Raw genomic sequence first — 226855 nt, 5'->3', positions numbered from 1 at the left:
CGCGGACAGGACGGCTCGCAGGCGCCGGGTACGCACCCCGAGCAGCCCGAGGGCCATCAGGTCGAGCGGGTTGAGTCTCACCGATCGGCCACCAGGCGGCCGTCGCGGATCTCGACCCGGCGCGGCAGGGCGGCGGCGATGTCGCGATCGTGGGTGATGACGGCGATCGAGGCGCCCTCGGCGTTCAACTTCCGCAACAGATCAAGAACGGCCTGGCCCGTACGGGTGTCGAGCGCGCCGGTCGGCTCGTCCGCCAGCACCAGGGCCGGGTCGTTGACCACGGCGCGGGCGATGGCCACCCGCTGCCGCTCGCCGCCCGACAGCTGGTGCGGACGGTGATCGACGCGGTGGGCCAGGCCGACCCGGTCCAGCGCCTCCAACGCCATCGGGCGCCGGCGCCGCCGCGGCACCCCGGCGTAGAGCAGCCCGGTGGCCACGTTCTCGGCCGCGGTGAGCGCGCTGCTGAGGTGGAACTGCTGGAACACGAAGCCGAGCCGCCGGCCCCGCAGTTCGGACAGCCGGCGGTCGGACAGCCCGGCCACGTCGGCCCCGCCGACCAGCACGGTGCCCGAGGTCGGGCGGTCCAGGGTGCCCATGACGTTGAGCAAAGTGGACTTTCCCGATCCGGACGGGCCGACGATGCCCAGCAGGTCACCCTCCCCGATGGTCAGCGAGACGTGGTCGAGGGCGGTGACCCCGCCGGGATAGACCATGCTGACGTCGCGTACGGCAAGGACCGGCGTCATGACGTCGTCACCACCCGGGTGCCCTCGGCGACGCCGGCCCCGCTGACCTCGACCAGCCCGCCGGCGAAGAGGCCGGTCTTCACCGCGACCAGGCCGCCGCCGGCCACCTGGACGGCGTAGCCTCCCTCGGCCAAGGCGACCAGCGCGCCGACGGGTGCGGCGAGGACGTCACCGCGGGTACGACCGGGAAACACCACCTCGACCGGCGCCGCGTCGAGCCGGGCGGCCGCAGCCGGATCGTCGAGCGTGATGGTCACCGTGAGCTTGGCCGGGCCCTCCGGGTCGTCGGTCACCGCGGTCGAGACCAGGCTGACCTTCCCGGGCAGGGTCCGGTCGTCAGGTAGGCGTACCCGGACCTTGACGCCCCGCTTCAGGGCGGTGGCCGCGGCGACTTCGGCCTCGACGGTGACCACCTTGCCGGTCGTGGTGACCATCATCAGCAACCCCTCGGCCTCGTCCCCAACCTGGGCCGTGGTGCTGGCCACGCGTACCGCTCCGCGCAGCACCGCGACGTCGCCGATGCCCAGAACGTTCGAGGCGGGCAGCCCGGCGTCCACCCGCCAGCGCCCGATGGCCCGGACGAGCGCGGCGGTGAGCACGTCCTCGCCCGTCCGGACCTCGACGTACGTGGCCGGTGGAGCCGAGGCGCCCGGGGGCGTCGGCGGCGTCTGCCGGACCCGCTGGCCGGCTCGGTAACGCCGCCCCACCTCGTACCCCAGGGCTTCGAGGTTCTCGGCCACCACCCGCACGTCGCGTCCGACGATGTGGAGCCGGTCGAGGGGGCGGAACAGCGGGGTGCTCCCGTAGAAGACAGGCACTGGCTGGTCGTCGACGCGGTAGAGCGTCGCGCCCCGCTTCAGCGTCGCGCCCGAGGCGGGCAACCAGGTGACAATGCCGGGCCGGCCGCCCTTGACCGGGCGGGTGAGGCCGTGCCCGAGGACCCCGGACAGGGCGACGTCGGTGGACATGTCCTGCCGCACTATCTCGGCCGTGGCCAGCGACGGCGGTGGTGGTGGCGCGGGGTCGCCGGGGCCGGGGCGGCCCCAGGCCCACCAGCCGGCGACCGCAGTCGCGCTCATTGTCAGGACCACCGCGAGGACGAGCGGCAGTCGTCGGCTCTTGCTCATGACGGCCGATGATGGGTCCTCGAGATCAGGAAGTTGTTAGGTGTCACCACGATTCGTCAGCGTGGCCGTGAACGTCGCGCCTTCGCCCGGGGTGCTCTCGGCCGTGAGGCCGCCGCCGTGCGCCTCGGCTATCTTGCGGGCGATCGGCAGGCCCAGCCCGCTGCCGCCGGTGGAGCGGGTGCGGGACTCGTCGGCCCGCCAGAACCGGTCGAACACCCGGGGCAGGTCCTCGGCCGCGATCCCGGCGCCGGTGTCGGCCACCGCGATCGTCATCCGGCCCGCGCCGGCCGAGGCCCGCACCGTGACCGTGCCGCCCGGACCGCTGTGCCGGATCGCGTTCGACAGCAGGTTGCCGACGAGCTGGCGCAGCCGCAGCGGGTCGGCCACCACCTCGGGGTCACCGGTGAACGAGGTCGTCAGCGACACTCCGGCCGCGGCGGCGCTCGGCTGGTGCACGTCGGCGACCTGCTCGATCGCGTCGTCCAGGTACATCGGCTCGGGGTGCATGCGCAGGCTGCCGGCGTCCGCGGCGGCCAGGTCGCGCAGGTCGTCGACGATGTGCTGCAGGTGCACGGTCTCGTCGTGCAGCCGCGTCAGCAGCGGGCCGTCGACCGTGGCCAGGCCGTCCTGCACCGCCTCGAGCCAGCTCCGGATGTTGGTCAGCGGGTTGCGCAGTTCGTGGGCGACATCGTTGACCATGGCCTTGCGCTGCTCCTCGGACCGCTCCCGGCGCTCGGCCAGCTCGTTGAGCGCGGTGGCCAGATAGCCGATCTCGTCCTTGCCGGTCACCGGCACCCGCTTGTAGCCGGACGGCTGGCGGGCAGCCTCGGTCAGGGCCCGCAGCGGCCGGACCAGCCGCCCGCCGACCACGACGGTGACGAGCACGGCGAGGACCAGCACGATCGCGGTCGTGGTGCCCGTACGGACGAGGTTCTGGCGGGAGAACGGCGACGCGGCCGGTGCGACCGGATTCCCGGGGTCGGTCACGAAGAGCAGTGCGGTCGGGGCGACGTACGGCTTGAGCTGGGTGTACCGGGCCCCGTCGAGGCATTGGGCGGCCCGCTCGGTCCGATCCGGGACCGGTACGCCCTTGACCGGGTCGACAACCGTGACGATCAGATCAGGTGTGAGCGTCACGTCGGGCTCGTCGGCACAGGCGGCGACGAGCTTGCGCAGGCTCTCGAACGGGCCCCGCTCGCTCCGGGTCAGCTCGGGGACGAGCTGGCACAGGTACGGCTCTTTGGTCATCCGGGTGATGGCGAGTTTCGGGCGCCCGTGCGGACCGGTGGTGACGATCGCCTCGCTGCCGAAGCTGCGGACGCACTCGAGCGACTCGTCGAGCTGCCGTCGCAACTCTTTCTGTTCCGCCGCCGTCGGCCGGTACGGGCCGACCACCCGGGGATCGATGCGCTCGGTCCGCCCGGTGAGCGCCAGATCCACCCCCAGCGGGTCGACACCGGCCGAGGGCCGGGCCAGGTCCAGCGACGGACCGGTCGTCGAGTCGACGATGACCTGGCGGTTCTCGGTCATCAGCGTGATCCGCCGGCCCAGCTTGTGCGCCCGGTCGGCGACCAGCGGCCGGACGCCGGACCAGTCCTTGTGGGTGGCGGCGTAGGTGAGCAGTTCGTCGTACACGCTCTTGTCGTCGCTCAGCGACTGCCCGATCTCCTGCCGGATCGTCTGCGAGGTCGACCGCGCGGCCAGCCACGACGTGGCCACGACGGCGGCGATGGCGATCGTCACCGAGGTCACGAGCAGGCGGAGGATCAGACTCCGGTGCGGCGGGACGCGGCTCACGCCGGGCCCGCGGTCAGCTTGTAGCCGATGCCGTACACCGTGACCAGCCGGGCCGGTCGCTTCGGGTTCGGTTCGATCTTGCGGCGCAGGTTGAGCACATGCACGTCGATGCTGCGCTCGACCGAGTCCCGTTCCACGCCCCGGGTCCGCTCCAGCAGTTGGGCCCGGGTGAACACACGGTCGGGCTGCTCGGCCATCGCGGCCAGGATCGCGAACTCGCCGGGCGTACAGCTCACCGGGTTGCCGTCGGCCTCGACCTGGTGCCGGGCCACGTCGACCACGAGCCGGCCCACGGTCAGAACCAGTTCTTCCGTACGCCCACGGGTGCGCCGCAGCAGCGCGCGGGCCCGCGCGGTCAACTCGCGCGGGCTGTACGGCTTGGTCAGGTAGTCGTCGGCGCCGCCGTCCAGGCCGGCCAGCAGGTCGTCCTCGCCGGCCCGGGCGGTCAGCATCAGGATGGGGACCGTCGACTCCGCCCGCAGCACCCGGGCCACGGTCAGGCCGTCCAGGCCCGGCATCATGACGTCCAGCACGAGCAGGTCGGGCCGGCGCCGCCGCACCTGGTCCAGCGCCGCCCGCCCGTCGTGCACGACCACAGTGTCGTAGCCCTCGGCGCTCAGGTAGCGCCGGAGCACCTCGGCCTGTCCGCGGTCATCCTCCGCCACCAGCAGATACGCACTCACGGCGACGACCCTAACCGGGGCCCGCCAGGGGTCAGTCCGCGAACGCCTGGCGACGGCACTCCTGCATCTTCTCCGATCCGAAGTCGCCGTTCGGGCCGACCTCGGTGATGCCGAACTGGCCGGTGACCGGGTCGGGGGCGGTCAGCTTGTACCCCGCGGCCTGGGCACACCGGTACCACTCGCGCTGGTTGTCCTTGAACTCGGTCGGGCTGGTGCGCAGCTGATGCTGCTCGAACGACTCCGGCTGCTTGGCCTCGCAGGCCTTCCAGGCGTCGGCGTCACCCTGACTGCCGATCAGCTTCAGATCCTCGGCGGTGCCGCCCTTCTGCAGCAGCCCCAGGGCCTCGCCCGGCTTCTTGACGCCCTTCTTCCTCAGACAGTCGGCCCAGGGCTTGGCCATGGCCTCGACCTGGTCGGGAGTGGCATCCATCGGATACACCGGGCGCTCACCACCCGCCGGTTGACCGGAGGCGGGAGCGGCGGCGCTCCGCAGGGTGGCCACCGGCGGCGCCTCCTTCTCGCCGGCGCCGCCGGCACAGCCGGCCAGCGCGAGCACGAGGGCGACGGTCAACAGGGCGGAACGCGTTCTGTGCGACATGCCGGGCACTCTCACAGAGCAATGTTTGGATCTTCTTAGCTTGACCATGTTCCGGCAACACGGTGTCGCATCGATACGCACGCTGACGATGAACCGGAGGCTGGACATGTATCGAAGGCGTAGTGCCGTCCTGGCGGGGGTGATCGGCCTGCTCGGCGCGTTTGTCGCGGTGGGGCCGGCCGCGATGGCCAGGGAGGCCGCACCCGAGGTGAAGTGGGAAGCGTGTCCCGCGGAGGTGGTCATGCCGGCGCCGGTCGCCGTGCAGTGCGCGAAGATCCCGGTGCCGCTGGACTACCGGGAGCCGGGCGGTGAGCAGATCGACATCATGATCTCGAAGGTCGCCAGCACGAATCCGGCCCAGCGGCGCGGCATCCTGCTGCTCAATCCGGGCGGGCCGGGCGGCATCGGTATCGATCAGGGCGCCTTCCTGATCAGCCGAGGGCTGCCGACCACCGTCACCGACGCGTACGACCTGATCGGCATGGACACCCGAGGCGTCGGCGGCTCGGCGCGGGTGAGCTGCGGCTTCACGCTCGAAAACCCGTACTGGGCCAACATCCCGCCCTACGCCGTCGACGACGCCGCCGTGACGAAGCAGGCCGCGATCGCCAAGCAGGTGGCCGACAAGTGCGCCGCCAACGACAAGGACGGCCGGCTGCGGCACATCTCCACGGCCAACACGGCTCGCGACCTGGATCGGGTCCGCGCCGCGCTCGGGGAGAAGAAGGCCAACTTCTACGGCGGGTCCTACGGCTCGGCGCTCGGGGCGGCGTTCGTCTCGCTGTTCCCGAAGACCACGGACCGGATCGTGCTCGACAGCATCGTCGGCGACACCCATCTCGACCGGGCCGGCATGCGGCGGTACGGGCTCGGCTTCGAGCAGACGTTCCCCCACTTCGCCCGGTGGCTGGCCGACCGGCACGACGCGTACGGCCTGGGCCGGACCCCGCAGCAGGTCCGGCAGAACTTCCTGCGGACCGCCGGACGACTCGACCGGACGCCCGCGCCCGACGGGGCGGACGGCGCCGTCTTCCGCTACCTCGTCTTCGCGGGCCTGTTCAGCGAGATGTCGTACGGGCGGACCGCGCGCCTCTGGCAGACGTACGCCAACCCCGCCCCCGGCCCGGCCCCGAAGGCCGCGGCCACGCCGAACCCCCAGGACACGGCGTTCACGGCCTTCCTGGCCACCACCTGCAACGACGTCAATTGGCCGGAGGACGTGGCGACCTATCGCCGGGGCGTGGCCGAGGACCGTGAGCGCTACCCGCTGTACGGCGCCGCGACCGCCAACATCACACCGTGCGCCTTCTGGAAGTACGAGCCGTACGAGCCGCCGGTGCGGGCCGACGCCACCGGCCCGGCCAACATCCTGATCCTGCAGAACCGCCTCGACCCGGTCACCCCGTGGGCCGGCGCGAAGCTGCTGCGCGAGAAGTTCGGCGCGCGGGCCAAGCTGGTGACGGCCGAGGAGAGCGGGCACGGCGTGTTCATGATCCACACCAACGCCTGCGCGCTCGATATCGCCACAGACTGGTTGGTCGAGGGCCGGATGCCGACCCGGGACACCTCGTGCCGGGCCGGTTAACCCTCGGGCCGTAGTTGTTCGTGGGCGAGCAGGCTGGCCCGGGTGAGCACGTCGATCTGCGCGGCGTTGTAGAGCGAGACCACCGCGTCGACGAACGTCTGCATGGAGGCCTGCTCGCCCCGGATCAGCCGGGCGGCCGGATCGTTCAGCCACGGGTAGTCGGTGAGATTGCCCGCGATGACGGGGGCGAGGCGCTCGGCGAGGTCCTGCCGGGTCGCCTCGTCGGCGTCGGCCGGCAGGGCGTCCAGCTCGGCGTTGACCGGGTCGGTGTCGGTCTCGACCATGCGCCGCAGGTCTTTGAGGGCGTCGTCGTCGTAGAGCCGGGTGTAGACGTGGATGAGCGATGTGTCGGCCTCGGACAGGCGGGGCGCTACGGCCCCGAAGCCGGCGGGGGAGTCGGCCGGCCCGCCGTCGCGCAGGATGGCCGCGATGTCGGAGCGGGCCCGTTGCAGCCGCTCGATCTCGGCCGCGAGCTGACCGTCGACCTGGCGCAGCACCTCGGGCGGCACGTCGCCGCTGGTCCGGGCCACGCCGACCTCGGACAGGGGCACCCCGAGCTCGACGAGGCGGCGGATCCGAAGCAGGCAGACGAGGTGCTCGACGCCGTACTCCTTGTAGCCGTTGTTCTTGCGCACCGGCTCGTCGAGCAGGCCGAGCCGGTGGTAGTGCCGCACGGTGTTCACGGTGGTGCCGGCGAGGTCCGCGAGTTCCCGGGTGCTCCAAGCCACGCCTCATCATATGGTCCCGGCCAACGGCCCCGGCTTGACCTGGTGGCGGGAACATGGTTTTGGGTGGGGGACAGCGAAAGGAGCTGTCTTGAAACCGACCATCGTTCTGGTCCACGGCGCGTTCGCCGAATCGGCCAGCTGGAGCGGGGTGATCCGGCGGCTGCTCGACAAGCGCTTCCCGGTGATCGCCGCGCCCGACCCGTTGCGCAGCCTGTCCGGTGACGCCGCCGTCGGCCACGACCACGTGAAGTCGCTGTGAGCGCCGCCTGGCCGCGGCTGCGGGTCGCCGACTGGACCGAGACCCGCGACACCCTGCACATGTGGACCCAGATCGTCGGGAAGATCCGGATGGCGTACGCACCACCGGTCAACCACTGGTGGCACGTCACGCTCTATCCGACGGCGCGTGGCCTGAGCACGTCGAGCGTTCCGTACGCGGACGGCGTCCTCGACATGGAGTTCGACTTCGTCCAGCACCGGCTGCACATCCGCACCAGCAACGGCGGCGCCCGCGAGGTGGCCCTCGAGCCGAAGACGGTGGCGACGTTCTATCGCGAGACGCTCGCGGCGCTGGCCGAGCTGGGCCTGAACCCGGACATCCACCCGGTGCCGAACGAGGTCGAGGTGGCCATCCCGTTCGCCGAGGACGACCGGAACTGCTCGTACGACGGGGCCGCGGCCCAGCTGTTCTGGCGTCAGCTGCTGCAGGCCGAGCGCGTGCTGGGCCGGTTCCGGTCCGAGTTCGTGGGCAAGGCGAGCCCGGTCCACTTCTTCTGGGGCGCGATGGATCTGGCCTACACCCGCTTCTCCGGCGAGGTCGCCCCGCAGCACCCGGGTGGCGCGCCCAACTGCCCGCCGTGGGTGATGCACGAGGGTTACTCGCACGAGCTCGCCAGCTTCGGCTTCTGGCCGGGCGGCGGCGCGGAGGGCGCCTTCTACGCGTACGCCTATCCGGAGCCGGCCGGTTATCCGGAGCGCACGGCCGAGTTCTACGACAAGAACCTGCAGGAATGCGTGCTCCCGTACGAGACGGTGGCCGAGTCGGCCGACCCCGACGCGACCCTCCTCGCCTTCCTGCGGGAGACCTACACGGCGGCCGCGGACCTGGCCGACTGGGACCACAGCCGTTGATTCGCCACAGCACACTGCCGCATCAGTTGTTCCTGCTGAGCCATGACCCGGCCAAGGGCCGCCTCGATGACGACAGCCATGCCGTACGGGGTTCGCTGCTCTGTGGGGCGGCCGTCGCCGACCTGTGCCTGTCCGGGTGGCTGCGCGACCGCGACGGCCGGGCCGAGCGGACGGACCAGCCCGCGACGGCGCCGCCGGACCCGTTCCTGGCCCGGGTGCTGGGTGACGTCGACCGGCCCCGGCGCTGGTTCGACCTGCTGGAGCGGCAGTGGCTGTCGGCCGAGGAGGCCGTGGAGGAGCAGCTGGTCGCGGCCGGGGTGATCACCGTCGAGCGGCGCCGGGTGCTGGGCCTGATCCCGGTGAAGCAGATCGGGGTGGCCGATCCCGGCTCGGTGCGGGCTCTGCGGGAACGCGTACGCGACGCGGCGAAGCAGGAGGCCCCGATCGGCCCGTCCGTGCTGGCCGCGCTGGCCGTCGACGGCAATGTGAGCACGGTCTTCGGGTGGCGTGATCTGCGGGGACACAAATCAGGGGTGCGTGCGCTGAACGACCGGGTCGACGGCGCGCTGCCGGGGCTGCGCTCGGCCCTGATCCAGTCGATCGCGCTGCGTCGCGCGGCTTGACTGTGTCCCAGGGACACACTTTTCAATAGCGGGATGTTCGACGAATGGCGGAGGCAGCGCGCGGTCCAGCGCATCAAGCCCGGGGACGGCCGCGCGCTGAAGAGGTTCCGCTGGTGGCAGCCGCTGTCGCGCTCCCTGTTCTGGCTGCCCGCGGATGCCGCCGCGGGCCGCCCGGCCGTTTATGCCGTCGACGTCAGCCACGTCAAGAGCGACGACAACGGCGACACCGAGGCCCACCTGTACCGGGACGGGCTGCGCTACGCCCGGGTCCGGCTCCCCGCCTTCTTCCCGATCGAGGGCGGCACGATCGAGGTGGCGGCGTCGGCCTTCGGCATCAAGCGCTGCCACTTCGTCGCCGACGACGGGACCGAACAGCAACTCGTGCCCGACCCCCGCTCGGCCGAGGGGCGCCGGGCCCGCCTCGAGCGCGAGCGCCCCGCGCTCAGCCGCTGGATCGGCGTCGTCGCCCTCGTGCTGATCGTGGTTCCGCTGCTGCTCGGCCTGCCGCAGACCATCGAGTCGATCTCCCGCATCCCGCCGCTGGCCGAGCGGTTCGGGGTGTTCGACTCGCCGTTCGACGCGTCGGTCTGGTTCAACATCGCGCTCGGGGTCAGCGCCACGATCGGCAGCACCGAGCGGGCGCTGCGCCTGCGTTACAACCGCTGGCTGGACACGGTAGCGGGCTGACCTCAGGCCGGGAGATGGAACAAATCGGTCAGACCGCAGATCGTCAGGACCTCGCGGACGTGCTCGTGGGCCCGGCTGATCTCGAGCCGGCCCCCGCGACTGGCCGCGAGGTCATGGCAGTCGATCAGCGCGCGGATGCCGGCCGAGCCGAGAAAGGTCAGCTCGCCGAGATCGAGCGCCACCGTGCGGGCCGCCTGGTCGGACACCAACTCGGCGATCTGCCGCCGGAGGTCGTCGCTGTTGGCCGAGTCGACCTCGCCGGTCACCGTGATGACCATCGAACCAGCATGAAAATGCTCAAGCCGGACAAGCAGGAGGGCCTTCTCGTCGAGGTCGTCGGTCGACATGAGACTCCTGCCCTGATCGCTTGGCTTGACCCGCCCGCATGCGCGGAGCGAGTGCCGAGAGAGCGACCTGGCGCTGCGCCTCGTCAGAGTACTCCGGTCTCAGAGCGGCGACGCGAAATTCTGCGTCCAGTACTGGGTGCCCTTGGACGACTTGGCCAGGCCGACCCCGATGTGCTTGTAACCGCAGTTCAGGATGTTGGCCTTGTGGCCGGGGCTGTTCATCCAGCCGTCCATGACGTCGGCCGGGGTGCGGTAGCCGGCCGCGACGTTCTCGGCCACGCCACCCCACTTGTAACCCTCGGCGGCGACCCGGTCACCCATCGAAGCCTCACCCGGCAGCTGGTGCGACATGGTGTCCTTGTCGGCCTGCAGCTCCGAGTGCTTCTGGGCCGCCCGGTGCAGGCGCGACTCGCCGGCCAGGCTGCCGCAGCCGGCCGCCTTGCGCTCCACGTTGACCAGGCGGATCACCTCGGTCACGGTGTCCGAGCTGCCCCCACCGGACGGGGCCTCGGTCGACTGGGCCGGGGGCCGGGTCGTGGTCTTCGTCCGGGTCGGCGACTTGGTCGGGCGCTTGGTGGCGGTGCTGGTGGGCCGGGCCGAGGTGCTCTTCTTGGCCGTGGGCGACGGCGTGGGCGTGGCGCTGGTGGGGGACGGGCTCGGGGTGCCGGAGGAGGTCGGTGACGCGGCGACGAGTTCCTCGTCGGGGCCCGTCTCGGTCGCGGCCGGGGCGGTCGCGGCCACGGGGGTCTCACTCTTGCCCTTGTCGGACGTGGACTGGGCCACGGCCACACCGGCGTAGCTGGCGCCGATCACTCCGACCGCGACGGCGGCCAGCAGGAGAGGGCGGAAGCGACTGGCAGCAGCGTGGGCGGGCACAGAGAATCTCCTCGGACGTGGGGTGGCTGGTCCACCTATTCACATCCGGGCCCGGCCTGGGCCAGTCCTAATGAACCCTTAAAGATCCGCTCAGCGGACCTTAACGCGACCGCCGAGGTGTTTCGATGATCAACTAAACTGCCCGTGACGATCCCTGGGGAGGGCATGTGGCGAGCATCGAGACATCGCTGAAGGAAGCAATGAACATCGACGGCGCCGTCGGCGTCGCCCTGGTCGACGGCGCGAGTGGACTGACCCTGGGCGTGATGGGCGGCTCCCGCGAGCTGGACATGAACGTGGCCGCCGCGGGTAACACCGACGTCGTCCGGGCCAAGCTCCGCACGCTCGAGATGCTCGGCCTGCCCGACCGGATCGAGGACTTCCTGATCACGATGGACACCCAGTACCACCTGATCCGCCCGCTGCAGGACCGCTCCGGCCGGGTGCCGTCGCTGTTCCTCTACCTGGCTCTGAACAAGGAGCGGGCCAACCTGGGCCTGGCCCGGCTGCGGCTGAGCCGGATCGAGGCCGACCTCGAGGTCTGATCGAACCGGATCGCTGCGCCCGGGCAACAGGATTCTGACAACCGGTCGTGACCATGTGTCGCCATGAGACGACGACACATGGCCGGGCTGTCGGCCGCAGCGGCGGCGGTGCTGCTGGCCGGGGTGCCGATGGTGGCCCACGCGGGCTCGGCGCCGGTGGCCGAGCTGCGGGCGTCCGGGCCCGACCCGGTCTTCCTGGCCAACCTCGACGACGACGCGGGCGCGTGCCGGGCCCGGTCCCGGACCATCGCCGCGGCTGCCGTGGACCGGGAGGCGGCCGCCGACGAACGTTTCCAGGCGGCCAAGGAGGAGCTCGAACAAGAACCGGACAAGGACCAGGCCGAGCGGGCGTACCTGGCCTTGAGGCGGTCGCATCGGGTCGAGCTGAACCAGGCCGACCGTGAGCTGGCCGCCTGCCACGACGCCGCCGACACCACGGTCAACGGGCCGGCCGACGAACTCGACCTGACGCGCCTGCGGATCGGGGCCTGGCCGGACGCGCCCGCGGACGCCACGGCGACGCTGGTGACCACCGGGCGGGTGCGGCTGTTCGTCAAGCGTTCGGGCTGGCAGGTCGCCTCGACGGTCAGCGCGGCCGAGCTGCGCCGCGGGGCCGAACTGGGCCTCGAGGGGACCGACGTGGTGCGTGACCGGGCGGTGTGGGACGGCCGCGCGACGGTCACGTTGCGGGTCACGGCCGGGGGGAGGACGACCAGTTCGGTCGTACGCCTGAGGGAAGCGCCTGTCATCACCCAGCTCAACACGCAGAAGCTGCAGCGGGTGCTGACCTCGGACGCCACCGACGACAGCGGGCGCCAGTGGCGGGCCGCGACCGCCGCCGTACTGCCGGAAGGGGTTCCGCTCGACCGGATCGACACCGGGGGCGACGACTGGATGCAGGACCTGTTCGAACCGGCCTACCAGGTGATGCCCGGCCCGAACGGGAAGCCGCACGGGCTGCGCGTGCTCGTGCCGACCGTGAACGACCTGCACCGGCAGGCCGCGCGGATCACCTATACCCGGCTGCGCGGGCCGGGCGTGGCCGTCGTGCACGTGCCCGGGGTGCCGGCCGAGGGCCTCGACGACATGAACACGTACGACTCGATGGGCAACGTCGAGACCATGCCGCCGACACCGGGCCACCCGCACGGCACGATCGTGGTCGGCAACACGCCGTCGCGCGAGCTCCTCACGTTCTTCCGTTCCCAGGGCGCGCAGGACGTGGTCACCGTGGACACCGGCTGGCTCACCATCGGTCACGTCGACGAGTTCATCCAGTTCCTGCCGTCGGCCCGGGGCTGGCGGGCGATCGTGGCCGACCCGGCGGCCGGCCTGCGCCTGCTGGACAAGGCGTCCGGCGCCCAGAAGCTGCACGGCGGCCTGCCCACCCTGGAATGGCCGTACGACGAACGGATCGACCAGCGCACGGTGGCCGAGTTCCGCGCCGACGAGCAGTTCGTCGACACCAACCGGACCGCCGCCGCCCGGATCGCCGCCAACGTGGCCGAGCTCGGCCTGACAGAAGACCGGATCGTGCGCGTGCCGATGCTGTTCACCGCCCGCTCGCTGGACTGGGCGATCGAGAAGACCGCGGCCGAGCAGCTACCCGCCGGCCCGGACCGCGACCAGGCGCTGGCCGACCTCAACGCCATGCGTCAGGCCGTCGCCGAAACCCCCAACGTCATCAACGGCCTGGTCGTGAACGCCGGCCGCTACGTAGCCCCCAAACCGTACGGCCCCCGGGTGAACGGCCGAGACGTGTTCGCCGACGCCACCACGGCGGCCCTGACCCGAATCGGCCACCAGGTCAGGTTCGTCGACGACCTGATCTCGGCCCACGTCTCCGAGGGCGAGATCCACTGCTCGACGAACACCTTCCGTGCCTATCCCTAGTCCGCGCACTCCTTCGACGGCCCGGCCGGACTCCGCCCCCGGCGTCGGCCGGGCCGGCCAGAGGCCGACACCGCCGATCGCGATGGTGGTGGGCACGGCCACCACGGAGAGGACCTTCTCGGCCCGGTCGAGGCCCTGGGCGGTCAGCAGCCCGACGATCCAGATCAGGCCGTTCACCCCGGTGGCCAGCAGCAGGGCAGCGACGACCCACCTCAGCGCACGTTGCATCCGCACATCGTGGCGACCGGCTCCACCGAGGTCCATTCGATCTTCACTCCGGCGCGGGTCACTCTTTCCCGCCCGGCCTCAGCTTCGAGGCCCGCGCCTTCGGCGATGGCTGATCATGCCGCCGATCAAGGCGATTGACGCTGGTCGGCGGCGCGGATAGCGTCCGGGGCGATGTCCACGAGCCCACCGTTCCGTGATCGGCACAACGAGCGCGACGCCCTGGACCAGCTGCTGACCAGCGTGCGGGCGACGCGGAGCCAAGTGCTGGTCGTCCGGGGTGAGGCCGGGGTCGGCAAGTCGGCGTTGCTGGACCATCTCGAGCGCAGCGCCACCGGCTTCCGCGTGGCCCGGGCGGCCGGCCACGAGTATGAGATGGAGCTCACGTACGCCGGGCTGCATCAGCTCTGTGCCCCGCTGCTCGAGCGGCGCGAGCGGCTGCCCGCACCCCAGCGGGACGCGCTCGCGGCCGCGTTCGGGCTGAGCGCGGCGCCGGCGCCGGACCGGTTCGTCGTGGGGCTCGGTGCGCTCGGCCTGCTCTCGGCCGTCACCGCGGAGAAGCCCCTGCTCTGGGTGGTCGACGACGCGCAATGGCTCGACCGGGCCTCGGCGCTGACCCTCGCCTTCGTCGCCCACCGCGTGCTGGCCGAGCCGGTCGCTCTGGTCTTCGCGGTCCGCGAGCCGAGTCATGTTCCCGAATTGACCGGGCTGCCCGAGCTGCTGGTCGAGGGGCTCGGCGACAGCGACTCCCGGGCCCTGCTCGACGCGGTGCTGCCGGGCCGGCTCGACGAACTGGTGCGGGACCGCATCGTCGCCGAGTCGCGCGGCAACCCGCTGGCCCTGCTCGAACTGCCGCAGAGCCTGACCCCGACCGAACTGGCGGGCGGGTTCGGCGTGCTGGACGCGTCCCCGCTGGCCAACCGGATCGAGCAGAGCTTCCTGCGGCGGCTCGACTCGCTCCCGGCCGGGACCCGGCAGTTGCTGCTGACCGCGGCCGCCGACCCGGTCGGGGACGCGGCCCTGCTCTGGCGCGCGGCCGGCCGGCTCGGCCTGGGCGCCGATGCGCTGGCGCCCGCGCAGGCCGCGGGTCTGATCGACGTTCGCGGCCGGGTGCGCTTCCGTCATCCGCTGGTGCGGTCGGCGGTCTACGGCACCGCGACCCTGCCCGAACGGGAACAGGCCCATCGAGCCCTGGCCGAGGCGACCGACCCGGACGTCGACCCCGACCGCCGGGCCTGGCACCGCGCCCACGCGACCACCACGCCGGACGAGAGCATCGCGGCCGAACTGGAGGCGTCGGCCGGCCGGGCCGCGCAGCGCGGCGGCATCGCTGCGACCGCCGCCTTCCTGGAACGGGCGGCCGAGCTGACCCCCGACCCGGTGCGCCGGGGCCGGCGGGCGCTCACCGCGGCCAGGGCCACCTTCGAGGCGGGCGCGCCCGACGCCGCCGACAAGCTGCTGGCCGTGGCCGGATTGTGTCCCCTCGACGACCTGCAGCGGGCCCTGCTCGTCCGGTTGCGGGCCCAGATCGCCTTCGCCCTGCGGCGGGGCAGCGACGCTCCGCCGTTGCTGCTCGACGCGGCCGAGCGGCTGGCCCCGCTCGACGGCGGACTGGCCCGCGAGGCGTATCTGGAAGCACTCGGCGCCGCGATCTTCGCCGGGCGGCTCAACGAGCGGGCCGGTCCGCGCGAGGTGGCCGCGGCGGCGCGGCGGGGCCCGGCCGCGGTCGAGCCGCCGCGCCCGATCGACCTGCTGCTGGACGGGCTGGCCACCCGGTACGCGGACGGCTATGTGGCCGGGGTGGCTCCGTTGCGGCGGGCGCTGCACGCCTTCGGGCCGGACGCGGGCGGCGACCCGGGCGAGATGATGCGGTGGTTCTGGCTGCCGTGGCTGGTGGCCGGCGACCTGTGGGACGACACAATGTGGCACGACGTGGCCACCCGCGCGACCCAGCTCGGCCGCGACGCCGGCGCGCTCAACCTGCTGCCCCTGGCCCTGGGCAACCGGGCCGCCGTGCACCTGCACGCGGGGGAGTTCGCGGCGGCCGAGTCGCTGGCCGAGGAGGCGATCGCGATCACCGACGCCACCGGCAACGCCCCGGTGCGGTTCTCGTCGCTGCTGCTGTCCGCGTGGCGCGGCTCCGAGGACGAGGCCCTGAAGTACGCCAACTGGGGCCTCGAGCACGTGCTCGCCCGGGGTGAGGGCCGGGGGATCGGCGGGCACGGCTACGCGACCGCGGTGCTGTTCAACGGTCTCGGCCGCTACGAGGACGCGCTGGTCAGCGCCCGGACCGCCGCCGGTTACGACGACCTGGGCCTGTGCGGGTTCGCCCTCGTCGAGCTGGTCGAGGCGGCCGTCCGCTGCGGCGCACTCGACGAGGCGTCGGCCGCCCTGCGGCGGCTCGAGGAAAGAACAACTGCCGCCGGTACGGACTGGGCCCGCGGCGTCCAGGCCTGGTGCACCGCCCTGGTGAGCGAGGGCGCGGCGGCCGAGTCGTGCTACCGCGAGGCGATCGCCCGGCTCACCAGCCGCCATGTCGCCATTCATCGGGCGCGCGCCCACCTTTTGTACGGCGAGTGGTTGCGCCGCGAGAACCGCCGGGCCGACGCTCGTGAGCAACTGCGGACCGCCCACGACAGGTTCAGCCGGACCGGGGCCGAGGCGTTCGCCGAGCGGGCCCGCCGCGAGTTGCTGGCCACCGGCGGCGCCGCGGGGCGGCGTACGGTGGACGCCCGCAACCTGCTCACCCCGCAGGAGGGGCAGATCGCGCGGCTGGCCCGCGAGGGCCTGTCGAACCCCGAGATCGGGGCGCAGTTGTTCATCAGCCCGCGGACGGTGCAGTACCACCTGGGCAAGGTCTTCACCAAGCTCGAGATCACGTCGCGCGGCCAGCTCGGCCGGCTGCCGGAGAGCCGGCTCCGCGCGGTCTAGGAATCCCGCAGGGCGCGCAGCTGATCGGTGAAACGGGCCAGGCCGGCCCCGTGCAGCAGATGTCCCCAGCTGACCCGGGCGACGCCGAGGGCCGCCAGCTCGCGGATCGGCGGCGCCTGGGGCAGGCGGAGGACGTTCACCGGCCCGTCGACCTGCTCGGTGAAGCGGCGCAGCGCCACGGCCTCCGACAGCAGGATCGGGAAGACGCAGTCGGCCCCGGCCTCGAAGTAGGCGTTCGCCCGGCGTACCGCTTCGGCCACCAGCTCGTGCTGCGTCTCGGGGCCCGCCCCGGCGTGGAACGGGCCGATGAAGACGTCGATCCGCGCGTTGATGACGAGCCGGTAACCGTCCTGAGTGGCGGCCCGGCGTACGGCGGCCAGCCAGTCGGCGTGCCGGTCGGCGTCGCGGAGGCGGCCGGTCGCGTGGTCGGTGTCCTCCAGATTGCAGCCGGCGGCGCCGGCCGACCGTAACGCCGCCACGAGGGCGGCCGGTTCCAGGCCGTAGCCCGCCTCGGCGTCGACCGTCGTCGGCACGTCGACACCCCGGGCGATCCGGGCCGCCGCGGCGAACATCTCACCGGCCGGCGCCTTCTCGTGATCCTCGAACCCCAGCGTCGCCGCGACACCGCCGCTGGTGGTCGCGACGACCGGGAAGCCGGCCGCGGCCACGGCCCGCGCGGAGGCGACGTCCCAGGCGTTCGGCAGCAGCAGCGGGGCGCCCGGGCGGTGCAGCGCCCGCAACTGCTCGCAGCGGGCCTGAAGTTCGGCGGTCGGCGAGGCGCTCATGGGCTTACACGATAGCGCCGCCGGTGACTGGCCACCCCGACTGGCGAGTCAGCAGATTCGCCGTCCGTCCCGTCCGCGCGACGCTGCTCGCATCGACAGACAACGAGTGGGGGAGATCGTCATGTCGTACCCGTCGGCCGATCTGCTGGAGCCCGAGGCGGTGGCGGATTTCGAGAGCGTCCGGTCCCGGCTGTTCGGGATCGCCTACCAGCGGCTGGGCCGCGCCGCCGACGCCGAGGACGTGGTGCAGAACGTCTGGGTCCGCTGGCAGGGCGCGGACCGCGCGCAGGTGCGGAGCCGGGTCGCCTTTCTCAGCACCATCACGACCCGGATCGCGCTCAACGCGGCGACCTCGGCCTGGTCCCGTCACGAAACCACGATGGACGGCTGGCTGCCGGACCCGCCGGTCGAATCCGCGGACCCGGCGGTCGAGGTGGAACGCGACGACGCCCTCCGCGGCGCGGTGCGGCTGCTGGTGGACCGGCTGACCCGCGCCGAGCGGGCCGTCTACGTGCTGCGTGAGGCCTTCGGCTATCCGTTCGGCGAGATCGCGCGGCTGCTCGGGCTCACCGAGAGCTCGGCCCGGCAGACGGCGGTCCGGGCCCGGCGGAATCTGACCGAACGCCGCCCCGCGGCCGGTGATCCGGCCGAGGGCGACGGGTTGTTCGAGGCGTTCCGCGTCGCGGCCCGGGGCGGCGGCATGGCCGGCCTGATCGAGGTGCTCACCGGAGACTCCGCCCCGGGCCGCTTTGCCGGGAAGGGTCAGGCTCGGACGCAGCGGTAGTTCGCGGCCGAGGTGGTGGGGCCGTGGCCGGTCCAGCGCGCGACCTTCGGGTAGCTGCAGACCGGGTGGTCGACGGTCACGCCGGTCGGCGACAGGCCGGCGGCGGGCAGGGTGCTCGGGGCCTGGCCGTGCTCGACCCACTTGATCAGCGCGGCCAGGGCGTCGTCGTCCGTGACGGTCGGGCCGGTGGCGCCGCAGTGGTCGGCCCCGGGCACCAGGAACAGCCGGTAGAAGTCGTCGACCTTGCGGTTGCCGCCGAGGGCGGCGTTGACCCGCTCGCGGTACCGGACCGTGGCCTGGGTCGGGATGAGCTGGTCGGACTGGCCGTGCCAGGTGATCAGCTTGCCACCGGCCCGGGCGAACTTCGACAGGTCGGCGTCGTTGGTGCCGATGACGCTGTCGTACTGCTTCTGCGAGGAGGCGTACAGCTGGTGGAAGCTCTTGTAGTTGATCTTTGACAGGTCGTAGGCCGGGTTCTTCGCGACGAAGAACTTGACCCAGGCGTCGGCCACGAAGAACGGCGTGCCCGGCGTGGCCAGGAAGGCGAAGGTCACGCCCTTGTTCGGTCCCGGGTAGCCCTTCGGCCCGGCCCAGATCTCGTTCACGGCGTCGGCCAGGGCCCGGGTGACGGTGACTGTCCTACCGTCACACACCACCGAGGTTCCGGACAGCTTGCGGGCGTCCCAGTGGCAGTCCTGCGGGTTGTCGATGATGCCGTCCGCGACCCCGTCGAGGGTGTCGCACGCTTTCACGGCGGCCGTGTTGAAGGCCTCGAGCTCGCACGGGCCCGGCTTGACCTTGCGCTCGTTGAAGACGGCCTGCGACCAGGCGGTGCCGACGGCGAACCGGGCCCAGTCGATCGCGGGCGCCTTGGCCAGGATGCCGTCGAAGTCGACCGGGTGGTTCTGGGCCTCGGCGTAGCCCTGGCGACCGCCGGTCGAGCAGCCGTTCCAGTACGCGTAGCTCGCCGCGCGCTGGTAGAAGTTCTTCGTCACCGACCGGCCGACGACGGCCAGGTCGTGCAGCGAGCGCGAGGCGAAGTTCTGCACGAGCGCGGCGTTGCCGGCCCAGGGGCTGGGGTCCAGCGGGTCGGCACCGACCCCGGCGTCGGTGGCCGCGGTGGCGTAACCGCCCTTGACCCCGACGACCAGCGGATGCAGCAGCTCGCCGGCCAGATAGGCGCTGCCGCCGGTGGCCTGGAACCGGCCGTTCCACTGCTTCTTGTCCCGCGGCAGCGAGACTTTGATGGCCACCGTGTCCTGCGCGCCCGGGTGGGTCACGGTGACGGTGATGTCGCACCAGGCCGGGACGGCGGTGATCGGCGGATAGTCGGGCAGGGGTGGGTTCGAGGGAAATGTGACGGTGCCGCCGGCGTTGGCGACAGCGGTCACCTTCACCACCTTTGTGCCCGTCGGCGCCGAGACCGGAACGGCAGCGCAGGCGGCCGCGGTGGGGGCGACGGCATTGGCGGCCATCGGCACCAGCACGGTGGCGGCGGGCAGGGCCGCCGCCGCGAACAGGACGATCAAGCGTCGTTTCATGTCGACCACCGTGGACCGGCCGGCACCCGCATCGCCCCAGGGACCTTCCCTGGGCACCCCCGGGGATCACCCGGGGCTAGGATCCGCCGGTGACTCTCACTGTGGCCGATCTGGCCGGGTACATCGATCGCGATCTCGATGCTGATCTTGCTCGCTGGTTTGCCGACAGCGAACCGATTGTTCTGGAAGAGGACGTGCGGCCGGTCGAGCCGTTCCTGGCCCGGCTGGCGCCGGCCGACGCGGCGGCGCTGGCGGCTTTCGACCGGCGGGTGCGGTCGGGCACGATGCCGCAGTTCCTCGATGTGTACGACTGGGTCTACGGGTTCGACTTCGCCGGGAACGGGTGCGGGATTCTCGACTCCGACTACGAGACCGAGCTGACCGACGACGACCTGTACGCGGTGGCGGCCGACGGCGGCGGCAACTACTTCGCCGTACTCACCAACGGGCAGGTGGCCGTCTGGTTCCACGAGGAAGAGGTGATCGAGGCGAACACCCGCTTCGACAATCTCGACGTGTTCGTCTGGTCGATGGTGCGCTACAAGGCCGTACGCGACGGGAAGCTCAGCCGGGCCGATGTGGAGGCCGACTTCCTCGCGCTCGGTCAGGACGGGATGCTCAACGAGGGCACCGGGCTCCTGCACTCGTTGAAGTGATCGGCCGGCGGCCCGCCGGTTGCCGGCGGGCCGCCTTCCCCGTCAGTCGGTGCAGGTGTAGGGGCGCGAGTAGGCGATCGGGCCCCAGTCGCCGTTGTTCTGCTTGACCTGGACGATGGCGGTGATCGACTCACCTCTCCCGCAGGACAACCCGGCCGTCTTGACCTGGACGAAGCCGGGGGCGGCGCGCAGGGTCTTGGCACTGCCGCCGCCGACCCAGTGCTTGTTGCCCTCGACGCTCCAGCCGACCCGGGAGAAGACGCTGACCGCCGAGCCGTGGTTGTTGCTGAAGAGGAACTGGCCGGTGTAGTCACGCTCCCCGACCTTGATGACGCAGGCCTTGTAGTGAATGCTCACCCGGGCCGTCTTCTGGGCGCCGCACGGGCCGGGCACGGCCGCCGCGGCGGGACCGGTCGCGGCGAGGGCGCCGGCCGCGACGATCCCGAGGCCGGCGGCGATCGTCGACGCGCGCCGGGCGAAAGACGAGAGGGGCATGGGGTGACACCTTTCGATCGGTTGACCGGAGCGTCACCGCTCCGGCGCCGATGAACCTAGGTCGCGCCCGTATATCCGCCGTACATCGACGTGTCCGAGCCGGCCTCGACGCCCGTACGCCGGGACTTGGCCCGGTACATGGCCGTGTCGGCTTCGCGGACCAGGGCGTCCGCGTCGGCGAACGGCGTGCGGGAGGCCAGGGCGACGCCGATGCTGGCCGAGACCGGCAGCTGCCGCCCGTCCACCCGGTGCGGGCGGTTGAGCGCTGACAGCAGCCGCCGGGCCGTCGCCTCCGGGGTGTCGTCGTCGAGCGCGTCCAGCAGCACCAGGAACTCGTCACCGCCGAAGCGGGCTGCGGTGCCGCAGGCGCCGAGCTCGGCCCGCAGTCTGCAGGCGACCTCGACCAGGATCTGGTCGCCGACGGCGTGGCCGTACGTGTCGTTGATCTGTTTGAAGCCGTTCAGGTCGACGAAGAGCACCGCCACGTCCGGGCCGCGCTCGATCGCCGCCGCCAGCAGCTGCAGAAAGTAGGTGCGGTTGGGCAGGGCGGTGAGGTGGTCGTGGAGCGCGCTCGCCCGCAGCTGTTCCTCCTGCTCGCGCAGGGTGTGCAGGGCGGCCTGGTAGTCCAGCGCCATCGTCAGCAGGGCGGCCCACTGGTTGATCGGCTCGCGCCCGGTGGCGCCCTGCAGGTCGACCCGGTCGACCGTGGCCAGCAGGCCCCAGTCCCGATCGCCGACCCGGACCGGCACGACGAAGGTCAGCAGACCGGGCTCGGCCCGGGCTTCCTCCAGCAGCTCGGCCGGCGGGAACGAGCCGGCCGTGACCGGGGGCAGGGCCGCCGCCCGGTCGAAGTGGCCGGCTATCTCGAGCCGCGGTTCGCCGGGCAGCCACAGCCCGAGGCAGCCGGCCCGGACCGAGGTGCGGCGCAACCAGCCCAGCTGCCGGGGGTCCTGCTCGTGGCTGCGCAACAGATCGAGGCTGATGTCGTACTGGCTGCTGAGGGAGCGCTGCAACCGGGTGCGCTCGAAGTACTGGGTGCGGCCCTCGTCGCGCAGCGCCGTCTCGCCGACCGAACCGGGACAGCCGCAGGATTCCCGCACCACCAGTTCGGTCGCGACCTCGTGGCGGGCCGGTGGGCCGCCGGTGCCGTCGATCGCCGCCAGCAGGGCGCGGGCCGCGGTCGCGCCGACCTCGAACAACGGCTGCCGCACGGTGGTCAGCCGGGGCTGGGTGAACGAGGCGTCCGACAGGTCGTCGAAGCCGACGACGGCCTGGTCCTCGGGCAGCCGGCAGCCGGCCTCGGCCAGCACCCGCACGATGCCGATCGCGTTCAGGTCGGTGCCGGCGATGACCGCGGTCGACGGCAGCCCGGCCGCGAGCATCGCGTGGGCCGCCCCGACGCCGCCGGCCTGCTGGTTGTCGACCGCCTCGAAGACCAGGCCGGGATCCGGCTCGATGCCGTGGGCCCGCAGGGTGCGGTGGTAGGTGTCGTACCGCTCCTGCTGGTCGAGCGCGCCCAGGAAACCGGCGAAGGCGATCCGGCGGTGCCCGTGCCCGATCAGATGCTCGACCGCGGCCCGTACGCCGACCCGGTTGTCGGGGTAAACGGTCGCGCTGTCGAGTTCGGGGAACTCGTGGCTGACCACCACGACCGGGCGGCCCGAGGCCTGGATCTCCTGCAGGTACTTGGCGCTGGCCGCGTTCACGATGACGACGAAGCCGGCGGCGTGGTCCCAGGCCAGCGGGTACGGCGGGTGCGGGGCCTCGGTCAGCTCCTGCTGGTCGGTGCCCGCGTCCAGCGTCTGCACAGCAACCACTGTGGCATCAGCGTCGGCCGCGGCCCGAGCGATCCCCTCGAGCAGGCCGCCGAAGTACCACCCGCCCAGGAACGGGGATAAAACACCCAGGACGGCCATCGTGCCCCCTCCGCGCCATTGCGTAGACAGGGACGATACCCGCATCCGGCCCGTACGGGGATCGAAGCGGGGCAGCGCCGCCGGGCTCTCGGCACGACAATGGGCACGGACACCCGACCGAGAGAGTCTGATGAGTTTGCTTCGCGGGGGAACAGTACGCACGGTCGGCGCGGCCACAGCCGTGCTAGCAGCGCTGGCCGCGGTCGCGATGGCCAGCTGGCCCAACCTGAACGGGGATGTGCGCTACGCCCTCGGCACCTACGAGACGGCGGGCCGGGGCGGCGTCAGCATCTGGGACATGTTCGTGTCCCGGCCGCTCGCCTACAAGCTGTTCATGGCCGCGATCGACGAGGGGCGCATCCTGCTCGTCGGCGACATCGCGTCGAACCGGGCCAACCTGGTCATCCGGATCGAGACGTACGTTCTGATTCTGGCGGTTGTCGCCCTGTTGTTCCTGGGCGTCCGGCGGATCGCCGGTAGACCCGCCGCAGCCGGCATAGCGGCCGCAACCGGTCTGGCCCTGATGGTGTCGCCGCCCTGGCACTTCCTCGAGCCGGACTGGGTGGCCGCCCTGCTCGCCGTGCTCGCGGTCGCGGTGGCGTGCACGCCGCGGCGGGCGTGGCTGGGCGCGCTGCTGGCCGGCCCGGTCGCGATGCTGGTGGTGGCTGTGAAGCTGTCCACCTTTCCGGTCGCGCTGATCGCCCTGCTGGTCATCGGCGTGTTCGACCGGCGGCGCGCGCTGTGGACAACTCTGTCCACATTGGTGTGGGTCGGTATCTGGTACCTGCTGATCACGGAGTACCAGCCATGGGAATGGACCTGGATGGGCGATCTCGCCCATCTGGTGCACGAGGAACCGCAGCGGATCTACTGGGACGAAGTGGTCAAGCTGCGCACCGCGATCGGCGACGTCATGGTGCTCAACCCGGTCGTGGCGCTGGCGCCGGCCGCGGCCGCCGTGCTCATCCGGCGCGAGTCGGGCGGCCGGCGGTGGGCGGGTCTGGCGGTCGCGGTGGTCGGGTTCGCGATCTCGCTGGCCCCGGCGTACGGGCAGGGCGAGTTCTTCATGTACCACTTCGCCTCGACCGTGGTGCTGTCGGCGGGGGTGTGCGGTGCGGCCTACGCGCTGTGCCCCGGGTTCCGGTGGCCGGTCGTTGTCGCCGGGCTGCTCGCCACCGGGGTGAGCCTGGTGCTGCTGCGTCAGCCGGCCGACTGGCGGCTGGCCGAGTCGCTGCCGGTGACCTGGGCCTACGAGATCTTCGCGTTCGTCTTCGCGGTCATCGCGTGGTTCGTGGCCGGCCGGCTGAAGGTCTCGTTGCCCTGGTTCGTCGGGGTGGTGGCGCTCTGCGTCGCGCAGCTGCCGCCCGTGCTGCCGGGCAACCCGTATTCGTTCAGCACCTACAACTACACGATCCCGGTCGGCCGGTCCTCCGACGCGCCCCTGGTCGAGCTCGGCCGGCGGCTCGGCGCCGACACCCCCGTGCTCTATCTGTCCTACGGCACGGTCAATCACGCCATGGGCAACCCGACGAGCTGCCGCTACCCGTCGCCGATCTGGTTGCAGCGCGGGGCCCTGCTGATGCGGATGCGCGAAGTGCCCAGCTACGACGACAACCTGCGCTGCCTTACTGAGCCGAGCGACGCCCGCTATCTGATCGTGCAGAACAACTGGTACATCATGCCCAGGACGGCCCCCGACGTGAAGGCGCTCATCAACGAGCGGTTCGACTGCTCCCCGGCGGCCCAGATCCCGGCCCCGGAACCACTCACCGTCTGCCCGGCCCGAAACTGAACTGCTACCAAAACTCAAGTGCTCGCACCGGCCGCCGATCAGGTTCCTTGCCCGGATCCCCCTGCGCGAGGTGTTTGATGATTGCTGCTGTCACCGCCGTAACTGACCTGCCCGCCGTCGGCACGCCGATGTTCCTCGTCCTCGGCGAGGGCGTGAACGTCCGGTCGCGCCTCGACTCGGTCGACGACGACGGCACGTTCACGGTGACCGCGCCGCTCGAGACGGCCGGCCCCGGCGGCATCGAACCGGGCGGGTCGCTCGACGTGTTCTGGGTGCCGCCGCGCACCCGCGTCGTGCTCTCCACCCACCTGGTCGCCGCGTCCGACGAGGCCCCGTTCCGGTGGCGGCTCGCCCCGGCCGGACCGCCCCGCCAGAGCAACCGCCGCGAGTACGTCCGGGGCGGGGGCGGCGCCGCCGTCCGCCTCGCCACCGAGGACAGCGAGGTCGAGGGCGCCCTGCTCGACATCAGCGAGGGCGGCCTGCGCTGCTGGATCGACGAGCCGGCCACGCTCGCCCCCGGGGACAAGCTGCGGGCCACCGTCGCCCTCGGCGCCGAGGGCGAGATCGAGGCGAGCGGCACCATCCTGACCGTCCGCGAGGCCCCGCACGGCGACCCGGGGCAGCACGTCATCGCCACCCTGGACACGGCCGAGAGTGTGGCCCGGATGATCCGGCTCTACGTCATGAACTGGGAGATCAGCGAGCGCCGCCTTCGTCAGGACACCGGTGTGCTTTGATGTGCCGTGCGGTTGAGCGAGTTCATCCTCCGGATCGGTAACCGGCGCTGGTTCGCCGCCGGCGGCCGGCTCCTGATGCCGCTCGACCGGCGCCTGATCCGTCTTACCAAGGGTCGTCTCTCCGTCACCGGCTGGCGCACGGCCCCGCCGACCCTGCTGCTGACGACGCGCGGGCGCAAGAGCGGGCTGCCGCGGGAACGCCCGGTGCTCTATGTCCGCGATGGCGACGCGTACGTCGTGATGGGTTCGAACTGGGGCCAGGCCGAGCACCCGGCGTGGTCGGGCAACCTGCTGGCCGACCCGGCGGCCACGATCGTGATCGACGGCGAGAGCTTCGCCGTGCGCGCCGCCCTGGTCGAGGGTCCGGAGCGGGAGAGGCTGTGGCCTTTGCTGCTGCAGGTGTGGCCGGGCTATCGCGACTACGACGCCCGCACCGACCGCACGCTGCGGATCTTCCGGCTCGAACCGGCCCGGCCGCCCGTTATCGAACCGTAGTCGGGGAGGACCTCACGGGGCAGCGGCGGCATCGACCCATCCCTGACCTGGTGGTGAATCCACGGGGGTGGGGGTGTCCGCATGGCGGCCACGAGGCGGCTACTCGGCGCGTTCCTGGCCGTTCCGGCACAACCGGTCGCGGCTGATCCCGCGCGGGATGAAACCTGGACCATCGGGGTCGAGGCTCTACCTCTACCTGCTCCGGGTGGTCGACAACAAGAACATGCAACGGCTGCGGGATCTGATGCGGGAGACCGTGGAGCAGAACGCCGGACGTGCGAGCGGCGACAAGCTGCCGGTCATTCTTCCGCAGATCGTGGCGATGCGGCCGGTTCCGGTGGATCTGCGACTGAAGCCGAAGGGCGTTCCTTTCGAGCAGATGCCCGAGCCCCCGCCGGAGGCGATCACGAGGACGCGGGCCGGCCGGCGGGGATCACTGGCCGCGGCCGGCCAGGTCGCGGCGGCCGGCGCCGCGGACGATTTGCTGGCCGCGTCCCCGGAATCGGCCGAGGAGGCGAAGCTGCTCGCCGCGGTCGACGCGGAGGAGGCCGCCGCCGAGGGCTACGCCGACGCCGACGAGGCCGGCATGACCCCGGACCAGCTCGGCGGGGTCGACTTCTCCACCCTGGAACTGCGCTACGTCGCCGACACCTACGACGGCGGGGTCGGGGCCGGGCTGCAGTACGCCTACCAGGTCGATCCCGATCCGAAGGCCGAGGTGTCGTTCGGCGGGCAGCGATCGTCCCGGCTGGCCGCCGACTCGTTCTTCACCTGGCTGGCCCTGCCCCCGTCGAGCTTCACGGTCAACCTCAACCCGGACGACCCGGCCGACATCATGGACGCGAAGCTGGGCCGCACCGAGGCCGGCCGGGCCCTGCTCGACGCCGATCTCCAGATGAAGAAGACGGTCTCGAAGCTGATCCACCCGGACACCACGAACGGCAAACGGTTCTGGGACCAGCTGCGGGGCAAAACGCCGTGCCTGTCGATGCGGCAGTGGATCGTGCCGCGGCCCGCGGTGGTCCGCGAGCAGGGCCACGAGCTGTTCATCCTCGACGCGCCGCTCGAGGTCAAGATGGAGACGGAGTACTACCGGACGAAGACCTCGGCCGACTGCCCCGGCCATGCGACAGCGGACGCCGAGAACAACGAGAACGTCTACCGGCTCACCGTGCTGCCCGACCTGCAGAAGGCCGTCAACCAGGCCCCCGAGTACGCCGATCTGCGCCGGGTCTATGCCAGCCGGGTCGCCGCCGAGTGGTACCGCGACCGCAGCGCGACCAAGCCGACCGCGTACCGCCACCTGATCGACTCCGGTGACGTCAGCGCGTGGCCCCTGCACGAGCCCTGGACGCCCGAGGACACCTGGAACCGGTTCGCCGTGGTGGTGCTGGTGACCGGCGTCCCGGCCGGGGTGGCGTGGCACGCGAGGTTCATGACCGGCACGGCCATCGGCACGCTCGGGCTGATCGCGGCAGCGGTCGCGGCCGGTGCGGCGCGCCCTCGATGCCCCGGCCAAGGGCACCGGCCGGTGGCAGTCGGTCCGGCGGCGCGACGATCCCCGCTGGGCGGTCGGGCTGGCCGCGGTGACGGCGCTGGTCTTCGCGGTGACCGCGGGCCTACTCGGCATACGCCCGAGGGACCCGGCCCCGGCCGCGCCGGCCGCTCCCGTCGCGGCCGCCTCCTCGACCCCGCCGCGGGACGTCATCTACACGGTCAGCGCGCCGAGCACGGTCACCTGGATGGAGATCGTCCACGTCGACGCGCAGGGCAAAGCGCAACGCACCATGTCCGCGCCGACCGGCCTGCCCTGGGTCCAGCCGGTTCGCACCGGGCCCGGCACCGATTTGCGCGGAGTTCGGTCACAAGCGGCTGCTCGATTTCGAGTCCGGCACGAACATCGAGGCCACCAGCAACGGCGTCACCTGCAGCTCGCCGCCGTCCGACCTGCTGGTCATCAACCTGCAACCCACGGCCGAGTCGGCCCGGGTGTCGCATAGCGGCTCGCTCGACGACTTCAAGTCCACGGCGCTCGCCAACAAGTGGCCGACGATCCTGGTCGAGGACGTGGTGAGCGGCGCCGACGAGAGCTGGCTCGACTACTTCCTGGGCAGCGGCCGCAACCAGAACAAGGAGTATCAGCTGCGGCTCCGGCGCGGCGCGCTGATCGTCACGCTGGTGCTGAGCAACATCGACGAGGAGACGCAGAAGGATCCGCAGGGCACGCTGGTCGCCCTGGCCGACCGGGTGCTGCAACGGGTCGGTGACCTCGGCCGCACCGACACCGGGGTCACCCCGATGCTGCGGCTCGAGGTCGGCGGCAAGGGCAAGGCGCAGCAGATCCTGTACTCGGTGCCGGACCACAAGTTCGCGACCTTGAAGAACGTCAAGCTGCCGTGGAAGATCGATCTGCCGCTGGCCGACCGGGGCGACAGCCTCCGGAACTTCATGCTCTCGGGTCAGACCCCGATCGCTCGCAACGGCTATCCGTCCGCGGTGTCCTGCCGGGTCGTCGCCGACGGCACGGTCCTTGAGCAGGCGCAGAACATCGGCTTCGCCAGCTGCGGGGGTCACCTGCCGGCCAGCTGAGATCGCGTAGGGCAGAATAGCCAGGTCATGTCGTTGTCCTGGTGGGTCTGGCTGGTCGGTGGAGTGCTGTTGTTCGTCGCCGGCGTCGGCTCGGTTCTGGTGCCCCGGCGGCGGGCCGCGACTCTGGAGCGGCGGGTTGCCTGGTCGGCCGCGCGGGCCGCGGTCGATCGGGCGACGGTGAGCCGGGACGCGGTTTCCGCCCGCGTGCCCGAGGCGGATCGGCTGCTGGCCGAGGCCGAACTGGTGGTGGCCGGGGGCGGCGGGGCCGGTGCCGCGCGCACCGCCGCCGAGTACGCCCGGCAGGCCGACTCGATGTGGCGGGCGGCCGCGCGGTGAGGGGCTGGCTGCGCTGGATCGCCCTGGGTGCGGCGGCCGTGGTGTTCGTCGTGTTCCTGGTCGCGCAGCGGCAGAGCGTGACGGTGAGCTACGGGCAGTCGCCCAGTTCGGGCAACACCGTCACCGAGGGGTCGGCCGGCGAGCTCGGTACGGCCACCGTGCCCTCGACCGCCGAGATGACCGCGCTGGTCAGCGCCCAGCCGGTGGTGCGGCTGCCGGGCGCGGTGGCGCACTGGGACGAGCAACGCGTGCGGGCCGCCATCGGGAACGCCCCCGACATCCGGATCATCGTCGCCCCGCCGGGGCTGGACGAGGCCGAGCGCACCCGGGTCCGCGAGGTCAAGGCGGCCACCGTACGGGTGATCGGCACCCAGGTCACCGGCGGTCTCTACCAGTCGACGGCGGATCAGCTGGGGGAGTGGCGGGCCCAGTTCGCCACCGGTGACGTGACCGCCGCCCTGGTCGCCCTGATCTCCGCCATCCGGAAGGTGGACGCCCCGGCCGCGCCGCCCGTCGACCCGGGATGGCGCGAACCGACCGCGGCCGAGCTGGCCCCGGTGTTGGCTGACTTGCGTAAGAGCGGGCCGTACACCGGGCCCGGCGCCGTGTCCGCCTTCCCGGGCCGGTCACCGCTGGTGGTGACTCTGGCCCGTCAGCCGTACGGTAAACCGCTCCCGCACTACGGCCGCGCGCTCGAAAAGGTCTTTCCGGACACCCCGATCCTGGTGATGTACGGCGACTGGATCGAGTACACCGGCCCCCAGGCAGCCGACTTCGCCGAGCTGGTCGCGGTCACCTTCTACGCGCAGAGCGGCGACCGGATCAGCCGCTACGCCTATCCGCAGCGCAACATCCTCAACGCCTACCTCAACCGGGTCACCGACGTCCGGTACGCCGGCCTGTTCGACCGCCCGCTGCCGTACGTCCCGTTCGATCCGTTGCGGGTCGGCCTGCCCGCCCTGCCCTGGCTGTTCGCCGTCTGCGTGCTGGTGTTCCTGCTGCTGTCGGTGCGTCCCGCGGCCCGGCCCACCAGCCGTCGCCGGCCGACCGCGGCGCCGGCCCGGCTGGCCGCGCTGGCCGCGCTGGCGGTCGAGCAGTCGGCCCTGACCGGCCGCGCCACCGATCCGGCCCTCACCCGCGGCATCACCCAGCTGACCGCCGCCCGCAGCGCGATCGAGGAGAAGCTGCCCGACCGGCACGTGCAGAGCCTGTTGAACGCCGCGGAGGCCGAACTGGACGAGGTCGGCCGCGGCCTGCCCTACCCGGGCTATCGGCCCGGCGAGTACCTGCGGGGCGGACCGTCGTGAGGCGATTGTTCGGCCTGGCCGTGCTCGGCTGCCTGGTGCTCGCGGGCTGGGCTCTGTGGGCCGGCGGCCTCTTCGACGACCCGGTTTCCCGTACGGTCCGCAGCTCCTCGGTCTATGCCGCGCCCGGCTACGACCTGGACCGGGCGGCGGCCGAGCGGATCCTCGGCAACCGCCGGGTCGTGGTGCTGCTGCTCGAACCCGGCGCCGACCTGCGCGACAGCTGCCGCAGCACCGAACGGGCGGCCGAGGGCACGGTCGTGCTGGCCGTCAAGCCCGACGGCGAGGGCGGGTTCGACCGGTACGGCTGCGCCTGGCTGCCGGACCGCGACGACGAGAACTTCGGGCGCGCGGCCGTGGCCGAGACGACCATCGGCGGCGGCATCGACGCGGTGGCCGACCGCCCGCTGGAGGCCCTCAAGGTCATCGCCATCAACTACGACCGGCTCGTGCGGGCGGGCACGGTGCCCGACGGCGGCCGCACCATCAGCCCCTCGCTGCCCCGCTACCTGCTGGCGGCGGCCGCCTTCACCGGCGTGATCGGCGGGGCGGCCGCGGTGTGGATCGGCGGCCGGCGCGCCGCGCGCACGGCCGAGGCCCGGCGAACCCGCCGGCAGGAGGCCGCCGACCGCCGCAGCACCCTGAGCGCGGCCTCGGCCACCCTCGCGCAGCAGATCATCGACCTCGACCGGCGGCCCCGCAAACGGCGGTCGAAGGCCGACCGCAAGATCCGGCAGTACGCGGCCGACTACGCCGGCCTGCTGGCCGAGATCACCGCGGCCGACAGCGCGGGCGGCTCCGACGAGCAGTGGACCGTGCTGACCGACCGGTGCCGCCGGTTGAGCCGCCTTATTTCACAGCTTTGAGCAGCTCGGCCGCGGTCGCCGCCGACGAGGCCGGGTTCTGGCCGGTGATCAGCGGGCCGTCGACGACGACGTTCGGCTTGAACGCCTCGCCCGCGCTGTAATCGGCGCCGAGCGCGACCAGCCTGTCCTCGAGCAGCCAGGGCGCCTTGGGGGCCAGCCCGGCCAGGCCCTCCTCCTCGTTGCTGAACCCGGTGACGCGACGGCCGGCGACCAGCTCGCGGTCGACCGGCAGCAACGCGGCCACGCCGTGGCAGACCAGGGCGACGGGCTTGCCGGCCGCCAGCGCCTTCCCGAGCAGAGCGGCCGAGGCGGCGTCCCGGGCCAGGTCTTCCATGGGCGCGTGCCCACCTGGGTAGAAGACCGCGGCGTACGAGTCCAGGTCGACGTCCTCGAGCCGGAGCGCGGCCGGAACAGCCGGGGCCGCGGCGCCGTCGAGGCTGCCCTGGTCGACGACCGGGGTCACCCCGCCCGGAGTGGCGACGTCGACGGTGTGCCCGGCCTCGGTCAGCGCGCGGAACGGCTCGGCGAACTCCTCGGCCCAGAAGCCGGTGGGGTGCCGGGTGCCGTCGTTCAGGGTCCAGTGGTCGCTGGCGCTCATCACGAACAAAATGCCGGCCATGGTTGATCTCCCGTGCTGGTCGTGGTTGACAACGGCAACCGTAGGCCGGGGGAGCATCGGGTTCCCAATAGAATTGTCGGTATGGCCGATCGCATTTCCGATGGCAGCCTCGACCAGCTCCGCACCTTCCTGGCTGTCTACCGGGCCGGCTCGATAACGGCAGGCGCTCGCGCCGTGGGTCTGTCACAGTCCACGGTCACCAGTCAGATCCAGGCGCTGGAGCAGCAGTCCGGGCGTCAGTTGTTCGACCGGGTGGCGCGCGGTGTCCGCCCGACTACGGTCGCCGACGACCTGGCCGCCCGGGTCGCGGCGCCGCTCGACGACCTGGCGCTGGCTCTGGCCGGTTCGACCCCGTCAGCACCGCCGGAACCCGTGCACCTGGCCGGGCCGGCCGAGCTGATGGCCGTACGGGTGCTGCCCGGTCTGGCCTCATTGGTGGCCCGCGGCGTCCGCCTGCGGATCACCACCGGGCTGGCCGACGACCTGCTCGAGGGTTTGCGGCAGGGCCGTTTCGACCTGCTCGTTTCCCCGGTACGACCCCGGGGCCGCACGCTGTCGGCCACGCCGCTCACCGACGAGGAGTTCGTGCTGGTCGCGGCCGGGCCGCTCGATGTCGAGACAGCGCCCCTGATCGCGTACGCCGAGGATGTGCCGATCGTCCGCCGCTACTGGCGCCACGTGTTCGGCCGCCGCCTGACCCTGCGCCCGGCCGTGGTGATCCCCGACCTGCGCGGGGTGCTGGCCGCCGTGGTCGCCGGGGCCGGATGGTCGGTGCTGCCGCGCTACCTGTGCGAGGCCGAGCTGGCGTCGGGCACGCTGATCCTGTTGCGCGACCCCGACGACCCGCCGATCAACACCGGCTTCCTGGTGCAGCGGTCGCCCGTACTCGCCGGAACCCATCCGGCCCTGGTCCGCGAGTCTCTGCTGCGGTCCGGTCCGACGTGGTGAGGCCCGGATCCAGAAACCGTCAAGTGCGCGGTCAGGTCCGGCGCCCAGCCTGACCCGGAAATGGTGAAGGGAGGTCCCATGACGACCCGCGTCAATCGGCAGGCCGTCGATCTGTCGTTCTATCCCGACCTGACCGTCGTCTACCCGGGGATGCGTGTGAACCGGCTCTACGGGCTGCGCACCCTGCTGGGGTACGGCCCGCAGATCGGGAGGTCGGCCGACGACCGGCCCGACGGGCTGCTGCGGCACGAGTCGTTGCTCTGGTCGCTGTTCCCGATGCACGTGGGGATCCGCCAGACTGGCGGGATCTGCCCTCGTTGCCGGCCTGGGCCCGGTCGGAGCCGCATCGCCTGTGGTGGCGGGACTTCCTGCGGGACAGCGGCGGCACCGGCTTCTGGCACGAGACCTACCTGCTCCGGGGCGGGATGGAAGCGGTCTACGACGACATTCCCGAGCCGAAGGGGTTCGCCGCCTTCGCCTCCGTGCAACCGGCCCGCGGCGCGATGTTCGGGTCGGCGGCCCGGGTCGGCCGCCCGCACGAGGACACCGCGCCGGTTCTCAGCGAGGACGAGCTGTACTGGTCGCTTCGTCCCGTGAGGTAGAACGTTCGGTCTTGACGCTGTTCTACCGACCGGCTAGCGTCGCCTCAGACAGAACGTTCGTTCTGTATTACGCGGAGGAGGCCACCATGCCCACCAAGATCACGCTGGTCATCGACAACCCCGGGAACCCGGACGAGTTCGAGAAGGTCTACGCCGGGGTGAAGTCGGCCGCGGGAACGTTCCCCAGGGTCCGGCGGATCGAGTCGGCCAAGGTGTGGCCGAAGGAGGACGGCACGGCGACCCCGGCCTACCGCACGCTCGACCTGTACTTCGACAGCTACGAGGACGCCTCGGCCGCGGTCGCCACGCCGGTCGCCGGCGCTGTCTTCGGCGGCCTCATCGGGACTGAGGTGCCGTTCAAGGGTCTGTTCTCGGAGATCGAGGGGTAGCCGGTCACCGTGGATCGTCGGTGGAGCGGGACAGCTCCGCCCAACCGTCGATGTCGCGGTCGACGGCGGCGCGGGCGGCCCGGACGACCCGCAGCACGTCCGAGCCGAGAACGAGGTGGCCGGGCGGCTGCGGGCTGTCGATGATCCGCAGGACGGCGGCGGCCGCGCGGGCCGGGTCGAGATCCCCAAGCCTGGTCGGAACGAGTTCGGCAGAGCTCCACGTGGCGAGTTGGGCCGACTCCCGTGTGACAAATTTGACGGATAGAACGTTCGGTCTTGACTTCGCCCGAGTGGGGCGGTCATGGTGAGTGGCGACAGAACGTTCGTTCTTCCAAAGGATTGCTATGACTACTTTCGCCGCCACCGGCATCTCGACTACGGCGGCCGCCTTGCGGCGGCTGTACTTCGCGCGGGCCGCCTTCGCCGTCGTCTGGGCCGGCATCACGTTCGCGGTTGCCGACGAGCTGACCGCGGTCACCACCGCGCTCCTGGTGATCTACCCGCTGGTCGACGTGGCGGCCGCGATCATCGACGCCCGCGCCTCGCGGTCCTCCGGGTCGCCGGTGCTGCTTTACGTGAACGTCGTGGTCAGCCTGCTCGCCGCGGCCGGGCTGGCCGTCGCCGGTTCCTCCGGCATCCCGGCCGTGCTGCGGGTGTGGGGCGCCTGGGCCGTCGTGGCCGGTCTGGTCCAGCTGTTTGTCGGAGTGACCCGCCGCAAGATGGGCGGCCAGTGGCCGATGATCTTCAGCGGTGGCCTCTCCGTGCTGGCCGGCGGGTCGTTCATCGCCGGTGCCTCCGCGGCCGACCCCGCGATCACTAATGCGGTCGGCTACGCCATCCCCGGCGCCATCTTCTTCCTCATCGCCGCCATCCGCCTCGGCCGCGCCGCGAAGGCCAACTGACACGAGCGGCACCGCGGATGGCTCGGTCGCGCCGCGAAGGCTGACATGAGCGACGCCGTGGACAGCTCGGCCGCGCTGCGTAGGGCGGCTGACCTGAGCGCTGTTGGCGATGGCTCGGCCGCGCTGCGAAGGGCAATCGAGGTGGGTGCTGCCGGCGACGGCTCGGCCCCCGGAGGCCGGGCCGCGAAGGGCAACTGACATTAGTGACGCCGCGGACGGTGCGGCTGCGGCGCTGGAGACAATGCGAGAGGGCACTGACATGCGCGAAACCACGTACGACGTTGTTGTGATCGGGGCCGGGCCGGTGGGGGAGAACATCGCCGATCGGCTGGTGCATGGTGGCCTCACGGCGGCCATTGTCGAGCGGGAGCTGGTCGGGGGTGAGTGTTCCTACTGGGCCTGCATGCCGACCAAAGCGTTGCTGCGCAGCGCCGGGGCTCTGCGAGCGGCCCGGAACGTCGCCGGGGCCCGCGAGGCGGTCACGGGAAATCTTGATGCGGCGGCTGTGCTCGCCCGCCGGGATTCGTTCGCCTCGAACTGGAAGGATGACGGTCAGGTCGCCTGGCTGGAATCGGCTGGGATCAAGCTGTACCGGGGTCAGGGCCGGATCGTCTCGGAGCGCGTCGTCGAGGTGGCCGGGACAACCCTGACCGCGCGGCACGCGGTGGTCGTCGCGACCGGCTCCGGCGCGCTCGTCCCCGACATCGAGGGTCTGCGTGAGGCTGAGCCGTGGACGAGCCGGGAGGCGGCCGCGGCGAGCGCGGTTCCCCGCCGGCTGGCTGTCATCGGCGGTGGCGTCGTCGCTTCGGAGATGGCTACCGCCTATTCGAGCCTCGGCGCCGAAGTCACCATGCTGGCCCGCGACGGCGTCCTGCACCAGGCCGAGCCTTTCGCCGGTGAGCGGGTGACCCAGGCCCTGCGGGAGTCCGGTGTGGACGTACGGGTCGGGGCCGAGGCCGTGTCGGTGACGCGCGACGAGTCCGGGACCGTGCACCTCACGCTGGCCGACGGCGACACCGTCGAGGCCGACGAACTTCTGGTCGCCATCGGGCGTACGCCCAACACGCAGGACATCGGCCTCGACGCCATCGGCCTGAAGCCGGGCTCCTGGCTCACGGTCGACGACGCGCTGCGGGTCGAGGGCGCCGGCGACTGGCTGTACGCCGCGGGCGACGTGAACCGGCGGGTGCTGCTGACCCACCAGGGCAAGTACCAGGCCCGCGCGCTGGGCGACGCGATCGTGGCCCGGGCCCAGGGGGAGAAGACCGAGACCGGTCCGTGGGGGCGGCACGCGGTGACGGCCGACGAGCGGGCGGTGCCGCAGGTCGTGTTCACCGACCCCGAGGTGGCGTCGGTCGGGCTGACCGCGGCCGCGGCCGAGCAGGCGGGGTTGCGTACGCGGGTGATCGATTTTGATCTGGGCGCGGTCGCCGGTTCGGTGCTGCACGCCGAGGGCTACCAGGGTCAGGCCCGGATGGTGGTCGACGAGGACCGTCGCGTGATCGTCGGTTTCACCCTGGTCGGGCCGGACGTGGCCGAGCTGATCCACGCGGCCACGATCGCCGTCGTCGGCGAGGTGCCGATGGAGCGGCTGTGGCACGCCGTCCCCGCCTTCCCCACGGTCAACGAGGTCTGGCTGCGGCTGCTCGAGGCGTACGGTCGCTGACGTCCTCGCTCGGGGGCACGCCGAACAGGCGGCGGTACTCGCGGCTGAACTGCGACATGCCGCCGTAGCCGACCGCGTGACCGACCCCGGCCACGTCACCGGGGGCGGCCGCGAGCCGGATCCGGGCCTCCTGCAGGCGCAACTGCTTCTGGTACTGCACCGGGCTCATCATGGTGGCCGCCCGGAAGTGCCGGTTGAGCGTGGCCACGCTGACCCCCACGTGCCGGGCCAGGTCGTCGGCCCGGACGGCCCGATCATAGTGGTCCTCGAGCCAGCGCGCGGCCCGGCGGGCGATCGTGAAGCGCTCGTCGGCCCGCCCCACCTGCCGCACCAGCCCACCCGGCGGCCCGGTGAGCAGCCGCCAGTGGATCTCGCGCTCGAGACCGGGGGAGAGGACGGCGAAGTCGCGCGGCCGCTCGACCAGACGCAACAGCCACAGGATCGCGCCGAGCAGGTCGTCGTCGGCGGTGGCCACCCCACCGTCGGCAAGGTCCTCGGCGTCCGCCGCACAATCGACGACGCCACATTCCTGGCCGGCATCCGCGACCAGTTCAGCCTCAACGCCCGCGCCGTCACGCTGTGACCGGGGCCGGCCTCAAGCCTGGATGATCTGGCCGTTCTGCGGGAAGGTGGGCAGCGCGGTGGGCTTCGGCTTGCCGGTGCTCCAGCGTGGATCCTTCTGCTCGTCGGTGGCCGCGTCCGGCCAGTGCATCGGGAGGCCGGCGGCCGCAGTCACGCGGGCGCGGTCCATGAGTTGGACGTGCAGGTGTGGTTCGGAGGTGTTGCCGGTGTTGCCGACATCGCCCAGGTGATCCCCGGTCGCCACCCGGTCGCCGGGGCGGACCCGGGTGGACCGGTGGCGTAGGTGGGCGTAGGCCGCGAAGGTGCCGTCGTCGTGCTCGACGATCACGTGGTTGCCGAGGATGAAGGGCGCTCCGCCCAGTTCGCGGGCGAAGGCTTCCACCGTCATCATGCTGATCAGGGTCGGCCAGGTGTCGCGGCTGCGGTGGTCACGCTGCCGGTCCGTCGACCGGACGACCGTGCCGGCGGCCATGGCCCGGACGGGCTCGCCGAAGCACGGGTACGTCTCGGGGCGGCGGGTGCGCCAGGACCAGCCGATCGAGGTCGCGGCGTCCGGCGACGGGCGGAGGATGTCCACCGCGTACGTCTGCCCGTAGGCCTTGACCCCGTGGCTGGGGACGGCCGTGCCGGGGCTGTTGAGCACGACCCAGCGGCCGCGCACCGGCGGGGCCAGATCGGTGGGCGGCCGATCGGCGCGGGGTGGCCGCACCAGGCCGAGTGCGAACAGCGCGGCGATCAGCCCCAGCTCGAGCAGCCGGGGAGCGGGCACGACGGTCGAGGCGACGACGGCCAGCACGAACAGCCGGATCCACCAGGTCTGCGCGGAAGCAACGGCCCGTTTCATCGGCGGCCCGCCAGCAGCGTGGTGAGCAGCGGCACGACCCGGCCGACGGGAACCTCGTAGCGCCCGCCGCCGACGGTGTGCAGCCAGCCGGCCGCGACCAGCTGGCGCAGGTGGTGATAGACCTGACCGCTGGTTCCCATGCCCTCGACGGCCATCAGGTCGTGGGCCGTGACGGCGCCGGCCAGCACCCGGGTGAGCAGGCGGATGCGGGCCGGGTGGCCGAGGGCAGCGAGCGCGGCGACGTGCTGCGACCAGTCAGTGTCGAGCAGCTCGGCCGTGCCGGCGCCCTCCTGCCACCGCGCCACCCGTCCATCGGGAAGCGTCACACCACCGGTGATCAGAACAGCGCCCGGTTCGTCGACCCGCGCCAGAAGCCCTTCGAGCGCCCAGAACACGTCGGCGTCAGGGCTCGCCGGACCCCCGCCGGCGGTCACCGGGCCCCGGAGTTTCTCTTCGAGATCGGCCACGCGTCGTTCGAGCGCGGCCAGCCGGGCCTCATCCATGAGCCAAGGATAACGTAATTACGTATAGCCGTACGGGTGGGTCTGGAATGATGTATGGATATGGCTGAGGATGAACTGACTGCCGTCCGGCGGCGGCTCCCGCGAGGGACGCGGGTCAAAGGCCGGGTGGCCGGCTACCCGGTCGGGCTGGGAAGGGCGGGCCTGGCCGTCGACCTCGGCGATCCGGTTCCGGGCTGGGTGGATGTGCTGCAGTTGCCCCGGGAGCCCTCGCTTTGGCCGCCCGTTGGGCGCAGCGGCTTCTTCGAGGTGCTCCAGCACCGCGGGCACGAGGTGCGGTTGTTTCCGCTCGATGCCGGTATGCGCGATCGGGACAACCGCGGCCGGCGGTGTACCGGTCCGGAATGGGCGGAGCTCACCCGCCGCCGGCCCGTGGGCGCCCGTATCGACGCGACAGTCGAGTACGTCTATACCAGCAACCGGGAGTACCACGTCAGGTTCGGCGACTGGCATGAGACGGTCGAGTACGAGGGCTCTCCGCCGGACGTGGGAACCCGGGTGACGCTCACGGTCGAGAGACAGTCGGAATGGACTCGCACGCTGATTCTTCGGCCCTGCGACTCACGTAGCTAGCGCTGGCCGTGGATGCGGACCAGGCCCTCGATGCCGCGGAGGAAGGTTTCGGTCACCAGGGCGGGGTCGAAGAGGCAGCCGGCGGCCATGGCGCCGTCGCGGAGCATGGCGAAGTGGCGGGCGGCGGCGTCGGAGGAGTCCTCGGCGACCTGGGCCATCAAGGTGGTCAGCGTGTCCAGGAACCACTGGCGGTGGGCGATGATCTGCTGGTGTACCGGGTGGGTGGGGTCGGGGAACTCGGCGGCGGCGTTGAGGAAGGCGCAGCCGCGGAAGCCGGGGCGGCGGATCATGCCGGCGATGGTGTTCGCCACGGCCAGCAGTGAGTCGGCGGCGGTGGTGTTGGCGGCGATGGCCGCGGTGATGGCGGACCGCTCCATCTGGTGCACCTCTTGCAGGTAGGTGACCACCAGGTCGTCCTTGCTGGGGAAGTGGCGGTAGAACGTGGCCCGGGTCACCTTGGCCTCGGCGACGATGCGGTCGACGCCGACCGAGTGGATGCCGTCGGCGTAGAAGATCTGGGTCGCCGTGCCCAGGAGCCGCTGCCTGGCCTCGGAGGGTGCACCGCGCATCATGCTCGCCATCCTAACGGATAGAACGTTCGGTCTGCATATTGAACGATAGCGTGCAGCAGATTCCGGGAGGATCGCGTTCTAACCCTAGGAGCGCCCACCGACGGGGAGGACGGATGAGCTTCGAGGAGTTCGCGGCGGCGCGGTTGAACGCGCTGTTGCGATATGCGGTGCTGCTCAGCGGCGACCGCGAGGAGGCCCGGGACATCGTCCAGGAGGTGCTGGCCCGGGCGCTCGTGAAGTGGGGGCGGATCGGGTCGGTGCAGGATCCGTACGGCTACGTGCGGCGGATGGTGACCAACGAGTTCCTGTCGTTGCGGCGGCGCCGGCGGGTGTGGACGGTGCCGCTGGGCCAGGAGACGGTCGACGGGGCGTCGGCGCCGCGGACGCCAGAGCCGCCCGAGCCTGACGACGACCTGTGGCGCCTGTTGATGGGACTGCCGCGGCAGCAGCGGGCGGTGATCGTGCTGCGGTACTACGAGAGCCTGAGCGACCTCGAGATCGCCGAGGTGCTCGGCTGTCGCACCGGGACCGTTCGGAGTAACGCCAGCCGGGCCCTGGCCACGTTACGGGTCGAACTCGACGAACCCACGACCAGCGAAAGGATTTCCTCGTGACGAGCCTCGACGAGCTCAAGAGCACTCTCGAGCAGCGCGCCGGGCTCGCTCCGGACCCGAGCGGCCTGGTCGAGCAGGCCCGGGCCGGGGCCGTACGCCTGCGCCGCCGCAACCGGATCCGCGCGGTCGCCGCGGCCGTGGTCGCCGTGGGCCTGGTGGTGGGCGTGCCGTCGGTGGTGCGGTCGTTCGCGTCCGAGCCGCCGCCGAACCCGGCCGGGCCGATGACCTATTACCGCGAGCCGTCCCAGCTCACGTTGGAGCTGGCGCCCGACGACATCCACTTCACCATGCTCCACGGCACGCTGGGCAAGACGCAGTTCCTCCTCGCGCGGGGGCTCAAGAACGGCGGGGGCGGCGCCGGGGGCACGGTCGCGGCGCACGACCCGGGCACGTTCGACCCGACCCGGCTGCGTCGCGGCGAGCCGGTCACGGTGCAGGGCCGGCCGGGCTTCTATGTGGATCGGCTGGACCCGCCCGCGCCGGCGTCGTCCGGCCCGGACGGCGGACCCGGTGCGGCGTGGCGGGTCGGCGCGGCCGTGGGCTGGCAGGACCCGTCCGGGGTCTGGGTGACCGTCTACGAGGCCAACAGTCGCGCGTCCATCTTGCGGCTGGCCGAGGCCGTGCGGCTGACGTCCCCCCGTACCGCGCGCACCCCACTGCATTTCGGCTGGGTGCCGCGTGATCTGCCGGTCAGCTACGTCAGCAGCCGGGACGTGGCCGAGTACGGGGTGGAGGCGCATGTCGGGTTCGGCGGCCCGGCTCAACTGCCCGGTCCGCAGTCCGATCCGTTCTTCGACCTGCCTTACGAGACCCCGCTGACCATCACCGCGCTGTCGATGGAAGGCATCATGACGGCCTGGGGCGAGGACTACGCCCAGCGCCCGATGCGCCCCATCAACGGGCACAAGACCTGGTACGCCGAGGGTCAGGCCGGTCCGATGAACGTCGGCGACGGCAGCGTGATGATGATCGACGCCGGCTCGTGCGCGATCACCGTCGTGGTCAAGGACCGCCAGGCCATACCCGAGGCCGACGTCGTGCGGATGGTCGAGAACATGACGATCGGCACCTGCGAGGACATCACGGACTGGACCCCGGTAGTAGGGCCCTAGCCGGCCAGCGCTTCGATCTCCCCTGTCACGGGGCGGGGGAGATCGGCCGGTCGCATCCGCTCGGCCAGCACGGCCAGGTGGGTCGCGCGGGCCTCGCCGTGCCGCTGCCGGCCGGCCTCGGTGAGCTCGACCACGACGCCGCGGCGGTCGGCCACGCAGTGGATGCGCTCGACCAGGCCGCCCTTCTCGAGGCGGGCCACGGTGCGGGACAGCGCGGACTGGCTCAGATACATCGCCGCGGCCAGCTCTTGCATGCGGGGCCGCTCCATGGCCTCGGAGAGGCGGTCGAGCGTCTCGAAATCACTGAGCGTGAGCCCGTGCGCCTCTTGCAGCGCGCGTTCGAGGTGCGACGCGACCTCGTTGTAGCTGGACAACAGGGTCCGCCACCGGTCGACCAGGCAAGTCTCAGCCTCCATGCCCAGCATCCTACCCAGCTCGCCGACTCCATGCCCACGAAAATGTTGCGTGCGACTCATATGCGTGTGCATTCAATGCGTACGCATGTAACTTCCTCGGCATGTCAATGACTGAAACCGGTACGCCGGTCCCGCTCCGCTGGTCGTCGCGCTTATGGGGAGTCCTCGCGGTGCTGTGCATCGTCGTCTTCCTCGACGGGCTCGACATCTCCAACATCGGCGTGGCCCTGCCGTCCATCGGCGCCGAGCTGGGCCTGTCCACGACCTCGCTGCAGTGGGTGGTCAACGGCTATGTGCTCGGCTTCGGCGGCCTGCTGCTGCTCGGCGGCCGCACCGCCGACCTGCTCGGCCGGCGCCGGGTCTTCCTGGTCGCGGTGGCCGTCTTCACCGTCGCGTCGCTGATCGGCGGCCTGGTCGACGACGGTGGCCTGCTGATCGCCACCCGCTTCATCATGGGCCTGGCCGCCGCGTTCACCGCGCCGACCGCCCTGTCGATCCTGACCACCACGTTCCCCGAGGGCCCGGCCCGCAACAAGGCGCTGGCCATCTTCACCGCGTTCAGCGCCAGCGGCTTCTCGTCCGGCCTGATCCTGGGTGGGGTGCTGACCAACCTCGGCTGGCGCTGGAACTTCCTGGTGCCGGTGCCGCTTGCCCTGGCCGCGCTGATCGGTGGCATGCTGCTGATCGCCCGCGACCGGCCCCCGAGCTCGGGCGGTCAGGACCTGGGCGGCGCCGTCACGCTCACCGCGGGCATGCTGCTCACCGTGTACGCGGTGGTCACGACCACCTGGGGGCTGCTGATCCCGGCCGCGGCGCTGCTGGCCGCGTTCGTGGTCATCGAGAATCGCGTCCGGCACCCGCTGGTGCGTCTCGGCATTCTGCGTACGGGATCGATCGTGCGGGCCAACGTCAGTCTCGTCGTGCTGATGGGCTCGTACGTCAGTTTCCAGTTCATCATGACGCTCTACCTGCAGGACGTTCTGGGCTGGTCGCCACTCAAGGTCGCCCTGGCCATCCTGCCGCTCGGCCTGGTCGTCGTGTTCGGATCCCCGTACGTGGGAAAGCTCGTGAGTTCGTGGGGCACCGGCCGGCTGATCGCGATCTCGATGGCGCTGCTGACCCTCAGCTACCTGTGGATCCTGGTCACGGCGGGCAGCGACCCCCACTACCTGGTCCAGATGCTGCCGACGATGCTGCTCAACGGGGCCGCGTTCGCCTTCGGTTACGGCACCATCATCACCCAGGCCACCGACGGCGTCGCCGACCACGAGCAAGGGCTCGCCTCGGGGCTCGTGCAGACCAGCGGCCAGGTCGGGACGGCCATGGTGCTGGCCGTGGTCAGCACGCTGGTCGCCACGGCCACCGCGACCGGCAGCTTCACCAGCTTCCGGCCCGGGCTGATCACGGTCACCGCGGTCGCGGCGGCCGGGCTGGTGCTGAACCTGGTCCCGCTGCTCACGCCCGGCCGCCGGATCGGCGCCTGATCGTCATGTCAGTTCAAGACCTGTTCGAACCGCTGACCCTGTTGCACGGCCCGGCGATGAGGAATCGCTTCATGCTGGCCCCGCTGGTCAATCAGCAGAGTGATCACGACGGCTCCGCGTCGGAATACGATCTGGACTGGATGAGCCAGGTCGCCCGCGGTGGCTACGCGCTGGTGCAGACCGGCGCCACCACCGTCGAGGCCGGCGGCATCGCGTACGAGCGGCAACTGGGCATCCACAGCGACGCCCACGAGCCCGGGCGGGCGTACGCGTGGTGGTGGGAAAATCACGAGCGCGCGGCGGGCCGGGCAGATGATCGACGAGGGCTGTGACTTCGTCCTGATCGGGCGGGCCGGCATCCTGCGGCGGAACTTTCCCGAGCGGGTGCGGGCCGACCCGGCCTACGAAAGCCCGAAGTTGCCGGTGACGGCGCAGTTCCTGCGCAGTGGCGGGCTGAGTGAGCGCCTCATCAACCACCTGCGGCGGTGGCCGTACTTCCTGCTCGAGGAGAGAGGGTTCCACTATGACTGACATCAACTTCTACTTCGATCCGATCTGCCCGTTCGCCTGGATGACCAGCAAATGGATCCGGATCGTCCAGCGGCAGCGCGACTACAGCGTCGACTGGCGGTTCATCTCGCTGCGCCTGATCAACGCGCACATCGACTACGACAGCCACTTCCCGCCGGAGTACGAGGCTCAGCACACGGCAGGGCTGCGGCTGCTGCGCATGGCCTCGGCCGTCCGTGAGCAGCACGGTCGCGAGGCGATCGGACCGTTGTACGCCGCATTCGGGGCCCGGATTCTCGAATCCGGGCCCGACGCGGGCCGCGAGCCGGGCTGGCAGGGTACGCCGGAGCTGGCGGCAAGTTCGCTGGCCGAGGCCGGGCTGCCGGCGACGTTGGTCGAGCATCTCGACGACACGTCGCGGGACGCCGAGATCCAGGCCGAGTCGGACGAGGCGCTGGCGTTGACCGGCAAGGACGTGGGCACGCCGATCGTGCACTTCGAGCCGCCGCACGGGGTCGCGTTCTTCGGCCCGGTGATCAGCCGGCTGCCGGACGAGGAGCAGGCCGCGGAGTTGTGGGACCACGTCGTCGGGCTGGCCCGGTTCCCGGGGTTCGCCGAGCTCAAGCGCAGCCTGCGCGAGCAGCCCCAGCTGCCGTCGTTCGGCGTCACGACCGACGGGACCGGCAAGGTCGAGGACTGGCACGCCGGAAGCCGCCGCCTCAAGAAGTAGGCCCGTACGGGGTGGGGTCCCACGGGTCGGGGATGCCGTCGGCATCGCTGTCGCGTTCCTCCTCCTCACGGATCCGCTTGTAGTGGCGGTTGCGGGCCCGCAGCACCACCATGGCCAGCAGCGCCGAGATCAGCGACCCGATGAGGATGCCGAGGCGGGCGTGCTCGTCCTTCTCACTGCCGGCCCCGAAGGCGAGCTCACCGATCAGCAGCGACACGGTGAACCCGATCCCGGCCAGCAGGGCCACGCCGAGGACGTCCCACCAGCTGACGTTGCCGAGGGTGGCCCGGGTGAACCGCTGCACCAGCCAGGTCGTGCCGAGCACGCCGACACATTTGCCGACGACCAGGCCGAGCACGATGCCGATGGTGACCGGGTCCCGCAGTGTCTCGCCGAGCCCGCCCGCCCCGGCCACCGACACCCCGGCGGCGAAGAAGGCGAAGACCGGCACGGCGAACCCGGCCGAAATGGGGCGCCACCGGTGCTCGAAATGCTCGGCGAGGCCCGGGCCGGCCTCGCCGTCGCGGCGGAGCACCGGCACCATGAAGCCGAGCAGGACCCCGGCCACGGTGGCGTGGACGCCGGACGCGTGCACCAGCGTCCACGTCGCCGCGGCCAGGGGCAGCAGCACCCACCACGAGTGGACCCGCCGCTGCACCAGCACCGCGAACAACCCGAGCGGTACGAGTGCCGCCACCAGCGGCAACACCTGCAGGGAGCTGGTGTAGAAGATCGCGATGATCAGGATGGCCAGCAGGTCGTCGACCACGGCCAGGGTGAGCAGGAACGTCCGCAGGGCCGAGGGCAGGTGGGTCGAGATCACGGCCAGGACGGCCAGCGCGAACGCGATGTCGGTGGCGGTCGGCACGGCCCAGCCGGCCAGGGCCCCGCCCGCGGCCGTGGCGTTGACGGCGGTGTAGATCAGCGCGGGTGCGGCCATGCCACCGACCGCGGCGGCCACCGGTAGCGCGGCCCGGCGCGGATCCCGTAGGTCGCCCGCGACGAACTCGCGCTTGAGCTCCAGGCCGGCCACGAAGAAGAAGATCGCCAGCAGCCCGTCGGCCGCCCACTGGGCCAGCGTCAGGTCGAGATGCCAGGCGGCCGGGCCGACCTCGATCGCGAGCAGGTCCTGATAACCCGACGACCACGGCGAGTTGGCCCAGATCAGCGCGAGGACGGCCGCACCCAGCAGGAGCGCGCCCCCGACGGTCTCGGCTCGCAGGATGTTGGCGATGCGGCTGACCTCGGGCCAGCTGCCGCGGCCGAACAGGTGGTGGCGGGGTGTTCCGGTCACGGGGCTCCTTCAGCGAGGCACGACAAAGCCATCGCCGACCAGACTTCCCGGCACACCGCGATCTAACTTACCGGATCCGCTGTTTCCACAGGTCGGCGCCGTGGCTGGAGGCCTCGGGCGGGGCCTCGCGCAGCTGGAAGGAGCGGTCGCGGTCGGCCCGCAGGAACACGGCGGGAAAGCGGTCACGGTCGGCGAAACAGCCGTCCGCGAGCGCGTGCAGGTGGGTGACGAACACGACGGTCACCCCCGCCCCGGTCATGGCGTCGAGGATGTGGCGGGCGATGTCCGACCCCTCGCGCTCGTTGGTCGACTGGAACGACTCGTTGAGCAGCAGCAGCGCGTGCGGCGCCACAGCGTCGGCGATCCTCGACATGCGGCGCAGTTCCTCGTCGAACTTGCCGCTGGTCCGCGTGGTGTCCTCGTCCTGGGCGAAGTGGGTGAAGACGCCACTGCGGGCCGGAGCGGTGAAGGTTGTGGCGGCCACGAACATCCCGGCCGCGGCCATCAGCTGGGCCAGGCCGAGACTGCGCAGAAAGGTCGACTTCCCGCCGCGGTTGGCCCCGGTGACCATGATCAGGGTGGCGCTGCCGGCGTCGAGGTCGTTGGCGGCGGCCGGGTGGTCGAGGCGCAACTGCAGACCCGGGTCGTACAGGCCGCGCGCGTTGAATTCCCCCGAAGTTCCTTCCCGTACGACCGGAAGCACGACCGTCGCGCCGCGCTCGCGGAGAGCCCGGCGCAGGTTGAGGCAGCCGCGATAGAAGGCGCTCTCGGCCCGCAGCGCGGTGAAGAACGCCAGCACCTGCCGCGCGGCCAGGATCGTGTCCTCGGCCAGCCCGGCCAGGGCCTGATCGCGCAACGAACCGAGCGCCCGGTGACCACCCTCGTCCCCGGCCGGCACCTTGTACGTGGCGCTCGGCTGGTTGGTCCGCCCGCCGCGCCGGAACAGCGAGCGCGCCTGCCGGTGCGGTTCGCGCATCACGAACGCCGCACCGAGCCGGGCCGACACCAACAGGTCACCCCGGACGACGAGCCGGTCGAGGCAGGCCGTGGCCGATTCCAGATACGCCTCGTCGAACTGCTCGCCGACCAAGGTGCAGAACTGCGTCACCCCGGCCGACGAGACGCGGGGCCGATACCGCTCGGTCACCCGGCGCAGCTCCCGCAGCAGCTGCACGAACGCCGTCAGCGCCGTGACCGACTTCTTGAGCAGCGCCTCCGGAGTGTCGACGAAGACGGTCCGGCCCGCGTCACGCTCGGCCTGGTGAGCCCGCTCGGCGACGTCGTACAGCTCCCGGGCGAAATCGGGTTCGTTCAGGAAGTCGGTGAGCACACCCTGCCGGCGGGCGACCTGTTCGGGTGACGGCGGAACCGACAGCAGCACGGCCCGGGCCGTCTCGGCGATCAGCTCCTCGCCGTCGGCCATCGCGTCGATCACAGCCGGCAGCCCGAGATCCGCGGCCACCTGCTCGGCGTGCGGGGCCGGCGCCGGCGGCTCGGCGAACAGCAGTCCCGGCCTCACGCGTGCGCCTCGATCCGAGTGCGGAGCTGGCCGCGGGTCAGGCCGTACCGCGCGGCGAGCGCGACCGCATGAGCCTCGCCGTCGGCCCGGGCCCGCACGACCCGGAAGTCCCGGTCGGCGACCAGCGAGACGATCCGCGGATCGAGCCGGGACAGCTCGTCGATGAACGTGACACACACGGCCGTCGCGTCCGCGTCCAGAACGGCCCGCAGCACGTCGGTGTTCATCGTGCGGGCGTCGACCCAGGTGGTCGAGCTGAACATCTCGTTCAGGACCACCACCGAGCGCGGGCCGACCCGGGTCAGCAGTCCGGCCACCCTCTCCACCTCGTCCTCGAGCCGGCTGGTCAGGTCGCCGGCCCGGTCGCCGCGCTCGAAGTGGGTCAGGATCGCGTCCGGCGCGTGCAGGGTCACCGCGCGGCCGGGGACGGGCAGGCCGAGCGCGGCCAGATGGTAGAGCTGACCGACCGTACGGGCGAAGGTGGTCTTGCCGCCCTGGTTGGGGCCGGTGATGACCAGCATCCGCTCGCCGTCACCCAGGACGGCGTCGTTCGTGGCCGGCTGCTGCCCGGCCGCGACCAGGCTGTGCGCGAGCAGGACGTCGAACGTGCCGAGGGCCTCGAGCCGGCCGTCCTGGCCCAGCTCGGGGCGGGTGAACGGCAGGCCCGCCGCTTGCAGCGGCGCGATGAAGTCGAGCCAGGCCAGGACGAACTGCAGCTCGCGCTCGACCTCGGCGATCACCGCGGGCTCGACCGTGGGGTGGGCGTCCAGGAAGCGGCCGACCCGGTCGAACACGTCGGGCGCCAGCTGCACGACCAGGTCGAGCACGGCGTCGTCCATCTGCTCCATCTCGATCCCGGCCCGCAGCTCGAACCGGTACGGCTCGACGTCATCGGCGCGGAACCGGTCGAAGGTGGCCCGGACGGCGGCGCTCAGGTCGTCCTGCCCGGCGAAGGGGGCGGCGGTGACCTCGGCGCCCGAGATGGCCAGGGTGTAGTGGATCTCGTCGAGCTCGGCCCGCAGCGCGGTCGCCTCCCGGGCCAGCTCGGCGAAGTCCGGTCCGGCCCGGTACGCCTCGAGCCAGGTCAGCCAGTCCCGCAGCCCGGTCGAGGCCGGCGCCGCGTTCGCGAGCGCATCAGTGACGTCGTTGATGACTTGGACGTACGACACCACGGCGGCCAGCCGGGTCCGCCGGGCTCGCGGCCGGTGCCGGGTGCGGTCGGCCCGCTCGAACTGCCGGGTGCAGCGGGCGCGGTCGTCACAGAACGTGCGCAGCGCGGCCCGCAGGCGCGGGTCGGCCAGATCGGCGACGACCTCCTGCCGTTGTCTGATTGTCGGACCGTCGGTCAGTCGGACACGGAAGGCCGGTACGAGGTCCGGTCGCTCCCGGCCGGCCACGACGGCGTCGACGAGCTGATCGAGCTGCAGGTCGGCGAAGTAGTCCGGCTCCGGGGCCGTGCGGGCCGGCGGTGCGAACAGGCCGGAATCACTCATCGTTGGTCTTCCTGCCGTGGGGTCGCCCGACCGGGTGAGCAGAGCGCCCGGCGCGCGTTCGTTCGCGACGTTACTTCGTACGGTGATCTTCCGTCCTGTCCTGAGGAGTTGCTGTGAGAAGTCGTTTCCTGGCGGTCGCCGCGACCGCGGGCCTGGTATTCGTGTCGAGCCCGGCCGCCGCGACGACTCCCGACACCTGGGGGCAGGAGGCGGGCCATGCGACCGGCGACTACTACAACCCGGGCGAGACCCGGCTCACCCCGGCCAACGCGGCCAGGCTCAAGCCGCGCTGGACCGTTCCGGCGGCGAGCGTGAAGTGCGCCGAACCGGCCGTGCCCCTGGTCGCCGGCCAACGGCTGATCACCGCGGCGTCGTACCAGATCAGGGGTTACGACGCGAGCACCGGGGCGCGGGTGTGGCAGACCCCGGTCACCGGCAAGAAGACGAGCATCAGCCTGGCCGCGATCGTGGGGAAGCGGCTGATCGCCCAGTACCGGGACTGCCGCTCCAACAAGGCGTTCCTCACCGCGCACGACGTCGCCACCGGCAAAGTGGTCTATCAGAAGCGGATTCCCGAGACCATGTACGACCTGGTCGTCGACAAAGGGATCGTGCTCGGCAGCGTTTGGGACGAGCCGATCAGCAAGTACGGGATCCGGGCCTACCGCATCGCCGACGGCGCTCGGGTGTGGGCGCGCGTGGGGTCGATCGGCGGCCAGCGCATCGTCGCCGACGGGAAGGTCCTGGTGGTGGGGGACGACAACAAGTCCACCGCGATCGACGTCACGACGGGCCGGGCGGTGTGGAAGGCCGGCGCGGGCTGTTTCACCCCGATCGGAGCGTCCCCGGACGGCGCCGCGTTCTACATGCGGTGCGACCCCGACGGCTTGATCCGGCGGGTCAGCTCGGCCACCGGAGCGGTGCTCGGGACCTTCCCGAGCCACGGCTCCACGATGGGGTTCGCCACCGACGGCGAACGGGTCTACCTGCACACGCTGGCCTCGACGATGATCGCCGTCGACGCCCGGGACGGCCGCCGGGTCTGGACGGCCACGTTCGCCGACGACACCCCCTACGGCTTCGCGATCGGCGGCGGCGTGGTCTACGGCTGGCGCAGCGACGGCCACCCGCTGGCCGCGTTCGAGGCGCGCACCGGCCGGGCCATCACGCTCGACGCGGGGACGTCGGCGTTGCGGGGCGCGCCGATCGTGGCCAACGGGCGGCTCTACGGCCGGATCGGTTCCACCGTCACGGCGTACGCACCCTGACCTTGGGTTGGTATGACCTTTGCCCTGCTCCTCACGTCGGTGCCGCCGTCCGCCGAACTTCCCAGTGGGGAGAGACAGGGGACGGTAATGGGCTGGAACAGCCGGCGCGGACCGCGGGTGGACACCGACGGGCAGGTGGCGGCCGAGGCGCGGGCCAACACCGACGCGGTGATCACCGTGGTGCGCGCGCTGCAGGACGCCAAGACGCCGGGGCGGGCCGCGCAGGCCGCCCTCGACGCGGTCCGCGAGGTGTTCGGCTGGGTGTACGGCTCGTACTGGCGGATCGACCCCGAAGGCAAGGTGCTGCGGTTCGCCGTCGAGTCCGGTGACGCCGGCCCCGAGTTCCGCCAGGTGACCCTGGAAGCCTCGTTCGCCGAGGGGACCGGCCTCTCCGGACGGGCCTGGCGAAACCGCGACCTGGTCTTCGTCCCCGACCTGGGGCAGGTGCGCGACTGTGTGCGGGCCCCCGTGGCCCAGCGGGTCGGGGTCAAGAGCGGCGTCTGCTTCCCGCTGATGGAGAACGGCCAAGTCGTCGGGACCATGGACTTCTTCGCCACCACCACCCTCGACCCGTCCGAACAGCGGCTGGAAACCCTGCGCAGCATCGGCCTGCTCGTCTCGCAGGCGCTGGAACGGGTCGCCGAAGCCGAACGGCAGCAACGGGCGGCCGCCGACATGGCCGCCGTCAACGCGGTGTTGCGGCAGGTGACGGCGGCCCGCGACGAGGCCACCGCGATCAGGGAGGCGCTCGACACGATCCGGCGCGAGTTCGGCTGGGCCTACGGAAGCTTCTGGGAGGTCGACCCGGAACGCAACGCCCTGGTCTTCCGGCAGGAGTCGGGCGACGCCGGCGAGGAGTTCCGCACCGTGACCCGGGCCGCCAGCTTCGCACCCGGAGTCGGCCTGGCCGGGCGGGCCTGGCGGGCCAAGGACATGGTGTTCGTGCCCGACCTGGCCGAGGTGAACGATTGCGTACGGGCCCCGGCCGCCCGGCGCGCCGGGGTGAAGGCCGGCGTGTGCCTGCCGCTGGTCGTACAGGGCCAGGTGATCGGCACCCTGGACTTCTTCGCCACCGAACGGATGTCGCTCTCCGACGGCCGGGCCGGCGCGCTGCGCAACACGGCGTTCCTGGTTTCCCAGGCCCTGCAAAGGATCCGCGAGGCGGCCCGCCTGGTCGGGGCGGGCACCGAACTGGTCGGCTCGATCGAACGGGTGGAACACAACGTGGGCCAGGCGGCCTTGGTCGCCGGTCAGGCCAGCACGGTCACCGGCGAGGCGAACGCGTTGGTGGCCCGACTGTCCGCCTCCAGCGCGAAAATCAGCGACGTGGTCCGGGTGATCACGACCATCGCCGAGCAGACGAACCTGCTGGCCCTGAACGCGACCATCGAGGCCGCCCGCGCCGGCGAGGCGGGCCGCGGCTTCGCCGTGGTCGCAACCGAAGTGAAGGATCTGGCCCAGAGCACAGCCCGAGCCACCCAGGACGTGACCGCCCTCATCAACGAGATCCAGACCGACGCCGGCAACGTGGTCGACTCGCTGGCCGCCATCCAGTCCATCGTCACCCAGATCAACGACACCCAAACCCTGATCAGCGGCGTCCTGGCCGAACAATCCGCAGTAACCCGCGACATCGTCGACGGCCGCGTCTAAGGCCTTAGAACCAGCTGATCGCGGTCAGCGAGTGGCGGCGGGGCACGAGCAGCCGGAGGCCATCGGCGTCCGGGAGGGCAGAGCCGGACGGGTGAATTGTGATCTGCGGGCCGGTGCTGCGGTGGTGGTCGTTCCAGGCGGTGAGCAGCATGATTATTTCGGCGGCCAAAGTCTCGGCGGCCGGGCCGAAGCCGTGGGCGCCGAACTGCCAGTTCTGCCCGCTGTTCTCGCGCAGCGTGAGGTAGGCGAGGCTGTCGCTGCTCAGCAGGGTGGGGCAGAAGAACCGGTCCTGGGGGTCCAGCAGGCCGGCGGTGCGGTTGCGGTCGACGTTCAGAATTCCGTACGGGCGGGGCTGGCTGGCCAGCCACAGCTGCACCGAGTCGAACGCCTTTCCGTCGCTCATCGCGGCGCTGACTGGTGACCAGAGGTCGACGCGTGGCATGTCGAGGGCCGCTCGCAGCAAGGTCTCGTCGACCTCGGTTGTCCGGTCGTCAAGGAGCAGGACGGCGTCTTCGCCGCGCAGCGGGATCCTGCGGGCAGGGTCACGGCCGAGGCCCTGCATCGGTACGAACCCGCACTGAATTGCCTTCGTGGCCAAGAGGTGGTCGTCACGGCGGCGGAGGGTCAGGCACCGGGTGTGGCCGCGCATCCGCAAGGGGACGACGAGAGCCCCGCTCGGTGGGAGATGCTCCAGCCAGGCCGGCGGGATGTCGCTGGACTCGACGGTCACGATGATCGCGTCGTACGGCCCATCAGCTGGATACCCGTCCGCGCCGTCGGCCTGCAGTACCCGGACCTGGGGGTAGCCGGCTTGGATGAGCGCACTGCGGGCGCCGGCGGTGACGCGGGGATCGATGTCCACGGTGACTGTGGTGCCGGTCGGTCCGACGACCTCGGCCAGCAGGGCGGCGTTGCAGCCGCCGGACCCGACCTCGAGAACCCGTGATCCGGGCCGGAGCCGAGCCTGCTCGATCATGTGCGCCTGAAGCCACTTCCCTATTAGATCTACGTGTTGCGTGACCGTACGTTGCATTTAGAAGGGCTCCCGTGAACAGGCATTGGCAGATACACAGGGTGACAGGTACGCCGCTCGGTGTCCCGTCGCGGCTCACTAAAGTGGAAGGGTTGGAAGGGCTCGCGGGCCGCGAGCAGGCGGTGGGCATCGAAGCGGGATCGTTGTTCTTCACCGATCCGGACTACCGCGTCGATCCACGGCTGACGCGATACCTGACGCGCAGCAGCTTCGCGTGGCTGGCGACGGAGACGCGGAGGAACTACGCGACGGACTGTTGCCTGTTCTTCGACTTCCTCTGGTCGAGGGGCAAGAACTGGGACGAGGCCTACGACGATGACGTGTGGGATTTCCAATACTGGCGTCGATGGTCGCCGCGCAATCCCCGGCTGATCGGCGGTAGCAAGTGGAACCGCGAGTTGGCAGCGTTGACCCGGCTCTACAAGTGGGCGGTCAGCCAGGGGGTCATGGTGAAGAGCCCGGTGACCGAGCGGGTCCGAGTGAGCCGGGCAGGCGAGCCGGTCTCGGTGCCGGTGGGTCGGGCGCATGAGGTGCGCTCCAGCAACGTCAAGTGGCTCACGCCGCGCGCGTACCGGTTGTGGCGCGATGTGGGACTGCGTGGCTACGCGGCCGATTCGCGGCGTGATCCGTCGTGGCGTGGCCGCAACGATGACCGCAACGCCGCGTACGCCGATCTGCTGTTCAGTTCGGAGCTGCGCCGTGGTGAGGGTGCCTCGATGCTGACGATCGAGGTCCCGACGCTAGCCGAGGCGACCCATCGGTACGCCCGCGGCCAGCTGGGCCGAGAGGTCACCAAGTCCAGGAGAGCCAGGACCTTCTACGTCTCCGCCGACGCTATCGAGGCCATCGACGCGTACGTCGGCACGACCCGCCGGGCAGCGGTCCGACGGGCCCAGGCCGCCGGCCGATACCAGGCGATGTCGGATCATCGGGTGGTCATGCGCAGGTCCGGGTGGCGTCGGACGACGCTGCACTGGGTCGACGACGATGGGCAGGCGGTGCAACGCAGCCTGGACATGATCGGTGTCGAGGACCGGCTGCGGCTTTTCGTCCGCGAGGAAGACGGGCTGGAGCCGTTGTGGTTGTGGCTATCCGAGGATGGAACCCCGTTTCGGCCGCACTCCTGGGAGGCGGTCTATCGCGCCGCGTCGCAGCGCTGCCAGGCGGTGCTGGCCGGTCGGGTGGCGCAGCCGCCGTGGTTCACACCGCACATGGCCAGACACAGTTTCGCCCTGCATATGCTGGTGGTGCTGCAGCACGCGCTGGACCGCCGGTTCGGTCTGAGCCCGGAGGAACGCCGGGCGATGCGTGAGCTCTACGGCGACGTCTGGGGCCTGGTCCGGGACATGCTCGGGCACGCGAGCGAGGAGACCACCCGCAACATCTACGCCGCGCCCGTGGCCGACTTGCAGATCAGGTCCCTGCTGCTCGAGGAGCCGGCGGAGGACACCACCGAGGCGCTGGCACAGCTGGCTCGGCTGTCGGGCCGGGTGCTGGATACGGAGGTCGGGCCGTGAGCCGCGGACGGCCGGCAGCGCGGCCAGGCGACTCTGCCCAACGGCCGCACGTCCTTGACCCGGCCAGGCTCGTGGTCACCCATCTCGATGAGAGCGACCAGCGCCGTGTCGAATACGACTTCGCGGTGCTGCCGTTGCGCCCGGCGATGGCACGCAGCCTGGCGGAGCGGTTCGGGCAGTTCGCGGGGCCGGGCGGCACGTGGCGGTCGGTGAACAGCAGCCGCTGGGCGTTCGACATGCTGCGCCCGTTCGCGCAGTTCTTGGCCGAGCGGCGGCCTCCGCCGGAGGACCTGCCCGACGTCACGCCGGGGATGTGGGCGGCGTGGCGGCTGGCCACTGGTGAACGGCAGGGCCGACTGTTGAAGTTCACGGCGGGTTTCCTGCGCGGGCATCCGCGACTTCCACAGAGCACCCGAGACCTGATCATGCGGCGACTCCCGGCGGAGACGGTGACCGAGACCGCGTATACCGCGCAGGAGTTCGACGCGATCAAAGGGCACGCCGCGCGGACGTTCCGCACCGGGCTGCTGCGGATCCGAGCCAACGTCGAGCATCTGCAGCGGTGGCGGGCCGGCGCGTTCGAAGAGTCGACCCCGCAGTGGCGCTTGGCTGCCCTGCTGGATCACATCGCCCGGACCGGCCAGCCACCGACCTATACGGCGCGGAATGGCCAGGAACGGATCCGGCATGCCGACACGGTCGTGCTGGGCGGGGTCTCGGGCTGAGACTACATGGGCCAGGTTGTTCATGACGCCCGCCGAGGCCAGGGCGCTGCTGACGCTGATGCTGTGCACCTACGGCTGGAACGCCGGCTCGATCGCCGAGCTCGACATCCCGCAGATAGTGTCTGCAGAGTCCGACGGCCCGGTGGTCTATCGCGTCGAGCTGCACAAGCGGCGCCGCCGCGCCCCGCATCGGTACGAGAGCCGCAATCTCACCGACTGGGGAGCCGGCTCGCCGGGCCGCCTGATCAGCGAGGCGGTGGAGGCGACCGGCCCCGGGCGGGCGGCGCTGGCGCTGGCCGGCACCCCGAGCAGCAGGCTGATCGTCTGGCACACCCGTGACAACCCGGCCGCGACGGTGAGCATCCAGTTCGCGGGTGCCCTCGAGCAACTCGCCGGCAGCAAGACTCGCGGGGACGACCGGCGGGTGCCGTTGGGCCGGGGCAGCATCAAGGTGAACCTACGGCGGCTGCGTAAGACGTTCGTGCTGGCCAACCAGCCGGACCTGATTCAGCACAGCCGCGACACCCGGGACCGCGTCTACGTGCTGCCCGATCCGCGCACGAAGCATGAGACCCGGGACGCGATCGAGGCTGGCGTCAACGATGCGGTCGCGTTCGCCCGCGCGCAGTTCCGCGCGGCGCTGCGCCGCGCCGAGACGGATCCGGAGGGCGACACCGCGACGGCCACCTGTCGGGACTACCACCACAGCCCGTTCAGCGAGCACGGCACCGGCTGCCGCGCCTCGTTCCTGCTCTGCTTCATCTGCCCCCACGCCGTGATCACTCCACGCCACCTGCCCCGGCTCGCGCTGCTGCACCGATCGCTGGACGATCTACGCGCCGTCCTGCCGGCCGACGAATGGGCACGGGATTGGGACGTGCACCACCAGCGGCTGACCAGCATCAAGCAGGCCCCGGATTCACAGCGGCTGAGTGGGACGACGCCTTGGCCGCAGCGACCGACGACGACCGGCAGATCATCGAAGACCTGCTGACGACGGGGTGGTAGGCGTGAGCACCGCAGCGCACCAGCTCACCCAGGCCTTGCCACACCCCGAAGAGCCGGTGATCGACCCCGAGAGCGTCCCGCTGGCCCAGCGGCACCTGATCCCGCGCTTCGGTGACCCGCGGTGGCCGATCGCGCCGTTGTCGCAGAATCCATCGGCGGCGAGCCAGAACATCATCTGGAATCGCATCCCGCCCCGGTTCCGGGACAGCATGCGCGCCGCCGCCTGGGTCATGTTCCGCTAGGCGCTGCCGGATGCCCTGGTCGCCGGGCACAACAACCTGATGGTGACCAAGCCCAGCATCGCGCTCGCCTTCCACACCATCGCCGCCTGGCGGAACTTCGCGATCTGGGCCGACCAACGCGGCATCAGCACTTTGTCCGACGTGCGGGCCGCCGACATGGCCGACTACATCCGCCAGGAGATCCGTCGCGGGCTGGCCCGCGACACCGCCAAAGGCGCGCTGGTAGCGCTGAGCCGACTCCACTACTACTCCACCCTGCACCTACCAGCCGAGCACCAGCTCGCCGCGCCGCCCTGGCTGACCGACGGCATCGACGACTACCTGCCCGCCGGATCCGCCGGCGGCGAGAACACCACCGACGCCATCAGCCCGGACACCATCGGGCCCCTGCTGATCTGGGCACTGCGGTTCGTCGAGGACTTCGCCGACGATATCCTCACCGCCTTCACCGAACAGCAGCAACTGCGCCACGCCACCAACGCCAGGACCGAAGCCGCCGCCGGCCACGACGCGTTCGCGAGGACCGAGGAGTTCCTCGATGACCTGCAGCAGCGGGGACACCGCATCCCGTCCCGCGGCCGCAACGGCGGGCACGAACAGACTCACCCCGCGCTGTTCCTCGCCAGCGTCACCGGAACCCTGGTACGCCAGGCGAGGATCGTCCTCAAACGCCCACGTTGGGTCGCGGCCGCGGCAGCCAACCCTGGGCCGTGCTGGCTGACCACCCCGGCGACCGCGACGATAGCCGGCACCCCTTGGCAGCCAGGGTTCGACTTCTACGCCATCGACGCACTCCACCGGCACCTGGTCGCGGCATGCTTCGTGGTGATCGCCTACCTGACAGGTATGAGACCGGCCGAGGTCCTCGCCCTGCGCTCCGGATGCTGCCCGGAACCCGACGACACGACATCCGACGCCGGCCCGCGGCGCTACCTGATCAACGGCAGGATGTTCAAAAACGCCCGGGACGACGACGGCGTCCACCAGTCGGCCGGACGGGACCGCGACACCCCATGGGTCGCCATCCCGCCGGTGGTTCGCGCCATCCGAGTCATGGAACGCATCGTCGGCGACGGCGACCTGCTGTTCGAACGCGACACCCCCTACTCGAACCGCACTCCGAATCCCGGACGATCGCTGACCCACACGACCGCCGCCCACCGGATCGAAAAGCTCATCACCTGGGTCAACGAGTACGCGCAGGCGAACGAGCGGCCCGCCGAGGCGATCCCGCCCGACCCCTCCGGCGGCACCGGGATCTCACGGTTCAGGCGCACCCTGGCCTGGCACATCGCTCGACGCCCCGGTGGCCTGGCCGCCCTGGCCGTCCAGTACGGCCACCTGCGGACGATCGTCAGCGAGGGGTACTCCAGCCGCTCCCGCGACGGCATCGACAAGCTGCTCGACATCGAGACCGCCCGCGACATCGCCGAACGCCTCAGCGACCTGGATGAGGCCATTGACCACAATGAAGGGATCTCCGGGCCAGCCGCCCGGCGGCTCGTCGACGCAGCGGCCCGCGCGCACCACCGCTTCGGCGGCATCATCACCACCCACCGCCAAGCCCGAGCCCTGCTCGACGACCCCGGGCTCACCGTCTTCGAGAACCAGCGGTCTTTCCTGCTCTGCAACTACGCCCGCGACAAGTCGCTCTGCCACCCGGGCCGCGCCAGGACCGACACCCCCAGCCTGGACCGCTGCCAACCCCGCTGCGCCAACATCGCCCGCACCGACCACCACGCAGCCCAAATGCTCCAGCACGTCAGCCAGCTGCGAGCCCAAGCGGGCGCCATGCCCACCCCACTGGCCGACCGCCTCCGCGCCGAAGCTGAAGCACTCACCGCCCGAGCCCGTCAGCACCTCGACGACCGGATCAACGACAGGGCGACTCCATGACCAGCGAACACACCGCCGAACGCGACTCGATCAAGGCGGCAGCCTCCAGGCTCCTGACCGGAACCCCACTGCGCTCGAACGGAGCGCTGACGGTCGTCGCCCTCGCCGAGGAAGCCAGCGTCAAGAGGCACGTTCTGACTCATCGCCATACCGACCTCAAAGACCTGTTCTACGCCCAAGTTCGCGCCCAAGGCCAAGTTCCCGACAGCGAGCGCCGACTCCGACAAGAACTCGACACGACCAGACGCCAGCTGGCCGAAGCCAACGAACGCATCAAAACTCTGGAGAACGACAACGACGCGCTCGCCCGCATCGTAAATGTACTTGCCGCCGAGAACGCACTGTTTCGCGACCAGCTCCAGAGCGCCTCATCTGCGGTCGTCCGGCCTCTTCACTAACCACGCCGCCAAATTGATGTGTTGATCGGGAAATTGAGAATCCTGCTTTCGTCCCGTGTCACAGAAAAGGATCAACCGGCGCCCGGCGAAATGACATTCTCAGCATAGGACAACAAGGACCAGGCGGCATGCCCGAAAGCTCAAAATATAGTTCGAATTGCTCAGACCCTAGTCAAGGGAGTCCAGAATGAATACCCTCTGAGGGGAGCCGAGGGAGATAGTTTTCACACCAACAAGGCCGGTGTCAATAATCAATGAGGGGGCCGGATTTCCGAATGTTACTCGCGCGGGCTCATCTATGTACAGGCGCCAGAGTACAACGACACCCCAGCCCGCGCCGTCTTCGGAGAAATCGAGGTCGCCGCCAGTCATTGCCATGCCGACGAATGAGATGAGACCGTAATTGATACGGACACCGGAAAAGTTCTGAATTCCTCCAGCCATGCGCGAGTCAAGAAAATCAACGAAACCCGCAGGCCGGTAGGAGTTGTGGTAGATATGTGGAACTAGCAGCTCGTCCGGATCTGCGGCCTTGAGTTCAGCTAGCCAAGCTTCATCAACCCGCTCGTATTTGTAGGCCCCAAAGACGGCCCCCGTCCAGTTCACCTTTCCGCCATCGATCCGGGAGCCCCTGAAATACAGCGTTCCAATAGTTATGTAGATCTCGCTGAAGTCAACTTCTCCTCCAGTCATCCGAAACCCTGAGAACTGCTCCGTCGCTGCGTGCCACTCCGCCTGAGAATAATCCAGCTTCCCGCCCTCCATGGCAGCGCCGCTCAGGTCCACGAGCGTAGGAAACTTAACCGGGCGCGTCGAAGAAAGCCATTCTTCAGTGGTGATATAGTCCACGGTTAGGTGTTGTGTCCCGGCGAAAGATACCTCACCAGAACGTATCACTGACCTCCGGAGCGTAATGAGCGGCGGCGACGACTCGCTGAGCTCCAATCGCGAGTGATCGAAACTAACCTTCCCGCCCAGATCCGCAGCGTCGATTGATATCGAGCCGCCAAGCAACTGACTGCGGTCGAATTTGATGATTGAGTCACTGTCTACCAATATGCCATCGAGCAAAATCACTGCGCCGGAAAGTTGGATCTCCCTGAATGAGAGCGTCGCGCCATGTAGCTCGGCTCCCGATAGATCGATAATACCGGCGTCCGCCTGCAGCCAGTCGAACGAAAGTCCAGAGCCTTCAAAGTGGGCTCCGACGAATAAAAGCGTGCTTCCTTTGAGTGCGATTCCATCCAGCGACCCACCGTCGAAATGTGTCCCGGAGAAGTTAAAGGTGTGGCCCCACCACGTTGCGGGCGCACCGCTTGTGAGGCGTGTTCGGATCAGCTCAATGATGAGCACCCCTAGACGCCTCTGCGCGTCTGCGTGAGTCGGGCTAGTTGTTCCAGGGCCTCGAACATGGTCGCAAAGGATGTCGATGCACTGCTGCCGCCCGTCCGGCCAGTCGTCAGCGACGGCTGCCAACTCGCGTGCGCCGGCCGCGGCCTTTCCAATATTTGACGCGCTCAGCCGTTCAACTGCCGTGTCATACCGCGCGTGGAGACGTTTCTCGGTCTCCTGTTTTGAGGCAGCGAGCCTAGCTTCGTTGTCGGACCGGAAAGACGCACGTTTTTCGGCGACCGTGACCACCACGAATGCGACGGCGAAGACGGCACAGACCATCCAGGTCCAGCGCGGGTCACCGGTCCATCGCCGCAGCGTTGCAGGAACAGCGCTGGATGCCAGGTTTGTTGCCACGGCCAGCAACGCAGAGATCGCGGCACCGCCACCAGCGAATATCGTAATCGTGCGATTGTGTCTCGATCCATCGCCAGCCATGTCCCGATGATGACAGAGCGTGGTAGCGGCGTGCCTCCCCAGCATGGTGCGGCTTCCCCGCCAGGCTCCGCAAGCCAAGCTCTTCAGAGCGCGCCTGCGAGAGCGTCGACTCCTGCCGCGACGGTGAGCGGCTCTTAGCTGGGCAGCGCTACCTGCGCTCACGCACTTCGCAACACGGCCAGAGTTGACAGGGAAAGCCACGGCGCGGAGATCGAACTGGTGGCTCGGCCGTCGGGGCCACGCTGGGTGACAACGACATCATTGGCGTACGAGGCCTCGACACTGACCCCGTCCGGCGCGAACAAGTGCCGCGGAACCGACGCGAACGCCGAAGTCACCCGCGGGTCGGCGACCCACCCACTGGCGACGAGTTGCTCCACCAGACCGCGACGAGTCTGCTCGACGACGTCGTCGGGCACCTCTTTCGTCACAGAGGATGCCAGATCCTGCATGCCCTCGGGTAGCACCGGAAGCGCCCAATCGTCGGGTACGGGCCAGCCGGTCCAGTCCTCGGCCAGTGGCCCCTGTCCGGCCTCGGCGAAGGCCATCGCTCGTTGCCGGGCGGCCTGCACACGTTCGTCCTCGGCCTCGGAGACCAGGCCGCCCCGGCGGATCTGCTCGTACTCGTCCAGGTCCTTCCACCGCCAGCCTCCGGCCGGGTCGGCGACAAGATCGAGCAGCAGGTCGAAAGTGTCGATGCCGTCCGGGGTGCGTCGCACCGGACGCTCAAAGTTGATCTTCCGCAGTGGCGGGCCACCAGCGACGGGTAGGTAGGCCTGAAGGTTGAAATCCGGATCGATGCCTACCCAGGTCACGACGACGGTGTCGCGCCAGACCCATCGGCCGAGCTCCCATCGGCCGCTGACCAGATCAGCGACCGCATCCTGACGGGCACGCTCGACGCCCTCGGTGAACCACCTGATCCAATGAACAGGAGTGAACCCGGCCGTCCCGGGCCACGTCACCAACACCAGCCGGTCGCCGTCATCGGCCAGCACACGATGCGGGGCCGCGGTCCAGATCCGGCCGCTGAGCACGTCGCGCCGGACCACCGTCGACCCTGGAATGAAAGGTTCGAATCCCATCGCGGACCATCCGTTCCCTGCTCCGCAGGAGATGCGTTCAACCAGGCACCGGTGCCGCCGGGGGAGAGGGACGCCGCCTACTCGACGCCGATCCGGGTGGCCAGGGCGCGGAGTCCGGCCGGGGTCGGGCATGGGGCATAGAGCAGCGTGCTGATCAGCTCGCGGACGGCCGGGCGGTCGACCTCTTCCGGTGCGCTGGCGTCCGCGGCGAGCAAGGCGTGAGCAGCTCGGTCCGGTCGGCCGTGGTGGTTCCAGGCGCGGGCGGTGTCGACGAGGAAACGAGCGTGTCGTTCGGTCGTCGGCAGCTGCGGGGATTCCACCGAGGCGGCGTGTTTCAAGGCGATGCCGGTCTCGCCGAGGGCGGTGTACACGCCGACGCCGTACACAGAGACGGTGCTGGAGTTGAACGGCAAGATCCCGTGTCCCGCGGTTCCGTCGATGCGGGCGGCTGCTCGTGCCGCCTCTTTCATATAGGTGTCAGTTGTGGCTCGGTCGCCCGACTGTGCCGCTGTGTAAGCGGCGGTGCACAGCAGGCTTCCGTAGGCGCCGATGACGTCGGCGGCGGGTTGCGCGTGGTCGGCGTCGAGCTGGTCGGCCGCGGTGGAAAGCAATTGCAGCGCGCCTCCGTGGTGGCCGTCGCGGCGCATGGTGATGGCCAGGATGTGCGTCGCGGCCGTGATCGTGACCGGGTGGCCGGTCTCTTTCGCGGCGGTCAGTCCGCGGTCGGCCAGCGTCAGTGCGACCGCGTCGTCGCCGTACTTGGTGGCCAGAGAGGAACCAAGCCCGTAGGCCCGCGCCAGCATCCGCGCGAGCTTGGTGCGTTGTTCGCCGGTGGCCTGCCGGTGGGCGTTGTGCAGGGCCGACAGCAACGGCGGGAGCTGCTCGGCCACGGCCGCGTATTTCGCGCTGGTGTAGGAGCTGTTGACGGCGTCCATCGCGAGGGCGGTCCGGTCGGCCACCCACGGCGCGGCCGATGTGGAGCTGGCGAGAAGGATCGGATCGAGCTGCCCGGGGGAGCCGGTAGCGGCAGTGAGACCGACGGCTGCGGCGCCGGTCAGGAACACCCGTCGTTTCATGAGATCACCGTCCCCTCCTGCTCGCACAGTAGCGGCCGGAGGACGGGGGTGCCCGGACCTGACACGCTCGTGTCGGCCGTCCGTGCGAGCCAAACCGAGCATGTGGCCCGGGATCCCGAGTGCCTGGGACAACCGGCGCCGCACACTGATGTCGTGCAGTGGCGCCTGGCCGTGCTCGAGCCGGGACACCGCGGACGCGGAGTATCCACACAGGCGGCCGAGCTGTGTCTGTGTGAGTCCAGCGGCCCGCCTGACCAGGAGAACAACGGCGCCCGGATCGTCACCGCGGACAGCCGTGATCAGCGCAACGGACGTCCAGACCGGATGGTCCGGCGGGAGCGGCGCGGCGGCAACCTCCATACCTCTACGGTAACTATTTGTAGTGATCCATGTGCGTCGTGATTTGCCGGGTTCGCAAAGCGTTGCCGGGCCACGCACATTCCCTGTCGCTGCTCCCCTCCTGTGCCGCTTGCTGGAGGCAGCCCACGGGACGGCACGGCGGCACCGAACGCTCGCCGACCCGATCGAGTGAACGACAGGAGGACCACACATGTCTGTCTCGACGATCAACGCCGAGCGCGCCGGACGCTCCCTCATCCCGGCGACCCTGTTCGACCAGGCGCTCGCATCCCTGATTGCCGCCGTCAGTGCGACACAGCCGCTCGTTGAGATCGGCTGGCACACCTGCATCCTCTACCTCGCGGCTGCTTTGACCACGCGGCTAGCGGCGGGCGGGGGTTCGGGGGCGGGCCAGGCGCAGCAGGGCGCGGCGTAGGGCGGCGATGAGGGGGTTCGAGGGCACGAAGAACTGGGCCTTGAGGTGGGCCAGGCGGCGGTGGCGGTGGATGAGGGGGCGCATGTGGCGTTGCCAGGAGCGCAGCGCCTGGGGGTGGGAGTCGGGGTGGCGTTCGAGGGCGTCGCCCAGGGCGACCGCGCCGATCAGGGCCGAGCCCGCGCCCATGCCCGAGAACAGGGTCAGGCACCAGGCGGCGTCGCCGATCAGGACTACGCGGCCCTGGTGCCAGCGGCGCATCACGACCTGGTGGACCGAGTCGAACAGGGCGCCGGGCTGGGCCCGTAGCTCGTCGACGACCTCGGGGACTATGCCGCCGGCCTCCAGGCCCGTGAAACGGGTGGTCAGGACCTCGCGGTGGTTTCGGCGGAAGTCGGCGCCGGGGTCGCGGGTCCGGTACGTGAGCAGAGCCGTCGGCGGGTGGTCGCGGAACGGGAAGACCCACAGGGCTCGGCGGGGCTCGACCACCATGATCTGGTCGTGGGCGTCGTACCCGGTGACCTGGTGGCTCAGGGAGAGCGCGCAGACGATCGTGTGGAACGGGCGCAGGTAGTCCTCGTCCGGGCCGAAGACCAGGCGGCGGACCGTGGAACGCAGGCCGTCGGCGCCGACGACGAGGTCGAAGTATTCGTCGTACGTTGTTGCGGCTTGCTTGTTCTGCAGGGTGACCTTGGCCGCGTTCGGGCCCTGCCAGATGGCCAGGGGGTCGGTGCCGAAGCGCACCTCGACCCGCGGGGCGATGCTCTCCCACAAAGCTTGTTCGATATCGCCGCGCAGCACGCCGTCGGGATGTCCGGGCTGGTCGAGGAAGCCGACCGTGGACCGGCGACGGCCCCGCCGGTCGACCGACCAGCTGCCGTGGACGGACGGGGTGCGCAGGTGCAGCGTGGACAGCACGCCCAAGCGGTCGGCGGCCTGCTCGGCCGGGCGGAACAGGCCGATGAAGTAGCCGCCGGTTCGCCGGCGCAGGGCGCGTTCAACGATGACCACAGTCCAGCCGAGGTCGGCCAGCCGGGCGGCGGTGGCCATGCCCGCGATGCCGAGCCCGACGACGAGAACCTTGCGTTCGCCGGTCATCGGCCGAACCTACGATCGCCCAGTGCCGTACCGGTGACGGCGAGGATCCGGAGCAGGCCGTCGACGTCGCCCGCCGTGGTGGCGCGGTTCAGGGCGCTGACCGCGCTGCGGTGCTGGGCCGCGTCGACCGGGTAGCGGGGCGCGCCCTCGGCCAGGTGGGCCCGGGCCCGGGAGACGAGCTGCCGCACGGCCAGGGGAGTGCGCCCGAGCGTCTCGGCCACTTCCTGATGGGGTACGCGGAACAGCTCGTGCAACGCCCAGGCCGTGCGCTCGGCCGGGGACAGCGTCCCGAGCACCACCCCGACCGCGGAGCTGACCGCCTCATGAAAGGCGGCCTGCTCGGCCGGATCGATGGCGGCGAGTTCGGGCAGCCATGGACCGAGTTGGCTTTCGCGACGGCGGCGGGGCGACTGCAGCACACTGAGCGCCGCGCGGGCGACCGCCACCGTGCCCCACGCGTCGACGTCCCGCACCGTCTCGCGCCGGTCGGCCCCGACCAGCCGCAGGTAGCTCTCCGAGACGACGTCCTCGGCCTCGGCGTGCCGGCCGAGCAGCGCGTACGCGATCCCGACGAGACGCGGACGGCAGCGCGTCCACGCCTCGGCGAGTTCCTGCTCGCGGGTCGGGTCCACGGCGAGCTCAGCCGCGGGCCTGCGCGGGCATCTGCAACGGGACGCCGAACCGGTTGAAGGCGTTCATCAGCGCGACCTGGACGACCAGGGCGCCGAGCTCCTCGTCGGACAGGATCTCGCGGACCCCGGCCCAGATCTCGTCGCTGACGCCGTGCTCGGTCAGTTTCGTGGCCGCCTCGGCGTACTCGAGCGCGGCCCGCTCGGCCGGGGTGAACAGGGCCGACTCGCGCCACGCGGGCAGCTGGAGGAGGCGGTCGAGCTTCTCGCCCATGTCCAGCGCGTCGTGGCTGTGCAGGTCGATGCAGTGCACGCAGTGGTTGAGTTGCGAGACCCGCAGTTTGACCAGCTCGCGGAGGGTTGGGTCGAGTGGTGAGGTGAGGATGGCCTGGTCGGCGGCGTAGAGAGCCTTGGCCGCCTGGGGCGCGGCCGTCCGCAGGTTGAGCCGGGGCGTGTGGTTGGACATGGTCGGGTGCTCCAGTCGTCGTAGCTGATCCGGCCGATCCGGGCCGGGCCTCAATTCGGATAACTTTTGTCCGAGAGTCTATTCGGATAAGCCTTGTCCGAGTCAAGTAGGCTGAGGGCGTGAAGATGTCGGGCGGGGTCGAATGGGGCCTGCACTGCTGCGTCGTGCTCAGCGGGGCGGGCGCGCCGGTGCCCGCGGCCAAGCTGGCCGAACTGCACGATGTGTCGCAGTCTTACCTGGCCAAGCAGCTGCAGCTGCTGTCGCGGGCCGGTCTCGTGCGGTCGTCGCTGGGGCAGGCCGGCGGTTACGTGCTGACCCGCAGTGCGAGCGAGATCACGGTGCTCGACGTGATCGAGGCCATCGACGGGGCCCAGCCCGCGTTCCGGTGCACCGAGGTGCGGCAGCGGGGGCCGCTGGCCACGCCGGCCGAGCGCTGCGACACCCCGTGCCCGATCGCGCGCGTCATGGCTGCGGCCGACCGGGCCTGGCGCGAGTCGCTCCGCGGAATCACCATCGCCGACCTGGTCGCCGACGTCAGCCGCACCACTCCGGCCGAACAACTCGACCGCGCCCGCGCGTGGCTGCGGGCCTGAAAGGCCGAGGGGTCAGCCACCTCAGGCGGGCGAAAAGCCGGCGTGTGCGCCTGAGGGCTCAGGCGGGGGAGAGGCCGGCGTCGGCGAAGACGTGGCGGGCCAGGGCCGAGCTCAGGAAGGCCACGAAGGCGTCGGCGCCCTTGGCGTTGGCGCCGGTGTCCGGGCGGATCGCGGTGTACTGGTCGGCCAGGCCGGTGGCCTGCTCGAAGTCGACCGCGCGGAGGTCGTCGCCCGCGGCCACGACCTCGGTGCGGTAGGCCAGCGCGGCGTCGGCGGCGCCCGAGCGGACCTGGGCCAGCGTGGCCGGGGCATCGGGCTCGACGACGGCCGGCTGAACTTCGACGGCAGCGGCGACCAGGGCGGCGCGGCTGCCGCGGCCGCACGGGGTGGTCTCGGCGCACAGGGCCACCTTGGCGTCGCGCAGGTCGCCGATCGCGGCGATCCGGTCGGCCGTGCGGGGCAGGGCGATGACGATGGGGTTGCGGGCCACGACGGCGGGCGCGCCGCGGTCGTGGGCGGCGACCATCGTGGTGGCGGCCTCGTCGGAGGAGACGAAAACGTCGATGGGCATCCCGTGCAGGACGTGCTGGGCGTGTTCGAGGCCCGCGCCGTAATCGACCGAGACCCGTACGCCGGGGAACGCTTCTTCGAACTTGGGGATCAGCTGGGTCAGCGTGTCGCGCAACGGGTCGGCCGCGTGCACGACGATCTGGCCGCCGGGTGCGCCCGAAGGAACGGGGCCGGCGCTGTGCTGATGGTGGTGCACCGCCGAGGCCGCGGCCGAGGCGGAGGGTGGCGCCGAAACTGGGGTGGCCGCGGGACTCGAGCACGCCGACATGGTCAGCGCAAGAGCGACGACGGTGAGGCGGCGAGGTGACATCGGGCTCCGCTCGGCAGCGAAAGAGACGGCGACAGCGACAGCGACTGATGCCGCCCGGCCCGAACCGGGCCGGACGGCGACGTGCGTACGGGTCAGCAGGTGCCCTTGTCGAGCCAGGCGCCCCATTCGCCGGTGGTGCCCGGCTCCTCGCCCTGTGTCCAGTACCGCGCCTGCCAGGAGCGGCCGCGGTGCGAGACGTTCATGCCGCCGGTGTAGACGGCCGACGCGCTCCAAGCTGCGCCGCAACTTGAAGGCGGAGGGGGTGGCGGGTTGGTGCCGCCGCCCCCTACGTTGACGTCGACGCAGCTGTAGAACGCCATCGGGGTGTCGTAGATGTTCCAGACGGCCAGGATCTTGTGCCGTCCGCTGGGCAGGTTGGTCAGCTGGTGGCTGAGGACCTGCGGCGGCTGGGCGTTGCCGTTCGTGAACGTCTGGTGCAACCGGCCGTCCACGTAGTACTGCCAGTTCTGCGTGCGGTGCATGGCCGTGTTGCGCCAGGTGAACGCCGTCGAGCTGCCGATCGAGGTGACTCGCCAGCCCTTGTTGTCCTCGTTGAGCACTGTGTACGCGCTGCCGCCACTACAGCTCTGCGAACCCTTGGCCGCTTCGACACTCTGGGGTTCGTACTGGATGGCGCCGCAGTTGGCGACGACGCCGGTGGCACATTGGTCCTGACGGCTGGGGGGACTGGTGATCCAGCCATGGGCGCTGGCCGGGCTCGCGGGGAGGATGACGGCGACAAGTGGAGCGGTGACGACGGCGGCCGCAAGCACGGCCAGTCTTCTGCGCAAACTCATGTCGCTCCCTTCGGGGATACGCGGGGGCATCGTCCCATTAGCGAACGTCAATACAGTTAAGTTTGTCAACAGTTAGTTCACATGGCGTTGAAGATTGCCTCTTTCTGAAGAAGCTGCAGCAAGCGGGTGACCTCGGCCCGGACGGCGTCGCGCCCGGGGGTCAGGTACTTACGCGGATCGGTCAGCTTTTCCTGGTCGGCGAGCACGTCGCGGACGGTCTCGGTCAGCACGCGGTTGAGCAGCGTCCCGACGTTGACCTTGGTGATGCCCGCGGCCACGGCCGCGCGCAATCCGGAGTCCGGCACCCCCGACGAGCCGTGCAGCACCAGCGGCACCGGCACCGCGGCCGCCAGCCGGCCGATCAGCTCGACGTCGAGCCGGGCGTCGCGGCTCGCCATGGCGTGCGACGAGCCGACGGCGACGGCCAGCGAGTCCACCCCCGTGGCGGCGACAAAGGCCGCGGCTTCCGCCGGATCCGTGCGTACGCCCGGCGCGTGCGCCCCGTCCTTGCCGCCGATCTCGCCCAACTCGGCCTCGACCAGGCAGCCGACGGCGTGACAGCGTTGCACGACGGTGCGGGTGCGGGCCACGTTCTCGTCGTAGGGCAGGGTCGCCGCGTCGAACATCACCGAGCGGACGCCCAGCGCGACGGCCTGGTCGATCAGCTCCTCGTCCTCGGCGTGGTCGAGGTGGACGGTCACCGGCACCGAGGCGGCCGAGGCCAGGCTCAGGCACGCGGTCGCGAACGGGGCCAGCGAACCGTGATAGCGCACCGCGTTCTGCGAGATCTGCAGGATCACCGGCAGCCCGGCCCGCTCGGCGCCGGTCACGATGGCCTCGGCGTGCTCGAGCAGGATCGCGTTGAAGGCGCCGACCGCCCGGCCGCTGCCTCGAAGGTCGGTCAACAAGCTCACAGTTCCTCCACGGTGACGGCGCCGAGCCAGCGTCGGCGCGCTTCGAGATCGATCTCGCCCGCGACCGGCCGCAGCACGCAGGCGGCCGAGGTCGCCACGGCGTCGGCCAAGGCGGCGGGCCAGGGGGTGCCGGCAGCCAGGCTGAGGGCGAGGGCGGCGGTGGCGGCATCGCCGGCGCCGGTCGGGTTGCCGTCGACCACCTCGGGTGTACGGGCGTGCCAGGCGCCACCGGGGGTGACGGCCACGGCACCGTCCTCGCCGAGGGTCACGACGACTGCGGCCGCGCCCAGGTCGAGCAGCCGCCGCGCGGCGGAGACCGGATCGCCGCCGCTGATCTCCGACAGCTCGGACCGGTTCGGAGCAAGCACCGCGCCGGCGCCGACCGCCATCGGCAAAGCCGGTCCGGACACGTCGATGATCACCGGAAGCGGATGGGCGAGACGGGCCAGGCGGGCCGGCAGGTCGTCGGGCAGGCCCGGCGGGACGCTGCCCGAGACCACCAGGGCGTCAGCGTGGGTCAGCTCTTCCGCCGTAATGAAAGCGATGGCGTCGGCTGTGCCGGCCGGAGCCGGGCTGCCCGGTTCCAGCAGGATGGTCGTCGGGCCGTCCGCGCCGACCACCGCGACGGTCCGCCGGACGGCCGGGAACGAAGGGATCAGGTGATGGGGCAGGCCCAGGGAGTCGAGTCCGGCGCGGAACGGGTCGGGTTCGGTGCGGGCCGCCGGGGCGACGACGATCGCGTCGCCGCCCAGTTGGCGCACCACCGCAGCCACGTTGACGCCCTTGCCGCCGGCCCTCGACCGGACAGTCTGGACCCGTACGCTGGAACCGACGGCCAACGCCGGGACCGCGTAGGTGATGTCCAGCGCCGGATTGAGCGTCACCGTGACGACGCGGGTCATCCGTCGGCCAGTTCGGCCGACTTCTCGGCGGTGTAGACCATCAGCGTCGAACCGACCAGCGCGAGCACGATGCCCGAGGTCTGCCAGCCGGACGGGATCGTCTGATAGATCGCGAGCGACAGCACGATGGTGAGCACCGGGGCCAGCGCGTTGGTGATCGGCGCGACCACCGAGGCCTTGCCGCGGCTCATCGCCATCACCAGGAACAGCGCGCCGATCGCGTTGAGCACCTGGGTCACCGCGGTCAGCGCGGGCGCCTGCCACGGGAAGCCGGTCGGGAAGCCGCCCATCAGCAGCAGCGCGACCGGGATCAGCACCAGACCGCTGATCGTCATCCAGCCGAACGTGGTCGCGTCGTTCACCCCGGCCAGGGCGGCCTTGCGCATGTAATAGGCCTGCACGCCCCAGGCGACACAGATCAGCACGGCCAGGATCAGGTACGGGCCGGCGTCGACGCCCTCGTCGCTGGGCGCGACGGAGAAGAGCACGATCGCGACCAGCGCCAGCACCACACCGATCACGGCCAGCCGGGTCAGGCGTTCCCGCAGGGCGACCAGCGCCATGATCACGGTGATGGCGGGGGAGAGGGCGATGATCGGGAAGATGATGTACGCCGGACCGATGGTCAGCGCCTTGAACAGCAACAACTGACCGCCGGCGCCGGTCAGGCCCACGATCAGCCCGTACATGGCGGCGACCGGACGGCGGTCGAACGTGGCGCCGCGCAGCGCGACCACGGCCGGGATGATCATCGTGATCGACCAGATGATGTAGACCATGCCGTCCGGGTAGCCGTACTTGCTGGTCGGCTGGCTGGAGAACGCGCCCCAGACACCCCAGAAGAGCACGAGCAGAGCGGCGTACGGGATCCAGCCGGTGCGACGTCCGGCGGCGGTGCTCAGAGAGGTCATGTGCGTGGTCCGTTCGATAGGCGTGCGGCGTACAGGGCCGCGCCGTGGTCCGGGGGGAAGAGGGGTTCGCGCAGGTCGTAGCGGCCGTCCAGGGCCTGCCGGAACGCCGCCAGCAGCAGCGGGCTGGTGAACATGCCGCCGGAGTAGGAGACCGGAATCAGTTGCCGGGTATCGAATTTCAGGACGCGGGCCTCGGCGTCGACCATGTCGGCGAGCTCGCGGCCGGCGTCGCGCAGGATCTCGGCGCTCGCGGTGTCACCGGCCTCGGCGGCCTCGCTCACGGCCGTACTCAATGCGGCGATCTGGGCCCGGTCGCCCTGCCAGCGGTTGAGCACGACGTCGACGATCTCGAGGTCGTCGGTCAGGTCGAGCCGGGCCCGCAGGATGTCGGCCAGGGGGCCGCGGGGCAGTCGCCCGTCGCCCATCCGGCTGAACGCGTTGAGGCCTCGGATGGCGACCCAGTGGGCCGAGCCCTCGTCGCCGAACAGCTCGCCCCAGCCGCCGGCCCGCGACGTGAGCTCGCCGTTCTCGCCGTACGCGATGGAACCGGTGCCCGCGACCACGTTGATGCCGTCGGCCGCGCCCAGTGAACCGGCCCAGCCGCAGATCATGTCGTTGCCGCAGCGGTACCGGTCATGGCCGAGCACGTTCCGAGGCAGAGCATCGAGCTTGGGTACGTCGGGCAGGACCTCGCCGTAGCAGGGGATCCCGAAGAATGCGTACGCGATGTCGTTCGCTTCGATGCCGGCGCTCGCGCACACCTCGGCCACGCCCTGCGCCAGCAGCGGCTCGACGATCTCGAGGCCGCTCATCAGGTAGTAGATGCTGGCCGTGCGGGCCGAGGCGACGATCGTGCCGTCCTCGTCGACCAGGCAGAAGGCGGTCTTGGTGCCTCCGCCGTCCACACCCAGGTACATGTCAGGACCGCCTTTCGCCGTACGGGTGGATGACGACGCCCTGCACGACCCGGTTGACCTCGCCGCCCGGGAACGGGTTGTCCGGGGTCAGCCCGGCCGTCAGCGAGCAGGTCAGGGCCGTGAGCTGGGCCGTGATGACCGCGGCCAGGGCCCACAACGCGTCCGGCAGGCCGGGTCCGCGCGGGACGGGCCAGGTGCCGTCCGCGTCGACCAGCACGACCCGCTCCGGACCGAGGTCGCCGGCCAGCTCACGGGCCAGGTCGAGGTCGTACGCCCGGCGGTAGTCGTCGCCCGAGACGAAGACGACGGCCAGCGTGTCCGGGGTGAGGGCGGCCTTGGGGCCGTGCCGGAAGCCCAGCGACGACTCGCCGAGCGCCACGGTCGTGCCCGCGGTCAGCTCGAGCGTCTTGAGCGCGGCCTCGCGAGCCAGGCCCTTGAGGCTGCCCGAGCCCAGATAGACGATGCGCCCCGGCCGCAGCGCGGTCACCTTCCGCTCGATCGCGGCGGCGTCGGCGAGCACGGCGGTGGCCGCCTCGGCCAGCGCGTCGACGTCGGCCTCGCCGGCCAGGCACAGGTAGGCGGCCAGCACCATCGACGTGAACGACGAGGTCATGGCGAACCCGCGGTCGTTGGTCGCGGCGGGCAGCGTCACCACGGCGGCATTACCGGCATCTTCGTACGCGCGGGCCAGGCGTCCGTCGCCGTCGCACGTGATCACGAGGTGGTGGGCGACCGGGGCCAGCTGGTCGATCAGCTCGGTCGCGGCCAGCGACTCCGGGCTGTTGCCGCTGCGGGCGAACGACACCAGCAGCACCGGGCGGTCACCGGCCGTCACCGCCTGCGGGTCGGTGACGATGTCGGTGGTGGCGATCGCCTCGACCGGCCGTTTCAGCACCCGGGCCAGTTCCGGTGCGAGCACCTCGCCGACGTAGGCCGAGGTGCCGGCGCCGGTCAGCACGATCCGGGTCCGCTCTTGAAACGCCGCGCCGAGCAGCCGGTCGACGTCGCCCCGGGCCGCGTCCACGATGCGCCGGGTCGCGCGCCAGACGTCCGGCTGCTGTTCGATCTCGGCCCGGGTATAGCTGCTACTCATCGTGCTCCCTGTTATTCACAACCTGGTCTGGTTCCGGAAAGCTACTGGTATGCAACTGGTATGTCAACGGTTTCGACTGGGCTGCTGGTACCGTCGTGGCGGTGCAGACCAGCCCCCTGATCGGCCCGGACGCCCTGCCGCTGTATCTGCGGCTCGCCGAGCGCATCCACGACGACCTGCGGGCCGCCGACGGCACCGACGGCGCCCGGCTGCCCTCCGAACGCCAGCTGGCCGAGCGCTACGCGGTCTCCCGGGTCACGATCCGGGCCGCCCTGGGCGAACTGCGCGAACGCGGGGTGCTCGTGTCACTGCCCGCGCGCGGCTGGGCCGTGGCCGCCGCCCCGGTGCAGCGCGGCGCGGGCACGGCGGGCCGGGTGATGGGGTTCGCCGACCTGGCCGCCCAGCGCGGCCTGGACAGCCGCAACGTGGTGCTGTCGAGCCGGGTGCGCCCGGCCACCGGCCGCGAGGCCGAGCTGTTGCGCACGGTGGCCGGGGCCGACCTGTTCGAGATGCGGCGGCTGCGCTACCTCAACGACCTGGTCATCGCCGTCGAGCACAACCGCCTGCCGCTGGTCGTCGCGCCCGAGCTGGCCACGACCGACTTCAGCCGGCGCTCGCTGTACGAGGTGCTGCGGGCGGCCGCCCCGCGCCAGCAGCCGCACTACGCGGACTACTCGGTCGAGGCCCGCAACGCCACCGACGACGAACGCGAGCAGCTCGAGATCACCGGCCCGGTCCCGATCCTGTCGGCCACCCAGCTCACCTTCAACCAGGAGGGCGTCCCGATCGAACTGACGGTCCAGGCCTACCGCGGCGACCGCTACACGTTCCGCGCGTCGATCACCGACTGACGGTTCGATCCGGCGGTCCGCCACCGGTTGCTCGCAGACGCGCGTGTGTGCGCCGGTGGACGCCCTCGCCGGGGCACCAGTCCGGGCACTCGCAGGCGCCCTGCCGCAAGAGACGGAGTCGCAGGCCGTCAGGCACGTTCGGATGATGAACAATGAGGCTGTGGTTCACCGGCTCGGTCGCCTTTACGTCGCCGCCCGGGCGTCGTCAGGCCAGCACGCTGCGGTAGGCGTCCTCCAGTTCGGGTCCGGGATCGAGGCCCAGCAGGTCGGACAGATGACGGCGGGCGCTCAGGTAGACGTCGACCGCGGCCGACCGGCAGCCGATCTGCCGGTACACGGCGATGAGCCGGGCCTGCGAGTCCTCGTCCAGCGGGCGCAGCGCCGCCTGCTCGCGGACCAGCCCGACGACCTCGTCGGCCCGGCCGGCGGCGATCCGCAGGTCGGCGTACCAGTCGACGAGTTTGGCCTGTTCGGCCTTGACCCCGAGCACCCGTGGCGAGCCGCTCAGCAGCGGCACGTCCAGCGCGACCGGCTCGTACGCGTGCTCGATCACGTCGGCCAGAGCGGTTTCGTACGCCGGGTCGCGCGCCGCGCGCAGGGCCGCCACATGCGCGAACCGGGCGCGGAAGCGGGAGACGTCCACCCGCTCGCGCGCGATCGTCAGCGCGTACGTGTCACCGCAGGTCCGCAGCACGTGTCCCCGCTGCCGGGGTGGGCACTCGGGCCCGATCGCGGCCCGCAGGCGTTGCACGTACTTCTGCACGGTGGCCCGCGCCGAACGCGGCGGATCGTCCGGCCATAGTGTCGCCACGATCGCCCCGTACGGCGCGGCGGCCGGGGCGTACAGGGCGAGCAGGCCGAACAACGCCCGCTGCGCGGGCGGGCCGAGATCCACGTCGCGGGCACGAACCTGCGCGGACACATGGCCGAACAACATCACGTCCACCAGAACCCCCGTTCACCGGTGTTGCGATCGGCCCAACGATATCCATCGATTCCGAATGGGGTGACCCATGGACCGGCGTTTACCGCTGTTCGGGGATTCTCCTGCGCGGGCGGAACAGGGCCGCCCCACCTGAGTGGGGCGGCCTCAGCGGGGTGAATCAGCTCAGCGGAACGGTGCGGCAGGCGAGCGTGTCGTTGTCCGGCCACTGCATCACGCTGCGCGTCTGCGGCCCCCAGCCGCCGTCGGCCGTGATGCCGTGCCACCTCTGCACCGCCTTGACCGCGGCCTCGGTCTTCGGGCCGAACGTGTCCGGGGAGGCGAGGCTGAGCGGGGCCATGTTCCCGAGCCGGCCCTTCTGGATGTAGCAGATGTTGATCGCGGCCTGCATGGTCCGCAGGCTGCTGGTGTCCGTCTTGCCGTCGCCCCGCTGCATGTAGCAGCGCTGCACGCTGTTGGCCGCGGGTACGGGGACAGGATGCCCGCCCGCGCCGGCCACCACGACGTTGTTGCAGATCGGGCTGGGCAGCGCCGCCAGCGGCGGCAGATCGGCCGCCTGGGCCGCGGCGGCCGGCGCCAGGGCCAGCGCCAGGCCGGCCCCCACGATCGTCAAGGACCCGAGGATCTTGCGCATCTCGCCTCCAGATTCGGACGGCCGACGGTCGGCCGCCACTACCTCCAGAGCGTCACGGATGCTTCCGTACGCGCCGTCCCAGCGCAGCGGGCCCCGGGCGGCCGCCGACCGGTACGCGACCGGTACGCCGGCCGTCAGAAATCCAGGTGCCGGAGCGCCTCCGTCGTATGCCGCGCATCAAGCGGCAATCGCGCGGATCACGGGGTCTGGTTGTCGGGGCGGAGGGTGTGGATCACTCGGGCGCCGTCGGGCCAAGGGCGGATCGGAGCTTCGTCGTCGGTCTTGCCCACGGCCGGCACCGTCGCGCGCCCGCACAGGACGAATCCGGCTTCCGGCTCGGTGGACAGCGTCAGGCTGAGGTATCGATGTTGATGTCGTTCCGGTACTTCGGCGAAAGCCAGGATGTCGTCTCGCACCGGACCGGCGGCTGATGTCAGAATCAGAGGCTGGTACGACGATCGAACTCATGGACCGATCACCCTTCTGGGCCACCGCGAACTCCTCAGGCCTGGTGCTCCGGTGGGAGCCAGTCCTCGGTGTGCCGGTGGCGGCCGAGGCGGAGGGCGTCGAACTCGTCGTCGTGATTCTGGCGTGATGCGCCCAGGTGGCGGAGGGCGTGCGAGATCGGGGACCAGCCTGGGGCCGGGCGGGGCTCGTTCGGCGTCAGGTGGAGCGGGCCCAGAGCGAGCGCTCCGTTCTGCCATACCGCTGCGAACTGGGAGCCGCTGCCGCCGAAGTATTCGGCCTCGACGTAGGCGACCGGGGCGGTGGCTGACCAGGCGGACAGCACGTCCTCGAAGCCGGGTGGGAAGAGGTGAGCCGGTGCGAAGCTGTGGTCGCCGCGGCTCACCTCGTCGTACAGGTCGGGGGTCATGGGCATCAGGCTGAGGCCCTGGTCGAGACCCACGACCACCGCGTTGGTGAACGGTGGCCGCGGGTCGAGAACCCGGGCCGGAGCGATGACGCACTGCAGCACGTAACCCACCCGGCCACCCTACGAGGGCTGTTCGGTCGGTGGGGTGTCAGCTCGGCGTGGCGGATCTGGAAGTCACCGCGGGTCTCGACGACCGGGCCACCCCGGCAGAGTTCTGTCAGCCTTTCCGGTCCATGCGGACGACCTGGTCGGTCAGGCGGGCCTGCTCGGCCGCCCACACCACGCGGTGGGTGGCCAGGCTCTCGACCGGGTCGGACAGCAGCGAGGAGCCCTCGCCGGTCGCGACCGCCTGCAGGAAGGCGTCGACCAGGGCCTCGTCGCCGCCGCCGTGGCCGTCGGCGGCTGATGGGCCGCCGGCTGCGGACGAGTCGAAAACTTCCTTCTGGCCCGTACGGAAGTCGAGGTAGCGCACCGTGCGGCCGTCCCCGTCGAGGTAGCCGTGGGTGCCCTGCAGGCGGGTGCGGCGATGTTCCATCGGGGTGAATGCGCTGACCGTGAACGAGCAGGTCGCCCCGTCCGGGAAGGCCAGGTTGACCACCTGGTGGTCGACCACGTCGTTGTCGCAGGCGTACACGCAGCGGCCGTACGGGCCGTCGCGCAGCGCCGCCGTCACCGACTCCTCGGTCGGGGTCGCGGTGACCGCGCCGAGCGGCCAGAAGTGCTCGTCGGGGTCGGCCAGCGCCTGGGCGTAGCGCCGTTTCGCGGAGTACGGGCAGGTGTTCTCGACCGGGCAGTCCAGGCAGCGGTCGGTGGCGCCGGCCGGGCGTTCGGAGGGCCGGAAGTGGGTCAGGCGGCCGAACGAGCTGACCCGGTCGGGCAGCTGCTCGAACAGGTACATCAGCCAGTCGATGTCGTGGCAGCACTTGGTCAGCAGCAGCGGCCCGGACTCCTCGGTGTTGCGCCAGTGCCCGCGCACGAACGAGTGCGCGAAGTGCCACCAGCCCACCGGCTCCAGGTGCTGCACGCTGACCAGACGCCCGATGCGGCCCTCGGCCAGCAGAGATTTCACCATTCTTGTGTACGCCGTGTAGCGCAGCACATGGCAGACGGCAGTGATCACGTTGTTGCGGCGGGCCGCCTCGACGATGGCGGTGGCGTCCTCGTCGGTCGGGGCCAGCGGTTTCTCGATCAGCAGGTGGTAGCCGAGATCGGCCAGCCGGACGGCCGGGTCGCGGTGCATCCGGTCCTGGGTCGCGACGATGGCCGCGTCGGCGGTGCGGGGCTGGGCGGCGAGGCCGGTCCAGGAGTCGAAAACCCGGTCGGGGGCGATCCCGAACTCGGTTGCGGCGGCGTCGCGCCGGGCCGGGTCCGGTTCGGCCACGGCCACCACCCGGGCTGTGCCGGTGCTGACCGCGTGCCGTGCGTACGCCTGCCCGCGCAGACCCGCTCCGACGAGAGCTAGAGTCACCTTCGACATGGTGTCCCTTCGGCGAGATATCAAGGACTCCATCTAAAGGCGTTCGGCGCCGAAGCTCAAGGGGGCGTGGTGACAGCACACGTGGCCGGCGGGGACCTGTCGCGGCTGCGGCAGCTGAACGCGGACGCGGTGGTCCGGGTGCTGCGCGACGAGGGGCCCCGGACGTTGACCGAGCTGGCCCGGCTGGTCGGGCTGTCCCGGGCCTCGACCGAGGACGTCGTGCAGGAGCTGCTCGAGGTGGGCTGGGTGGCCGAGGTCGGGCCGGCCGCCGGCGGGGTGGGCCGCCCGGCCCGGCGCTACCGGTTCCGGGCCGACGCCGGGCAGTTGCTGGGCGTCGACGTCGGCGGCCACAAGGTGCTGGCGGTCGTCACCGACCTGGACGGCACTGTGCTGCACAGCCGGCAGCTCCCGGTGACCCCGGAGCTGGGCCGCAGCGAACGGCTGGCCGCGGTCGACGCGGTCGTCGACCGGGTGCTGCGGGCGGCCGGGCTGACCGGCGACCGGCTCTGGGGCGCGGGCGTGGCCACCACCGGCCTGGTCGACGGCAGCGGCCGGGTCATGCTGTCCGAGGCGCTGGCCGAGTGGACCGGCGTCGACCTGGCCGGGCACCTGCGGGACCGGGTCGGCGGCCCGGTCCGGGTCGAGAACGACTGCAAGGTGGCCGCGCTGGCCGAGACCTGGCGCGGGGTGGCCCGGCACGCTTCCGACATGGTGTTCATCCTGGCCGGTTGGCGCACCGGGGCGGGCCTGATCGTCGGGGGGCGGTTGCACCGGGGCTTCGGCAACGCGGCCGGCGAGATCGGCGCCCTGCCCGCGGCGGGGTGGCAGCGCGCGCCCGGGCATCTGCGGCACGCCGGCGACGTCTTCGCCGCTGCCCGGACCGGTGACAAGGCCGCCCTGACGGCCGTGCGCCGCTACGTCAAAGACCTGGCCCAGGGCATTTCGGCCCTGGTGCTGACCCTCGACCCGGAACTGGTCGTGATCGGCGGCGGCTTCTCGCGCTCGGCCGACGTCTTCCTCGAGCCGCTGCGGGCCGAGCTCGACCGCTGGTGCCTGCGGACGCCGGAGATCCGCGTGTCGACGCTGGCCGACGAAGGGGTGGCGCTGGGCGCGGCCAAGCTCGCGCTCGACCTGAGCGCCGGGCGGAGCTACACGCGCAGTCGGAACTGACCGTTTGGGTCGGCGCTCTTGTGAGCCGCGGGCGGGCGTGCATTAATTTCCCTGCACCCCAGGATAATTCCCGGCATCGATCTGCAAGAGGACGATGAGATGCGCACCTTCATGCGAATAGGCACGGCCCTGCTGGCCGCCGGATTGACCCTGTCGGCCTGCTCCGGCGGCGACGACAGCGCCGGCGAGTCCGAGAACGTCACGCTCACGTACGCCGTCTGGGACCAGAACCAGAAGGCGGCCATGCAGGACCTGGCCGCCGACTTCACCCGTACCCACCCCGCCATCACGGTCGACGTCCAGCTCACCCCCTGGGAGGGCTACTGGACCAAACTCAAGGCCGCGGCCACCGGTGGCGCGGCCCCCGACGTGTTCTGGATGAACGGCCCCAACTTCCAGCTCTACGCGGCCAACGGTGTCATCGCGCCCAACGCCGAGCCGGTCGACATGTCGGTGTACCCGAAAGCTTTGGTCGACCTCTACACGTACGACGGAAAGAACTTCGGTCTTCCCAAGGACATGGACACCGTCGGCGTCTGGTACAACAAGAAGCTTTTCGACGCCAAGAAGGTGCCGTACCCGGAAGACGACTGGACCTGGGCCGATTTCCAGGACACGGCCGCCGAGCTGACCGATCCCAAGGCCGGCGTGTTCGGCACCGCGGCCTCGCTCAGCAGCTTTCAGGAATACCAGTACGACACCATCGCTCAGGCCGGCGGTTTCGTCATCTCGCCCGACGGCAAACGGTCCGGCTACGACGATCCCAAGACCGTCGCCGGCCTGAAGTTCTGGACCGACCTCATCGCGAACAAACACTCGCCCGACCTCAAGACCATGACCGATACCGTGCCGCTGCAACTGTTCGAGGCCGGCAAGATCGCGATGTACTGGGGCGGGTCGTGGAACGCGGCCGAATTCACCGGCAACGACTACACCAAGGGCAAGGTCGACGTCGCGCCGCTGCCCCGGGGCGAGAAACAGGCGACGGTCATTCACGGTGTGGCCAACGTCGTCGGCGCGAAATCCGAGCACCCGCAACAGGCCTGGGAGTTCGTGAAGTATCTCGGTTCGAAACCGGCCGCCGAGATTCTCGGCAAGAAGGGCCCGATTCCCGCGTACGCGGGCACACAGACCGACTGGGTCAAGGCGCACCCCGACCTGAAACTCCAGACCTTCCTGGACGCGGTCGACTATGCCGTGCCCTATCCCGTCTCGAAGAACACCGCGGCCTGGAACGAGGCCGAACTGGCCCATCTCAGCAAGGCGTGGAGCGGCGAGCAACCGGTCGACCAGGCCGCCACCGAACTCGCCGCGACGATGAACAACCTGCTCGCCAAGGAGTGACGCGGTGACACGGCGGCGGGACCGGATCACCGAGGCGTTGTGGGCGTACGCATTCCTCGCGCCCCTCGCCCTCGGGCTGGGTGTCTTCTATTTGTGGCCGGTGCTGCAGACGGCGTACTTCTCGTTCACCGAATGGGGCGCCTTCGGCGGCCACGAATGGTCGGGAACGGCCAATTACGTACGGCTGCTGCACGATCCCGAGGTCGGCCGGGCGCTGACCAACACGATCTCGTACACCGCGCTCGGCCTGGTCTCGATCCCGCTCGCCATCGTCTTCGCCGCGCTGCTCAACCGGAGGATGCGGGGCGTGGGCGTCTATCGCACCCTGTTCTTCCTGCCCGTGGTCACCATGCCGGTCGCCGTGGCGATGGTGTGGCGGTGGCTCTACAACGGCGACTACGGGCTCATCAACTACCTGTTGTCGCTGGTCGGGATCGGCGGCCCGAACTGGATCGCCGACCCCGGCACGGCCCTGTTCGCGCTCGTGGTCATCGGCGTCTGGAGCAGCCTCGGCTACAACCTGATCATCTTCCTGGCCGGCATGCAGGCCATCCCGGCCGACTACTACGAGGCCGCCGCCCTCGACGGCGCCGGCCCGGTGCGCCAGTTCGCGCGGATCACCCTGCCGCTGCTGTCGCCGACCGCGTTCTTCGTGTCGGTGATCTCGGTGATCGGTTCGCTGCAACTGTTCGACCTGGTCTTCGTGATCGCCGGGTCGGGGGCGTCGGCCCGGGCCAACCCGGCCTACCCGCGGCTGCAGACCGTGGTCGCGCTCTTCTACGACCGGGCCTTCGTGACCAACGAGCGCGGGTACGCGGCGGCCATCGTGATGGTGCTGCTGCTGATCATCGCGGCCCTGACCCTCGTGCAGTTCCGGCTTCAGCGGCGCTGGGTGCATTATGCGTAAGCCGTCGAGATCCCGCGTGCTGCTGCACACCGTGCTGATCGCCGCCTCGCTGGCCATGGTGGCGCCGTTCCTCTGGCAACTCGTCACCTCGCTGAAGACCCTGAGCGAGGCCACCGCCGTGCCGCCCACCCTGCTGCCCAGCGGGCGGTGGCAGAACTACGGCCGGGTCTTCGACCTGCTGCCGTTCGGCGCCCAGTTCGGCAACACCGTGATCGTGGCCCTGGCTCGTACGGCCGGACAGGTTCTGTTGTGCTCGATGGCCGCGTACGCGTTCGCCCGGCTGCGCTTCCCCGGCCGCAAGGTGCTGTTCGGCGTGCTGCTGTCGGTGCTCATGGTGCCGCCGCAGCTGTTCATCATTCCGCAGTACCAGATCATGTCCGCCCTGGGCTGGCTCAACACCCTGCAGGCGCTGATCGTGCCCGGCCTGTTCAGCGCGTTCGGCGTTTTCCTGCTGCGCCAGTTCTTCCTCGGGCTGCCCATGGAGCTCGAGGAGGCGGCCCGCCTCGACGGCGCGGGGCCGGTCCGCATCTACTGGTCGATCATGTTGCCCCTGGCCCGGCCGGGTCTGCTGGCTCTGGCCGTGCTGGTGCTGCTGTGGTCGTGGAACGACCTGTTCTGGCCGCTGGTGGTCAACAGCGACCCGGACACCATGCCGCTCTCGGCCGGGCTGGCCTCGCTGCAGGGCCAGTTCCAGACCGACTATCCCGTGCTCATGGCCGGCTCGCTGCTCGCATCGCTGCCGGTCATCGCCGTCTTCATCGTGTTGCAACGGCAGTTCATCCAAGGCATCGCACAGACCGGAATAAAGGGGTGAGGCAATGTCCGTACGACAGCTCCGCCGATGGTTCTCCGGGATCGCGGCGGTTGTTCTGAGCGCTTCCCTGCTGGCCGCGGCGTCCCCGGGCCGGGTGACCTATCCGGCCAGTTCGGCCGACTTCGCCAACCCGGAGCGCGGCCTGTATCACCACACCAGCAGTTGCGACGCCGGCAGTTTCGACGAGAACGTGCTGCGGGGCTATCGCACGACCGAGAACATCTCGCTGGTCATGTGCATCTTCTATCTGCGCGACTACCGCACCGGGCCGATCAGCGCCACCGCGCTGACCCAACTGCAGAACCAACTCGACACCGTACAGCGGGCCGGGCTGAAAGTGGTGCTGCGGTTCGCCTACACCGACACCGATGACGCGGACGCCGCCCCGGCTCAGGTCGTCGCGCACCTCGATCAGCTCGCGCCGTATCTGCGCCGCAACGCCGATGTCATTTCCGTGGCGCAGGCCGGTCTCATCGGCACGTGGGGCGAATGGTGGGACACCCGCAACTTCGGCGACGAAGGGGTGATCAGCGCGCAGAACTGGGCCGACCGTAAGCGGGTCACCGACAAGCTGCTCAGCGTCCTGCCCACCTCGCGGGCGGTTCAGCTGCGTACGCCGAAATTCAAGCGCACCATGTACGGAACCGGGGCGGTGCCGCGGATCGGGCACCACAACGACTGCTTCCTGGCCAGCCCCGACGATTTCGGCACCTACGAGAACCCGGCCGTCGAATATCCGTATCTGCGACAGGACACCCGCACCAACCCGATGGGCGGCGAGACCTGCGTGGTGAATCCGCCGCGCTCGCAATGCCCGACCGCCGTCGCCGAGCTGTCCGGCTTTCACTGGTCGTACCTGAACGTGAACTACAACCCGGACGTCATCGCCGGCTTCGCCGCGGGCGGCTGCCTGCCCGACATCAAGCGCAAACTCGGCTACCGCCTGGCCTTGACCAATGGCACTTTCCCGGCCACAGCGAATCGGGGCGGCCCGCTGGCGGTCAGTGTCGGACTGCGCAACGATGGCTGGGCCGCGCCCTACAACCCGCGCCACGTCCGGCTCGTGCTGCGCTCGGTCGCCACCGGGGCGGTCACCCGGATCCCGCTCGGCGCCGACCCACGCACCTGGCAGCCCGGCCCGGCCACGCTGGCGCAGACGGTCACCGTGCCCTCGTCGCTGCCGACCGGCTCGTACCGGCTGCTGCTGGAACTGCCCGACCCGCTGCTGCCGGACCGGGCCGAGTACTCGATCCGGCTGGCCAACGAGAACACCTGGGAGCCCGCCACCGGCTTCAACAACCTCAACGCCACGGTCACCGTTCGATAGCTCGGAACAGGTAGTTGTTGGCGTGGGTGCACACCCGCTCGACCGGCTGCCATCCGCGCTGCCAGGCCAGCATGGCGTAGCCGCGGGTGGCCAGCCAGTCGACGACGCCGGCGGGGGAGTAGTCGTAGCGGGCGGTGTGCCGCGCCTCGATCTCGATGAACAGTGTGGGCCGGAAGCGGTCGATCGTGTCGGCCGCGCCGTGCAGCACGTGCAGTTCGGCGCCCTCGACGTCGATCTTGACGAAGTCGAGGCGGGTCAGGCCGGCCGCGCGGACCAGCCGGTCGACGGTGGTGACGTCGACCGGCACATCCGTGTGGTGCGGGTATTCCGCGTTCGAGCCGACGCCGTGGCTCTTCCAGTCGAGAAAGGACCGGCTGGTGGCGAGGCCCTCGGGGCCGGCCGGCACCCGCATCGCGGCCCGGCCGGGCTCGGCGCCGAGGGGATGGCCCGCCGGTGCGGGATCCGGCCGTTGCCGAGCACTAAGACCTCGGGCGGACCAGGCCCATCTCGTACGCGATGATCACCAGGTGGATGCGGTCGCGGGCCTCGAGTTTGGCCAGCAGCCGGGCCACGTGGGCCTTGGCCGTGGCCGGGCTGATGTAGAGATCGGTGGCGATCTCGGCGTTGGACCGGCCCCGGCCGACCAGGGTGAGCACCTCGCGTTCGCGCTCGGTGATGCCCTCGGCCGATCGATGCGTCGCGGGAGCCTGGGACGGTCCCGCGGCGAAGTGCTCGATCAGCCGGCGGGTGACGCTCGGGGCGATCAGCGCGTCGCCGCCGGCGACTACGCGGACGGCGTTCAGGATGTCATCGAGGGCCATGTCCTTGACCAGGAAGCCGCTCGCGCCGGCCCGCAGCGCGGCGTAGACCGACTCGTCGTCGTCGAACGTGCTGAGGATCAGCACCCGGCTCGGTTCCGGCTCGGCCAGCACCTGCCTGGTCGCCTCGATGCCGTCCAGGACCGGCATGCGGATGTCCATCACGATCACGTCGGGCCGGTGCTCGCGGGCCAGCCGCACCGCCTCGGCGCCGGTGCCGGCCTCGGCCACGACCCGGAGGTCGTCGCTCGAGTTGATCAACACGCGCAGTCCACTGCGGATCAGGGGCTGGTCGTCGACCAGCATCACCCGGGTGCTCATGCGGTCAGGGCGGGCAGGGGCAGGCGGGCCCGGATGCGGAAGCCACCGTCCGGTCCCGGACCGGCCTCGAACTGCCCGTCGAGCAGGCTGACCCGCTCGCGCATGCCCGAGAGCCCGTAACCGAAACTCGGCCGCCCGCCCCGCCCGAGGTCGGTGACCTCGACCGTGAGCTCGTCGCCGTGCTGGGTCACGAGCACCTCGCAGTGGTCGACGCCGGCGTGCCGGATCACATTGGTCACCGACTCCTGAATGATCCGGTAGGCCGACAGGTCGATTTCGGGCGGCAGCGGCGTCCGGTCGCCCTCGCGTCGCACCTCGACCCGCACGCCGGCCTGCGCCGACCGGGTCACGAGGGCGTCCAAATCGGCCAGACCGGGCGCGGGATCGCGCAGTTCCGGGCCGGAGCCGGGATCGGTGCGGCGCAGGGTGCCCAGCATCCGGCGCAGCGCGGCCGCGGTGTCCCGGCTGGTCTCCTCGATGTTGGCCAGCGCGGTGCGGGCCTCCTCGGGCTGGGTGTCGATGACCCGGCGACCCATCCCGGCCTGTACGGAGATGACACCGAAGCTGTGCGCGATCATGTCGTGCAGCTCGCGGGCGATCCGCAGCCGTTCCGCCTGCACCGCCCGGGTCTCGGCCTGCTCACGCTGGGCGGCGGCGTACCGGCGGCGCTGCCCCAGGGAAAGGCCGATCACCCACGCGGTCACCAGGGCCAGGCCCTCGATGACCAGCACCACGAGCACGTCCGGCCCCGGCTGCGCCATCGCCCACCCGGCCTGCGCGGCCGCGGTCACCACCAGGGCCGGTCGGGCCCGCCGGGGCGGGTCGAGGGCGGCCACCATCCCGAGGACGACGTCGGAGAAGATGATCAGTGGGATCGCCAGCGCCTGGACGAACTGCGAGTCGGCGCCGACCAGCAGGACCCCGGCCGTGGCCGCCAGGAGCGTGGCCAGGGCGGACAGCCGGTGCCCGCGCCACAAGAGCACCGTCACCACCACCAGCACCAGCAGCGCGAGACCGAGCACGATCTCGTTGCCGGCCGGGGCCAGCACGAACGCGACCAGGCTGAGCACGATCAGCAGCGCGCCCCACCACAACCACGGAAGAAGACGTCGGACGGCGAGCATGCGGACGATCGTATCGGCGCTGCTGACGACCCACATCGGCTTGCGGGCGTAAGCCCACGGGCTACCCGGAGCCGGGTGGTTTGTGATCCGCGGGCCGATGTGAGCGACAAGCCCGGAACGGCAGTTTTGGGCCATGACCAAATACGCCGCCCTGCGCACCGTCGCGGCCGTCACCGCGGTGATCCTGACGCCGTCGACCGGCGCCCTGCTGGCCGCGCCCGCCGCGCCGGCCGTGGCCCTGCCCCAGGGTGTGGCGGCCTGGCGGGCCGACCCCCGGGGACTGCCCGACCCGGTGACGGCGACGCCGGCCGAAGTCCGCTCCCGCCTGGCCGAGCTGGCGGCGGCTGAGCTGGCCGTGACGTATCCCGGGGTGATCGGTGGGCTGGACGGCGCCCCGGTGGCGCTGCGGTATAGGGCCAACGAGCACGCCGCCCGGGGGTATCCGGCCGGCCACTACCTGCTGTTCGATTCCCGGGGCGGGGCCGGGTGGCGCAGGTGTTCGGCGATCTGACCACCGCGCGGCGGATCGCGGTGCTGGTGCCGGGCATGAGCAACCGGCTCGACAACTTCTGGCGCGGCACCGGCAGCGTGCGCCGCCGCTCGCCCGCGGTCCAGGCGGCCGACCTGCACCGAGCGGGCGACGGCGCGGCGGTGATCGCGTGGCTGGGCTACGACGCTCCGCAGACCTGGCGCGAGGCGGCGCGCGAGGACCGGGCCGAGGCCGGGGCCGACTCCCTCGTGCGTTTCGTGACCGGGCTGGTCACGGTCCGGCCCGACGCGACGATCACGCTGCTGGGACACAGCTACGGGTCCACGGTGATCGGCCGGGCCGCCGGCCGGTTGCCGCGCCAGGTCACCGACATCGCCGTGTTCGGCAGCCCCGGCGTGGGTGCGGACACCGCCGCCGGACTCGGGACTTCCGCGCGGGTCTGGGCCGGGCTGAGCACTCGTGACTGGGTGCGCCGGATCCCGGCCGTACGGGCTTTCGGCCTGGGCCACGGTCACCGGCCGACCGACCCGGCCTTCGGCGCCCGCGTGTTCGCCACCCTTGACGTCGCCGGTCACGATCACTACCTGGAGCCGGGCACCGACTCGCTGGCCGCCCTGGCCCGGATCACGGAGGGTGGGGCATGAGCTGGACGACCCGGATCGCGGCGGCCACCCCGGCGCACCGCGACCGCACGATCGACGCGCTGCGGGCGGTGGCCATCGCCGGCGTCATCCTCGGGCACTGGCTCGTGTCGGCGGTGGTCAGCGATCCCGGCCGGCCCGCCGCGTGGCACGGCGCGAGCCCGCTGCAGGACAGCCCGGCCCTGATCCCGGCGACCTGGGTGCTGCAGACGCTGGGCCTGTTCTTCTTCGCCGGCGGCTACTCGGCCGCGCTGAGCATCCGCGGCAAGGCGTACCGGCCCTGGCTGACCACCCGGCTCACCCGGCTGGCCCGGCCGGTCGCGGTGTTCGCGGCGGTGTGGGTGCCCGCGATGCTGCTGCTGCAGGTCACCGGGGCGCCGGACAGCACCCGCCACGTGGTCCGGTCCCTGATCACCCACCCGCTGTGGTTCCTGCTGGTCTACCTGGTGCTGACCGTGGTCACCCCGCTGTTGCGGCGGCGCCTGTGGCTGCTCGCGCCGCTGGTGGCGATCGTGGCCGTCAGCGACCTCTACCGCCTCAACGGCCTGGTCGCGCCCATCGGGTGGGCCGTGCCCTACCTGCTGGGCATGGCCCTGGCCGAGGGGCGGCTGCCGCGGCGGATCGGCGTGATCCTGGCTCCGGCCGGGGTTGTGGCCGGGGTGGTCCTGGTCGTCGGGCTCGGCTATCCGGCCAGCGCGGTCGGGGTGCCCGGCGACGGGTGGTCCAATCTCAACCCGCCCACGCTGTTCGCACTGGCCCTGGCCGCGGCCCAGATCGGACTGTTCCTGCTGCTGCGGCCCCGGCTCGCGCAGTGGCTGCGACGCCCGGTGGTGTGGGCACCGGTGGCGTTGCTCAACCTGGCCGCGATGACCCTGTTCTGCTGGCATCAGAGCGCCCTGCTGCTGGTCACCTTCGGCGGTCTGCTCGTGGGCCCGCTGCCCGGCCTGCTCGACGCGCCGACCGGGGCCTGGCCGCTGTACCGGCTGCTCTGGCTGCCCGTCTTCGCCCTTGTCCTGCTCGGCCTGTGGTCGCTGTTCCACCGCTGGGAGACCGGGCCGACGGTGAAGAGCCGCACGCAGACTGGGCCGGCGTCACCGCGGGTTGGACCGGTCCAGGATGTGGACGCCGGCGGCGAAACGCAGAAGGTCGCTGTCGGTGATGGCGAGCGGTGAGCGGACGGTGATCTGCAGGACGGCGTCCCAGTTGCTGACAGCGATATCGAGCCGCACCCCGTCGGCCTCGCGGGTCAGCCGGGCGTCGTCCCCGGCGACCTGGCCGGTGGTCGACGGCAGGGGATAGGCCCGGCGCAGGACCACGCTGAAGTCGCCGTCGTCGAAGCTCATCGTGGACGCGGTGATCGTGTCGGGGGTCAGACCGGCGGGGGAGTGGTCGAGCTCGAACGGCGGGAGCACGGGGATCGCCGCGCTCGTCAGGGAATCGGCCAGGGCGACAACCTTCTCCCGGGTGTACGTGTCGTCGGTCGCGAGCTGCAGCCAGCGGTCCGGCCCCTCCGGCCAGTACAGGACGTACTGCTTGGCCGGCTCAGCATCGACGGTCCGCAGCCGGCCTGACCGGCCGCGGACCTGCACCGGGGCCTCGGTGGCAGCCGTCGTGAACACCGGTTCGGTGCTCGTGACGGTGACCGTGGTGTCGGCCTGGCGGCGCAGATCGGTGGCCTCGAAGAAGGCGATGCGCTTCCCCGGTTCCAGCGTGGCCACAGGCGCCCGCATCCCGTCGGCCGGCGGAAGCGCGTACGGGAAAACGGGGTTCGGAAAGCCCGGGACCAGCTGGACCGGGGTCGCGGCGGGGCGGGGCGCTGCCGGCACGACGGACCCGGAGCGGTGGACGAGCACGGCCACCGTGGGCAGGCCGACCACGAGCGCCGCCGCCAGGCCGGAGAGCTGAACGGCGAGCCGGCGCCGCCGATACCGCCCGGACCGGCGGTGCACCTGGCTCAGCAGGTTCGCGTCGGGTGGTGCGTCCAGGGCCGCCCCGTGCATGCTGCGGGCGAGCCGTTCCTCCAGGTCATCCATCACCGACCAGCCCCTTCTCGACGATCACGGTGCGCATCTTGGCCAAGGCCCGAGAAGCCTGCGACCGTACGGTCGACTCGCCGCAATCCAGCAGGGCGGCGATCTCGGCGTCGGGCAGGTCGCAGTAGAAGCGCAGCACCAGCACGGCCCGTTGCGCGCGGGGCAGGCCGGCGAGCAGCTGCCACATCTGGTCCCGGGCCACGATCCGGGTCTGCGGCTCGTCGCCCGCCTGCTCGGGCAGCTCGGCCAGCACCGTCTCGGTCGAGGCCCGGCGCCGCCGCCAGGACAGGAACTGCCGCAGGATCGCCTTGCGCACGTACGCCTCGGCGTTGTGCAACTCGGCGACCCGGCCCCAGCGGCGGTGCATTTTCGCCAGGACCTCCTGCACGAGATCCTCGGCCAGATGCGAGTCGCCGGACAGCACGTACGCGAATCGCAGCAGCGCCCATCCGCGGGTCTGCACGAAATCGTCGAAGCTGTCCGGCTCGCTCAACAGGATTTGAACTTGTACGTGCCCGAACCGGGGGCGGAGACGTCGAGGTCGCGCAGCACGATCGAGAGCCGGCGGCCGAATTGCGTGCACGCTTTGGTGAAGCCGCCCTGGGTGTACTCGATCACCACCACATTGTCGCCGTAGGTGCCCGTGTAGGCATCACATTCGTCCCACTCCCCGCATTCCTCGGCCACCGCGAAGTCGAAACCGGCCGTACGGGATTCGGCCCTGCTCAATTCGGCCGTGTTCTTCTGGCCCACCGCGAGGTTCCGGCCATGGGCGTACGCGGAAAGGGAAGCCGCGTAGGCGAGGGCGTCGGCCTTCTTGAGCCGGCCGCCGGACCGCGTCCACGAATCGAGATTGTCGGGTTCGACGGCCTTGAAGCCCTTGGCCGCGCAGGTGCTGATCCAGCCGCCGACGACCTGGGTCAGTTCGGCCCGTTTGGCGGCGGTGGAGAAGTCGAGCAGGTATTCGTCCCAGTCGGGGTCCTCGACGGGCTTGCCCTTGCTGTCACGCAACAGCACGTTCGGGTGCTCGGTCTCCCACCACCGTTTGGCCGCGTCGTCGGGCTGGGTCTGGAACGCGTTGATGTAGCAAATGTTGTAGAGCCCGGCGGCTACGGCGGCGGTGTAGTCGCGGCTGACCACGGTGACCCCTTTGGGTGGCTGATAGGGCCGCCCGATCTGGTAGTCGAAACTCGCGTTGGCCGGGGGTGGCGCCCAGTTCGCGGCCTTTGTCGCCGGCGCCGGTTTGCTGCGGGCCTCCGCGATCCCGAGGCCGGCCGCGACCGTGGCCAGGGCGGCGGCCACCACGACCAGCACCTTGGTGCGACTGCGCTTCTTCGACGCCATGCGTGAACTCCTCGGCTGACGTGCGGGCATCTCCCTCCGAACAACGCGCCGGGCCCAGCCGGCTGCTGCACCGTCCGCCAACTTTCTTTGTGTGACGGTCCGACCGTCGGACTCGCCACGCGCCGCTCGAAACAAACGTGCCGGGCCCAGCCGGCTGTGCACTACTCGCCCAACTTTCTCTGTGTGATGGCCCGACCGTCGGACTCGCCGCGCCGCGCGCCCCGCCCGTGATGGTCCCGGCGGGGCTGGCCCGGAGCCTGCGGCTCATCGGCCGCCGGCGTGATCCGGGGTTCAACTTTCGTCGTACGGCGGAACAGGCTCGGATCTGCCGAAGCCCTGACGACTCGGGCCGCGGAATTCACGAAAATTCTTGGCATCCCCATCGGTTCGACAACGGAGGAAATGCCATGCGGAAGGGCCTCGTCATCACCGCGGTCATCGGATTCGTGCTGTGCGGCGGACTCGGAGTCGTCGTCTGGCAGCTGGTCGACTTGGGGAAGGAAATCGTCGCTTCGGGGGTCACCCGGGAGCAGTTCGACGCGCAGAAGAAGGGGGCCGCCGAGGCCGATGTGCGGGCCGCGCTGCCCCCGCCGCTCACCGACATCAACGAGAAGGACCTCTACCGGAACGAGCCGGCCAAGTACGGCGTACCGGCCGGCGCGTCCTGCAACTACCACACGATCAAACCGATCCCGGACGCCGGCCCGGAGCTGTACCGTTTCTGTTTCGTCAACGGCGCTCTCGCCGAGAAGAACACCGTGACCATTCCTGAGAACGTCGAGCGTTGACAGGTGTCATAGGTGCCCTACCCGCGGTTGTTGCTGGACGACGTCGCGGGCAGGTTCGAGGGCCATGATCGGCCAATGTGGACGAATTGCAGTGACGTTGCGCTAGCAGCGACGGCGTGCTTGCAACGATGGCGCGCTAGCTGCGATGGCGCGTTTGCTGCGATGGCGTGCTTGCTGCGATGGCGTGCTAGCAGTGAGCGCGCCGCAGTGAGGGCGCGCCAGCAGTGACGGGCACGGCAGCAACGAGGGCGCGGCAGCAACGAGGGCGTGCTTGCAGCGACGGGGCGCTGGCAGTGACGGGCTCGAAGACGACCGTGCGGCCGTCTTCGAGCCCGGGTGGTGGGTGGTCAGCAGGCCTGGCGGGACCAGGCTGTCTCGATGCTGGTGCCTACGCCGCCGACGCGGGTGCCGTTGGGCAGGACCACGACGGTGTCGATGGATCGGCCGCGGACGTTGCCGCAGCCGCCGCCGGCGAACGGGCTGTCGTTGACGACCCGGGGCACTGGGCAGGCTGAGTGTCCGAGGGCGGTTCCGCAGGTGCCTTGGACGCCGTACTTGCAGCCGTTCACGGTGTGGCAGACGCCGGGGATCTCCTTGACGCCGAGACACCGCACGGGCGTCCCGCTCGTGGTCTGGCAGAAGATCTCGTTCTCGCCCCAGGAGACGTCGCTGTCGAACTGCCACAGGTTGGCGCAGTGCACCGCCTGGTACGAGCCGACCGTAGCGATCACCTGGCACTTGTGCAGGATGAGGTGCGAGTCCGCAGCCTGCGCGGGCACGGCGTTGCCCACGAGCAGCACCAGGGCCAGGCCGATCAGGGCAGCGATGCGCTTCATCATGTCGATACCTCCGCTCAGATGTCGTAGATGCTGCGGGTGATGTACGAGGCGCACCACGCCTCCCAGTTGCCGCCCGCGCCCACGCAGACCTTGGCCTGGTACCAGGGGTACGAGATGCGGTAGTGCTGGGCGATCCCGTTGGCCGAGCCGTTGTTGTCGCAGTAGTCGATGGCGGCGGCCTCGGACGGCTGGATCCGGACGCAGACGGTCCGGCCGTCGTACCGCTCGTCGGCGACCGCGATGTCCCACGTCGTGCCCGAGATCCACTGGATGTGGGCCGAGCCGTAGCGGGCGACCGCGTCCTGCGCGATCTTGGTCGGGTAGTTCCGGATCGACGGGGCCGCGGCGGCGGGGCCGGCCGCGCCGAGCAGCACGGCGCTCAGGGCGGCCAGGCCCAGCACGGGCCGGAGGAGGCTTTTGATCATGCGTCACGTCCTTCGTGGTCGTGCGGGCTCGGCGCCCGCCGCCTTCAGACGCTAAAGCCGCTGGTGGCGGGCCTCCTAGGCGTCGGGACAGGCGCCGGACAACGCCGGACAACGACCCGCACCGACCTGCGCCGGCGCGGACCCAGTGCTCGACATCTATGGACAACGGGGGACAATCGACGCCGTGCCCCGATCGCAGCAGCGCCTGACCGGAAGTGATCCGGTCACCCGGTTCGCGCAGCGACTGCGGGACGCGCGCGAGGCCGCCGGGCTCACGGTGCGGCAGCTCGCGACCCTCGCCGGGTACGGCCGCAGCACCCTCTCGACCGCCGAGAGCGGCGCCCGGCTGCCCGCGTGGGCGGTCACCGAGGCGTACGTCCAGGCTTGCGGTCAGCGTGACTTGTCGCGCTGGCGCGGCTGGTGGGACTCGGCCTACGAGTACGAGCGGCAAAACAAGCGTGGGCACGAGCCGGAAGGCAAGCGCGAGCACGAGCCGGAAAGCAAGCGCGGGCACGAGCGGGAGACCACGCGTGGGCACGACCGGGGAAGCGGGCGTGGGCACGAGCGGGAGAGCAAGCGCGGGCACGAGCGGGGAAGCGGGCGTGGGCACGAGCCGGTGAGGAGCAGCCCGCAACAGCTGCCGGCCGACATCCGCGGCTTCGTCGGCCGCGCCCGGGAGCTCGGCCTGCTCGAGACCGAGGCGCCGGTGGTGACGATCTCGGGCCCGGCCGGGGTCGGCAAGACGTCGCTGGTCGTGCACTGGGCGCACCGGCAGGCCGAGCGTTTCGGCGCCGGCCGGCTCTATGTGAACCTGCGCGGCTTCTCGGGCGGCGAGCCGATGCCGCCCGACGAAGCCCTGCGCCTGCTGCTCGACGCGCTCGGGGTCGCCCCGGCCGCCCTGCCGGACGGGCTCGACGCGCTGGTCGCCCGTTATCGCAGCCTGGTCGCCGGTCGGCGGCTGCTGGTGGTGCTGGACAACGCGCGCGACGCCGAGCAGGTGCGCCCGTTGCTGCCGGGGGCGCCGAGCGTTCGTACGGTGATCACGAGCCGTCACCGGCTGGCCGGGCTCACCGCGACCGACGGCGCCGAGCCGCTCGCGCTGGCCCCACTGAGCGCCGCCGACGGGCGGGCGATGCTGAACTCCCGCCTGCCCGGCGACGACGTGGGGGCGGTCGATCAGGTCGTACGGCTCTGTTCCGGCCTGCCCTTGGCCCTGAGCGTGGTCGCGGCCCGGGCCCGGCAGACCGGCCACCCCCTGTCCGCGCTGGCCGACGCCCTGGCCGACGACGAACGGGTCCTCGACCCGCTCAGCGCCGGGGACGCGGCGACCGACGTGCGTACGGTGTTCTCGTGGTCGTACGCGGCCCTGGGGGAACCGGCCGCCCGGATGTTCCGGTTGCTGGCCGTCGGCGCCGATCCGGACCTCTCCGACTCCGCGGCGGCCGCGCTGGCCGGGGTGAGCCGCCCGGCCGCCCGGCGCGCACTGTCCGAACTGGTCGACGCGAGCCTGGTCGAATCGCCGGCCCCGAACCGCTTCCTGCTGCACGACCTGCTGCGGGCCTACAGCCGGGACCTGCTCGCCGACCGGGCCGACGAGACCGGGACCGCCGGCGAAAGAGCCCGGGACGCCAACGCCGCGCCGGACGCCAACGCCCGGCCGGACGCCAACGCCCGGCCGGACGCCAACGCCCGGCCGGACGCCAACGCCCGGCCGGACGCCAACGCCGGGCCGGACGGCGACGGCGAGGCCTGGGCCGCCCACCGTCGACTGCTGGATCACTACCTGAGTACGGCGCTGGCCGCCGATCGCCTGCTCCGCCCGAGGCGCGATCCGATGCCGATGACGCCGCTCGTGGCCGAATCCGGCTCGTTCACGGACCGCGACGAGGCCGGCGCCTGGCTCGACATCGAGCGCCGGACCCTGCTCACCGCCGTCCGGCGCGCGGCCGCGGCCGGTTTCGACGCCCACGCGTTCCAGCTGGTGTGGGCGCTCAATTCGTACCTGCGGCAGCGCGGGAACTGGCCGGAGTGGAGCCGCACCTGGCACCTCGCCCGCGACGCGGCCGAGCGCCTGGGCGAGCCGGCTGCGCAGGCCATGGCGGTGCGCGGCCTGGCTCACGCGAGCACCGTCACCGGGCGCCCGCAGGAGGCGCTGACCGCCCTGGACAAGGCGCTAGCCCTTTATCGCCGGGCCGGTGATCTGGCCGGCGAGGCCCAGACTTGCCTGCAGGCGTGCGCGGTGCACAGCGATCACGGCGACCCCGAGATCGCGTTCGACCACGCCCAGCGCGCGCTGACCCTGTTCGACGCGGCCGGGCACCAGCGCGGGTCGGCGTCGGCCCTCAACTACGCCGGGTGGAGCCTGATCCAGCTCGGCCGGCACCGGGAGGCCGCCGAGCTGTGCCGCCGGGCCGTGGAGCAGCATCAGCAACTGGGCGACCAGCGCGCCGAGGCGCTGGCCCTGGACAGCCTCGGGCGGGCCTACAGCCGCCTCGGGGAGCACTCCCAGGCCGTGGCCTGCTGCCGACGAGCCGTGGAACTGCACCAGATGCAGGGCGAGCTGATCCACGAGGCGGGCGCGCTGGACAGCCTGGGCGACGTCGCGGCCGCGGCCGGTGACTCCGCGACCGCCCGGTCGGCCTGGCAGCGGGCCTACGACACGCTCAGCGCGACGGAACATCCCCAGGCGGCGAGCGTCTGGTCCAAGCTGGCCTCGGCCGCCGCCGCACCGATCGGCCCGCTCTAAAGAACCAGGCCGCGGCGGTACGCGTAGACGACGGCCTGGACGCGGTCGCGCAGTTCCAGTTTGGTCAGGATGCGGGAGACGTACGTCTTGACGGTCTCGTGGCTGATGACCAGGGCGGCCGCGATCTCGGAGTTGGACCGGCCGCCGGCCAGCAGGCGCAGCACCTCCAGTTCGCGCGCGGTCAGCGGCACGTCGTCCGGCACGCCGGCGGCCGGGCGGATCCGGGTCGCGTAGCGGCCGACCAGTTGGCGGGTGACCTCGGGCGCGAGCAGGGCCGCGCCCCCGGCCACGGTGCGGATGCCGTGCAGCAGCTGGGCCGGTGGCGCGTCCTTGAGCAGGAAGCCGCTGGCCCCCGCCCGCAGCGCCTGGTACACGTACTCGTCGACGTTGAAGGTGGTCACGACCAGCACCTTGACCGGGTGGTCGACGCCGGCCCCGGCCAGCCGGCGGGTGGCCTCGATGCCGTCGATGCCGGGCATGCGCACGTCCATGACGACCACGTCGGGGCGCAGCCGGGCCGCCTGGTCGACGGCGGCCAGGCCGTCGCCGCACTCGCCGACCACCTCGAGGTCGGGCTGGGCGTCGATGATGGTGGCGAAGCCGGTGCGGATCAGCGCCTGGTCGTCGCAGACCAGCACCCGGATCACGTCGCCGCCCCGGCCGGGATGCGGGCCGTGACCACGAAACCGCCCCGCGGCTGGGGACCGGCGCTGAAGTCCCCGCCTAGCGTGCCGACCCGCTCGCGCAGCCCGGTCAGGCCGCGCCCGCCGCCACCCGGCGCCGCCGTGGCCGACCCCGATCCGTCCGTGCTGATCCGCACATCCACCCCCGACTCGCCGTAGCGCACGGCCACCGTCGTCGGCGCGCCGTGGTCGTACTTCAAAGCGTTGGTCAGGGCCTCCTGCGCCACCCGATAGACGGTCGGGTTCGGCGCCGGCGGGCCCTCCTCGATCAGCTCGACCGGCTGCCCGGCCCGGCGGGTCTGCGTGATCAGCGCCCGCAACTCGCCGCCGTGACCCGGATGCAGCAGGTCGAGCAGGTGCCGCAGCTCGCTGATGGCCTGGCGGCCGGTGTCGCTGACCGCGCTCAGCGTCTGGTCCAGCCGCTCGGGGGCCGCGGTCAGATAGCGCGCGGCCTCGGCCTGCACGACCATCGCGGTCACGTGGTGGGTCACGACGTCGTGCAGCTCGCGGGCGATCCGGCTGCGCTCGGCGGCGCGGGCCCGTTCCTGCTCGGCCACCCGGTGCTGCCGCAGCCAGGAACCGACACCCCACATCGCCGCCAGCACCAGGTAGAACAGCACGAAGTCGGTGAACCCGGCCGGCCCGATCCGGTTGAGCACCACGGCGAAGACGACGTAACCGACGGTGGCCGCGACCATGACCGCTTTCCGGCACGACCGTTGATGTGCCCCCGCGCTGATCAGCGCGATCGCCAGCGCGGTGCCGCCGATCGTGTGGAAGCCGAGGAACTGGTCGAACGCGAAACCACAGGACACCAGGGCCAGGCTGAGGGCAGGCCATTTACGCCGTACGGCTAATGGAAGGCACTCGATCGTGACGACCAGCACGCCGAGCAGGTCGAACGGGCGTTCCGGCACCAGGTCGCTGAGCCGGGTGCCGTGCCGGTGCCAGTCCGGGACCAGGGCCGCGGCGGTCAGCAGCACGGCCAGCGGCAGATCGCGGACCACGAGCCTCGAGGAGCGGATCACGCGACGAGCGTAGAGGGCTCACGGCGGCGCAGCGGCACGATGTGCCCCCGGCGGCGGGCGAGGATCAGGAAGACCGTCGTGACGATCACGCCCGCGATCAGCGTGGACAGGCTGGCCTCGGGCCCGAACGAGCCGCCGCTGATCCACGTGTTGCCGGTCGACTCGGCGTCCAGCAGCCCCTGCTTGAGACCGTTGCCCGACACCTCGGTGCTGAAGATCGCTGCCTGCGCGAAGTTCCAGCCGAAGTGCAGCCCGATCGGCAGCCACAGGCTGCGGGTGGCGATGAACGCCGACGTCAGCATGCCACCGCCGGCGATCGCCACGCAGAGCGCGCCCCACAGCGTGGCGTTCTCATTGAGCAGGTGCACGGCGCCGAAAACGACGGCCGACAGCAGCAGCGCCGGCCAGGTGCCGGTGAACTTCTCGACGTGGCGGAACAGCACGCCGCGGTACATGAGCTCCTCGGTGACGACCGCCCCGGCCATGAAGCCGATCAGACCGACCGCGGCCAGCGGGTCGTCGCTGAGCCCGTGCACCCGGTAGCCGCCGTTGACCGCGATGTTGCCGATGACGGCCGCGAAGACCGCCAGGCCGAGCAGCGTTCCCCGGACCAGGCCGGACGCCGCCGCACCGGGCTCGGCCTCGGTCACCGGCCGTTTCTCGGTCCACCGGACCACCCAGTGGTAGGCGGCCAGCGCGACCACCGAGGCCACCAGGCCCACCACCAACGACAGCCAGACATTGTCCTGAGCCGCGAGGGTCGCCCGGCCCGCCAGAAACGCGACCCCGACCACCACGACGAACTGAATCCCGAAACGCATGCCGCAGAACGTATTGAGGAAGACGGTTCCCGTCGTCACCGTCGAGCGGACATCCCGGGTAGCTCGCGCGAGCTACACAGGAGGCCCAGCAGGGCGCCGATCACGCACAGCCCGGCCGTGGCCAGGAAGATCTCTTGATATTCGGTACGCAGGGCGTCCTGAACGGCTCGCTCGTAGACCTCGAACCGGGCCTGATACTCGGCCGGTTCGACGCCGAACGGCAGCGGGGTGTCGAGGGTCGCGGTCAGCTCCTGGAAGCGGTGCAGGCCCCACGCGGTGAGCGCGGCCACGCCGACCAGCATGCCGACCATCCGGGCCACGACCGCGGCGGCCGAGGCCACGCCGTGCCGGTCCGGGGGAGTCACCCGCAGCACGACGGCCGAGAGCGGGGCGATGACCAGGCCCAGGCCCAGACCGGCCAGGGCGAGGTCGGTGTCGAGGCGGGGCAGGAACCCGGCGTAGCGGGCGGCGGGGACACCGGCCGGCCAGTGCGCGATCAACACGTACCCGCAAGCGGCCGTGAGCAGGCCGATCAGGGTGACCCAGCGCTCGCCCAGGCGGGCCGGCACGAGACCGCCGAGCACGGCGCCGACCGGCAGCGCGATCAGGAAGCGGGTGAGCAGCAGCGTGCCGCCGAACGCGTCCCGGCCGAGCAGCGTCTGCGCGACCAGTTGCACGTCGACGAGCGTCACCATCAGGGCGGCGCCGGTGCAGAAGCTCGCGCCGAGGGCGGCCAGGAACGGCGTCATCTGTACGCCGGCCGGATCGAACAACTTGGTCCGGGCCCGTCGTTCCCACAGGCCGAAAAGCACGAGTACGACCACCGCCGCCCCCAATGTGGCCGGGCCCCACGACGGCAGCACCGCCCGTTCCGGATCCGGGTTGTACAGCCCGACGACGAGCAGACCCAGCCCGGCCGCGAGCAGGACGCCGCCGAGCACGTCGACCCGCGGCCGGTGCTCCCGGGCGGTGGTGTCCCGCGGCAGCGCCACCAGCACGGCCACGGCGGCCAGCACGGCCAGCGGGATGTTGATCCAGAAGATGCCGCGCCAGCCGATCAGGGCCGCCACCGCGCCGCCGTAGATCGGGCCGAGCACGCTGCCCAGTTCCTGTGCCGCGCCGACCCCGCCCAGGGCGACCGCGCGCCGCCGCTGCTCGGTCCACAAATCGCCGGCCAGGGCCATCGTCACCGGCAGCAGCGCGCCACCGGCCAGCCCTTGCAGCACCCGCCCGGCCACCAGCCAGTGGATCGAATCGCCGGAGGCGGCGGTGACGGCCGACCCCGCGGCAAAACCGGCCAGGCAGGCCACGATGACCGCGCGGCGGCCGAGCCGGTCCGACAGCGAACCCAGCAGCGGCATGCCGGCCACGTAGCCGAGCAGGAAGCCGGTGACGATCGGCGTGGCCCGTTCCAGCCGGTTGAGCGGGATGTGCAGGTCACGCAGGATGTCGGTCAGAACCGTCACCACGACGTACGCGTCGAGGGCCGCGAGCAGCACGGTCGCGCCCCCGACGCCGATCGCCAAGCGCCGGCGGGTCAGCGCCGGCGCGGCGTCCGTGGTGCTAGGGCGCACTGATCGTCACCGGCGCGTCGAAGCCCGTGAAGGTCACCGTGACCGTGCCGCCGGACAGCGTGAACGTGGCCTTGAGGAGCCGCTTGTCGGCGGCGGCGATCCACAGCTTGGCCGGGATGCTGTTGGTCATGCCGGGGATGAGGCCGGCCAGGTCCTCGCCGGTCGTGGTGGCGGCGACGCGCCAGGCGTCCTTGCCGTCGACCGGCTCCGACGCCTCGGTGGTGGCGCCGGTGGCCGAAGCCAGCACCTTGGCGATGCCGCGCTCGGGGTCGAGGATGGCCGACGGGTCGTACACGGTGGCGGCCAGCGTCAGCGGCAGCGCCTGGAACCCGCCGGTCGGCCCCTTCAGATAGATCTTGTCGCCGACGATCACGAACTCCAGCTCGACCGGGGTGCCGGACTGCTCGACCTGGGCCGTGCCCTTGGCACTGCCCTCCTTGGTCAGCGTGCCCTCGGCCCGGCGCAGGCTGAGCCCGGCCACCTCACCCTCGGCGGTGATCAGGAACTGCGCGGTCTTGATCTCGCGCATCGCCGTGGCCGACTCTTTGACCAGCGCGTCCCCGGCCGGCAGGGTGACACTTTCCGCCTTGTCGGCACTACAAGCGACCAGCGAGAACACGGCAGCGGAGAGCACGAGGGCAGCGCGAAGTCGCAACATACGGCGAATGCTAGACGGGCACGCAAATTCAGGCCCCGCTGCGCTCCACCTGAGTCGCGGCCCAGCTGGCGATCAGGGCCAGGGCCTGTGCGTCGGGGGAGCCGGGCTCGGCGCTGTAGGCGTTGAGGCGCAGGTTCTGGTCGGCGGTCAGCTCCATCGACTCGTAGGACAGGGTGAGGTCGCCGACCAGCGGGTGGTGCAGGCGTTTGACGCCGGCCCGGTGCAGCCGCACGTTGTGGGCGGCCCACCCCGTGCGGAACCGCTCGCTGCGAGTGGACAGCTCGCCGATCAGGTCGGTCAGGGCCCGGTCGTACGGGTTTCGGCCGGCCTCGCCCCGCAGCAGGGCGACCACGTCTTCGGCCAGCTGGTCCCAGTCACGGTAGAAGTCCTGAGCGGCCGGGTCGAGATAGATGAACCGGGCCAGATTGGGCCGGCCCTCGAACACGGGGGCGAAGACGGCCCGGCCCAGCGGGTTCACGGCCAGGATGTCGAGGCGGCCGTTGCGGACGTACGCGGGCGCGCCCGTCATGGCGTCCAGCAGGTGCTGCACGGCCGGGCGGACGGCCGGGGTGGTGCGGCGCCGGGCCGGACGCGGACTCTTGGCGGCCAGGTCGTAGAGGTGCTCGCGTTCGGCGTCGTCGAGACGGAAGGCGCGGGCCAGGGCTTCGAGCACGCTCTCGGAGACGCCCGAGAGGTTCCCGCGCTCGAGCCGGGTGTAGTAGTCGACGCTCACCCCGGCGAGCATCGCGGCCTCCTCCCGGCGCAGCCCGGGCACCCGCCGGGTGGTGCCGTAGGCCGGCAGCCCGGCCTGCTCGGGGGTGATGCGGGCGCGCCGGGTGGTGAGGAAGTCGCGGATCTCGCCGCGGTGGTCCATGGCGTCCTCCGGTCAGCGGTTGGTCAGGCGTTCGAGGTGCTCGGGGTAGCGGTCGCCGCGCACGTCGATCCTCGCGGCGGCCGTGTCGAGCTCGTGCCGGTCGTCGGTGGTGAGGTCGACGGCGGCAGCGCCGAGGTTCTCGTCGAGGCGGTCCAGGCGGCGGGTGCCGGGGATGGGGACGATCCACGGCTTCTGCGCGAGCAGCCAGGCCAGCGCGATCTGGGCCACGGTGGCGTCGTGGCGGGCCGCGACCACGGCCAGCAGGTCGACCAGGGCCTGGTTGGCCTGGCGGGCGTCGGCGTCGAAGCGGGGGATGGTGCCGCGGATGTCACCCGGCGTGAACGTCGTGCCCGCGTCGATCGTACCGGTGAGGAAGCCCTTGCCGAGCGGGCTGTAGGGGACCAGGCCGATGCCGAGCTCCTCGCACATCGGCCGGATCTCGTCCTCGGGCCGGCGCCACCACAGCGAGTACTCGTTCTGCAGGGCGGTCACCGGCTGTACGGCGTGGGCCCGCCGGACGGTCGCAGCCGCGGCCTCGGACATCCCGAAGTGCTTGACCTTGCCTTCGGTGATGAGCTCCCGGACCGCGCCCGCCACGTCCTCGATCGGCACGTCGGGGTCGACGCGGTGCTGGTAGAACAGGTCGATCCGGTCGGTCCGCAGCCGCCGTAGCGAGGCGTCGGCCACGGCGCGGATTTGCTCGGGCCGGCTGTTGACACCTTCGCCGCCGATGTTGAAGCCGAACTTGGTGGCGATGACGACGTCGTCCCGCACCGGTTCGAGGGCTTCGCCGACCAGTTCCTCGTTCACGTACGGCCCGTACACCTCGGCCGTGTCGAAGAAGGTGACGCCCCGCTCGACCGCCGTGCGCAGCAGTTCGATGTTGGCGGCGCGGTCGGGCCCGGGGCCGTAGCTCTGACTCATCCCCATCGCGCCGAAGCCGAGCGCGGAGACGACCAGGTCGGTGCCGAGGGTGCGGGTCGGCAAGTTTGTCGTAGCCATGGTCCCACCGTATTTCCGCATCGGGCGACCAGGGAGGTTCTGGCAGAACCTCCCTGCCGTCACGCATTGATATGAGTCGATTACTTTGCCAGGATGGCGGCATGACGAGCGTGCGGCGCCTGGTCTCGGCAACGTCAGTCGTGATGCTGGCCGTGGCCGGCGCTCTCGCCGGTTCACCGGCCTCGGCGGCGCCGCCCGGCGACGTCGATCCCGACACGCCCTGGCGGATGCGGCACTGGCCGCAGACGCAGCCCTGGCAGGTCGACGAGGCCGTCGCGCTGACCGGCCGGGGTGGCGGGCCCCGGCCGGTCGACCCGCAGCGCTATGAACTGCCGGACACGATGACCTGGGACGACTACCGGGCGGTACCCGGCACCGACTGGGCCGATCCGGCCGTACGCGGGTCGGAACGCACGTTCAACGGCGCGCTGGTGCTCGTCGATTATCCGAATCAGCCGTTCGTCGTGACGCAGCCCGCGAACTCGACCATCTATGGGAACCCGTCCGGCGTCCAGAATCTCGATCGGGCCGAAGTGCCGCAGTTCTACCGGGATTTCCTGAACAAGCCCGGGAAACTCAACCGCGGCCACACCATTCACGAATACTGGATGGAGGATTCGAACGGGCGCTTCGGGATCGAGCTCAGTTCGTTCGGCGTCTATCAGATGCCGTCCGAGAGCCACGAGTACGGCATCGAGGCCCAGATGCAGCGCGGCCAGGGTTGCCCGGCCGGCGACCAGTGCAACCGCAACCTGCGCACCGACGCCCGCGCGGCCTGGATCGCGGCCGTCGGCGAGAACGAGGCTGCGAAGTACGACTTCGTCTTCTTCCTTTCCGCCGGGCAGGACGAATCGGCCACGTGGCAGGAGTTCGGGTCGATGAAGTTCGCCACGAAAGAGGACGTGACCGACGACTTCGGGCCGCCCGACGACGCGCTGCCGAACTGGAACGCCACCCGCTACGTCGAATGGACGTCGTGGCAGGCCTCGGCCAACATCTGGCCCAATGCGACCCAGGGCAGTTCGCTGCAGGCCGAGAGCTCGGGCATGTCGACGTACGCGCACGAGTTCAGCCACATTCTCGGCGTCGGCGACAACTACAACAATCCGTACGGGATCCCGGCCCGCCGCGATTACAGCGGGCCCTGGGAAATGCTCAGCCGCGGCACCTTCAACGGCCCCGGCGGCCCGCACAGCCGGTGGCTGATCCCGGGCACGGCCGGCTCGTCGATGGGCGCCCAGCACATGCTGCGCAACAAGATGAAGCTCGGCATCGCCGACGAGGACCAGGTGGTGCGGCTCTCCCGGGACGCGCTGGCCACCTCGGGGGTCGTGGTGACCCGGGTGACGGCCCGGGCGGTCGCCTCGGGCGGCATCAACGTGACCCTCGACGGCGGCGACCGCTCACCGGCCTGTGACGCCACCACCGATCCGTTCTGTGACGGCGGCGGGTACGACAACTACACGCTGGAAGTGGTGGACCGGATAGGCTTCGACTCGTTCACGCCCGACTCCGGGGTGCTGCTGGCCAAGACCAAGAACGCCGACGCCGCCCCGTTCATCTGGACGATCGACGCCAACCCGCAGGACATCGACAAGGTCGACTTCGTGGCGCCGGACGGCACGCCGCAGAAGATGACCATCGGCGACTACCGGCAGCTCTCGGACGCCCTGTTCCACGCCGGCACGGGCTCGGGCAGCCAGTTCGAGCACGTCGACGCGGCCAACCGCCTGCACTTCTACGTCCTCGATCGCTCGCGAAACCGCAAAGGCGTGCTTTCGTACGAGGTGGCCGTCCGTTCCCTGGACGGGGCCGGGCCGGCCACCCGGGGTGTGAAGGCGTGGCCGGCCACGGCCCGCCGTGACAACTCCGGATGGGCCCGCTGCTCGATTCCCGTCCGTAACACCGGCCGGGCCACCGACGTGTTCCGCGTCGCGGCGCCGAACGCGTCGCTACCTCGTACGGTGATCGCCGTTCCGGCCGGACGCACGTCCACTGTCGAGGTCTGGCTCAAGGACGCCCGCCGTACGCCGGTGACCGTCACCTCCGAGAGCAGCCCGGCCGCCCGGGCGACGACGTCGTGCTCGGTCAAGGGGTCCAGTTCGGGTCCCGGCCGATGAAGCCCAGCAGCCGGGTCTGACCGTCGGCGTCGGCCGGCACGGGCACGCGAGGACCGTACTGTCCGGACGAGCGGATCAGCTCCTCCATCGGTTCCATGCCGGTCACGAGCAGCTCGGCGTAGCCGGCGTCGAGCCGGTCGTCCTGCCCGGTGGCCCGGGCCAGGTCCCAGGTGTGCATGAAGACGTCGGAGGTGTAGAACTGGTCGATCGCCTGATCGAGCGGCAGGTCCCCGGTGTGCGGGTTCGAGAAGGTGCGCCCGGCCGTGGCCGGGTCGTCCAGCACCGCCTGCACCCCGTCGGCGTGCGTCTGCCAGGCGGCGACCGGGTCGTCTTCCACGCCCGGCCCACGCGGCAGCTCGATGCCCGACCCGCCGGCCAGGAACGCGGGGAACCACTCCACGAGGTGGCGCACCACGTCGCGGGCGGCCCAGCCGGCCACCGGGGCCGGCGCGTCCCACGACTTGGCCGCCACCACCCGCTCGGTGAACACCCCGGCGATCGCGCGGTGCCGGTCGGCGGCGCTCAGTTCAGCCAGCTTCATCGCTCAGCATCCTCTCGAGTTTGTCGTATCCGTCGCGGAGCCCGATCTCCATGCCGCTGCGCAGCCAGCCGTCGCGCGTCTCGAAGCTGTCCACCAGCGACCGCGTGCGCAGCCGGGTGCGCCCGTCGCCGAGGTCGTCGAACCACAGCGTGTTCAGGGCCACCGCCTCGGGGTCGCCCTCGTAAGTGAAGGTCTGCACCAGGCGGTCGGGCCGGATCTGGTGAAAGCTGCCGTAGAAGGCGTACTCCTCGCCGCCCCGGATCGAGACGTAGCGGAAACTTCCGCCGGTGCGGGCGTCCCAATGCTCGATGCGGGTCTGCAAGCTGTCCGGCCCGATCCACCGCGCGAACAGGTCCGGGTCGGTGTGGGCCCGCAGTAGCCGCCCCGGCGCGGCCTGGAACTCCCGGGTGATCCAGATGATCGGCAGTTCGGCGTCGGCCTCGACGTGCGTCACGACTCGTCGTCCGATGTCGCCAGAACCTGGTCGAGGCGCTGATAACGCTCCTCGGCCCGGCGCCGGTACCGCTCGATCCACCCGTCCATCAGGTCGAGCGACCCGGCCTCGAGCTGCACCGACCGCGGCTGCGGCCCCGGCGGCCGGCTCACCACACCCGCCTCCTCCAGCACCCGCAGATGCTTGTAAACAGCCTGAAGACTCATGGCGTACGGCTCCGCCAGCTGATTGACCGTGGCATCCCCGCCCGACAGCCGAGCCACGATGTCCCGCCGCGTCGGATCAGCGAGCGCGGCGAACGCCCGAGACAGGGTGTCGACCGGCATGCTGGACCTTCTTTCAACTCATCGGTTGAAAGTCAAGCTATCCGTCGACCTGACCCGGGTCAAGCTTCGCCCGTTCAGGACCCCTACGCTGCCGAGATGCCTGGACCCTCGCTTGATCTGCTGGATCTAGTTCGAAATGACGGCGAACGCTACCTAGGGGCCTACTTCAGCGCCTTCACCGGCCGCTGGTTCGAAACACTGGCCGGCGGCGGTGACCGTCCCGATGTCCGGAACCGGATCACCGCCGACGATCTGATCGCCGTGCAGATGCTGGACGTGAAGGTGCCGCCCGCGGCCTGCTACGAGTTGCTCGAAGGGCAGACCAGCGCCGGCTTCGGCGAAATCCTGGCCCGCATCCCCGTCGATGTGGAGATGGGGACACCCGGGGCGGAGGCGCTGGTGCAGCCTGAGAGCGATGCCGCCAAGGCGTGGCAGGTGCTCGACGACCTGGCCGGTATCGACTACGTCATCGCCGGGAAGATCATGGCCAGAAAGCGGCCGACGTTGTTGCCCGTCTATGACTCGTGGGTGTACTGCCTGTTCGGTTATCCGCAGCCGCCGGTCTGGCCGAAGTTTCAGAAGCGTCTCGCCGCCGATGGCGGGGCGCTTCGTGCGGCTCTGGCCGACGTCCGAGCCGCAGCCGAAGTGGTCGAGCAGACGAGCATCCTGCGGGCGCTGGACGTGGTGTTGTGGATGCAGCACCGAGCGCTGTCGCCGCGGTGCTCCAGAACCAAGACTTGCCCGGCGTGGGGAACTGTGGCGCTGACGCCTTCGTGATGGAGCCGGTCAGGTGGAATGCCCTCGCGCTTCGCGGCGCCATACGGCGGACGAGTAGCGGGCCGGGGTGAGGGCCCATTCGGCCGGGGCGAAGCCGGTGGGCAGGCCGGGGCGGCGCCACGTCTCCGGTGAGTGGCCTGGTGGTAGCCATTCGCGGCGCCAGATGCCCAAGGCTGTGTCGAGGTCGGCCAAGGCCGGGGTGAGCTGGTCGCTGACGGGTGTGCGCAGGTGCTCGGCCCACAGTTTGACCCTCAGGTCGCGTACGAGGGAACCGGTCGTCACGAAGGTGGAGGTGATCTCGCTGTCGGTGCCGACCATGGAGCGGCTGAAGAAGTTGGCCGAGCCGATGCTGGCGAAGACGTCGTCGACCAGCATCAGCTTGGTGTGCACGGTCAGGTTGTCGATGCGGTACATGACCACGTTGCGGCGGGCCGCCACCGGCAGCGGGGCCAGCACCCGCCAGCGCAGGTCGTGCGTGATCACCGGGTGGACCGTGCTGTCGCCGCCGTCGGCCGGGTCCTTGCGGCCGGACCCGATCAGGATGATTTTGACGCCGCGGCGGGCGGCCGAGCGCAACCGGCCGTACAGCTGGAAGCGCGGGTCGCCGCCGGGGGCCTCGTGGAAATACTGGTCCTCGAGGTAGATGTAGCGTTCGGCGGCGTCGATGGCGGTGATCATCGAGTGGTAGATCTCCTGGATGCCGGCCCGCACGACGTTCTTGCGGCGCAGGCGGCGCAGCCCGCGGTGCCGGTACAGGCTCCACGGCCGGTACGAGCGCACCACCTGCACCGCGGACCCCTCGGCCGGGTGATCGGGCTGTTCCGGCACCGGGGGCAGTTCGCGCGGCGGGTCGACCGGGTTGAGCACGGCCATGCCGCCGCTGGGCAGGTGGAAGTACTCGGGCGGCAGGTTCTTGGCGATGTAGCGCGGGGGCAGGGCGGCGGTGTTCTGCCAGCGGAACTGGAACGTCTCGCGGACCCGGGCGGCGGCCGGGCCGTGCAGCCGGGCGGCCGCGTCGTGCCAGCCCCAGCGGTGGGCGCCGAGCTTGAGGCGATGGTGCGGCGAATGGTCGAAACGGCTGGGGGAGAGGTCCAGACCACCGACGTACGCGGTGAGGACGCCGTCGTGGCAGAAGACCACCAGCTTCTGGTGGTTCGAGCCCAGGAGGTGCCCGGACCAGTCGAGCAGCACGCGGTCCTCCAGGGGCGGCGCTGCCACGTCGTGGGTCGACGGCTTCCAGGCCCGGATGACGCGGGCGGCCAGCGTGTTGGCCCGGAACGGCCCGACCGGCAGCCACGGGTTGCCGCGCGAGAACTCGGCCGCGCTGAGCACGATCCGGACGTCGGCGCCGCCCGCGGCCTTCTCGGCCAGCACGTCGGTGAACGGGCGGTAACCGGCCTCGCCCGGGACGCGCCCGGTGAGGTCGAGCTGCGGATCGGCCTGATAGCCGGCGATGTAGACGGCGTCGCCGGGCCCGAGCGCGGCCATGTGCTCGGCCAGCTCGGTGAAGTAGGTGACCCCGTCGATGATCGGCTCGAACCGGGAGTTCTCGGCGAACGTGGGGCACGCCTCGGTGGCCGGCGGCAGGTACCGGCCGATCAGTTCAGTCAAGGACGCGTGCGGCATGCGGTGATTACACCGGAAACCGGCGGCCGCGTCACCTCACCAACCCATCGTTCCCGGCCCGCCCTTGAACGGGCCGGTGATGCCGCTGGTGATCCAGCCGCCGTAGAAGTCGCCCTCCTGCGGCTGGACCACCTCCCCGGCGACCCGGCACTCGTCGACCCGGCTCGGATAGAACGCGACGGCCCCGGTCAGGCTCTCGTAGCCGGGGGTCGGGCGTTCGTAGGACCACCCGGCCCGCGGCACCCGGACCTCACCCACGGTGAGGTCCCAGTAGGTCGCCATGCCCTTGAACTCGCAGTACGAGCTGCCCGGCGCGGCCGCCAGCACCCCGTCGGCGATCTCGCCGCGGGGAACGTAGTAGACCGGCGGGTGCGAGGTCTCCAGCACCCGCCAGCACTGGTCGCTGTCGACGATCACCCGCCCGGCGTGGGTGATCGTCACCCGGGCCCCGGCCTTCTCCAGGCGGGGCGGGCGCGGGTAGTCCCAGACCGACTCCATCAGCGGGCCTCCTCGACGGCAGCGGCAGTCACCACGACATTGTCACGGTAGTGGCGGGTCGCCGCGTCGAACGGCCCGCCGCAGGTGATCAGGGTGAGCCGGGCCGCGCCGTCCCGGGCGAAGTACCGGTCGAGCGGGACGGCCGTCTTGCGGTAGCGCTCGCGGGCGACGACCTCGAACTTGCGCTCCCGCCCGTCCGGGCCGGTCAGCGTGACCGCGTCGCCCGCTTTCAGGCCGCCCAGCCGGAAGAACGCGCCCTTGCCCTCGGCCGCGCTGTCCACGTGCCCGGCGACGACGATCGAGCCGGCGTCGGCGGCGAAGCCCGGCCCGTACCGGTACCAGCCGACCCGGTCGACGCTGGGCGGGACGGCGAAGTCGCCGGTCTTGGCATCGATGCCGACCGCGTCCACGGTCGCGTCGAGATCCAGGGCGGGGATCCGCAGCCGGGCCGGTGCGTCGACCGGCCCGGCCTTCGGCAGCGCCCCGTCCCTGATCGTGGGTTTTTTCACGGTGGCCGGCGGCGTAGTCGCCACCGGGGCGCCGAAGTCGGCCGCCGGCTGGGACCGGCAGGCCCCGATGCCGGCGGCCACGGCCAGCGCCACGCCGAGCGCCACCAGGGACAGGGCGCCGCGCCGGATGATCATCGACGTCCGGTCGCCAGCCGCGTGAGGCCGAGCAGGGCGAGCAGGATGCCGACCGCCCCGGCGCCGTACCAGGGCAGGGTCGAGTTGCCGTCGGCGCGGCCGCCGTCACCGCTGGGCACGCCGCCCGGCGCCGAGTGCAGGCCGTCGATGGTCTGCGACACGATGTCGAGGGTCTTGTCCTCGGCCGAGCCGATCGCGTAGACGACGGTCGCCGTGCCCTCCTTGAGGTCGAGGTCGGCCGGGCCGAGCACCCGGGTGTCGCTCCCGGCCAGCACGACGTCGGCCGAGACGGTGCCGGCGTCGACGTCGGCCTTGCCCTCCTTGCCGTTCGTCACGCCCTCGAAGACGGGCTCGCCGCCGGCCCGGATGTCCACGGCGGGCGCCGCCGCGGCGTGCCGCACGATCAGCCGGGCCTTGCCCGCGCCGACCCTCGAGGTGTCGTTGACGAATGGGGTCAGCGCGGGCCGGCCCTCGGCGTTGAGATGGGCGACCAGGCTGATGTTGGCGTCGCCCGGCACCTCGGCGTTGTCGACCTTGAGCAGGGCGCTGCCGATCGCCTCGCCCGGCTTGGTCAGCGCGATGTCGTACTCGCCGGCGGGCAGGCTCAGCGGGCCGGCGACCTTGCCCGGCTGGAAGTCGGGCACCGTCTTCTTGCCGTTGACATAGACGTCGACCGGCTGCCCGGGAATGCCGTGCACGACCGAGACCTGTGAGTTCGCCTTGGCGTAGGCCGGGGTCGAACCCAGCGCCGCGGCGCCGGCGAAACCGAGCAGGGCCACCGTGCCGAGCACGGCCGCCCGGCGAACGGACAGAGAATGCATCTCATCTCCCGAACGAGTCAGTGTGAATGCGTACGCCCTGTCCTTCGCTCCGGCCGTACCGTTTGGATGCGGTTGGCTGTCCCTCGTTCGAGAAAGGTGATTGCGCGCCGGTGATTGTGGGCATGTACGGCCCGCCCATTTCGATGAGCCATCCGGAGCCGAAAATGATCAACCCGCGTGTGACCCTGGATGCCGACTCTCTCGGCCCCGTCGAGCGGAAGCTGCAGAAGCCGCTCGAGCAGCAGCTCACCTCCGCGTTGCAGCAGGCCACACACTCCGTCGACGACAACTACCAGGGGGAGAGTGTCGACGAGGTCGCGCAGGAACTGCTCGAGGAGACCAAGGACGGCCTGCACCCCGACATCGCCGCCGGCTTCACCCCCGACGGCGCCCAGCTGCACGCCGTGGCCACCGCCATCGTCGACGAGCACCGCTAGTCACCGTCACGGGCCGAGGCTGCCGACCCCCTTGGCGATCACCACCACGGAGATCACCAGGGCCGAGGTGGACTCGGCGCCCATCAGGATCTTGGCCCGGGTCGACAGGGGCATGGTGTCGGTGGGGCTGAACGCCGACGAGTTGGTGAGCGACACGTACAGGTAGTCGACGATCGCCGGCACCCAGTCACTGACCTTGCTCGACCCGGCCTGGACCTCGTCCACCGTGTCGTGGTCCTCGTCCTGCGGGAACCGGAAGTCGGCGCGCCGCATCCGCCGCCGCGGCAGGTGGGTGCGGGCGACCGGCCCGCCGCGGTCGAGCTCCCAGAACGCCAGCCCGAACACGATCACGTTGGTCAGCCACACCTGCCCGGCCGCGACCAGCAGCTCGACCGCCCGCGAACTGTCAGTGGTGACCAGCTGCCGCAGCAGCAGCACCAGCGCGACCGTGTTGGCGGTGGCGATCAGCCCGACCAGGGTCAGCGCGGCCACCCGCTCCCACCGGTTGGTCCGGGTCATCCGGCGCGGGTTCACGACGATCAACGCGGCCAGCAGCAGCGCCTCCAGGGCCGGGATGACCAGGCGGGGCCCGATGATCAGTTGCTCCGGCAGCAGGGCGTAGAGCGCGATCGCGGCCACCACGACCAGGGCCGACGGCAGCCTGGCCTCACCCCGCCGACCCCGTACGGCCTGGGTCCGATCCTCCGACGTCACGGGCTCAGCATGCCGCCGTCCCGGGCCGGGCGACCGCCGACACGCGGCGTCGGCCCGTCGGCTCACCGAGCTCAGACGGTGAGGAGCGAGTCGAAGAACGCGGATTTGTGCCGCTCGTAGGCCTCCGGGTCGTCGCGGTGCCGGAGCTTGATCTCGTTGTAGGCCGCGACCAGCGCCGGATCGGCGGCCATGCAGCTCAGCCGCCCGGCCAGCCGCCGCCGTTCGCGCAGCAGAATCGCGCGGGCGAGGCCGAGGAACTCCGCGCCCGGGCGCAGCTCGGTCATCAGTGTTTGACCAGGGCCATGTCCCACTGGCCGTGCGGGTCCTCCCAGTGGTCGACGGTCTCGCCGCCGCGGGGCATCCGGCCGTCGGTGTTGTCCATCTCGACGAGTTCGAGCAGCTCGTCGACGAACCGTTGGGCGTCCTCGCGGCTACCGTCGGTCGCCACCTTTATGTAGGCGACCTTCCAGTCGTCACCGGGGTCGCCGAGGTCGCGGCCGTCGACGTACCGGTTGCCACCGTCGACCGCGAAGATCGTGCCGGCGGCGTCGACCCGCAACGGCTCCTCGTCGGTCATGGTGACGAACTGGTGGACGAAGACGCGCTCGCCGCTCAGCACGGCTGGATCGAGCCACTCGGGCAGCCGATCGGTCTCCGACTCGTACAGGTAATTGCCCCAGACGTAGAGGCCATAGGTCTCAGTCACGCGCGGACTGTACGCCCCTCGCCCCTGGCGTCGCGTTACGGGCGTAGTCGGCGCTGCGGTCCCGGAAGACGACGTAGCCGTACGCGGGGTGGATGTCTTTCTTCACTGCGGTTTCTCCTTCGTGGCGAGGAGCAGGTCGCTCCACGAGTCCCAGCCGTCGGCCAGTTCCGGGTCGGTGAGCAGGCAACGGGTGAGGGTGCGGTGCAGGCGTACGGGGTCCAGGTCGAGGCCGATGAAGGCCAGGTGCTGCCCGCGGTCGTCGTAGTACGGGTGCCAGTCGACGGCGGCGGCCAGCGAGCGCTCCGGGTCGCTGTCGCCGGGGTCGGCGGCCAGCCAGCGGCCCCACGGGCGCAGGCGCAGCGTTCCGGCCGACTCCCAGGTCATCACCACGTCGGGGCGGTCGGCCCGCCAGCACGTGCCGCGCGAGCGCAGGACGCCGTCGGTGAGCTCGGGGAGCGACTCGTGCAGGCGGCCCGGGTGGAACGGGCGCCGGGCCTGGAACACGCACGCCACCACGCCGTGATCGCCGACCGGGTGGTGCACCCCGACCGGGCGTCCGCGCAGGCCCCGGGTGACCGCGGCCACGGGGGTGGTTCTTCCGGGTGCGTACGGGATCAGGTCGTCGACCCCCGCTTGCCGCGCCCACGGGGCGATCCGCTGGACCAGGACCCGCAGCTGCTCGGCCTCCCATTCGTCGTCGCCCTCGGGTTGCCCGGTCAGCAGCACGGTGTCGGCCTGTTCGAGTTGCCGGGCCACGAGCTGGCTGACCGGGCGCTCGTCGGCCAGCCCGTCGAGCAGCAGGTCGGCCGGCACGACGGTGACGATGTGCGGCGCCTCGGCCGTCCGCAGCTGGTCCGGCTCGGCCCCTTCCGGAGCCACCATCACCCGTACGCCCGGGTGTTCGGCCCGCACCCGGCCGGCCACCTCGGCCACGGCCGCACCCCAGAAACCGCACAGCACGAGCACCGGCAGGCCACCCATCTCAGGCCTGCTTGGACAGGGCATCGGGAAAGAACCCGGCGAACGGGTCGGGCCAGGCCCGCCACCCGTCGGACCCCTCGGCCAGTTCCGCGTCGGTGAGCAGGCAGCCGGTGAGCAGCGCGGTCATCGCCTCGGTGTCGAGGTCGAAGCCGACGAAGCACAGCGCGGTGGCCCGGTCGCCGTAATAGGGATCCCAGCTCGCGTCCGCGGCCAGGCGGCGCAGGTCGCTGGCCTCGTCCCAGCGCTCGCGGGGCAGCGCGGCCAGCCACGGCCCGAGGTTGCCCAGCAGCAGACCGCCGCCGGCCGATTCCCAGCAGACGGCCGTGTCGGGCTGACCGGCGATCCACAGTTGACCGCGGCCGCGCACGGCCTCACTGGTCAGATCGTCGAGGGCGTCGTGCAGCCGCTGGGGGTGGAACGGCCGCCGGCTTCGGAACAGCATCGAGGTGACCCGATGCTCACCGGCCGGGTCGTGAACGCCGATCGGATAGCCGTCGAGCGCGCGGCCGGGCATGCCGGGCACGGCCGGATCGTGCCGGCCGGTCCGCAGCAGCCGGGCGTCGGCCTCGTGGGCGTAGGCCGCCCACGGTGCGAGCCGGTGCAGCAGAGCCGCGATCTGATCGTTCTGCGGGCCCCAGGCGACCACGGTGTCGGCGAACTCGATCTGGCGGCAGACCACTTCGGCCACGGCCCGGTCGTCGTTGGCGGCCGCGTGCAGGCCGCGCTCGCGCAGATCGCCGGTGCTGGTCAGGTCGTCGATCAGGTCGTCGGTGGCGACGACGGTGACGAAGGAGTCGAGCCGGATGCCGGCGGTCGAGCAGACCGCGGCGACGGCTTCGGGCTCGACCGCCGGCGGCAGCGCCAGCAGCAGGCCGCTGTCCGGATGGGACCGGCCGAGCCGGACCAGGGCCGGCAGCACGTCCTCGCGCAGGGTGCAGGACACGCAGCCGTGCACCAGCTCGGTGACGTGGTCCTCGAGCACCCGGCCGGCGGTGCGCACGGTCCGGCGGACGACGCCGTCGCGCAGACCGGCGAGGTCGTGCGTGACGAGGATCAGCGTGGGGTCGGTGACCAGCAGACGCTGGGCCACGGCGGCGGTGGCCGTGGGGGAGAAGCCGGCGAGCACGGTCACGGGTGGACGAAGATCGGTCATGCCCCCATCTTGTTGGAAATGGTTTTCATTGTAAAGTCTCGGCATGTCTTCGATCTGCGACGTCACCGGCAAGAAGCCGGCCTTCGGCAACTCCGTCTCCCACTCGCATCGGCGCACCCGGCGCCGGTGGGACCCCAACGTCCAGCGCCGCCGCTACTTCGTGCCGTCGGAGGGCCGGCACGTGCGGCTGACCGTCAGCGCCACCGGAATCAGGATCATCGACCGCGACGGCATCGAGGCCGTGGTGGCCCGCCTGCGGACGCGCGGGGTGAAGCTCTGATGGCCCGCACCACTGACGTGCGCCCGGTCATCAAGCTGCGCAGCACCGGCGGCACCGGCTTCACCTACGTCACCCGCAAGAACCGCCGCAATGATCCCGATCGCCTGGTCCTGCGCAAGTACGACCCCGTGCTGCGCCGGCACATCGAGTTCCGGGAGGAGCGCTGATGGCCCGCCGCGCCCTGATCGAACGCGAGAAGCGCCGGGCCGAACTCAGCACCCGCCTCTTCGACCGCCGCGCCGAGCTCAAGCGGACCATCGCCACCGGCGACCCCGACGACCGGGCCGAGGCCGTACGACGCCTGGCCGCGCTGCCCCGCGACTCGAGCCCCTCGCGGCGACGCCACCGCGACATGATCGACGGCCGCCCACGCGGCGTGCTCAGCCGGTTCGGGCTGTCCCGGGTGCGATTCCGCTCGATGGCCCACGGCGGTGAACTGCCCGGCATCCGCAAGGCATCTTGGTGACGGGCTAACCTGCCGGGGTGGCGGCGCGCAGGGGTCAGGTGGCGGGTCTTGCCGTGGCTCTGGCCGCGGGCGGGGCGCTGATCTGGGCGCCGGCGCCGGCCGAACCCGCGCCGCCGCCCACGGTGGGGCAGGCCTGGCCCGGCGTGCAGAAGGGGACGCTGCCTGCTCGGTTGGCCGACGGAACGACGTACGACCCGGCTCTGGTTCTTGATCTGCAGACCTCGGTCGGGGCGGCGCCGACGGCTGACCGCAAGCACCGGCAGCTGGTGATCCGGGGGCCGGGGGAGGCCGTCCGCGAGCTGCGACGGCTGCCGGTGGCCGGGAATCCGTCGTTCCTGAGTCCGACGGTCAGCGGCACCGATCTGGTCTGGGTCGAGAGCACGCAGGCCGGGCAGCAGCTGTGGGCGGCCGACCTGCGCACCCGGCGGCCGGCCCGGCTGCTGACCGCGGACGTCGGCGACGCGCGGTTCTATCAGACCCAGTACGACCTGGTCGTGTCGCCGGGCCGGGTCAACTGGGTGGCCGCCGCACCCGGCGCGGGCACCCAGATCCGGTCGGTGGCCCTGACCGGGGGCCCGGTCGAGACGCGCACCGAGCCGGGCAACTGGGCCCTGACCGCGTGGCCGTGGATGGTCGACGGGCTGGCCGACATCTCGGGCGCGGGCCGGCTGCGCAATCTGGTCACCGGCGAGGAAAGAGCCATGCCCCGGACGAGGTTGAGCGAGACGGCCTGCACCCCGGTGTGGTGCCGGGTCGTCTCGCTGGACGACGACGGCTACCCGAAGATCGAGGTCGTGCGCACCGACGGGACCGACCGCCGGTTGGTCGCCCGCGAGACGGCCCGCACGGTCATCACCGACGTCGCCGTGCTCGGCCGGTTCGAGATTTTCGCGAAGGTCACGGCCGCGTCCGAGTTGTCCGGGCGCGACGAGCTGCTGGTCTACGACATCACGACCAACCGGGTGATCCAGGTCAGCCGGGAGGCGGCCGAGGTCTGGTACCGCAACGGGGTGCTGGGCTGGTCGACCGGCAACGCCCAGTCCTCCCTGCGCCACGTGCTCGATCTGCGCTCTGTCTAATTAGAGCGCCAGCGAACGGTCGGCGAGAGCGGACTCCTCGGCGTCGTGGCTGGCGATGACGATGCTCGCGCCGGCTCGCACTTTTTCGCCGAGCAGGTCGTGGACGTGGCGCCGGGTGGACGCGTCGAGGGCGGCGGTGGGCTCGTCGAGCAGGTAGACGTCGGCGTCCTGGACGAAGGTCTGGGCGATCAGCGTGCGCTGGCGCTGGCCGCCCGAGAGCTCGCGCAGGCGCCGGCGGCCGAGGTGCGCGATCTCCAGCCGTTCCATGATCTTTCTCACTGATGTGTGGTCGTGCCGGGTGAGCCTGCGATGGCCGGTGAACCGGCCGATGCGGACGCATTCGGTGACGGTCAGCGGTAGCGCGTCCATGTCGCTGGTGCGTTGCGGCAACAGCGCGATCCGCACGGCCGGCGCGCGGTGGACGCGGCCGGAAAACGGCTGCTCGACCCCGGCCAGCAGGTGCAGCAGGGTGCTCTTACCGGAGCCGTTCGGACCGGTCACGGCCAGCATCGACCCGGCCTCGGCGCGCACGCTCACCTCGTGCAGCACGGGTGTGCCGGCGTAGCGGAAACTCACGTCGTCGGCGGTCAGCAGCGCGGAACTCATGCCCATCCCCTTATTAGTAACGGTTTTCAGTTTCACTATAAGGTCTGGGTCATGTCGTCCCTGGCCGAGCCGTTCACCGTCTCCTTCGTCCTGCGCGCCCTGCTCGGCGGCGTGCTCCTGGCCGCGGTGTGCGCGCTGGTCGGGGTGTGGGTGATCGCCCGCGGCATGACGTTCCTGGGCGAGGCGATGAGCCACGGCATGCTGCCCGGGGTCGCGGTGGCATCGATCCTCGGCGGCAACCTGGTCGTCGGGGCCGCGGTGAGCGCGCTCGCCATGTCGGCCGGGGTCAACGCGCTGCGCCACAGCCGCGAGTTCGGCCGGGACACCAGCATCGGGCTGCTGTTCGTCGGCATGCTCTCGGCCGGGGTCATCGTCGTGTCGCACTCGCGGTCGTTCGCCACCGACCTGACCGCGTTCCTGTTCGGCGACGTCCTGGCCGTCGACCGGGCCGACCTGCTGCTGCTGGCCGGGACCGTCGTGGTCATGGCCGGGGTGGCGATCGTGTTCCACCGGCCGTTCCTCGCGCTCACGTTCGACCCGCGCAAGGCCCGCACCCTGGGTCTGCGTCCCGACCTGACCAACATCGTGATGATGGTGCTGCTGACCGTGGCCATGGCCGTGGCGTTCAGCGTCGTCGGCACCCTGCTGGCCTTCGGCATGCTCATCGCGCCCTCGGCGGCGGCGATGCTGGTGGCCCGGCGGATCCCCGCGGTGATGCTGACCAGCTTCGCGTTCGGTTCGGTGGCCACCGTGGCCGGCCTGTGGATCTCGTGGTTCGCCGCCACCGCGGCCGGCGCCACCATCGCCGCCGTCGCCGTGCTCCTCTTCTTCGCCGTCCTGGCCGGCCGCCGCATCGCCGTGGCCGTATCGGAAGGAACTTCGTGATCAGAAAGAGAGTCGCCCTGCTGTGCCTGGCGCTCGCCGTGTCCGGCTGCTCGACCGGCGGTGAGGTCGAGGAACAACCTCATGGGTACGTGGCCGGGGCGCAGGAGATGCCCGAGGCGCAAGTGGCTATGGCGTACGCGGCCCGGGGCGCCCGGCAACTCAGCGTGCTCGACCTGGCCACGGAGTCGGAGGGGCAGGTCGGGCTGTCCGTCGGCGCGCGGACGCTCGTCGAGGACGGGCGGTTCGTCTACGCGGGCGACGGCGACCGCACGGTCGAGATCGTCGACACCGGGGTGTGGACGGTCGACCACACCGACCACGTGCACTACTACCGCGCGCCGGCCCGCACGCTCGGCACGGTGACGCTCGAGGCCCCGCTGGCCACGGTGATCGGGTCGGAGGCGCACACCGCGATCGGCACCACCGACGGGCGGATCACAGTGCTCGACCGCCGGCAGTTGGAGGCGGGCACCGTCACCGAAGTCTCGACCATCGACTCCGGCAGCAACAGTGCGCTGGCCGTGCCGTACGCCGGAAAGCTCTTGGTCGCGGTGGGGGACCGGCGTGATCAGCCGGCCAACCGCATCGTCGCCATGGGGGCCGACGGTCAGGAGAGCGGTTCCTTCCGTACGCCGTGCGAGTCGCCCCGGGGCGCGGCCGTGCTCCGCGGCGGCGTCGTCATCGCCTGCGCGGACTCCGTGGTTCGCGTGAAGCTCGACAAGGAGGTGCTGACGGCCGAGGTGCTCGATTCTCCGGTCAGTCCGGTCGCGCCGACCGGGTTCGGCCATCGCCCGCGCAGCAACGAGGCGGCCGTGGCCGGCGAGGGCGGCATCTGGGCGGTCAACGCGTCCAAGGCGACGTTGCGGCACCTGCCCGCCGGTGGGCGTGATCTGGTGGCCGCCGTCTCGCCGGCCGACGGCCGCACGGTGCTCGCGCTCGACGGCTCGGGCACGCTGATCAGCTACGACCTGGAGTCCGGGCGGACGATCGCCGAGGCCCGGCTGAAGGCGGCCACGGTGACGCTCGACGTCAACCGGGCCTACGTCAGCGAGCCGGAAGCCAAGGTGATCCACGAGATCGACTATCAGGACAAGTTGCGGACCGCCCGTACATTGCGCGCCTCGCAGCAGCCGGACCTGGCCGTGGAGGTGGGGCGATGAGGCGGCTGCTGGCTGTTCTGGTGCTGCTGGCCGGTGGGGTCACGGGCTGCACCGTCGCCGACGAGGCGCGGATCGTGGTCACCACCAACATCCTGGGCGACGTGGTGAGCCGGATCGCCGGTGACCAGGCCGAGGTGACCGTGCTGATGAAGCCCAACGCCGACCCGCACTCGTTCGCGATCTCGGCCCGTGAGGCGAACACCATGCAGACCGCGGATCTGGTCGTCTACAACGGTCTGGGCCTCGAGGAGGGCGTGCTGCGGCACGTCGAGTCGGCTCGGTCGGAGGGCGTCCCGGTGGTCGAGGTGGGCGCGAAGGTCGAGCCGATCGAGTACCGGGAGGGCGACGCGGCGGGGACGGCCGACCCGCACTTCTGGACCGACCCGGCCCGCGTCGGCACGGCCGTGCGGGTGCTGGCCGACGAGATCGTGGCCCACGTCGACGGCGTGGACGCCGCTGTCGTGCGCGAGCGCGCGGCGGCGTACGGGAAGGAACTGAGCGACCTGGACGCGGAGCTGGCGGCGCGGTTCGGGCGGATCCCGGACGACCGTCGCGTGCTCGTGACCAACCATCACGTGTTCGGGTATCTGGCCGGACGGTACGACCTGCGGGTCATCGGGGCCGTGCTGCCGAGCGGGACGACGCTGGCCTCGCCCAGCGCTTCCGATCTGGCGTCGCTGGTCACAGCCGTTCAAGACCATGGCGTACGGGCCATCTTCGCCGATACGGCGCAGCCGGCGCGGCTGGCCGAGGTGCTGGCCGAGGAGGCGGGGCTGAACGTTCGGGTCGTGGGGCTCTATTCGGAGTCGCTGAGCGAGGCGGACGGGGAGGCCGCGAGTTACCTGGCGATGATGCGCTTCAACGCCGAAGCGATCATTGGCGGCCTCTCCGGCTGACCTCCGCGCTTCGTCCGGGGATGAATCCAACCATTGAACGAAAATGATTTCCATTTCGAATTAAGGAGTTCAGAGTGAAACCACGCAGCATCCGCGCCTTGGCCGTGCTGGCCGTCGGCTCGCTGACGCTGGCCGCGTGCGGCAACGAGACCGAGCCGGCGGCGTCGGCCGCATCGTCGGCGCCGGCCATCAATGACCCGGTCGCGATCACGTACGAGGGCGGCATCCACATCCTCGACGGCGAGACCCTGAAGGTCGAGCGCACCATCGCCCTGGACGGCTTCAACCGGATCAACCCGGCCGGCGACGCGAACAGCCTGTTCGTCTCGACCGCGGCCGGCTTCCAGGTGCTCGACGCGGTCAACGGCAAGCTGACCGACATCGCCTACCCCGGCGAGAAGCCCGGCCACGTGGTGCGGCACGGCGACCGCACCATCCTGTTCACCGACGGCACGGGCGAGGTCAACAGCTTCGACCCGAAGGGCCTGGCCGACGGCAAGCCGCAGGGCCGCCAGTACAAGACCGAGCAGCCCCACCACGGCGTGGCGGTCGAACTGGCCGACGGCACGATGATCGTCACTCTCGGCACCGAGGAGTCCCGCAGCGGCGCGATGGCCCTGGACGCCCAGGGCAAGGAGATCGCCCGCAACGAGAAGTGCCCCGGCGTGCACGGCGAGGCCGTGGCCCAGGGCGACGTCGTCGGCCTCGGCTGCGAGGACGGCGTGCTGCTGTTCAAGAACGGCGCGTTCGTCAAGGTGCAGAGCGAGCTCGACTACAGCCGCATCGGCAACCAGGCCGGCAGTGACGCCTCCCCGGTCCTGCTGGGCGACTACAAAATCGAGAAGGACGCGGAACTCGAGGCCCCCGAACAGTTCTCGCTGATCGACACGGCCACCGCCAAGCTCACGGTGGTCCCGATGCCCAAGGGCGTCAGCTACAGCTTCCGCTCGCTCAACCGCGGCCCGGCCGGCGAGGGCCTGATCCTCGGCACCGACGGCAAGATGCACGTCATCGACCCGGCCACGGCCAAGATCACCAAGTCGTGGCCCGTGGTCGGCGCCTGGAATGAGCCGCTCGACTGGCAGCAGCCCCGCCCGGCCATGTTCGTCCGCGGCACCACCGCGTACGTGACGGAGCCGGCCACCAAGAAGGTCCACCACCTCGACCTGACGAGCGGCACCATCGTCAAGTCGGCCACCCTCGACGCGACCCCCAACGAGATCAGCGGAACCCTCACCAACCACTGACCACGGGATTCGACAGGGCCGGTCGCGCTGCGCGGCCGGCTCCGTCGGGCATCAGTACCAGGTCAGATGGGGCTATGCCGGGGCGATCGCGGGCAGTGCCCGGATCCTCCCCGGCGTAGCCGTTGGATGTTCCTACTCGCCGGAGGGGGCGGTCAGGGTTACGCCGAGGCGGGTGGGGGTGCCGAAGTTCGGGGTGCCGTCCGCGTTCCACGTGAACTTCTGGGCTCGGGTGGAGCGGTTCATGTCGCAGCCGCCGCCCGCGGAGTCGTTGGCGTGGTAGACGATCCAGTCCTCGGTGCCGTCGGGGCTCTTGAAGAAGCCGTTGTGGCCGGGGGCGAAGACGCCGTTGGCGTCGTTGCGCTGGAAGACCGGGTTGGCGCTCTTCGTCCAGTGGGCCGGGTTCAGCGGGTCAGTGCCCGTCAGCGTCAGCAGACCCAGCTTGTAGTCGGGGCCCCAGCAGGCCGAGGCCGAATACACCACCATCACCTTTCCGTTGCGGTACAACGGCTCGGGCCCTTCGTTGACCGCGCCGGTCTGCCGCTCCCACGACAGTGTGGGTGAACTCATCCGCACCCTGGAACCGGTCAGGGTCCACGGGTCGGTCAGCCGTTGGATGAAGTTGGACTGGCCGTACGAGCCGCCCGCGTTGTACGTGCCCATCAGGTAGAGGTTGCTTCCGACTTTCAGCACGCTGGCGTCCAGGGCCCATTCACTGCCCAGGTCGGCCTTGAAGCTGTACGGTCCCATCGGGTCGGTGCCGGCCGATTCGAGCACGTGCAGGCGCTGGGTCGGGTTGTAGTCGGAGACGTTCTGGCCGGCCGTGTAGTAGAAGTACCAGCGGCCGTTGATCAGGTGGAATTCCGGCGCCCACATGTTGCAGCAGCCGTTGGCCCGGCCGCTCAGGTTGAAGATCACCTGGTCGGCGGCGGAGGCCAGACCGGCCAGCGTGGCCGAGCGGCGCATGGTGATCGTCGAGTTCCACGTCGTGGTGGCCAGGTAGTAGTAGCCGTTGTAGTGCTGCAGCCACGGGTCGGGGCCGTTGCGTTTGATCGGGTTGGTGAACGAGCCGGCCGCGCTGCCCAGGGCGATCAGCTGCCACTGCTGGTTGGCGCCGTCCAGGTCCTGGTACTGCGAGACCTTGGCGCCGTCGGCGGTCGACCATTCCCACACGTCGAGGGCCTTGCCGCTGGCCCGGTTGATCAGGCGGATCAGGCCGCCGGACGAGTCGGCCAGGCGGAACTGCTGGCGGCTGTCGTTGCGGTCGGCGTTCTGCACCAGCTGGACGCCGTCGGCCGTGGTGGGCAGGTCGAGGACCTTGCCGCTGTGGACCGACTGCACCCGGTACCAGCCGCTGCCCGAGTCGAGGAACTTCCATTGCTGCCAGGCGCCGTCGTTGCGGGTGTACTGGTTGATCGCGGCGCCGTCGGTGGTGGCGAGGTTGTACACGTCGAGCGCCTTGCCGCTGTTGCGGTTCACCAAGACGTACGGCGTTCCGGCTTGCACGGTGGCGGCCGACGCCCCGGTGACGGGGGCGAGGGTGCCCGCGACGACGAGGCCGACGGCCACGAGGATACGAAGCGATGTTCTGCGCACGGAGAGGCTCCTTTCAGGAGACGCGGAAGGTGGCGTCCTGGCGGTCGCTCGCGCTGGAACCGGCGCTCAGCGGATCGATGCGCAGCACGTAGTTCGCGTGCCGCAGGTAGCGGTCCGGGAAGTTGTACGACCGGAACGACGACCACGTGCCGTCGGCCAGCCCGGCCACCCGCGTGAACGTCGCGTCGGCCCGGAACGCGGCCGTGTTGTCGTTGGGGTCCAACCGGATCGCGTAGTTGCTGTGGCGCAGGAACTGGCCCGGGAAGTTGACCGACTCGAACGACACCGCGGCCGCGTCGGCCAGGCCGGGCACCAGCCGCCACAGCTGGTCCTGGTGCGGGTCGAACGGGTAGGGGTCGATGCGGGCCAGGTTGCTCGCGTGCCGCACGTAGTAGTCCGGGAAGTTGTACGACTTGAGGCGCACCCAGGCCGGCAGGCCCCACCGGGCGACCAGGCCGTCGTACTCGGCGGCGGTGATGCCGACGATCGAGCCGTGCTTGGCGTTCAGCGGCGGGGTGTAGTCGCGCTGGTTCAACGCTGTCCACGAGTTGCCGCCCACGTTCGACGACGACCAGGCGTAGTAGTCGTTGTTGACGGGGCTGAACGAGTCGCCCCACAGCCGCCAGCCGCTCCCGGTGTTGTTCTTGATCAGCAGCGGCGCCTCGATGGCGTTGCCCTGGCGCAGCCCACTCGTGTACGTGGTGTAGCTGTTGGCCGCGCCAGTGGACGACCGGGCACCGTACAGAAGGCCGTTGTCCAGGTTTTTGTAATACATGTAGTACGTGGAGCCGTCGGCCACGATGTCGGCGTCGAGCACGTTGAAGCTGGGGCTGAAGTAGACCTCGTTGGCGCTGACCGTCCGGAAGTCCGAGGTGTAGTTGGCCATGAGCACGTCGCGCCCGTTGTTGGCCGAGTAGACGATCGCGTACTGGTTGCGCGAGGCCACCCAGAACGCGGTCGGGGCCCAGGTGTGGGTGTTCAGGCCGTGCATCCGGATCCGCCGGTAACCGGTGAAGCTGCGCAGGTCGGGGGAGTCCCAGACGTGCAGGTACTGGTTGTTCAGGTTGAAGATCCGGCCCTTGAGGTCGGTGGCCAGCACGACGAAGGTGCCGTCCTGCTTGCGCAGGATGAACGGGTCGCGCAGGCCCTGGGTGCCGGCGGTCGGGGTGGCCACCGGGTTGTTCTGGTTGAGCGGCCGCCAGTTCAGCCCGTCCGGGCTGACCGCCAGGTGCAGGGCGTAGCTGTCCCCGCTCTGGTTCGGTGTCTCCTTGAAATACCCGAACACGTACGCGGTGTTGGCCGCCAGCGCGGCCGACGAACTGCCGAGCAGGGCGGCTCCACTGGTCGCGGTGGTCAGCGCGCTCAGCGCGGTCAGACGATGGAAGTTGCGCCGGGAGAGATTCACGTCGGGGCTGCCTTTCGGGGGATGACCGGACGGCGACGGGGACGGTCGTATCTGCAGGATTGTTATCGTTAACACCGGCAGAGTCAAGGATGGTTGACCGGGTCGGCTGTTATCGTTCACTCCACCGAAGCCGCTCACGCCGGGCCGACATGGGAGCCTTGTGTGAGGGCTGAGGGGGAGAGCGTGCGGGTGCTTCTGGTCGAGGACGACGACGCCATCGCGGTGCCGTTGGTCGAGGGGCTGGCCCGGTTCGGCATCGTGGCCGAGCACGTGGGGACGGGGGCGGCCGCGCTGGCCGCGCCGCCGGCCGACCTGGTGCTGCTCGACCTCGGCCTGCCCGACATCGACGGGGTCGACGTGTGCTGGGAGCTCAACCGCACGCAGAGCGTCCCCATCATCATGCTGACCTCGCGCCGGGCCGAGGCCGACCTGGTCCGCGGGCTCGAGGGCGGGGCCGACGACTACCTGGCCAAGCCGTTCAGCCTGCGCGAGCTGGTGGCCCGCATCCGGGCCGTCGACCGCCGCTCGCGGGCCACCCGCGCCGCCGGGGCGCCGCCGGCGGCCGAGCCCGGGGCCGGTCCCCAGGTCATCGGCGCGCTCACCATCGACCGGGCGACCCGCGACGTGCTCGTCGACGGCGAAAGCGTCACACTCGCGCCCAAGGAGTACGACCTGCTCGAGATGCTGGCCGCCCGGCCCGGCACGATGGTGCTGCGCCAGAAGCTGCTCGAGCAGATCTGGGCCACCACCGACAGTCGCAGCAAGACCCTCGACTTCCACATCGCCTCGCTGCGCCGCAAGCTCGGCCGTCCGGACTGGATCGAGACCCGGCGCGGGGTCGGGTTCCGGCTCGTCGTGCCCGGCTGATGACCCGTCGCCTCGTCCTCACCTATCTGTCGCTCGTGCTGGCCGTGCTGACCGGGCTGGCCGTGCCGCTGGGCTACCTCTACCGGCACAGCGAGCAGGAGCAGGCGTTCCGGCAGCTCGAGCGGGAGGCCGAGATCGTCGCCGCCTACGTCGACGCCGAGCTGGGCGAGGACGACGGCGACCAGATCCAGGACATCGCCACCGCGGCCGCCCGGCGCTGGGGCGGGCACGTCGAGCTCTTCGACGTGTCGGGCCGGCTCATGTACAGCACCCGGCCGCAGGTCACCGATACCGCCGACGTCGCCCCGGCCCTGGGCCGCAGCGGCCGGATCGGCCACCGCATCGCCGACGTCGACGGCGTACGCATGATGTCGGTCTCGGTGTCGTTCCACGCCGGCAAGCCGACCTCGGGCGCCGTGCGCCTCAGCGTGCCGATGGGCCCGGTGACCGAGCAGATCCACCGGGTCTGGGCCCTGCTGGCCGCGGCCTGCCTGCTGGCCCTGGCCGGCAGCGCCGCCGTCGCCCTCGCGCTCGCCCGCTGGATCGTCCGCCCGGTCAAGGCGCTCGAACAGGCCACCCGGCAGCTGGCCGACGACACCGGCCCGGCCGCGGTCCGGATCGCCGGCGGCCCGCCCGAGCTCCGGCGGCTGGCCGAGACGTTCAACCGCACCGCGCAGCGCCTGCACAGCGTGCTGGCCGCCCGCGGCGCGTTCGCCGACCACGCTTCCCATCAGCTCAAGGGGCCGCTGGCCGCGCTCCGGCTGCGGCTCGAGAACCTGGAACCCGAGGTGTCGCCGGACGGCGCCGACGGGCTGGAGGCCGCCCTCAGCGAGACCGAGCGGCTCGACAAGCTGGTCAACACGCTGCTCGACCTCACCCTGCTGGAGCATCAGGACGAGGCCCCGGAAGCCGTCGACGTCGCTGCCGAGACCCTGAGCCGGGCCGAGATCTGGCGGCCCCTCGCGGCCGAGCGCGGCATCACCGTCGTCGCCCGGGCCGCCGGCCCCGTGTGGGCGTCGGCGATGCCGGGCGCGATCGAGCAGATCCTCGACAACCTCGTCTCCAACGCGCTGAACGCCGCGCCCGACGGCAGCACCATCCGGCTGACCGTGGCCCGGGCCGACGACGAGCTCGTGACCGTGCACGTCGTCGACGCCGGGCCCGGCCTGCCGCCCGACCAGCGCGAGAAGGCGCTCGAGCCGTTCTGGCGGGCGCCGGGCGCGCCCCGCGGCGGGACCGGCCTCGGTCTGGCCCTGGTGGCCCGGCTGGTCCAGGCCGGTGGCGGTCAGGTGCGGCTCGACGCTGCCCGGCCGACCGGCATCGACGCCGTCGTCAGCCTTCGGCCGGCGCCGCCGCCCGGACCCGGCGCAGCCGGACCTGGGTGATCGCCCGGCCCGAGATCTGGGTGACCTCGGCCCGGTGGTCGTCGAGCGTGACGACCTCGCCCGGCGCGGTCGGGATGTGGCCGAGGCGGGACAGCACCAGCCCGGCGACCGTCGTGTAGTCACCGTCCTGCAGGTTCTCGACGTCGATGCCGATGTCCGGCAGGTCGTGGATCGGGAACGTGCCGGGCAGCAGCATCGCGCCGTCGTCCTCGTGGACCACCGACTGCACGTCGCGGTCGGTCTCGTCGTAGATCTCGCCCACGACCTCCTCGACCAGGTCTTCCATGGTGACGATGCCGTCGATGGCGCCGCGCTCGTCGACGACCAGGGCCAGCTGCTGACGCTGGGTGCGCATCTGCAGCATCGCGTCCGACACCTTGAGCGTCTCGGGCAGGAACAGCGCCGCGAACTTGTGCTCGCTGACCACGCCGGTCGCGCTGATCAGGTCGCGCAGGTGCACCACACCGAGCACGTCGTCGAGGCCGGCCGGGCCGACCACGGGCGCCCGGGAGTGCCCGCCGGCCACCAGCCGGGCCAGCGCCTCGCCCACCGGCAGGTCGGCCGGGAGCGCGAGCACCTCGCGCCGCGGCACCAGGATCTCGCGCAGGATCCGGTCGGCGATCTCGAAGGCGCCGCTGATGATCGTGCGCTGCTCGGCCGAGAACTCCTGCTGGGACTGGACCATGTCGCGGATCTCCTCGGCGCTGACCTCTTCGCGGCCGGCGTCGGGGTTGTTGCCGGTGATCCGGACGACGACGTCGGTCGTCTTGCCCAGCAGCCAGACCGCAGGGCGCGAGAACGCCGACAACATGTCGAGCGGACGGGCTACCAGCAGGGCCCAGCTCTCGGCGCGCTGCATGGCGATGCGCTTGGGGGCGAGCTCGCCCACGACCAGCGTGAAGAAGGTCAGGACGATCGTGACCAGCACGATCGAGACGGGCTCGGCCGCGCCGCCGAGAAAGCCGAGCGGCTCGACCAGCGGCCGGGCCAGCGACACGGCGGCCGACGCCGAGGCCAGGAAGCCGGCCAGGGTGATGCCGATCTGGATCGTGGCCAGGAACCGGTTGGGGTCGCGGGCCAGCCGGGCCAGCGTGCGCCCGCTGCGGGTCTCGCGTTCCAGGCGCTGCAGCTGGCTCTCCCGCAGCGACACCAGGGCCATCTCACTGCCCGCGAAAACCGCGTTCAGCAGAACCAGCACCACCACAAGTACGATCTGCCATCCGTAACCGCCCACTGCGGTGTCTCAACTCCTCGTCGTTCAATTAATTCGGTACGCCGAATAGTACTTCAGGTTTGGCCGCGCCCCCGGTCCGGGAAATAGGGAAGCAACCCCCGTACCAAGGAGCTGAAGTGGAAGTCACCGGCATTCTCACCGCGATCGTCATCGGCCTGATCATCGGCGCCCTGGGCCGCCTGGTCGTGCCCGGGAAACAGAACATCCCGATCTGGCTGACGATCCTCATCGGCATCCTCGCCGCCATCGTGGGCACCTTCCTGGCCGCGGCCATCGGTGTCGACGACACCGGCGGTGTCGACTGGATCGAGCTGCTCATCCAGGTTGTGCTGGCCGCCGTCGGGGTCAGCCTGGTCGCCGGTCTGTACGGCCGCCGCCGCTGACGCGCGACACCGAGCCGCCGCCCGCCATCATGGCCGGGCGGCGGTTCTCTTATGCCCTGAGAATTGACTGAAAACAAGGTAAGGGCAAGTAAAGGGCACGGTCAGTAAATGGTGAGAAAGGGCGTTCAGGGCCCTCTTCGATAATGGCGGATCTCACAGCTCTCGTTCAGTCGCGTCCCATAACTTCGTCCCGAATGCGTAGATCGAATTTCGGGAGTGCGGCGTGGTCCTCAAGAAAATGCTCGGCGCCATCGGGATCGGCGGCCTGTCCGTCGACACGGTGCTGGACAACCCGAACGGCGACGGCGAGGAGTAGCCGGACGGTGCCCCGGCCCGGCCGGGGCACCCCGTTCGAGGCGGGCCGCTACCGCTCCCGTGGTCCCGGCCGTGATCGAAGCAGATGAGGTCGCGTACTCAGAAGGGTTGAGTAGGCGTGGGGAAGAGCCGGACCGGTCCTGATCCATAGCGTCTACCTCGTGATCTCGACCTTCCGGCAATGGACGCTGCGGCTCGGCAGCTACGCGCTGAGCGGCATCTACGCCCTCTATCGGTCGCACCCCGCGGTGTGGCGCTTCATGGCTCGCCACTACCACCCGCGGATGGCCCGCTTCGCCCGCCTCAACGCGTGGATGACCTGCCAGTTCGCCGCGCTCGACGTGCCCGCCTACGGCGACTTCCTGCGCCGGAAGGGCTGGCGGTTCCGCTGGTTCGACCTCGACAGCTACCCGCCCACCGACAAGGCCTCGTACGTCACGGCCTACCCCGAGCACGAGCGCTGCCGCAACGGGCGGCTCGAGATCGCCGGCACCGTGGTCGACGAGTCGTCGGGGTCGTCGGGGCAGCCGTTCAACTGGGTCCGCAGCCGGGCCGAACTGCAGGCGGTGCACCGCAACCTGGCCGCGTACGCCACCATGATCTTTCCCGCGCAGCGGCGGTTCGTGATCAATGCCTACTCGATGGGCGCGTGGGCCACCGGCACCAACACCGGCATCGCGATGTCGCGGATCGCCATGGTCAAGAACACCGGGCCCGACATCCGCAAGATCATCGACACGCTGCGGCACTTCGGACCCGATTTCGAGTACGTGGTCACCGCGTACCCGCCGTTCCTCAAGCGCCTGCTGGACGAGCTCGACGCCGAGCGGTTCCCGTGGGCCGACTACCGGATCTCCGGGCTGGTCGGCGGCGAGGGCATGACCGAGGCGCTGCGCGACTACCTCGAGAAGCGGTTCCGCAAGGTCCGGTCGGGCTACGGGGCCAGCGATCTCACCATCGGTATGGCCGGCGAGACCGACCTCAGCGTCTGGCTCCGCCGCCGTCTGCGCACCGATCCGCTGCTGCGGGCCCGGCTGCTCGGCCCGGACGAGGAGCGGCTGCCGATGGTGTTCCAGTACAACCCGCTCGAGACGTACCTCGAGACCACGGCCGACTCCGAGATCCTGTGCACGATCAACTCGACCGCCGTGGTCAACCCGAAGGTGCGCTACAACATCGGCGACGAGGGCCGGCTGATCACCCTGCCCGAGGTGCTGGCGGCCGTCACCGAGCCGGCCGCCCGGGCCGAGGCGCTGGCCGCGTTGAAGGTCGACGGGATGCGGCTGCCGTTCCTGTTCCTGTTCGGGCGCAAGGACAGCACGATCTCGTACATGGGGGCCAACATCTACCCCCAGGACATCGAGTACGGGCTGTACGACAGCAACCCGTACGCCCATCAGCTCGAAGGTTTCTGCCTGGAGCTGGTGCAGGGCGCCGATCTGGAGAGCCGCCCGACCGTCCACCTTCAACTGCGGTCCGGCGTACGCCTGGAGCCCGCGCAACGCGACCTGCTGGCCGACGCCTGCCGGGCCGGCGTGCTGGCCCACCTGACCCAGTCGAGCCGCGACTTCGCCGAATCGCTGGCCGAGGACCCGTCCGCGGCCGACGTGCGCGTCACCGTCCACGAGCACGGCGCGGGCCCGTTCACCGGCGCCGCGGCCAAGCTCAAGAACGTCTACGTCGTGAAGGGGCAGCCCGCATGAGGACCACCGACTTCTCCGCTGCCCCGCCGCAGGGTCAGGCGACCTCGATGTTCATCGGGGCCACGAAGTACTCGGGGCCGCTGGCCATGTGGCACACGATCCGCACCTGGTTCCCGATGGTGCGCCAGATGAAGCGGATGGCCGGGTACCGCTGGCACACCGTGTACTACCAGTTCCCGTACACGATCGGCACCATCGCCTTCTTCGAGGATCAGGACGCGATGATGAAGTTCGCCCGCAGCCGCCACCACCGCGACCTCATGTGCTGGCTCACCGACGAGGGCGCGAACAACGCCACCGCCGGGTTCATCCGGTTGTTCACCGCCCAGCCGCACGGCTACAGCAACGGCGCGTGGCGGGCCGAGGACGGCAGCATGTCCCACATGCCGACGTGGACGCCGCTGTCCACCGAGGCCGTCGGCCCGCCGGTGCACCGCAAATGAGGGCGACCCCGGTGCGGACGCGGGCCGACTTCCGCGACTTCTGCGAGTTCCCGGCGCGCCTGCACCCCCGCGACAAGTACGTGCCGTTGCCGGCGCCGGTCATCGCCGGGCATCGCCGGACCGCCACGCTGTACGTGGTGCGCGACCACCGGGGCCGGGTGGTCGGGCGGACGAGCACCCACCGCGACGCGGCCTTCGGCGCCGGCCAGCTGTTCGGGCACACGGAGTTCACCGACGACGACGCCGTGTTCACGGCCCTGATGGACGTCGTGTCCCGGGCCGCCGGCGGGCGCTCGCTGTTCGGCCCGGTGGCGCTGCTGCCCAACCAGACCGGCGGCGTCATCACGAGCGGCTTCGGCCGGCGCGGCTTCGTCGACTCGGCCTGGAACCCGGCGTACTACCCGGCGATGTACGAGCGGCACGGCTTCACCCGCCGCTTCGAGGCCGACACCTGGGCGGTCGAGGTCGCCGGCTCGGCCGACGCCTACAAGTTCGACGACAGCCGCCTGGCCGCCGAGCGCCTGGTGATCCGGCACGGCTCCCGCCGCGGGCTGCGTCACCAGCTGCCGATCCTGCGCAAGATGCTCAACGCGAGCTTCGCGCAGCTCGGCTACTACACCGAGATCTCGGCCGAACAGCTGGCCGAGCAGACCGACGGCCTGGCCTACCTGCTCGACGAGGGCCTGCTGGTCTGGCTCGAGAAGGCGGGCCGCCCGGTGGCGTTCATCGTCGCCATGCCCGACGTCTCCGAGTTCCTCATGAGCACCGGCGGCCGGCTCGGCCCGATCGAACAATTGCGGCTGCTGGCCACCCGGTCGCGCTACCGCCGCGACGCGGTGCTGGTCGTCAAAGGCGTGGTGCCGGGCGAGCAGGGCCAGGGCTACATGACGCTGCTGAGCCGCGAGGTGCACCGGCATCTCGAGGCGAACGGCTACCGGACGCTGCGCAGCACGTTCGTCGAGCGCGACAACGCCGCCTCCACCGCGTCGTACCGGCGGGCCGGCGGCCGGGCCCTGCACGGGTACACCTTCTATCAGCGAGGTGCGGCATGACCTGGGTATCGCAGCTGCGGGAGCGCGAGTCGCTGTTCCGGCGGGCGCCGAGCGCGCACAACACCCAGCCCTGGACCATCGACTACCGCGCCGACGAGATCGTCATCGGCGTCGACCCCGAGCGCTCGCTGCCCGACTCCGACCCGACGGGCCGGGACCTGGCGCTCGGGCTGGGCGCGTTCACCGAGACGGCCCTGATCGTGGCGGCCGACGCCGGGTTGAACGTGGGCTGCGACCTCAGCGACCCGGCGCGGATCCGGCTGGTGCCGGCGGCCGAGCGGTACGACACCATTTTCCACGCCGCCGATGTCGACCTGCGGCGGGTCGCGCGGGGACCGTACGCGGAAGGCCTGTTGGACCTGGTCATTCTGGCCGCCCTGGAGCCGGGGCTCGTGCACGTGCGCAGCCGCGCGTTGGCCGGCGAGCTCGAGGAGGCCGACCGCTGGATGTTCGGCACCCCGCCGGTGGCCCGCGAACTGCGGGCCTGGCTGCGGCTGAACCCGCGCGACCCGCGCTACGACCGCGACGGGCTGACCGACCGCGCCCTCGGCCTGAGCCGTCTCGAGGCCCGGGTGCTGTCGGGCGCGCTGCGCGGCTACGGGCTGACCCGGCGCCTCGGTCTGCCCACGCTGCTCGCGGCGAGCAGTCGCAACCTTCTTCGGTACGACGGGAGCGTGCTGGTCCTGACCGGTCCGAGCGACGACCTCCGCGAGTCGGGCCGTCGTCTGCTGCGCACCTGGCTGCTGCTGGCCCGCTTCGGCCTGGCCGTGCACCCGCTCAGCCAGCTGCTGGACTGCCCGGCCACCAACGCCCGCCTGGCCGAGCGGGTGGGCGCGACGCCGCTCGCGGTCTTCCGCGTCGGCTACCCGCAGCACGAACCGGCCCGCTCGGCCCGCCTGAGCCCGTCAGCACCGGACCACGGCGACCGGGCAGTCCGACCGGTGCAGCAGGGCCTGGCTGGTCGAGCCCAACAGCAGCCCGGTCAGCGGTGACCGCCCACGCGACCCGACGACCACCAGCGCGGCGTCGCCCGTCTCGTCGGCCACCACCTGCTCGGGCGGGCCGGTGAGCAGCCGCTCGTGCACGGTCACGCCCGGGAACTCGGCCCGGCCGGGAGCGACCGCTTCGGACAGCACCCGCAACGCCGCGTCCGGCAGGTAGCGTGTGCTCGTCATGACGGCGGTGCTGCCCGCACCGGAGGGCATCGGCGGCACCTGCCACGCGTGCAGGGCGAACAGATCACACCCGCGCCGGGCGGCCTCGCCGAACGCGAACCGCACCGCCGCCTCACTGGTGCCGGCCGCGTCGACGGCCACCACGACCGGGCCGGAATCATCGACGTCCTCCCGCACCACGACGACCGGGCAGTGCGCGGCCGCCACGACCCGCCCCGACACCGACCCGAACAGCGCCGACGTGACCCGGCCACGGTCGCGCGCGCCCAGAACCAGCAGCCCGGCCTCGGCCGACGCCTCGACCAGGGCCGCCACCGGTTCGGCGGGCACGGTGAGCGTGGCCACCTCCGGGTACGGATCGAACTTGGTCGCCTCGGCCGCGGCGACGCGCAGGATGTCGTCGGCGGTCGACCCGTCCCGCTTGAGCCCGGCCGTGCTGACCCCGACCGGCACCGGCAACATCACCGACACCGTCTCGGGGCTCGCCGCCGCATGCAGCAACTGCACCGGCGCGCCGATCGCTTCGGCGTACCGTCCACCCCATCGCGCGGCGGCCATCGCCTCCGCCGAGTCGTCCACCCCGATGACAACAGCTTTGGTGTCCATCCCTGCTCCTCCCGGTTGTTCGGAAGAACAAGTAGTGCCCACCGCGTGTGTCAACGCCCCCGCAACGGCATGACAGTCCGATGACCCGCCCCACCACGGCCGTCACAAAGGCGAGCGCGTCCACCTCCGTGCCGGCCCGCGCCCGCGGGCCGATCGTGGCTTCAACCGGGGCCGGCACTCGCTCGGGCGCTCAGTGACAAGCCCCTCCCGGGCGGCGCCGCTCAGGTGCTGGTGGTGCAGGTGGCGGGCTTCTCGCTCAGGGTTTCGACGAGGCGGGTGGCGGCGGGGACGTGTTTCGCGTACGCGTTGGGGTAGGCGGAGATCTGCACGGCCTGGGCGGCCTCGGTGACGCGCATGGTCTGCCAGCCCTTGGTGCGGAGCAGTTTGTCGTAGAACTTTCCGGTTTGGTACGCCGGGTCGGTCAGTTGCTTCGGGGTGCCCCACCCCTGGCTGGGGCGCTGCTGGAACAGGCCGATGGAGTCGCGGTCGCCGCCGGAGAGGTTCCGCAGGCTGGATTCCTGCAGGGCGGTGGCGATGGCGATGACCAGGGCCTGTTCGGGTACCCGGCGGTCGTTGCCGACGGTGACGATGATGCGCGCGTTGGCGACCTGCTCGTCACTCCACTTGCTCTTGGCCGACGTGGCCGCAGCGGGGGTGGTGGGGGTGCACCCGGCGTCCGCCTTGAGCATCGGACTGATGACAAAACCGGCCACAACGGCGGCCGCGATCACGAAAAGCGCGCGCAAGATCAGGGGTACCTTCCGGGGAGTGGGCCCGGGAAGGCTACCCGGCGATGATCCAGTGCGGACATCGACCGATCGGACTGCGTGCGGGGGCCCGGCCAGCCGAAGTGGACGCGCGCGGCCCAGCGGTTGAGGGGCGGCAGGGCGGTTGAGGCGCGGCTCAGCGGTTGAGGTAGGCGGCCAGTCCGCCCAGTTCCTCGCTGGCGATGAAGACCGAGCGGACGTTGATGATGGCCTCCTCGACGTGGTCGGGGCAGCCCCAGGCCGCGTCGCCCCAGGAGTCGGCGATCTTGATCTCGGCCGGGGCCTCGCAGGGCGGGACGCCGCCGAGCTGACAGTGTTCGGGGTGCGGCGCGGTGGCCTGGGCGGTCGCGGCGGCCCGCATCCGGGCGGCCAGGTCGGCGGCCGCGGCAGCGCGTCGTTCCGCGTCCCGGACGGCCTCGGCCAGCTCTTCGAGGGCGGCCCGGGCGCGTTCCTCGGCGGCCAGCCGGGCCTGCTCGTCGTGGTGGCGTTCGATGGCCAGGGCGGCCGTGCCGGCGAAGATCCGGGCCAGGGTCAGATCGGACTCGTCGGGGACGCGGGGTGTGCGGTGGTACATGGCGAACGTGCCGAGCAGCGCGCCGTCGCGGGCCAGCACAGGTGTGGACCAGCAGGCGGCCAGGCCGGCCCGGCCGGCCAGGTCGCGGAAGTCGGCCCAGAACGGGTCGGTCGCGATGTCGGTGACGATGACCGGTTCCCGCCGGTGGGCCGCGGTGCCGCACGAACCGATACCCTCGCCGGTGGCGATCCCATCGATGGCCTCGTTGTAGAAGTCGGGCAACCCGGGCGCGGCGCCGTGCCGCAGGTGGCGGCCGTCGGGGTCGGCCAGCAGCACCGAGACGAGCACCTCGTGCGGGGTCAGCCGTTCGATGCACCGGGCCATCCCGTCGAGCACCTCGGGCAGCGGCGCCTGGCGGGCGATCAGCTCGAGCAGGGCGATCTGCCCGGCGTTCGCGCTCTCCACCGCGTCCATCGGGCCGGCCGTGGTCGCTCGCTCGTCAGTCATGGATAGTTGTCTACCAGCAAACACTGAGTTTCTGCGACATCGGTGCAACCCGGCGAGCCGGTCGGCGCCTCTAGGTGTCGACGAGAGGAGACCGGTTCAGTGGATGCCGAGTCGGAAGAGGGCTTCCGGGAGTTCGTACAGGCCCGGTTCGCACCCCTCCGGGCGCTCGCGTACGTGACCTGCGGCGACTGGCAGGCGGCGGAGGACGCGGTGTCCGGCGCGCTGTCCCGGCTGTATCTCAAATGGGACAAAGTCGCGACGCCCGAGGCGTACGCCCGTAAGGCCGTCATCCGGGCCGCGATCGGGGAGAAGCGCCGGCCGTGGCGCCGCGAGCACGCCGTGGGCGAGGCGTTCCCCGACGTGGTGGCCCCGGACCGGTCGGGCGACGTCGACGAGCGGCTCCGGCTGCGGGCCGCCCTGCGCCGGGTGCCGCCGCGGCAACGGGCCGCTCTGGTGCTGCGCTACATCGAGGGCCTGAGTCTCGACGAGACGGCCGAGGTCCTCGGGTGCGCCCCGGGCACCGTCAAGAGTCAGACCAGCCGCGGCCTGGACACGCTACGCGCCGTCCTGGCGGCCGAGATCACCGAGAAGGGAGCGGGCCATGTCGTATCGGATCGAGGACGTGCTTGAGTCCGTGCAGGAGGGGGCGCCGGCCCCGCGCACCAGCACGGCCGACATCATCGGCCGGGCCAAGAGGATCCGGGCCCGGCGCCGGTGGGCCGCCGTGGCCGGTGCCGGCGGCGCGGCCCTGGTGACCGCGGTCGCAGTGGTGGCCGGGTTGACCGGCCCGGCCCCGCGGGCGTCGCACGTGGACGCGCCGGCCGACACCTCGCGCGCCCCCGTCATCAGAGACTTCGAGCAGCCCGAGGGGCTGGGCTTCACGGCCGGCGGCGGACGCGTCGGCCGCTGGCAGATCGGGCCGGTGGGGCTCGCGACCCTCGGCTACCAGCAGATCCCGGTCTATCGCGACGGCCGGACGATCGAGGCCGACGGGGTGAAGTACCCGTACCCGGACGCCCGGATCACCCTGTACCGGCCCGGCGCGTACGACATCGCGTCGTTCGGCGTGGGCCCGCGGTCGTGGGTGAGAGTCGGTCCGCCGGTGAACGTCACGATCGCGGGGCGGCCCGGCATCGAGCGCAGGTACACGTTCGAGCTGATCGACCGCGACGACCTGGCCGCCAAACGGAGGACGAACCCGAGGATCGCGCCGAACGACCCCAGCATCAAGAAGAAGTTGTTCACCCGTACGGCGTTCGCGTGGAAGTACGACGGCCCGGCCTGGGCCACCTTCGTCCCCGAGGCGGACGAGGAACCGCTCAGCCGCGAGCAGTCGCTGGCGATCGTGGCCGCGCTCGAACCGCGGCCCGCGCAGCCGGCCCGGGTCCCATACACCCTGGGCTGGTTGCCTGAAGGGTTGAAGGTGACAGCGGTCGATCAGAGCGAGACCGACCTCGTCTCGCGGCTCATCGTCGACCGCCGGTCGCCGACCCGCGAGGAACTGCAGCAAGACCTGGACATCTATATGGGCCGGGGCCGGCTCTCGATCTGGCGGGGCCAGCCCAAGACGAGCAACGCGCCGACCGGTGGCCGCGACCTGAAGTGCACCGACAGCGGCGGCTACTGCACGCTGCTGATCGACGGGCAGCACTTCGCCGAGTTCGAACGGTCCGGCGGGCTCTCGATGGACGAGATCCGGCGCATCCTGCGCGGGCTGACCTTCACCGATGTGGCTGACCGGGACGCGTGGAAGCCGATCTAGGCCGCCCCGAGCACGGCCTGGATGCTGGTCACGGCCCCGCCCCGGGCCCAGTCGCTGAAGGTCAGCGGGGCCACGGTGATGTCGAGGACGCAGCGCTGCGTCTCGTGCGGTCCCGGTCGCAGCCGGTCGGCCACGGTCGCGGCCATCACCGGTGACTCGGCGATCTCGGTGATGTCCTCGCCGGCCAGCACGATGCGGGTGCTCTGCAGGGCGCCGGCGAAGGTGGCGGCCAGATGACCCAGGGCCCGGGCCGCGTCCTCGACGCGGGCCGGGCCGGTCGCGCCGCGGCGCTCGATGTCGTCCCGGTTGAGATAGGCGGCCACGCAGCCGGGGTGCCCGAGGCTGCATTCCGGGCCGCGGCCGTCGACCGGGGCGTGCGCGAGCAGGTGGCCGTTGTCGATGAGGTGCTCGACCACGACGCCCTCGCGGACGACGCCGAAGCCGAGACCGGCCCCGACCGTGATCACGCCGAAGGTGGCGTGGGTGCGGCCGGCGCCGAACCAGAGCTGCTCGCGGGCCAGGGCGGTGACGTCGTTGCTGACGACCACCGGCAGCCCGGTGCGGTGCCGCAGCGGGATGGTGAGATCCACGTCGCGCCAGCCCAGGAACGTGCCCTCGCGGACCACGGCCCGGTCGGTGACGACGCCACCCAGGGTGACCCCGATGCCGTCGACCGAGGGCACCTTGCGGCCGAGCCGGTTCACGAGCTGGGCCAGCACCCGGACGGTGCCGTCGACCGGCACCGAGCCGTCGGACCGGGGAGCCAGCAGCGCGGCCTCGGCGGTGGCCTTGACGTCGCCGAGCATGTCGCACACGACCCCGTAGGCCCGGGTCGCGGTGAGTTTGCAGCCGACGACGTGGCGGGCCCCCGGCACCACGGACAGGATCTGCCGCGGCCGGCCCACCCCGGGCGCCGGCTCGGCGTTCTCGGCCACGATGCCGTCCTCGACCAGGGACCGGGCCAGCCGCGACATGGAGGCGGGGGAGACCCGCAGCAGGTCGCTCAGGTCGCCCCGGGTGGCCGGCCCGTGGACGAGCAGATGGCGGGTCACGGCCAGTTCCCCGGTGGAGAGGCTCACGAATCCAGATTACGGAGAGACTCTTGCCGATGGCTCAGCGGGTCGTTAGTTTCAACCTGACTGAAATTAAGCGGTTGGAGGGCCCATGCTCCGACGTCCCGCGCTGCTTCCGGTCATCGCCCTGCTCGCCGGTGTCGTCCTCACCGGCTGTTCCTCCGGCGACGACCGGACCACCATCACTTTCTTCCAGTTCAAGCCCGAGGCCCAGCAGTACTTCCAAGACCTGGCGGCCCAGTTCGAGCAGGCCAACCCCGGCATCCGGGTGGTCGTGGACAACCCGGCCGACCCCGAGACCGCGCTGCGTACGCGGCTGGTCAAGGACGACGTCCCCGACGTCATGACGCTCAACGCCAACGGCACCTTCGGCGAGTTCGCCAGCGCCAAGATCTTCCGCGACTTCCGGAACGACCAGGTGCTGGGCAACGTCAACCCGGCCTACCTGTCGGTGATCGGTAACCTCGGCACCGGTTCCAAGGGCGAGATCAACGGCGTCCCGTTCGCCGCCAACGCCAGCGGGCTGCTCTACAACGAGGAGTTGTTCGAGCAGAACGGGGTCGAGGTGCCGACCACGTTCGACGAGCTGATCGCCGCGGCCGAGAAGTTCAAGGCGGCCGGGATCACGCCGTTCTACGGGATGCTGGCCGACGCCTGGACCGCCCAGTCGCCGCTCGCGCCGCTGTCGTCGCAACTGCAGCCACCCGACTTCTTCCAGCAACGCTTCCAGGATCGGACGACGTTCGCCGCCGGCTGGCGCGAGACGGCCGAGAAGCTGGCCCGGCTGTACGAGTTCACCCAGCCCGACCCGCTGTCCAAGGGCTACGAGGACGGCACCGCCGCCTTCGCCCGCGGGGAGTCGGCGATGCTGCTGCTCGGCAGTTACGCCGTACCGCAGATCCGCAACGGCAAGCCCGGGTTCACGGTGGGCAGCATGGCGTTGCCGGCCACCGACGACCCGGCCAGGACGACCCTGGTCTCGGGGGTGGACGTCGTGATCACCGCCTCCCGTGAGGGGGCACACCCGGCCGAGTCGAGCAAATTCATCGACTTCCTGATGGGCGAGAAGGTCATGCAGGACTACTGCAAGGCCCAGGTGGCCATTCCGACGCTGAAAGGGCTCAGCAACAACGACCCGGCGCTGTCCGGGGTGCAGAGCTTCATCGAGGCCGGCCGCATCGTCGGGTTCACCGACCACCAGTTCATCCAGGCCATCCCGCTCGGGCCGCTGCTGCAGGAGTTCCTGCTCACCGGCGACGAGAACAACTTCCTGAGAAAGCTCGACGACGACTGGGACAAGGTGGCCAAGCGGCGCACCTGGGGCCTCGGGGCGGTGATCGCGTCATGACCACACAGACACCCGTACGCCCGCAGACCCGGGCCGGCCGGGAGGAGCCGCAGCGCAAGAAGGGCGTACGGCTGGCCGGGGCCTTCTATCTGATGGTGCTGCCCGCGTTCGTGCTGTTCTTCGTCTTCCACACGATCCCGGTCATTCAGGGCGTCTATTACAGCTTCACCGACTCGCCCGGTTACGGACCGGCCGACTTCGTGGGGCTGCGCAACTACATCGCGCTGTTCACCGATCCGCGGGTGCTGCACGCGTACTGGTTCACGTTCCTCATCGCCGCCGTGGCCACGATTCTCGTCAACATCGTCGCGCTGGCCATCGCGATCGGGCTCAACGGCAGGATCAAGTTCAAGAACGGCCTGCGCGGCATCTATTTCATCCCGAACGTGCTGGCCATCCTGGTCGTCGGCTACATCTTCAACTACCTGTTCTCGAACTCGCTGCCCGCGCTGGCCGAGAAGCTCGGCATCGACGCGCTGTCGACGTCGCTGCTGACCAAGGCCAGCACGGCCTGGATCGCCATCGTGATCCTCGCCGTGTGGCAGTCCGCCGCCTTCAACATCATTATTTATCTGGCCGGGCTGCAGACCGTGCCGACCGAGATGTACGAGGCGGCCAACCTGGACGGCGCGTCGGCCTGGCGGCAGTTCCGCAGCATCACGTTCCCGATGATCGCCGGCTTCTTCACCATCAACATGGTGCTGTCGCTCAAGGGTTTCCTGCAGATCTTCGACCATATCGTCGCGTTGACCGGTGGCGGGCCCGGCACCGACACCGAATCGGTCGCCCTGCTCATCTACAAGGGCGGCTTCCAGGGTGGCGAATACGGCTACCAGAGCGCCAACTCGGTCATCTTCTTCATCGTCATCGTCGGATTCTCCATCGTTCAGCTGCGGGTGCTGCGGCGCCGGGAGGTCGAGGTCTGATGTCCACGTCAGCCAGCGAGACCGGAACACTCGTCGGGCGCACCTCGGAGCCCACGCCGCGCCGGAAGGGGCGCAGCGGACCCGGCGTCAACTGGTGGCTCACCGCGTTGCTCAGCGTGCTGGCGCTGACCATCGCGATCCCGCTCTATTTCGCGGTCGTCACGGCCCTGAAGACAACTGACCAACTCGGCGGTACGGGGTTCGGGCTGCCGACCGACATCCGGTGGGAGAATTTCGCCGACGCGTGGCGGTTGACCGATTTCCCGACCACCGCGCTCAACAGCGCCATCATCACGGTCGGGGCCGTGGTGCTGACCCTGTTGACCAACTCGATGGTGGCCTACGCCATCGCCCGCAACATGAACCGGCGCCTGTTCAAAGGGCTGTACTTCTATTTCGTGTCGGCGCTGTTCGTGCCGTTCCCGATCATCATGCTGCCGGTGGCCAAAGAGACGGCGATCCTCAACCTGGACAACCGGGTCGGCCTGATCCTGCTGTATGTCGTTTATGGACTCGCGTTCAACATCTTCATCTTCACCGCGTACATCAACAGCATTCCGCAGGCGCTCGAAGAGGCCGCGGCCATCGACGGCGCGTCCACCTGGGCCATTTTCTGGCGGGTCATCTTCCCGCTGCTGGCCCCGATGAACGCCACCGTCGGCATCCTGACCTGTCTGTGGGCCTGGAACGACTTCCTGCTGCCCCTGGTCATCCTGTCCGATCCCGGCTCGGCCACCCTGCCCCTGGTGCAATACGTGTTCCAGAGCCAGTTCCAGACCAATTATCCGGCCGCTTTCGCCAGCTATCTCATGGCCATGGCGCCCCTTCTCATTGTGTACGTCTTCGCGCAGCGCTGGGTCATCTCCGGAGTCACCCGGGGTGCCGTCAAGTGATGACCGCCCACCTGATCGGAGCGCCCGGCGGCACCGGCCTCGTGCTCGTCGAGCACGCCGACCGGCTGCCGACCGTCGCGTGGTGCGGCGTGGTCGATCCGGCGACGACCGCCGCCGACCACGCCGCCCTCACCCCGGACGGCCTGCCGCTGCTGCCCGAGGGCTCGCACACCTGGTACGGGCGTCCGGGGCTCTCCGGCCACCGCGGCGCCGGCGAACCCGGGGCCTGGTCCCCGTGGTTCGTGCCGACCTCGATCGCCGTCACACCGCACCACGCGACGATCGCGGCCGCCGACAAACAGGCCGGGCTGACGCTGCGGACCGACGTCGAGACGGTGCCCGGCGGCCTGCTGCGCCTGCGGCACGCGCTGACCAACGACGGGCCGACGGAATACCAGCTCGAGGCGCTCGACGTCGTCGTGCCCGTCCCCGACCGCGCGGTGGAGTCGCTCGACTTCACCGGGCGCTGGGCCCGCGAACGGACCCCGCAGCGCAGGCCGATCACCGACGGGTTGTGGCTGCGCGAGAACCGCCGCGGCAAGACCGGTTTCGACGCGGCCACGGTGTTGACGGCCGGCACACCCGGCTTCGGCTTCGCCGGCGGCGAGGTGTGGGGCGTGCACGTCGGCTGGAGCGGCAACCACCGGCACCGGCTCGAACGCATCCCGCTCGGCAAGAACAACCCGACGGTCACCGCGCTGGGCGGCGGCGAGCTGCTGCTGCCGGGCGAGGTGACACTGGCGCCCGGGGCCACCTACGAGACGCCGTGGGCGTACGTGGGCGCGGCCGGCGACGGGCTCGACGGGCTCGCGGCCCGATTCCATGACTACCTGAGGTCCGTACCCGCGCACCCCGGTTCGGAACGGCCGGTGACCCTGAACGTGTGGGAGGCGGTGTACTTCGACCACGACCTGACGGTGCTGCGCGACCTGGCCGACCGGGCCGCGCGCATCGGGGTGGAACGCTTCGTGCTCGACGACGGCTGGTTCGGCGGCCGCCGCCATGACCGGGCCGGGCTGGGGGACTGGACCGTCGCCCCCGCGGTGTGGCCGGACGGCCTGCGGCCGATCATCGACCACGTACGGGAAGCGGGTCTGCAGTTCGGTCTGTGGTTCGAGCCGGAAATGGTCAACGCCGACTCCGACCTGTTCCGGAACCACCCCGAATGGATCCTGGCCACGGCCGGCCGGACGCCGCCCGAGGAGAGGCACCAGCAGATTCTCGACCTGGCCCAGCCCGGCGCGTACCGGCACATCCTCGACCGGATGAGCGCGGTGCTGAGCGAATACCCGGTCGACTACGTCAAATGGGACCACAACCGCGACGCCGTGGACGGCGGTTCGGGCGTGGTCGCCGGCCGGCCGGGCATCCACGCGCAGACGGTGGCGTTCTATCGGCTGCTCGACGAGTTGCGGTCCCGGTTCCCGCACGTCGAATGGGAGAGCTGCGCGTCCGGCGGCGGCCGCATCGACCTCGAGGTGTTGCAGCGCGCCCAGCGGGTGTGGACGTCGGACCAGAACGACGCGCTGGCCCGGCAGGCGATTCAACGGTGGACCGGGCAGTTGGTGCCGCCGGAGTATCTCGGGGCGCACGTCAGTTCGCCGCGCTCGCATCAGACGCATCGCGCATTGCCGTTGGACTTCCGGGCCGGCACCGCGTTGTTCGGCCATTTCGGCATCGAGTGGGATCTGACCAGCGCCACCGACGATGAGTTGGATGCGCTGGCGCGTTGGATCGAGCTCTACCGGACGCACCGCGCGTTGCTGCACGGCGGCCGCACGGTCCGGCTCGACTCGGCCGTCGAGAACGCCTGGGTGTACGGGGTGGTGGCGCCCGACCGGTCAGCCGCGATCGTGGCCTACGCCCAACTCGACGAGCTGCCGCACGAACCGCCACGCTTCCGCCTACCCGGCCTGTCGCGCGCGGCGCGCTACTCCGTACGCCGCATCGACCCGGCCCCGTGGCCGGAATACGACGTCCCTGCCGTTCTTCTCAGCGGTGCAGCCCTGGCCGACACCGGCCTCCCCGGCCCACCCCCGGCCCCCCAGTCGATCGTTGTCGTGCTCGTGACCGCGGAACCCTGATCGATACGCTGGCCGCATGTCTCCCGAAGCGGCGGGATTGTTCGCCCAGGTGCAAGCGGCCCTGCTCATCGCCGTCGTGGTCGAGATGCGCGGCCCGGCCGACGACCGGGTGCCCCGGCGTCTGGCGTTCTGGAATCCACTGGCCGTCTTCACGGTCTTCTTCGGACTGGCCGTCAACCTGACCAGCGTGGCCGCCGACAAACCACTGCCCGGCTTCATGGTCTTCGCAGTGGCGGGCGCGACGGCCTTCACCGCCTATATCCTGCTCACCAATGCCTTCCACCGAGCCATGGTGCTGCTGGGCCCCAGCGGCCGAGGCCAGGGCGCCCTGCTGGTCGCCGTTTTCGCGGCAGGTATGGCGGCGTTGGTGACGTGGGCTTACGCCTTCTTGTATGCGTGACAGCCCGACGTCGGTGACCGCACCGATCCGGTCGGTCTACTTCGAGCGGTTGACGGCGAACGGGTCGCGCAGGGTTCGCATGGTGGTCTCGCCGCTGTCGGAGGCCGGGGTGGTGGGCTGCTTGTCGTCCGCGGACGGGGCCGCGAGGAACAGCGCCGTCGGCGCCGGAGCTTCGGGATGCGTGGTCGAGGCCGGTCGCGGGTCGTGGCTGAAGCCACCGGGGATGGTCGCGGGGTCGGCGCTCGGTGAGGAATTTGTCACGGTCGGGCGGTGCCTTCCGGGGAAAATGAGAATGAGCCGGACGGCGGCCCGCTGAACCAGTCGGGCCGCCGTCGGGCCGGGCGAATCAGATGACGCGGATATTCGCGGCCTGCGGGCCCTTCGGGCCCTGGGTGATGTCGAATTCCACGCGCTGGTTCTCGTCGAGGCTGCGGAAACCGCTGGCCGAGATCGCCGAGAAATGGGCGAACACGTCCGCGCCGCCGTCGTCCTGGCTGATGAAGCCGAAGCCCTTGTCGCCGTTGAACCATTTCACGGTGCCAGTAGCCATGTCTGCTGCTCCTTTGTGGGGCCGATCGGGCCCGCGGAAATGCGGGACCCGTGCGCCGCCGCGTTGATGACCCGCGTCGGAGAGCGACACGAAAAACGAAAAAGCGCCTGGCGGGTTTCAGATAACCCCGCAGGCGCCCAGAACGTCCATGGAAATCAAAACTGCAACGCCGCGACCGTATCACAGACAAGACAGGTCGGCCGTCCTGCCGAGCGGAACGGCGCGTACCGTAGCCCTTTGCTCCGATGTTCCTCCCCCGACCCCCAGGGAACGCCATGCCTCTCACACCGGCCGACATCCACAACAAGGAGTTCGGGAAGTCGGCCCTGGGCCGGCGGGGCTACGACGAGGAAGAAGTCGACACCCTGCTGGACGACGTGACCCGCGAGATGATCAGGCTGCTCGAGGAGAACGAGGCGCTGCGGATCCGGCGCGACGCCGTTCCCCCGGCCCGTCGCCCGCAGGCGCCGGACCGGGCCGTCGAGCAGGAGTTGTCCGCGGCGTCGGCCGCCCTCGACCGCGCGCACCGCGACTGCGACCGCGCCGAGCAGCAGGCCCGGCAGACCCGGCGCCAGCTCGACGAGGCCCGGCAGGCCGCCGCCGCCCCGCCGCCCCTGGTCCGTGACGAGGCGCCCTCGGAACTGGTGCTGGCCATGGCCCAGCGGACGGCCGACAACTACATGCGCGAGGCCGGCGAGAAGTCCGAGGTGCTGCTGGCCGAGGGGCGCGAGGAGGCCGCGCGCACCGGTGACGAGGCCCGGCGGCTGGCCGACTCCATCGCCCGCAAGGCCCGCCGGCAGCAGGACGAGGCGGCGGCCGACCTCGAGGTGCGGCGGGCCGCCCTGGTGATCGAAGTGGACGAACTGGAACGGTTCGCGGCCGACTACCACGCCGCCCTGCAACGCCAGCTGGCCCGCCAGGGCGAGCTCATCGACGGGAAGAAGTAGCGGCGTACTCGCGGGCACCGTACTCAGGCGGTTGAGTACGGCAGCTCACGCGGCCACCCCCGGCCGGTTCATAGGTTGATCCCCATGACCTGCGACATCGAGAACGAGCGCCTCGTCCGGCCGTCCGACCTGCGGGGCCACCGGGCCCGCCACAGCCGCCCGGCCCGCACCCGGCGGTGGATCGCCGCCCTGACCGGACAGAAGCCGTGACCTCAGGGAACAAGCGCAAGCGCCGGGGGATGTTCGGCACCGTCCTCGATTTTCTGGGCGCATTGTTCAACGCCATCGTCACCTGATCCGCCGGGATCTGACCATCGCCGTGACCGGCACCAAGGCGGCCGTGGCCGTGCGGGCGGCCGGGGGCCAGGCCGAACTGGTCACGTACGACCAGCAGAAGCTCGACGAGATCAAGGCGGCGCTGGACGCGGTGGAGCCGAAGATCGCCGGGACGTCGTGGGGGATCGACCCGCGCGGCAACCGGGTGGCGGTCGAGGCGGACGGGACGGTCAGCCCGGCTGGGAGCTGTCGTCGCGCCGTACGGGAAGGCAGTGAGCCTGACCCGGATCGGCGGGCGCAACAAGCTCGCCGCGAGCCCGTTCACGTCGGGCGGCCAGGGCATCTACAACGACACCTACCGGTGCTCGCTCGGGGTCAACGCCCGGAACAGCGCGGGCCAGCGGTACTTCCTGACCGCCGGGCACTGCGCCGCCGACGCCTATTACAAGGTGTCCGGCGGGACCCGGCTCGGCACCCTGCACGAGGCCGACTACGGCAGCCGCTACGGCAACGACTTCGCGATCGTGACCTACACGAACAGCAACGTCTCGGCCTACGGCACGGTGTGGGTCAACGGCGAGGAGAAGCAGATCGCCAGCTCCGGCATACTGACCCGAGAGTGACATCGGTCGCTGCGGCGCCCCTGCGGGGAGGGCCGCAGCGACCGTCTTTTCTATCGTTGTGGGCGGATTGGCAGCTGCCTGTGACGGAGGACTGCGGTGAGGTTCCGGATCCTGGACGGGTTCGAGGTCGAGCACGACGGTCAAGTGGTCGGTCTCGGGCCGGGCAAACCGAAGCTGCTGCTGGCCGTCCTGGTGAGCCGCCTCAACGAGTCGGTCACCGTGCCGGAGCTGGTGGACGCCCTATGGGGCGAGCAGCCGCCGGCGTCGGCGGTCGAGAACCTGCGCAGCTACGTCCACCGGCTGCGGCGCCAGCTCGGGCACGACACGCTGGTGCGCGAGGGAGTCACGTACTGCCTGGTGGCCGAGCCGTCGACGGTGGACGCGCGGCAGTTCGAGGCGGGGATCGCGGCCGCCGACGACGCCGTGGGCCGGGGCGAGCTCGAAGAGGCCCGAGACCGATTTCGTACGGCGTTGAGCGGCTGGAAGAGCCGGCCGTTCGGAGCACTGGCCGAGGAACGGGCCCTCACCGCGTACGTCATGCGCTTGGAGGAATTTCGGCTGTCGGCTCTGGAACGGAGCTTCGAAGTCGAGCTCGACCTGGGGGCGGGGGCGGGGATCACGGTCGAGCTGACCGTGCTGACCAGCGAGAACCCGTACCGGGAACGGCTGCACGGGCAGTTGATGCGCGCGCTGAGCGGCGCCGGGCGCAAGGCCGACGCGCTCAAGGTGTACCGGGACCTGCGCGAGACCCTGGTCGCCGACCTGGGCATCGAACCGGGCGGGGCGCTCACCGAGCTGCAGCAGGCCATCCTGCGTGATCAGCCCGCCCCGGCCCGCCCACCGGCCGAACTGCCCCCGGCCACGTCCTATTTCACCGGACGCTCGGCCGACCTCAAGCGCCTCGACGAGCTGGCCGAATCGGGCCTGGTGGCGGTGGTCGGCCCGCCCGGGGTCGGCAAGACCGCGCTGGTGGTGCAGTGGGCGCACGACGCGGCGGCCGGCTTCCCGGACGGGTCGCTCTTCATCGACCTGCACGGCTTCCACCGGCAGCGGCCCATGCCCACGGCCGAGGCGGTCGGGCACCTGCTGATCTCGCTCGGCGTCGAGGCCCGGGCCGTGCCCGCCCGGCACGAGGACGCGGTCGCGCTGTACCGCTCGATGGTCTCGGGCCGGCGCCTCCTGGTCGTGCTCGACAACGCCCGCTCGGCCGAACAGGTGCGCGACCTGCTGCCCGGCAGTCCCGCCGCGGTCGCCGTGGTGACCAGCCGCAACCGCCTGACCGGGCTGGTGGCCGGGCACGGGGCGCGCTCGCTGACCGTGCCGCCGCTGCCCCCGGCCGACGCCGTCGAACTGCTCGGCCGCTTCCTGGACGACACCCGTGTCGGCGCCCAGCCCGGCGCGGCCACCGACCTGGTCGAGGCGTGCGACCGACTGCCGCTGGCCGTGTGCATCGCCGCCGCCAACCTGGCCGAGGACCCGCGCCGCGACATCGCCACCCACCTGTCCGACCTGCGCCTCGACCGTTTCGCCGCGCTCGCGGTGGACGGCGAACGCGACCTGCGGGTGGCCGCCACGTTCGATCTCTCCTACGAGAGCCTGGATCAGGCCGAGCAGCGTACGTTCCGGATCCTGGGTGTGCTGCCGTGTCACGACTTCACCCCGGAGTCGGTCGCCGCGGCCACCGCCGGCACGGTCGACTCGGCCCGCCGCCGGTTGCGCCGCCTCGCCCGCGCCCACCTCGTCGAGCCCCGCGGCGCCGACCGCTACGCGCCACACGACCTGCTGCGCGAGTACGCCCGGGGGCGCGCCGAACCGGCCGAGGCCGAAGAGGCGACAAGCCTTCTGTACGAGTACTACCTGCGCCGCTGCGACAGTGCCGCGCGCGCGATGTACCCGCAGATGATCCGCTTGCCCTATCCGGAGGACCGCCCCCGCGACGCCGAGCCGGCCGCGGTGCCCGACCTCGTGGAGTGGCTGAACGCCGAACTGGCCAACCTGGTCGCGGTCGGCCTGCAGCCCGGCTCGTGGCACCTGGCCGACCTGCTGCGCGGCTGGTTCTGGGGCCGCGGCTTCGGCGACCAGTGGCTGGCCGTGGCCACGGCCGCCGCCACCGCCGACGATGTGCGGGCGCGGACGATGGCCGCTCTGAGCCTGGGCAACTACTACCAGCGGCGGCACGACGCTCCGGCCGCGCACGCCCAGTACGCGGAGACGCTGCGGCTGAGCCGGGACGCGAGCTGGCCCGAGGCCGAGGCGGTGGCGGAGAGCGCGATCGGGTCGCTGGCCTTCATCCAGGGCGACTTCGAAACCGCCGTCGACCACCTGGAGAACAGCCTCGACGTCACGCGCCGCAGCGGCGGGCGGCCCGCCGGGGACGCGTACAACCTGTTGGCGGGCGCCCAGTTCAGCCTGGGCCGGTTGGCGGCCGCCCGGGAGTACCTGCTCATGAACCTGACGCTGGCCCAGCAGGACGGGGCTCGCACGGCCGAGGCGCTGACCCGCGGGAACCTGGCCATGGTGCTGTGCCAGCAGGGCGACGCCGAAGGGGCCGTGGCCGAGGCCACCGAGTCGCTGCGGCTGGCCCGCGAGCTGGACGAACCGATGCTCGACACCGTGGCCCGGGTGTCGCTGGCCACGGCGGCGGTCGATCCGCAGCAGGCGCGGCAGCACGCCGAGCACGCCGCCGAGGTGAGCTCGACCGTGGGCGACGTCGGGGGCGAATGCCAGGCCCGCAACGCGCTGGCGCCGGCCTACCTCGCGCTGGGCCGCACCCACGACGCGATCAGCCAGTACTCGGCGGCGCTGCGCCTGGCGGCTCAGGCCTCCGACGTCTACGTCGAGATCGACGCCACCACCGGCCTGGCCACGGCCTACCTGTCCCAGGGCGACCTGCCACAGGCCGCGACGACAATCGAGCGGGCCGTGGCCCGGGCCCGCACGGCGGGCTATCGGGTGTTGCTGGCCCGCGCACTGACCGTCCAGTCCACAATCAACCGCCGGCAAAACCGTTCCCCCGAAGCAGACGCGGCGCTACAGGAAGCCCACCAACTCCGCGACGAAACCGGCTGCGTCCTGCCGTCAGTCGTTGCTGCGGGTGGCCTGTGACCATACGCAGCGCCACTGATGGGCGTGCTCATCCCGCCGGTAGCAGTCGAGGTGCCACGCGTTGAGTGATTCGTAGGGGCCGCCGCCGACGGCTATCTCGATCGCGGATCGGTACTTCACCACGGCCACGCCGGCGTCGGCCATGACCTGGAGCGGTGTCACCGGTTCGAACCGGCGGTAGTCGATCGATCCGTCGGCGATGCCGCCGAGGTAGAACGCCTTGTCCCACTCCCCGCCGCCCGGATTGACCAGGATGAAGTCGTCGGAGTGCAGGTCGTCCAGGAGCGCGCTGTCCGCGGCCACCAGCGCGGCGAGCCGGCGCCGCTCCAACTCTCCCGGGTCGACGTCAGTCATCCGGCCACCGTAGTACCGTCACGGCGGGTGGTTCCCCGGCACCCACCTGCTCTTCACCTGGGCCTGGCACCGGTCGATGATCTGGTCCAGCCGGTCCGGCGGGCCCCGGGGTTCGTCATCCGGGCCTCGGCGGTCGTGGTTGAGCCGGACGTGCTGCCGGCCGCTCCGAATCCGGCCGAGGTGCTGGTCACGGTGCGCGTGGCCGGCATCGGGGGCCGGCCGACACCTACGCCGGCACGGTCTTCTCGTCCGACGGTCTCGTGGCCGAGTTCCAGGTGGCCATCGACGAGATCGGCCTGCCGCTGCCGTGAGTCAGGGCGTCGCGCAGCTGCGAGCGCCGGGTGACGTGCAGTTTGGGGAAGATGCGGTAGAGATGGGAGCTGACCGTGCGCGGCGACAGGAACAGGCGGGCGGCGATCTCTTTGTTGGACAGCCCCCTTGCGGCCAGCGTCGCTATCTGGGCTTCCTGGTCGGTCAGCACCTCACCGCCGGCCGGGGCCTCGCTGCGTACGCCCGAGGCGCGCAGTTCGGTCGCGGCGAGCTCCGAGAAGTGGGCCGCCCCGGCCGCGTCGAACAGGCGGCGGGCCTCCCGCAGGTGCTGCCGGGAGTCCAGGATCCGGCGTTCCCGGCGGAGCCAGCTTCCGTACGCCAGGTGGGTGCGCGCCTGCTGCAGCGGCAGCCCCGCCCGTTGTCCCGCGGCCAGCGACCGCCGGAAGTGCAGCTCGGCCGCTCCGGACTAGTCGACCAGGGCCCGGGCCCGCTCGTAGGTGGCGTCGACCTCGGGCGAGTCCAGGGCCAGCACGTCCGGGTGCAGGTCGGCCAGCGCCGCGCGGGCGGCCACGGTCTCGCCGGCGGGCACGGCCGCCTCGGTGAGGTCGCCGATTGCCCAAAGGTACGTGGTGGCGTGCACGGACGTACGACCCAGATGGTCCCAGGCCTCGCGGTAGCGGCGCTCACTCAGCGCGAGCAGGCCCGCAGCCCAGTGGCGGTTGGCCCGCACGATCGGCCACGCCGTCGGCGCTGTCCGCTCGCTCGCCTCGAACGCGGCCCGGCTCCCGGCGGCGTCGCCCAGCCAGGCCTGCGCGAGGGCCTCGGCCGCGTACCCGGCCGCGGTCTGCATCGGCAGGGCCAGCGCCTCGCTGAGCCGGGTCGCGACCCGGGCCGCGACCAGACCCCCGCGCGGGTCGCCGATGACGTTGCGCGAGGTCGCCAGGGCCACCTCGTGCCGGGCCTGGTCGGCTCCGCTGCCCCCGGCGCGCAGGGTGTCGCGGATCTTCTCGTGCAGGGGAACGGACCGGGTGACGCGCTGCACGGCCGAGACGATGTGCGCGAAGTTCACCGGCAGCGCGCCCGGGTCGGACTCCCACAGCGCGAGCATCTCGTCGAGCCGGGGCACGATCCGCTCGGCGAACCGGGGTGGGTCGAGCGCGGCCAGCAGCAGCCACTTCCAGGGGCTCCACCGGGGCGTCCGGATGGCCAGCACGTGCTCGACGGCCTGCTGCACGACCGGGCCGTCCCCGCCGTACAGCCACACGAGCGGGCCCATCGGCCACAGCAGCCGGAGCAGGTTCTCGTCGAAGTCGGCAGCGTCCCGGCCGGCCAGCTCGCGGGCGAAATCGGCGTACGGCTGCAGGTCGGGCCGGGTCGCGCTGGCGAACGCGGCCGTGCCGGCCCGCATGGTGTGCAGCATGAGCCGGACGACCGGGTCGTCGGTGAGCGGCCGGGCCCGGCCGACCAGCTCGGCCACCAGGTCGGTGAGCCCGGCCCGCCGCGCGTGCTCGGCCGCGTCGACCAGGCGCCGGGCCCGGTCGCGGGGGCCGGTGGTGAGTTCGGCGGCCCGGCTCAGCGCGGCCGCGGCCTCGGCCGGAGCGCCCCGCCGGGCCAACTCCCGGGCCGCTTCCTCGAGCTCCCGGGCGATGTCGTCGTCCCAACCCAGGACGGCGCCGGCCCGGTGCCAGGCCCGCCGGTGGGGGTCGGCCACGACGGCGGCCAGGGTCTCGTGGGCGGCGATGCGCTCCGTCAGCGCGGCCCGGCCGTAGACGGTCGAGCGCAGCAGCGGATGGCGGAAGCGCAGGTTGCCGCCGCTGACGGTGAGCAGCCCGTGCTCCTCCAACGCGCCGAGCTCGCCCGGTCCGGCGCCGACCGTGGCCGCGGCCGCCATCAACTCGGCCAGGCTGATGTCGACCCCGGCCACGGCCAGCAGCAGCAGGCGCCGGGCGCGCGGGTCGAGCGCGCCGACCTCGGACGCGAAGGCACGTTCGAGCCGCGCGGTGATCGGGACGACGCTGTCCTCGATCGTCGCGCCGGTGCGGGCGGCGTGGAAGAGCTCGCCGAGCGCGAGCGGATTGCCCTGCGCGAACCGCAGCACCAGCTCGTGCCGGCGCGCGTTCAACGGCTCGCCCAGAGCGGCCAGGAAAAGCTCCGATTCGGTACGACTGAGGGCGGGCACGGCCAGGTCCGTGCCCCCGGGCCCGGCGAAGGTGTCCCCGTCCCACCCGGACCGTCGCCACGAGCACGACCCGGGGGCCGCGCCGGTTCCGCACCAGAAAGCTGATCACGTCCCGGGTCGACGGGTCGAGCCACTGCCAGTCGTCGACGACCAGAGTGACCGGCCGCGTGGCCGCGGCCGCCTCGACCAGGCCGACGACGGCCAGCCGCAGCAGCAGCGCGTTCCCGGCCGCCTCCGGCTCCTCGCCGAACGCGCCGGCCAGGGCCTGCCGCTGCCGCTCCGGAAGCCCGGATCCGAGGGCACGCACCGGGTGCAGCAGCGTGTGCAGGCCGGCGAACCCGACCGGCATCTCGTTCTGCAGGGCGGCGCAGCTCAGCACGGTGTGCCCGGCCTCGGTGGCCCACCCCCGGGCGTACTCGAGCAGGGCGTTCTTGCCGATGCCGGCCGGCCCGGTCAGGAAGACGGCCGGCGGCCCGTCGGGCGGCGCGGTCAGCAGGCGCCGGAGCTCACTGGTCTGCGACTCACGACCGATCATGGCGGCAACTCTGCCGCGCCGCGGGCCGGGTGGCATCCGTGACGTTACGTATCCGGGCGTCGTCGCCGGTGACGCTGCCCTCACCGGGTGAGGTCGGCCACGGTCGACACCGGGAGTGATCTTTGCCTAGCGTGGTCGCGTGGACGCCTTTCGTATGGTCGGCCGGGAGGCGGAGAGCGCCGTGCTGCGCGACTTGATCGCGGGCGCGCGCGAGGCCGGCGCGTCGCTCGTGCTCGAGGGAGACCCGGGCATCGGCAAGACCGCCCTGCTCGATCTGTCCGCCGGCGAGGCCGCGCGGGCCGGGTTCCGGGTGCTGCGGTGCACGGGGCTGCAGAACGCGGCGCCGGTCGGCTTCGACACGCTGCACGAGCTGGTGCACCCCCTGTTGCCGCTGGCCGAGGCCCTGCCGCCCCGGCAACGGACCGCCCTGATGGTGGCCTTCGCGCTGCAGGACGGGGAGGCTCCGGACCGCCTGGTGGTCAGCCTGGCCTGTCTGGGGCTGCTGGAGGAGGCGGCCGGCGAACGGCCGCTGTTCGTCGCGGTCGAGGACGCGCAGTGGCTCGACCCGTCCAGTGAGTCCGTCCTCACCTTCGTCGCCCGCCGGCTGTCGCAGTCGCCGATCGTGCTGGTGGCCACGATGCGCACCGGTTCGGACGGTGCGGAGCAGTGGCCGCGGCGCCTTCCGGTCGGGCCGCTCGACGACCGGGCCGCGGCCGCGGTGCTCGACGACCTGGCCGCCGATCTGCCCGCCCCGGTCCGGGCCCGCGTGCTGAACGAGGCCGGCGGCAACCCGCTCGCCCTGCGCGAGCTGCCCGCGGCCCTGCGCGAGCACGGGATGGAGCGGGTGGCCCTGAACTCCCGGCTGCCCACGACCAAGCGGCTGGAACGCGCCTTCCTGACCCAGCTGGCCCAGCTCCCGGCGGGCGGCCGGCGCCTGCTCGTGCTGGCCGCGGCGGCCGACGGGGCCGACCTGCGGGACATCCTGGCCGCGGCCGGGGCGGTCGACGCCGGTGTGGCGGATCTCGAACCGCTCGAGTCGACCGGCCTGGTCGGCGCCTACGGCGGCGGGCTGCGCTTCCGTCATCCCCTCGTCCGGTCGGCGGTCGAGGGCGCCGCGACCACCGCGGAGTGGACGAACGCCCATCTCGCCCTGGCCGCGGTCGTACCCGATCCGGCCCGGGCGGCCTGGCACCGGGCGTCGGCCACGGTCGAGCACAGCGAGGCGGTGGCGGCCGAGCTCGACGCCGCGGCCGGACGGGCCCGCCGGCGCGGCGCCCAGCCCGAGGCCGTACGGGCCTACGAGCGGGCCGCCGCGATCTCACCCGGCCCGGCCGAACGGGCCCGCCGGCTCGCCGCCGCGGCCGAGGCCGCCCGCGCGACCGGGATGAACTTCGAGGCGATGCGGTTGCTCGAACAGGCCGAGGCGATCGTGACCGAGCCGGAGACGATCGCCGCCATCGCCGCCACCCGGCTCAGTTTCAGCATGCAGGTCGGGGTGCCCGGCTACAGCCGGGCCGAGCTGGCCGCGATGAGCCGGGCGTTGTCGAAACGGCCCGAGGACGTCGACCGCCGGATCCGGATCCTCTGGGGCGCGGCCATCAACGCGCGCGGGCGCAACCTGCCCCGGGCCGAGTGGAGCCGGCTGACCGCGGAGCTCAAGAGCATCAGCCGGGCGAGTCCGCTGCGGTCGATCGCGCTGGCCATGCTGGCCCCGCTGGGCGAGGCCGCGGAGCTGCGGGCCCGGCTGCCGGCTCTCATCCCCGAGCTGGCCGAGCACGGTCAGGGCCTGCTGACCTTGGCCATCGCGGCCGAGTCCCTGCAGGATCTGGAGACGGCGTTCACCGCCTGGGACCTCTGCTGCGAGTGGTTCCATCACCACGGCCAGCCGGCCGATCACGCGCAGGCCCTGCGTGGCCGGGCCAACGTCCACCTGCTGTGGGGCCGGTTGGTCGAGGGGCTGGCCGACGCCGAGTACGCCGTCCGCATGGCCCAGGACACCGGGCAGCCGTTGACCGAGAGCACCGCGTACGCCACGGTGGCTCGCGCCCACGCGCTGCTGGGCGAGCTGGACGCGGCGCGCGCGGCGTTGCGGGCCTTCCACGAGCTCGACCGGCTCGGGCCGCTCGCCCTGGCCAGCGCCGACGCGCGCTGGGCGGCCGCCCTGACCGGCCTCAGCGAGCACCGGGTGGCCGACGCGCTGGTCGAGTTCGGGCACATGGGGGTGCACTCGACCCGCGCGCTGTGGGCGGTGGCCGACCACACCGAGGCGGCGGTGCGGGCCGGCCGGCCCGAGGCGGTCGCCGACGCGGTGCGTACGGCCGGAACGACCGCCGCCGCCCTGGGCTCGGAATACCTCACCGCCCTGGTCGAGCGGAGCCGGGCCCAGCTGGCCGGCGGCGACGACGCCGAGGACCACTTCGAGCGGGCCCTGCACGCCGGCTCGGTGAGCGACGCGCCGCTCGAGCTGGCCCGCACCCACCTGCTCTACGGCGAATGGCTGCGGCGCCGGCGCCGGGTGGTCGACGCCCGCCGCCACCTGGCCGAGGCCCTGCGCCGCTTCGACGCCATCGGTGCCCGGATGTTCGCCGAGCGGGCCGCCGGCGAGCTGCGCGCGGCGGGGGAGGCGCCGTCCCGGCCGAACGCCGCTGCTCCCTCACCCCGCCAGAGCCTGACCCCGCAGGAGTGGCAGGTGGCGCGCCTGGCCGCCGACGGTCTCACCAACAAAGAGATCGCCGATCGCGTCTACCTGTCCCATCGCACGGTCAGCACGCACCTCTACCACGTGTATCCCAAACTCGGCGTCACCGGCCGCAACCAGCTGGCGGCCGCCCTCGGCGAGGTCGATCAGACCTGACTGGCGCCGCCGTCCACGTAGATCTCGGCGCCGGTCATGTACGAGCTGGTGGCCGAGGCCAGGAACACCACGGCGTCGGCGATCTCGTCCGGGGTGCCCAGCCGGTCCATGGGCACGCCGCTGGCCGGGCCTTTGAGCAGCTGCTCGGCGGCCTCCGGGTCGGGTGCGAGGCCGCTCAGCCCGGGGGTGGCGATCGGGCCGGGGGCGATGCTGTTGACCCGGATGCCCCGGCCGACCAGCTCGGCCGACCAGCTGCGGGCGAACGAGCGCAGGGCGGCCTTGCTGGCCGCGTAGACGCTGAACGACGCCGCGCCCTTCACGTCGATGTTGGAGCTGGTCAGGATGATCGACGCGCCCCGGTTGAGCAGCGGCAGCACCGTCTGCACGGTGAACAGCGTCCCGCCGACGTTGGTGTTGAAGGTGTCGGCGTAGTGCTCCCAGGTGATGCCGCCGAGCGCGGCGAACTCGCCGCCGCCGGCGTTGGCGAACACGACGTCGAGGCCGGCGCCGTGCTCGCGAATCGTCGCGGCCATCCGCTCGAGGTCGGCCGCGTCGGCGACGTCGGCCCGGATCGCGGTGGCCCGGGGGCCGATGGCGGCGACCGCGTCGTCCAGGGCAGCCTGGCGGCGCCCGGTCAGGAAGACGTGGGCGCCCTCGGCCGCCAGCTTGCGGGCGGCGGCCAGGCCGATGCCAGAGGTGGCCCCGGTGACCAGCGCGGTCTTGTCGGTGAGCGTGCTCATGAGGAGATCTCCTTCGTGGTGACGAGGCCGGCCAGCTCGCGCCACTGCGCGCGCGGGAGGCTCGAGGAATCGGTGCTGAGGACGTCGAGCGCGAGGTGGTCGGCGCCGGCGTCGTAGTGCTCGGTGATCCGCCGGTGCACGTCCTCGGGGGAGCCGTGGGCGACCAGCGCGTCGATCAGGCGGTCGCTGCCGCCGGGACCCAGGTCGTCGTCGCCGAAGCCGAGGCGCCGTAGGCCGGCCTGGTAGGTCGGGAAGCCGAGGAACAGGCCGATGCCGGCGCGAGCGGTCGCGCGGGCCCGGGCCCGGTCGGTGTCGAACACGACGGCCAGGTGCGGGGCGATGAACGGGCCGGGACCGACCCGCTCGCGTTCGGCGGCCACGTAGCCGGGGGTGACGAGGAACGGGTGCCAGCCCGCGGTGCGGGCCACGGCCAGGTCGACCATGCGCGGGCCGCCCGCGCCGAGCAGCCGCCGTGGTGGTCCGACCTGCGGCCCGAGGCCGTCGAGGTAGCGCGACATCGTGACGACCGGATTCCCGTACGTCTGTCCGTGCGCGCGGGCGCCGGCCGAGCTCCCGATGCCCAGGCCGACGACGGTCCGCGGGCCGTGCTCGGCGTCGAGCCGCGCGACCCGGCCGGTCAGGTCGGCGGCCGTCTGACCCCAGATGTTGAGCACGCCGGTGACGACCCGGCTGCGCGGGGCGCCGCCGAGCACATGACCGACGTCGTCGAGCGTGCCGGCGCCGTCCATGCCGGGCAGCCACAGTGTGTGCCAGCCCAGGTCGTCGAGTTCGGCCGCGAGGTCGCGCAGCTTCGGGCCGCCGGCGTGGCGCAGCCGGGCGCTCCAGAGACCCGCCCGGCCCAGTTCTTCGCGCATCACCGCCTCCATTTCTGTATCGCTCGGTATGTAATTAGAGAAGCTAGCACCGGGGCCAGGAATTCTGTACTGATCGGTTGGGTGGCTCGCGTCACGCCAGCAGGACCTTGCCGCGCTGGGCGCCGCTCTCCAGGCGGGTGTGGACGGCGGCGGCCTCGGCCAAGGGCACGATGCTGTGGGGCTGCAGCGTCAAACGGCCGGTAGCGAGCCGGTCCATCACCAATTGCAGGGCCGGGCGTACGCCGGCGGGCACCACCTCGGACAGGGCCACGCCGAGCTGCGGGCCGCGGGGGTCGCTCAGGGTGATGACCCGCTCGGGGCCGCCGGCCAGCCTGACCGCGGTCCGCAGGTCGCTGCGGCCGGACGCGTCGAGCACCGCGTCGACCGGCTGGGCGAGAGTGGAGGTGTAGTCGACCGGGGTTGCGCCGAACTGTTCCATCGCGGCGAAGTCGGCCGGGCGGACCGCGGCGATCACCTTCGCGCCACGCTCGACCGCGAGCTGGGTGGCGATCGTGCCGACCGAGCCGGCCGCGCCGAGGATCAGCAGCGTCTCGCCGTCGGACACGCCCAGTTGGTCGAGCACGCGGACGGCGGCCTCGCCCGAAGCGGGTGCGGCGGCCGCGTCGGCCCAGTCCACTGCGGGCGGTTTGGGGACCCAGTGGTCGGCCACGACCAGGCCGGCGTATCCGCCCAGCCGGGGCAGGAAGACGGCCACCTCGTCGCCGTCGCGGACGTCGTCGACGCCGGGGCCGGCGCTCTCGACCACGCCGGCCGCCTCGAAGCCGAGGACCGTGCCGGGGGCGGCCGGGAACGCCGCGCTCAGGTGGCCGGCCCGAATGGCCAGGTCGGTCGGGCCGACGCCGGAGAAGCGCGGCAGGATGCGGATCTGGCCGGGGCCCGGTGCGGGTACCTCGATGTCGGTGAGCCGGAGCTTTTCCGGCGGGCCGTAGCCGTCGAGGACAACTGCTCTGGTCATGGTGGATCCCTTCGCGTCGACCGTTCCGGGGGTGACGCTAGGGCGGGGCCGGGGTCGATCCACCGGATCGGCCGGTAGTTGAGTCAAAGCGCAGTCATCGGCGGCTTCTCACGGTTTGGGAGCGCTCCCAAGCGCTGAGCAGGACATAGATGAACGTCATTGCGTAGGAGTTACGGGGGCTCTTAGCCTTCGGGCAATCCGTCCCCCAACGGTCTTTGTAGGAGAAGCCATGTCCCCCCACCGCTTCACCGCCCCGACGTGGTCACTGTTCCGGATCGTCGTCGGGCTGCTCTTCCTCTGCCACGGGCTCGCCTCCGTCTTCGGCGTGCTCGGCGGCAATCGCGGCACCGGGCAGGCCATCGAGCCGGGCACGTGGCCGAACTGGTACGCCGCGCTGATCCAGCTCGTCTGCGGCGCGCTCGTGCTCGTCGGCGTGGCCACCCGGCCCGCGGCCGTGCTGGCTTCGGGCTCGATGGCGTACGCGTACTTCGTCGTTCACCAGCCGCAAGGCGTGCTGCCGATCCAGAACGGCGGGGTGACGCCGGCCCTGTACGCCTGGGCCTTCCTGGCCATCGCGGTGATAGGGGCCGGGCCGTGGTCGGTCGACGCGCTCATCACCCGCCGCCGCGCCGAACCGGAGCCGGCCGCCAACGTCCGCCCATTGCAGCCCAGCGGCCGGAGGTAGGACATGCGCCGCCTGGTCACCGTTCTGGCCGCGATCCTGACGCTCGGCGCGGTTACAGCGAGCGCCGTCCCGGTGGGCGCGGCTCCCGCAGCCCTCACCGCCCGCTCGGCCGCCGCGGGTCCTGTGCCTCAAGCTGGCTCTTGCCGTCCCGGGCTGCTCTTCTGTGAGGACTTCCAGCGGCTGCCCATCGGTGGCGCCAGCTCTCTGAAGTGGGGCATCGACACCCGCGACGGAACTCTCACCGTGGAACGGGCCCAGCGTGGCAACAAGGTGCTGCGCGTGCACACGGTCGGCAACGGCCGGGCGTTCCTGCGGGTCGACGACTTCGCGGCGCCGGGCAACCGGTTCTACGGCCGGATGCGGTTGCGCGTCGACGCGTTCCCGACCGCGCCCGACTGGGCGCACTTCACGCTGGTCGAGGCGACCGGGACGGGCAGCTCGGAGGTCGTACGCCCGGTGGGTGGTCAGTACGCACCCACCGTGCCCGGCGTCTTCTGGGGCGTCGGCGCCGACGGCGGCCCCACCGGCGACTGGACCAACTGGCGCGAGTCGGCCCCGGTCATCGAGGACACCTGGCAGTGCTTCGAGTGGATGCTCGACGCGACCGGCAACCGGGTGGCTGTCTGGATCGACGGCGTCGCCAATCCCGAGCTGACCGCGTCGACCACCAACCACGGCGGCAACGACGTCCCGTTCGTGCTCCCGGTCGTGGACACGGTCAAGGTGGGATGGCAGCTCTACCAGAACGGACCCACACCGGAAGCGTTCAACCTGTGGATCGACGACCTGGCCCTGTCCAGCCACCGGCTCGGATGTTAGGCGTGTTTCATAACTGGACCCGACCTGCGCCGGGCCCAGATTCCGGCTGCGCACGTCCCGCGAAAGGCCGGTTACAACACCGGTAGCCTGCCTTCCGCGGGCCGCACGCAGCCGAAATCTGGACCTCGCCGCAGTCCGACCCCAGTTATGAAACACGCCTTGCGGCGTGGCCCGGGCGGCACCTGACGCCATCCGGGCCACGCCTCGCTCACGTGCTGGGCGTCAGCCGCGGCGCCATTTCTGGTTGGCGCCGCCGACGCAGGTCCACAGGTGCAGGACGGCGCCGTTGTCGGGCTTCCACTCGGCGATGTCGACGCACTTGTTGGCCTGGGGGTTGACCAGGTCGCCGGCGGCGCTCAGCACGAACTGCTGGGCGGCGGTGCCGTTGCAGGTATAGATCTGCACGGCCGCGCCGTCATGGGTGGCGGCGTCGGCCACGTCGAGGCACTTGTTGTTCTCCGTACGCAATGTGCCGTTGACGAACTGCCATTTCTGGTTGGTGCCGTCGGTGCAGTCCCAGACGTGCACCCGCTGGCGGTCGGCGAAGTTCCAGTTCGGCACGTCGATGCACTTGTTGTTCCAGTTGCTGACGATCCGGGTCGTGCTCGCCGGCGGGTTGTCGGTCGAGCCCGGCGTACAGGTGTTGTCGGCAGTGACGTTGTCGGTGTGCCGCGTTCCGGCGGACCGGAACGCGTTGACCCGGGCGGTGGCCTCGGCCGGGCTGAGCACCTGCTTCTTGGCGTGGAAGACGTAGTCGACGTTCTCGTGCCAGACGCTGGTGCCGCCGCCGACGTGCCCGGTCAGGTCGATGAACCACTGGTTGAAGTCGATCGACATGTTCTGCCGGGGATAGAACTTGCCGCCGTGGGTGCCGACGAGCTGACCGTCGATGTAGTAGCGGACCTCACCGTTGGCGACGGTCGCCATGACATCACGCCAGCCGGCGATGCTGCGGCTCTGGCTGCTGTACTGCCGATCCTGCACCCAGGGGTCGGCCTGGTAGGTGTACCAGGTCGTCTGGAAGTTGGTCGGCCCGCTCGCACCCCAGCCGCCGTTGGGCAGGTACTCGCTGAAGTCGAGCTCGCTGTAGATGGGGTCGAACGCGTACCGCAGCGGCGAGATCGTGTAGAAGGTCTGGTTCACGATGTCGCCGTCGGTGCCGGAGGCCGGGGTGTCGGCGAACTTGATCCGGGCGAAGTAGGTGCCCTCGAAGAACCGCCGGTCCGACAGCGACATCTCGGCGTGCGAGGTGCCGCCGGCCGTGCCGTTGGTGCTGGCCTGCAGCCGGGCCACGGTCTGACCGTCCACGGTGGGGAACGAGATGTTCCCGGCCGACCAACTGGCGCCGGGCACACCCGGACCGCCGGCGTTGGTGCGGATGTGCCACCCGCGCTGACCCAGGGCCGGATCAGAGGCCGAACTGTACGAGAAATCGTCGAAGAGGACGCCGCAGGCCACCGCGGCCTGGGCGGGCTGAGCCGCGGCGACGCCGGCTGCGGTGAGCCCGGCGGCGACGAGGGCGGCGGTGACGGCATGAACCGTCCGCCGAATCAGGGCAGGTGTCATCGAGAGCAGACTCCTTGGGGGAAGGGGACTCCTCGGGGTGGGGAGTGACCACAGCATCGCCACGCCCGTTGACACCAGTCAATGAACTAGCGCAAATTTTTTACATCCAGCAAACGACTAGAGAAAATTATTACGCCCGGGCTTGCCCGAAAGTACATCGACGACCGTCCCCGCCCACGACCACCGCGCATGCCTCATGGCGTCCGTCCTGGGTCTTCCCTCATGCGGTGCGCGGGGCCGGCGGACTTGCCGTACCGATTGATGTCGTACCCCTGGAGCATGATCGCGCCGTGACCGAGGAAGACCAAGAGAACCAGGCCGTTGAGGCCGTCCGAATGCGTATCGAGGCTGGGGAGTACCTGGACTCGATGTTGGGAGTTCCGGGAGAGGGCCTGGAGGGCGGCGGTGCGTTCAGGCATGTGTCGGACGGTCAGCTCGCGCGTATCCATGGCCGGCGGGAGCCCGATTTTCGGACATTACGCGAGGCCGGGCGGATTCCTTCTCTACCGCCGTTGGAACCGGCCGCAGTCGATGCGGTCGAAGCGTGTGAGGCGGCGATCGGAAGGCCGCTGCCTCGACTGTTGCGACGCTGCTACCTGGAGTTGGGCGACGGCGGGTTCGGCCCGGGTTACGGACTGGTCCCGATTGCCGAGCTCGCGCCCAGCTACCTCGCTGGATGGCCCAAGTGGTGGCCGACGGAGGCGCGCAACCTGTTGCAGATCTGCCATTGGGGTTGCGGCATCGCCTCGTTCGTAGATCTGGATGGTCCGCTTGACGTGATGTGGGCGGTAGATCCCAATCCCGCACCCGAGGACGATCTCGGGGTGGCCGTGTTCCGGGAGGACATGACCCTGACGTCGTGGCTACTGCTGTGGACGGAGAGCCGGCTGCATCAACCGTGGCTTCTCCAGGACCCGGTTACCGGCAAGTGGCGCGGCGCTACAAACGCTGACTGGGACGAGCCCGAATGACTCCGCGGCGATCCACGGCAGCACCGAGGGGTGTCGGTGCTGCCGTGGTGGAGTGCCTTGTGTGTCGGGGTCAGCGGCGTTGGCGGGACATCCACTGCCAGATGGGGGTGCCGGCGATCTTCGGGTCGTTGCGGGCTACGTAGATCCAGGACCAGTGGCCGGGGAACTGGTGGCCGTTCCAGATGACGTTGTCGTAGAGGGTCATTCGGGAGCGGGGGATCAGGTCGTGGGCGTGGACCGTGTTGGCCTGGGGGTTGACCGTGGTGTCGTCGAGGGAGGTGACCAGCCAGGTGGGGGTGGTGATGGCGGTCAGCTCGGCGTCGGGGATCAGGGGTGGGTTGCCGGCCACGACCCCGCAGATGGGCACCGAGGACGCGTAGGTGCGGGGGTAGACGGTGGTCATCTTCATCGACATGTAGCCGCCGTTGCTGCAGCCGACCACGTGGATGCGGTCGCGGTCGACGGCGTGGCGGCGCGCGACGTCGTCCACGATCTGCTGGATCAGCGGGGCGAAGCGGGGGCCGTCCTGCATCCAGGCCGAGAAGCTCTGGGGCGCTACGACATAGGCGCCGTTGAAGATCTTTTGTGCCTCTCGGGTGGAGAAGCCCAGGGCACCTCGGTTGGCGCGCAGCGTGGTCTCGTTGTCGTAGTAGTTGTCGGGCAGGGACGCGCCCTCGCCACCGCCGTGCAGCCAGACGATCAGCGGGCGCTTGCCGCCGCGGTGGTCGGGGCGGAACAGGCGGTACTTCATGCCCGCGGACGACTCGTGGTAGCTGTAGGCGTCGACCTCGGGGTTGGACAGGCGGCCCTGGCGGAACTTGGTGATCGTGATCGGGCGGCCGCGGGCGATCAGCGGTGTGTTCTGCGTGATCGTGTACGCGAGATTCAGCTGGACGTTGCGGCCCTTGGTGAACAGGTAGCCGAGCGTGCCGCCGCCGGGCTGGCCCTCGGCGGTGCTGAGCTCGAGCACGATGTCGCCGTGCCGGTCGACGCGGGCCGCGGTCACCACGCGGTCGAGGTCGTACCCGGGGTCGGGGGTGATCGGGATCGGGCTGGTCGCCTTGACGTGCACGCTGAATGTCGCAGTGGTCAGGCTGGACGGGCTGATCCGCCCGAGCCGGGACGTGTCGAGGGTGAGCGACGTGACCTGCTCGCCGCCGTCGAGGGTGTGGGCGTTGAGGACGAATCCGACGGTGGTCGACGAATGGCCACCGGCCTGGGCGCCGGCGGGCAGGGCCACGCCGGCGGCGACGCCCGCCCCGGCGGCGAGAACGGTACGACGGTTGATCGACAGAGCCATGCTGACTCCTCAGCTTCGATGTCCGGTCACGAAACATGCCGTTAACGGGATCGATCTATGTCTACCTCTCAGCGAACCGCGCGGTAGGCTTCGTTATCTATCCGTTACCAACTGCGACGGCCCGCCGCACGACGGCGATGAAGTCGGCGAAGATGGCCGCCATGTCGACCTGGTCCGGGTCGAGCAGCCACTGCACCTGCAGACCGTCCATCATCGCGACGATCTCGGCCGCCTTGGCGTCGCAGTTCACGTCGGGCCGGATCTCGCCGAGGTCGATGCCGCCCCGCAGCGCTTGCGCGATGTCGGCCCGGATCCGCGGGTAGCGGTCGCGCAGCCACTCCCGGGCCGGGTGGTCCGACCCGACCGACTCGCCCAGCAGCACGGTGAACGCCTGCACCAGCCCGGGCAGCATCGCGTTGTAGCGCACCAGCTCGACCAGCCGGTCGAGGGCGGCGAATCCGCGGCACCCGCTCAGCTCGAAGTGCGCGGTGTCGAGCCGGTCGCGTTCGGCCAGCACCGCCACCAGCAGGTGTTCCTTGCTGGGGAAGTGGTGCAGCAGGCCGGCGGTGGTCAGGCCGGCGTCGGCGGCGATCACGGCCAGCGTCGAGCCGCGGTAGCCGTTGGCCGCGATGGCCCGCAGCGCCGCGTGCAGCACGCGCTCGCGGGCGGCGTCACTGCGTTCGGGCGTACGCCGGACCCGCTCGGTGGTCATGCCGCCTCCCCGGTGACTGGCCCCAGAGCGTACTTCGAAGGGGCTCGCGGGTTTGCTTTTCCGGACACGGGAAATCCGATGAGTGTCTCGATCAGCTCAGGCGGGAGGCGTCATGCCGGCCGGATCCAGTCCGAAACGGGAACGACAGTACGAACACATCAAGGAAAGTGCCGAGAAGCGGGGTACGCCGCCCAAGGTGGCCAAGGAAATAGCGGCCCGCACGGTGAACAAGGAAAGGGCTCGGGCCGGCGAATCGCGCACCGCGAGCCGGTCCTCGCTCGACGACGTCTCGTCGGGTCATCGGGGCGGCAAACGGTCGCACAGCGGGGCTCAGGGGCGCACCAAAGAACAGCTTTACAACGAGGCCAAGAAGCGCAACCTCAAGGGCCGTTCATCCATGAGCAAAGCCGAACTCGAGAAGGCTCTCGCGCGTTGACCATCGGTATCTGTACGCTGACTCGCCGGAACGACGGGCGAGACGACGAGGGATTCCGTGGCATCGCATCGCGACGATGAAGAGCCGGGCCGGCTCGCGGCGGAGGACGACGGCACCCGGCGGGCCCGCCGGACGTTGTGGATCGCCGTCGCCGCCAGTCTGGCCCTCATCGGGGTGACCGCGCTGGTCGTGCGCTTCGCCGGCGGGCCCGCGGAAGAAGCGCCGGCCCGGGCTGCTTTGCCTGAGGTGTGGATGCCGCCGCCTCTGACGGAGGTCAGCGGCACCCCGACGACGGCGCCGACCACGGCCCCGACGCCCGCGCCGCCTCGGACCCGCGAGACGATGCCCCCTTCAAAAAAGCCGCGGACCAGCCTGCCGCCGGTCACGCCGTCGCTGAGCGTCACCAGCGCGCCCGTACCCGCAGTGGTCGATCTGACGGCCGAGGGCGCCCGGGACTGGATCCACTGGGGACTGACAGACGTGGATTCGGTCAACCGGCGGCTCGGCGGCACCGGGGAGATCAAGGATCTCGAGGTCAGCTCGCCGGCCGGCCGCTACGACAACAACCCGCAGAGTTTCCGCTGGTCCGGAGGCACGCCGACCGTCAAGGCCGGCCCGTCCCCGACCGGCCTGTACGTCTGCCAGCCCGGCGCGAGTTTCAGTTTCTCGGTGGTCGCCTCGCCCACCGTCCGGACCCTGCGTCTGTACGCCGGGGTGTGGATGGCCCAGGGCAAGCTGACGGCCACCCTGGCCGGTCGCACGGTGACCGCCGCTCTGGAGAACCGCGAGACGAACGGGACCGCCGTGTTCACCTTCAAGTTCCGGGCCCCGCTGGGGGCGGCGCTGCGGGTCGGCTGGAACAACGCCGTGCAGCACCACCCCACCTGCGGCAACGTCGACATCCAGGCCGCCGCGCTGAGCTGATTCCTACCGGATCGTGTAGCGGATGACATCCGTACGCAGGACGTCGCCCGAGACTTTGACGGCCCTGAACGTGTGCTGCTTGTTGGCCAGGCCCGCGACGCCGAACACCTTCTGCTGGGTGACGCGGCTCGCGCTGCTCAGATCGACCCGTACGGTCTTCTTACCGTCGATGTAGATGTCGGCCAGACCCTGGTCCGGGGCCTTGGCGGTGATCCAGTCGACCGCGGTGCCGGTGAACGTGTACGTCACCGCGTCGCCGTTGCGCGTGGTGGCGTGCACGTCGTCCAAGTGGTCACCGCGGAACCCGAAGTCGAGCTGGGCCTCACCGACAGCAAGGCCGAGCAGGTACGCCGAACGCAGCGTCACGGTCGACCCGGACAGCGTGTAGTCCTTGCCGGCCACGAGCGCCGTGCCGCCGCGGGAGATGCCGGCGAGTTCGCTGCCCGCGCGCAGCAGCTCGACCGTCACATCGGCCGGCGCCTGGCGGTCGAACGCGGCCGCCGACGGGTCGAGCAGGCTGGGCTGGGTGACGTCGATCCGGTCGACCAGCATGAAGCTGCCCGACTTCTTGACCGCGGTCAGCGTGTGGCTGCCGTTGGCCAGGTCGTTCACGCTGAAGACGGTCTGCTGGGCCTGGCGGGGCTGACCCGGCTCGCGCCCGGTGTTCACGGTCTGCACGAGCCGGCCGTCGAGGTAGATGTCGACCTCGCCCTGCGACGAGTCGAGCTCGGTGACGTAAGCGACGCCGGTGCCCTGGAACGTGTACTCGAACGAGTCGCCGTTGCGCTCGGTGTAGTGCACGCCGTCGTTGTAGTCGCCGAACCCGCGGCCGGTGCTCTGCGACCACGTGCCGGCGTAGGTGATGCCCGGGTCGGTGTCGTCGTGGGCGATCGTGCGGACCGGGCCGGTGGTCGCGGGCGGGGCGGTGTTGCCGGTGTCGGTCACGGTCAGCGCGAGCGGCTGCGTGGTGGCGGCGGCCTCGTACCCACCGTTACGGGTCCACGCGCCCTCGTAACCCACGCGCAGGGCGTCGTCGTTGACGGCGAGTGTCGCGCCCGGCTGCGGGGTCACCCTCAGCAGCCGTACGCCGTGAATGGGCACGGCCGGGGCCGTGAACTTCGACGGGAAGCGGCCCAGGTCCTTGCGGTCCCACAGGTCACGCACGGTGGCGGCGCCGGTGAGCCCGAGGTCGGACCAGTTCACAGTCATGTCCTTGTCGGCCCGGCCCAGGTTGAACAGGGCGACCGTGTAACTGCCGTCGGGGTTGAGCGCGTACCACGTCTGCTGCTGGGTCGCCGTCGAGACCGGGCGGGCCGGGGTGCCGGCCTGGTCGACCGCGATCACCTCGGGGTTGGTGAGCAGGCTCAGGCCGTACGGGTCGAGCTTGGTCATGTCGTTGCCGAGGTACAACGGCGCGGCCGAGATCGCCCACAGCGTCATCGCCGTCCGCCGCTCGTCGCGGGTGAGCCCGTCCATGGTGCCGTTGCCGACGTTGAGCGAGTCGAGGTCGTTCCAGCCGCCGTTGCCGCCGTGGCGCCACCAGGTCGCGAGGTTGGGGAACAGCCGGGCCACGTTCGCCCACTGGGTGAGCGCCTCGTCGCCGCAGTAACACTCGACGTCCCAGTCGATGCGCCACCCGTTGGCTTTAGAGCGCCAGTAGTCGGCGTACTTCGGGTCCACGGCCCAGGACAGCTCGAACCAGATCTTGCGCTTCTTGAGCGCGGCCGACCAGGCCGCCACGTCGTCGCGCGCGTCGAGCGAGAGATCGCTGATGCCCGAGCCCGGGGTGACGCTGTCGAACTTGATGAAGTCGACGCCCCAGCGGGCCAGGTTGTCGGCGATCGAGTCGATGTACTTCTGCGAGCACGGGTTCGTGAAGTCCATCTTGTAGCCGATGCCCCAGTAGTCGGCCTTGCGCAGGGGCTGGGCGGCGATGTCCTTGGTCGTGCAGCCGGGCGCACCGGCGATGGGCAGGGCCGCCTCGTAGACCTGCGGGCCGACGCCCGGGATCAGGTAGAGCCCGAACTTCTGGCCGTTGCCGTGCACGTGGTCGATGACCTTCTGCAGGCCCTGGGGGTAGAGCGTGGCGCTCGGCTTGGGGCGGCCGTTGGCGTCGAAACCGTCGTTCCACGCGGCGTCCACGTTGATGTACTTGTAGCCGTACTTCTGGAGCTTGCTCTTCATCGCGTCGGACTGCTTGACGATCTGGTCGGCGGTGATCCACTTACCGTTGCCGGAGTAGACCTGCATGCTGTAACTGCTCCAGCCCATGTACGGCCGGACCGCCCACGGATCACCGGGGCCGTCGGCCGGCGGGGTGGCCGGTGCGGCTCTCAGCATCGCGGGTGCGGGCGGGGGACTCGGTTTGGGGCCGGGGTCGGCCGACGCGGGACGGGCGCTGGCAATCAGGGGAAGAAGCAGAGCGACGGCCAATGTTGCGGCTCGGGTGCGTGGTGACCTCAACGGTCACACCTCCTGTTGGGGACGTTGGCAGGACGGTGCAGACCCGGCGGTGAACAGCCTCGGAGCAGGTCGAGGCGGGCACAGGGTGCGCAGAGCGTAGGTCCGTCAACTCAAATAAATCAATACTTGACGAAGGAAATTATTGGGCCTACGTTTCGGCCATGTTTCCTGCATCTGGCGCTGTCGACCGGCCCGGAGCGGCCTGATGGCCACGACGACGCCGCACCCGACTCCCGTGCCGAGCGCCGACCGGCGGCCGGCCCGGTCGCCCCACCGCTCCGACATGGAATTGGCCCGGCGCAGCCGCTGGGCTCAGGCGCAACTGTCGTGGCGCCGGCACTGGCAGCTCTACCTGCTGGCGTCGGTGCCGCTCGCGTACTTCGTGATCTTCAAGTACGTCCCGATGGCCTTCAACGTCATCGCGTTCAAGGACTACAGCCCGGTGCTGGGCCCGTGGGGCAGCGAATGGGTCGGCCTGCGGAACTTCGAGCTGCTGTTCGGCAACCCGGTCTTCCTGACGCTGCTCGAGAACACCGTGATCCTCGCCGGTTACCTGGTGCTGGCCAGCTTCCCGATCCCGATCCTGCTGGCCCTCGCGCTCAACGAGATCCGCAACGGCTGGTTCAAGCGGACCGTGCAGATGGTCACGTACGCGCCGTACTTCATCTCCACGGTCGTGGTCGTCTCGATGACGATCCTGCTGCTGTCGCCGCGCTCGGGCATCGTCTCGACCAACTTCCTGGGCGAGCCGGACTACTTCCGCCACATCTACGTATGGTCGGACGTCTGGCAGACCGCGGGCTACTCGGCCGTCATCTACATGGCCGCGCTGGCCGGCATCGACCCTGTCCTGCACGAGTCAGCCAAGATCGACGGGGCCAGCCGGCTGCAGCGCATTCGCCACATCGATCTGCCCGGGCTGCTGCCGACCGCGGTGATCGTGCTGATCCTGGGCGTCGGCAACACGATGGCGATCGGGTTCGAGAAGGCCTATCTGCTGCAGAACGACCTGAACCTGGCCCAGTCCGAGATCATCCCGACCTACGTCTACAAGACCGGCCTGATCAACGCCGACTTCAGCATGGCCACCGCGGTGGGGCTGTTCAACTCGGTGGTCAACCTCTGCCTGCTGCTGGTGGTCAACTTCGCCGCCAAGAAGGTCACCGGGAAGGGGCTGTGGCGATGAGCCTGTTCACCTCGAAGCTGCTACGCAACGGGCCGAGCGCCACGCGGGTTCGCGAGCCGCTGGGCGACCGCATCTTCCTGCTCGTCGTCAAACTTATGCTGACCGTGATGCTGCTGGTCGTGCTGGCGCCGCTGGTGTTCATCGTCGCCAATTCGTTCAGCAGCGCCGAGGCCGTCAACGCGGGCCGGGTCAAGTTCTGGCCGGTCGAGTTCTCGCTGCACGCGTACGAGGTCGCCCTGTCCAATTCGCAGGTGCTGCAGGGCTACTACAACTCGCTCATCTATGCCGTGGCGGGGACGCTGATCAGCGTCACCCTGACCGTGGCCATCGCCTATCCGCTGTCGCGCAAGACGTTCTTCGGGCGCAACGTCATCATGACGGCGCTCATCTTCACCATGCTGTTCTCGGGCGGCCTGATCCCGACCTACATGGTCGTCCAGAACCTCGGCATGCTGAACACCCGCTGGGCTCTGCTGATCCCCGGAGCGATCGGGGTCTGGCAGGTCATCATCGCCCGCACGTTCTTCGCCAACTCCATTCCCGACGAGCTGTTCGAGGCGGCGTCGCTCGACGGGGCCAGTGAGATCCGCGTACTGCGGTCGGTGGTGCTGCCGCTCTCCAAACCGCTGCTGGCCGTGCTCGCGCTGATGTACACGATCTATCAGTGGAACACCTATTTCGATGCGCTGGTGTACCTCAAGGACCCCGATCTGTTCCCGTTGCAGATCGTGCTGCGCAACATGCTCATCCTCAATTCGACCCGGCCCGGGGCCGAGGATCTGGCCCAGCAGCTGGAACAGATGCAGCTGGTCAGTGTGCTGCGGTACGCGCTGATCGTCGTCTCGAGCCTGCCCGTCCTGCTCATCTATCCGTTCATCGCGCGCCATTTCACCAAGGGCGTGATGGTCGGCGCCGTCAAGGGCTGAAACTCAAGAATGGAATTCTCATGAAAACTGGACTCAAATTGGCCGGAGTCGGCCTGGCCGCGGCTCTGGTGGCGGCCGGCTGTTCCTCCGGCGGGGCCGAGGACAACGCGCCCAAGGCCAAGATGGCCGGTGACAAGGTGGTCGTCACCCTGATGTCGCCGGCCGACGCCGATACGAACATGGACACCAACACCGTCACCAAAGTGCTGAGTGACAAGTTCAAGATCCAGTTCCAGTTCCAGACCACGACGATGGACGGCGCACCGGCCAAGGAGAAGCGGCAGATCTCGCTGGCCAGCAACGACTATCCCGACCTGTTCTTCCTCATTCCGTGGGTCGACGCCTTCACCAAAGCCGAGGTGCAGCGACTGGGCCGCCAGGGTGTCGCGGTGCCGTTGGAAGACCTCATCAAGGAGCACGCGCCCAACATTCAGAAGGCGCTCGACACCAATGCCACGCTGAAGGGGATGTCGGTCGCGCCGGACGGGCACATCTATGCGATGCCGCAGTGGGCCGACTGCTTCCACTGCACCTATCCCGACAAGCTCTGGATCAACTCGACCTGGTTGAAGAAGCTCGACCTGCCGATGCCGAAGACTCCGGAAGATCTGCGTACGGTGCTGAAGGCTTTCAAGACGCGCGACCCCAACGGGAACGGCAAGGCCGACGAGATCCCCATGATCTCGGCCGAGGGCGACAGCACTCTCATCGCGTACCTGATGGGGGCTTTTTCTTATGACCCGGTGGGCGCCAACAACGGGGTGCGGTCGCTGCTGCAGTTGAACGGGGACAAGGTCGAGACGCCGATCGACAAGCCGAAATGGCGTGAGGGCCTCAAATACATCAACTCGCTGTACCAGGACGGGCTGATCGACCAGGCGTCGTTCACCCAGAACTCGGACGCGTTGCAGGCCATCGGCAACAACCCGAAGGCCGTACAGATCGGAAGTTCGCCGGTCTTGTGGCCCGGGATTTTCGTGCAGATCGGCTCGAAGGACGGGCGCGACAAGCAGTACGACGCGGTGCCGCCGCTGACCGGGGCCGACGGCACGAGCTACACCGGCTACAACAACCCGACGTCGACCGGCTACACCTTCATGCTGACCAACAAGTCGAGCAAGGAAGCCCGAGTCGCCGCGATCAAGATGCTCGACTACATCTACACCGACGAGGGTCAGCTCAACACCTGGAGCGGGCCCGAGAACGTGGGCTGGGTCAAGCCCGCGGCCGGCGACACCGCGCTCGACGCCGGCACCGACCCGATGTACAAGACCAAGCCCGCGGCCGAGGTGCCGAAGAACACCGGGTGGGGCGCGCTGGCCCAGTACAACAACACGCTGGCCTTCCGCAACGCGCAGGTCGTGCCCAAGGACATCTACTCCGAGGAAGGCCTCGAGCGGCGGCTGTTCGAGGCGACCAAGCTGTACGAACCCAAGGTCGACAAGGCTCTCGTGTTCCCGGAGTCGCAGGTCTGGATCGACGACACCTCGGCCTCGGAGCTGGCCACGCTGAAGACCAACCTGGACAGCTACGTCAACCAGGGGCAGCTGGCCTTCATCACCGGCTCCAAGAACATCGACACCGAGTGGGACGCCTACGTCAAGGGGCTGGACGGGGTCGGGATCAAGCGGTACATCGAGCTCAACCAGCAGGCGTACGACAAGAGCAAGTAGTACTTGCGGCGCGACCATATCTTCGTTGCGAGGATATGGTCGCGCCGATACAGTGCTCGGGTGAAGACGCCGCTGCAGGAGCCGACGTTCCTGATCCTCACTGCGCTGGCCCGGGCGCCGCTGCACGGTTACGGCCTGATTCTCGAGGTCAGTGAGCTGTCGCAGGGGCGCCTGTCGCTGCGGCCGGGCACGCTTTACGGGTCGCTCGACCGGCTGTCCGACGACGGACTGGTGACGGTCGACCGCACTGAGGTCGTCGACGGCCGGGCCCGCAAGTACTACCGGCTCACCGACGAGGGCACCGAGCTGCTGCGGACCGAGACGGAACGGATGCGCCAGGCCGTCCAGGTGGCGACCCTGCGTCTGGCCGGTGGTTTCGCGTGACCGACCTGCTGCGTGAGCGCTACACCCGGCTGCTGCGGTGGTACCCGGTGGCCGACCGCGCCGACCGGGGCGCCGAGATCGTCGACACGTACGTCGATCTGGCCGCAACCGGGCAACGCCGGCCTCGCCCCGCTGACGCCGTCGACCTGATGGCCGGCGGCCTGCGCCAGCGGCTACGGGCCCACAGCGCCCTCGGCCTGGCCGACGCGCTGCCCGTCGCCGGCTCCCTCGCCCTGATGATGACGACCGTGCTGGCCGCGGTCTGGCTGATCAACACCGAGAGTCCGGGCGTCTGGCACGACCCGGCGAGCCCGATGCTGGGGCCGTTCCACTCGATCGGCACGCCGACGTGGGTCGCCTGGTTGCTCGCCCCGCTGGCCGCCCCGCTCGGTCTGGGGCGCTGGGCGGTGGCCGCCGCGATCACCGTGACGGCGGCGGTCGCCGTGGCGGTCTCAGTCGTGCCCTGGTTCGAGATGACCGCCCTCCACCCACCCCTGTTCCTGCTCGTCGCGCAGATCGGCCTCGGCCTGGCGGCGCTGGCCGCCGACAACCGCCGCGGCCTGCTCGACACCGCCGTCGTCATCGCCCCGGCCGCCGTGGCCGCCGCGCTGGCTGCGATGGTCGTGCCCGAGCATCAGATCGGGCGCGAGGCGCTTTCCGTGGCAGCGCTGATCCTGGTCACGGCGGTGGTCGTCCTGGGGGTGTTCTTCACCGCTCGGCGAGACAGGCGGGGCTGGTGGCCGGCGGCGCTGCTGGTGTGGCCGGTGCTGCTGCTCGGCATGGGGCTCAGCCTCAGCTCGACCTACTCGTTCGCCAGCCGCAAGGCCGTCGTCGTGTGGGCCGTGGCGTCGCTGCTCGCGGCCGTCGCCGTCCTGACGCTCGCGGTGCGGCGACAGGCTTGGCGGGCCCGGCGCCGGGCAGAGGCGCGCATCCTGCACTTCCACCGGGTCGCCGAGCAGGCCGCCGCGGAGGCGAAAACGTCGCCGCCCCTCGCGAAGTGAGTGCATCTGTGGATGCTCTTTCGACGCTGGCTGCGGTGCTCAACCTTCCCGGCCCGGGACGTCCAGCCTCTGCTTCGCGGGACTGGGCGGTCACCGAGACGTCCCTCGGAGCGGAACTGCCTCGCGACTACAAGCGTTTCGTCGACACGTACGGTCCCGGCGTCATCGACGATCACCTCGTCGTTTGCGCGCCAGGCGGTATCGGCGACTGGACAGATCTGCTGGAAAACAACGAGATGGCCCAGGAGTCGTGCCGCATCTGGTTCGGCGGTGGGGACACCTCGGGGGCGTGGCCGCTCGGCGATTCCGCTCGGTGGGAGGGGGAGGACGTCCCGGACTGGTTCCGGGCCGGCGACGACCTGATCTCCTGGGGCGCCACACCCAACGGCGATTTTCTCTATTGGCACATCCGGCCCGGTGTCGCCGCCGACGACCATCCGGTCGTCCTGCGCGAACGCGGCCCGTATTTCGAACGGTTCGAGGCGGGTTTCGCGGCCACCCTGACCGGCCTGTTGACCGGTGCGATCTCGTCGTTCTACCTCAGCCGCTGGCTGAAGGCACCACACTCCTACACACGCGTACCTGCGGTGTAGCAGCGGGCTAGGGTGGCCCGATGGGTCGCAGCTGGGAAGAGGGAATGGCCGCTCGTGCGGCCGCGCGGGCCGGGCAACGAATCGCCCGGCGACGCGAGCCGCTGCGGCCCGACCGGGCCGGGCACGTCGGCCATCATCTCCACCGCACGGCGGCCGGCACCGCATGTTCCTGTGGCGAGGATTTCGAGGAAGCCTGCGTCGTCAACGAGGGGGACGACGCACGCTGGTGGGACTCGCGAAGGTGCGCCCTCTGCGACCAACCTGGCGCCGTGCTGGAAGGAAGCCCGTCAACGTCGGCCTGACGAAGAGCCGACGCTGGTTCGGAGGGCGGTCACGGAAGCAAGAGTGCGAGGATGAGGATGCAGAAAATCGAGTGCCCGGTTTGCTGGCAGGACTGGCTGCAGTGGTACCGGAAGAAGGGCACCGACCTCACGTTCCTGCTGTGTCCGGAGTGTGACTCCGTCTGGCTACCCGGATCGGAGCCGGGCCGGGACGCCGCTCGTGACCTGACTGATGTGGTCGGCAATCCGCCGGTGGGCGAGACGGAATGGGACCTGATCGAACCAGCTGATGTTTCATAACCTGGTGGCAGCCGGGGCTGACATGGTGCGCGCCCGGCCACCGCGGCGATGTCGGACAACGTCACCGGCCGTCCGGGGTTCGCGTCGAGGAAGGCGACCGCGCGGCGCAGCGCGGCCGGGCCCACCCGTCCCGGCCCCGGCACGTGCTGGCCGGTCATGGCGCTGTTGGGGAAGACGTGCAGGGCGCTCACGGCCGCGGTGCGGATCATCTCGGCGGCTCTGCGGCGAATTCAGCGGAGCGGCGGCCGGCGACCTCGCGCGGCGAGTGAAATGGCGACGCCCCGCGCGACCGGGTATCGGTTCGTCGGAGTGTGATTGGACTGCGGCGCCTAGCATGGACGGCCGGGCGACAGTGGGGGCTGGGTGCGCAAGCCGAGCGTGTCATTTCGGGCGGAAGTGGCTCAGCGCTTTCAATTTCTGGTCGACGACATGGACGCCGTCGACCCGATACCGGCAGTCCCGAGGCACCCGCAGGATGCGCCAGGTGGGCCCGGCTTCGACCACCGTGGCGTCGATGACTTTGGGGGGTGGCGTAGTCGATCGAGAAGTTGGTCAGGGTCACGTCGGTCGAGCGCAGCACTGCGATCGCCGTCTGCGAGCCGTGCACGATCAGTCGCGTGCCGCGGCCGTCGATGGTGACGTCGTGCCTGTCCTCGATGAGCAGGCCGATCCGTTTGTGCCGGTACCGTGGGTCGGCGCCGACGGTGTTGGAGACGTACAACTCACGGATCTCGGCCTGTTCCGGGTACAGGTGATGCTCACGCGGCGAAATGGATCTGACCGCCGGTGAAGTTGATGACGGCGTCGCGGTAGCGGACGCGCGTGCGCGCCCCGGCATCAGCCTGAATGCGTACCTCGTGCAGCTTGCCGTCGCGCCAGGCCAAGTCGACTGTGAAACCGCCGCGCGCCCGCAGGCCGCGGACCGAGCCGTCGCGCCATTGCGACGGCAGCGCGGGCAGCAGCTCGATCTCCTCGCCGTCGGACTGCAGCAGCATCTCGGCGATGGCCCCGGCGCCGCCGGAGTTGCCGTCGAACGAATAGATGTTCTCGGGCGCGCCCGCGATGCCCCCGGCCGAATAGCTCAGCAGGTTGGCCTCGCTGGCGTCGCCGATGAGCCGGGTCACGTGCGTGAGCGCGCGGTCCCCGTCGAGCAGCCGGGCGTAGAAGGCCGCGAAGTTGGCCTCCACCCACTCCGTCTGCTCCCACCCGGCCGCCTGCTGCCGGCGTTCGATGGTGACCGCGGCCGCGCGGGCCAGCTCCGGGTCGCGGCGGGGCGTGATCTGTCGTTCCGGGAACACCGCGACCAGGTGAGCCGTGTGCCGGTGGGCCGGGTCGGGCTCGTCGTAGTCCTCCAGCCATTCCTGCAGCTGGCCGTGCCGGCCGATCCGGAGCGGGGAAAGCCGGGCCCGGGCCGCCTCCACCCGCGAGCGCAGGTCGGCATCGACGTCGAGGATGGCCGCGGCCTGCCCGCAGATGCGCAGGATCGCCTCGGCGAAGACACGGTCGGCGGTAGTGCCCATGGCCACCGAGCACGGGGTGCCGTCGGGAGCCAGGTACCAGTTCTCGGGCGACTCGGCCGGTCCGGGCACGAGCCATCCATGGGTCGGCTCGGGCACCAGGTACGAGAGCATGAACAGCGCGGCCTCGCGCAGCACCGGGTACGCCTCGTCGCGCAGGTAGCGCTCGTCGGGCTGGTATTCGTAGTGCTCCCACAGCTGCAACGCGATCCAGATGCCGCCGGTCACGTTCAGGCCCCAGCCGATGCCGCTGCCGGGCGCGCTGTAACCCCAGGCGTTGGTCACCGTGTGCGCGACCCAGCCGTCCGCGCCATACATCGTCCGGGCCGTGTCGCGCCCGGCCTCGGCCAGCCGCTGGACGAACCGGACCAGCGGCGCGTGACACTCGGCCAGGTTGCCCGATTCGGCCGCCCAGTAGTTCTGCTGGGTGTTGATGTCGAGGTGGAAGTCGTTGCTCCAGCCCATCGCGCTGGCCCGCCCGTCGTTCCACACGCCCTGCAGGGCCAGCGGCAGCGGCGAGTCGGCGCGCGAGCCGGCCATCGTCAGGTAGCGGCCGTACTGGAAGTACAGCGCGACGAGGTCGTCGTCCCGTTCGCCCCGGGCCAGGCGTTCCCGGCGTACGTCGGTGGGCAGCGCGACCGGCGGGCCGAGCTCGAGCTCCACCCGCCCCATCAGCGCGCGATGGTCCCCGACATGCGCGGCGCGGATCGTGTCGAAGCGGTCGATCGAGAAGGCGCCGCCCCAGTCGGTGACGATCGTGACCAGGATGACGACCGCGTCGGCCCCGGTCACGGTGACCGTCTCGCCGGTGCGGCTGACCGTTCCGCCCTCGGCCTCGACCCGGGCCCGGATCTCGACGGTGGTGCCCTGCTTCCCGTTGCTGTGCAACGATTCCACGGCCTGTCCGCGGAACATCACGGCCGTACCGTCGGTGGTGCAGATGCCGGGGAACACGCTGTCGTCGAGTCCGGCGGTGCAGCTGATCGCGCCCGGGCGGTCCGCGCCGAGCCGGACGGCGAGAACGCCGTGCGGGTTCGAGGCCAGCACTTCCCGTACGAAATGAACGCCGTTCTGCCGGTAGGCGACGCGCACGATGCCGTCGACGAGGTCGAGCGACCGCCGGTACTCGGAGACCTCGCCGCCGGGCAGATCGAGCCGCAGGCGGGGGAGCGGCAGGTTCGTGCCGAACGCCGTCGGCCGCCCGGTCAGATGCTTCTCGGCCAACCGCTGGGCCTCGGCGGCCTGGCCGTCGAACAACAATTGGCGTACGCGGGGAAGGTTTTCGAGCGCGGTCGGGCTCACATCGGTCGTCGAGGGCGCGCCCGACCAAGCGGTCGACTCGGACAGCCGGATGGTCTCGGTGCCCACCCCGCCGTAGACCATGCCGCCGATCCGCCCGTTGCCGATCGGCAGCGCCTCGAACCAGCGCTCGGCCGGCCGGTCGTACCAGAGCTCGAGCCCGCTCATCCGAACAGCTCCCGCAGCCACCGCAGCTGCACCGGCGACTGGAACGACCCGCCGCCCTCGTGCCGGTTGTACGACCACACCTGCATCGTTTTCGGGCCGCCGTAACGGTTGTAGGCCGCGTACACGGTGGACGGCGGGCACACATCGTCCATCAGCCCCACCGAATACAGGGCGGGCGCGGTGGCCCGGGCCGCGAAGTTCACCCCGTCGAAGTAGCTCAGCGTGTCGAAGACCTGCTCGACCCGGTCCCGGTTGGTCGCGCAGAAGACCGACAACTCCTGGTACGGGTACGAGTCCGTGATCTCGCTGGCCCGCCGGAAGTGGGTCAGGAACGGCACGTCGATCAGCGCCGCCGCCACCCCGGGGTGCAGCCCGGCCACGGCCTGCGCGATCCCGCCGCCCTGGCTGGCCCCGGCCACGACGACGCGGGCCGGGTCGACGCCGGGCAGCGTGGCGGCCAGGTCGACCGCGCGCACGGCGTCGGTGAACAGCCGCCGGTAGTAGTACAGCTCGGGGTCGAGCACGCCCCGGGTCATCAGCCCGGAGTGGTGGGGAGTGGTGTCGCCGGCCAGATCCGGGGTGTCGCCGTCGCCCTGGCCGCGCGAATCGACCACCAGGACGGCGTACCCGGCGGCCGGCCACAGCAGCCACTCGTGCGGGCGGCCGCGCCCACCGCCGTACCCGATGAACTGCACCACGCACGGCCGCGGGCCCTCGGCGCCGGCCGGTTCGACCAGCCAGGCCGCCACCGGCTGACCGTCGTAGCCGCTGAACCGGACGTCGGTGACCCGGACGCCGGGCAGCAAGGCATCGTACGGGGTGAGCTCGGCCGCCGATTCGTGCTGCCGGGCCGCGGTCAGCGTGCGCAGCCAGAACGCGTCGAAGTCGGCCGGCTCGGCTACCTCGGGGCGGTAGTCGAGCAGGTCGGCCGGGGAGAGGTCGAACATGGCCATGGTCAGTCCTTCACCAGGTGGACGAGGGCGCTGGCGTAGTCGCCCCGAGGCAGGTCGAGCGGGAGGCCGGACTCCAGCAGCACGGCCCCGGAGTATGAGGCGCCGGTGTCCCGGTCGCGGTAGAAGGCCTCGGGATCGATGGCGGTCAGCCGCAGGGGAGCCGGGTTGTGGCCGTACGGGCGCGACGGGCACCAGGCCAGCACCACGTACTGGTCCTCGTGCTCGTAGCCGACCCCGGTCAGCGCGCCGTCCCCGGCCAGCCGGTGGGCCCGGCCGTGCTGGACCGTGGGCCGGATCCGCTTGTAGACGGCGATCAGCTCCGCGGCCTCCTTGAGCTCGTCCTCGGTCCATGTCGTGAGGTCGCCGCCGATGCCGAGCGCGCCGGCCATCGACACGTGGAACCGGAAGCGCAGCGGGGTCCGCCGCCCGGTCGTCACGTTGGGGTTGTCGGTGACCCACGCGCCCATGACCTGGGCCGGGAAGAGCTGGCCGAAGCCGTGCTGGATGCCGATCCGGTCGACCGGGTCGGTGTTGTCGGACGTCCAGATCTGGTCGGTGCGGGCCAGCACGCCCAGGTCGGCCCGGCCGCCGCCGCCGGCGCAGGCCTCGAGGCGCAGACCCGGGTGGCCGGCCCGCAGCCGGTCCATGATCCGGTGCACGGCCCGGGTGTGGTCGAGCCAGACCCGGTCCGGGTCGGGGTGACCGGGCCAACCGGCCTCGGTGAACGCGCGGTTGGCGTCCCACTTGAGGAAGTCGATGCCGTGCTCGGTGACCAGCCGGTCGAGCCAGGCGTGGGTCCACTCGGCGGTGTCGGGCCGGGCCAGGTTGAGCACCAGCTGCTGGCGCATCTCGGTGCGGTCGCGGTGGGCCATGTGCAGCACCCAGTCCGGGTGGGCCCGGTAGAGGTCGCTGTCGGGGTTGACCATCTCGGGCTCGACCCACAGGCCGAACCGCATGCCGAGCCGATGCACCTCGTCGACCAGCGGTTGCAGGCCACGCGGGAAGCGGCCCGGGTTCGGGGTCCAGTCGCCCAGGCCGGCGTGGTCGCTGGTGCGGCCGCCGAACCAGCCGTCGTCCATCACGAACATCTCGACGCCGAGGCGGGCCGCCTTCGCGGCCAGGGCCACCTGCCCGGCCTCGTCGACGTCGAACCCGGTCGCCTCCCACGAGTTGTAGAGCACGGGCCGGGTCTCGCCGGGGTGGGTCAGCACGTGCCCGCGGACGTAGTCGTGCCAGGCCCGGCTGGCCGCACCGAAGCCACCGGTCGTGTGCAGGCCGGCGAACACCGGCGTCTCCAGGGTCTCGCCGGGGGCCAGCGACCATTCGAGGCCCTCGTGCCCGTGGCCGCCGGTCCAGCTCGTGCGGCCGACCGGGTCGCGGTGCAGGGTGATCCGCCAGCTGCCGCTCCAGGCCAGCGCGGTGCTCCAGACCTCGCCGCGGTTCTCGCCGGCCGTGCCGTCGTCCAGGGCCAGCCACGGACTGGCGTGGTGGCTGGTCAGTCCGCGCCGGCTGGTGAACACGGTCTCAGCCGTGGGCACCTCGGCCCGCTTCAGCTGGAACTCGCTGTTCCAGCCGCCGACCAGGTGGGTCATCCGGTAACCGGTGCGGTGCGGCAGGTTCCAGGCCGCGCTGTCCAGACGCCGTACGCCGATCGGCTGGTCCTCGCCGCGGTTGGCGATCGTGGTCCACCGCTCGATCACGTCGCTGTCGTCGTGGACGCGGTAGTGCAGCGTGAGCCGCAGCGGGTGGTGCCGGTCGTCCAAGTGGATCCGCAGGTGACCGTCCTCGGCGTCGTGGCCGGCGTATCGCCACTCGACGCCGCTGGTGCCGTCGGCGAAACGCACTCGCAGGCCCGCCGGGCCGAAGCGGGCGCCACCGTCGGCCGCCAGCTCCTCGGCCTCGACCGTGGTGTCGAAGCTGCTGGCGGGGGCCGGCGTGCGCCCGGCCAGCGTGATCGCCTGGGCCGTGGTCAACGGCCGGCCCCAGTGCACGTGCCGCGGATTGTCGTTCTCGTCGAGGCGTAGCGCGTACGTGGTGGAGGGGGTGTGCACCAGCCAGAGGCGCTCGGCGGACTCGAAGTGCAAGCGGGGCATCTGGATCCTCGGGGTTAACTTGGGAGGGTGCCGATGAGTGCGGCGAGCGTAGGTCCGTGTTCGCGGCTAAATCAATACTTGACGAAGGAAATTATTGGGCCTAGATTTCGGACATGTTTCCCGTGGCTGACGCCCTAGCGCCCGCAGCGACAGCCCTCTTCACGGTGGTGCTGACCGAGGGCCCGCTCAGCCGCGTCGGTCTCGCGCGCCGTCTCGACCTGTCCTCGGCCGCCGTCACCAAGGGCGCCCGTCCGCTCATCGAGATGGGCTACCTCGAGGAACTGGCCGCCACCGAGCGGTCCGGGCCCGGCGCCGGGCGTCCGGCCAGCCCGCTGACCATCCGGGCCGACCGCGAGTTCTTCGTCGGCGTCAAGATCACCCGCGACGAGCTCATAGGGGTGGTCTGCGACCTGCGGGCCCAGGTGCGCACCGCGGTCCACCGGCGGCTGTCCGAGACCGACGTCGACCACGTCCTGCGGCAGATCGCCGAGATCACCACCGAATTGCTCGACGGCTCCGGCGACTACCGGTCCCGCACCCGCCGGCTCGGCCTGGCCATCTCGGGCGACGTCGACCTGGCCACCGGCCGGGTGCGCTACTCGCCGTTCCTGCAGTGGCACGACGTGCCCCTGCGTGAGCTGGCCGAGCAGGCCACCGGGCTCACCGTCACCGTCGAGAACGACGTGAAGGCGCTGACCACGGCCGAGCACTGGTTCGGCGAGGGCGTCGGCGCCGACTCGTTCGCCCTGGTCACCGTGGGCGCGGGCATCGGCTGCGGCCTGGTCGTCGGGGGCAGACTGGTCTCCGGTTCGTTCGGCGTGGCCGGCGAGATCGGCCACATCAGCGTCGACGTCAAGGGCATCGCCTGCCACTGCGGCAGCCGCGGCTGTGTCGAGGCGATCGCCGGCGCCGACGCCATCGTCCGGCAGGCCCGCGAGGCCACCGACCGGCCCGAGCTCACCTTCGACGACGCCGTGGCCCTGGCCCGCGCGGGTGACCCCGGTGTCAGTGCCGTCTTCGCCCGGGCCGGCGACGCCATCGGCTCCGGCATCGCCGCCGTGGCCAACCTGGTCGGCCCGTCCCGCATCGTCGTCTCGGGCGAAGGGCTTTCGGCGTACGACCTGTTCGAGCCCCACATCCGGGCCGGCTTCCAGCGGCAGGCGTTCGGCGCGGCCGCCGACTGCCCGCTGTCGATCCGCCCGCTGCCGTTCGAGGAGTGGGCGCGCGGCGCGGCCACCGTGAGCATCAAGGCGCTCGTCGCCTCCTGGCGCCGCCCTGTGTAACTTTCGTCCGAACGGACGAAAGTTGGATCCAGGATGGACTATCTTTTGACTCCGGCGGGAGTTAGCGTCGTTTCAGTTTCGAAATATGAACGACACAAGGCTTCTACCGACGCGTCGGCGGCGTCGGTCAGCCGTACCTGAAGGACCCCTCCCTGGTTCCGAACACCGTCCTCCGTGGAGTTCGCATGTTCAAATCCCCCGTGTCCCGCCGTCAGATTCTCACCGCCTCCGCCGGTGCGGCCGCCGCTATCGGCGCCGCCGGCATCCCCGTCCTCGCCACCGGCTCGCCGGCCCTCGCGCACGGCGACAAGCACGGCAAGCTGCGGGTCGAGCCGCTGGTGCCGGCGCGCAACCGCGGCATCATCCTCTACAGCGTCCGCGACCGGATCTCGGCCGCGCCCGATGACTCCGGGGTGCCGTACGGCTTCGAACGGGTCCTGGCCCGGCTGGCCGAGATCGGCTACAAAGAGATCGAGTTCGCCGGGTACAACCAGCACACCTCGATCCTGGGCCGCCAGATCACCCCGGCCGAGATCCGCAAGATTCTCGACGACAACGGGCTGGTCGCCAACGGCACCCACACCTCGATCAACGCGGCCACCTTCGAGCAGCAGCTCGACATCGCCCAGACGCTGGGCATGAAGCACATCGGCACCGGCAGCGACCCGACCAACAGCGCCTACAAGGCGGACTGGGACGCGGCCGCCGACCTGTGGAACGAGCTCGGCCGTACGGCTCGCAAGCGGGGCCTGAAGCTGTACACGCACAACCACGACGCCGCCTACGGGTTCCTGCTCGACGTCGGCCCGCTCGACGCCAACGGCAAGCCCACCCGCTCGACGGGGCAACGCAAGCTCGAGTACTTCTTCAAGAAGACCGACGAGCGCTACGTCTTCTTCGAGATGGACATCTACTGGGCGTACGTGGCTCGCTTCAAGCATCACACCTATGTGGACTCTCGCGGCAACAACCGGGAGGACCTGTTCGACCCGATCCTCACCGTCGCACCGCAGACCGAGCGGTTCCCGCTGTTCCACGCCAAGGACGGTGACAAGGCGCCGGCCCAGGCCAACGGCTACACGATGGTGCCGCTGGGCGAGGGCGACATCAACTTCCAGCAGTTCTTCGAGGTCATCGGCAAGCAGGACTACCACCACGCCAACTGGGAGCAGGACTCCGCGCCCGGCGGCACGGCCAACCCGGGCCAGTCCCTCGACTTCGCCGGCATCAGCTACCGCAACATGGCCGACCTCACCATCTACCGCCGATGAGGCGCGCGGCGACTCTGCTTGCCGCATTGGTGGTCGCGGCGCCCCTCATCGGGGCGACCCCGGCCGTGGCCCACAAGGACACGGACGTCCTCGTCTTCGCCACGGGCAACACGGCCGCGGCGAACGGGATCAAGACGCTCGGCCGGGCCAACGACTTCGACGTCACAGTGACCACCAAGCCCACCGATTTCACCGCGCGCAAGCTGGCCGGCTATGAGGCGGTCGTTTTCCTGCGCGACGGCGAAGTGCTCGATGCCGCGCAGCGAACCGCTTTCGAGGCGTACGTCCGTGGGGGTGGCGGTTTCGTCGGGGTTCGCGGCGCGGCCGAGACCGCGGGCGCGTGGACGTTCTACGGCTCGCTGCTCGGGGCCAAGGTGACCGCCACGGCGACCGCGAGCGCGGGCACGGTGACGCTCACGGACCCCGTACCGAAGAAGTTCTCGCTGACCGAGCAGTGGTACACCTTCGACGCCGACGTGCGCGGCAAGCAGCACGTGCTCGCGACCTCGGTGGAGAAGCCGGTCTCGTGGTGTCAGGACTTCGAGGGCGGCCGGTCCTGGTACTCCGGGCTCGGCGTCTCGAACCAGGCCGACAACCGCAAGCACCTGCTCGGCGGCATCCGCTGGGCGACCACCGGCAAGGGTCTCGACTGCGGCGCCACCGTCGAGACCAACTACGAGAAGGTCACCCTCAACGACGAGCCGGGCGAGCCGATGACCCTGGCCGTGCTGCCCGACGGCCGGGTGCTGCACAACACCCGCAGCGGCCAGGTGCGCATGTACGACCCGGCCACCGGGCTGAGCCCGGTCATCGCGCAGATCCCGGTCTACGTCCACGACGAGGACGGCCTGCAGTCGGTGGCGGTCGACCCCGACTTCAAGCGCAACAAGTGGGTCTACATCTACTACTCGCCGCGGCTGAACACGCCGGTCGACAACCCGGCCACGCCCACGGTCAACGAGGGTGACGCGCCGGCCACCAGCGACGACCCCGCCACCTGGGACAAGTTCAAGGGCTACAACCAGGTGTCGCGGGTCAAGCTGGTCGAGACGCCGACGCCGCACCTCGACCTGTCGACCGAGCAGCAGATCCTGCGCGTCGACACCGACCGCGGCATCTGCTGCCACGTCGGCGGCGAGATCAAGTTCGACGGCCAGGGCCTGCTCTACCTGGTCACCGGCGACGACACCAACGCCAGCGGCTCGGACGGGTTCACCCCGATCAACGAGTCGCCCACGCAGGGGCCGGGCTACGACGCGCAGCGCTCGGCGGCCAACACCAACGACCTGCGGGGCAAGGTGCTGCGGATCAAGGTCAAGGGCGACGGCTCGTACTCGATCCCGAGCGGCAACCTGTTCCGCAAGACACCGCAGACCCGGCCCGAGATCTTCCTGATGGGCCTGCGCAACCCGTTCCGCTTCGACGTGAGCAGGAGCGGTTACGTGTACGTCGGTGACTACTCGCCGGACTCGCGCGTGCCCAACGCGGCGCGGGGACCGGAAGGCACCGGCCGCTGGATCGGCACGGACAAGGCCGGGAACTACGGGTGGCCGTACTGCTATTCGCCCGACCTGCCGTACATCGACTTCGACTTCGTCACCCGGACGTCGGGGGCCGCCTTCAACTGCAAGGCGCCGGTCAACGAGTCGCCGCGCAACACCGGTCTGCGCAACCTGCCGCCGGTCCGCACGGCGCAGCTGAACTACACCTTCAACGCGCTGACCCCGTGCCCGGGCGCCTACCTGGCGACGCCGCCGACCGCGTGCGGCTTCGACTGGCCGGCGCTGGGCACCGGCGGGGTCGGGCCGATGGGCGGGCCGATCTACCGCTCCTCGCAGTACAAGGGCGATCACGAGTTCCCCTCGTACTACGACAACACGGTGGTGTTCGGCGAGTTCACCCGGGACAAGTTGTTCGCCCTGCGCACCGACGGGCGCGACAAGCTGCTCGCGGTCGAGCCGATGCTGAGCAGCTTCGTGTTCGACAACCCGATGGACATGGAGTTCGGCCCCAACGGCGAGCTGTACGTCCTCGAGTACGGCGACGGGTTCTTCCGGGCCAACCCGGACGCGCAACTGGCCGTCGTCCGTTACGTCAAGGGCGGCCGGGCTCCCACGGCCACGGCGTCGGCCACCCCGACCTCGGGCCAGGCGCCGCTGACCGTCCAGTTCTCCTCGGCCGGCACGACCGAGGGCGTGTCGCTGGCGTGGGACTTCGACGGCAACGGCACGACCGACTCGACCGCGGCTTCGCCGTCGTTCACGTACACCGCCAACGGCGTCTACAACGCCCGCCTGACCGCGACCGACAGCGCCGGTCGCACGGCGGTGGCCACCCGCACCATCACGGTCGGGAACACGGCCCCGCAGGTCCGGGTCGTCACCCCGTCCAACGGATCGTTCTTCAACTGGGGTGACGACATCCCGTTCACGGTCGAGGTGACCGACCCCGAGGACGGCCCGGTCGACTGCTCCCGCGTCGAGGTGGCGCTGGTGCTCGGCCACGACGAACACGGCCACGGGATCACCTCGACGTCGGGCTGCACGGGCACGCTGCCGAGCCCGGCCGACGGCGCCGACCACGCCGGTGGCTACCTCTTCCTCGGGGTCAGCGCGAGCTACACCGACCGGGGGACCCCGGCGTTGTCCACCACCGGCCAGGCCATCGTCCAGACCTGGCGTCAACAGGCCGAGAACGCCCAGGTGCGTACGGGCACCGCGTCCGCGGCCACCAACGACGTCGACGGTGACCAGCACCTGACGGCCGTCGACGACAACGACGCCATCGCGTTCCGCCCGATCGACCTGGCCGGCGTCGACGGCCTGACGTTGCGGGTGGCCGGCGGCTCGGCCGCGACGGTGGGCGCACCACGGGCCGACGTCGAGGTCCGCCTGGGCTCGCCGACCGGTGAGCTCGTCACCACCGCGACCGTGACCGCCACCGCGGGCACGGGCGCCTGGGCCAGCCAGCGGTTCCCGATCACCCACGCGGGCGGCGAGCAGACCCTGTACCTGGTCTTCAAGCCGGTGGCCGGCGGCCCCGCGACCAACCTGTTCAACCTCAACTGGGTCGAGTTCGACTGACCCCCATGAAACGATGGATCGGGCCGGACGCCGACCGGCCCGATCCGTCTCATTCCACGGCCTTTTCGAGAGGCGGCGCCGTGTTCGCACTGGTGGTTCGATTCGATTGCCGGGACTCCGGAGCGGCAGCCCGTTTCGACGAGCTGACCGCCACGGCCGTCCGGCAGATCGCCGAGAACGAGCCCGGCACCCTGATCTACGCCACCTCGGCCGTCGATGAGGAGCCGCTGGCCCGGGTCTTCTACGAGGTCTACCGCGACCGGGCCGCCTTCGAGACCCACGAGAACGCCGAGCACGTGCGGCGTTTCCACGAGCTGAAAGACCCGCTGCTGACGGCCACCCGCGTCGAGTTCCTCACGCCAGGGCCGGGCCTGCAGCGGTAGAGACGGCCAGGGACGCCTTCACGTGGGCGCTCCACTCGTCGGCCACCACCTCGATCCGATCCTGCTCCAGACCGTCGAGCCCGGCTGCGACGAGCACCGCCGGGTCACCCTTGGGCCCGTCGTAGTCACTGAGGTCGGTGTCCGCGGCCCCGAGATGCAGGGCGGTGACCAGGGTCTTCTGGTCGGCCAGTTCCAGGCGTACGCCGTTGGTCAGATTCCATTGGGCCGCCTTGGCCACCCCGTACGCGGTGTGGCCGGGATAGTTGAACCACGACATCGCGGACAGCACGTTGAGGATGGCCCCACCCGCCAACTGAGGCGCGAAGGCCCGGATCATGCCGAGCGTGCCCCAGAAGTGCGTGTCGAGCTCGAGCCGGATCCGGTCGAGGTCCCCGGCGACCAGCCCGGTCGCTGTGTCGACACCGGCGTTGTTGACCAGCAGCGTGACATCCGGCGCGGCGGCCGCGGCAGCGGTGATCGACGCCGGATCGGTGATGTCGAGCGGCAACACGGTAGCGCCGGGCAGGTCGACCAGCTCGGGCCGGCGCGCGGTGGCGTAGACCTTGGCGCCCCGCGCGAGAAGCTGCTCGGCGAAGTGTCGGCCGAGCCCACGATTGGCCCCCGTGACAAGGGCAACTGCTCCAGAGATCTGCATGTCACCCACGCTAAAACCTCACGTTGACGTCAGAGGCAAGTATCGCGACCGGTGTCACGCTGGGAGGTCCCACCCCGGCTGACCGGCGATCCCGCGCCGGCGGTGCTGGCCCGGCCTGATCGGGCCGATACCCACTCCCGGCGTCACGGAACAGGACGGGGGCCGGTTTCGAGGGTGGCGACGCCGGGTTCTTCGATCTGGTCCACGTCGGGGTCGGTGCGCAGGGTGGTGATCTGGTCGTCGGTCAGGTCGGCCAGGAAACCCCAGCCCATCAGCTTGGCGGGTTCGATGCCGTGGCGGGTGGCGACCGCGGCGGGTGGGGCGACGTCGTTGACGACGACGCAGTGGTCGCCCCGGCCGCGCGGGTCGTTGCGGTGGAACGGGGCGGGCTCGGCGCGTGGCGGGCGGGCGATCCGGGCGGCGGCCGCCTCGAGGTGCCGGTATTTCCGGGGGAGGTGGGCCGGTGGGCGGGACAGGCGCTCGGCCAGCCGGTCCAGGTCGGGAAACGGCTCGCCCCGGCCCCAGCGCAGCACCTGTTTCGCGTCCTCCGGGTTCCACGCGCGGTAGGCCCCGTCGTGGGCCTCGCGCAACGGCACCAGGTCGGCGGGTGCCGGGTGCAGGTCGACCCACCCGGACACCAGATCTGTGAGTTCGAGATAGTCCCACGTTTCCTGGGTGGTGAAGTGGAAGCCGTGGGCGGTCAGGCTGCAACCGGCCAGGGGTGACACGTCGATCGTCGGCGGCGAACCGTACTGGACCAGGTGCAGGGTGCACGGCAGGTGCACTGTCGGGTCGTCGAGGGCGGCCGCGCCGTACCAGGGGGCCGGGTCGTAGTCGTGGTGCTGGGTGGTCGACTCTCTGATCTTGGAGGGCGGGTAGGACGGCGGGTCGATCGGCTGAGGGATCGTGCGGGCGGCGCGCAGCAGGGCCTCGACGCGCTCGAACTTGGTCGCCACGTGTTCGGGTGGGCGGCCGACGTGGTCCGCTATCTCCTCGTACGCCCGGCCTTCGCGCACCCACTGGTAGACGGCGATCGCCTCGTCGGAGCGCCACATCCGGTACGCCGACGGGTGCTGCTCGCGGAGGTCCTTGAGCCCGGGTGGCGCCGGGCGGATGTCGACCCGGCCGCCGGTGATCCCGGTCGTCGGGATGCTGCCGAGCGGCTCCGGCTCGAAGGCGATGTGCTCGCCGTGGATCCGGACGGTCAGGGCCGGGACGTCGACGGGGTCGCCGGTGACCAGGTCGAGCTTGAGCCGGTAGGGCACATACACCGTCGGATCGGTCACCAGGTCGAAGTCGAAGAACTTCCATGGGTCGCGCGGCACCGGGCCAGTGTGCCGTACTTCGACCGATGGCAGGCGGCGAAGGCGGCGGGACAGTGAGGTCACCGAGTGCGGGACGAGCTCGCATCGGGACCTGGGGGCCTGAGTTATGTCGATCGTGAAGAACAGGCGGTGGCGGACGCTGGCGGCGGCCGTGGTGCTGGCCGCGTCGGTGCTGACCGTGGGGGCCTCGGCGTCCGCGGCCACGAAGCCGGGCCAGGCGAAGCCGACGGTGGTGCTGGTGCACGGCGCGTGGGCCGACTCCTCGGGCTGGGACGGCGTGACCAGCCGGCTGCTGGACAAGGGGTATCCGGTGATCGCGCCGGCCAACCCGTTGCGCGGCCTGGCCGAGGACAGCGCGTACCTGAAGGAGTTCCTGGCCACCGTCGGCGGCCCGATCGTGCTGGTGGGTCACTCGTACGGCGGTGCGGTCATCACCAATGCGGCCACCGGCAACAGGAACGTCAAGGCGCTGGTCTTCGTCGCCGCGTACTCGCCGAAGGAGGGCGAGACGATCGCCGAGGCCGGCGCGCTCAACGGCGGCGACAATTCGCTGCTCGTCTCGCACCTGGTCCAGCGGCCCTACCCGGGCTCGAACGGGCAGGTCGACACGACCATCGACCCGGCCTGGTTCCCGCGGTTGTTCGCCGCGGACGTCCCGCTCCGGAAGTCCCGGCTGATGGCCACGCAGCAGCGGCCGCTGTCCACCGTCGCCTTCGGTGGTAAGACCGGCGTGCCGGCCTGGCAGAGCATTCCGTCGTACGCCCTGGTCGCGCTGGACGACCTGGCCATCCCGGCGGTCGCGGGCAAGGCGATGGCGGCCCGCTCGGCGCCCGGTCGCACGGTGACGATCCGCGGTTCGCACGCGGCGATGGTGGCCCACCCGGACGCGGTCACCGGCCTCATCGTGCGGGCCGCCCGCTCCGTGCACTGATCGTCCAGTAGTTCTCCATCGCCGTCGGCCACCCTCGGTCGTGACGGCGACTCACCAGCAAGGAGCAACAGACATGAGCAAGCCTTCCATCGTCCTCGTGCACGGAGCCTGGGCCGACGCGTCCAGCTGGAACGCCGTGGCGGCGCAGCTGCGCGGACAGGGTTACACCGTGCTCGCCCCGCCCAACCCGCTGCGCGGGGTGGCGTCGGACGCCGAGTACCTGGCGTCGTTCGTCAAGCAGCGGACCAGCGGCCCGGTCGTGCTGGTCGGTCACTCGTACGGCGGGGTGGTGATCAGCAATGCCGCCGGCGACCTGAGCGACGTGCGGGCGCTTGTCTACGTCAACGCTTTCATCCCGGCCGAGGGCGAGAGCATCTTCCAGCTGCTGGGCGGCTCGGGTTCGGCTCTGGACATCCCGGATCCGACCGTGGTGCTCGACGTCGTCGGTTACCCGGGCGCCCCCGAGGGTGACGCCGAGGCCTTCCTCAAGCCGGACACCGTGTTCCGCTCGTTCGCCCAGGACGTGGCCGAGGACGACGGCTGGCTGATCGTGGCCGGTCAGCGGCCGATCACGCTGAGCGCCAACGCCGCCCCGACCGCCGCGGCGGCCTGGCGGACCCTGCCCAGCTGGGCCGTCATCGGCACCGAGGACCGGGTGATCCCGGTCGGCCTGCAGCGCACGATGGCCGAGCGGGCCGGGGCCAAGACGTTCGAGGTCGCCGCCTCCCACGTCTCGCTGGTCTCGCACCCGGAGACGACCGTCGAGGCCGTCCTGGCCGCGGCCGAAAGCTGACGATGCGACTCGGTGTTCTCGCCGCGGTCGTCGGGCTGACCGCCGCAGTCGGCGCGTGCGGCACCGACGACCTACCGGCGGCGGCGACCCCGCCGTCCACCGTCACCACCCCGGCTGCAACTGAGCCGACGGCCGCAGCCCCCGAGCCGACGACGGAGGCGCCCGAGCCCGCGAAGCCGACGACCCGGGCGCCCAGCAAGCCCCAGGAGTCGGATCTGTCGCAGCTGGAGCGCATCGGCGTCGACATCGGGGGCGGGATGGTGCTCGACGTCGCCGACGACGGGGTGGACCGGTTCCTGCAGATCGGGGCGAACGGGGTCGTCGACTTCACCGGCGCCTCGCACACCGACTCGACGATGATGTCGTTCCAGCCTGCCCCGGTCAGCGCCCGGAACCGGGTGGTGATCAAGCCGCCGTTCTGGAACGAGGACACGGGGGCGGGCTCGTGCGTCGCCGACACCTCCGGGGCCGCGCTCAAGCTGGAGACCTGTCGCGCGGGCCGCGACACGCAGATCTGGCAGGTCGTCCCGGCCGGCGATTCCGGGCAGTTCGAACTACGCGGCGCGTTCGGCATCCTCAGCGTCAAGGACGGCAGGCTCACGACGGGGGACGGCGGGCGTACCGGCCTGCAGACCCTCGACTTCCGGGACTGAGCACGATCGGCCCGGCCATTACGTCATCCGACGTAATCTGGCCGGGCCGTTCCTGCCTACCGTCGAGCCATGACAATGCGCCTGCAGGTCCTGGGCCCGTTGCGCGTCTGGCTCGGGGACACCGAGGTCGACGCCGGCCCCAATCAGCAGCAGTGCCTGCTGGCCCTGCTGCTCGCCTCGGCCGGTGAGCCGGTCGGCATTCAGGCCCTGGTCGAGATGCTCTGGGGTTTCGACGCCCCGCCCAGCGCCCTCAACATCATTCACAAGTACGTGGGGCAGTTGCGCCGGCTGCTCGAGCCGGGCCTCCCGCCGCGGGCGCCCGGCGCCTACCTGACCCGGCACGGCAACGGCTACCGCTTCGCCGCCGGACCCGAAACGCTCGACCTGCTGCGGTTCCGGCAGCTCGTCGCCGAGGCCCGGGCCTGCGCCGACCACGACGACGCGCTCGACCGGTACGCCGAGGCGTTGCAGCTCGGGCACGGCGTGGCCGGGGCCGGGCTGGCCGACACCACAGCCGCCCGCACGGTCTTCGTCAAGCTGCACAACGAATTCGTCGACGCCGTGGTCACCGCGGCCCGGTTGGCGCTGCGGCTCGGGCAACCGGCGCGGCTGCTCGACCCGGTGCGGCGCGCGGCCGAGATGGATCCGCTCAATGAACTCGTACACGCCGGCCTGGTGACGATGCTGGCCGCCGCCGGACGTCCGGCCGAGGCGCTGGCCCTGTACCGCGCGGTGCGCGAACGGCTGGGGGCCGAGCTGGGCATCGACCCGGGCCCGGAGCTGCAGGACGCGTACCTCGGGGTGCTGGCCCGCAGCGGCCCGCCGGCCCGGACCATCCACCCGGCCCAGCTGCCCCCGGACCTGCCGCTGTTCGCCGGCCGGACGACCGAACTGGCCACGCTGAACCGGCTGGCCGCGGGTCTGCGCGCGCCGGGCCGGACCAGCCCGCTGATCGTCGCGCTGAGCGGACCGGCCGGGGTGGGCAAGTCGGCCCTGGCCCTGCGCTTCGCCCACCTGGTGGCCGGGGACTTCACCGACGGGCAGCTCTACCTCGACCTGGGCGAGGACGATCCGGATCCGCTGCGCTCGCTGCTGTACGGGCTGGGGATGCGCCGGACCGAGATGCCGGACACCGCGGCCGCGCGGGTGGGGGCGTACCGCAGTCTCACCAACTCCCGGCGGATGCTGATCGTGCTGGACAACGTGGGCGACCCGGCGCGGATCCGGTCGCTGCTGCCGAACTCGCCCGCGTGCATGGTGCTGCTGACCGGCCGGCAGCGGCTGCTGACGCTGGCCGTCCGCGACGGCGCCCACCTGCTGACCGTCGACGTGCCCGACCTGCGGGGCGCGCGGGAACTGCTCGCACTGCGGATGGCCGGCCGGCCCTACGTGCCGGGCCCGGGACAGCTCGACGAGATCATCGAACGGTGCGGACGGGTTCCGCTGGCCCTGGCCACGCTGGCCGGCGCTGCCTCGTCCTGACCGTGATACTGCGTCTCGGGTTCGTGGTGCGGGCGGCTCCGGGCCCGTTCAATGGGCGGCATGCCGGACCCGATTGTGTTGGTGCACCACGACAGCGTGGCGTGGACGGAACAGCACGGTGCGCTGACCGCCGCCGGCCACCGTGTCGTTCCCTTCACCGGGAGCGGGCCCGGCGAACTCGCCGGCTTTCTGCGCCGACCCGATCTGGACGGGTGCGTGCTGGTCGGGGCGGCGGCGGGCACCGGCACGGTGGTGCGCTGTCTCAGTACGTACGGGTCTGGCGGGGTCCGCAAGGCCGTGCTGATCGGTGCCGTCCCGCCCTGCCTGCGACGGTCCGCCGACAACCCGGACGGCCTGGACGACGATGCCCTGGCGTACACCCGGGCCCGGCTGGCCGGCCGCCCCGAGGTGGTCGAGGCGGTGCTGCACGCCGACTACCGGGCCGATCTGGCCCGCATCGACGTGCCGGTGCTGCTGCTGCACGGCGACGCCGACCTCGTGCTGCCGATCGACGCCACCGCCCACCGGCTGCCCGGCCTGATCCCGGACCTGCGCTACGAGGTCGTCCCGGACGGGCCGCACGACCTGGGCCGGACCCGGCCCGAAGCGGTGAACCGTTACCTGCTGGACTGGGTCGCGTCGTGAGCGGCCAAGGCCTGTTCCACCCGTTCGATACGGTCGCGCAGATCGCCGGCCCGGGTGGCCAGATTGCCCGTCACCTCCCGCAGTGAGCGCACCTCGGTCAGATCGGCCCGCACCGCGTCGAAGTCGCCGAGCTCGATGTTGATCTGGGCCCGCCGGGTCAGGGCCTTGAGCATCAAGGCCCGCGGATCGGGCAGGATCGTCGTGGCGGCGATCGACTCGTTGATCCGGACCAGCGCCGCCGGCCAGCGGCCGGCCGTCATCTCGATCTCGGTCAGGTATGACCGCGCCACCTGGTCGGCCAGGTCGGCGATGTGGGCCGGCGGCGCCGTGGCCGGGTCCCGCACCACTGCGCTGACCTCTTCGAAGATCTGGATCGCGGCTCCGGCGTCGCGGTGCATCTGGGCGATGCCCAGCTGTAGCAGCGCGTTCGGCACGCCCTCGAGGTCGCCCACCGCCCGTAGTTCGGCCACCGCGGCCCGCGAGTAGCCGACCATGTCGGCGTAACGCTCCTGGCTCATCAGCGCCCAGCTCACGTAGTAGTTGGCCCAGCCGATCTGCCGGCGGTCACCGGAGCGCACGGCATGGTCCAGCGCGATGCGGGCGTGCGCCAGGCCGGCCTCGTGATTCTGCTGCGAGGTGGCGATGTAGACCCAGGCCAGATATCCCTCGTGGACGGCGCGGAGCCGGTCGTCGCCCAGCCGTTCGGTGGCCCGGACCGAGAGCGTGTAGACGTCCTCCCAGCCCGGCCAGAGGAACCAGCTGTCGCTGAACCAGTGCAGGGCCTCGGCCACATCGACGACCCGCTGATCCTGGCCGTCGGCGGCCACGGCCTGCAACGCCGGCAGCCAGTTCTCGGCCTCGGCCCGCAACCAGTCGGCGGCCTCGGCCGAGGAGGTCAGGTCGAGCACCTCGGTGGCGCCCGCCCGGCCGGGGCCGTAGCCCGGTTCGAAGTGCCGCCCGGCCACGATCACGGTGCCCAGCAACCACTCCTCGCGCCGGCGGCCGGCGGCGGCCCGGTCGGCGGCACTCTCTTCCCGGTCGAGCGCGCCTGCCGCGTACAGCCGCAGCAGGTCGTGGAACTCGAACCGGCCGTCCGGGCGCTGCTGCAGCAGGCTGAGGTCGATCAGGTCGTCGAGCGCGTCCTCGGTGACCGGCAGCGGCTCCTGCACCAGCACGGCCGCCAGCTCGGGGCCGGTCGACGAGCCCGGCACCAGGGCGAGCCGCCGGAACAGGCGCCGGGTCACCCCCGACAACTGCTGGTACGACAGGTCGAAGGCCGCCTTGACCTGCAGGTCACCCGCCGACAGGGCGTCCAGGCGGCGCTCCTGGGCGGCGAGCCGGGTGATCAGGTCGTCGGCCGTCCACCCGGGCCGGCTGGCCAGGCGGTTGCCCGCGATCCTGAGGGCGAGTGGGACGTGGACGCACAGGTCGGCGATGCGGCGCAGCTGCTCGGGCGTCGCGCCGGAGTGCGGCAGCATCGTGGCCAGCAGTGCCGTGGAGTCTCCCTCGGGCAGCGGTTCGAGCCGCAGCCGGTGCACGTCCTCGAGGCCGCTCAGCGAGCGCCGGCTGGTCACCAGCACCACGGCCGGGCCGTGCGGCGGCAGGGCCGGGCGCACCTGGCCCTCGTTGACCGCGTTGTCGAGCACGACGACCACCCGCCGGCCCCGGACCAGGCTGTGCCACAGGGCCGAGGACTCGTCGACGTCGCGGGGCACGGCTCGGACGTCGGGGCTGACCGCCCGGATAAGCCGGCTGAGCACGGTCAGCGGGGTCAGCGGCTTGGCGTCGAGCCCGCGCAGGTCGACGAAGAGCTGCTGCTCGACCGGCCAGGCCCGGGCCGCCCGGACGGCGAACGTGGTCTTGCCGACCCCGGCCGAGCCGCTGATGGCGATCACCGGCGCCGGACCCTGGTCGGTCGCGCCCTCGGCCCAGTTCGCGACCGTCGCCAGCTCGTCCGCGCGGCCGGTGAAGTCGGCCACCTGGCGCGGCAGGGGACTGCGGTTGGCCGGGCCGGGCGCCTGCTCGTTGCGCCCCTCGCGGGCCGCCGTCAGCAGGGCCGAGCGGTCGGCGTCGCTGAGGCGCAGACCGTCGGCCAGGGCCTCCACAGTGCGCGGACGGGGGCGCCGGCTGACCCCGCGTTCCATGTCGCTGATCGACCGGTCGCTGACCCCGGACACCTCGGCCAGCTGCTCGATGGTCAGGTCGGCCGCGTTCCGCATATGGCGCAGAAGCGCACCGAACTCGGCCATCGCCGTCCACCCCGATCCCCCTCGTCGCGGACTCTGTTGTACCCGATCACCGATTCTGCGTCCTCACTTCGTGGTGGAAACGCTCCCAGCAATGGTCGACTGACCCGGTCAACGGGGGAGAAGGGGGCAGCGGCATGCGCGAACGGTTGATCGGCCGAGGACCGGACCTGGCCGTCCTCGAGACTTTCCTCGACGCCGCTGCCCACCGCCCGATGTTCCTGGCCCTGCTCGGCGCGGCCGGCATCGGCAAGTCGGCCCTGCTGCGCACGCTCGGCGAACGGGCGACAGAGCGCGGCTTCCGGGTCGTCGCCGAGGACGGACTGCGGGCGCTGTTCCGCGACTGGGCGCCGCCGGCCGCCCTTGCCCGCCCGCACCGGGCCCTGGCCGACTGGCTGCACTCGGACCGGCCGGTGTCCCCGGCGGACGAGCCGGCGCTGATCACCGGCATGGTGCTGGCCCTGGACGACCTGACCGCGACCGCGCCGCGGCTGATCCTGCTCGATCGGGCCGACGCCCTCGACGCCGAGTCCCGGCGGCTGCTGACGATGCTGATGCGTGACGTGACCGACGTCCCGGTGGCGGTGGTGCTGGCCGCCCGCGGAACTGAACCGCCCCCCGGCATCGGCTCGGAGATCGACCGGCACGTCGTGGCGCCGCTGGACGAGACGTCGGCGGCACGACTGCTCGGCCCGGCCGTCACCGGATCGCGGCGGGACGCCCTGCGGCGGGCCGCCGGCAACCCGGCGGTCCTGCTCAGCAACCCCGCTGAGGAGTACGCGCAGGTGCTCGCGGATCTACCGCCGCTGACCCGCGAGCTGCTGACCCACGCGGCCCGGTCGGCCGAGCCGGTCGACGCGCTGACCCGGGCCGCCGGCGGGGCCGGCCTGCGGGACTGGGAACCGGCCGAGCGGGCCGGGGTGATCGAGATCGCCGGCGGGCGGGTGCGCTTCACCCACCCGATGTACCGCGAAGGCCTGACCGCGCGGCCCGGTGACGACGACGCGTACCAGGCCGGCGAGCCCGGCTGGGCGGTCGAGCAGCACCGCGGGGCCGGTCGAGCGGGTCCCGAGCTCGCCGGCGTCGGTCACGCCCTGATCCAGTTGGCCCGGCCGGCCGAGGCCCTGGAGCTGGTCCGGACGGCGACCGCCGGCCGGCACGGGGGACCGATGAGCCTGGCCGCGGTGGCCGCCACGGCCGTCATGGTCTCGGGCCGGGCCGACCATTTCCGGCAGCTGCCCGGCCTTCTCGACGAGCTGGACCGGGACGCGTCGGAGGCAGGCCCGGCCGCCGGGACCACGCGGGCGTTGCTCACCGGCACGCTGGCCTGGCGATGGGACGACTCGGACCGGGCCGCAGCCGATCTGAGCACGGTCCGCCAGGCCGGTCGGCCGGGACCGGTGATCACCGCGTTGCCGCTGCTCATCCCCGCGCTGATGGACAGTGGACGCTGGTCCGAGGCCGCCGCCCTGGTCGAGGAGGCGGAACACTTGGCCGCAGTGAGCGGCGCTGTGCTGCTCGACGCCGTCCTTCCGGCCCTGCGCGGCACGCTGACCGTGTGGCGGGGCGAGGAGGCGGAGCCCGGCCCGCTGCCCGCGGTGGCGGCGAGCAGCACGTTCGTGGCGTACCTGCATCACCGCGGGGCCGGGCTGGCGGCGCTGGCGGCCGGGGAGCACGCGGACGCGTACGGAAGCTTCCGGAAGTTGTACGACACCTCCGGGCGGCCGGTGCACCCGGTGCTCGGCCCGCACGGCCTGCCCCAGCTGGCCCAGGCCGCGGTCGGGGCCGGCCGGGCCGACGAGGCGCGGGCGATCGTGGCCGCGGGACGTCCCGCCACCCGCCGGGCGGCCATGCTGCGCGACCACGCGGCCGGGGTGCTCGACGGCGCCGAGGAGTCGTTCCGCCGCGCTGTCGGCCACCGTGACGTCGCGCGCCGCTGGCCGCTGGAGCACGCCGAGGCGCAGTTCAGCTTCGCGACCTGGTTGCGGCGGCAACGCCGGCTGCGGGACTCCAGGCCCCGCTTCCAGGCCGCCCTCGACACCTTCCAGCGGCTCGGCGCCCACGCCCACGCCGAGCACACCCGCCGCTACCTTCCGGGCGCCGGCGCGGACGGATCGGAGCCGGGCGCGGCGCTGGCCGCCCTGCCGGCCCAGAAACAGCGGATCGCCCGGCTGGCCGCCGACGGGCTGAAGAACATCGAGATCGCCCGGGCGCTCAACGTCTCGCCGCGCACGGTCTCGTCCTATCTGCACGACATCTTCCCGCGGCTCGGCGTGGACAGCCGCCACCAGCTGCGCGAACTGCTGACCGCGAACCGGGCCGGGTGAGGGCCGTGCCGACACTGATCGGACGCGAGGCGGAGCTGGACCGGGTCACCGGTCTCCTGGGCCGTCGCGGGGCGCTGGTCGTCACCGGTGGCCGCGGCAGCGGCCGGTCGCGGCTGCTGACGGTGGCCGCCGAGCGCGCCCACGACCGTGGGCATCGGGTCGTCGCCCTGCCCGCCCCGGCCGAGCCGCTGACCGTGGTCCGGCGCCTGCTGCTGGCGGTGCGGCGCGACCTGCCCGCGCTGGCGTCCGCGGACGCGCGGGCCGCACTCGCCTTCCTCGAGCTCGCCCCCGGGCCGCCCCCGGCCGATCCGGCCCGGGCCGCCCGGGCCGTGCTGGCCGAATTGGACCAGCGCCGTCCGCTGTTCCTCACCGTCGACGACGTCGATCTGCTCCCGGCGGCGACGGCCGCCCTGGTGAGCACGGTGACCGGGGTGGCCGGTGCGGTGCTGCTGGCCGGCCGGGCCGACCGGATCCCGGCCCCGCTGACGCGGTTGCCCCGGCTCACCCTGCCCCCGCTCGGTCCGCGGGACTCGATCCAGCTGCTGGAGACCCGGCCGCATCCGCCGACCGGGCGGGCGCGGGCCGAGGTGCTGCACCACGCCGCGGGCAACCCGGCCGCGCTGCTCGAACTCGGCGGGGGCGACGGCCCGCTCCGGTCCGAGTTCGCCCGGCGGGTCGCCGCCCTGCCCGACCCCACCGGCCGCCTGCTGCTTCATCTGGCCGCCGTCACCGCGCCGGGCTCGGCCGGGCCGAGCCCGGCCGGGCCGGTCGACCCACGGCTGGTCGCCGCGGCCGCGGGCGTGGCCGGGACGGCCTGGCCGGCGGCCGAGCGGGCCGGTCTGATCGTGGCCGGTGGGAGCGCCGTGGCCTTCGTCCATCCGGTGGCGGCGGACGTCGTCTATCACGCCGCCACCGCCCACCAACGGGCCCAGGCGCATCGCGGGCTGGCCCGGCACCGGCCGGAGCAGTGGGGACTGCACCTCGCCGCGGTCACCTCCGGTCCGGACGAGACGGTCGCGGCCGGGTGGGAGGCGGCCGGGGCCGGGCTGCGGTCCCGCGGCGAGTTGATGCCGGCGGCCCTCGCGATGGAGCGGGCCGCCGCCCGATCGCCCGGCCCCGAGGCGGCCGCCCGGCGCCTGGCCCGGGCGGTCGCCGACACGCACCGCCTCGGCGCGGCCGGCTGGACCGCGGACCTGACCGCGGCGATGCGCCGGCTCGGCACCGATCCGGAGTCCACCGCGTCCGCCGAGTTCACCGCGGCGCTGGCCCTGTCCCGGTCCGGGCGCCAGCACGACGCGTACGGCGTGATCACCGCCGCCCGCCGATCCGGCCGGAGCGCCACGGTGGCCATGACCAGGCTGGTCGCCTCCGTCGCGGCCATCTCCGGGCAGGCCGGCCACCGGCGGGGGCTGGCCGGCCTGCTGGCCGAGGTCGCGCCGCAGCTCGACCCGGCCGACCTGGTCCTCATGCGGCTGATCAGCGACCCCGCCGACCCCGCCGGGCGGGCCTTCGCCGCGCTCATCGAGCCGCCCCGGCCCGGCGACGACCGGCGCACGCTGGCCGTCCGGGGAACGATCGCCGCCTTCGCGGACCGCTCGGACCTCGCCGTCGCCCTGCTGCGGGCGGTCCGGGACGACGAGCCGGGCGCCGGGCCGGCCCTGGTCGCGCGGGGCGAGACCGACACCGCCCTGGGCGCGGTCGGGGACACCAACCCGGCCCTGGTCGCCGCCCTGATCGACACCGGGCGGTGGCCGCTCGCGGACCGGGTCGCGGACTCGATCGACGCCTCGGGGCTGCCGGTGCTGCGGGCCGCCCTGGAGGCGCTGCGAGCCCATCTGCAGGCGCTGCGTGGTGACAGCGCCGGGGCGATGCGGCTGGTCCGCTGCGCCTGGGCCCGGATCGACGTCGAGCAGCATCGGTCGGTCCACATCCGGCTGCTGCGGGCGGCCGGGCTCGCGGCCATGGTCGCGGGCGACCACGACGACGCGTACCGGTATCTGCGGTCGATGTTCGATCGGGAGGGGCGGCCGCTCGAACCGTTCCTGGCCGGGCGGGGGATCGCCGACCTGGTGTCCGCGGCGGTACGCAGCGGGCACGCCGACGAGGCCCGGCCGATCCTGGCCGCGGTGCGGGCCGAGGCCGGGGCCGATCCGACCGTACGGCTGCAAATGCTCCTGCACCACGCCGAGGCGCTGCTGACCGACGGGCCCGAGGCCGACCACCGGTTCGAGCTGGTCACCGGCTGCGAGGCCGCGGCGGAATGGCCGTTCGAGCTGGCCCAGGCCCGGCTGCACCACGGCGAGTGGCTGCGCCGGGCCCGCCGGCCGCGCGACGCCCGGGCCCGGCTTTCGGCCGCGGCCACGACCTTCGCCGAGCTGGGCGCGACCCGGCCGGCCGAGTACGCGCAGCGCGAACTGCAGGCCAGCGGCTCGACGGCCCGGTCGGGGCTGCTCACCCCGCAGGAACAGCAGGTGGCCGAGCTGGCGGCGCGCGGGTTGCGCAACCGGGAGATCGCCGAGCTGCTGTTCATCTCGGTCCGGACCGTCGGCGCCCACCTGCGCAGCGTCTATCCCAAGCTCGGGATCAGCGGCCGCCACCACCTGCCGGCCGCGCTGGGCTCTTAGGGCCCGATCCAGTTTCTGTTCACTGATCGTGAACTGACCGCCCGAATACTGGCCGGAATGGGGAGAATCCTGTCCGAATCTCACGGATTGCGCCTGCAGATCATGGGTCCACTGCGGATCTGGCGGGGCGCGACCGAACTGGACGCCGGGCCTCGCCAGCAGCGGTGCCTGCTGGCGCTGCTGCTCGCGCACGAGGGCCGCCCGGTCAGCATGTCCGACCTGATCGACCTGATGTGGGGACCGGCGCCGCCGGCGAGCGCGATCAACGTCATCCACAAGTACGTCGGGGTGCTGCGCCGGCTGATGGAGCCGGAGCTGACGCTGCGCGCGCCCGGGTCGTACCTGGCCCGGCACGACACCGGCTACCGGTTCACGGCCGGTCCGGAGACGCTCGACCTGGTCGCGTTCCGCCGGTCGGTGGCCCGGGCGCGGCAGGAGGCGGGCCGGGACCAGCCGGACGCGGCGCTCGCCCTCTACCTCGACGCGCTCGGCCACGGCCGCGGGCCGGCCGGGGACACATTGGCCGACAGCGCCGCCGCCACGGCCACCTTCGCCGGCATCGACGGCGAGTTCTTCGACGCGACGGTGGCCGCGGCCGCGATCGCCGTCGAGGCTGGGCGGCCGTTGCCGGTGCTGCCCGCGCTGCGGCTGGCGGCGCGGATGGGGCGGATGCACGAACCGGTGCACGCGGCCCTGGTGACAACCCTGGCCGCGGCCGGTCACCAGGCCGAGGCGCTGGAGGCGTACCGGAGCATCCGCGCGCGGCTGGCCGACGAGCTGGGCATCGACCCCGGGCGCGAGCTGCAGGAGGCCCAGCAGCGGGTGCTGACCCAGTCGGTGGCCCCGGCCTCGCCCGTTGGGCACCACATGTGGCCGGCTCAGCTGCCACCGGATCAACCGATGTTCGTGGGCCGGACGCACGAGCTCGCGATCCTGCACGGTCTCGTCGGCGAGATGCGCGACAGCCGGCGGACGAGCCCGATGGTCGTCGCCGTGGACGGCATGGGTGGCGTCGGCAAGTCGACCATCGTCACGCACTTCGCCCACCAGATCGCCGGGAACTTCACCGACGGGCAGCTCTATCTGGATCTGCGCGGCCACGAGGGGGAGGGCGGCGGCGTCCCGGCCGCGGATGCCTTGCGGTCCCTGCTGTACGCGTTGGGTCTGCGCGCGGCCGACACCCCGGACACGTTCGACGCGCTGGTCGGCGCGTACCGCAGCCTGACCGCCGGGAAGCGGGTCCTGGTGCTGCTGGACGACGTGCGCGACGCGGCCCAGGTGCGCCCGCTGCTGCCCAACTCCGTCGACAGCCTGGTGCTGATCACCAGTCGGGGCCCGCTGGTCGGTCTGGCCGCCTCCGACGGCGCCCGCCTGTACCGGGCCGGGCTGCCCGATCCGGCCGACGCCCGCGAGATCCTGGCCGCCCGGCTCGCCGCGCGGCCCGGCCCGAAACCCGACGACGCCTCCCTCGACGAGATCGTCGAACTGTGCGGCCGGTTGCCGCTGGCCCTGGCCATCCTGGCCGCGCGGCTGTGCGTGCGGCCCGCGTTGTCGCTGTCGGCGGTCGCGGCCGAGCTGCGCGACGGCGTACGGCGGCTCGAGGCCTTTCCCGAGGGACGCGGGGTGACCGATCCGCGGACCGCCTTCTCGTGGTCGTACCGCCAGCTGAGCCCGGGTGCGGCCCGGCTGTTCCGGCTGCTCTCGATGGCGCTCACTCCGGGGATCACCCTGGAGGCCGCCGTCAGCCTGTCGGGGCGGGAGCCGGCGCGGACCCGGGCCGAGCTGGCCGAGCTGGCCGAGGCCGCCCTGGTGGCCGAGAGCGAGGACGGCTGCTTCACGTCGCACGTGCTGGTGCGGGCGTACGCCGAGGAGCTGCTCCAGGCGGCCGACCCCGACGTCGAGCAGCGGGCCGCGAGGGGCCGGTTGCTGCAGTACTACCTGCACAGCAGCTTCAACGCCCAGGTCGTGCTCGAGCCGACCCGCCCGCCGATCCCGCCCGCGCCGGCCGAGCCCGGGGTGCGGCCGGAGCGACCCGGTTCGTACGACGAAGCCATCGCCTGGTTCGCCCGGCACCGCACGGTCCTGAGGGAGGCGGTGCGGGTCGCGGCCGACCTCGGTCTCGGCCCGGTCCCGTGGCAGCTGGCCCTCACCATGCAGCAGTACTTCGAGTGGTTCGGCTACTTCCAGGACTGGGAGGACGTCATGCGGTTCGCCCTGCGCGCGGCCCGCGACCAGGGTGACGTGATCGGGGAGGCGCACGTGCTGCGCAGCCTGGCCGGCGCGCGCTGGTTCTTCGACGCGAACGAGGAGGCGCTCACGTTGCTGTCGGCCGCGCTCGAGGTCTATGTGGACCACGGGATGCTGCTGGAGCAGGCGCTGACGTACATCAACTTCTATTCGGTGCACGCGGCGCTGGGCGACCAGCAGCGCGCCCTGGAGTGCGCCGAGACGGCCGTGAAGCTGTGCCGTGCGGCCGGGAACGAGAACTCCGAGGCGCTGAGCCTGGGCTACATGGGCAAGGCGCTGACCCGGCTGGGCCGGTACGACGAGGCCGCCCCCGTGCTGCGGGAGGCGTTGGAGATCAACTCGCACGGCGGGCGCCGGCACGTCGAGGCCATGATCCGGGTGGCGATCGCCGACAACCTCGACAAGCTGGGCCGGACCGGCGAGGCCGGGGACGAGCTGATCCGGGCGGTCGAGGCGGCCCGCTCGGTGGGGCAGGGGCCGTACCACTTCGAGGCGTTCCGCAGCCTGGCCGAGCTGCGTCTCGCCCGGGGTGACCGGGCCGGCGCCCGCGACGCGTACGAGCAGGCCCGCGCGGTGCTGGAACGCTTCCAGGGCGGCGGGCCGCGCCACATGCGGGCCGCCCTGGAACACCTGGCCGACAAGCTGACCTGAGGGTCGATCCAGAGGTTGTTCACTGGTCCTCCACAGGGGTCTGGCTGACTCCGGGGATGACTCGCTCGCCGGTTCTATTGCCGGCCGACCCGCCGTGGTTCGCCGGGCGCCGCATCGAGCTCGGCCTTCTGCACGACCTGTACGCCGGCCTGCGAGGCGGCGGTCACCCCGGACCGATGGTGATCGCGGTCGACGGGGTCAGCGGCGTGGGCAAGTCGGCCCTGGTCACCCGGTTCGCCCACACGGTCGCCCCGGAGTTCCCGGACGGCCGGCTCTACCTCGACCTGCGCGGGCGGCGGGGCGAGGACGGCCGCGAGGCGCTGCGGGCCCTGCTGATCGGCCTCGGCGCCGCCGCCGCGGAGGTCCCGGACACGTTCGACGGGCTGGTCGGCGCGTACCGGTCCGGGACCGCGGGGGCGCGCCTGCTCGTGGTGCTCGACGACGTCCGGGACCCGTCGCAGGTCCGCCCGCTGCTGCCGGACTCGCCGGACAGCCTCGTGCTGGTCACGAGCCGGCGCCCGCTGACCGGGCTGGCCGCCTCGGGCGGGGCGTGCCTGGTGGAGCTGGACCGGCCGGACCGGATGGAGGCCCGGGAACTGCTGACCGCTCACCTCGGCAGGGAGCACGACCCGGCCGTGCTGGACGAGATGGCCGAGCGTTGTGGGCGGCTGCCATTGGCGCTGACAATCGCGGCGGCCCGCCTGCTGGCCCGCCGCCAGGTCGGTCACGAACCGGCCAGAACTGTCGCATCAGGGGGGTTCGAGCTCGATTCGCCCGACGGCCCCGGCCCGTACTCGAGCACGACGCCCTTCACGTAGCGCGGAGTGGTGGGGAGGTCGGCCCCGCCCACCGCGAGCATCAGCGGGCGGCCCGGGGTTCCGGCGATGCCGTGCAGGCTCAGGCCGACCGCGTCCGGCGGCTGTGGTGCGGGCACGCCGGTCCACGCGCCGGTGCTGTACGAGGCGAATTTCGCGCTCGGGGTCTGGGAGTTCTCGATCAGCCAGGGCAGTCCGGCCGGGTCCGTCGTCACGTCGGGCAGCGCACCCGTCGGAGCGTCCGGGAGCACCTCGAACGATCCGCCACCACCACGCACAGCCAACCCGCCGTCGCCGACCGCCCACAGCTCGGCCGACGAGCGACCCGCGAGGGCGTCGAACGAGGACTCCTGGTTGTATTCGTGGGTCTACTGCTGGCGGGCCGGGAGCAGTTCGGCCAGCAGCGCCTCGATCCGCGCTCTGATCTCGTCGCGGATGGGGCGGACGGCGTCGACGCCCTGGCCGGCCGGATCGTCCAGCTTCCAGTCCTCGTAGCGTTTGCCGGGGAAGTACGGGCAGGCGTCGCCGCACCCCATGGTCACGATGACGTCGGAATCCTGAACGGTGTCGTACTCGAGGATCTTCGGCTGCTGGCCGGTGATGTCGATGCCGGCCTCGCGCATGGCCTCGACGGCGGCGGGGTTGATCCGGTCGGCGGGTTCGGAGCCGGCGGAGCGAACCTCGACGGCGTCCCCGGCGAGGTGCCGGAGCCAGCCGGCGGCCATCTGGGAGCGGCCCGCGTTGTGGACGCAGACGAAAAGGACGCTGGGTTTGTGACTCACGGTGTCGATCCTTCGCTCGAAGGGCGGGTACGGGCCTCGACGACGACATGGTCGGCGGACCGTCCCGCGCCGGGATAAAGGGCGAGCAGCAGGCCGGCTCCGATCAGCAGGCCGGCGAACTGGGCGATGACGAAGCCGGGCACCGAAGCGGGGGCGATGCCGGCGAAGGTGTCGGTGAAGGCCCGGCCGACGGTGACGGCCGGGTTGGCGAAACTGGTGCTGCTGGTGAACCAGTAGGCGGCGCCGATGTAGGCCCCGACCGCGGCCGGAGCCACGGCGGCCCGGCCGGACCGGGCGAGCGCGAAGATCAGCAGGACCAGGCCGGCGGTGGCCACGACCTCGCCGAGCCACAGGTGCCCGGCCGACCGGTCGCGGTCGGAGAAGGTGACCGGGGCCAGGTCGAACATGAGGTTGGCCAGTACCGAACCGGCGATCGCCCCGAGGGTCTGCGCCAGCGTGTAGGCCGCGAGGTCGGTGCCGGACAGCCCGCTCCCGGTGCGCCGGCCCAGGAACCAGTCGGCCGCGGACACAACCGGGTTGAAGTGCGCGCCGGAGACCGGCCCGAACGTCAGGATCAGGGTGCCGAGCGCGAACGCCGTGGCGATCGAGTTCTGCAGCAGTTGCAGGCCGACGTCGTCGGGCGACAGCGTGGTGGCCATGATGCCGGAGCCGACGACGGCCGTGACCAGCAACGCGGTACCAGTGAATTCGGCCAGCAGGCGCCGCCGGACAGCGATGGGGTTCATGGTGTGCGACCGGACGCTCAGTCCGGTTCGGGCATGTCGAGCAGCGCCGACAGTCGGCGCATGAGGGCCGCCTGAGGGCGGTAGTAGACCCAGCTGGCCCGGCGTTCGGCGGTGACCAGGCCGGACTCCTTGAGCACCTTGAGGTGGTGCGAGATGGTCGAGCCGGAGATCGCGAACGCCGGCGTCAGGTCGCAGACGCAGATCTCGCCGCCGGGCGCGGACGCGATCATCGACATGAGCTGCAGGCGGATCGGGTCACCGAGCGCCTTGAACGCGTTCGCCAGCGACCCCGCCGCCTCGGACGGGATGCGGCTCTGCGCCATCGGTGCGCAGCAGCCGCCGGCGACGGCGACCGACTGACCTGGTTTCGACATGCGTCGAGGTTGACAGATGTCGAAACCGCATGCAACTGTCGGTTTCGACAAACGTCAAGTTCGACAGATGTCGAATCCGTTTCGGCTTCGCCTGGAGGAGCTCATGAGCACCCAGCTGCCCATCGCGGTGATCGGCGCCGGACCCGTCGGCCTGGCCGCCGCCGCCCACCTCGCCGAGCGCGGCCTGCCCTTCGTCGTCCTGGAATCCGGCAACCAGCCGGCTGCGGCCGTGCGCTCCTGGGGCCACATCCGCCTGTTCTCGCCGTGGCGCTACAACATCGACGCCGCCGCGGCCCGGCTGCTCGGCGAGGCCGGTTGGGTGCGTCCCACCGACGACAAGCTGCCCACCGGCGCCCAGCTCGCCGCCGACTACCTGCAGCCCTTGGCCGATCTACCCGCGGTCAAACCGCACGTGCGGTACGGCGCCCGGGTCACCGCGATCACCCGGCTCGGCCTGGACCGGCTGCGCAGCGCCGGCCGCGCCTGCACCCCGTTCCTGATCCGGTTGGCCCACGGCGAGGACGTGCTGGCCGGCGCGGTCGTCGACGCCTCCGGCACCTGGCACACCCCCAACGTGCTCGGCGCCTCCGGGATCCCCGCCCACGGCGAGAGCGAGGCGGCGGCGTACCGGGAAACCGCTCTTCCCGACGTGCTCGGCCGCGACCGGGACCGGTTCGCCGGCCGCCGGATCCTGGTGGCCGGGGCCGGGCACTCCGCGGCCAACACCCTGTTGCTGCTGGCCGAGCTGCCGGGGACGACCGTCACGTGGGCCATCCGTTCGGCGTCGCCGGCCCGCACCTATGGCGGGGAGAGCGCCGACGCGCTGCCCGCCCGCGGCCGGCTGGGCACCCGGCTGCGCGAACTCGTCGAGTCCGGCGTGATCAGCCTGCTCACCGGGTTCGGCGTCCAGTCGGTCGCGACCGGCGCCGACGGCGTCGAGGTGTCCGACGGCGCCCGGACGGTGACGGTCGACCGGATCGTGGCGGCCACCGGGTTCCGGCCCGACCACAGCGTCGCGGCCGAGCTACGCCTGGACCTCGACCCGATCCTCGGTTCCACCCGCGCTCTCGCCCCGCTGATCGACCCCAACGAGCACTCCTGCGGCACCGTTCCGCCGCACGGGGTCGACCAGCTCACCCATCCTGAACCGGGCTACTACGCGATCGGCGCCAAGTCATACGGCCGCGCCCCGACGTTCCTGATGGCCACCGGCTACGAGCAGGCCCGCTCTGTGGCCGCCGCCCTGGCCGGGGACTGGGAAGCCGCCCGCGACGTGCGACTCGACCTGCCCGAAACCGGGGTCTGCTCCAGCAACGTGCCCCTGGACGCCGACAGCATCACCGCCGAACAGGGTGGCTGCTGTGGTGCACCCGCCGACCAGGGCCTGGCCACCGGTATCGAGGGCGGCCTGCTGCGCACCTCGCTCACCGTGATCAGCGCGCCGGCATCGACCGATCAGCAGATCGGCGGCTGCTGCAGCTGACCCGTGGCCTCTTTCCGCACGGTGGCTGCCGACCGGACCGGCGGCAGCCACCGGCTCGACTCCCGCCGCGCCACCGCGATCGTCGCCGCGCTCGCGGTCACCCAGACCGTCGGCTACGGCACCCTCTACTACGCCTTCGCCGTCTTCCTCGTCCCCCTCGCCACCGACCTGGGCGCCTCCACCATCGCGATCACCGGCAGCTTCACCGCCAACGTGCTCGCCTCCGCCGCCCTGGCCATCCCCGTCGGCCGGTGGCTCGACCGGCACGGCGGCCGCGCCCTGATGACTCTCGGCTCGATCGGCGGCGCCGTGCTACTGGTCGCCTGGTCACAGGTCGGCAGTGTGTGGCAGCTCTACGCCGTGCAGATCGGCATAGGACTCGCCTCGGCGACCTGCCTCTACGAGGCCGCATTCGCCGTCATCATCGCCTGGCACAGCCCGCACCGACGCTCCACCGCGCTGCTCACCCTGACCGTCGTCGCCGGATTCGCCAGCACCATCTTCCTGCCGCTGACCGGCTGGCTCGTCGAGCAGTACGACTGGCGCACAGCCTTGCTGATCCTCGCGGCCGTCAACGCCGTGCTGACAGTCCCGCTGCACGTCGTCGTCGTTCGCGCGGCGCCGATCCCCGCGGCGGAAACCCGAGTTCAAGAGCCGCCCGGACGCCTCGAAGCCGTCCTGACCGACCGCGGCTTCTGGCTCCTGGCGGTCAGCTTCACCGCCCACACCGCCGTCATCGCCGCGGTCGGCGTCCTGCTCGTCGCGGCGCTGATCAACTGGGGTCACTCCGCTGCCTTCGCCGCCACCGTCGCCGGGCTGTTCGGCGTTCTGTCGGTCACCGGCCGCCTGGTCGCCACCGGTCTGCAACGCCGCTTCCGCACCACCAGTGTGGTCGCGGCCATCTTCCTGCTGCAGGGCATCGCCGCGGTGGGCCTCGCCTGGTTCGGCCGGGACGCGACCGCCGCCGTGATCGCCGTCATCGGGTTCGGGCTCGGGTTCGGCGTCGGCAGCATCGCCAAACCACTCCTGCTGGCCGAGCGCTACGACACCCGCCGCTATGCCACCATCGCCGGCGTCCTCGTGGTCCCGACGACGATCGCCAAGGCGGCGTCTCCGTTGGCCGCCGCGGCCCTGCACAGCACGACCGGCGGCTACGGGCCGGTGTTTCTCGTGGCGGCGGTGATCAGCATCGTCGCCGCCGGCACTCTTGCCGCGGTCCCGCGCCCGCGAGGCGGTTGCTAGCGCGATTCGTCGAAATCCAGGAACGGGGTCAGCAGGCCGGGCGTGGCGGCGTCGGCCGCGTCGAGGCCGGTGCCGGTGGCCACGTCGCGGATGGCGTAGGCGCCTGAGCCGGCTGCGGTGGTGGCGCGGATGGTGGCCAGGTCGGCCCGGCGCTGGAAGAGGGACTGGCGTACGGTCCAGCCGATGATGCCGCGGCGTTGCAGGGCGACCGTGCTGCGGCGCACCGAGCCGCTGCGGGCCACCAGGTAGTCGCCGTGCAGGCCGTGGCCCAGGCTGCGGTAGGCGTCCACGGCCAGCGCCGCGGCCACCGGCACGGCGATCAGGGCGGTGATCCAGGCCAGGTGCAGCAGCACGTCGGTGAGCAGCAGGCCGAGCAGGAGCAACGGCAGTTCGGCCAGCAGCACCCCGCCCAGGGCCCAGCGCAGGCGGCGCCCGCGGGCCGCGACCGGGTGCGGGGAAAGGTGCACGGCCTCGGTGGGGGAGACCGGTTCCCGTACGACATCGGCCGCGACCTGGTGGGCCAGCGGCCCGGGGGCCGGTGGCAGCAGGGTGCTGTGCTGGGCCTTGTCCTCCTCGACGGAGATCGAGCGGGTGGTCAGCAGCCCGCGTCGCACCCGTAGCGTGCCGCCGGCCTCGCGGTCGAGCCTGTAGTTCCACCACATCTCGACCCACAGGCCGAGCGCGCCCACGGCCCCGAGCACCAGTGCCGCCGCGACCAGCACGGCCAGGCCCCCGATCAGGCCGAGCCCGCTGAGCCGGTCGATCGTCCACTCGACGAGGTTGCCGGAGAGGCCGAACCAGTCGGCCACCTGCAGCGCCCCGCCGACCGCGGAGAAGCCGAGCAGCGGGGCGACGAACGACAGCGGCGCGTACCGGATCCAGCCCCGGTCGAGCACGGCCAGGGTGCCCTCGGCGGTGGCGGCTGCGGCGGGGCGGTCGAGCAGCGTACGCCGTAATTGATCGCCCGTGGCCCGGCTGACCGGGCTCAGGCGTACGGTGCCCTTGTCGGCATGTTCGCCGGTGCCGATGCGCACCGAGACGAGGCCGAAGATGCGCAGCAGGGGGTTGGCGGTGACGTCGACCGTGCGGATCCGGCTGCGCTGCAACGAGCGCCGGTTCTTGATGAACATGCCGGTGTGCAGTTCGACGCGATCGGGGCCGACCCGGTAGCGGCTGAACCGCAGACGCAGCCACTCCGCGACCGTGCCGATCACGACGACGACCACCGCGCCGGGCAGCACCCAGCCCAGGGCGACGGCGACGGAGATGTCGGACAGGCCGATCGCCGACGGCACCCCGGCCGCCACTGCGACACCGAGCATGAGGATCACCGACACCGGTACGGCCCGCGGGTCGAGCCGCTGCCACTCGGAGCTCACGTGGCGTCCCCGGGAATGGCCTGAGTGGCCTCGGTGAGCTGCTCGGCGACCTGCTCGGCGTGGACGTGGTCGAGACCGGGCATGGTCACCGCCCCCCTGGCCGACGCCGTCGTCACGACCACTGTGGCCAGACCGAAGCGCTGCTCGACCGGGCCGCGCCGGGTGTCCACGGTCTGGATGCGCGACAGCGGCGCCACCCGCCATTCCTGCCAGAACCAGCCGGTGCGCGTGTAGACGGCGGTGTCGGTGACCTCCCACCGGTGCACCCGGAACCACCAGCGCGGCAGGGCCAGCACGGCGCCCAGGCCGATCACCGCGATGACGACGGCCGGTGCGACCAGCCAGAACCGGGCGGGCCGGATCAGCAGCCCGAGGACGAGCAGCACCACGACCGGCCCGGCGAACAGCAGCACGAGGTCGGTCGACCACCAGCCGACGGCACGCCGGTCGGACTTGCGGCCTCCGGCCGTCCGCTCCGCCACCCATGCCACGGACGGGTCCGCGTCGGCAATTGATTTGGTCGGCCCGCTGCATTTCATGGCGTACACGGCGTCACGGATTTGAGTCCCGCCGGCCCCACCGACCAGGCGCGAATTGCGGTAGTCGGTGGCCGGGGCATTTCGAACATGTGTACGATCGCAGGGTGAATCGAGGTCCGCTGCTGCACGCCGACGCTGATGCCTTCTTCGCCTCAGTGGTGTTGCGGAGCCGGCCGCAGCTGGCCGCGCTTCCGGTCGCCGTCGTCGCTCATGTGATCATTGCGAGCGCGAACTATCCGGCTCGGGCCCGTGGCGTCCGGTCCGGCGTGCTCACGCAAGAGGCGCTGCTGCAGTGTCCCGAGCTGATCCTCGTCGATGTGCCGCGGGGTGAGGTCGAGGAGGCCGGGGACGCCCTGCTCGACCTCTTCCGCGACTGCGCCCGGGCGGTCGAACCCGGCTCGATGGAGGAGGCTTTCCTCGACGTCGGCGCGCGCAGCACCGAGGAGGCGGTCGCGGCCGGTCGTGAGGTGCGGCGGCGCGCCGCGGCCGAGCTCCGGATCCCGGTCAGCGTCGGGGTCGGGCGCACCAAGCTCATGGCCAAGCTGGCCTCCCGGGCCGCGAAGCCCGACGGGCTGCACGTCATCGGGCCCGGCCGGGAGGCCGAGTTGCGGGCCGGGCTGCCGTTGCGCGACGTCTGGGGCGTCGGCGCCCGTACGGTCGAGCGTCTCGAATCGCTGGGCATCACCGGTCTGAGCGGGCTCGACGATATTCCGTACGACACATTGCGGCGTTTGTGCGGCACCGCGATGGCCCGTCGGCTCCGGGCGATCCGCGAGGGATCCGACGACGCCGTCGTGCGCCCGGTCGAGCATCGTTCGACTCTCTCGTCGGAGGGGTCGACCAAAGGCTACGAGCGGCCGGACTGGACCCCGGCCGAGCTGGCGGCGATGTGCGTCGAACGGGTCTGCCGTCGCGCCGAGCGGGCCGGGCTCCTCGCGTCCGGCCTGACCCTCACGACGCGCCCGGACGACGAGGGTCCGGCCCGGGTCCTCAAGGGGAAGCAGCCGGTCCCGACCGCGAGCCCGCAGGTCTGGTCCGCGGTCGTCCGGTCCCTGCTGGCCCGGGCCGATCCGTCCCCGCTGGCCGGCCTCCGCGTCACGCTGACGGCCCTGGTTCCGGTCGATCGTGTCCAGAACACGCTCTTCTAGACTGGCCGCATGCGGCAGGAGCTGAAAGACCTCACCTTCTCCGACCATTCCGAGTGGTTCGGCCTGGGTCCGCTGGCGCTCGCGGTCTTCGCCGGAATCCGTGCGTTCCTGGCCGACGAGTCCTTCGCCCGTGGGGCCTGGGCCGCCATCGCCGTCCTCATGCTGATCCTCTGCGCCGTCTACGTGTTCTGGACGTGGCGGCGCAAGCGCACCTGAGATTCCCGGAGAGCGCCCGGCGCGAGTTTGCCGTTGTTGTGAAATAGATCATCCACGTAGGACCCTCGAGAGGCCTCCTCGTACGCTGTCCGCGCCGGTCGGAACATCGACCGGCGCGGATCGGTCACGGGGAGTTGCTGCATGCTGTCCAAAAAACGCTGGGGCGCACGATTGGTGGCGCGCCGGCGCCGGTTCGCTGTGCTCGGTCTCGTGGTCGCGGCCGGGCCCGCGTTGATCGGTTTGACGCCGGTGGCGGCGGTTGCCGACCCGAAGGGTGTGGACTGGCCCGAGCCCAAGCCGCTCGAACGCGTCCAGCTCGACCGCAGCAAGAAGGCCGCCGCGCCCAAGGTCCCGGCGAAGACGTACGCCAAGTTCGCCGTCGGCACGAACGCGTCGCTGCCGGCCGCGCAGGACAGCACCGTCCGGCTCACCGGCCGGACGAAGGTCCGGGCCGGCTCGTCGCCGGTGTCGGTCGCGCGTGGCGCCCAGGGTTCCGCGCCCGAGCAGGTACGGGTGACGACCGTCGACCAGAAGACGGCCCAGGCCGCCGGGGTCCGCGGCGTGATGTTCGCGCTGCGCGGCACGGGCGCCGCCGGCCAGGTCGACGTCGAGGTCGACCCGTCGACGTTCCGCAACGCCTACGGCGGCGGCTACGAGTCGCGGCTGCGCCTGGTCCAGCTGCCCGCGTGCGCGCTGACCACCCCCGAACTCGAGCAGTGCCGCGTACGGACGCCGCTGCCCGCACTGACCGGCACGCCGCTCGCGGCCTCGGCCTCGGTCTCGTCCGGGGTCACGGTGCTCGCCGCCGAACCGGACGCCTCGGGCCGCAGTGGCGACTTCAAGGCCACCGACCTCTCGGCCGGCGGGTCGTGGTCGACCAGCGGTAACACCGGCGCGTTCACCTACAACTACCCGATCTCGGTGCCGTCGGCGGTCGGCGGTGGCAGCCCGGCGCTGAGCCTGTCGTACAGCTCGAGCTCCCAGGACGCCCGCACGCTGGGCACGAACAACCAATCCTCGTGGGTGGGCGACGGCTGGAACACGCCGGACAACTTCATCGAACGCACCTACCGCAGCTGTGAGGACGTCGAGGGCTCGGGCGCGCCGGAGCACTCGGGCGACCTGTGCTGGGCCGGGCAGATCCTCACCCTCTCGCTCAACGGGTCGTCGACCGAGATCGTCTACGACGACAAGACGAAGACCTTCCGCTCGGCGAACGACAGCGCCACCACAAAGATCGAAAGCTTGACCGGCGCCACCAACGAGACCAAGAACGGTGAGTACTTCCGGGTCATCGAGAACGGCGTCCAGTACTACTTCGGGCTCAACCGCTTGCCCGGCTGGACCTCGGGCAAGGACGAGACCAAGTCCGTCCGTACGGTTCCGGTGTACAAGGCGCACGGCGGCGTGGCGGCCTGCCCGGACGGCTCGTTCGCCGCCACCTCGTGCAAGCTCGGCTACCGGTTCGGGCTCGACCTGGTCGTCGACCGCAACAGCAACGCGATGGCCTACTACTACGGCCAGGAAACCAACTTCTACGGCGCGAACATGAAGGACACCGCCGTCGAGTACGTGCGCGGTGGAACGCTGAAGCGGATCGAGTACGGCCTGCGCGCCGGCTCGGTCTACTCGGCCCCGCCCTCCGGCAAGATCACCTTCAACACCACTGAGCGTTGTTTCCCTGGTGAGCCGGCCGGCAACACGTGCGCGAGCGACCAGTTCGGCGTCGAGCACGCCGAGTACTGGCCCGACGTGCCGGTCGACCTGAACTGCACCAGCGGCAAGGACTGCATCAACCACGCGCCGAGCTTCTGGTCCCGCCGGCGCCTCGCCTCGATCGTCACCGAGGTGCTGGTCGACGGGGAGATGACGCCGGTCGACCGGTACGACCTGACGCAGACCCTGCCCGACGGCGGCGACCACGCCCCGACCCTCTGGCTGCAGTCGATCAAGCACACCGGCCTCGACAAGTCGGGCGGGGCGACCGCGACCGCCGACGGCGGAACGGTCAGCTTCAACCCGGCGCAGCTCTTCAACCGCGTCGGCACGCTGCCCGGCCTGCCGAAGATGTGGTACAACCGCATCGGCAACGTGACCTCGGCGACCGGCGCCGAAACGGTCGTCACGTACGACACGCCCACCTGCTCCGGGCTGCCGGCCAGCGACCTCGCCGACGAGAACGACACCAAGGCACAGGCGTTCGCGTCGACCAACAAGACCGGCTGCTTCCCCGTCTACTGGACCCCGCAGGCGCAGCCTCGCCCGCTGATCGACTGGTTCTACACCCACCCGGTCAAGTCGGTCGTCACCCTCGACAACTGGAACAAGTACCAGGACGGAACCCAGCCCAAGCTGGTCACCGAGTACGCGTACGAGGGTGACCCGGGCTGGCACTACGACGACAACGAGGTGGTCGAGAAGAAGAACCGCACCTGGGGCCAGTTCCGGGGCTACCCCGAGGTGCACGTGACCACCGGCGACACGTCGGTCTTCCACAAGAACAACAAGACCGAGGTGTACGACCGGAAGACCCTCACCAAGACGTACTACTTCCTCGGCATGAACGGCGACGTCCTGCCCGGCGGCAAGACCCGCAGCGTGCCCGCCCTGAGCAGCACCGACGGCACGGTGTCGGTCACCGACTCGCCCGAGCTGGCCGGTCAGGTCTTCGAGACCGTCACCTACACCGGCGTCGGCGGCACACCCGAGTCGGCCACGGTCAGCGTCCCGAAGATCATCGGCCCGACCGCGTCGCGGGCCCGCACCGGGCTGCCCACGCTCGAGGCCAACATGGTGGTCCCGTCGCGCACTCTCACCCGGCAGAAGGCCTCGTACGGCTGGCGCAGGACCGAGGTTGCCACCTTCTACAACACGACGCTGGGCCAGAGCACCACCGGCATGGCGGTCCAGCAGGTCGACCGGGGTGAGACCGGTGCGACCGGCAACGTCCCCCTCTGCACCTTCAACAAGTACGTCGACCTGACCGTCCCGATCATCGGCGGTGGCACGGCGGGAATCGTGCTGCCGTCCGAGCTGATCAAGACGAATCAGGACTGCGCGGCGGCCGGCGCGACCCCGTCGGGCACGCTGATCTCGGACGCCCGCACCTTGTACGACGCGGCCGGAAACCCCACGCTGGTCAAAGCGGCCGCCACGGCGAGCGGCACCACGGTGAGCAAGTGGCTGGACACCAGCTCGACCGCCTACGACATGTACGGCCGGGCCAAGACGGTGACCCGCACGCCGAACTCGACCGGGCTGGCTCAAGCGGTCCACACCCGGTACTCACCGAGCACGGGCGAGCTGCCCAAGACGCTCACCACCGTGACTCAGGTGACCTCCGGCACTGACTGCTCCGCGGCCACGGTGTCGAGCAAGGACTGCCAGGTCGCCACGATGACCCTGGCCCCGGCCCGGCAACTGCCGATCGCCGAGACCGACATCGCCGGCGGCCTGAGCTCGGCCGAGTACGACGGACTGGGCCGGCTGACCAGCGCATGGCTACCCAACAAGAGTCGGGAAGCCAAGGCGCCGGCCAACATGAAGTACGAGTATCTGCTGCGGTCCACGGCGCCGAGCGTGGTCACCACCCAGACGCTCGCCGACAACGACAAGACCGACGCGCCGATCACCTACATCGCGAGCAAGGTGCTGCACGACGCGATGCTGCGCCCGCTGGAGACACAGAGCACCGGTGAGAACGGCGCCACCATCGTCTCCGACGTCCAGTACGACTCGCACGGCTGGACCGTGCTGACCAACGACGCGTACGCCGTCGACGGCAGCCCCGGCGACAGCCTCATCTCCGACCACCTCTCCCAGGTGTCGGTCCCGTCGACCACCGTCATCGACCACGACGCGATGGGCCGGGTCACCCAGACCACGGCCGAGCACAACGGCGTCGAGACCTTCCGTACGCGCACCGCCCACACCGGCGACAAGGTCACCACGGTCCCGCCCACCGGCGGGATCGCCACGACCCGCATCACCAACGCCCGGGGCAAGCTCACCGAGCTGCAGCAGTACACCACCGTGCCCACGCTGTCGGGCAGTGTCACCGCCGGGTTCACCGCCTCCGGGGGCGTTTCGAACAGCATCAAGTACGAGTACACCGACGCCGGGATGCCGAGCAAGACCACCGGACCTGACCAGTCGACCTGGGTCGACACGTACGACCTGCTCGGCCGCAAGACCAAGCACGTCGACCCGGACACCGGCACCAGCCTCACCCAGTACGACGACGCCGGCAACCCGACCCTCAGCAAGGACGGCCGCGGCGTTCAGCTGAGCTACACGTTCGACCTGCTCGGCCGCCAGCTCACCGGCACCAAGGTCAGCACCAAGTTCCAGTTCGCCTCGTGGACGTACGACACGCTGCGCATCGGCTCGCCGACCTCCTCGACCCGCAAGGTCTCCGGCGTCGAGGGCGGCTACACCGTCGAGGTCGCCGGCTACTCCAAGCTGGGCCGGTCGATGGGTCAGAAGATCTCGCTGCCGTCGGCCGAGGCACCGCTGCCGGTCTCGTACGAGACGTCGTTCGCCTACACCCCGAACAACGAGCTGCTGGCCCGGCAGACCGACCCGGCCGTGGCCGGCCTGCCCGAGGAGACGATCACCTACGGTCGCGGGCCGCTCGGCACGCCGACCAGCACCAAGGGCATCGAGGCCTACATCTCAGGCACGATCTACACCGAGTTCGGCCAGCCGAGCAAGGTGACCCTCGGGCCGTCGACCAAGCAGGCCGAGGTCATGTACGAGTACGACCCGTACACGTTGCGGCGAAGCGGCCGCACGGTCTCGCGGGCCGAGGGCATCGGCCCGGTCGTCGACCAGACGAACTACACGTACGACGACGCCGGCAACCCGCTGTCGGTGACCAACAAGCAGACCGAGAACGGCAACCCGGTCACCGACACGCAGTGCTACCGCTACGACTCGCTGGCCCGGCTGGCCGACGCGTGGACGGCTTCGGGAGCCTGCCCGGCCGCGAACGTCCTGAAGCCGGCGGCCGGTGGAGTGGCGAGCGGCACCGGCTCGTACTGGCAGTCGTTCACGTACGACGCGATCGGCAGCCGCAGGCAGCTGGTCGACCACTCCACCACCGGCGGCGCGGACGTCACCACGGCGTACACGCTCGGCTGTTCCACGGGCTGCAACGGCACCGGGGCCCAGCCGCACACGCTCACCGAGACCAAGGGCAACGCGGACCCGACGAAGTTCGTCTACGACGTCGGCGGCAACCTGCTGACCCGCACCGCCACCAGCGGCAAGAACCAGACGCTGAAGTGGGACGACGAGGGCCGCCTGGCCGAGGTGGCTACGAGCAACGGCACCACCAAGTTCGTGTACGACGCGGACGGCAACCAGCTGATCCGGCGCGACCCGAAGCGCACCAGCCTGTTCGCCGGTGACACCGAGGTCGTCATTGACACCACGGCGCCGGCCAAGCCGGTGTCGCTCGGCGCTGTCCGCACGTACAGTCACGGCGGCGCAGGTCCGGTGGCGATCCGTTCCACTCTGCCCGGCGGCGGCGCGCATTATCTGATCAGCGACTCGCACAACAACGCCACGCTGACCATGGACACGAGCACCCAGGCCGTGGCCCGTCAGCAGTTCAAGCCGTACGGCGAGGACAGGGCCAACGCCAACCCGACGGCATGGCCCGACATGACTCGCGGCTACCTGGGCGCCCCGAGGAACATCGACACCGGCTACACCGACGTCGGGGCCCGCAAGTACGACCCGGTGCTGGGTCGCTTCATCAGCCCCGACCCGATCCTGGAGCTCACCGACCCGAGCCAGCTCGGCGGCTACACCTACGCCGGCGACAACCCGATCACCCACTCCGACCCGTCCGGCCTGCGCATCGACCCGACCCGACCCGGCTGCGAGGAGGGCAACGGCGGCGCCTGCGGCGGCAAGGAGTCACCCAGGCGAATCGACGTGGTCGAGGACGGCAACGGCGGCGGCACGGTCGGCGGCGTCCGGGTGACCAACGCCCAGGTCAAGGGCAACGTCTACCACTTCGAGAAAGAGCTCGACTACGCGTACGACCAGTACCAGCGGGCCTGGGGCAGCAGCTGGGACAACATGGACGACGACAAGAAGATGCTGTACATGATGAACGGCGCCTGCCAAGGCTCGGCAGGCTACGGCTCAGCGTGCTCGAACATCTACGCCAACGACGTCAAGAACGCCCTCAACGTTCGCACCGTCGGCAACCTCATTCCCGGTCTGAACTCGAAGGACCTCGGCGAAGCCATCCTGAACAGCGAAGGGGGCGCTCCGGCCTCGGCCCTGATCTCCGAGGGCAAGGTCATCAAGGCCGCGACCAAGGTCAGCGCCTCCGACGCATATGAAGATCTCGCAGCGATGGCTAAGGGAGTGGGTAAGGCCTGCGTCCGCGGCAACAGCTTCAGTCCCGATACCGAAGTTCTGATGGCAGATGGCTCGACCAAGCCGATCTCCGAGGTCCGTGAGGGCGACGAAGTCCTGGCCACCGATCCGGGGACCGGCGAAACTACCGCCCAACAGGTGACAGCCCTTCACGTCAACATCGACACCGCCCTGGCCGACCTGACCGTTGAACTCGCCGACGGCCGGAGTGCGACCGTCCACACCACCCGGGATCACCCGTTCTGGACTCCTCAGCGCAACCAGTGGACCGGCGCCGGGTTGTTGGATCCTGGTGAGGACCTCACGACAACTTCTCCTCTGACCCGGCCGGAAGTGGACGACGTACGCGTCTTTGCCGGTCGGCAGGTTATGTTCGACTTGACTGTCGAGAAGGTCCATACCTACTACGTGCTGGCCGGCGGAACGCCTGTTCTGGTTCACAATACGGACTGTCTCCCAACAGCCGGAGAAGCCCAAGACATGGTGAAGGCGGCCGAGCCGGTAGGATCCGCGCTCAAGGAAGACCGTTGGCATCGCTCGGCGGCGTTCGTGGTCGACGACATCGCAGAGAACGGAACTGTCTTCCGCATCACCGGCGGGGACGGCGTTGAGCGGACGCTGGTCCAGATGCCAGGCGAGGTCAATGACATCCCCGGGCGCTTCGAATGGATTCTCGACGGTAGTAATCTGACACATTCCATGTTCGTCAAGAACGGAACGATCAACGGAGTACCGATCAAGCCATGACCAATTCTTCGTTAGAGCTGTCCTTGCCGACTGATTTCATATTGCGTTACGCCGTCCCGACGGCCGGCGAATTAGTGGCCGGGTATCGTCTTGGGTGGCTGACGCCGCAGACGACGGTGGAGCTCGCCCTGGCCGGCTTGGGCGTCGTACCGGATGCCACGGCGGCGTACGAGGAACTCGCGTTGCTTTTGTCGGACCGCCTCTACGAGCTTCCAGCCTTGATCGACGATATCGAGCGATCAACGGGCCGGGACACGAGCAGCACGAGGTTCTGGCTCTTTTTGGCCTTGAGATGGGTATATGACCATCGAACTGATTTTTCAGATCCGCTGGGGACGGTCGAGCAGTTGTATGCGGACTTCGACTATCCCGAAGAAGTGGAAGGATTCGTTCGCTTTCTCCCGGTGGCCGATGGTGCACGGATGGGCGTCGATGCCTTGTTCGGAAGATGGCTTGCGTATCTCGAGACGTCCGAGGTTGCTTACCGGCGCCGTTTTCACCGAGACGGCGCCTGAGCGCGGTCGGTGTTGCCGCCGCGGGTAGGCAACAAGACGAACGGGATTTGCACGATTTCCGGACCAGCCTCGAGGTTGAGGATCGGCAACCCCTTCTACCCCGCTCTCCGCTGCCCCCGGTGCGCCTAGCGATGGTGACCTTCGAGTGCACGTGCTCGGATCTCTGGATCGATCTTCCACTGGGATGGACCCTAACTAAGGCGGCGCGGCGGATCGAGCAGACAGTCATGGAGGGCTGGAAGGAAAAGGGAGTGCGACTCGTCAACCGGCGCGATCCAGAGATTAAAGTGCCTTTCGGCGGTTACTTCTGAACGGAGAAGCAAGATGGGTACGTGGGGACCAGGGCCGTTCGACAGCGATCTGGCTGAGGACTTCGTCGATCAGGACCAGGGTCGCTGGAAGATCGGCGGACCCCTCGCCGTATGACCGGGCCCTGTCTCGGATCGATATCGCCGCCGGGTCCGGCCCGATCGTCGTGCGGTGTCTTCCCGAATCGTATGTCTTGCGGATCGAAGGCGGCCGCGCTCAACGCGGGCTGCTGGCTGAGATCCTTCGGGACGTCGCGGTGGCCGGCGACGTCACGAGCCACTTGCACATCGAGTATTTCGCCGGCCATGACTACCTTGACGAGTCCGCAGACCCGCTGGTTGTCGCGCTCGGTTAGGCAGGTTCGGGACCGAGGGTGCGCTGCCTATCTGGAAGAAATCCGTAACCTTTCGGACCCGAGGTTATGTTTTGTCCGACGTGCGACGAATAGGTTTGGCCGCAGTTGTTTCTTGGCTGGAACAGAATGGCGCCAGGATGGCATCGCGAGGTGTGGAGACCAGGCTCGTCGGCCCGACGACCGGAGGAAGTAAGGACTCGGCTTCGGTCGAATTCACGTCGCCCGACTGCCTCGTGGCCGCAACCGTGTGGGATTCGGGCGAGAGTGAAGTGATCACTGCATTCGTCCACGGCCACGAAGACCCCCTCGTGATGATTCAGGACCTCAACGACTCCGAGGGTGTGTCCGCTTTGCTGGATCGCGTGTCCCCAGACCTCACGACCGAGGGGTGGAACAGGGCCCGTCGGGTCTCGAACGCCCGAGGTCTGCCTGTGGCCCGGACACTGGCGGTGGCACTGACCACTGGTTCTGCTGTAGCGGCGACGACCTGCTGAATACTAGGGGTGACGAAGCCTTCGGTACCTTGTTCCCGGCCCAGAACGGCTGGTACGACAAAGAATAATATTGGAGAGTGGGGCTGAGGTCGTCGAAGTTCGTCATCATACGAACGAGGTCGATGAGCTCGTCGGGGTGGATATCGCCTTGGGTGAGCGGACTCTGGTCGTCTGGTCTTATGAGGGTGAGGTGCAGATGTCGGCCCGAAAGACGGCGTGAAGGAGACCTGTGTCGAATCTCAGCAACACGGCTCAACGGCTCGTTCAGGCTGTCAGCGATGCTGATAGCCGACGGGCCTCCGAAGCGACGCGCGAGTACATCGAGCAAGTGACGTTCGCGACGGCGGACGACATCGTCGCGATGTTGCGAGAGAGCCTGGGCCGGGACTGGTCGGCGTTGCCGCCCTGGGCTCGTAACCTTGCCTATCGCCTGGCCTGCCTCCAGCGCCCCGATGATGCGGGACTGTTGAGGGAAGCGGCCGCGGATCTTCTCTCGTTCGGCCCGGACTGGGACGAGCATGCGGAGCGATTGAAGGAACAGGCGAACCGACTGTCGAACTGATCGTTGAGCATCGAGTACCTGGACGGTTCCCCGGACCCGATGGTCGTCGCGCTCGGGTACGAACGGGTGGTGGCCGGAGAGCCGGCCACCACCCGTTCTCGTTACGGTTCCTGGCTCAGTTCGGTGATCAGTTCGGGTGCAACCACGCCCTGGTAGGCGCGGACGCTGTCGACATCACCGGGGAACCAGCCGGAAGGTTGGCCCGCGGAGCGGGTGCGGCCGGCCACGAAGGCGCCGGTCGCGTTCCACGGGGTGGCCGTGAGCGGTGTCGTGGCCGCCTCGGTGCCGTTGATGTAGAGCTTCAGCACGCCTGCTCCGGCGTCGTACACGCCGGCCAGGTGGGTCCAGACGCCGACCTCGGCCCCGGCCGGGCCGTTGGCCCTCGTGGCCGCCGGGGTTGCCGTGTCGGTGTCGTTGGTGGCGAAGCTCCAGCAGGTGCAGGATTGGGCGTACTGCAGCTTGAACCGGCCCGCCTGCGTGCCGTCCTGGCCGATGACCGTGTAGTCGCCGCCCGCCTGCGTGAGCCGGGCCCACGCCGCCACGGAGAAGGACTGGTCGGTCCGCAGCAGCGCCGGGGACGTGACCTCCCCGCTCGTGCCGTTCAGGTTGGCGCTCACCATGTTCCAGTCGCTGCGGCCGGGGGCCGAGGTGACTCCGGCCGACATGGTGCCGTTGTGGCCCAGGCCGGTGCTGTCCACGGCCACCCCGGGGGTGGACTCGTCCTCGAATTCCCAGTCGACCAGCGGGACCGCGTCGGCCGCCTCGTCGATCTCGTCGGGGTTGACCGGGCGGGCCCATACCTTGAGGTCGGCGATGTCGCCCTGGAAGAACGTGCTGCCGCTGCGGCCGATCCAGGTCGCCCCGTCCGCGTCGTTGAACGGCTCGACCTCCTCGACGGACGTCTCGGCGACCCCGTTCACGTACAGCGTCAGCGAGTTCAGCTCCGAGTCGTACACGGCGGCCAGGTGGGTCCAGACGTCCTCCTGGGCCGGTTCGACCGACAGCGCGTCGTTCCAGACAACCGTGTCACCCGCGGGGGCGGACGGGATCTGGGCCAGCCAGCGGTCGGTCGACTTCTGATAGAACAGCACGAGCGGCGCGTAGCCGGCCGCGTTGCGGGTGAACACCGCGCGGTCGGCCGACTTGTCGGTGAGCCGCACCCAGGCCGAGACCGAGAAGCTCTTCGTGACGTTCGGTTTCAGGTCGGTCTGGCCGTAGCTGCTGGTGCCGTTGAACGTGCCCGCGACCTGACCGACCAGGCGGCCGGATCCCCAGCCGACCTGGTTCAGCCAGGCGTCGTGGGTCTCCCGGTCGGGCCCGGTGCCGTGACCGACGTCCTTGGCGTTGTCGCCGGTCCCGTCGTCGAGCCGCCAGGCCCCGATCGCGGCCGCGGTCGGGTCGGTGCCCCCGGTCTGCGAGTCGTCGGCCCGGTCGCCGAACGGCGAGTCGTCCAGGTACTGCTGGGCCAGGGCCTGGTAGTACAGGTCGTTGGGCGCCGAGTTGGTCAGATAGTCGGCCAGCACGGTGTCCGAGGTCGGGGAGCTTTCGGTGGACACCGCGGACGCGAAGTCGATCGCCTCGTCCGCGTAGCCGCCGAGGACCGTGCTGTCGTCGGTGCCCAGGATGAAGGCGTTGACGAGGTCCCGCGCGGTTTCCTGGGCGGCGGTGCGGCTGGCCGTGAACGGTGGCAGCGTCGCCACGTACACCTTCGGAGCGCCCACCTTGGCCGGCAGCACCACAGTGTCGTCGGAGCGGTACTCCTGCACCTGAGTGGCCAGGGCGACCAGCTTGTCCTGGACCTGGGTGGCACAGGCGTCGGCAGTGCCGGTGCAGGCGAGCAGGTCGCTCGTCCCGGCGGAGATCAACACCGTACGCAGGCCGGTCTGGCTCAGAATCTGCCGGTCCACCTGCCCGCCCGCGTTCCCGGCGATGCGTTCGGCCGCGGCCGGCAGCAGAGCCCGTCCGGTTCCCTGATTGAGTACGCCGAACGGCACCACCCGGTCGCCGTCGGGCGCCGCGGCCAGCGCCGTCGCCAGGCGGCTGTCGAGCTGGCTGACCCCGTCCGCGGTGGCGGTGTCCGCGTTGACCGTCTGGTCGCCGAACAGCACCAGCGCGCCCGCCGGTTTCGTGGCCGACGTGGTGACATCGACGCCGGAGACGAACGGCAGGCCCACGATGGTGGATCTGGTGAAGCCCGTCGCGGCCCGTTCCCTGGTGTGGTCGGCGCTGTCCGGGGCGCTCGTGTAGATCGGCGTACGGCCGTCACGGTGCCCGGCCAGGGCCGTCAGCGTCCCCTGCACCTTGAGGCTGACCAGGACCGTGGTCAGTTCCGGCACGGTCAGCGCGACCGGATCGCTGACGACGTCGGTCCCGGCCGGCACGGTGACGCTCGCCGCGCCGCCGAAGGTCAGCGCCACCGGGGTGGCCGCCGCGGCCGCACCGCCCGCGCTGTCCTGGATCGCGAAAGAGGCCGCCCCGAACGTGACCGGGGTCTTGCCGGTGCTGTTGGACAAGTGCACCCGCACCTTGTGGGCGTCACCGCCGGTGGCCAGGCTGAGCCGGACCGGGATGCGGACGGTCTGCCCGTTAAGACCGGCCGCCGCACCCGCGGTGGTGAGCACGGCCGCGGTGTCGGGGGCGGTCGACCAGCTGCCGACCCAGTGCGCCGAATCAGTGATGGAGGTCGGACGGATCCCCAGACCGAAGAAGTGCAGCGTGGCCGCTCCGGCCTGGGCCACGGTCGACACCACCGGCAACGTGATGCTCTCCACGACGGCGCCGGGGCACTGCAGCGGAACGCTCACGGCGAAGACGCCGACCGGCGCGGTCACCTGCGTGGCGTTGCTCTTGTTGTAGCGGGGGAACCCGAGCGCGGCGTCGCCGGCCGGGATCTTCGTCCAGTCGGCGCTCGAGTCCAGGGTGTAGGCCTGGCTCTTGATGCCACAACTTTCCTGCGCGTACGTGATGGTGCCGGTCGCCCCGAGCACGGGCCCGTGGGTCGCGAAGCCGGCGAAGACCACCGCGTTGCCCTGGTTGACGACGCCGCTGGACGGCACGGTGACGATCTGACCGGAAGCGAGCATATTGTCGTTCGCCCCGGCGCCGTACGCGGCCGGGAGTTTGACGGCGGCTCCGTTGACGGTGACCGTGCTGCCCGGGTTCCACCCGGCCGCCTTGAGGTCGGCGGCCTCGAAGCTGGCCCCTGCGCCATCGGCGTCGGCGGCCGTGACGACCGGTTTGGTTCCGGCCGTGAGGGTGCTGACCGCGGTGTTGTTGAGGCAGGCCGTCGTGTTGTTGATGGGACAGGTCAGTGTCGGCGCCAGCCGCACCAGGTCGATGCCCGACTGATAGCCCGCCGAGTCCGCGTGCTTGCCGGTCATGGTGAACGTGACGGTGTGCACGCCCTGGCTCAGCGGCATCGCCTTGCCCGAGCTGTCCTTCAGGACCCCGAAGTTGACGAACCGGGTCTCGCCCGTGGTGGCGTAGGTGTCATAACCGGTCAGCAGGGTCTTGGCGGTCGCTTTGCCCTTGTCGAGGACGAGGTCGTAGACGCCGTTGGCGGTGCCGGTCGTCAGGTGGACGCCGACCTCCCAGAGGCCGGTCGCAGGCACGTTGAACGAGTACGTCACAGTGTCGTTCTTTGCCACCTTGGCCGTTCCGTTGTTGGACAACACGGCCTGGAAGCCGTCAGCGAAGTACGCGCCGGCCGGCGCGGCCTGGGTGATGACCCGGCCCGTGGTGGTGGCCGTGGCCGGCGGGACCGTCGTGGTCGTGCCGTCGGTGTTGGTCGCCGGGCCGCCGTTGACCAGCTTGGTCGCGGTGGCGAAGGTCGGCGTGCTGCGGCCGGCATAGAAGACGTACGCGGTCTGCGGCGACGTCGAGCCGGCCTGGTCGACCGCCTTGACGGTCAGTTTGTGGGCGCCCGAGGTGCCGGGCGTGAACTGCGGGCCGGCGGCGCCGTTCAGGACGGCGGCGCCGGTGCCGGCCGCGTTGTCCGCGCTCGCGTAGTAGATCTTGCCCGGGACCGGCGTGGTGATGCCGGTCGACCAGGTGATCCGCTGGTTGGCCGGTAGCGCCTTGTAGGTGACGTTGGTCAGGTCACCGTCGAGCGAGAACAGGTAGCCGGTAATGTTGTCCTTGTGACCGCCCGTCTTGTCGGGAGTGATCTGGAAGGTGCCCTTGTCGGAGAACGCGCCGCCCAGTTGCTTGGACGGGAACTGCGTGGACTTCACCTTGGGCGCCCACGGCGCGACCGTGTCGATGGTCAGGTTCTGCCAGGCGGTCCACTTCTTGCCCCACAGCTTGGACTGGTTCTGCGGCATGGCCCGCCACCGGTAGTCGCCGTCCTGCAACCGGGGAATCGTCCAGGACTGGCCGTACTGGCTGTAGCCGGTGTTCTTGCTGACGATCAACTGGCTCCCGCGGTAGAACTCGTACCGCATCAGGACGTTCTCCTGGCTGCCGTTGTGCACCCCGTTGGTGCCCTTCGCGGTCAGCGTCGGCGTGCTCGTCGTGGTGAGGTAGCGGCCCATGTCGTAGATCGAGGGACTGGCCGTCGGCAGGCCTGTGTTCTTGTACAGGTACGGGCGGTAGCTGTACTCGACCGACAGCCGGGCGCCACCGCCGTAGCCGAGCTGCTTCCAGTGGTACTTGTCGTTCATGTTCGCCGCTTCGACCAGGAAGGTCGCCCGGGTCGCCCCGCTCAGGGCATTCGGTTTGATGTAGCTGAGCACGTTGAACTCGAACGAGGCCGGCGTGACCCGGACGTCCTTGGTGCCGCAGTCGGTCTCGCGGCCGTTGAGCGTCGAGAGGATCCCGGTCTTCTTCCTGGGCTCGTGCCCCCAGGACAGCCCGGCCGCGTTCCACGAGCTCGGCGCGGCCGTCCCGTACACCACCGCAGCCGTGTTGTAGCAGGACGCGGCCCAGCGCTGCACGACGTACAGCGTCGCCTTCGACACCTCGGCCCCGGCGACCCCGGACGTGTCCATCTGGTAGTACGTCCGGGCGCGCTCACCGGCGCCGCCGTCCCAGTCGTCGAGGCCGATGCGCGCGCTGACGGCGCCGGTCTTCGCGGTGGAGTTGTAGACGTTCCATCCGTTGCTCGAGATGCGAGCCCAGTTCTGCTGGCTCTTCTTGCCGGTCCAGGCGGGATCGATGAAGACCGGGAACTTCGTCGTCCTCGCGGTCAGCAGGGCCCGGTCGGGGGTCAGCGTCTGCTTACCGCCGCCGATGGTGAGCTTCACCTGGGCGCGGCGTCCTCCGAGCTTCCCGGGGCCGGGTCGCTCGTCCCGGAGGAGGCCGGAGCGCCCGGTCTCCTTCTTGGTCGTGGCCGCCGCGTCCTCGGCCGGGCTGCTGTCCCACATCAGGGCGGTGTTCGTGTGGAAGACGGTCTCGCCGGTGCGCGTGTCGGCGGCCTCCGCGCCGCCGTCGCGCGTACCGGAGATCTTGACGCCGGTGCCGGAGAGCCCGAAGTCGATCTTCTGGAGGGCCGGATCGGCCGCGGCTCGGGCGTTCTTCACCACGAGCATCGACGAGTAGCCGCTCGCGTCCGCCGTGACCTGCAGATCCACGTCGGGCAGGACGTTCGCGTAGGTCGCCGTGTCGGCCGAGACGCTCGGGACGGGCAGTTTGCCCGGCCAGGTGAAGCGCAGCGACGTGCGGCCGTCCTTGAGCGCGACGAGGGCGGTGCTGCCCCCGGCGCCGATGGACACGTCGGTGGTCGCCGCCTTCGGCGCGTAACTGCCGTCGGGCTGCTTCACCAACGTCGTGTCGATGGGCACCCACTCGCCGTCGCGCCGGATGCGTTCCGGGCTCGACGAGTAGGTGGTGGTGAGCTTGCCGTCGGGCGCGGCCGACGTCGTCGACGACTCGCTGGTCAACGAGGGGACGGGGACGGATTCCCCCGTTCGGCGGGCCTGCGCGACGGCGGCGGCCACCGGGTCGGCATCGTCGGCGGTGGCGGGGGAGGGGTTGGGTGCTGCGGGGGCTGCGGGGGTTTGCGCCTGGGCGGTCCCGGGCACCCCCATCGCGCCGACGGTGAGCAGCGCTGCGACTGTCGAGGTCACCGACAGCCGGCGCCGCCGCGACGAGCGTGACGACATGGTGCGTTGTTACCCTTCTCTGGGGACACACGATCTTGATCGTGCGCCGCCCATTGTGGATGCGCCGCGGCTCTTTCATCGACCCTGACCACTCCGTGCGGGCTGAATGTGACGCAACCGCCAGGCAGGCGCACGGTCTGCCCGCCCCGCGTTCTGGCCGCCCGGCACGGGATCCAGCCCACCTACGTCACGATGGGGGGCACCTTCCTGGCCGTCCTCACCGAGGAGCAGATCGTCTCGCTGCGAGCCGACCCTGATGTGGACAGCGTGGAGAAATTGGGCCCTATCCAGCTGCAGCTGCGGTGAGCCCGGGAAGCGCTCTCCACCCAGGCGGTCGATGAAGGCATTGTTGGGCGGTGACGAATCTGTTAACTTCTCAACACCCCACGAGAAAGCGCTCTCCGAGAGTTTGAGATCCGACGGCGCTACACCCCCGATCAGGCGCCGTCGGCCGCCGCCCCCGACCACCCCATCCCCATCGCGGCGCCGCGCGACTCCCCATGCGCGACGTGCCGATCCCCCATCGCTGGGACAGACGCGGCACCGCCATGCGCGCTTCGAGACCCATCGCGGGGGCATCTGCCGCGGCTCCTTCCTCACGAGAGGGACCCCACCGATCATGATTCGCAGAGTGTTACTGATCGTCGCCCTTGTCCTGGCCGGGACGGGCGTCAACGCCGCCCCGGCCTTCGCCGCCGACTTCTCGGTGCTGATCTTCAGCAAGACCGCGGGGTTCCGGCACGACGCCATCCCCGCCGGGATCGCCGCGATCCAGCAACTGGGCGCGCAGAACAACTTCACGGTCGAGGCCACTGAGGACGCCGGCCAGTTCACCGACGCCAACCTGGCCCGGTTCAAGGCGGTCATCTGGCTGTCCACGACCGGCGACGTGCTCGACGCGACCCAGCAGGCCGCGTACGAGCGCTACGTCCGCGCGGGTGGCGGCTACGTCGGCGTGCACGCCGCTTCCGACACCGAGTACGACTGGCCCTGGTACGGCAACCTCGTCGGCGCCTACTTCGCCAGTCACCCCGCGATCCAGCCGGTCACCGTTCGCATCGAGGACTCCGCCCACCCGTCCAACGCGGGCATCCCGGTGAACTGGAACCGCACCGACGAGCTGTACAACTACCGCACCAACCCCCGCTCGCAGGTGCACGTCCTCGCGAATCTCAACGAGGCCACGTACACCGGCGGCAGCATGAACGGCGACCACCCGATCTCGTGGTGCCGGCCCTACGACGGCGGCCGCTCCTGGTACACCGGCCTCGGCCACACCCAGGAGAGCTACACCGAGACCCACTTCCGTACGCATCTGCTCGGTGGCATCAGGTATGCCGCGCAGAACGTCGGCAACTGTTCGGTGCAAGCCCCCGCCGGCACGTTCAGCCAGGTCAACCTGGCCAAGGGCGTGGCCGAGACCGGGGAGCCGATGGGCCTCACCGTGCTGCCCAACCGGGGGGTGCTGCACACCTCGCGCAACGGCGTCATCCGGTACACCGACGTCAACGGCAACACCAAGGTCGCGCTGACGCTGCCGGTCTACAGCCACGACGAGGAGGGTCTGCAGAGCATCAAGGCCGACCCCAACTTCGCCACCAACCGCTGGGTGTACGTCTATTACGCGCCCCCGCTGAGCACGCCCGGTGGCGACGCTCCGTCCACCGGTACGGCAGCGCAGTTCGCCCCGTTCAACGGTTCCAACAAGCTGGGCCGGTTCACCGTGCGGGACGACAACACGATCGACCCGGCCTCGCTGGTGACGATCCTCGACGTGCCGACCAGCCGGGGGCTGTGCTGCCACGTCGGCGGTGACATCGACTTCGACGCCGCCGGCAACCTGTATCTGTCCACCGGTGACGACACCAACCCGTTCGAGTCGGCCGGGTTCGCGCCGCTCGACGAGCGGGCCGACCGCAACCCCGCCTACGACGCGCAGCGCACCTCGGCCAACAGCAACGACCTGCGCGGCAAGGTGCTGCGGATCAAGCCGGGCGCGACCGGTGGCTACACCATCCCGGGCGGCAACATGTTCGCCCCGGGAACGCCGAACACCAGGCCCGAGGTGTACGCCATGGGCTTCCGCAACCCGTTCAAGATGAGCGTCGACAAGGCCACCGGTGTCGTCTACCTCGGTGACTACGGCCCCGACGCCGGCTCGGCCGACCCGCAGCGCGGACCCGCGGGCACCGTCTCGTTCGAGCGG

At 71.0% G+C, this 226855-nt stretch carries 220 protein-coding genes and 3 pseudogenes (2 of these 223 only partly in view); 121 read left to right on the top strand and 102 right to left on the bottom strand.

Annotated elements, in window-relative coordinates:
• The 6 genes in view from M1L60_RS25125 to M1L60_RS25100 are tightly spaced (at most 36 nt apart) and all read right to left on the bottom strand, a layout consistent with a single transcriptional unit that may run on beyond the window.
• On the bottom strand, positions 1 to 81 hold the 5' end (the start) of the coding sequence (locus M1L60_RS25125; protein ID WP_253239960.1) for an ABC transporter permease. It extends 1083 nt beyond the left edge of the window; 81 of the gene's 1164 nt are visible here — the first part of the coding sequence; it begins with the start codon at positions 79 to 81; its stop codon lies beyond the left edge, outside the window.
• Entirely contained in the window at positions 78 to 746 is a 669-nt protein-coding gene (locus M1L60_RS25120; protein WP_253239959.1) for an ABC transporter ATP-binding protein, read from the bottom strand. Before M1L60_RS25120 ends, M1L60_RS25125 begins: the two co-directional genes overlap by 4 nt.
• Positions 743 to 1873, bottom strand: a complete 1131-nt coding sequence (locus M1L60_RS25115) for an efflux RND transporter periplasmic adaptor subunit (RefSeq protein WP_253239958.1) — start codon at positions 1871 to 1873, stop codon at positions 743 to 745. The genes M1L60_RS25120 and M1L60_RS25115 overlap by 4 nt, the downstream gene beginning before the upstream one ends.
• 36 nt (positions 1874 to 1909) lie before the next feature.
• Complete coding sequence (locus M1L60_RS25110) at positions 1910 to 3670, bottom strand: HAMP domain-containing sensor histidine kinase (RefSeq protein ID WP_253239957.1); 1761 nt, start codon at positions 3668 to 3670, stop codon at positions 1910 to 1912.
• Positions 3667 to 4353: a response regulator gene (locus tag M1L60_RS25105; RefSeq protein WP_253239956.1), complete on the bottom strand. Its 687-nt coding sequence runs from the start codon at positions 4351 to 4353 to the stop codon at positions 3667 to 3669. Before M1L60_RS25105 ends, M1L60_RS25110 begins: the two co-directional genes overlap by 4 nt.
• A 31-nt stretch (positions 4354 to 4384) precedes the next feature.
• Positions 4385 to 4951, bottom strand: a complete 567-nt coding sequence (locus M1L60_RS25100; RefSeq protein WP_253239955.1) for a hypothetical protein — start codon at positions 4949 to 4951, stop codon at positions 4385 to 4387.
• A gap of 106 nt (positions 4952 to 5057) precedes the next feature.
• Between M1L60_RS25100 and M1L60_RS25095 the strand changes: the two genes are divergently transcribed.
• Entirely contained in the window at positions 5058 to 6536 is a 1479-nt protein-coding gene (locus tag M1L60_RS25095) for an alpha/beta hydrolase (RefSeq protein ID WP_253239954.1), read from the top strand.
• On the opposite strand, the gene M1L60_RS25090 is transcribed toward M1L60_RS25095, so the two are convergent.
• Positions 6533 to 7264: a MerR family transcriptional regulator gene (locus M1L60_RS25090; RefSeq protein WP_253239953.1), complete on the bottom strand. Its 732-nt coding sequence runs from the start codon at positions 7262 to 7264 to the stop codon at positions 6533 to 6535. The two genes, M1L60_RS25095 and M1L60_RS25090, sit on opposite strands and share 4 nt — an antisense overlap.
• An 88-nt stretch (positions 7265 to 7352) precedes the next feature.
• On the opposite strand from M1L60_RS25090, the gene M1L60_RS25085 reads away from it, so the two are divergent.
• Genes M1L60_RS25085 through M1L60_RS25070 form a run of 4 tightly spaced genes read left to right on the top strand, consistent with a single transcriptional unit; the run spans position 7353 to position 9705 of the window.
• Positions 7353 to 7523, top strand: a complete 171-nt coding sequence (locus M1L60_RS25085; protein WP_308208538.1) for a hypothetical protein — start codon at positions 7353 to 7355, stop codon at positions 7521 to 7523.
• Positions 7520 to 8395 carry a DUF5996 family protein gene (locus M1L60_RS25080; protein ID WP_253239952.1) on the top strand — a complete coding sequence of 292 codons (876 nt, stop codon included), beginning with the start codon at positions 7520 to 7522 and terminating at the stop codon, positions 8393 to 8395. Before M1L60_RS25085 ends, M1L60_RS25080 begins: the two co-directional genes overlap by 4 nt.
• 26 nt (positions 8396 to 8421) lie before the next feature.
• Positions 8422 to 9018 (top strand): GOLPH3/VPS74 family protein, encoded by a 597-nt coding sequence (locus M1L60_RS25075; RefSeq protein ID WP_253239951.1) that lies wholly within the window; start codon positions 8422 to 8424, stop codon positions 9016 to 9018.
• Positions 9019 to 9051: 33 nt separating this feature from the next.
• Complete coding sequence (locus tag M1L60_RS25070; protein WP_253239950.1) at positions 9052 to 9705, top strand: hypothetical protein; 654 nt, start codon at positions 9052 to 9054, stop codon at positions 9703 to 9705.
• Positions 9706 to 9707: 2 nt separating this feature from the next.
• On the opposite strand, the gene M1L60_RS25065 is transcribed toward M1L60_RS25070, so the two are convergent.
• Positions 9708 to 10052, bottom strand: a complete 345-nt coding sequence (locus M1L60_RS25065) for an STAS domain-containing protein (RefSeq protein WP_253239949.1) — start codon at positions 10050 to 10052, stop codon at positions 9708 to 9710.
• A gap of 99 nt (positions 10053 to 10151) precedes the next feature.
• Positions 10152 to 10928, bottom strand: a complete 777-nt coding sequence (locus tag M1L60_RS47940; RefSeq protein ID WP_253239948.1) for a CAP domain-containing protein — start codon at positions 10926 to 10928, stop codon at positions 10152 to 10154.
• Between the two features lie 167 nt (positions 10929 to 11095).
• Between M1L60_RS47940 and M1L60_RS25055 the strand changes: the two genes are divergently transcribed.
• From M1L60_RS25055 to M1L60_RS25045, 3 genes are all read left to right on the top strand, one after another.
• Positions 11096 to 11473, top strand: a complete 378-nt coding sequence (locus M1L60_RS25055) for a hypothetical protein (RefSeq protein WP_253239947.1) — start codon at positions 11096 to 11098, stop codon at positions 11471 to 11473.
• A gap of 63 nt (positions 11474 to 11536) precedes the next feature.
• Entirely contained in the window at positions 11537 to 13366 is a 1830-nt protein-coding gene (locus M1L60_RS25050; protein ID WP_253239946.1) for a protein-arginine deiminase family protein, read from the top strand.
• A 399-nt stretch (positions 13367 to 13765) separates the two neighbouring features.
• On the top strand, positions 13766 to 16522 hold the full coding sequence (locus M1L60_RS25045; protein ID WP_253239945.1) for a helix-turn-helix transcriptional regulator: 2757 nt from the start codon (positions 13766 to 13768) through the stop codon (positions 16520 to 16522).
• Here M1L60_RS25045 and M1L60_RS25040 read toward each other — a convergent pair.
• A complete protein-coding gene (locus M1L60_RS25040; RefSeq protein WP_253239944.1) occupies positions 16519 to 17307 on the bottom strand; it encodes an isocitrate lyase/PEP mutase family protein in 789 nt (262 codons plus the stop codon). The two genes, M1L60_RS25045 and M1L60_RS25040, sit on opposite strands and share 4 nt — an antisense overlap.
• A 121-nt stretch (positions 17308 to 17428) precedes the next feature.
• On the opposite strand from M1L60_RS25040, the gene M1L60_RS25035 reads away from it, so the two are divergent.
• Positions 17429 to 18091 (top strand): sigma-70 family RNA polymerase sigma factor, encoded by a 663-nt coding sequence (locus tag M1L60_RS25035; RefSeq protein WP_253239943.1) that lies wholly within the window; start codon positions 17429 to 17431, stop codon positions 18089 to 18091.
• On the opposite strand, the gene M1L60_RS25030 is transcribed toward M1L60_RS25035, so the two are convergent.
• Complete coding sequence (locus M1L60_RS25030; protein ID WP_253239942.1) at positions 18070 to 19632, bottom strand: tannase/feruloyl esterase family alpha/beta hydrolase; 1563 nt, start codon at positions 19630 to 19632, stop codon at positions 18070 to 18072. The genes M1L60_RS25035 and M1L60_RS25030 overlap by 22 nt on opposite strands.
• Positions 19633 to 19721: 89 nt before the next feature.
• Between M1L60_RS25030 and M1L60_RS25025 the strand changes: the two genes are divergently transcribed.
• Positions 19722 to 20288 (top strand): hypothetical protein, encoded by a 567-nt coding sequence (locus M1L60_RS25025; RefSeq protein WP_253239941.1) that lies wholly within the window; start codon positions 19722 to 19724, stop codon positions 20286 to 20288.
• Between the two features lie 42 nt (positions 20289 to 20330).
• Here M1L60_RS25025 and M1L60_RS25020 read toward each other — a convergent pair whose 3' ends face one another.
• Together M1L60_RS25020 and M1L60_RS25015 are read right to left on the bottom strand one after the other, a co-directional pair.
• Complete coding sequence (locus M1L60_RS25020) at positions 20331 to 20783, bottom strand: hypothetical protein (protein ID WP_253239940.1); 453 nt, start codon at positions 20781 to 20783, stop codon at positions 20331 to 20333.
• Positions 20784 to 20839: 56 nt separating this feature from the next.
• Positions 20840 to 22699 carry a substrate-binding and GGDEF domain-containing protein gene (locus M1L60_RS25015; protein WP_253239939.1) on the bottom strand — a complete coding sequence of 620 codons (1860 nt, stop codon included), beginning with the start codon at positions 22697 to 22699 and terminating at the stop codon, positions 20840 to 20842.
• A 130-nt stretch (positions 22700 to 22829) separates the two neighbouring features.
• Between M1L60_RS25015 and M1L60_RS25010 the strand changes: the two genes are divergently transcribed.
• The 8 genes from M1L60_RS25010 to M1L60_RS24975 all read left to right on the top strand — a co-directional run bounded on the left by M1L60_RS25010 (position 22830) and on the right by M1L60_RS24975 (position 30818).
• Complete coding sequence (locus M1L60_RS25010) at positions 22830 to 24491, top strand: hypothetical protein (protein ID WP_253239938.1); 1662 nt, start codon at positions 22830 to 22832, stop codon at positions 24489 to 24491.
• Positions 24492 to 24568: 77 nt separating this feature from the next.
• The gene (locus M1L60_RS25005) at positions 24569 to 25228 is read left to right on the top strand and encodes a flagellar brake protein (protein ID WP_253239937.1); all 660 of its coding nucleotides are present in this window, start codon (positions 24569 to 24571) and stop codon (positions 25226 to 25228) included.
• A gap of 12 nt (positions 25229 to 25240) precedes the next feature.
• The gene (locus tag M1L60_RS25000; RefSeq protein ID WP_253239936.1) at positions 25241 to 25723 is read left to right on the top strand and encodes a nitroreductase/quinone reductase family protein; all 483 of its coding nucleotides are present in this window, start codon (positions 25241 to 25243) and stop codon (positions 25721 to 25723) included.
• A gap of 157 nt (positions 25724 to 25880) precedes the next feature.
• Complete coding sequence (locus tag M1L60_RS24995) at positions 25881 to 27797, top strand: hypothetical protein (protein ID WP_253239935.1); 1917 nt, start codon at positions 25881 to 25883, stop codon at positions 27795 to 27797.
• On the top strand, positions 27713 to 28312 hold the full coding sequence (locus tag M1L60_RS24990; RefSeq protein WP_253239934.1) for a hypothetical protein: 600 nt from the start codon (positions 27713 to 27715) through the stop codon (positions 28310 to 28312). Before M1L60_RS24995 ends, M1L60_RS24990 begins: the two co-directional genes overlap by 85 nt.
• A 27-nt stretch (positions 28313 to 28339) precedes the next feature.
• Complete coding sequence (locus M1L60_RS24985) at positions 28340 to 28648, top strand: DUF6403 family protein (RefSeq protein WP_253239933.1); 309 nt, start codon at positions 28340 to 28342, stop codon at positions 28646 to 28648.
• Complete coding sequence (locus M1L60_RS24980; RefSeq protein ID WP_253239932.1) at positions 28645 to 29955, top strand: hypothetical protein; 1311 nt, start codon at positions 28645 to 28647, stop codon at positions 29953 to 29955. The genes M1L60_RS24985 and M1L60_RS24980 overlap by 4 nt, the downstream gene beginning before the upstream one ends.
• Entirely contained in the window at positions 29952 to 30818 is an 867-nt protein-coding gene (locus M1L60_RS24975) for a hypothetical protein (RefSeq protein ID WP_253239931.1), read from the top strand. The genes M1L60_RS24980 and M1L60_RS24975 overlap by 4 nt, the downstream gene beginning before the upstream one ends.
• Here M1L60_RS24975 and M1L60_RS24970 read toward each other — a convergent pair.
• Entirely contained in the window at positions 30802 to 31437 is a 636-nt protein-coding gene (locus M1L60_RS24970) for a type 1 glutamine amidotransferase domain-containing protein (RefSeq protein WP_253239930.1), read from the bottom strand. The two genes, M1L60_RS24975 and M1L60_RS24970, sit on opposite strands and share 17 nt — an antisense overlap.
• 81 nt (positions 31438 to 31518) lie before the next feature.
• Here M1L60_RS24970 and M1L60_RS24965 point away from each other — a divergent pair, with 81 nt between their 5' ends.
• From M1L60_RS24965 to M1L60_RS24940, 6 genes are all read left to right on the top strand, one after another.
• Entirely contained in the window at positions 31519 to 32385 is an 867-nt protein-coding gene (locus M1L60_RS24965; RefSeq protein WP_253239929.1) for a LysR family transcriptional regulator, read from the top strand.
• Positions 32386 to 32702: 317 nt separating this feature from the next.
• Complete coding sequence (locus M1L60_RS24960) at positions 32703 to 32987, top strand: monooxygenase family protein (RefSeq protein WP_253239928.1); 285 nt, start codon at positions 32703 to 32705, stop codon at positions 32985 to 32987.
• 86 nt (positions 32988 to 33073) lie between these two features.
• Positions 33074 to 33376 carry an EthD domain-containing protein gene (locus M1L60_RS24955; RefSeq protein ID WP_253239927.1) on the top strand — a complete coding sequence of 101 codons (303 nt, stop codon included), beginning with the start codon at positions 33074 to 33076 and terminating at the stop codon, positions 33374 to 33376.
• A gap of 344 nt (positions 33377 to 33720) precedes the next feature.
• Positions 33721 to 34278, top strand: coding sequence for a hypothetical protein (locus M1L60_RS24950; RefSeq protein WP_253239926.1), 558 nt, complete (start codon positions 33721 to 33723; stop codon positions 34276 to 34278).
• Positions 34279 to 34323: 45 nt separating this feature from the next.
• Entirely contained in the window at positions 34324 to 34476 is a 153-nt protein-coding gene (locus tag M1L60_RS24945; protein WP_253239925.1) for a hypothetical protein, read from the top strand.
• A gap of 61 nt (positions 34477 to 34537) precedes the next feature.
• Positions 34538 to 35944 carry a dihydrolipoyl dehydrogenase family protein gene (locus M1L60_RS24940; protein ID WP_253239924.1) on the top strand — a complete coding sequence of 469 codons (1407 nt, stop codon included), beginning with the start codon at positions 34538 to 34540 and terminating at the stop codon, positions 35942 to 35944.
• Here M1L60_RS24940 and M1L60_RS24935 read toward each other — a convergent pair.
• The 3 genes from M1L60_RS24935 to M1L60_RS24925 all read right to left on the bottom strand — a co-directional run bounded on the left by M1L60_RS24935 (position 35901) and on the right by M1L60_RS24925 (position 37873).
• Positions 35901 to 36419, bottom strand: coding sequence for a helix-turn-helix domain-containing protein (locus M1L60_RS24935; RefSeq protein ID WP_253239923.1), 519 nt, complete (start codon positions 36417 to 36419; stop codon positions 35901 to 35903). The two genes, M1L60_RS24940 and M1L60_RS24935, sit on opposite strands and share 44 nt — an antisense overlap.
• A gap of 120 nt (positions 36420 to 36539) precedes the next feature.
• The gene (locus M1L60_RS24930) at positions 36540 to 37370 is read right to left on the bottom strand and encodes a M23 family metallopeptidase (RefSeq protein WP_253239922.1); all 831 of its coding nucleotides are present in this window, start codon (positions 37368 to 37370) and stop codon (positions 36540 to 36542) included.
• Entirely contained in the window at positions 37367 to 37873 is a 507-nt protein-coding gene (locus M1L60_RS24925; RefSeq protein WP_253239921.1) for an ArsR/SmtB family transcription factor, read from the bottom strand. Before M1L60_RS24925 ends, M1L60_RS24930 begins: the two co-directional genes overlap by 4 nt.
• Positions 37874 to 37927: 54 nt before the next feature.
• Between M1L60_RS24925 and M1L60_RS24920 the strand changes: the two genes are divergently transcribed.
• A complete protein-coding gene (locus tag M1L60_RS24920) occupies positions 37928 to 38464 on the top strand; it encodes a hypothetical protein (RefSeq protein ID WP_253239920.1) in 537 nt (178 codons plus the stop codon).
• Here the strand turns inward: M1L60_RS24920 and M1L60_RS24915 are convergent.
• Positions 38461 to 39036: a TetR/AcrR family transcriptional regulator gene (locus tag M1L60_RS24915; protein ID WP_253239919.1), complete on the bottom strand. Its 576-nt coding sequence runs from the start codon at positions 39034 to 39036 to the stop codon at positions 38461 to 38463. The two genes, M1L60_RS24920 and M1L60_RS24915, sit on opposite strands and share 4 nt — an antisense overlap.
• 113 nt (positions 39037 to 39149) lie before the next feature.
• Here M1L60_RS24915 and M1L60_RS24910 point away from each other — a divergent pair, with 113 nt between their 5' ends.
• Together M1L60_RS24910 and M1L60_RS24905 are read left to right on the top strand one after the other, a co-directional pair.
• Positions 39150 to 39650, top strand: a complete 501-nt coding sequence (locus M1L60_RS24910) for a SigE family RNA polymerase sigma factor (RefSeq protein WP_253239918.1) — start codon at positions 39150 to 39152, stop codon at positions 39648 to 39650.
• The gene (locus tag M1L60_RS24905; RefSeq protein ID WP_253239917.1) at positions 39647 to 40762 is read left to right on the top strand and encodes a hypothetical protein; all 1116 of its coding nucleotides are present in this window, start codon (positions 39647 to 39649) and stop codon (positions 40760 to 40762) included. Before M1L60_RS24910 ends, M1L60_RS24905 begins: the two co-directional genes overlap by 4 nt.
• Here M1L60_RS24905 and M1L60_RS24900 read toward each other — a convergent pair.
• Positions 40759 to 41178, bottom strand: coding sequence for a MarR family winged helix-turn-helix transcriptional regulator (locus M1L60_RS24900; protein ID WP_253239916.1), 420 nt, complete (start codon positions 41176 to 41178; stop codon positions 40759 to 40761). The two genes, M1L60_RS24905 and M1L60_RS24900, sit on opposite strands and share 4 nt — an antisense overlap.
• Positions 41179 to 41279: 101 nt before the next feature.
• On the opposite strand from M1L60_RS24900, the gene M1L60_RS24895 reads away from it, so the two are divergent.
• From M1L60_RS24895 to M1L60_RS24880, 4 genes are read left to right on the top strand one after another with little or no spacing between them, the layout of a single operon-like run.
• The gene (locus M1L60_RS24895) at positions 41280 to 42662 is read left to right on the top strand and encodes an MFS transporter (RefSeq protein WP_253239915.1); all 1383 of its coding nucleotides are present in this window, start codon (positions 41280 to 41282) and stop codon (positions 42660 to 42662) included.
• Positions 42663 to 42667: 5 nt separating this feature from the next.
• Complete coding sequence (locus tag M1L60_RS24890) at positions 42668 to 42994, top strand: oxidoreductase (RefSeq protein ID WP_253239914.1); 327 nt, start codon at positions 42668 to 42670, stop codon at positions 42992 to 42994.
• Entirely contained in the window at positions 42975 to 43193 is a 219-nt protein-coding gene (locus M1L60_RS24885; protein WP_253239913.1) for a hypothetical protein, read from the top strand. The genes M1L60_RS24890 and M1L60_RS24885 overlap by 20 nt, the downstream gene beginning before the upstream one ends.
• Positions 43186 to 43902, top strand: coding sequence for a mycothiol-dependent nitroreductase Rv2466c family protein (locus M1L60_RS24880; RefSeq protein ID WP_253239912.1), 717 nt, complete (start codon positions 43186 to 43188; stop codon positions 43900 to 43902). The genes M1L60_RS24885 and M1L60_RS24880 overlap by 8 nt, the downstream gene beginning before the upstream one ends.
• Here M1L60_RS24880 and nhaA read toward each other — a convergent pair.
• From nhaA to M1L60_RS24865, 3 genes are all read right to left on the bottom strand, one after another.
• Positions 43892 to 45196, bottom strand: coding sequence for a Na+/H+ antiporter NhaA (nhaA, locus tag M1L60_RS24875; RefSeq protein ID WP_253239911.1), 1305 nt, complete (start codon positions 45194 to 45196; stop codon positions 43892 to 43894). The genes M1L60_RS24880 and nhaA overlap by 11 nt on opposite strands.
• 67 nt (positions 45197 to 45263) lie before the next feature.
• Complete coding sequence (locus M1L60_RS47935; RefSeq protein ID WP_253239910.1) at positions 45264 to 46715, bottom strand: MutS-related protein; 1452 nt, start codon at positions 46713 to 46715, stop codon at positions 45264 to 45266.
• On the bottom strand, positions 46712 to 48208 hold the full coding sequence (locus tag M1L60_RS24865) for a MutS-related protein (RefSeq protein ID WP_253239909.1): 1497 nt from the start codon (positions 48206 to 48208) through the stop codon (positions 46712 to 46714). The genes M1L60_RS47935 and M1L60_RS24865 overlap by 4 nt, the downstream gene beginning before the upstream one ends.
• Positions 48209 to 48321: 113 nt before the next feature.
• On the opposite strand from M1L60_RS24865, the gene M1L60_RS24860 reads away from it, so the two are divergent.
• Complete coding sequence (locus M1L60_RS24860; RefSeq protein ID WP_253239908.1) at positions 48322 to 49476, top strand: outer membrane protein assembly factor BamB family protein; 1155 nt, start codon at positions 48322 to 48324, stop codon at positions 49474 to 49476.
• 117 nt (positions 49477 to 49593) lie between these two features.
• The gene (locus M1L60_RS24855) at positions 49594 to 51129 is read left to right on the top strand and encodes a GAF domain-containing protein (RefSeq protein ID WP_308208536.1); all 1536 of its coding nucleotides are present in this window, start codon (positions 49594 to 49596) and stop codon (positions 51127 to 51129) included.
• Positions 51130 to 51133: 4 nt separating this feature from the next.
• On the opposite strand, the gene fxlM is transcribed toward M1L60_RS24855, so the two are convergent.
• Positions 51134 to 52105, bottom strand: a complete 972-nt coding sequence (fxlM, locus tag M1L60_RS24845; protein WP_253239907.1) for a methyltransferase, FxLD system — start codon at positions 52103 to 52105, stop codon at positions 51134 to 51136.
• Positions 52106 to 52254: 149 nt separating this feature from the next.
• On the opposite strand from fxlM, the gene M1L60_RS24840 reads away from it, so the two are divergent.
• From M1L60_RS24840 to M1L60_RS24815, 6 genes are read left to right on the top strand one after another with little or no spacing between them, the layout of a single operon-like run.
• Positions 52255 to 53679, top strand: a complete 1425-nt coding sequence (locus M1L60_RS24840) for a site-specific integrase (protein WP_253239906.1) — start codon at positions 52255 to 52257, stop codon at positions 53677 to 53679.
• Positions 53676 to 54404: a hypothetical protein gene (locus M1L60_RS24835; protein WP_253239905.1), complete on the top strand. Its 729-nt coding sequence runs from the start codon at positions 53676 to 53678 to the stop codon at positions 54402 to 54404. The genes M1L60_RS24840 and M1L60_RS24835 overlap by 4 nt, the downstream gene beginning before the upstream one ends.
• A 22-nt stretch (positions 54405 to 54426) precedes the next feature.
• Complete coding sequence (locus M1L60_RS24830; protein ID WP_253239904.1) at positions 54427 to 55398, top strand: hypothetical protein; 972 nt, start codon at positions 54427 to 54429, stop codon at positions 55396 to 55398.
• 16 nt (positions 55399 to 55414) lie between these two features.
• Entirely contained in the window at positions 55415 to 55654 is a 240-nt protein-coding gene (locus tag M1L60_RS24825; RefSeq protein WP_253239903.1) for a hypothetical protein, read from the top strand.
• A 39-nt stretch (positions 55655 to 55693) separates the two neighbouring features.
• The gene (locus M1L60_RS24820; protein ID WP_253239902.1) at positions 55694 to 57550 is read left to right on the top strand and encodes a site-specific integrase; all 1857 of its coding nucleotides are present in this window, start codon (positions 55694 to 55696) and stop codon (positions 57548 to 57550) included.
• Complete coding sequence (locus M1L60_RS24815; protein ID WP_253239901.1) at positions 57547 to 57948, top strand: hypothetical protein; 402 nt, start codon at positions 57547 to 57549, stop codon at positions 57946 to 57948. The genes M1L60_RS24820 and M1L60_RS24815 overlap by 4 nt, the downstream gene beginning before the upstream one ends.
• A 168-nt stretch (positions 57949 to 58116) precedes the next feature.
• Here M1L60_RS24815 and M1L60_RS24810 read toward each other — a convergent pair whose 3' ends face one another.
• The 4 genes and pseudogenes from M1L60_RS24810 to M1L60_RS48340 all read right to left on the bottom strand — a co-directional run.
• Positions 58117 to 59778, bottom strand: coding sequence for a hypothetical protein (locus M1L60_RS24810; protein WP_253239900.1), 1662 nt, complete (start codon positions 59776 to 59778; stop codon positions 58117 to 58119).
• A gap of 158 nt (positions 59779 to 59936) precedes the next feature.
• Complete coding sequence (locus M1L60_RS24805) at positions 59937 to 60863, bottom strand: DUF402 domain-containing protein (RefSeq protein WP_253239899.1); 927 nt, start codon at positions 60861 to 60863, stop codon at positions 59937 to 59939.
• A 77-nt stretch (positions 60864 to 60940) separates the two neighbouring features.
• Positions 60941 to 61939, bottom strand: coding sequence for a hypothetical protein (locus tag M1L60_RS24800; protein WP_253239898.1), 999 nt, complete (start codon positions 61937 to 61939; stop codon positions 60941 to 60943).
• Between the two features lie 111 nt (positions 61940 to 62050).
• Positions 62051 to 62299: pseudogene (locus M1L60_RS48340) on the bottom strand (helix-turn-helix domain-containing protein); the annotation flags it as partial.
• A gap of 190 nt (positions 62300 to 62489) precedes the next feature.
• On the opposite strand from M1L60_RS48340, the gene M1L60_RS24795 reads away from it, so the two are divergent.
• Positions 62490 to 62714, top strand: a complete 225-nt coding sequence (locus tag M1L60_RS24795; RefSeq protein WP_253239897.1) for a hypothetical protein — start codon at positions 62490 to 62492, stop codon at positions 62712 to 62714.
• Here M1L60_RS24795 and M1L60_RS24790 read toward each other — a convergent pair.
• Genes M1L60_RS24790 through M1L60_RS24780 form a run of 3 tightly spaced genes read right to left on the bottom strand, consistent with a single transcriptional unit; the run spans position 62661 to position 64904 of the window.
• Entirely contained in the window at positions 62661 to 63809 is a 1149-nt protein-coding gene (locus M1L60_RS24790) for an FAD-dependent monooxygenase (protein WP_253239896.1), read from the bottom strand. The two genes, M1L60_RS24795 and M1L60_RS24790, sit on opposite strands and share 54 nt — an antisense overlap.
• Positions 63806 to 64441 carry a sigma-70 family RNA polymerase sigma factor gene (locus M1L60_RS24785; protein ID WP_253239895.1) on the bottom strand — a complete coding sequence of 212 codons (636 nt, stop codon included), beginning with the start codon at positions 64439 to 64441 and terminating at the stop codon, positions 63806 to 63808. The genes M1L60_RS24790 and M1L60_RS24785 overlap by 4 nt, the downstream gene beginning before the upstream one ends.
• 7 nt (positions 64442 to 64448) lie before the next feature.
• Positions 64449 to 64904 carry a carboxymuconolactone decarboxylase family protein gene (locus M1L60_RS24780; RefSeq protein WP_253239894.1) on the bottom strand — a complete coding sequence of 152 codons (456 nt, stop codon included), beginning with the start codon at positions 64902 to 64904 and terminating at the stop codon, positions 64449 to 64451.
• 125 nt (positions 64905 to 65029) lie between these two features.
• On the opposite strand from M1L60_RS24780, the gene M1L60_RS24775 reads away from it, so the two are divergent.
• Entirely contained in the window at positions 65030 to 65497 is a 468-nt protein-coding gene (locus tag M1L60_RS24775; protein WP_253239985.1) for an RrF2 family transcriptional regulator, read from the top strand.
• A gap of 58 nt (positions 65498 to 65555) precedes the next feature.
• Here the strand turns inward: M1L60_RS24775 and M1L60_RS24770 are convergent, their stop codons facing one another.
• The 7 genes from M1L60_RS24770 to M1L60_RS24740 all read right to left on the bottom strand — a co-directional run bounded on the left by M1L60_RS24770 (position 65556) and on the right by M1L60_RS24740 (position 71911).
• The gene (locus M1L60_RS24770; RefSeq protein ID WP_253239893.1) at positions 65556 to 66377 is read right to left on the bottom strand and encodes a molybdate ABC transporter substrate-binding protein; all 822 of its coding nucleotides are present in this window, start codon (positions 66375 to 66377) and stop codon (positions 65556 to 65558) included.
• Positions 66378 to 66469: 92 nt separating this feature from the next.
• On the bottom strand, positions 66470 to 67174 hold the full coding sequence (locus tag M1L60_RS24765; RefSeq protein WP_253239892.1) for a lytic polysaccharide monooxygenase: 705 nt from the start codon (positions 67172 to 67174) through the stop codon (positions 66470 to 66472).
• A gap of 77 nt (positions 67175 to 67251) precedes the next feature.
• Positions 67252 to 68088 carry a class II fructose-bisphosphate aldolase gene (locus tag M1L60_RS24760; protein WP_253239891.1) on the bottom strand — a complete coding sequence of 279 codons (837 nt, stop codon included), beginning with the start codon at positions 68086 to 68088 and terminating at the stop codon, positions 67252 to 67254.
• Positions 68085 to 68990: a 1-phosphofructokinase family hexose kinase gene (locus M1L60_RS24755; protein WP_253239890.1), complete on the bottom strand. Its 906-nt coding sequence runs from the start codon at positions 68988 to 68990 to the stop codon at positions 68085 to 68087. Before M1L60_RS24755 ends, M1L60_RS24760 begins: the two co-directional genes overlap by 4 nt.
• The gene (locus M1L60_RS24750; protein ID WP_253239889.1) at positions 68987 to 69901 is read right to left on the bottom strand and encodes a DMT family transporter; all 915 of its coding nucleotides are present in this window, start codon (positions 69899 to 69901) and stop codon (positions 68987 to 68989) included. Before M1L60_RS24750 ends, M1L60_RS24755 begins: the two co-directional genes overlap by 4 nt.
• Entirely contained in the window at positions 69898 to 70818 is a 921-nt protein-coding gene (locus tag M1L60_RS24745) for an N-acetylglucosamine kinase (RefSeq protein WP_253239888.1), read from the bottom strand. Before M1L60_RS24745 ends, M1L60_RS24750 begins: the two co-directional genes overlap by 4 nt.
• A 1-nt stretch (position 70819) precedes the next feature.
• Positions 70820 to 71911, bottom strand: coding sequence for an SIS domain-containing protein (locus M1L60_RS24740; protein ID WP_253239887.1), 1092 nt, complete (start codon positions 71909 to 71911; stop codon positions 70820 to 70822).
• A gap of 101 nt (positions 71912 to 72012) precedes the next feature.
• On the opposite strand from M1L60_RS24740, the gene M1L60_RS24735 reads away from it, so the two are divergent.
• The gene (locus tag M1L60_RS24735) at positions 72013 to 72762 is read left to right on the top strand and encodes a GntR family transcriptional regulator (RefSeq protein ID WP_253239886.1); all 750 of its coding nucleotides are present in this window, start codon (positions 72013 to 72015) and stop codon (positions 72760 to 72762) included.
• 205 nt (positions 72763 to 72967) lie between these two features.
• Here M1L60_RS24735 and M1L60_RS24730 read toward each other — a convergent pair whose 3' ends face one another.
• Positions 72968 to 73699, bottom strand: coding sequence for an AfsR/SARP family transcriptional regulator (locus tag M1L60_RS24730; RefSeq protein WP_253239984.1), 732 nt, complete (start codon positions 73697 to 73699; stop codon positions 72968 to 72970).
• A gap of 166 nt (positions 73700 to 73865) precedes the next feature.
• Positions 73866 to 74339 (bottom strand): peptidoglycan-binding domain-containing protein, encoded by a 474-nt coding sequence (locus M1L60_RS24725; protein ID WP_253239885.1) that lies wholly within the window; start codon positions 74337 to 74339, stop codon positions 73866 to 73868.
• Positions 74340 to 74506: 167 nt separating this feature from the next.
• On the opposite strand from M1L60_RS24725, the gene M1L60_RS24720 reads away from it, so the two are divergent.
• Positions 74507 to 74770 (top strand): hypothetical protein, encoded by a 264-nt coding sequence (locus tag M1L60_RS24720; RefSeq protein WP_253239884.1) that lies wholly within the window; start codon positions 74507 to 74509, stop codon positions 74768 to 74770.
• A gap of 71 nt (positions 74771 to 74841) precedes the next feature.
• Here M1L60_RS24720 and M1L60_RS24715 read toward each other — a convergent pair whose 3' ends face one another.
• Both M1L60_RS24715 and M1L60_RS24710 read right to left on the bottom strand, forming a co-directional pair.
• Complete coding sequence (locus tag M1L60_RS24715) at positions 74842 to 75324, bottom strand: hypothetical protein (protein ID WP_253239883.1); 483 nt, start codon at positions 75322 to 75324, stop codon at positions 74842 to 74844.
• Positions 75325 to 75430: 106 nt separating this feature from the next.
• Positions 75431 to 76690, bottom strand: a complete 1260-nt coding sequence (locus M1L60_RS24710; RefSeq protein ID WP_253239882.1) for a Gfo/Idh/MocA family protein — start codon at positions 76688 to 76690, stop codon at positions 75431 to 75433.
• A 69-nt stretch (positions 76691 to 76759) separates the two neighbouring features.
• Here M1L60_RS24710 and M1L60_RS24705 point away from each other — a divergent pair, with 69 nt between their 5' ends.
• From M1L60_RS24705 to M1L60_RS24685, 5 genes are all read left to right on the top strand, one after another.
• Positions 76760 to 77860, top strand: a complete 1101-nt coding sequence (locus M1L60_RS24705) for an ROK family transcriptional regulator (RefSeq protein WP_253239881.1) — start codon at positions 76760 to 76762, stop codon at positions 77858 to 77860.
• A 99-nt stretch (positions 77861 to 77959) separates the two neighbouring features.
• Positions 77960 to 79204, top strand: coding sequence for an ABC transporter substrate-binding protein (locus M1L60_RS24700; RefSeq protein ID WP_253239880.1), 1245 nt, complete (start codon positions 77960 to 77962; stop codon positions 79202 to 79204).
• Between the two features lie 4 nt (positions 79205 to 79208).
• Positions 79209 to 80111 carry a carbohydrate ABC transporter permease gene (locus tag M1L60_RS24695; protein WP_253239879.1) on the top strand — a complete coding sequence of 301 codons (903 nt, stop codon included), beginning with the start codon at positions 79209 to 79211 and terminating at the stop codon, positions 80109 to 80111.
• 16 nt (positions 80112 to 80127) lie between these two features.
• Complete coding sequence (locus tag M1L60_RS24690) at positions 80128 to 80925, top strand: carbohydrate ABC transporter permease (RefSeq protein WP_253239878.1); 798 nt, start codon at positions 80128 to 80130, stop codon at positions 80923 to 80925.
• Between the two features lie 4 nt (positions 80926 to 80929).
• Positions 80930 to 82252: a DUF4832 domain-containing protein gene (locus tag M1L60_RS24685; RefSeq protein WP_253239877.1), complete on the top strand. Its 1323-nt coding sequence runs from the start codon at positions 80930 to 80932 to the stop codon at positions 82250 to 82252.
• Here M1L60_RS24685 and M1L60_RS24680 read toward each other — a convergent pair.
• From M1L60_RS24680 to M1L60_RS24670, 3 genes are all read right to left on the bottom strand, one after another.
• Positions 82239 to 82664 (bottom strand): FkbM family methyltransferase, encoded by a 426-nt coding sequence (locus M1L60_RS24680; RefSeq protein ID WP_253239876.1) that lies wholly within the window; start codon positions 82662 to 82664, stop codon positions 82239 to 82241. The genes M1L60_RS24685 and M1L60_RS24680 overlap by 14 nt on opposite strands.
• Before the next feature lie 67 nt (positions 82665 to 82731).
• Positions 82732 to 83391: a response regulator gene (locus M1L60_RS24675; protein WP_253239875.1), complete on the bottom strand. Its 660-nt coding sequence runs from the start codon at positions 83389 to 83391 to the stop codon at positions 82732 to 82734.
• On the bottom strand, positions 83388 to 84515 hold the full coding sequence (locus M1L60_RS24670; RefSeq protein ID WP_253239874.1) for a sensor histidine kinase: 1128 nt from the start codon (positions 84513 to 84515) through the stop codon (positions 83388 to 83390). Before M1L60_RS24670 ends, M1L60_RS24675 begins: the two co-directional genes overlap by 4 nt.
• A 133-nt stretch (positions 84516 to 84648) precedes the next feature.
• On the opposite strand from M1L60_RS24670, the gene M1L60_RS24665 reads away from it, so the two are divergent.
• Genes M1L60_RS24665 through M1L60_RS24655 form a run of 3 tightly spaced genes read left to right on the top strand, consistent with a single transcriptional unit; the run spans position 84649 to position 86818 of the window.
• The gene (locus M1L60_RS24665; RefSeq protein ID WP_253239873.1) at positions 84649 to 85026 is read left to right on the top strand and encodes a hypothetical protein; all 378 of its coding nucleotides are present in this window, start codon (positions 84649 to 84651) and stop codon (positions 85024 to 85026) included.
• The gene (locus M1L60_RS24660) at positions 85011 to 85649 is read left to right on the top strand and encodes an alpha/beta hydrolase (protein ID WP_253239872.1); all 639 of its coding nucleotides are present in this window, start codon (positions 85011 to 85013) and stop codon (positions 85647 to 85649) included. Before M1L60_RS24665 ends, M1L60_RS24660 begins: the two co-directional genes overlap by 16 nt.
• Complete coding sequence (locus M1L60_RS24655; protein ID WP_253239871.1) at positions 85646 to 86818, top strand: acyltransferase family protein; 1173 nt, start codon at positions 85646 to 85648, stop codon at positions 86816 to 86818. The genes M1L60_RS24660 and M1L60_RS24655 overlap by 4 nt, the downstream gene beginning before the upstream one ends.
• Here the strand turns inward: M1L60_RS24655 and M1L60_RS24650 are convergent.
• The 3 genes from M1L60_RS24650 to M1L60_RS24640 are packed head-to-tail and all read right to left on the bottom strand — an operon-like array spanning position 86738 to position 89023.
• On the bottom strand, positions 86738 to 87682 hold the full coding sequence (locus tag M1L60_RS24650; protein ID WP_253239870.1) for a hypothetical protein: 945 nt from the start codon (positions 87680 to 87682) through the stop codon (positions 86738 to 86740). The genes M1L60_RS24655 and M1L60_RS24650 overlap by 81 nt on opposite strands.
• Positions 87672 to 88172 (bottom strand): SigE family RNA polymerase sigma factor, encoded by a 501-nt coding sequence (locus M1L60_RS24645; protein ID WP_253239869.1) that lies wholly within the window; start codon positions 88170 to 88172, stop codon positions 87672 to 87674. Before M1L60_RS24645 ends, M1L60_RS24650 begins: the two co-directional genes overlap by 11 nt.
• A complete protein-coding gene (locus tag M1L60_RS24640) occupies positions 88169 to 89023 on the bottom strand; it encodes an endo alpha-1,4 polygalactosaminidase (protein ID WP_253239868.1) in 855 nt (284 codons plus the stop codon). The genes M1L60_RS24645 and M1L60_RS24640 overlap by 4 nt, the downstream gene beginning before the upstream one ends.
• Before the next feature lie 407 nt (positions 89024 to 89430).
• Between M1L60_RS24640 and M1L60_RS24635 the strand changes: the two genes are divergently transcribed.
• Positions 89431 to 89811: a hypothetical protein gene (locus M1L60_RS24635; RefSeq protein WP_253239867.1), complete on the top strand. Its 381-nt coding sequence runs from the start codon at positions 89431 to 89433 to the stop codon at positions 89809 to 89811.
• Between the two features lie 347 nt (positions 89812 to 90158).
• On the opposite strand, the gene M1L60_RS24630 is transcribed toward M1L60_RS24635, so the two are convergent.
• The gene (locus M1L60_RS24630; protein WP_253239866.1) at positions 90159 to 90650 is read right to left on the bottom strand and encodes a hypothetical protein; all 492 of its coding nucleotides are present in this window, start codon (positions 90648 to 90650) and stop codon (positions 90159 to 90161) included.
• A 14-nt stretch (positions 90651 to 90664) separates the two neighbouring features.
• The gene (locus M1L60_RS24625) at positions 90665 to 91075 is read right to left on the bottom strand and encodes a hypothetical protein (protein ID WP_253239865.1); all 411 of its coding nucleotides are present in this window, start codon (positions 91073 to 91075) and stop codon (positions 90665 to 90667) included.
• Positions 91076 to 91259: 184 nt separating this feature from the next.
• Here M1L60_RS24625 and M1L60_RS24620 point away from each other — a divergent pair, with 184 nt between their 5' ends.
• Positions 91260 to 93821, top strand: coding sequence for an ATP-binding protein (locus tag M1L60_RS24620; protein WP_253239864.1), 2562 nt, complete (start codon positions 91260 to 91262; stop codon positions 93819 to 93821).
• Here the strand turns inward: M1L60_RS24620 and M1L60_RS24615 are convergent.
• Genes M1L60_RS24615 through M1L60_RS24585 form a run of 7 tightly spaced genes read right to left on the bottom strand, consistent with a single transcriptional unit; the run spans position 93818 to position 100461 of the window.
• Positions 93818 to 94468 carry a response regulator gene (locus M1L60_RS24615; protein ID WP_253239863.1) on the bottom strand — a complete coding sequence of 217 codons (651 nt, stop codon included), beginning with the start codon at positions 94466 to 94468 and terminating at the stop codon, positions 93818 to 93820. The genes M1L60_RS24620 and M1L60_RS24615 overlap by 4 nt on opposite strands.
• On the bottom strand, positions 94465 to 95532 hold the full coding sequence (locus M1L60_RS24610) for a sensor histidine kinase (RefSeq protein ID WP_253239862.1): 1068 nt from the start codon (positions 95530 to 95532) through the stop codon (positions 94465 to 94467). The genes M1L60_RS24615 and M1L60_RS24610 overlap by 4 nt, the downstream gene beginning before the upstream one ends.
• Positions 95529 to 96353, bottom strand: a complete 825-nt coding sequence (locus M1L60_RS24605; protein ID WP_253239861.1) for a CPBP family intramembrane glutamic endopeptidase — start codon at positions 96351 to 96353, stop codon at positions 95529 to 95531. Before M1L60_RS24605 ends, M1L60_RS24610 begins: the two co-directional genes overlap by 4 nt.
• 35 nt (positions 96354 to 96388) lie before the next feature.
• Positions 96389 to 97927 carry an MFS transporter gene (locus M1L60_RS24600; RefSeq protein ID WP_253239860.1) on the bottom strand — a complete coding sequence of 513 codons (1539 nt, stop codon included), beginning with the start codon at positions 97925 to 97927 and terminating at the stop codon, positions 96389 to 96391.
• The gene (locus tag M1L60_RS24595) at positions 97917 to 98585 is read right to left on the bottom strand and encodes an LppX_LprAFG lipoprotein (protein ID WP_253239859.1); all 669 of its coding nucleotides are present in this window, start codon (positions 98583 to 98585) and stop codon (positions 97917 to 97919) included. The genes M1L60_RS24600 and M1L60_RS24595 overlap by 11 nt, the downstream gene beginning before the upstream one ends.
• Positions 98586 to 98613: 28 nt before the next feature.
• On the bottom strand, positions 98614 to 99459 hold the full coding sequence (locus M1L60_RS24590) for a helix-turn-helix transcriptional regulator (protein ID WP_253239858.1): 846 nt from the start codon (positions 99457 to 99459) through the stop codon (positions 98614 to 98616).
• A 12-nt stretch (positions 99460 to 99471) separates the two neighbouring features.
• A complete protein-coding gene (locus M1L60_RS24585; RefSeq protein ID WP_253239857.1) occupies positions 99472 to 100461 on the bottom strand; it encodes an aldo/keto reductase in 990 nt (329 codons plus the stop codon).
• A gap of 101 nt (positions 100462 to 100562) precedes the next feature.
• On the opposite strand from M1L60_RS24585, the gene M1L60_RS24580 reads away from it, so the two are divergent.
• Positions 100563 to 102581 (top strand): M6 family metalloprotease domain-containing protein, encoded by a 2019-nt coding sequence (locus M1L60_RS24580; protein ID WP_253239856.1) that lies wholly within the window; start codon positions 100563 to 100565, stop codon positions 102579 to 102581.
• Here the strand turns inward: M1L60_RS24580 and M1L60_RS24575 are convergent.
• The 3 genes from M1L60_RS24575 to M1L60_RS24565 are packed head-to-tail and all read right to left on the bottom strand — an operon-like array spanning position 102550 to position 103902.
• Complete coding sequence (locus M1L60_RS24575) at positions 102550 to 103122, bottom strand: TIGR03086 family metal-binding protein (RefSeq protein ID WP_253239855.1); 573 nt, start codon at positions 103120 to 103122, stop codon at positions 102550 to 102552. The genes M1L60_RS24580 and M1L60_RS24575 overlap by 32 nt on opposite strands.
• A complete protein-coding gene (locus M1L60_RS24570; RefSeq protein WP_253239854.1) occupies positions 103109 to 103576 on the bottom strand; it encodes an SRPBCC family protein in 468 nt (155 codons plus the stop codon). The genes M1L60_RS24575 and M1L60_RS24570 overlap by 14 nt, the downstream gene beginning before the upstream one ends.
• Positions 103573 to 103902, bottom strand: a complete 330-nt coding sequence (locus M1L60_RS24565; RefSeq protein ID WP_253239853.1) for an ArsR/SmtB family transcription factor — start codon at positions 103900 to 103902, stop codon at positions 103573 to 103575. The genes M1L60_RS24570 and M1L60_RS24565 overlap by 4 nt, the downstream gene beginning before the upstream one ends.
• Before the next feature lie 96 nt (positions 103903 to 103998).
• Between M1L60_RS24565 and M1L60_RS24560 the strand changes: the two genes are divergently transcribed.
• Positions 103999 to 104679 carry a DUF6308 family protein gene (locus M1L60_RS24560; protein ID WP_253239852.1) on the top strand — a complete coding sequence of 227 codons (681 nt, stop codon included), beginning with the start codon at positions 103999 to 104001 and terminating at the stop codon, positions 104677 to 104679.
• A 9-nt stretch (positions 104680 to 104688) separates the two neighbouring features.
• Here the strand turns inward: M1L60_RS24560 and M1L60_RS24555 are convergent, their stop codons facing one another.
• Genes M1L60_RS24555 through M1L60_RS24540 form a run of 4 tightly spaced genes read right to left on the bottom strand, consistent with a single transcriptional unit; the run spans position 104689 to position 108268 of the window.
• On the bottom strand, positions 104689 to 106305 hold the full coding sequence (locus M1L60_RS24555) for a phospholipase D-like domain-containing protein (RefSeq protein ID WP_253239851.1): 1617 nt from the start codon (positions 106303 to 106305) through the stop codon (positions 104689 to 104691).
• 36 nt (positions 106306 to 106341) lie between these two features.
• Positions 106342 to 106803 (bottom strand): DUF427 domain-containing protein, encoded by a 462-nt coding sequence (locus tag M1L60_RS24550; protein WP_253239850.1) that lies wholly within the window; start codon positions 106801 to 106803, stop codon positions 106342 to 106344.
• A complete protein-coding gene (locus M1L60_RS24545) occupies positions 106803 to 107447 on the bottom strand; it encodes a class F sortase (RefSeq protein WP_253239849.1) in 645 nt (214 codons plus the stop codon). Before M1L60_RS24545 ends, M1L60_RS24550 begins: the two co-directional genes overlap by 1 nt.
• Entirely contained in the window at positions 107444 to 108268 is an 825-nt protein-coding gene (locus M1L60_RS24540; RefSeq protein WP_253239848.1) for a DUF4397 domain-containing protein, read from the bottom strand. The genes M1L60_RS24545 and M1L60_RS24540 overlap by 4 nt, the downstream gene beginning before the upstream one ends.
• 164 nt (positions 108269 to 108432) lie before the next feature.
• Here M1L60_RS24540 and M1L60_RS24535 point away from each other — a divergent pair, with 164 nt between their 5' ends.
• Positions 108433 to 108705: a hypothetical protein gene (locus tag M1L60_RS24535; protein WP_253239847.1), complete on the top strand. Its 273-nt coding sequence runs from the start codon at positions 108433 to 108435 to the stop codon at positions 108703 to 108705.
• Positions 108706 to 108711: 6 nt separating this feature from the next.
• On the opposite strand, the gene M1L60_RS24530 is transcribed toward M1L60_RS24535, so the two are convergent.
• The 5 genes from M1L60_RS24530 to M1L60_RS24510 form a co-directional block, all read right to left on the bottom strand.
• Positions 108712 to 109419 (bottom strand): hypothetical protein, encoded by a 708-nt coding sequence (locus M1L60_RS24530; protein WP_253239846.1) that lies wholly within the window; start codon positions 109417 to 109419, stop codon positions 108712 to 108714.
• A gap of 71 nt (positions 109420 to 109490) precedes the next feature.
• Positions 109491 to 109703 carry a GrpB family protein gene (locus M1L60_RS24525; protein ID WP_253239845.1) on the bottom strand — a complete coding sequence of 71 codons (213 nt, stop codon included), beginning with the start codon at positions 109701 to 109703 and terminating at the stop codon, positions 109491 to 109493.
• Positions 109703 to 110125 carry a hypothetical protein gene (locus M1L60_RS24520; protein ID WP_253239844.1) on the bottom strand — a complete coding sequence of 141 codons (423 nt, stop codon included), beginning with the start codon at positions 110123 to 110125 and terminating at the stop codon, positions 109703 to 109705. The genes M1L60_RS24525 and M1L60_RS24520 overlap by 1 nt, the downstream gene beginning before the upstream one ends.
• 102 nt (positions 110126 to 110227) lie before the next feature.
• On the bottom strand, positions 110228 to 111106 hold the full coding sequence (locus tag M1L60_RS24515) for a GTP-binding protein (RefSeq protein ID WP_253239843.1): 879 nt from the start codon (positions 111104 to 111106) through the stop codon (positions 110228 to 110230).
• Position 111107: 1 nt separating this feature from the next.
• Positions 111108 to 112259 carry a CobW family GTP-binding protein gene (locus tag M1L60_RS24510; protein WP_253239842.1) on the bottom strand — a complete coding sequence of 384 codons (1152 nt, stop codon included), beginning with the start codon at positions 112257 to 112259 and terminating at the stop codon, positions 111108 to 111110.
• A 43-nt stretch (positions 112260 to 112302) separates the two neighbouring features.
• On the opposite strand from M1L60_RS24510, the gene rpmB reads away from it, so the two are divergent.
• Genes rpmB through M1L60_RS24490 form a run of 4 tightly spaced genes read left to right on the top strand, consistent with a single transcriptional unit; the run spans position 112303 to position 114084 of the window.
• Positions 112303 to 112539: a 50S ribosomal protein L28 gene (rpmB, locus tag M1L60_RS24505; RefSeq protein ID WP_253239841.1), complete on the top strand. Its 237-nt coding sequence runs from the start codon at positions 112303 to 112305 to the stop codon at positions 112537 to 112539.
• Complete coding sequence (rpmG, locus tag M1L60_RS24500; protein ID WP_253239840.1) at positions 112539 to 112706, top strand: 50S ribosomal protein L33; 168 nt, start codon at positions 112539 to 112541, stop codon at positions 112704 to 112706. The genes rpmB and rpmG overlap by 1 nt, the downstream gene beginning before the upstream one ends.
• On the top strand, positions 112706 to 113005 hold the full coding sequence (gene rpsN / locus M1L60_RS24495) for a 30S ribosomal protein S14 (protein ID WP_253239839.1): 300 nt from the start codon (positions 112706 to 112708) through the stop codon (positions 113003 to 113005). The genes rpmG and rpsN overlap by 1 nt, the downstream gene beginning before the upstream one ends.
• Before the next feature lie 17 nt (positions 113006 to 113022).
• Positions 113023 to 114084 (top strand): TolB-like translocation protein, encoded by a 1062-nt coding sequence (locus M1L60_RS24490; RefSeq protein ID WP_253239838.1) that lies wholly within the window; start codon positions 113023 to 113025, stop codon positions 114082 to 114084.
• On the opposite strand, the gene aztA is transcribed toward M1L60_RS24490, so the two are convergent.
• The gene (gene aztA, locus M1L60_RS24485; protein WP_253239837.1) at positions 114085 to 114690 is read right to left on the bottom strand and encodes a zinc ABC transporter ATP-binding protein AztA; all 606 of its coding nucleotides are present in this window, start codon (positions 114688 to 114690) and stop codon (positions 114085 to 114087) included.
• Positions 114691 to 114741: 51 nt separating this feature from the next.
• Between aztA and aztB the strand changes: the two genes are divergently transcribed.
• The 4 genes from aztB to aztD all read left to right on the top strand — a co-directional run bounded on the left by aztB (position 114742) and on the right by aztD (position 118878).
• Positions 114742 to 115575: a zinc ABC transporter permease AztB gene (gene aztB / locus M1L60_RS24480; RefSeq protein WP_253239836.1), complete on the top strand. Its 834-nt coding sequence runs from the start codon at positions 114742 to 114744 to the stop codon at positions 115573 to 115575.
• Entirely contained in the window at positions 115572 to 116735 is a 1164-nt protein-coding gene (locus tag M1L60_RS24475) for an SMP-30/gluconolactonase/LRE family protein (protein ID WP_253239835.1), read from the top strand. The genes aztB and M1L60_RS24475 overlap by 4 nt, the downstream gene beginning before the upstream one ends.
• Complete coding sequence (gene aztC, locus M1L60_RS24470) at positions 116732 to 117631, top strand: zinc ABC transporter substrate-binding protein AztC (RefSeq protein WP_253239834.1); 900 nt, start codon at positions 116732 to 116734, stop codon at positions 117629 to 117631. Before M1L60_RS24475 ends, aztC begins: the two co-directional genes overlap by 4 nt.
• Before the next feature lie 74 nt (positions 117632 to 117705).
• Complete coding sequence (gene aztD, locus M1L60_RS24465) at positions 117706 to 118878, top strand: zinc metallochaperone AztD (protein WP_253239833.1); 1173 nt, start codon at positions 117706 to 117708, stop codon at positions 118876 to 118878.
• Positions 118879 to 119010: 132 nt separating this feature from the next.
• Here the strand turns inward: aztD and M1L60_RS24460 are convergent, their stop codons facing one another.
• Positions 119011 to 120471 carry a family 43 glycosylhydrolase gene (locus tag M1L60_RS24460; RefSeq protein ID WP_438862151.1) on the bottom strand — a complete coding sequence of 487 codons (1461 nt, stop codon included), beginning with the start codon at positions 120469 to 120471 and terminating at the stop codon, positions 119011 to 119013.
• 13 nt (positions 120472 to 120484) lie between these two features.
• On the bottom strand, positions 120485 to 121876 hold the full coding sequence (locus M1L60_RS24455; protein WP_253239832.1) for a glycoside hydrolase family 43 protein: 1392 nt from the start codon (positions 121874 to 121876) through the stop codon (positions 120485 to 120487).
• Positions 121877 to 122059: 183 nt separating this feature from the next.
• On the opposite strand from M1L60_RS24455, the gene M1L60_RS24450 reads away from it, so the two are divergent.
• Together M1L60_RS24450 and M1L60_RS24445 are read left to right on the top strand one after the other, a co-directional pair.
• The gene (locus tag M1L60_RS24450; RefSeq protein WP_253239831.1) at positions 122060 to 122743 is read left to right on the top strand and encodes a response regulator transcription factor; all 684 of its coding nucleotides are present in this window, start codon (positions 122060 to 122062) and stop codon (positions 122741 to 122743) included.
• A complete protein-coding gene (locus M1L60_RS24445) occupies positions 122743 to 124128 on the top strand; it encodes a sensor histidine kinase (RefSeq protein ID WP_253239830.1) in 1386 nt (461 codons plus the stop codon). Before M1L60_RS24450 ends, M1L60_RS24445 begins: the two co-directional genes overlap by 1 nt.
• Here M1L60_RS24445 and M1L60_RS24440 read toward each other — a convergent pair.
• A complete protein-coding gene (locus M1L60_RS24440) occupies positions 124076 to 125362 on the bottom strand; it encodes a hemolysin family protein (protein WP_253239829.1) in 1287 nt (428 codons plus the stop codon). The two genes, M1L60_RS24445 and M1L60_RS24440, sit on opposite strands and share 53 nt — an antisense overlap.
• 116 nt (positions 125363 to 125478) lie before the next feature.
• On the opposite strand from M1L60_RS24440, the gene M1L60_RS24435 reads away from it, so the two are divergent.
• The 6 genes from M1L60_RS24435 (at position 125479) to M1L60_RS24410 (ending at position 130250) form a co-directional block, all read left to right on the top strand.
• Entirely contained in the window at positions 125479 to 125745 is a 267-nt protein-coding gene (locus M1L60_RS24435) for a GlsB/YeaQ/YmgE family stress response membrane protein (protein WP_253239828.1), read from the top strand.
• Between the two features lie 223 nt (positions 125746 to 125968).
• Positions 125969 to 126061, top strand: coding sequence for a sporulation protein (locus M1L60_RS48335; RefSeq protein WP_253239827.1), 93 nt, complete (start codon positions 125969 to 125971; stop codon positions 126059 to 126061).
• Positions 126062 to 126221: 160 nt separating this feature from the next.
• Entirely contained in the window at positions 126222 to 127763 is a 1542-nt protein-coding gene (locus M1L60_RS24425; RefSeq protein ID WP_253239826.1) for a phenylacetate--CoA ligase family protein, read from the top strand.
• Entirely contained in the window at positions 127760 to 128206 is a 447-nt protein-coding gene (locus tag M1L60_RS24420; protein ID WP_253239825.1) for a DUF4188 domain-containing protein, read from the top strand. Before M1L60_RS24425 ends, M1L60_RS24420 begins: the two co-directional genes overlap by 4 nt.
• On the top strand, positions 128203 to 129258 hold the full coding sequence (locus M1L60_RS24415; protein WP_253239824.1) for a GNAT family N-acetyltransferase: 1056 nt from the start codon (positions 128203 to 128205) through the stop codon (positions 129256 to 129258). The genes M1L60_RS24420 and M1L60_RS24415 overlap by 4 nt, the downstream gene beginning before the upstream one ends.
• Positions 129255 to 130250, top strand: a complete 996-nt coding sequence (locus M1L60_RS24410; protein ID WP_253239823.1) for a nitroreductase family protein — start codon at positions 129255 to 129257, stop codon at positions 130248 to 130250. The genes M1L60_RS24415 and M1L60_RS24410 overlap by 4 nt, the downstream gene beginning before the upstream one ends.
• On the opposite strand, the gene M1L60_RS24405 is transcribed toward M1L60_RS24410, so the two are convergent.
• From M1L60_RS24405 to M1L60_RS24395, 3 genes are all read right to left on the bottom strand, one after another.
• Positions 130164 to 131039 carry a universal stress protein gene (locus M1L60_RS24405; protein WP_253239822.1) on the bottom strand — a complete coding sequence of 292 codons (876 nt, stop codon included), beginning with the start codon at positions 131037 to 131039 and terminating at the stop codon, positions 130164 to 130166. The two genes, M1L60_RS24410 and M1L60_RS24405, sit on opposite strands and share 87 nt — an antisense overlap.
• Positions 131040 to 131260: 221 nt before the next feature.
• Positions 131261 to 131785 carry a peptidase M23 gene (locus M1L60_RS24400; RefSeq protein ID WP_253239821.1) on the bottom strand — a complete coding sequence of 175 codons (525 nt, stop codon included), beginning with the start codon at positions 131783 to 131785 and terminating at the stop codon, positions 131261 to 131263.
• Positions 131786 to 131942: 157 nt separating this feature from the next.
• Positions 131943 to 132827: a GAF domain-containing protein gene (locus M1L60_RS24395; protein ID WP_253239820.1), complete on the bottom strand. Its 885-nt coding sequence runs from the start codon at positions 132825 to 132827 to the stop codon at positions 131943 to 131945.
• 99 nt (positions 132828 to 132926) lie between these two features.
• On the opposite strand from M1L60_RS24395, the gene M1L60_RS24390 reads away from it, so the two are divergent.
• Together M1L60_RS24390 and M1L60_RS24385 are read left to right on the top strand one after the other, a co-directional pair.
• Entirely contained in the window at positions 132927 to 133457 is a 531-nt protein-coding gene (locus M1L60_RS24390) for a SigE family RNA polymerase sigma factor (protein WP_253239819.1), read from the top strand.
• Positions 133429 to 134589 (top strand): hypothetical protein, encoded by a 1161-nt coding sequence (locus tag M1L60_RS24385; protein ID WP_253239818.1) that lies wholly within the window; start codon positions 133429 to 133431, stop codon positions 134587 to 134589. Before M1L60_RS24390 ends, M1L60_RS24385 begins: the two co-directional genes overlap by 29 nt.
• On the opposite strand, the gene M1L60_RS24380 is transcribed toward M1L60_RS24385, so the two are convergent.
• Positions 134586 to 135668, bottom strand: a complete 1083-nt coding sequence (locus M1L60_RS24380; RefSeq protein ID WP_253239817.1) for an ROK family protein — start codon at positions 135666 to 135668, stop codon at positions 134586 to 134588. The two genes, M1L60_RS24385 and M1L60_RS24380, sit on opposite strands and share 4 nt — an antisense overlap.
• Before the next feature lie 85 nt (positions 135669 to 135753).
• On the opposite strand from M1L60_RS24380, the gene M1L60_RS24375 reads away from it, so the two are divergent.
• The 5 genes from M1L60_RS24375 to M1L60_RS24355 are packed head-to-tail and all read left to right on the top strand — an operon-like array spanning position 135754 to position 141313.
• Entirely contained in the window at positions 135754 to 137010 is a 1257-nt protein-coding gene (locus M1L60_RS24375) for an ABC transporter substrate-binding protein (RefSeq protein WP_253239816.1), read from the top strand.
• Complete coding sequence (locus M1L60_RS24370; protein WP_253239815.1) at positions 137007 to 137936, top strand: carbohydrate ABC transporter permease; 930 nt, start codon at positions 137007 to 137009, stop codon at positions 137934 to 137936. The genes M1L60_RS24375 and M1L60_RS24370 overlap by 4 nt, the downstream gene beginning before the upstream one ends.
• Positions 137936 to 138829 (top strand): carbohydrate ABC transporter permease, encoded by an 894-nt coding sequence (locus M1L60_RS24365; protein WP_253239814.1) that lies wholly within the window; start codon positions 137936 to 137938, stop codon positions 138827 to 138829. The genes M1L60_RS24370 and M1L60_RS24365 overlap by 1 nt, the downstream gene beginning before the upstream one ends.
• Positions 138829 to 140913, top strand: a complete 2085-nt coding sequence (locus M1L60_RS24360) for an alpha-galactosidase (protein WP_253239813.1) — start codon at positions 138829 to 138831, stop codon at positions 140911 to 140913. Before M1L60_RS24365 ends, M1L60_RS24360 begins: the two co-directional genes overlap by 1 nt.
• A gap of 16 nt (positions 140914 to 140929) precedes the next feature.
• Positions 140930 to 141313: a hypothetical protein gene (locus M1L60_RS24355; RefSeq protein WP_253239812.1), complete on the top strand. Its 384-nt coding sequence runs from the start codon at positions 140930 to 140932 to the stop codon at positions 141311 to 141313.
• Positions 141314 to 141349: 36 nt separating this feature from the next.
• On the opposite strand, the gene M1L60_RS24350 is transcribed toward M1L60_RS24355, so the two are convergent.
• Both M1L60_RS24350 and M1L60_RS24345 read right to left on the bottom strand, forming a co-directional pair.
• Complete coding sequence (locus tag M1L60_RS24350; protein ID WP_253239811.1) at positions 141350 to 141574, bottom strand: hypothetical protein; 225 nt, start codon at positions 141572 to 141574, stop codon at positions 141350 to 141352.
• Between the two features lie 85 nt (positions 141575 to 141659).
• On the bottom strand, positions 141660 to 141863 hold the full coding sequence (locus M1L60_RS24345) for a cold-shock protein (protein ID WP_253239810.1): 204 nt from the start codon (positions 141861 to 141863) through the stop codon (positions 141660 to 141662).
• A 275-nt stretch (positions 141864 to 142138) separates the two neighbouring features.
• Between M1L60_RS24345 and M1L60_RS24340 the strand changes: the two genes are divergently transcribed.
• The 5 genes and pseudogenes from M1L60_RS24340 to M1L60_RS24325 all read left to right on the top strand — a co-directional run bounded on the left by M1L60_RS24340 (position 142139) and on the right by M1L60_RS24325 (position 146814).
• Positions 142139 to 142810 carry a DivIVA domain-containing protein gene (locus tag M1L60_RS24340; RefSeq protein WP_253239809.1) on the top strand — a complete coding sequence of 224 codons (672 nt, stop codon included), beginning with the start codon at positions 142139 to 142141 and terminating at the stop codon, positions 142808 to 142810.
• An 84-nt stretch (positions 142811 to 142894) separates the two neighbouring features.
• The gene (locus tag M1L60_RS47130) at positions 142895 to 143020 is read left to right on the top strand and encodes a hypothetical protein (protein WP_256517003.1); all 126 of its coding nucleotides are present in this window, start codon (positions 142895 to 142897) and stop codon (positions 143018 to 143020) included.
• A gap of 109 nt (positions 143021 to 143129) precedes the next feature.
• Positions 143130 to 143270 (top strand): annotated as a pseudogene (locus M1L60_RS48330) (S1 family peptidase); the annotation flags it as partial.
• Between the two features lie 88 nt (positions 143271 to 143358).
• Positions 143359 to 143709 (top strand): chymotrypsin family serine protease, encoded by a 351-nt coding sequence (locus M1L60_RS24330; protein ID WP_253239807.1) that lies wholly within the window; start codon positions 143359 to 143361, stop codon positions 143707 to 143709.
• A 96-nt stretch (positions 143710 to 143805) separates the two neighbouring features.
• On the top strand, positions 143806 to 146814 hold the full coding sequence (locus tag M1L60_RS24325; RefSeq protein WP_253239806.1) for an AfsR/SARP family transcriptional regulator: 3009 nt from the start codon (positions 143806 to 143808) through the stop codon (positions 146812 to 146814).
• Here M1L60_RS24325 and M1L60_RS24320 read toward each other — a convergent pair.
• The 4 genes and pseudogenes from M1L60_RS24320 to M1L60_RS48325 all read right to left on the bottom strand — a co-directional run.
• Positions 146788 to 147168 carry a nuclear transport factor 2 family protein gene (locus tag M1L60_RS24320; RefSeq protein WP_253239805.1) on the bottom strand — a complete coding sequence of 127 codons (381 nt, stop codon included), beginning with the start codon at positions 147166 to 147168 and terminating at the stop codon, positions 146788 to 146790. The two genes, M1L60_RS24325 and M1L60_RS24320, sit on opposite strands and share 27 nt — an antisense overlap.
• 226 nt (positions 147169 to 147394) lie before the next feature.
• A complete protein-coding gene (locus M1L60_RS24315; RefSeq protein WP_253239804.1) occupies positions 147395 to 147649 on the bottom strand; it encodes a response regulator transcription factor in 255 nt (84 codons plus the stop codon).
• Between the two features lie 255 nt (positions 147650 to 147904).
• On the bottom strand, positions 147905 to 149617 hold the full coding sequence (locus M1L60_RS24310) for an ATP-binding protein (protein ID WP_253239803.1): 1713 nt from the start codon (positions 149615 to 149617) through the stop codon (positions 147905 to 147907).
• A gap of 118 nt (positions 149618 to 149735) precedes the next feature.
• Positions 149736 to 150152: pseudogene (locus tag M1L60_RS48325) on the bottom strand (ATP-binding protein); the annotation flags it as partial.
• A gap of 139 nt (positions 150153 to 150291) precedes the next feature.
• On the opposite strand from M1L60_RS48325, the gene M1L60_RS24300 reads away from it, so the two are divergent.
• Entirely contained in the window at positions 150292 to 153006 is a 2715-nt protein-coding gene (locus tag M1L60_RS24300; protein WP_253239801.1) for a helix-turn-helix transcriptional regulator, read from the top strand.
• Here the strand turns inward: M1L60_RS24300 and M1L60_RS24295 are convergent.
• From M1L60_RS24295 to M1L60_RS24285, 3 genes are all read right to left on the bottom strand, one after another.
• Positions 152997 to 153746 (bottom strand): SDR family oxidoreductase, encoded by a 750-nt coding sequence (locus M1L60_RS24295; protein ID WP_253239800.1) that lies wholly within the window; start codon positions 153744 to 153746, stop codon positions 152997 to 152999. The two genes, M1L60_RS24300 and M1L60_RS24295, sit on opposite strands and share 10 nt — an antisense overlap.
• Entirely contained in the window at positions 153743 to 154621 is an 879-nt protein-coding gene (locus M1L60_RS24290; protein ID WP_253239799.1) for a TIGR03620 family F420-dependent LLM class oxidoreductase, read from the bottom strand. The genes M1L60_RS24295 and M1L60_RS24290 overlap by 4 nt, the downstream gene beginning before the upstream one ends.
• A 91-nt stretch (positions 154622 to 154712) precedes the next feature.
• Positions 154713 to 155597, bottom strand: coding sequence for an NADP-dependent oxidoreductase (locus M1L60_RS24285; protein WP_253239798.1), 885 nt, complete (start codon positions 155595 to 155597; stop codon positions 154713 to 154715).
• A 229-nt stretch (positions 155598 to 155826) separates the two neighbouring features.
• Between M1L60_RS24285 and M1L60_RS24280 the strand changes: the two genes are divergently transcribed.
• Entirely contained in the window at positions 155827 to 156282 is a 456-nt protein-coding gene (locus M1L60_RS24280; protein WP_253239797.1) for a DoxX family protein, read from the top strand.
• 3 nt (positions 156283 to 156285) lie between these two features.
• Complete coding sequence (locus M1L60_RS24275) at positions 156286 to 157101, top strand: hypothetical protein (RefSeq protein WP_253239796.1); 816 nt, start codon at positions 156286 to 156288, stop codon at positions 157099 to 157101.
• Positions 157102 to 157323: 222 nt separating this feature from the next.
• Here M1L60_RS24275 and M1L60_RS24270 read toward each other — a convergent pair whose 3' ends face one another.
• On the bottom strand, positions 157324 to 158667 hold the full coding sequence (locus M1L60_RS24270) for a ricin-type beta-trefoil lectin domain protein (protein WP_253239795.1): 1344 nt from the start codon (positions 158665 to 158667) through the stop codon (positions 157324 to 157326).
• Between the two features lie 290 nt (positions 158668 to 158957).
• Between M1L60_RS24270 and M1L60_RS24265 the strand changes: the two genes are divergently transcribed.
• On the top strand, positions 158958 to 159638 hold the full coding sequence (locus M1L60_RS24265) for a hypothetical protein (protein WP_253239794.1): 681 nt from the start codon (positions 158958 to 158960) through the stop codon (positions 159636 to 159638).
• Positions 159639 to 159708: 70 nt separating this feature from the next.
• Here the strand turns inward: M1L60_RS24265 and M1L60_RS24260 are convergent, their stop codons facing one another.
• Complete coding sequence (locus M1L60_RS24260; protein ID WP_253239793.1) at positions 159709 to 160938, bottom strand: prolyl oligopeptidase family serine peptidase; 1230 nt, start codon at positions 160936 to 160938, stop codon at positions 159709 to 159711.
• A gap of 97 nt (positions 160939 to 161035) precedes the next feature.
• Positions 161036 to 161650 carry a TetR/AcrR family transcriptional regulator gene (locus M1L60_RS24255; RefSeq protein WP_253239792.1) on the bottom strand — a complete coding sequence of 205 codons (615 nt, stop codon included), beginning with the start codon at positions 161648 to 161650 and terminating at the stop codon, positions 161036 to 161038.
• Between the two features lie 112 nt (positions 161651 to 161762).
• Between M1L60_RS24255 and M1L60_RS24250 the strand changes: the two genes are divergently transcribed.
• Both M1L60_RS24250 and M1L60_RS24245 read left to right on the top strand, forming a co-directional pair.
• On the top strand, positions 161763 to 162086 hold the full coding sequence (locus M1L60_RS24250) for a plasmid stabilization protein (RefSeq protein WP_253239791.1): 324 nt from the start codon (positions 161763 to 161765) through the stop codon (positions 162084 to 162086).
• A 57-nt stretch (positions 162087 to 162143) separates the two neighbouring features.
• On the top strand, positions 162144 to 163010 hold the full coding sequence (locus tag M1L60_RS24245; RefSeq protein ID WP_253239790.1) for a hypothetical protein: 867 nt from the start codon (positions 162144 to 162146) through the stop codon (positions 163008 to 163010).
• Positions 163011 to 163013: 3 nt separating this feature from the next.
• On the opposite strand, the gene M1L60_RS24240 is transcribed toward M1L60_RS24245, so the two are convergent.
• A complete protein-coding gene (locus M1L60_RS24240; RefSeq protein ID WP_253239789.1) occupies positions 163014 to 165350 on the bottom strand; it encodes a X2-like carbohydrate binding domain-containing protein in 2337 nt (778 codons plus the stop codon).
• Positions 165351 to 165678: 328 nt separating this feature from the next.
• On the opposite strand from M1L60_RS24240, the gene M1L60_RS24235 reads away from it, so the two are divergent.
• From M1L60_RS24235 to M1L60_RS24205, 7 genes are all read left to right on the top strand, one after another.
• On the top strand, positions 165679 to 166659 hold the full coding sequence (locus M1L60_RS24235; RefSeq protein WP_253239788.1) for an ABC transporter permease: 981 nt from the start codon (positions 165679 to 165681) through the stop codon (positions 166657 to 166659).
• Positions 166656 to 167585, top strand: a complete 930-nt coding sequence (locus M1L60_RS24230; RefSeq protein WP_253239787.1) for a carbohydrate ABC transporter permease — start codon at positions 166656 to 166658, stop codon at positions 167583 to 167585. Before M1L60_RS24235 ends, M1L60_RS24230 begins: the two co-directional genes overlap by 4 nt.
• Positions 167586 to 167605: 20 nt before the next feature.
• The gene (locus tag M1L60_RS24225) at positions 167606 to 169258 is read left to right on the top strand and encodes a type 2 periplasmic-binding domain-containing protein (protein WP_253239786.1); all 1653 of its coding nucleotides are present in this window, start codon (positions 167606 to 167608) and stop codon (positions 169256 to 169258) included.
• Positions 169259 to 169318: 60 nt separating this feature from the next.
• Positions 169319 to 169642, top strand: a complete 324-nt coding sequence (locus tag M1L60_RS24220; RefSeq protein ID WP_253239785.1) for a PadR family transcriptional regulator — start codon at positions 169319 to 169321, stop codon at positions 169640 to 169642.
• A complete protein-coding gene (locus M1L60_RS24215; RefSeq protein ID WP_253239784.1) occupies positions 169639 to 170643 on the top strand; it encodes a hypothetical protein in 1005 nt (334 codons plus the stop codon). Before M1L60_RS24220 ends, M1L60_RS24215 begins: the two co-directional genes overlap by 4 nt.
• An 8-nt stretch (positions 170644 to 170651) precedes the next feature.
• A complete protein-coding gene (locus tag M1L60_RS24210; protein WP_253239783.1) occupies positions 170652 to 171236 on the top strand; it encodes a hypothetical protein in 585 nt (194 codons plus the stop codon).
• A 353-nt stretch (positions 171237 to 171589) separates the two neighbouring features.
• Entirely contained in the window at positions 171590 to 171817 is a 228-nt protein-coding gene (locus M1L60_RS24205; protein WP_253239782.1) for a hypothetical protein, read from the top strand.
• A gap of 758 nt (positions 171818 to 172575) precedes the next feature.
• On the opposite strand, the gene M1L60_RS24200 is transcribed toward M1L60_RS24205, so the two are convergent.
• The 3 genes from M1L60_RS24200 to M1L60_RS24190 are packed head-to-tail and all read right to left on the bottom strand — an operon-like array spanning position 172576 to position 177847.
• Positions 172576 to 174801, bottom strand: a complete 2226-nt coding sequence (locus M1L60_RS24200) for a glycoside hydrolase family 95 protein (RefSeq protein WP_253239781.1) — start codon at positions 174799 to 174801, stop codon at positions 172576 to 172578.
• Entirely contained in the window at positions 174798 to 175754 is a 957-nt protein-coding gene (locus tag M1L60_RS24195) for an acetylxylan esterase (RefSeq protein ID WP_253239780.1), read from the bottom strand. The genes M1L60_RS24200 and M1L60_RS24195 overlap by 4 nt, the downstream gene beginning before the upstream one ends.
• Before the next feature lie 2 nt (positions 175755 to 175756).
• Positions 175757 to 177847, bottom strand: coding sequence for an alpha-galactosidase (locus tag M1L60_RS24190; protein ID WP_253239779.1), 2091 nt, complete (start codon positions 177845 to 177847; stop codon positions 175757 to 175759).
• 113 nt (positions 177848 to 177960) lie between these two features.
• Between M1L60_RS24190 and M1L60_RS24185 the strand changes: the two genes are divergently transcribed.
• The 4 genes from M1L60_RS24185 (at position 177961) to M1L60_RS24170 (ending at position 183867) form a co-directional block, all read left to right on the top strand.
• Positions 177961 to 179130: an ROK family protein gene (locus tag M1L60_RS24185; protein WP_253239778.1), complete on the top strand. Its 1170-nt coding sequence runs from the start codon at positions 177961 to 177963 to the stop codon at positions 179128 to 179130.
• Between the two features lie 185 nt (positions 179131 to 179315).
• Positions 179316 to 180401: a sugar phosphate isomerase/epimerase family protein gene (locus M1L60_RS24180; RefSeq protein ID WP_253239777.1), complete on the top strand. Its 1086-nt coding sequence runs from the start codon at positions 179316 to 179318 to the stop codon at positions 180399 to 180401.
• A complete protein-coding gene (locus M1L60_RS24175) occupies positions 180398 to 183484 on the top strand; it encodes a ThuA domain-containing protein (RefSeq protein WP_253239776.1) in 3087 nt (1028 codons plus the stop codon). Before M1L60_RS24180 ends, M1L60_RS24175 begins: the two co-directional genes overlap by 4 nt.
• A 92-nt stretch (positions 183485 to 183576) precedes the next feature.
• On the top strand, positions 183577 to 183867 hold the full coding sequence (locus tag M1L60_RS24170) for a putative quinol monooxygenase (RefSeq protein WP_253239775.1): 291 nt from the start codon (positions 183577 to 183579) through the stop codon (positions 183865 to 183867).
• On the opposite strand, the gene M1L60_RS24165 is transcribed toward M1L60_RS24170, so the two are convergent.
• Both M1L60_RS24165 and M1L60_RS24160 read right to left on the bottom strand, forming a co-directional pair.
• Positions 183839 to 184522: an SDR family oxidoreductase gene (locus M1L60_RS24165; protein WP_253239774.1), complete on the bottom strand. Its 684-nt coding sequence runs from the start codon at positions 184520 to 184522 to the stop codon at positions 183839 to 183841. The genes M1L60_RS24170 and M1L60_RS24165 overlap by 29 nt on opposite strands.
• Positions 184523 to 184665: 143 nt before the next feature.
• A complete protein-coding gene (locus M1L60_RS24160; RefSeq protein ID WP_253239773.1) occupies positions 184666 to 185847 on the bottom strand; it encodes a hypothetical protein in 1182 nt (393 codons plus the stop codon).
• 115 nt (positions 185848 to 185962) lie between these two features.
• Here M1L60_RS24160 and M1L60_RS24155 point away from each other — a divergent pair, with 115 nt between their 5' ends.
• The 5 genes from M1L60_RS24155 (at position 185963) to M1L60_RS24135 (ending at position 190351) form a co-directional block, all read left to right on the top strand.
• Complete coding sequence (locus M1L60_RS24155) at positions 185963 to 186778, top strand: alpha/beta fold hydrolase (protein WP_253239772.1); 816 nt, start codon at positions 185963 to 185965, stop codon at positions 186776 to 186778.
• Positions 186779 to 186851: 73 nt separating this feature from the next.
• Positions 186852 to 187571: an alpha/beta fold hydrolase gene (locus M1L60_RS24150; protein WP_253239771.1), complete on the top strand. Its 720-nt coding sequence runs from the start codon at positions 186852 to 186854 to the stop codon at positions 187569 to 187571.
• A gap of 2 nt (positions 187572 to 187573) precedes the next feature.
• Positions 187574 to 188224 carry a hypothetical protein gene (locus M1L60_RS24145; RefSeq protein WP_253239770.1) on the top strand — a complete coding sequence of 217 codons (651 nt, stop codon included), beginning with the start codon at positions 187574 to 187576 and terminating at the stop codon, positions 188222 to 188224.
• Between the two features lie 69 nt (positions 188225 to 188293).
• The gene (locus M1L60_RS24140) at positions 188294 to 189706 is read left to right on the top strand and encodes an AfsR/SARP family transcriptional regulator (RefSeq protein ID WP_253239769.1); all 1413 of its coding nucleotides are present in this window, start codon (positions 188294 to 188296) and stop codon (positions 189704 to 189706) included.
• Positions 189707 to 189766: 60 nt separating this feature from the next.
• Positions 189767 to 190351: an alpha/beta fold hydrolase gene (locus M1L60_RS24135; protein ID WP_253239768.1), complete on the top strand. Its 585-nt coding sequence runs from the start codon at positions 189767 to 189769 to the stop codon at positions 190349 to 190351.
• Here the strand turns inward: M1L60_RS24135 and M1L60_RS24130 are convergent.
• Positions 190324 to 192600 carry a helix-turn-helix domain-containing protein gene (locus M1L60_RS24130; RefSeq protein WP_253239767.1) on the bottom strand — a complete coding sequence of 759 codons (2277 nt, stop codon included), beginning with the start codon at positions 192598 to 192600 and terminating at the stop codon, positions 190324 to 190326. The two genes, M1L60_RS24135 and M1L60_RS24130, sit on opposite strands and share 28 nt — an antisense overlap.
• Before the next feature lie 134 nt (positions 192601 to 192734).
• Between M1L60_RS24130 and M1L60_RS24125 the strand changes: the two genes are divergently transcribed.
• The 4 genes from M1L60_RS24125 (at position 192735) to M1L60_RS24110 (ending at position 201264) form a co-directional block, all read left to right on the top strand.
• The gene (locus tag M1L60_RS24125) at positions 192735 to 194924 is read left to right on the top strand and encodes a helix-turn-helix transcriptional regulator (RefSeq protein WP_253239766.1); all 2190 of its coding nucleotides are present in this window, start codon (positions 192735 to 192737) and stop codon (positions 194922 to 194924) included.
• A 5-nt stretch (positions 194925 to 194929) separates the two neighbouring features.
• On the top strand, positions 194930 to 197548 hold the full coding sequence (locus M1L60_RS24120; protein WP_253239765.1) for a helix-turn-helix transcriptional regulator: 2619 nt from the start codon (positions 194930 to 194932) through the stop codon (positions 197546 to 197548).
• A gap of 87 nt (positions 197549 to 197635) precedes the next feature.
• Positions 197636 to 200446, top strand: coding sequence for an AfsR/SARP family transcriptional regulator (locus tag M1L60_RS24115; protein ID WP_274622899.1), 2811 nt, complete (start codon positions 197636 to 197638; stop codon positions 200444 to 200446).
• A gap of 56 nt (positions 200447 to 200502) precedes the next feature.
• Positions 200503 to 201264 (top strand): tetratricopeptide repeat-containing protein, encoded by a 762-nt coding sequence (locus tag M1L60_RS24110; protein WP_253239764.1) that lies wholly within the window; start codon positions 200503 to 200505, stop codon positions 201262 to 201264.
• On the opposite strand, the gene M1L60_RS24105 is transcribed toward M1L60_RS24110, so the two are convergent.
• The 4 genes from M1L60_RS24105 to M1L60_RS24090 form a co-directional block, all read right to left on the bottom strand.
• Positions 201171 to 201476 carry a hypothetical protein gene (locus tag M1L60_RS24105; protein ID WP_253239763.1) on the bottom strand — a complete coding sequence of 102 codons (306 nt, stop codon included), beginning with the start codon at positions 201474 to 201476 and terminating at the stop codon, positions 201171 to 201173. The genes M1L60_RS24110 and M1L60_RS24105 overlap by 94 nt on opposite strands.
• A gap of 153 nt (positions 201477 to 201629) precedes the next feature.
• Entirely contained in the window at positions 201630 to 202043 is a 414-nt protein-coding gene (locus M1L60_RS24100) for an arsenate reductase ArsC (RefSeq protein ID WP_253239762.1), read from the bottom strand.
• A complete protein-coding gene (locus M1L60_RS24095) occupies positions 202040 to 202789 on the bottom strand; it encodes an aquaporin (protein WP_253239761.1) in 750 nt (249 codons plus the stop codon). Before M1L60_RS24095 ends, M1L60_RS24100 begins: the two co-directional genes overlap by 4 nt.
• 17 nt (positions 202790 to 202806) lie before the next feature.
• Positions 202807 to 203163 carry an ArsR/SmtB family transcription factor gene (locus M1L60_RS24090; RefSeq protein WP_253239760.1) on the bottom strand — a complete coding sequence of 119 codons (357 nt, stop codon included), beginning with the start codon at positions 203161 to 203163 and terminating at the stop codon, positions 202807 to 202809.
• A gap of 103 nt (positions 203164 to 203266) precedes the next feature.
• Here M1L60_RS24090 and M1L60_RS24085 point away from each other — a divergent pair, with 103 nt between their 5' ends.
• Both M1L60_RS24085 and M1L60_RS24080 read left to right on the top strand, forming a co-directional pair.
• Complete coding sequence (locus tag M1L60_RS24085; protein WP_253239759.1) at positions 203267 to 204646, top strand: FAD-dependent oxidoreductase; 1380 nt, start codon at positions 203267 to 203269, stop codon at positions 204644 to 204646.
• A gap of 3 nt (positions 204647 to 204649) precedes the next feature.
• On the top strand, positions 204650 to 205888 hold the full coding sequence (locus M1L60_RS24080; RefSeq protein ID WP_253239758.1) for an MFS transporter: 1239 nt from the start codon (positions 204650 to 204652) through the stop codon (positions 205886 to 205888).
• On the opposite strand, the gene M1L60_RS24075 is transcribed toward M1L60_RS24080, so the two are convergent.
• Positions 205885 to 207267 carry a PH domain-containing protein gene (locus M1L60_RS24075; RefSeq protein WP_253239757.1) on the bottom strand — a complete coding sequence of 461 codons (1383 nt, stop codon included), beginning with the start codon at positions 207265 to 207267 and terminating at the stop codon, positions 205885 to 205887. The two genes, M1L60_RS24080 and M1L60_RS24075, sit on opposite strands and share 4 nt — an antisense overlap.
• A complete protein-coding gene (locus M1L60_RS24070; RefSeq protein WP_253239756.1) occupies positions 207264 to 207758 on the bottom strand; it encodes a PH domain-containing protein in 495 nt (164 codons plus the stop codon). Before M1L60_RS24070 ends, M1L60_RS24075 begins: the two co-directional genes overlap by 4 nt.
• Positions 207759 to 207910: 152 nt before the next feature.
• Here M1L60_RS24070 and M1L60_RS24065 point away from each other — a divergent pair, with 152 nt between their 5' ends.
• From M1L60_RS24065 to M1L60_RS24045, 7 genes are all read left to right on the top strand, one after another.
• Positions 207911 to 208954 (top strand): DNA polymerase Y family protein, encoded by a 1044-nt coding sequence (locus M1L60_RS24065; RefSeq protein WP_253239755.1) that lies wholly within the window; start codon positions 207911 to 207913, stop codon positions 208952 to 208954.
• 9 nt (positions 208955 to 208963) lie between these two features.
• Positions 208964 to 209170 carry a hypothetical protein gene (locus M1L60_RS24060; protein WP_253239754.1) on the top strand — a complete coding sequence of 69 codons (207 nt, stop codon included), beginning with the start codon at positions 208964 to 208966 and terminating at the stop codon, positions 209168 to 209170.
• Between the two features lie 141 nt (positions 209171 to 209311).
• Entirely contained in the window at positions 209312 to 216313 is a 7002-nt protein-coding gene (locus M1L60_RS24055; RefSeq protein ID WP_253239753.1) for an RHS repeat-associated core domain-containing protein, read from the top strand.
• Entirely contained in the window at positions 216310 to 216828 is a 519-nt protein-coding gene (locus tag M1L60_RS24050; protein WP_253239752.1) for a DUF2247 family protein, read from the top strand. The genes M1L60_RS24055 and M1L60_RS24050 overlap by 4 nt, the downstream gene beginning before the upstream one ends.
• Before the next feature lie 475 nt (positions 216829 to 217303).
• The gene (locus M1L60_RS48545) at positions 217304 to 217492 is read left to right on the top strand and encodes an Imm32 family immunity protein (RefSeq protein WP_438862150.1); all 189 of its coding nucleotides are present in this window, start codon (positions 217304 to 217306) and stop codon (positions 217490 to 217492) included.
• 80 nt (positions 217493 to 217572) lie between these two features.
• Positions 217573 to 217986, top strand: a complete 414-nt coding sequence (locus M1L60_RS48640) for an immunity protein TriTu family protein (RefSeq protein ID WP_498370528.1) — start codon at positions 217573 to 217575, stop codon at positions 217984 to 217986.
• Between the two features lie 229 nt (positions 217987 to 218215).
• On the top strand, positions 218216 to 218548 hold the full coding sequence (locus tag M1L60_RS24045; RefSeq protein WP_253239751.1) for a hypothetical protein: 333 nt from the start codon (positions 218216 to 218218) through the stop codon (positions 218546 to 218548).
• Between the two features lie 101 nt (positions 218549 to 218649).
• Here M1L60_RS24045 and M1L60_RS24040 read toward each other — a convergent pair whose 3' ends face one another.
• On the bottom strand, positions 218650 to 224649 hold the full coding sequence (locus M1L60_RS24040; protein ID WP_253239750.1) for a LamG-like jellyroll fold domain-containing protein: 6000 nt from the start codon (positions 224647 to 224649) through the stop codon (positions 218650 to 218652).
• A gap of 108 nt (positions 224650 to 224757) precedes the next feature.
• On the opposite strand from M1L60_RS24040, the gene M1L60_RS24035 reads away from it, so the two are divergent.
• Both M1L60_RS24035 and M1L60_RS24030 read left to right on the top strand, forming a co-directional pair.
• A complete protein-coding gene (locus M1L60_RS24035; RefSeq protein WP_253239749.1) occupies positions 224758 to 224955 on the top strand; it encodes a hypothetical protein in 198 nt (65 codons plus the stop codon).
• Positions 224956 to 225268: 313 nt separating this feature from the next.
• Positions 225269 to 226855 carry the 5' portion of a ThuA domain-containing protein gene (locus M1L60_RS24030; protein ID WP_253239748.1) on the top strand. The gene runs 2286 nt beyond the window's last position, so only the first 1587 of its 3873 coding nucleotides appear in the window; the start codon lies at positions 225269 to 225271; the stop codon falls past the right edge of the window.

The organism is Paractinoplanes aksuensis (assembly GCF_024137025.1).
Lineage (GTDB): Bacteria > Actinomycetota > Actinomycetes > Mycobacteriales > Micromonosporaceae > Actinoplanes > Actinoplanes aksuensis.
The sequence above is the reverse complement of the archived record's forward strand: the minus strand, read 5'-3'. Positions and strand labels throughout refer to the sequence as shown.

Coding starts and splice junctions, on each gene's coding strand:
- M1L60_RS25120 (WP_253239959.1), bottom strand. CDS start 746: ATGACGCCGGTCCTTGCCGTACGCGACGTCAGCATGGTCTATCCCGGC.
- M1L60_RS25115 (WP_253239958.1), bottom strand. CDS start 1,873: ATGAGCAAGAGCCGACGACTGCCGCTCGTCCTCGCGGTGGTCCTGACA.
- M1L60_RS25100 (WP_253239955.1), bottom strand. CDS start 4,951: ATGTCGCACAGAACGCGTTCCGCCCTGTTGACCGTCGCCCTCGTGCTC.
- M1L60_RS25095 (WP_253239954.1), top strand. CDS start 5,058: ATGTATCGAAGGCGTAGTGCCGTCCTGGCGGGGGTGATCGGCCTGCTC.
- M1L60_RS25070 (WP_253239950.1), top strand. CDS start 9,052: ATGTTCGACGAATGGCGGAGGCAGCGCGCGGTCCAGCGCATCAAGCCC.
- M1L60_RS25065 (WP_253239949.1), bottom strand. CDS start 10,052: ATGTCGACCGACGACCTCGACGAGAAGGCCCTCCTGCTTGTCCGGCTT.
- M1L60_RS25050 (WP_253239946.1), top strand. CDS start 11,537: ATGAGACGACGACACATGGCCGGGCTGTCGGCCGCAGCGGCGGCGGTG.
- M1L60_RS25045 (WP_253239945.1), top strand. CDS start 13,766: ATGTCCACGAGCCCACCGTTCCGTGATCGGCACAACGAGCGCGACGCC.
- M1L60_RS25040 (WP_253239944.1), bottom strand. CDS start 17,307: ATGAGCGCCTCGCCGACCGCCGAACTTCAGGCCCGCTGCGAGCAGTTG.
- M1L60_RS25035 (WP_253239943.1), top strand. CDS start 17,429: ATGTCGTACCCGTCGGCCGATCTGCTGGAGCCCGAGGCGGTGGCGGAT.
- M1L60_RS25030 (WP_253239942.1), bottom strand. CDS start 19,632: ATGAAACGACGCTTGATCGTCCTGTTCGCGGCGGCGGCCCTGCCCGCC.
- M1L60_RS25020 (WP_253239940.1), bottom strand. CDS start 20,783: ATGCCCCTCTCGTCTTTCGCCCGGCGCGCGTCGACGATCGCCGCCGGC.
- M1L60_RS25015 (WP_253239939.1), bottom strand. CDS start 22,699: ATGGCCGTCCTGGGTGTTTTATCCCCGTTCCTGGGCGGGTGGTACTTC.
- M1L60_RS25010 (WP_253239938.1), top strand. CDS start 22,830: ATGAGTTTGCTTCGCGGGGGAACAGTACGCACGGTCGGCGCGGCCACA.
- M1L60_RS25005 (WP_253239937.1), top strand. CDS start 24,569: ATGATTGCTGCTGTCACCGCCGTAACTGACCTGCCCGCCGTCGGCACG.
- M1L60_RS24995 (WP_253239935.1), top strand. CDS start 25,881: ATGAAACCTGGACCATCGGGGTCGAGGCTCTACCTCTACCTGCTCCGG.
- M1L60_RS24985 (WP_253239933.1), top strand. CDS start 28,340: ATGTCGTTGTCCTGGTGGGTCTGGCTGGTCGGTGGAGTGCTGTTGTTC.
- M1L60_RS24970 (WP_253239930.1), bottom strand. CDS start 31,437: ATGGCCGGCATTTTGTTCGTGATGAGCGCCAGCGACCACTGGACCCTG.
- M1L60_RS24965 (WP_253239929.1), top strand. CDS start 31,519: ATGGCCGATCGCATTTCCGATGGCAGCCTCGACCAGCTCCGCACCTTC.
- M1L60_RS24955 (WP_253239927.1), top strand. CDS start 33,074: ATGCCCACCAAGATCACGCTGGTCATCGACAACCCCGGGAACCCGGAC.
- M1L60_RS24950 (WP_253239926.1), top strand. CDS start 33,721: ATGACTACTTTCGCCGCCACCGGCATCTCGACTACGGCGGCCGCCTTG.
- M1L60_RS24945 (WP_253239925.1), top strand. CDS start 34,324: ATGAGCGACGCCGTGGACAGCTCGGCCGCGCTGCGTAGGGCGGCTGAC.
- M1L60_RS24940 (WP_253239924.1), top strand. CDS start 34,538: ATGCGCGAAACCACGTACGACGTTGTTGTGATCGGGGCCGGGCCGGTG.
- M1L60_RS24930 (WP_253239922.1), bottom strand. CDS start 37,370: ATGAAACGGGCCGTTGCTTCCGCGCAGACCTGGTGGATCCGGCTGTTC.
- M1L60_RS24925 (WP_253239921.1), bottom strand. CDS start 37,873: ATGGATGAGGCCCGGCTGGCCGCGCTCGAACGACGCGTGGCCGATCTC.
- M1L60_RS24920 (WP_253239920.1), top strand. CDS start 37,928: ATGGATATGGCTGAGGATGAACTGACTGCCGTCCGGCGGCGGCTCCCG.
- M1L60_RS24915 (WP_253239919.1), bottom strand. CDS start 39,036: ATGATGCGCGGTGCACCCTCCGAGGCCAGGCAGCGGCTCCTGGGCACG.
- M1L60_RS24910 (WP_253239918.1), top strand. CDS start 39,150: ATGAGCTTCGAGGAGTTCGCGGCGGCGCGGTTGAACGCGCTGTTGCGA.
- M1L60_RS24900 (WP_253239916.1), bottom strand. CDS start 41,178: ATGGAGGCTGAGACTTGCCTGGTCGACCGGTGGCGGACCCTGTTGTCC.
- M1L60_RS24895 (WP_253239915.1), top strand. CDS start 41,280: ATGTCAATGACTGAAACCGGTACGCCGGTCCCGCTCCGCTGGTCGTCG.
- M1L60_RS24890 (WP_253239914.1), top strand. CDS start 42,668: ATGTCAGTTCAAGACCTGTTCGAACCGCTGACCCTGTTGCACGGCCCG.
- M1L60_RS24885 (WP_253239913.1), top strand. CDS start 42,975: ATGATCGACGAGGGCTGTGACTTCGTCCTGATCGGGCGGGCCGGCATC.
- M1L60_RS24880 (WP_253239912.1), top strand. CDS start 43,186: ATGACTGACATCAACTTCTACTTCGATCCGATCTGCCCGTTCGCCTGG.
- M1L60_RS24865 (WP_253239909.1), bottom strand. CDS start 48,208: ATGAGTGATTCCGGCCTGTTCGCACCGCCGGCCCGCACGGCCCCGGAG.
- fxlM (WP_253239907.1), bottom strand. CDS start 52,105: ATGATCGAGCAGGCTCGGCTCCGGCCCGGATCACGGGTTCTCGAGGTC.
- M1L60_RS24830 (WP_253239904.1), top strand. CDS start 54,427: ATGACGCCCGCCGAGGCCAGGGCGCTGCTGACGCTGATGCTGTGCACC.
- M1L60_RS24820 (WP_253239902.1), top strand. CDS start 55,694: ATGGTGACCAAGCCCAGCATCGCGCTCGCCTTCCACACCATCGCCGCC.
- M1L60_RS24815 (WP_253239901.1), top strand. CDS start 57,547: ATGACCAGCGAACACACCGCCGAACGCGACTCGATCAAGGCGGCAGCC.
- M1L60_RS24810 (WP_253239900.1), bottom strand. CDS start 59,778: ATGGCTGGCGATGGATCGAGACACAATCGCACGATTACGATATTCGCT.
- M1L60_RS24805 (WP_253239899.1), bottom strand. CDS start 60,863: ATGGGATTCGAACCTTTCATTCCAGGGTCGACGGTGGTCCGGCGCGAC.
- M1L60_RS24800 (WP_253239898.1), bottom strand. CDS start 61,939: ATGAAACGACGGGTGTTCCTGACCGGCGCCGCAGCCGTCGGTCTCACT.
- M1L60_RS24795 (WP_253239897.1), top strand. CDS start 62,490: ATGTCTGTCTCGACGATCAACGCCGAGCGCGCCGGACGCTCCCTCATC.
- M1L60_RS24790 (WP_253239896.1), bottom strand. CDS start 63,809: ATGACCGGCGAACGCAAGGTTCTCGTCGTCGGGCTCGGCATCGCGGGC.
- M1L60_RS24780 (WP_253239894.1), bottom strand. CDS start 64,904: ATGTCCAACCACACGCCCCGGCTCAACCTGCGGACGGCCGCGCCCCAG.
- M1L60_RS24775 (WP_253239985.1), top strand. CDS start 65,030: ATGTCGGGCGGGGTCGAATGGGGCCTGCACTGCTGCGTCGTGCTCAGC.
- M1L60_RS24770 (WP_253239893.1), bottom strand. CDS start 66,377: ATGTCACCTCGCCGCCTCACCGTCGTCGCTCTTGCGCTGACCATGTCG.
- M1L60_RS24765 (WP_253239892.1), bottom strand. CDS start 67,174: ATGAGTTTGCGCAGAAGACTGGCCGTGCTTGCGGCCGCCGTCGTCACC.
- M1L60_RS24755 (WP_253239890.1), bottom strand. CDS start 68,990: ATGACCCGCGTCGTCACGGTGACGCTCAATCCGGCGCTGGACATCACC.
- M1L60_RS24750 (WP_253239889.1), bottom strand. CDS start 69,901: ATGACCTCTCTGAGCACCGCCGCCGGACGTCGCACCGGCTGGATCCCG.
- M1L60_RS24745 (WP_253239888.1), bottom strand. CDS start 70,818: ATGTACCTGGGTGTGGACGGCGGAGGCACCAAGACCGCCTTCTGCCTG.
- M1L60_RS24740 (WP_253239887.1), bottom strand. CDS start 71,911: ATGAGTAGCAGCTATACCCGGGCCGAGATCGAACAGCAGCCGGACGTC.
- M1L60_RS24730 (WP_253239984.1), bottom strand. CDS start 73,699: ATGTTGTTCGGCCATGTGTCCGCGCAGGTTCGTGCCCGCGACGTGGAT.
- M1L60_RS24725 (WP_253239885.1), bottom strand. CDS start 74,339: ATGCGCAAGATCCTCGGGTCCTTGACGATCGTGGGGGCCGGCCTGGCG.
- M1L60_RS24720 (WP_253239884.1), top strand. CDS start 74,507: ATGCCGCGCATCAAGCGGCAATCGCGCGGATCACGGGGTCTGGTTGTC.
- M1L60_RS24710 (WP_253239882.1), bottom strand. CDS start 76,690: ATGTCGAAGGTGACTCTAGCTCTCGTCGGAGCGGGTCTGCGCGGGCAG.
- M1L60_RS24700 (WP_253239880.1), top strand. CDS start 77,960: ATGCGCACCTTCATGCGAATAGGCACGGCCCTGCTGGCCGCCGGATTG.
- M1L60_RS24685 (WP_253239877.1), top strand. CDS start 80,930: ATGTCCGTACGACAGCTCCGCCGATGGTTCTCCGGGATCGCGGCGGTT.
- M1L60_RS24680 (WP_253239876.1), bottom strand. CDS start 82,664: ATGCGGGTGCCGGCCGGCCCCGAGGGCCTCGCCACCAGCCGGTCCTTT.
- M1L60_RS24675 (WP_253239875.1), bottom strand. CDS start 83,391: ATGAGCACCCGGGTGATGCTGGTCGACGACCAGCCCCTGATCCGCAGT.
- M1L60_RS24670 (WP_253239874.1), bottom strand. CDS start 84,515: ATGCTCGCCGTCCGACGTCTTCTTCCGTGGTTGTGGTGGGGCGCGCTG.
- M1L60_RS24665 (WP_253239873.1), top strand. CDS start 84,649: ATGACCAAATACGCCGCCCTGCGCACCGTCGCGGCCGTCACCGCGGTG.
- M1L60_RS24655 (WP_253239871.1), top strand. CDS start 85,646: ATGAGCTGGACGACCCGGATCGCGGCGGCCACCCCGGCGCACCGCGAC.
- M1L60_RS24640 (WP_253239868.1), bottom strand. CDS start 89,023: ATGGCGTCGAAGAAGCGCAGTCGCACCAAGGTGCTGGTCGTGGTGGCC.
- M1L60_RS24635 (WP_253239867.1), top strand. CDS start 89,431: ATGCGGAAGGGCCTCGTCATCACCGCGGTCATCGGATTCGTGCTGTGC.
- M1L60_RS24630 (WP_253239866.1), bottom strand. CDS start 90,650: ATGATGAAGCGCATCGCTGCCCTGATCGGCCTGGCCCTGGTGCTGCTC.
- M1L60_RS24625 (WP_253239865.1), bottom strand. CDS start 91,075: ATGATCAAAAGCCTCCTCCGGCCCGTGCTGGGCCTGGCCGCCCTGAGC.
- M1L60_RS24605 (WP_253239861.1), bottom strand. CDS start 96,353: ATGCGTTTCGGGATTCAGTTCGTCGTGGTGGTCGGGGTCGCGTTTCTG.
- M1L60_RS24595 (WP_253239859.1), bottom strand. CDS start 98,585: ATGTTGCGACTTCGCGCTGCCCTCGTGCTCTCCGCTGCCGTGTTCTCG.
- M1L60_RS24590 (WP_253239858.1), bottom strand. CDS start 99,459: ATGGACCACCGCGGCGAGATCCGCGACTTCCTCACCACCCGGCGCGCC.
- M1L60_RS24585 (WP_253239857.1), bottom strand. CDS start 100,461: ATGGCTACGACAAACTTGCCGACCCGCACCCTCGGCACCGACCTGGTC.
- M1L60_RS24580 (WP_253239856.1), top strand. CDS start 100,563: ATGACGAGCGTGCGGCGCCTGGTCTCGGCAACGTCAGTCGTGATGCTG.
- M1L60_RS24575 (WP_253239855.1), bottom strand. CDS start 103,122: ATGAAGCTGGCTGAACTGAGCGCCGCCGACCGGCACCGCGCGATCGCC.
- M1L60_RS24565 (WP_253239853.1), bottom strand. CDS start 103,902: ATGCCGGTCGACACCCTGTCTCGGGCGTTCGCCGCGCTCGCTGATCCG.
- M1L60_RS24560 (WP_253239852.1), top strand. CDS start 103,999: ATGCCTGGACCCTCGCTTGATCTGCTGGATCTAGTTCGAAATGACGGC.
- M1L60_RS24555 (WP_253239851.1), bottom strand. CDS start 106,305: ATGCCGCACGCGTCCTTGACTGAACTGATCGGCCGGTACCTGCCGCCG.
- M1L60_RS24550 (WP_253239850.1), bottom strand. CDS start 106,803: ATGGAGTCGGTCTGGGACTACCCGCGCCCGCCCCGCCTGGAGAAGGCC.
- M1L60_RS24545 (WP_253239849.1), bottom strand. CDS start 107,447: ATGATCATCCGGCGCGGCGCCCTGTCCCTGGTGGCGCTCGGCGTGGCG.
- M1L60_RS24540 (WP_253239848.1), bottom strand. CDS start 108,268: ATGCATTCTCTGTCCGTTCGCCGGGCGGCCGTGCTCGGCACGGTGGCC.
- M1L60_RS24535 (WP_253239847.1), top strand. CDS start 108,433: ATGATCAACCCGCGTGTGACCCTGGATGCCGACTCTCTCGGCCCCGTC.
- M1L60_RS24525 (WP_253239845.1), bottom strand. CDS start 109,703: ATGACCGAGCTGCGCCCGGGCGCGGAGTTCCTCGGCCTCGCCCGCGCG.
- M1L60_RS24515 (WP_253239843.1), bottom strand. CDS start 111,106: ATGGGTGGCCTGCCGGTGCTCGTGCTGTGCGGTTTCTGGGGTGCGGCC.
- M1L60_RS24510 (WP_253239842.1), bottom strand. CDS start 112,259: ATGACCGATCTTCGTCCACCCGTGACCGTGCTCGCCGGCTTCTCCCCC.
- rpmB (WP_253239841.1), top strand. CDS start 112,303: ATGTCTTCGATCTGCGACGTCACCGGCAAGAAGCCGGCCTTCGGCAAC.
- rpmG (WP_253239840.1), top strand. CDS start 112,539: ATGGCCCGCACCACTGACGTGCGCCCGGTCATCAAGCTGCGCAGCACC.
- rpsN (WP_253239839.1), top strand. CDS start 112,706: ATGGCCCGCCGCGCCCTGATCGAACGCGAGAAGCGCCGGGCCGAACTC.
- aztA (WP_253239837.1), bottom strand. CDS start 114,690: ATGAGTTCCGCGCTGCTGACCGCCGACGACGTGAGTTTCCGCTACGCC.
- aztB (WP_253239836.1), top strand. CDS start 114,742: ATGTCGTCCCTGGCCGAGCCGTTCACCGTCTCCTTCGTCCTGCGCGCC.
- aztC (WP_253239834.1), top strand. CDS start 116,732: ATGAGGCGGCTGCTGGCTGTTCTGGTGCTGCTGGCCGGTGGGGTCACG.
- M1L60_RS24445 (WP_253239830.1), top strand. CDS start 122,743: ATGACCCGTCGCCTCGTCCTCACCTATCTGTCGCTCGTGCTGGCCGTG.
- M1L60_RS24420 (WP_253239825.1), top strand. CDS start 127,760: ATGAGGACCACCGACTTCTCCGCTGCCCCGCCGCAGGGTCAGGCGACC.
- M1L60_RS24415 (WP_253239824.1), top strand. CDS start 128,203: ATGAGGGCGACCCCGGTGCGGACGCGGGCCGACTTCCGCGACTTCTGC.
- M1L60_RS24410 (WP_253239823.1), top strand. CDS start 129,255: ATGACCTGGGTATCGCAGCTGCGGGAGCGCGAGTCGCTGTTCCGGCGG.
- M1L60_RS24405 (WP_253239822.1), bottom strand. CDS start 131,039: ATGGACACCAAAGCTGTTGTCATCGGGGTGGACGACTCGGCGGAGGCG.
- M1L60_RS24395 (WP_253239820.1), bottom strand. CDS start 132,827: ATGACTGACGAGCGAGCGACCACGGCCGGCCCGATGGACGCGGTGGAG.
- M1L60_RS24385 (WP_253239818.1), top strand. CDS start 133,429: ATGTCGTATCGGATCGAGGACGTGCTTGAGTCCGTGCAGGAGGGGGCG.
- M1L60_RS24375 (WP_253239816.1), top strand. CDS start 135,754: ATGCTCCGACGTCCCGCGCTGCTTCCGGTCATCGCCCTGCTCGCCGGT.
- M1L60_RS24370 (WP_253239815.1), top strand. CDS start 137,007: ATGACCACACAGACACCCGTACGCCCGCAGACCCGGGCCGGCCGGGAG.
- M1L60_RS24365 (WP_253239814.1), top strand. CDS start 137,936: ATGTCCACGTCAGCCAGCGAGACCGGAACACTCGTCGGGCGCACCTCG.
- M1L60_RS24360 (WP_253239813.1), top strand. CDS start 138,829: ATGACCGCCCACCTGATCGGAGCGCCCGGCGGCACCGGCCTCGTGCTC.
- M1L60_RS24355 (WP_253239812.1), top strand. CDS start 140,930: ATGTCTCCCGAAGCGGCGGGATTGTTCGCCCAGGTGCAAGCGGCCCTG.
- M1L60_RS24345 (WP_253239810.1), bottom strand. CDS start 141,863: ATGGCTACTGGCACCGTGAAATGGTTCAACGGCGACAAGGGCTTCGGC.
- M1L60_RS24340 (WP_253239809.1), top strand. CDS start 142,139: ATGCCTCTCACACCGGCCGACATCCACAACAAGGAGTTCGGGAAGTCG.
- M1L60_RS47130 (WP_256517003.1), top strand. CDS start 142,895: ATGACCTGCGACATCGAGAACGAGCGCCTCGTCCGGCCGTCCGACCTG.
- M1L60_RS24320 (WP_253239805.1), bottom strand. CDS start 147,168: ATGACTGACGTCGACCCGGGAGAGTTGGAGCGGCGCCGGCTCGCCGCG.
- M1L60_RS24295 (WP_253239800.1), bottom strand. CDS start 153,746: ATGAGCACGCTCACCGACAAGACCGCGCTGGTCACCGGGGCCACCTCT.
- M1L60_RS24290 (WP_253239799.1), bottom strand. CDS start 154,621: ATGCGCGAAGAACTGGGCCGGGCGGGTCTCTGGAGCGCCCGGCTGCGC.
- M1L60_RS24285 (WP_253239798.1), bottom strand. CDS start 155,597: ATGACCAGAGCAGTTGTCCTCGACGGCTACGGCCCGCCGGAAAAGCTC.
- M1L60_RS24280 (WP_253239797.1), top strand. CDS start 155,827: ATGTCCCCCCACCGCTTCACCGCCCCGACGTGGTCACTGTTCCGGATC.
- M1L60_RS24275 (WP_253239796.1), top strand. CDS start 156,286: ATGCGCCGCCTGGTCACCGTTCTGGCCGCGATCCTGACGCTCGGCGCG.
- M1L60_RS24270 (WP_253239795.1), bottom strand. CDS start 158,667: ATGACACCTGCCCTGATTCGGCGGACGGTTCATGCCGTCACCGCCGCC.
- M1L60_RS24260 (WP_253239793.1), bottom strand. CDS start 160,938: ATGGCTCTGTCGATCAACCGTCGTACCGTTCTCGCCGCCGGGGCGGGC.
- M1L60_RS24255 (WP_253239792.1), bottom strand. CDS start 161,650: ATGACCACCGAGCGGGTCCGGCGTACGCCCGAACGCAGTGACGCCGCC.
- M1L60_RS24250 (WP_253239791.1), top strand. CDS start 161,763: ATGCCGGCCGGATCCAGTCCGAAACGGGAACGACAGTACGAACACATC.
- M1L60_RS24240 (WP_253239789.1), bottom strand. CDS start 165,350: ATGCTGAGAGCCGCACCGGCCACCCCGCCGGCCGACGGCCCCGGTGAT.
- M1L60_RS24235 (WP_253239788.1), top strand. CDS start 165,679: ATGGCCACGACGACGCCGCACCCGACTCCCGTGCCGAGCGCCGACCGG.
- M1L60_RS24230 (WP_253239787.1), top strand. CDS start 166,656: ATGAGCCTGTTCACCTCGAAGCTGCTACGCAACGGGCCGAGCGCCACG.
- M1L60_RS24225 (WP_253239786.1), top strand. CDS start 167,606: ATGAAAACTGGACTCAAATTGGCCGGAGTCGGCCTGGCCGCGGCTCTG.
- M1L60_RS24205 (WP_253239782.1), top strand. CDS start 171,590: ATGAGGATGCAGAAAATCGAGTGCCCGGTTTGCTGGCAGGACTGGCTG.
- M1L60_RS24200 (WP_253239781.1), bottom strand. CDS start 174,801: ATGAGCGGGCTCGAGCTCTGGTACGACCGGCCGGCCGAGCGCTGGTTC.
- M1L60_RS24195 (WP_253239780.1), bottom strand. CDS start 175,754: ATGGCCATGTTCGACCTCTCCCCGGCCGACCTGCTCGACTACCGCCCC.
- M1L60_RS24190 (WP_253239779.1), bottom strand. CDS start 177,847: ATGCCCCGCTTGCACTTCGAGTCCGCCGAGCGCCTCTGGCTGGTGCAC.
- M1L60_RS24185 (WP_253239778.1), top strand. CDS start 177,961: ATGTTTCCCGTGGCTGACGCCCTAGCGCCCGCAGCGACAGCCCTCTTC.
- M1L60_RS24180 (WP_253239777.1), top strand. CDS start 179,316: ATGTTCAAATCCCCCGTGTCCCGCCGTCAGATTCTCACCGCCTCCGCC.
- M1L60_RS24175 (WP_253239776.1), top strand. CDS start 180,398: ATGAGGCGCGCGGCGACTCTGCTTGCCGCATTGGTGGTCGCGGCGCCC.
- M1L60_RS24165 (WP_253239774.1), bottom strand. CDS start 184,522: ATGCAGATCTCTGGAGCAGTTGCCCTTGTCACGGGGGCCAATCGTGGG.
- M1L60_RS24150 (WP_253239771.1), top strand. CDS start 186,852: ATGAGCAAGCCTTCCATCGTCCTCGTGCACGGAGCCTGGGCCGACGCG.
- M1L60_RS24145 (WP_253239770.1), top strand. CDS start 187,574: ATGCGACTCGGTGTTCTCGCCGCGGTCGTCGGGCTGACCGCCGCAGTC.
- M1L60_RS24140 (WP_253239769.1), top strand. CDS start 188,294: ATGACAATGCGCCTGCAGGTCCTGGGCCCGTTGCGCGTCTGGCTCGGG.
- M1L60_RS24135 (WP_253239768.1), top strand. CDS start 189,767: ATGCCGGACCCGATTGTGTTGGTGCACCACGACAGCGTGGCGTGGACG.
- M1L60_RS24130 (WP_253239767.1), bottom strand. CDS start 192,600: ATGGCCGAGTTCGGTGCGCTTCTGCGCCATATGCGGAACGCGGCCGAC.
- M1L60_RS24125 (WP_253239766.1), top strand. CDS start 192,735: ATGCGCGAACGGTTGATCGGCCGAGGACCGGACCTGGCCGTCCTCGAG.
- M1L60_RS24110 (WP_253239764.1), top strand. CDS start 200,503: ATGACTCGCTCGCCGGTTCTATTGCCGGCCGACCCGCCGTGGTTCGCC.
- M1L60_RS24095 (WP_253239761.1), bottom strand. CDS start 202,789: ATGAACCCCATCGCTGTCCGGCGGCGCCTGCTGGCCGAATTCACTGGT.
- M1L60_RS24090 (WP_253239760.1), bottom strand. CDS start 203,163: ATGTCGAAACCAGGTCAGTCGGTCGCCGTCGCCGGCGGCTGCTGCGCA.
- M1L60_RS24085 (WP_253239759.1), top strand. CDS start 203,267: ATGAGCACCCAGCTGCCCATCGCGGTGATCGGCGCCGGACCCGTCGGC.
- M1L60_RS24060 (WP_253239754.1), top strand. CDS start 208,964: ATGCGGCAGGAGCTGAAAGACCTCACCTTCTCCGACCATTCCGAGTGG.
- M1L60_RS24055 (WP_253239753.1), top strand. CDS start 209,312: ATGCTGTCCAAAAAACGCTGGGGCGCACGATTGGTGGCGCGCCGGCGC.
- M1L60_RS24050 (WP_253239752.1), top strand. CDS start 216,310: ATGACCAATTCTTCGTTAGAGCTGTCCTTGCCGACTGATTTCATATTG.
- M1L60_RS24040 (WP_253239750.1), bottom strand. CDS start 224,649: ATGTCGTCACGCTCGTCGCGGCGGCGCCGGCTGTCGGTGACCTCGACA.